We start from the raw sequence: 230,686 nt of genomic DNA on the forward strand, positions 1-230,686 counted from the left end.
GCCCCATCCGAGCGTTTTCGAAAATCACTAGGTGTTGATGCTCGGTGCGCACTTCATGCAGCATCTCGTCGATCCTGAAGCGCTGGCCGTATCCCTCGTAGAGAGTTTCCTGATAGTCGCTCATGGGGTGTCTCCGTGATGGATGGCGAAACGGACAGACCTGCAAGTCGCGCGGGCTGGCCATCGGCAAAGTCGCGCATTCTACTTTGGTCTTATGACAGGTGGAACCTTCCGCTTTCAAAGCACGTCCGGTGAAGACAGCCCCATCAACGCGGGCTATCGTCCACCCATGAAATCCATCCGCCTTCATTACGTCGCGCCTTGGAGCTGGACGCAGTTCCACCAGCATTTCGCGCTGCGCCTGCTGCCTGGTGTGGAGACGCTCGATGACGGGCATTACGGGCGTACCCTGCGCATGGGGAACTGCGTCGGCTGGTTCCGCGTGTGTCCGCGTCCGGAACAGGGCTGTCTCGAACTGACCCTGAGCGACTCGCTGCAAGACCATGCGTCAGCGCTGACGCAGCGGGTTCGCAAGATGTTCGATCTGGACACCGATCCTGCCGCCGTGGCTCGGCACTTCTTCGACGATCCCCTGCTGGGGCCGCTGATCGCGGTCAATTCGGGGTTGCGCTTACCGAGCGCTTTTGACCCGTTCGAACAGGCCGTCCGAGCCATTATCGGACAACAGGTCACGGTGAAGGCCGCGGTGACCGTTACACGGCGCCTGGTAGAGCGGCTGGGTGAGCAGGTGCTGCCCTCCCCATCAGATGCGGTTGGCAACGTGCTAAGGCTGTTTCCCAGCCCAGAGGTCATTGCCAGCGCTCGCTTGGAGAATATTGGCATGCCCGGCAAACGCGTCGCGACCCTTCAGCGCTTCGCGGCCGCGGTGACTGACGGAGCGCTTGAGCTTCATGTGAACAACGGGGCCGATGAGCTGGTCAGCCGGCTCTGTGAGCTACCGGGAATCGGGCCTTGGACCGCCGAGTACATCGCCCTGCGGGGTTTCGGCGAGGCGGACGTCTTTCCAGCCGCCGACCTGGGCCTGCTCAAGGCCCCCTTGTGGGGAAGCGGAGGGATTACCGCTAAGGCGCTACATGCACGCGCTGAAACCTGGCGCCCATTGCGCGCTTATGCCGCTGTGCATATTTGGGAGAATTACGGTAGCGCCATTACCGCAACGACACAGCAAGCTAGGGTGGTGAAATCCTCGCCAACACCTGTGGTCGATCCTTAAACGGCAGAGCCAGAATGAGCCCCTCCCCGGATCGAGGGAACACGCCGGTCAACGCGGTGATGTTGACCTGATGGGTGATAAGCACAATCGGAGGCGCCGCCGCTGACAGCCCAGCAAGGAACTCGTGCAGTGTCTCGGTCTTGGGAACGTTTCCCTCTGGTTGCGCAAAAAAGGAATCCAACGCCGCGAAAGGTTCTACGGGTCCCAGTTCCATTTCGTTCGCCGTTTCCAGCGCCCGGCACCAGCGACTGCTGATTACTCTCGGCTTACTGATTCCTTTCTCGCGAAGTAAGGCACCCCAGCGCTGTGCCTGTGCCCGCCCGGCGCTATCCAAGTTGCGCTGAGTGGCGCAGTCATCCAGCACGAACCCCGGCGGATCGCCTAAGCCCGGCGCATTGGCGTGGCGTAGCAACAGAACGGCCCGCCCCTCGCGCAACGCCGTCCATACACCGTCATCCGCAGCACAAAGCCCAAATGCCCATACCATTAACACTAGGGAGAGCGCTGCCCTCACCTATAGCCGAACCTTGGCGAGGTGGCCGGCGGCGACTAACCACATGATCAACCCCACCACTGGCAACAACACGATCACCAAGCTCCATATGATCTTGCGCCCAGTCTCAATGCGGGTGCGCCAGACCTGAACGATGGCGAAGACATCCGCTGCGATCACAATGAAGGCGAGCAACGCACTCCAGACTTCCACGCGTCACGGCCGAAGGTTACGGTCATCGGGACGGTTACCGCGCGGCCCCATGATGCCCCAGATGATCAGACCCAAGACCGGCAGGATGACGATCAGCAACACCCAGAGGGCTTTCTTACCAGTGCTGCTATCGCTACGGATGACGCTGATGATGGCCCAGATATCCAGTGCCAGGATAAGCAGGCCGAAAATACCGCCGAAGGCATCGGTCATGACAAAGCTCCAAATTACGGTGTGAGTACGTAATTAGGATGCTTAGGCGGTATGAGGGTTCAGTAGCCGCCCCTTTAGTAACCGGCCGGATCAATCGCATCGAAACTTGCGACTGCCTGATGGCCCGTCAAACTGGCGCCCTCGCGGACCAGCCCACACGTATGCATGCCGGCCTTACGCGCAGCGTCCAGCTCCTCCACGACATCAGACAGGAACAGTACTTCACCGGCGGGCAGGCCAATCGAAACGGCGATTTGCGCATAGGATTCGACTTCACGCTTGTGGCCGATGCTCGTATCGAAATAGCCGGAAAACAGCGGCGTCAGATCACCCGCTTCGGCGCAACCGAAAATGAGCCTTTGCGCCTGAACCGACCCCGACGAATACACATAAAGTGCGTAGCCCTGTTCATGCCAACGCCGCAGCGCCGCAACCGCGTCCGGATAAACGTGGCCCTTGAGCTGGCCGGCGCGATAGCCCTCGGCCCAGACCATGCCCTGCAGCGCCTTTAGCGACGTCGCCTTGCGATCGGCGGCGATCCACCCCAGCAGGATTTCGACGACACGTTCTATATCCGCGTCAGGCTCGCCACTTTCCCGTCGTGCTGCCTCGAGCTGCGTTGCCACGGCGGGCTCTGTCGCACGGTTGCGCAAGAAGTCTGGCAAATGCTTCTGGGCGTAGGGAAACAGTACATCGAAGACGAAACTCACCGCACTGGTGGTGCCCTCAATGTCGGTAAGGATGGCTTTGATCGGCATCAGCAATCCTCCAGCCGGGGAAACCGACCGGCAATCTCTTCACCGGTAAACTGCGCAACCCAGCCCTCGGGGTTATTGAACAGCCGAATAGCGACGAAGTGGGGATTCTCACCCATGTCGAACCAGTGCTTGGTACCGGCCGGGACCGAGATCAGGTCATTCTTCTCACAAAGGACCGCGTACACCCTGTCCTCGATGTGCAGGGTAAACAGCCCGCGACCCGCGACGAAGAAGCGCACTTCGTCCTCAGCATGGCGATGCTCTTCAAGGAATTTCGCTCGTAGTTCGGTCTTCTGCGGATGGTCGCGAGTCAGGCTGATTACGTCGACGGTGACATAGCCACGCTCGCTCATGAGTCGATCGATCTGCGGACGATACGCAGCAATCACCTCATCGGAACTGGCGCCCGCGCCGATAGGTGCACTGGCCTCCCATCGCTCGAGGTGCACGCCGACCTCGGCCAATGTAGCGGCGATGTCGTCGAGGTGAGTGAGGACTTTGAGTGGCTGCTCTGGAACGCTGTCCTGATAAACGCTGAGGATGCTCATGTGTAGTCTCCGGCCGGGGTAACCCCGGTTTCTAGTCTTCTATTCGGGCACGTATGGCGTGCATTGACAGTCTCGCGCTCAGATTCGCTGCAACATGCGCATCTTCAGCTCACACTCGAAGAGAAACTCGAACGCCTCGATCTGACGCAGTGCGTCGCCCATCTCCCGGCCCCAGGTGTAAAGGCCATGCCCACGAATCAGGTAGCCCACACAATCGGAGTGTTCTTCCAGCCACGGTTGAACGCGAGCAGCAAGTTGCTGGATATCCTGGTCGTTGTCGAATATCGGCACGATCACCTGTGATTCGTGGGTTGCGATACCGCTGAATGCCTTCTGCAGCTCGTAATCAGAAAAAACCAGCGAGTCACCCAGGCACAGACGCGAAAGGACGGTCGCGTTGACGGAGTGCGTATGCAGCACGGCGCCGACCTCGGGACACCAACGATACAACTGGGTATGCAACAACGTTTCAGCAGACGGCTTCTTACCGTCTTCCAGGCTACGACCGTCCATATCGACGGCAAGCAGATCATCAGTCGTCAGCAGGCCCTTGTGCTTTCCAGACACCGTCAACAAGGCTTCGGAACGGCTCAGGCGTGCCGAATAATTGCTACTGGTAGCGGGCGACCAACCGCGGCCATAGAGAAATCGACCCGCGTCGATGATGGCCTGCGATAAGCGTTCACGTGTTGCTGTCATGCCCGGTTCTCCTGCTTGGGGACGGCAATGATAACGGCTGCCGCCAGCGCGGCCAGGCTGGCGATAGCAAAGGTCCAAAGCGGACCAAGGCTGGCCCAACTGTAGCCGGAGTAAAGCGCACCCAGCGCGCCACCGACGCCGGCGAGCGTGGCGTACAGCGCCTGGCCCTGGCCTTGCTGGCGGTGACCAAAGCTGCGTTGCACGAAATGAATCGCCGCCGCATGAAAGCTACCGAAAGTGGCGGCATGCATTAATTGCGCAATCAGCAGCACGGCTAGATGGTCGGCCAGCGTACCCAGAATCAACCAGCGTATCGCCGCCAACATGAAGCTCGCCACCAGCACCTGACGCAACGAAAAGCGCGCCAGCAGCGGAGCCATTACCAGAAAAAGCAGGATTTCAGCGACCACACCCAGCGCCCATAACAACCCGATAGTGCCTCGGCCATAACCAAGCGCTTCGAGATGGATCGAGAAGAAGGTGTAATACGGGCCGTGGCTGGCCTGCATCAGCCCGACGCAAATGAAGAATGCGAATACACCGGGCTGCCGCAACTGACGTAGAAAGCCGCCGTTACCGTCCAGCTCCGGCCGCTGTTCCGGCGTAGCGTTGGGCACCCAGGCACTGCTGATAACAATGCCGGTCATCACTGCCATCACCGCCACGGGGTAGATGCCCAGGCCGAGGCGTTCCATCAGCGTGCCCAGGCCCACCACCGCAAGGATGAAGCCGATACTGCCCCACAGCCGGATCTGGCTGTAGCGTGAGGCCTGCTCGCGCAGGTGCGCCAGGGTGATCACCTCAAATTGGGGCAGTACCGCGTGCCAGAAGAACGCGTGCAATGCCATCACCAGCGCCAGCCAGGCGTAGCTCTTGCTATAGAAAATCAGGCTGAAGGAGAGCAGCGTACAAAGGGCACCGATGCGGACAATTAACAGACGCTGGCCGGTGGCGTCGCCGAGCCAGCCCCACAAGTTTGGCGCCAGGCACCGCATCAGCATTGGAATCGCAACGAGCTCACCAATGCGCTCGGCTGAGAAACCGAGATGATCGAAGTACAGGCCAAGAAACGGCGCGGTTGAACCAAGCAGCGCAAAGTAGAACAGATAGAAGCCGGACAACCGCCAGTAGGGCAAGCCCGTCATGAGCTACGCGCACCATGCTGCAAGCGATAAACCATCGGACGCACTCCGTACGGCTTGAAGTGGGCCCGCAGCTTAAAGCTGTCCCAGCACTGGCGTTCCCACCAGCACATCGGCGTTCTGCCCGCGATGACGCAGCAGATGATCCAGCAGGACGATGGCCATCATGGCCTCGGCGATCGGCGTAGCGCGAATGCCCACGCAAGGATCGTGGCGACCTTTCGTGATGATATCCACCGGATTGCCATCGATATCGATCGAGCAACCCGGCGTTGTAATGCTGGACGTCGGTTTGAGCGCCAGATGCGCGACGATTGGCTGACCGGAAGATATGCCACCTAGCACGCCTCCGGCGTTGTTCGACAGGAAACCGTCCGGACTCATCTCGTCACGATGCTCAGTACCGCGCTGAGCCACGCTGGCGAAGCCGGCACCAATTTCCACGCCCTTGACGGCGTTGATGCTCATCAGGGCGTGGGCCAGGTCTGCATCCAGCCGATCGAATATCGGTTCGCCAAGGCCAGGTGGTACGCCTTCGGCGACCACGGAAATCTTCGCACCGACGGAATCCTGATCACGACGCAGCTGATCCATGTAGGCCTCTAGCTCTGGAACCTTGTCTGGATCAGGACTGAAAAAAGCGTTCTGCTCGACGCTGTCCCAGGTCTTGAATGGGATCTCGATCGGGCCGAGCTGACTCATGTAGCCGCGCACCTGAATACCCATGGTCATCAAGTATTTTTTGGCAATGGCGCCCGCAGCGACGCGCATCGCCGTCTCACGCGCCGAGCTGCGTCCGCCGCCGCGGTAATCGCGCAACCCGTATTTATGGTGATAGCTGTAGTCGGCATGGGCGGGACGGAACTGGTCCTTGATCGCGGAGTAATCCTTGGATTTCTGATCGGTGTTGCGGATCAACAAGCCGATCGGGCAGCCCGTGGTACGCCCTTCAAACACACCGGAGAGAATCTCGACTTCGTCCGCTTCCTGGCGCTGGGTGGTGTGCCGACTGGTACCTGGCTTGCGACGGTCGAGGTCTCGCTGCAGGTCTGCAACGCTCAGCTCCAATCCCGGAGGGCAACCGTCGACAATGGCGACCAGCGCTGGGCCATGGCTTTCGCCAGCGGTGGTGACGGTGAACAGCTTGCCATATGTGTTGCCGGACATGCAGGGCGCTCCGCAATCGACCTAAACAGGGGCCGCGAGTATACCCGAGCTGCTACCGGTTTCACTGCTTCCAGTGGCAGCGCATACTGCCGGCCGGCGAACCAACGGGCTCGCCTCTCGTCCAACCCGCTCCGCCGACGGTTGTATTCCTGCCCATGCGTCTGCTTCTTCTTATTGCTTTCCTCGCCATGCTCGCGCCACATGTACAGGCCCAAACGCTGCTGAACCAGACGATATCCGTGCAGGTGCCGGACGGCCGTCTGTATGGCAGCCTCTTGCTGCCGAAAACCAACGAACCCTTGCCGGTTGCGCTGCTGATCGCCGGGTCGGGCCCTACCGACCGCAATGGCAACAATCCCTTGGGCCGCAACGATAGCCTCAAGCGCTTGGCGCAAGCCCTTGCGAAGCACGGAATCGCCAGTCTGCGTTATGACAAGCGAGGCGTTGGCCAAAGCCTGGCGACAGCGCCGGACGAACGTCGGCTGAGCGTAAACGACTATGTCAGTGATGCAGCCGCCTGGGCACGGCTATTGAAGGCAGACCCGCGCTTTTCAGATGTAGTGTTGATCGGCCACAGTGAAGGCGCATTGATCGCCAGCCTGGCTGCCCCGTCGGTCGATCCAGCTGCACTGATCATGCTTGCAGGCAGTGGCCGGCGTATTGACGTTTTACTTCGCGAACAACTTCAGGGCCGTCTGTCGCCGCCACTGCTGGCAACCGCTCATTACTTGATCGATGAACTCAACGCGGGACGTCCTCACGAGCAGGTACCTGACGCGCTACATGTGCTGTTTCGTCCCAGCGTGCAGCCCTATCTGATTTCACTGTTCCAGCAGGACCCGGCGAGCGCTTTCGCTAAAACGACCGCACCGGCGCTGATCATCCAGGGCACACATGATATTCAGGTCGGACAAGCGGACGCCGAAGCACTGCTGCGTGCGCGAGAGGACGCCGAACTGGCTCTCATACCAGGGATGAACCATGTGTTGCGCATCGTTTCAACGGACCATGACGCGCAAACCGCGTCCTACAATCACCCCGAGCTGCCTATCGCCCACGCACTGACAGAGCGCATCAGCCGGTTTCTACGCAAGCATGGCTTATTGCCAGCCTCCAGCTAGCCGACCGTCGGCCGATACCTTGCATGCCAGCCGCAACGACTGATGACTACGCAAGGGTTCAGGACGCCAGCATGACCGACAGCTCCCCTTCTCCCAACGGCAACGAAGCCCTAACGCCGGATACGCCACAGGCGCATCCGTGGGCTGCTTTGGCGCCGGATCGGTTTCGACTGGTGCGCCTGTCGCCATTGCCAACCGATCGAGATACCGGCCCGCGGCCGTTGAGGTTCGTGGAATTGGCGCAAGCCGAACGGCATACACCGCAGCAGAGCGTGCTGAAGCTGTTTGTGCGATTGCCGGGTCAGGTTGTGTCAAAGAAGCACAATGTTCTCGAGGTTTGGGCGGATCATCGAGCCAAAGAGGTCCGCTTCGGTCCCGATACGGGACTGCATATGGAGCCGGCCAACCGCGGTCTTGGACGGTTTCTGCTGGCGCAGGGTGCAGTTTGGGCGCAGAAACGATGGGCACACTATCTCGTGGAAGGTGGCGCGCTGTCCGCTAAGGACATCACCAGCGAAGAGATGCGCTTACGACGCGATCATTGCCTGCTGAGTCAGGGCTTCGATGTGCAGTATCCGGAGCCTCAGCAGCTCAAGGCGACTTATGGCGCGCCCCGGGTAAGCACGCTGCGGCCCGATTGGAATACCGACAAGGTACAAATCATCGAGCTGAAGGAAGCGGCCGCCATGCTCGAACAGGCAGATCGCAACCTGCTGGAGCAGGACAACAAGATCCGGGACATTCAGGAGCGCCTGAGCCGGTTTCGCCGGGAGGACGGCACCCTCAGGTTCACCATCGCCTGCCTTATCGCGTTCGCACTATTCCAAGCAGGGCTGCTGATCTGGATTGCGACCCGCTGATTGCTAATGCCGCCTGGTGAGTGGCGGCTTACCCTGCTGAGCGTTTTAGCCGCTCGCGAAACAGGGCCTGATGCTCGAGGCACTGGCTCGCAGCGAGCAGAAATACACCATGTCCGCCTTCTGTGAAATCAAGCCAGGTGAAGTCCACCTCGGGGTACAGCGCTTCTACATGCACCTGACTGTTGCCGACCTCGACGATCAGGTTGCCGGTCTCGCTCAGGTGATCTGCCGCTTCGGCGAGCATGCGCCGTACCAGATCCAGACCGTCGTCGCCGCAGGCCAGCCCCATTGCCGGCTCATGATGATATTCATCAGGCATGTCGGCGAAGTCTTCCGCATCGACGTAGGGTGGGTTGGAGACAATGAGATCAAATCGCTGCTTAGGCAAGCCGTCAAAACCGTCGCTCTGCACGGTATACACCCGGTCTTCCAAGCCATGCAGTTCGATATTACGGTTGGCCACTTCAAGCGCGTCATAAGACAGATCGGCCAACACCACGTCGGCATCGAGAAACTCGTATGCGCAGGCGATACCGATGCAACCGGAGCCGGTGCATAAATCGAGAATCCGGGCGGGACTTTGCGCAAGCCATGGTTCGAAGCGTCGCTCGATCAGCTGACCGATCGGTGAGCGCGGGATCAGCACACGTTCGTCAACGATGAACGGAAGCCCGCAGAACCACGCCTGGCCCAGCAAATAAGCAGTTGGAACGCGTTGCTCGATCCGCTGCCGAAGCAGACCCTGCAAATGTTCACACTCGTCGTCTTCAAGACGACAATCAAGATAGCTATCCGCCATTTCCCATGGCAAATGCAGAGCGCCGAGCACCAACTGGCGCGCCTCATCCCAGGCGTTGTCCGTGCCGTGGCCGAAGAACAGTTGCTCGGCTTGGAAACGGCTGACGGCCCAACGAATGTAATCGCGCAAGGTGCGCAAGCGGGAAGGCGAAGCAGTCACGGCGGCATCTCCTATTAAAAGCGCGGAAGTTTAGCCGATGCCCGGACGACTTTCTCAGCAGATGTAGCGTGCCAATGCGCCGTTGCCTGATTACTGGTAATCCCGGAGGCGAAATCATCATCTTGGGCGGTTCACATATCGGTCATCTGGCGCCACAATCAGGCCCCTCTCAAAACAAGGAGTCAGTCATGTCCAAGCCACAGACCATGCTTCAGCTCAGTGGCCGCAGTTATGCACCGGCGACGCTGGCTAATGCGACCCTTGTGGTCATAGATGTTCAGGAAGAATATCGGACGGGAACCCTCGCACTGCCGAACCTTGGCACGGCGCTCGAAGAAATTAGCAAAGTATTAGCCGCCGCCCGCGCAGCAGGGGCGCCGGTTGTACATGTTCATCACCTGGGAATCCCAGGGGGGTTGTTCGACCCGCAAGGCTTGCGTGGGCAGATCATGCCTGAAGCCGCACCGCTTGCCGGCGAAACGGTGATCGGAAAGACATTACCCAACGCGTTTGCTGGCACAGAACTGCATGACCTGTTGCAGCAACACGGGCGGCTCGATCTGATCGTGTGTGGTTTCATGACTCATTCCAGCGTCAGCACCACGGTACGCGCGGCGAAAGATTACGGATACCGCTGCACGCTCGTGGACAAGGCTTGCGCGACCCGAGATCTTCCTATGGGAGACGGCGCAATCGACGCCGCACAGGTTCACCGCATGGAAATGACCATTCTGGCTGACAATTTCGCCGTTTGTGTGAGCGATGCTGCAGCATTAATGTAGCGTCACGCGAGCTGGTAAGCATTGAGCAGAGAGTGAAAAAACTGACCGCGTTGATGCCGGTCTCCGCCTAAGCAACGAGGTAGTCGCGATGAAACGAACCGATGGATTCGATGCACGCCGCCTCCGCCCCCGCCAGCAGCGGAGCTGGGGCTCGCGGCTCGCGGCGGCCCTTGGCCTGTTGCTGATGCTTGTCGGCGTATTGTTGGCAGCCTCTGGCGCAGGTTCGCTGCTAAGCGACCACGCGTTCATTGCCAGCCTGGCGCTTGATCGCGAGGCTTCAATAACCTTGTTGGTAACTGGCCTCGTTCTGCTCACGCTCGGCCTGTTCATCAGACGAAGTGTGCGCCGCCGATCGCACGCGCCCGGCGGATTAAGCATGTCACGGAGATTGAGCAAAAGACGCTAAACGGCGTTGAGCACTCCTGTCCACGCCCGGGGGAAGCGGCTAAAGGTACGCTTGGGGTAAAATCGGCGGCCAACGCGGAGGCCTCATGCAAGAAGACGACTTTTCACTGTTCAAATCTGCTGTCCGTGGCGTCAAGCCGATCCAACACGACCGTGCTGACACGGGCAAGCCCCGCAACAACAAAGCTCAAATAGCCACTCGACGAGCCAACGCGGTAACCAGTGACAATGAAACCCGTATTGACGGACTATCCGACCAGTTCGTCATCGATGTCGCGGCTGAAGATGAGTTGTATTGGGTGCGTGACGGTGTGCAAGACAGCCAGATGCGCAAACTGAAGGCGGGACAGATACCGTTCGAGGGCAGCCTGGACCTTCATGGCCTAAGTGTGGAGAAAGCTCGCGAGCTGCTCTGGGATTTCCTCGCCGAAGCGTGCAAATTCGAAATCCGCTGCGTACGCGTTACCCATGGCAAGGCTGCGCGAATCGATGGCAAACGGCCTCTGATCAAAAGCCATGTCAATACCTGGCTACGCCAACACGCTCAGGTTCTTGGCTTCACCTCCTGCCTGCCAAGACATGGCGGTACCGGCGCGGTCTATGTAATCCTGAAGCGAACCATGCTTGAAGGCCGCGACGAGTAGCCGGCCAGCCAGGTGGCTATTCTGCAGTACGCTGCTTGCGGCCCAGCGGCCGACCCCCTAACCTTCGCACTAGCGCTATTTTGCAAGCCTGACAGGTAGTCTCATGTCCCTGGAAACACATTACACCGCGATCCTTGGCCAGCTGGGTGAGGACGTCAACCGCGAGGGCCTGCTTGATACGCCCAAGCGCGCAGCAAAAGCCATGCAGTACTTGTGCAAAGGCTACCAACAAACGCTAGAAGACGTTACGAATGGTGCGTTGTTCAGCTCCGACAACAGCGAGATGGTGTTGGTGAAGAACATCGAGCTCTACTCCCTGTGCGAGCACCACATGCTTCCATTCATTGGCAAGGCTCATGTGGCCTATCTGCCCAATGGAAAAGTACTTGGGCTGTCGAAGGTCGCCCGTATCGTAGATATGTATGCCCGCCGCCTGCAGATTCAGGAAAATCTCACGCGTGAAATCGCCGAGGCGATCCAAACGGTTACCGGCGCATGGGGCGTGGCAGTGGTTATAGAAGCTCAGCACATGTGCATGATGATGCGGGGCGTTGAGAAACAAAACTCGTCAATGGTCACTTCGGTGATGCTTGGGCAATTCCGTGAGAATGCCGCCACCCGCAGCGAGTTTTTGGGTCTGGTCAAGTAGCCTGCTCGGCCGAGAAGCCGAAGCGGCTTCTCGGCCTCTCACTGTTCGTGACTGCCTCAGCGACACCTTAGTCAAACATCCCCACATGCCGAGGATGGCTGGCAACACGCCGCAACCAGGCACAAATCGCCGGGTAGCCCTCTAGGCTGAACCCACCCTCTTCCGCTACGTGCGTATAGGCATACAGCGCGACATCTGCAATCGAATAGTGATCACCGACCAGATATGGCGTGCGCAGTAACTGTTGCTCCATAACATTCAGCGCGTGATAACCGTCCAGTTGCTTTGCCGCATATTCATCCAGACGCTCCTCGGGCAAACCCAAGTAAACCTTGATGAATCGCGCCACGGCAATGAATGGCTCATGACTGTACTGCTCAAAGAACTGCCATTGCAGGGCCTGTGTGCGCAGCCGTGGATCCGAGGGCAAAAATTCCGACCCTTCCGCAAGGAAATTGAGGATCGCATTTGATTCCCACAGACATGTGCCGTCTTCGAGCTCGAGCACGGGAATCTTGCCGTTGGGGTTTTTTTTCAGAAAAAACTCTTCGCGGCTTTCACCGCGAAGAATATCGATCGGGACCCAGCTGTAATCCCGACCGAGCAAATGCAGCATCAGCTTTATCTTGTAGCAATTGCCAGACCGGTAATCGCCGTAAACCTTGTACGCCATTTGTTTCTCCCAGGGCCACGCAGCGTCAATCTCGTTGATCAAGCCGCCTCAATCATGCTGGCATCACGAACCACACTCGCGAGCCGACGGATCCCTTCGGCCAGCCGATCAGGCGGGACGTGACTGAAGTTCAGTCGTAAATAGCCAAGGTTCTCATCAGGATTGATGAAAAAAGGTTCACCTGGCATAAACGCAACGTTTTGTCCGAGCGCCGGCTTCAGCAGTGTTCGCGTATCGACCTGCTGCTTTAGCTGCAACCAGAAAAACAGCCCTCCCTGGGGAAGCTGCCACTCCGCCAGATCACCAAAATGCTCCGCCAGCGCGGCCTGCATTGCATCACGGCGCAAACGATAGAAATGGCGCAGTTCATTCAAATGCGAGCGGTACTGATCACTGCCCAACCATTGCAGCGCCTGCCACTGACCGATGCGATTGGTGTGCAGATCGGCCGATTGCTTCAGGCGTAGCAGATACGGAAAAAGATCCGGGGTAGCGATCAAATAGCCGACGCGCAGTCCGGGCAGCAATGTCTTGGAGATCGTGCCGGTGTAGATCCAGCTAGCGTGACGCATACGGCTGACAATGGGCTTGGCATCGCCTTCATCGAAAACTAGCTCGCGGTAGGGCTCGTCTTCAATGAGCGTAACGTTGAATTCGTCGAGCAGCGCTGCAACAGCGTTACGCTTATCGTCGCTGTAGCGCACCGCAGATGGGTTTTGAAAGGTGGGAATAAAGTACGCAAAGGCCGGCCTGTGGTGCTCAAGGCTATGACGCAGGGCAACCAGCGATGGCCCGTCCGCCTCCTGCGGTACGGCCAAGCATTCAGCACCGAACAATTGAAAAGCTTGTAGCGCAGCCAGATAGGTCGGCGCCTCTAGCAATACCTGGGTGCCGCGATCAATAAACAGCTTGGATGCGAGATCCAACGTCTGTTGGGAACCACTGACGATCAGTACCTGATCCGCCGAGCAGGCAACACCAAGTGCACGCGCTTCGGCAGCGATCGCCTCACGTAACCCCGGCTCCCCCTCACTCATCCCGTACTGCCCCATAGTTGACGGCATCTGCGACCATTCGACCTTTGGCAGCATCGCTTCGGCGGGTAACCCTCCGGCAAACGACATCACTTCGGGGCGCTGCGCGGCGGCGAGAATTTCACGGATCAGCGAGCTTTTCAGGCGGTCGACGCGTTCGGAGAAGGCCATGGGGTACCAGATGCAAGGAGGAAGTAAATAAGTCAAACTACTTGACCGAAATTACGCCTACGCTTGTGAATACGTCAATATGCCTGACCTAAAAAAAAGCACAATTCAGCGACAAATCATGGAGAGCTTCTTCCTCGGCTATCAAGCCTTCACAGCCAAACCGGACGAAATGCTAGCGCGCCGCGGGCTCTCCCGTGTTCACCACCGCATTCTGTTTTTTATCGCCAGCTATCCCGACCTTAGCGTGAAGGAGTTGCTCGGCTACCTCGGCGTAAGTAAGCAGGCCTTGAACATACCGCTACGGCAACTCATTGAGATGCATCTGGTTGAAAGCAGAACGGCAGAAGATGACAAGCGCAAGCGCATGCTGCGCTTCACACCTGATGGCGCCAAGCTGGAACAGGCGCTAAGACGAGAACAGGTTCGTCTACTCGAACGGGTGTTCAGTCGGACGGGGGAGCAAGCGGTGGCCGGCTGGCTAGAGGTTAACCAGGCGCTGTCGGGCGGCGGTGCCATAGATTAGCCGCGACGGGAAGTGCGCACATTGCAGGGCTTTGCCATGGGCCATCTGTGCTCAGCGTTTAGCCTCGGCACAACGGAAAGGCAAAAAGCCAAACGCAGGACGCAGGACGCAGGAAGAGACGCCCACTCCGGGCACGAGACAACCACAGAAAAGGGCGACCGAAGTCGCCCTTTTTCAATGGATTGCAGAACTTAGTTCTGGTTTTCCATTTGCGCGCGGATCAGATCACCAATGGTGGTCGGACCGGCAGTCGGCTCTACGTCCTGCTTGGTACGCAGTTCCTTCATCGCGTCTTTCTCATCCTCAACGTCTTTCGACTTGATGGACAAGCTGATAACGCGGCTCTTGCGGTCGATGCTGATGATCTTGGCTTCGACTTCTTCGCCTTCTTTCAGAACGTTGCGCGCGTCTTCAACGCGGTCACGGCTGATTTCGGAGGCTTTCAGCGTAGCTTCGATATCGTTACCCAGATCGATGATGGCGCCTTTGGCGTCAACTTCTTTCACGATTCCGCGAACGATGCTGCCCTTGTCATTGACGGAGGCGTAGTTGGAGAACGGATCGTCTTCCAGCTGCTTGATGCCCAGGGAGATGCGCTCACGCTCCGGATCGACCGACAGGATGACCGTGTCCAGCTCGTCGCCCTTCTTGAAGCGACGCACAGCTTCTTCACCGGCTTCGTTCCAGGAGATGTCGGACAGGTGAACAAGACCGTCGATGCCGCCGTCCAGACCAATGAAGATACCGAAATCGGTGATCGACTTGATGGTGCCGGAGATGCGGTCGCCCTTGTTGAACTGGCCAGAGAAGTCTTCCCATGGGTTGGACTTGCACTGCTTGATGCCAAGGGAGATACGACGACGCTCTTCGTCGATGTCCAGAACCATGACTTCCACTTCGTCGCCGACCTGTACGACCTTCGACGGGTGGATGTTCTTGTTGGTCCAATCCATTTCGGAGACGTGTACCAGACCTTCAACGCCTTCTTCCAGCTCAGCGAAGCAGCCGTAGTCAGTCAGGTTGGTGACGCGGGCCACAACGCGAGTGTTCTCTGGGTAACGAGCCTTGATAGCAACCCATGGGTCTTCGCCCAGTTGCTTCAGACCCAGGGAAACGCGGTTACGCTCGCGATCGAACTTCAGTACCTTGACGTCGATCTCGTCGCCAACGTTAACGATTTCCGACGGATGCTTGATGCGCTTCCAGGCCATGTCGGTGATGTGCAACAGGCCGTCCACGCCGCCCAGATCCACGAACGCGCCGTAATCTGTGAGGTTCTTGACGATACCCTTGACCTGCTGGCCTTCCTGCAGCGATTCCAGCAGAGCTTCGCGCTCGGCGCTGTTTTCGGCTTCCAGGACGCTACGACGGGAAACGACAACGTTGTTGCGCTTCTGGTCGAGCTTGATGACCTTGAACTCGAGTTCCTTGCCTTCCAAGTGTGTGGTATCACGCACTGGACGGACATCAACTAGGGAACCTGGCAGGAACGCACGGATGCCGTTAACGTCGACAGTGAAGCCGCCCTTAACCTTACCGTTGATAACGCCCTTGACCACTTCCTCAGCTGCGAAAGCCGCTTCCAGAACAATCCAGCACTCGGCACGCTTGGCTTTTTCGCGGGACAGCTTGGTTTCACCGAAGCCATCTTCAACCGCGTCCAGCGCAACGTGAACTTCGTCACCCACGCTGATGGTCAGCTCGCCCTGTTCGTTGTAGAACTGCTCGACCGGGATGACGCCCTCGGACTTCAGACCGGCATGAACAGTGACCCAGTCACCGTCGATGTCGACCACGATGCCGGTGATGATCGCACCCGGCTGCATGTCGAGGGTTTTTAGGCTTTCTTCAAAAAGTTCTGCAAAGCTTTCGCTCATGTTTATTCCTGCTGTTTTCGGACGAGAATCCGCCCAATCTCCACACCCCAGATAGACGTGGGTTCATTCATATAAAAAAAGGCCTGTGGGACTAGATCTGGTCTCCCACATGCCTCCTTGTTAACAGCTCTCGAAATCGAAAGACCGTCAGGCCGCCTCTCGGCGGTCGTTCTTCAGGCCAAATCGCGAATGGCGACTTCGCTCAGAATCTGTCCTAGCACTTGCTCGATAGAGAGGTTCGTTGAATCCAGCTGAATCGCATCGTCTGCCGGCTTCAGTGGAGCCACTTCACGTTGGGTATCACGCTCATCACGCGCCCGTATCTCATCGAGAAGACTCGCGAGATTAACATCATCACCTTTGTCCTTCAACTGCAGGAAGCGTCTGCGTGCTCTTTCTTCAGCACTGGCAGTGAGAAAGATCTTCAGGGGCGCGTCAGGAAAGACCACGGTTCCCATATCACGACCGTCCGCAACGAGCCCGGGGGGTTCGCGGAACGCTTTCTGCCGTTGCAGCAGCGCCTCGCGCACGACTGGTAGCGCTGCGACCTGTGAAGCGCCGGCGCCGATCTGTTCGTTGCGGATGGCCTGAGTGACCTCCTCGCCTTCGAGAACGATCTGCATTCCCTGGCCGCCCTTTCCTGCGCCGAACTGGACGTCCAGATGCGCAGCCAACAACTTGAGCGCTTCTTCGTTGGTTAGATCGACACCATGGTTACGCGCGGCGAACGCGAGCAGTCGGTAAAGCGCGCCGGAGTCCAGGAAATTCCATCCAAGCTTGGCCGCTACGAGCGCCGCGACCGTACCCTTGCCAGAGCCGCTTGGGCCGTCAATGGTGATGACCGGAACCGGAGTGATCATGAATCATCCTCTACACCGACTCGCATCCCGGCGCGCTCGGCCAATGCGAGGAAGTTCGGAAACGAAGTGGCCACATTCGCGCAATCGTGAATTCGGATCGGTGCGCTAGCCCGGAGTGCGGCCACACTGAAAGACATCGCGATGCGGTGGTCGCCGTGCGCCGACACCTCGCCACCGTTAAAGGTCGTGCCGCCTTCAATGATAATGCCATCCGGCGTCGGGGTAGCCTTGACGCCGAGCGTTTGCAGACCATCGGCCATCACCTGAATTCGATCGGATTCCTTCACTCGCAGTTCCTCAGCGCCGCGCAGTGTCGTGCGCCCATCGGCACAGGCCGCTGCGACGAACAAAACCGGGAACTCGTCGATAGCGAGCGGAACAAGATCTTCCGGTATATCGATGCCTTTGAGCTGGGCGGCCCGCACACGGATATCCGCCACCGGCTCACCGCCCACTTCCCGCGGGTTGGTCAGCTCGATGTCAGCGCCCATCAGCTTGAGAATGTCGATGACGCCAGTTCGGGTCGGATTGACGCCAACGTGCTCGAGCAAGACGTCGGAGCCCGGCGCGATGCTGGCCGCAACCATAAAGAAGGCGGACGATGAGATATCGGCCGGCACCTCGATGTGAGTTGAGTGCAGCGTGTGGCCCGGCTCGACCGTCGCCGTGCTTCCTTCAACCTTCACTGGATAGCCGAAACCCTGCAGCATCCGTTCCGTATGATCCCGTGTTGGCGCTGGCTCAGTAACAGATGTCCTATCAGCCGCATAAAGCCCTGCCAGAAGTAAGCAGGACTTCACCTGGGCGCTGGCCATCGGCATTTGATAATGCATGCCGGACAATCTCTGGCCGCCGCGAATGGTCACAGGCGGGCGCCCTTCGGCTGCAGTCTCGATCACCGCTCCCATGTCACGCAGCGGCTTGGCGACGCGGTTCATGGGTCGTTTGGACAACGAAGCGTCACCGGTCAGGGTGGTGTCGAATGACTGAGCGGCCAGCAGGCCAGACAGCAGCCGCATTGAGGTCCCGGAATTACCCAGGTAGATCGGACCAGGCGGCGGCTTCAAGCCATGCAGTCCGACACCATGGACCGTAACGCGCCCCTGATTCGGTCCTTCAATCACGACGCCCATGTCGCGAAATGCCTGGATAGTCGCAAGGGCATCTTCTCCCTCGAGAAAGCCTTCGACCTCTGTGGTCCCTTCGGCAAGCGAGCCGAGCATGATCGAACGATGCGAAATGGATTTATCGCCCGGCACGCGAAGTTGCCCACTGAGGCTGCCGCCAGGATTTGCAAGGAAGATCAGATCTTTGGAATGCATAACGTCCACATAGGCTCTGCGAGCCAGTATTTTGCTGAAATGTTCTCGGGCAGCCTTGGCGCGCGTAAACACGCCCAACAACGTGTGCCCGTCTCCTTCATCGACCGCGGCACGTAGCGCATCGAGGTCGGTACGAAAATCATCCAGGGTATGCAACACCGCCTCGCGGTTGGCGAGAAAGATGTCGTGCCACATCACTGGGTCACTGCCGGCGATACGGGTGAAGTCACGGAACCCGCCTGCCGCATAACGGAATATCTCGAGGTTTTCGTTGCGCTTAGCCAACGAATCCACGAGACCGAACGCCAATAAGTGCGGAAGATGGCTGGTAGCCGCCAGCACACTGTCATGATGTTCGACATCCATATGCTCGACATCCGCCCCCAACGCACGCCATAGCCCATCAACAAGCGCGAGCGCAGCCGGATCGGTGCCTTCCAAGGGTGTCAGGATCACCTTATGTCGTCGGAAAAGCGTGCTTTCGGCAGCCGAGACACCGCTCTGTTCCGAGCCAGCTATCGGATGCCCAGGCACGAAACGTGGCGGTACACTCCCGAACTGCTCGCGGGCGCAGCGAACCACGTTACCCTTCGCGCTACCCACGTCCGTCAGCACGGCGTCTCCGAGATCAAGGGTCGCCAGCTCTGCCAACAGACGCTCCATTGCCAGAATCGGAACAGCCAGCTGGATGACATCCGCATCCTGACAGGCCTCCGCAAGACTCGCTGCGCAGCGATCGACCACACCTAGCTCGACGGCCAGCGCGCGGGAACGCGCATCAAGATCGAATCCGACTACCTCGCCACAATACCCACCTTCACGCAGCCCCTTCGCAAAGGAGCCACCGATCAGCCCCAGACCGACGACCACAAGGCGCCGCACCATTGGCGCATCGGGAAGCATGTCCACATGTCGGCTCAACGCCCAAGTGCCTTGCGCAGAACATCTAGAAATCGGGCATTTTCGGTTTCGGTACCGATTGAAACCCGCAAAAAGGTTGGCATTCCATAGCCTCCGACCGGCCGTACGATGACGCCTTCGCGCAGCAACGCCTGGTTTACAGGAGCCGCATCGCGATCGAAATCGACCGCAATGAAGTTGCCTTTTGAAGGAATCCATTCCAGACCCAGTTGCTTGAAGCCGGCCTCAAGCTGACGCATGCCGTTGGTATTGCAGGTCCTGCTCGCGGCTAGGTATTCATTATCATCGAGGGCGGCACAGGCCGCGGAAAGCGCCAGACTGTTCACATTGAAGGGCTGGCGAACTCGATTAAGCACATCGGCGATTTGCGGCGAACTGATCGCATAACCGACACGCAGCGCAGCCAATCCGTAGGCTTTGGAGAAGGTTCTGGAGACCAGCAGATTAGGGTGCAATGCGAGAAAGGTCAGGCCATCTGGCAGCTCCCCACCCTCCGCATACTCGATATAGGCCTCATCGAGCACAACCAGCACATGCTCCGGCACACCAGAAAGGAAGCGCTGCAGTGCTTCGGTGTCGAACCATGTACCAGTGGGATTGTTTGGATTGGCGATGAAAACGACACGGGTGTGTTCATCAATGGCCGCCAGCATGGCTTCAAGATCATGGCCCCATTGGCGTGCCGGAACGGCCTTCGCCTGAGCGCCGACGGCCTGAGTGGCGATCGGATAAACCGCGAACGCGTGCTCACTGAATACGGCATTCAAGCCTGGCGCGAGATAAGCGCGTGCGACCAACTCGAGGATATCGTTTGATCCATTGCCGAGCGTGACCTGCTCGAGCGCGACGCCGTATCGCAGAGCCAGTTTTTGTTTGAGTACGAAGCCGTTGCCGTCAGGGTAGCGTGTCAATTCGCCAAGCTGCGCCTTGATCGCCTCAAGGACCTTGGGGCTTGGCCCCAGTGGGTTCTCGTTGCTGGCCAGCTTTACAACAGTTGCGGGATCCAGATTGAGTTCACGGGCCAACTCGTCTACGGGTTTTCCCGGAACGTAGGGCGACAGCTTTTGCACGCCTGGCTGAGCCAGCGCGAGGAAATCACAGCTCATAGATAAAGCCTCAAGCTCAAGCGGCAAAGGACAAGGAAAAGCGAGGCTTCGCTTGTCGCTTGCAGCAGTTTCAAAGTACCGCTTTCGGATAAGACCCCAGCACCTTCAGTGCTACCGCCTCTCGGCCGATTCTCTCCAGTACATCCTTTATCAGCGGATCCTGGTGATGGCCGATGCAGTCGATGAAGAACACGTAGGTCCATTTACCGCTTCGCGACGGCCGCGTTTCGATCCGCGTGAGATCAATGCCGTTGGAGTGGAACGGCATCAACAGCTCATGCAGCGCGCCCGGCTTGTTACGCATGGAGACGATGATCGAGGTCTTGTCATCACCGGTGGGCGGCACTTCCTGACTGCCAATGATCAGAAACCGCGTTGAGTTATCCGGCCGGTCTTCGATCTTTTCGGCAATCTTGCTGAGGCCATAGAGCTGAGCGGCCATGTCGCCCGCAATCGCCGCGGAGTTCCACTCGCTCTTCACACGTTTGGCCGCGTCGGCATTGCTGGAGACAGCCACGCGCTCGACGTTCGGGTAATGCGCATCCAGCCATTTGCGGCACTGGGCCAGGGATTGCGCGTGGGAATAGATGCGGGTGATGCGGTCGGTCTTGGTCGTTTCGCCCACCAGTAAATGATGGTGAATCCGTAACTCGACCTCGCCACAGATGACGATATCGTGCTCAAGGAAGCTATCCAGCGTGTGGTTGACAGCGCCCTCGGTAGAATTTTCCACCGGCACCACGCCGAAGTTCACCGCGCCCGCAACCACCTCACGAAAGACCTCGTCGATTGCCGCCATCGGCTTGCTGATCACCGAATTGCCAAAATGCTTGAGCGCCGCCGCCTGTGAGAACGTGCCTTCCGGCCCGAGATAGGCCACCCGCAGCGGTTGCTCCAGCGCCAGACAGGACGACATGATTTCGCGGAAAAGACGCGCCATCTCCTCGTTATCGAGAGGTCCCTTGTTCAACTCCATGATGTGCTTGAGCACCCAGGCTTCCCGCTCGGGGCGATAGAACACCGCCTCCTCGCCCTCTGCCAGAGAGGCGGTCTTGACCCTGGCCACATCCTGGGCACAACGAGCGCGCTCACTGATGAGATCGAGAATTTTCTCGTCGAGGCTATCGATGCGAACACGCAGCGCCTTGAGCCTGTCGACATCACTCATCAGCCATGCTCCTTCTCGAATTCGCGCATGTAGGCCACCAGCGCCTCGACGGCGTCCAAACCAACCGCGTTATAGATAGACGCACGCATGCCGCCTACTGACCGATGGCCCTTCAAATTGAGCAAACCGCGCGCATCGGCGCCAGCCAGGAATGCCTTGTCCAGCTGCTCATCGGCAAGACGGAACGGGACATTCATCCATGAGCGGGAGTTACTGGAGATCGGGTTGGAATAGAAGTCGCTGGAATCAATTACGCCGTAAAGAAGGTCTTTCTTCGTGCGGTTGCGCTCTTCCATTGCCTCGACGCCGCCTTGCTCCTTCAGCCACTCAAATACCAGACCAGAGAGATACCAGGAGAACGTCGCAGGCGTGTTGTACATGGACCCGTTGTCGGCGGCGACCTTGTAGTTGAGCATCGTTGGACAGCTTGAGCGTGCGCGACCGAGCAAATCCTCACGGACGATAACCACCACAAGCCCTGATGGGCCGATGTTCTTCTGCGCGCCAGCGTAGATGAGGCCGAAGCGGGAAACGTCCAGTTTTCGAGAAAGAATGTCCGAAGACATATCGACAACAAGCGGCGTGTCGCCCACGTCGGGAACCCAGTCGAATTGCAAACCGCCGATTGTTTCGTTGCTGGCATAGTGCAGGTAGGCCGCGCCCGGGCTGAGCTTCCATTCATTCTGGCCGGGAATCGCGAAATAGTCGTACGGCTTGGCGCTCGCCGCCACATTGATGTGGCCGTAACGGTTGGCCTCCTCAATGCTCTTGCGCGACCAGATGCCGGTATCGATGTAATCCGCCACGCCATCTTCAGGCAGCAGATTCAGTGGTATCTCGGCAAATTGCTGGCTAGCGCCGCCCTGCAGAAACAGCACTTTGTAGTTCGAGGGAATATTCAGCAGATCGCGTAAATCCTGCTCTGCCTTATGGGCGATCGCTGTGTACTCGTCGCTGCGATGGCTCATTTCCATCACGGACAGACCGCGGCCTTGCCAATCAAGGAGTTCAGCCTGGGCGCGTTGCAGCACCGCCTCAGGAAGCGCGGCCGGGCCGGCGCAGAAGTTAAAGGCGCGTTTGCTCATCTTCGTTCTCTCAAAAACGGTCGATACCGTGCTCGCGCTGTCCGCGGCCTAAGGCTGCGTCAAGCGCTTGCCAATCCTTCATCTGCAGCAGGGCCTGCAACGAAACGACGGCGAGCCTTTTGGGCTGCGCCGCCGCTTGATCAATTGTCGTCGTCGGTAGGCACTACGTCTGGCGGAACGTCACCGCCGCCACCCAGCAAGTCATCTTCGCTTGGCTCGGTGCTGACAACGGGCATTTCCTTATCCAGTGCATCCTCGTCGATAACCGCCTCGATATCTTCCAGGACGTCCTCCTCGGACGGTTCCTGAACCCGCTCGAGGCCAACCAGATGTTCGTTCTTACCCAGCTTGATCAGCGTAACGCCCTGGGTATTGCGACCCAGCGATGAAACCTCATCGACACGGGTACGAACGAGTGTGCCCTGATCGGAAATCAGCATGATCTCTTCGCCCTGCTGCACCTGAACGGCACCGACCAGGCGGCCGTTGCGCTCGTTGGTCACCATGGCGATAACGCCTTGGCCACCTCGACCGCGACGAGGAAACTCATCAATCACTGTGCGCTTACCGTAGCCATTGAGGCTCGCGGTGAGGATCTGCGCATCTGGCTCGGGGATCAGCATGGAGATCAGTCGCTGCCCTTCTGGCAGACGCATACCGCGAACACCGCGAGCGGTACGGCCCATGGTGCGAACGTGCTTCTCTTTGAAGCGGATCACCTTGCCGCCGTCAGAGAACAGCATGACCTCACGGGCACCGTCGGTAACCGCAGCAGCGATGAGTGTATCGCCTTCCTCCAGACCAAGCGCGATTAGACCAACACTCCGCGGACGACTGAACTGAGAGAGCGGGGTTTTCTTCACAGTGCCTTTGGCAGTCGCCATGAAGATATAGGTGCCGGTTGGCTCGTCTACCGACTCGTCAACGTCTTCGCCTTCCAGCGACTCTTCCGCTTCGTCGCTTTCGCTGACGATGTCGGCGTCTTCAACATCATCCTCGCCGTTCAGCTGTTGCTGGCGCGCGGCTTCGATGTCCACTTGCAGCATGGCCGTGATGTATTCGCCTTCCGTCAGCGGCAGCAAGTTGACCAGCGGCCGTCCGCGTGAGGCGCGTGAGGCCTCGGGAATCTCGTAAGTCTTGAGCCAGTAAACCTTGCCCTTGCTGGAGAACAACAGCAGCGTGGTGTGGCTGTTGGCGACCAACAAATGCTCGACGTAATCCTCTTCCTTCACTCCTGTAGCGGCCTTGCCCCGACCACCGCGGCGCTGCGCCTGATAGGTTGCCAGAGGCTGCGACTTGGCATAGCCACCATGGGAAATGGTAACGACGCGTTCTTCTTCGGTGATCAGGTCTGCCAGGGTCAAATCCAGGCGCGCCTCGAGAATCTCGGTACGACGTGCATCGCCAAAATCTCGTTTAACACCTTCGAGCTCCTCGCGGATGACTTCCATCAGGCGTACCGGATCAGTCAGGATACGGATCAGCTCGCCGATCTGAGTCAGGATCTCTTGGTACTCGCTGAGCAGCTTCTCGTGCTCAAGGCCAGTCAGACGATGCAGGCGCAGGTCCAGAATGGCTTGGGCCTGTTCCGGCGAAAGATAGTATTTACCGTCGCGAAGACCGTACTGAGGATCGAGCCCATCGGGCCGACAGGCGTCCGCACCGGCACGCTCGACCATCGATTCAACGGCGCTCGACTCCCAAGCTTCGGCGATCAGGGCTTCTTTAGCCTCGGCCGGCGTCGGCGAGGCTTTGATCAAGGCAATGACTGGATCGATGTTGGACAGCGCAACCGCTTGACCTTCGAGAATATGCCCACGTTCACGCGCTTTACGCAGCTCGTAGACCGTCCGGCGGGTCACGACTTCTCGGCGATGGCGAACGAAGGCTTCGAGTAGCTCCTTGAGGTTCAGTGTACGGGGCTGGCCGTCTATGAGGGCAACGACGTTGATGCCGAACACGCTTTGCAGCTGGGTCTGGGCGTAAAGGTTATTGAGGATCACCTCAGGCACTTCGCCGCGGCGCAGCTCGATAACCACGCGCATGCCGTCCTTGTCGGACTCGTCGCGCAGTTCGGTGATGCCTTCGAGCTTCTTCTCCTTCACCAGCTCGGCGATCTTTTCGATCAGACGCGCCTTGTTCAGCTGGTAAGGCAGCTCGGTGATGACGATCTGCTGACGACCACCGACCTTGTCGATGTCCTCGATGATCGAGCGAGCACGCATATAAATGCGTCCGCGACCCGTGCGGTAGGCTTCGACGATACCAGCGCGGCCATTGATGATGCCTGCCGTGGGGAAGTCTGGGCCCGGGATGAACTGCATAAGCTCATCGATGGTGATATCAGCGTTCTCGATCAGCGCCAGGCAACCATCAATCACTTCGCCCAGGTTGTGCGGCGGGATGTTGGTTGCCATGCCGACGGCGATGCCGCTTGAACCGTTAACCAGCAGGTTCGGGATCTTGGTCGGCATGACCGCCGGAATCTGCTCGGTGCCGTCGTAGTTGGGCACCCAGTCGACGGTTTCTTTATCGAGATCAGCCAGCAGCTCGTGCGCCAGCTTGGCCATACGAACTTCGGTATAACGCATGGCTGCTGCGTTATCCCCGTCGACCGAACCGAAGTTGCCCTGGCCATCGACCAGCATGTAGCGCAGCGAGAATGGCTGCGCCATCCGCACGATGGTGTCGTAAACCGCCGAGTCACCGTGGGGGTGGTACTTACCGATTACGTCACCGACCACACGGGCGGATTTCTTGTACGGCTTGTTCCAGTCGTTACCCAGCTCGCTCATGGCAAAAAGCACACGGCGATGCACAGGCTTCAATCCGTCGCGCGCATCCGGCAGCGCACGACCGACGATTACGCTCATCGCGTAATCGAGGTAGGACTGCTTGAGTTCGTCTTCGATATTGACCGGGAGGATTTCTTTGGCCAGTTCGCCCATGGAAGCCTGGTTCCTTATAGTCAGCAGGGTCCTGCGATTAAGCGCGGAATGGTATCACAGCTGGCGAGCCGGAGGCTCCAGGAAGCACATCCCGCGATCTTCGGCTCGGTCTGTGCGTACGTGAATCAATGGAGTCGTTTGCGGCTCATCAAGGTGGCAAGCTTCGCAGCATTCGGACGTTCCACGACGCCCTTCTCCGTTACGATCGCATCGATCAGGTCAGCCGGTGTGACATCGAATACCGGGTTGAATGCTTCGACATCTGCCGCGAACCGCTGACCATTGACTTCAAGCAACTCGTGACCGGCGCGCTCCTCGATGGGAATGTCATCGCCAGTTTCGAGATCCATGTCGATGGTCGAGCTTGGCGCCACCACCATGAACCGCACACCATGGTGCATCGCCAGCACGGCGAGCTGGTAGGTGCCGATTTTATTGGCCACGTCACCATTAGCGGTGATCCGATCAGCCCCAACGATGACCCAGGTGATGCCGCGCGTCTTCATCAGGTGCGCCGCCGCTGAATCGGCATTGAGCGCGACCGGCACACCCTCGCCTGCCAGCTCCCAAGCAGTCAGCCGGGAGCCTTGCAGCCAGGGCCGCGTTTCATCGACATAAACGCATTCAACAAGCCCTTCGAGATGCGCCCCACGAATGACCCCGAGCGCCGTACCGAAACCGCCGGTGGCCAACGCGCCGGTATTACAGTGAGTGAGCAGATTCTGAGGATTACCCTGATGTTTGCGGATCAGGTCAACGCCGAACTGCGCCATGGTGAGATTAGCTTCACGATCGCTTGCATGTATGGACGCGGCCTGAGCTTCAGCAGCAGTCAGCGGATCTTCGCCTGGCTTCAGTCGATCCAGCCGTTCGCGCATCTGATTTAACGCCCAAAACAGATTGACCGCGGTCGGTCGCGAGTCGGCCAGCACTTTGAAGTCCGCCTCCAGCGCCGCGCGCCAGTCGCTGGTTTCGGCGAGCCGAGCTCTGAGCCCCAACGCCAGCCCATAGGCCGCACTGATCCCGATCGCAGGAGCACCGCGCACGACCATCTCACGAATGGCCTGTGCCACCGCCGCCGCTGAATCGTAGGTGTGCCATATCTCTTCCAACGGCAATTTGCGCTGGTCGAGCAAACGCAGCTGCCCGCTCTGCCACTCGATAGCCTTCACTTTTTCCGCGGCCAACAAGCGTTCGCGCATGGCAATCCTCTCTTCGTTCTCTAAAGCTCCTGACCATCAGAAGCGAAACCGGTCTGTTCGTGTAGTGCGAGCCGGCGCATGAAAAAGCCCGGTCGTCTCCGAACCGGGCTTCAACATTCGATAGGGCATGCGGAGTGATTGAACACTCACGCCTCCATACCCGGGCGCGAATCCTAATCGACTGATTTTTACAGCACAAGCAAAGGGCGGCCAAGCGGTGAGTCAGGCACGACGCACGTGACTCGCGACCTAGCTTCGATTCGGCTGCGGAGTGAGGCGCAGATAAGGCTTCACCGCACGATATCCCTTTGGAAAACGCTGCTTAATTTCATTCTCGTCCTGAAGCGAAGGCACGATCACCACGTCGTCGCCATCCTGCCAGTTGGCTGGCGTCGCGACCTTATGGTTGTCGGTCAACTGCAACGAATCGATCACACGCAGGATTTCGTTGAAGTTTCGACCGGTGCTCGCTGGATACGTGATCGTCAGACGTACCTTCTTATTCGGATCGATGATGAACAGCGAACGTACCGTGAGGGTATCGTTGGCGTTGGGGTGAATCAGATCGTACAGCGCAGATACCTTACGATCAGCGTCAGCCAGGATCGGGAAATTGACTTGGGTGCTCTGCGTTTCATTGATGTCATCGATCCATTTCACATGCGAATCCACCGGATCCACGGATAGCGCAATAGCCTTGACGTTGCGCTTGGCAAATTCATCCTTGAGCTTGGCGGTGAAGCCGAGCTCGGTGGTGCACACCGGTGTGAAATCCGCCGGATGCGAGAACAGCACGCCCCAGCTGTCGCCGAGCCATTCATGAAAGTGGATTCGCCCTTCGCTGGAGTCCTGCTCGAAGTCGGGGGCAATATCACCAAGACGGATACTCATGTTTACTCTCCCGTGCAGTTGCTGTTAACGACCGCATAGAGGCAGGCGGTCGGGTCGTGAATCGTTTGCCTTAGGCCGTTCTACGAATCTGCTGAAGAATGCGGTCTTGCAAACGATACAAGTAAGCGAAGCCCTGCTCCCAGCGGGTATGCCCCGATTGAGTATTGATGTGGCCCGCGCCGTTGAGAATGACTGTCTCGCTGCCCCATTCCTGACCTAGCTGACGGGCTCTGCTCGCTGAAGCGGCGGAATCGTTATCGGAGCCGATCAGCAGGCTTGGAAACGGCAGGGCAAGGCTGGGAATCGGTGCGAAATTGCGCAAGGCATCGGGACAGTTATAGCGCTGCACATCAGCCGGGGCGACCAGCAATGCACCCTGCACCCGCTCCAGCGTGTCAGCCGAAGCTTGCACAGCCCAGTGGGCGACGGTGATGCATCCCAAGCTGTGCGCCAACAGGATCACTGGCTCAGCGCTGGATGAAATGCTCCGGTCCAGCTCGGCAACCCATTGTTCGCGAAGAGGGTTCTGCCAATCGGCCTGCTCTACCCGAGCACTGTTGGGCAGACGGCGCTGCCAATGACTTTGCCAGTGAGCGGCAGGCGAGCCTTGCCAGCCAGGTACGATCAGGTAGTGAATCGATTCGCTGCGCATTGCGACCTCCAACGTGATGAGCAAAGTCTAGCCACTACCAAATAAAACGGAAAAGAATAAAGGCTTATTTGTTTATGCTATTAAGTTTGCATAAACGCGTTTCCTTTGGGCGTTGTGCGGGGATTGGATGGCCCAATCACTCTTCCAGATCTGCCGGTTCATCGCTTCAACTTGACCGTCACTCCGGCAAAATTAATACTGTATTCATATACAGTATTCGGTGCCTCTCCTCATGTCCTCTGTGGTCGCCCTCAACCACCTACTTGATGCGCGCCGTTTGTGGCGCGGCCAGGGCAGTATCGTTTCGTCTGATACCCAGCCAACCGGACATTCCGCACTGGATGCCGCGCTGCCTGGCGGCGGCTGGCCAGAATCAGCGCTAAGCGAAATACTCTTCGCCAGTACTGGCATTGGCGAGCTGCGCCTGCTCTGGCCGACCCTCGCACGACTGACCAAGGCGAGAGAACGTGTGGTTCTGGTGGGACCTCCGCACGTGCCCTATCCCCAGGCCTGGCTGGCGGCCGGTATCGATCTCCGTCAATTGACGATCGTAAACGCTCAGGGTCGCGACGCCTTATGGGCCGCTGAGCAGTGTCTGCGTTCCGGTAGCTGTGGCGCGGTGCTGTGTTGGCCGCGACAGGTCGATGATCGTGCCTTGCGTCGGTTGCAGGTCGCTGCTGAGACCGGTCACACGCTTGCCTTCGCCTATCGCCCCTTGTGCGAAGCGGTCAACCCTTCGCCTGCGGCGCTGCGCCTGGCGGTCGAGACCCAGCCGGCCCAGTTGCGTGTTCTCAAATGTCGCGGGGGTTTGGCTCCGGCGCGCCCGATTCCCACCGCAGCATGGCACTAGACTGATCATGCTCTGGGTCTGCATTTTGCTGCCGCAACTGGCCATGGACGGTGTGCTGCGCAATCGCACCGAGACCGAAAGACCGCTGGCTCTCTTGAGCGGTACGCCACAGCGCCGCGTACTGCAGGCAGTCAATCCAGCCGCCCGGGCTCTCGGTCTCAAGCCGGGACAATCATTGATCGCCGCACAAGCGCTGACTCGTGCGTTTGCGACGGCCGACTACGACCTGGCATCCATTGAGCACTGGCAACAATTTCTCGCGGCCTGGGCTTATGGGTTCAGCTCACATGTGAGCCTGCATTACCCACGTTGCTTGCTCTTGGAGGTGCGATCCAGCCTCGGCCTGTTCGGCCCCTGGCCTCGTCTGGAGGCACGCTTGCGGAAAGAGCTCGTTGAGCTCGGCTTTCGGCATCGCATTACCCTGGCGCCCAATGCGGCGGCGGCGCGCGCATTGGCCAACGTGCATGACGGCTTGGCTGTGATGGATACCGAGACGCTGCTGCATGTACTGGGGCGACTGCCCGTGGACCGTATCGGCCTGCCGCGCGAAGCGGCGACGGCGCTGGTCCGCATGGGGCTGCGAACGTTCAAACAGGTGCTCGACTTGCCCCGCTCCGGTCTGGCCAGGCGTTTTCCTGCTGAGGTGATCAAGCACCTTGATACCCTGCTCGAACGGCGTCCTCTGGCGCTGGATTTCTACCGGCCGCCCGACCGCTTCGATGCCCGTATCGAATTGAACTTCGAAGTCGAGTCGCATCAAGCGTTGCTGTTTCCGCTGCGCCGGCTCACCGCCGACCTTGCCGCCTATCTGGCGGGTCGTGACAGTGGCGTACAGCGTTTCACCTTGCAGCTGGAACATCGCAACCTGGCCGATAGCGAGGTGGCGGTCGGCCTGCTCAGCGCCGAGCGAGATCCCGCCATGCTGTTCGAATTGACCCGCGGCCGGCTGGAGCATCTGCAACTGCCAGCACCGGTGCTGGCGTTGCGCCTGGTCGCGCGCGAGCTGCCGAGTTTTGCTCCTGAGCACCGCGAGCTGTTCGACGAGCGTCCTCAGCAATCGTTGCCCTGGGAACAACTCCGAGAGCGTTTACGGTCTCGCCTGGGCGATGACGCCGTGCAAGGACTTGCCGCGCAGGCCGATCATCGCCCCGAGTGCGCATGGCAGCCGCGACATGTCGCCCAGCACGAGTTTTCATCGGACATAGGACCCCGCCCCGGCTGGCTGCTGGTCGAAGCGAAACCCGTTCAGGAGTCGTCCGTGAACGTGCTAGCCGGTCCTGAGCGCATCGAATCCGGCTGGTGGGACGGTGGCGACGTGCGTCGCGACTACTATCTGGTTGAAACCCGCGCCGGGCAACGCGGCTGGGCGTTCCGTCCGGCAGAGGGAGGGCCGCTGTTATTGCACGGTTGGTTCGCATGATGACCGGCTACGCTGAACTCCATTGCCTGTCTAACTTCAGTTTCCAGCGGGGCGCCTCGAGTGCCCAGGAACTGTTCGAGCGCGCCTCGCGTCTCGGCTATGGAGCGCTGGCCATCACCGACGAGTGCACGCTGGCCGGTATCGTTCGGGCCTGGCAAGCCTCGAAGAATACGGGCCTGCCGTTGATCATCGGCAGCGAGTTCCAAGTCGAAGATGGGCCGAAACTGGTGCTGCTGGTCGAAGATCTGGTCGGTTACCAATCCCTCTGCCGTCTGATTACCCGTGCCCGGCGACGCGCAGACAAAGGCCGTTATCAACTTCTTCCCGAAGACGTAAGCGAACCCCTGACTGGGCTGTTGGCTATCTGGATAGCCCGCCAGGCCGATGCCGACGCCGAAGGCATTTGGCTGCGCGCATGTTTCCCTGAGCGCCTCTGGCTGGGCATCGAGCTGCACCGAGGGCCAGACGATAGGCAGCGTCTGTGTCAGTGGCAGGCCTTGGCCGCACGCCTGAACATACCCGCAGTAGCCTGTGGCGATGTTCACATGCATGCTCGTGGGCGCCGCGCCTTGCAGGACTGCATGACTGCCATTCGCTATCACCTACCGGTTGCAGACGCTGGCCGCTATCTATTCCCCAACGGTGAGCGGCATTTGCGCCGTTATGAGGAGCTCAGCCAGCTTTATCCCTCCGATCTGCTCTGCGAAACCCTGCGCATCGCCGAGCGTTGCAGGTTCGATCTCAGCCAGTTGAAATACCAATACCCGCATGAGCTGGTGCCTGCTGGTCATAGCGCTTCTTCCTGGCTACGCAAACTGGTCGAGGACGGCACTCGTTGGCGCTGGCCATCAGGCGCGACGGACAAGGCGCAGGCGCAGCTTGAACATGAACTACAGCTGATCACCGAACTCGGCTATGAAAGCTATTTCCTCACCGTGCACGACCTGGTGCGTTTCGCCCGTGAGCAGCACATCTTGTGTCAGGGACGCGGCTCGGCAGCCAATTCAGCAGTCTGTTTCGTGTTGGGAATCACCGAACTTGATCCGTCACAGAGCAAGCTGCTGTTCGAACGGTTTCTGTCCCGCGAACGCAACGAACCGCCAGATATCGACGTCGACTTCGAGCACGAGCGTCGTGAGGACGTCATTCAGTATGTGTTTCGACGTTATGGCCGCGCTCGTGCTGCACTGACGGCGGTGGCCAGCACTTACCACGCGACAGGTGCCATTCGTGACGTTGCCAAGACGCTCAACCTGCCACCGGATCAGGTCAATGCGCTGGCCGATTGCTGCGGACGCTGGAGCGACCGGGTTCCCGACGAAGAGCGACTGCGCGAGGCCGGCTTCGACCCGAGCAGCCCGGTGTTACACCGGGTGCTGGTGTTGACGGGCGAGTTGATCGGTTTCCCCCGCCACCTGTCGCAACACCCCGGTGGTTTCGTCATCTCTGAGCATTCACTTGAAACCCTGGTGCCGGTGGAGAACGCCAGCATGGCAGAGCGCACCGTAATCCAGTGGGATAAAGATGATCTTGATCTGATTGGCCTGCTCAAGGTCGATGTTCTAGCCCTCGGCATGCTCAGCGCATTGCGACGCTGTTTCAACCTGATCGAACACTATCGTGGAACGCGCTGGACCATTGCTACGCTGCCGCAGGAAGACCGCGCGACCTACGACATGATCAGTCGCGCTGATACCGTTGGGGTGTTCCAGATCGAATCGCGCGCGCAGATGGCGATGTTGCCGCGCCTTCGCCCCAAGACCTTTTATGACCTGGTCATTCAAGTCGCCATTGTTCGCCCGGGGCCCATCCAAGGCGACATGGTTCACCCCTACTTGCGCCGACGTAATGGTGAAGAGCGGGAGGACTACCCTTCCGAAGAGTTGAGACCGGTGTTCGAGCGCACCCTCGGTGTTCCGCTGTTTCAAGAGCAGGTCATGGAACTGGCGATCGTTGCCGCTGAGTACACGCCCGGAGAAGCTGACGAGCTGCGTCGTGCCATGGCCGCCTGGAAGCGTCATGGCGGCTTGGAGCCCCATCGCCAGCGCCTGACCGAGCGCATGCTTGCCCGAGGCTATGCTCCCGAGTTCACCGCACGGGTCTTCGAACAGATCAAGGGCTTCGGTAGTTACGGTTTTCCCGAATCTCATGCCGCCAGCTTCGCCCTGCTCACCTACGCCAGTTGCTGGCTGAAATGCCACGAGCCAGCCGCCTACGCCTGTGCTTTGATCAATAGCTGGCCGATGGGTTTCTACAATCCCGATCAGATTCTCCAGGACGCACGTCGCCACCACCTGGAAATCCGTCCGGTCGACGTCCATCACAGCAACTGGGATTGCAGCCTTGAGCCAACCGCCAACGAGCAACCCGCGATCCGGCTGGGCCTGCGTCTGGTACGCGGCTTTCGCGAAGAGGATGCACGACGCATCGAGGCCACGCGACGAGTTCAACCCTTCGCGGCCGTGGATGACCTGTGTCTTCGGGCACGTCTGGATGCCCGCGCACGCGAGCGACTGGCTGATGCGGGCGCCCTGCAAAGCCTTGCGGGGCACCGTCATCAGGCGCGCTGGGCTGTGGCCGGGATCGAGCCACAGCTGCCATTGTTCGCAGACCAAATCCCGACTCAGGAAGCTCCGGTACCGCTCCCCCTCCCCTCCACTGGCGAAGATTTGCTGACTGACTACGCCACCCTTGGCACCACGCTAGGCCCGCATCCGCTGGCCCTGTTACGCGGTCAGCTCACAAGCAAACGCTGCCGCAGTTCGAGCGAGTTAGCGAATGTCCCGCACGGCCGGATGGTCAGCGTTGCCGGTCTTGTGATCGGCCGTCAGCGACCCCAGACTGCCAGCGGCGTGATTTTTGTAACTCTGGAAGACGAGTTCGGCATGATCAACGTGGTGGTCTGGCGCGACCTGGCCGAGCGCCAACGAAGAGTGCTGATTCAGTCGCAGCTGCTGCGAGTCGACGGTCATCTTGAATCGGCAAACGGTGTACGGCATGTCATTGCCGGGCGTCTGAGCGACCTTTCGGACCTACTGACCGGACTAGACATTCGCAGCCGGGATTTTCAGTGAATTACTTACCTTGAGCCGGCACACAGCGCGGCCTGCCATGATCACCACACTTTGCATTCGGCCAGTTTCCGCGCTCGTCTCGTTTACAGAGCACTGAGTAGTCAACAGATTTACCCTGCGCCACGTCAGCGTGCCGAAACGCAGGAATGCTCATGTAAAGTGGCGCCTGCTATATCCGAAAATCTGCCTGTTTCAGCAGCCCGGCATCCATCTGATCGCAGCTGCTCGTTCGCGCAGACACGGCGCTCTTCTCATGGATCCGGTATTTCTTCAATGACCTCTCCAATTTCCCAGGCCGGAACCCCTGTTTCTGACGACACGTCACCCAGTCCGCTGGTCATCGGCATCATCTTTTCCTGCGCCCTCGCGCACCTCATCAATGACCTGATTCAGGCTGTGCTCCCGGCGATTTATCCAATGATTAAGGCCGAGTACAACCTGACCTTCACACAGGTTGGCTTGATCACCCTGACATTCCAGGCCACCGCCTCGCTGCTGCAACCTTGGATCGGCCTCTATACCGACCGGCATCCAAAACCGTTTCTGTTGCCCACCGGCGCGGTATGCACGTTGTTCGGCATTCTTATGCTCAGCGTCGTGAATACCTTCGGTGCGATCCTCATGGCATCGGCGCTGATCGGCATCGGCTCGTCTACTTTTCATCCTGAAACATCCCGTGTGGCCCGCCTGGCTTCGGGCGGCCGCTTTGGATTGGCCCAATCCACGTTTCAGGTAGGCGGAAACGCGGGCACCGCCATCGGTCCCTTACTGGCCGCTGCGATCATCGTCCCATTTGGCCAGGGCAACATCGTCTGGATTGGTTTGTTCGGCCTGTTTGCCATTGGCGTGCAATACAGGCTGAGCCGGTGGTATCGCCATCATTTGAATAACACCAAGCAAAAGAAAGCCACTCAACGTACCCACGGCCTTTCCCATCGAGAGATAGCTGCAGCGTTGGTCGTACTGGCGCTGCTCGTGCTCTCTAAGTACATCTACATGGCGAGCATCACCAATTACTTCACCTTCTACCTGATCGAAAAGTTTGGTCTTTCCGTCACCGGCTCCCAGTTGCACTTGTTTCTGTTTCTAGGCGCCGTTGCGGCGGGAACCTTTTTCGGCGGACCGATCGGCGACAGGATTGGCCGCAAGGCTGTGATCTGGTTTTCCATTCTTGGCGCGGCCCCCTTCGCGTTGGCAATGCCTTACCTGGATCTATTCTGGACGACCGTTTTCAGCGTGATCATCGGCTTTATTCTGGCCTCAGCCTTCTCCGCGATTGTGGTGTACGCGCAGGAACTCGTCCCCGGCAACGTGGGCATGATTGCCGGCGTGTTCTTCGGACTTATGTTTGGTATCAGCGGGATATCGGCAGCAGCGCTTGGCCATCTGGCGGACCTACGCGGAATTGAATACGTCTATCGGCTGTGCGCATTCATGCCGCTGCTGGGCCTGCTGACTGTTCTCTTACCCGCTACCAACGCTAAACGCGACGCTTCACCCGCCACGTGCCAGTCTGACTCACGCGTCGGATAACCGAACGCAAGCCGATCCGTCGAGGTTACGCTCCCTCCGCTTTACGGATGTCGGCGGGTCTCACCGGCCGCATCAGAGTGTCATTTGGCGAATCGCACCGTTTGCAGCGACGCTTAGCGCCCGCTGCACCTGTAAGCGTGAGCGGGCTCCACTTTGCGCGAGTTAACACTTCTACATTTACTCCTCCCCCACCCAATGACAGGCGCACAGGCCCAACGCATCATGCGCGTTCGTTGTAGAGCCGCAGTCAAAAGGATCGGGCCCCATGCCACCTACACTCTCAGCCTCTTCACTGGACTACGCCGGTCAAAGCTCGCCGGGGCGAAAGCGCAGTCATAACGAAGACGCTGTGCTTTGCGCGCCAGCGCTGGGGCTGTGGGCAATTGCCGATGGCATGGGTGGACACGAATGCGGTGAGGTTGCCAGTAACCTGGCACTGTCGGCGCTACACCAAGCTGTTGCAAACGGTGAATCATTGGAGTCTGCGGTTCAGCTTGCCAACCAAGCGGTGCTGGAAGCCTCTGTTGGCGAGGACATGGGCACGACATTGGTGGCGGCCCTTTTTGACGGGTTCGACTTCGAGCTTGCCTGGGTGGGTGACAGTCGAGCCTATCGGGTGACCTCTCATGGCATTGAGCAGCTGAGCCGCGACCACAGCTGGGTGCAGATGATGGTCGATGCGGGAGAACTGGATGCAGTCGATGCTCAGGCGCACGCCTGGCGCAACATCATCATGCGGTGTCTAGGCCGCGATGAGGCACTCGACGTTGGCGTCTACAGCGGCACCTTGAGAGCCGATGAGTTATTGCTGCTCTGCAGCGATGGCCTCACCAACGAGCTGACCGACGCCCAAATACACGCCAGCTGTACCTTCGCCGATACGCTCGAAAATCTGGTCGAGCAGCTAATCAGCCAAGCAAACCGACACGGCGGACGCGACAATATTTCCTGCATCGTGGTCGGCCGGACGGTGCCTCCGCCTGTGGTCGAGTCACGCCGGCGCCGACTCGTCGATATGCTGTTAAAAACCCTCAAGTCGTAAGAGTAGGCGCGATTTAATGACGCAACGGATGCTTGAAATACCCGGTTATCGCCTACACAAGCGGTTAGGAAAAGGCGGAATGGCCGAGGTTTATCTCGCCACTCAGCTCTCGCTGGATCGTGAGGTAGCGGTGAAGGTGCTTCTACGGACGGAAGATGCTGCCTTTATCGAGCGGTTCATTCAGGAGGGCCACATCGTGGCCTCGCTGCGCCACCCCGCCATCATCACTATTCATGACATCGGCCAGATTACGGACGGTCGGCATTACCTGGCGATGGAATACATTGGCGGCGGTGACCTGGCGCAGCATCGCGGCATCGTGTTTTCCCCGTCACGAGCGCTGGACATCGTCCGTCAGCTAGCTGGAGGGCTTGCGGTCGTGCACGACGGCGGCCTGGTTCACCGAGACGTCAAGCCCGCTAACATTCTGTTTCGGAATGATGGAAGTGTCGTTCTGACCGACTTCGGAGTGGCCAAGGCGGTCGAGCTGGATAACGAACTCACTCATTTTGGCATCGCGGTGGGCAGCCCCGCCTACAGCAGCCCCGAACAGGCCCAATGCCAGCCGCTTGATGCCAGAAGCGACATCTACAGCCTTGGCGTCATACTTGCTGAGATGCTCACCGGGACCAATCCATTCCGCGCAGCCAGCTATCCGCAAACGGTCCTCAACCATATGCAAATGCCGCCGCCGGAACTACCGCCGGCATTGGCAGCTTATCAACCGCTGCTGGCCGGGATGCTGGCCAAGCAACCAGATAATCGCTTCCGCAATTGCCGCGAGCTATTGGAAGCCATTGACACGCTTACCGAGCCGGACATGGACATGACCCGCATCGCACCAGCGGTCCTCATCGCGCCACCACCCAGACGACGCCTGCGACGACGCGGTTTCGCCCGCCTGGGGGCGATAAGCGCAGCACTGCTGTTGGCGACCACGGCTGCAGGCATCGGCGGGTATCAATGGTTGCAGTACAGCCGCGTCAGCGACCTTCTAAGCCGCGCCGAGTTAAGGCTGGCAAATGGGGATCTCCTAGCGCCAGCGTCCGACAATGCGGATTATTACTATCGTCAGGCTTTGCGCCTGGATAACGATAACGCCCAGGCACTCGCCGGCCTGCGACGTGTTCTTGATGCGCGCATTGCCCAAGCCTTGGAATCAGCGGCGCAGCGCATGGCCAACGATCAGCTATTGGAACCCGCTGAAGACAGCGCAGTGCATTATTTCCGCCAGGTATTGGGATGGGTGCCCGGTAACGAAGCGGCTCAGCTTGGCTTGGCGCAGGTGAGCGAACGCTATGTCGAGCTCGCTGAATCTGCTTACAGCCGGCGCGAATACGCCCTGGCGCAGGAATACATTCACCAAGGCCTTGAGGTTGCCCCTACACATGCCAATTTGCTGGCTCTTCGCGACGACCATGCGCAGCGTGTTGCCAAGGCCTACACACCAAAAGTAGCGACGCGAACCGCGGCCAACAATTCGCGAGCCACCCCAAGCACCACGAAAACCTCCCAAGCGCCGGCCAATCCGATCAAACGCTTGTGGAATCGGGTATTCAACCAGTAATCATAGTTCGATCGTTCGGCTCAAAGCTGATCATTCCTTTCCGTTCAAGGTGTTCTACACATGCTCAGGATCCACTTCGTTGACAATCGCCAGAGCCCTGTCTGGCTTGCCGATGAACGTTTCACACTTGGCTCGGACCCGCGTAACAATCTAGTGCTGGATGAGGCGGGGATCGCACCCTTCCATGCCGAGCTGCGTCTCGATAGTCGCTTTTACTACCTGACTGACCTTGGCTCGCCGGGCGGAACCTTTATCAATAACGAGCAGGTCGGAGAGCGCTATCAGGTCCGTTCGGGCGACCGCGTGCGTTTGGGCACACTAGAACTGGAGATCGTCGATCCGGCGAAGGCCGGAGCGAAGGTAAAGGCCGCCCCGCGCTGGTTATTGCAGGTCGTAACGGGTGAAAACCAGGGGCACAAATATCACATCACCGGCTCGATGACCTTTGGCCGCTCAGTGAAATGCGAGCTCTGCTTCAGCGACCCTGATCTATCGCGCCGGCACGCGGAGTTCTATCTGAAAGATGATGTACTCCAGGTTAAGGATCTGGCGTCGGCCAATGGACTGCTGGTGAATCGGGTCAAGGTGACTAACGCATTACTGCAGCCGGGCGATCAGGTTCAGTTGGGCAATACGACGCTGCTGGTTATCGGGCCAAAGGTGCAAATGCCGGCAATGGAGGATGAAGACGCTACCGTGTTCGTCCGTGTAGCCGACTTGCCCGTCACGGCCGAGGCCAAGGCTGTCCGACCTCGCCCCGCCACGCCCAATCCGCTGCGCGCTGCTCCTGCTGTTGCCGATACAAGCACCGTGACTGTCGGTGCGGGCCCACAGCAGAAATCGGGATGGCGACTGGTTCTTCTGCTTGGGGCGCTGGGGCTGGCCATTGCCGCCGCCCTCGTTGCGCAGCGATTGGTCTAGCGAATCGCTTCAGCCGTACTGGCTATGGCCGGAGCCATCGGATCGTTTACGAAACAGCGCAAGCAGACTGATCGGCCGATCGCGAGACCTCGATCAGAAGACCTGGCTCCGCCCTGTGTGCGAACAACCACCAGCCATGCGCCGTGGCGATCTCCTGACAGATGGCGAGGCCCAGACCCGCGCCCTGGTCGCGCCGGTGCGGCCCCCGCCAAAATCGCTCGTAGAGGTGCGCGAGCTGCGCCTCGTCCACACCGGGGCCCCAATCGCGCAAGGTTAGCTTGCTGCTGCATACGTCTATATGGACTTGGCTGCCACGAGGCGCATGCTGGATCGCATTTTCGAGCAGGTTCTTGAGTAGCGTGAACAGCGCCCCTCGGTCAGCCAGCCAAGGCGACTCAGCGCGATCGCCTGTCACCACCAGCTCTACCCCCGCTGCATCGGCCATGCGCTGCAGGTAATCGGCGGCTTCGCGCGCCACTTCCGGCACGCCCACCGCAGCGAAACGGTAGCTCTGGATCTCGCTCGCTTCGGCCAGGTGAAGCAACTGATGCACCTGCCGCGTCATGTGCTCCACGTCGCTAAGCAATGGTTGGCGACCATCGCCCTGATCCATCAGCTCGACTTGCGCGCGGATCAATGCGAGTGGTGTCTTCAGCTCGTGCGCCGCTGTCGCGAGAAACTCCTGCTGCACCCGGTACCCATGTTCCAGCCGCTCAAGCGCCTTGTTGAAACTGTTCACCAGCGGCGCAATTTCATTGGGAGCGGCGTCACTGGGCAGCCGGGCATGAAGCGAGCGAGTTGAGATTTTGGCCGCAGCATTCGAGATATCCCGCAGCGGTTTGAAAGCATACCTGAGGGTCACGTACACGCAGGCGCCAAAGACGAACAGCAGAATCAGACTGAACAGCGTGACCCCCACCCCGGTGGACGGCAGCGTGAATTGGTGGTGTATCAATTGAAGGAACCGCGTACTGGCGGAAAACTGCACATACCAGGTTCGTCCCTCATGCTCGACGGCGGCCGTGGCGCCCTGCATCTGCACCCCTCTCTGCATGAACTGGAAGCTTCCGGTTGGCACCGGGCCAGCTTCCTCCATTTCAGGCCAGATGACCTCACTGCCAGGCAAGGTCAGAACGACCTTCCCCGACTCGTCCAGAGCGCGGTAGGCGGTTTCCTGATTGAGGCTGTCAAATACCCATTCAAAGTCGGTGACGTCGACGGCGACCGGCACACCGTTGCCGTCGAACAGCAGGTCTTTGCCTATTTCAGTGGTTGTATCCGCCACTTCCGCCATTGCGAGCATGTCGCCCTGATAGGCCGTCAGTACAATCACAACGACCGCGATAATGGCGGTGGTCAGCGTCGCCCCCGCCACGTAGGCGAGCATTACCTTTAGGGCAAGGCTATTGGTCCAGCTCGTGCTCGCGAAGCGCATAGCCGTGCCCCCTGACGTTGATGATCTTGTAGCCGGAACCGATGACGAGCAGCTTTCGGCGAATACGGTGCAACGCAACGTCCAGCGCATTTGGCGTGACGGCTTCACTCAATCCCCAGGCAGCGGCTTCGAGCGCCCTGCGCCGCACCACCTGTTCGCAATTGCCCATCAGCAGCAGCATGATCTGCATCTCAGCTGGAGACAGTGCTACGCGTTTATCCCTGCGCGACAGGACGCCGGTGTCGGCATGCAGCGTTATGTCGCCGCAACTAGGAACTGGCTCGCTGATTACCACGGGGCGACGCAGCAAGGCTCGCACCCTGGCCACCATCTCATCCATGGCGAACGGCTTGGGCAGATAGTCATCCGCCCCGGCATCCAGGCCCTCGACGCGATCATGCAAGGCATCGCGGGCGGTCAATACCAGGCAGGGCAAACCCTGCCCAGCCTTGCGTAGACGCTGCAGCAGAAACAGCCCATCGCCGTCCGGCAGGCCCCTGTCCAGGATCATGGCCTGGTAGGAAAGCTGCCGGATGGCCGCCCAGGCGGCGTCCGTTCGACCAACCACATCGACGGCGATCCCTGCGCCCGCCAGTCCTTTGCATATCAGCTGCGCCAGGCGTTCGTGATCCTCCACCAGAAGAATGCGGCTCATTCGAAGCGGTAAAGATAGCCAAACACCACCTGGTTCGCGGTAGAGCGATCAACCAGTGGACTGTCCTTGATTTCACTGCCAAGGCGCACGGCCTCGAGATCGAGGAACACGGAGTGCCGTTGATCGAACATATAGGTTCCACGAACCCCGATTTCAGTATTCACGGTGCTTTTTCCATCGTAGGTGGGACGGTCAAAACGCGCTTCGCTGTCGCGGACGCCGAAATAGTAGTCGACGTAATCCTTGTCCAACCAGGTGGCGGCTACCCATGGGGTCAGCATGATGTGCTCGCCAAACTCCCACGTCCGTTCCAGGCCAAGGGAAGCCTGCTGACCCTCGCTGTCTCCCGATGCGTCGGCAAGCCATTCTGCGCTGACGTTGACGACCTCGTTCTCCCATTCGACCTTCGCGCCGGCCCAGAAGCCACCGTCGCGATCGTCCATCCCATCGAGGATCCGCGCATCGCCTTCTTCATAGCCGCTCTCGTCGTACGTGGCGACGATGCTGAAGTTGAACCGCTGCGCATCGCTGATCCGCAGGCCGGGCAGCTTGAACTCGACAGTGGGGCCAAACACCTCAACATAGGTGTTTTCATAGTAGATCAGCGGTAGCGCGTCGCTCTCACGATCGATATTGGTGTACGGATCCTGGGAACTGGCGGCGCCAATGCCCAGCCCCCAGGACGTGGCCTCCTCGGGATACTCGAACTCGGCGGCCCGGACCGGGGCCGATGCCAGGCCAACCACAAAGGCCGAAGCGCCCATGGCGCGGATGACTGCACGCGAGATGCGCAAAGCAGGTAAGCGGGACAGATACATGGAGCTCTCCAGAACAAGGTAGATGGCGCCCCTATCGTTCCGAGTGTCGTCTTACCGAACACTTACCGATCTGCGCTTTATTTTTCTCCCATCAGTAAGCCTCTGGAAAGATTCACCAGCCGATAGTGACTCCCGACGCAACACCCAGCGGCCGCTCGCTGGTGACCGCGCAAAATGAAGGGAGGACACATCTTTGAATGCACCGTTTGGGCTGCGATGGTTCCTGCTGTCAGCTATTGCACTGACTGGCTGCGCATCGATTGCCCCCCCTCCTATCCCGGGTGTCGATGCACCGGTCGCCGCCCAGTGGCATGCCCCGCTTTCCCATGAGGGCAGGCTCCAGAGTCTCGCTCGCTGGTGGGCTCAGTTTGACGATCCGCTCCTGTTAAGCCTCATCGAGGATGGACAGGATGCTAGCGCGACGCTGGCCCAAGCGCTGGCGCGTATTGCCGATGCACAAGCGACACGTGTCGGGCGCGACGCGGCGTTGATGCCCTCCTTGGACGCAACCGTCGACGCCAGTCGTGGCCGGCCCGAGATTGGAGACCCGGTTGGCACGATGTCTTCCGCCGGCCTGAGGGCCAGCTGGGAGCTGGACCTGTTCGGTGCCAACCGCGCTGCTTCCAGCGCCGCACAGGCGCGGTTCGAAGCGAGCCTGGCCGGGTGGCATGACGCCAGGGTCTCCATCGCAGCTGAGATCGCGACAACCTATGTCGACTTGCGGGCTTGCCAGGCGCAGGTGATACAAGCCGAGCTGGATGCTCAGTCCCGTAGCGAAACCTCTCGGTTGACCAGCCTGATGGCCAGCCGCGGTTTCCAATCACCTGCCGAAGCCCACCTAGCCCTGGCGAGTGCGGCGCAAGGACAGGTAACGCTAGCCGAACGACGCGCCCAGTGTGAATCCCTGATCAAGTCGCTCGTTGCGCTGACCGCCAGGAACGAGGCTGAACTCCGTAACCAACTGGCCGGTGCGAACGCACACTTGCCGGAACCTGCACATTTTCGCGTCGCCTCCGTGCCCGCCCGTGTACTCATGCAGCGTCCCGATCTCTATGCCGCTGCACGCGATGTAGTGATCGCGAGCGCCGAATCGGTACAGGCGCAGGCGTTGCGCTGGCCCCGCGTGACCCTCAGCGGAAACATCGGCAGCAGCCGCCTCTCCGAGGGTGGCATGACTACCGATGGGACGGTCTGGAGCCTTGGACCGGTAGCACTAACGCTACCCCTGTTCGATGGTGGTGTACGCCGCGCGAACGCCGAGGCGGCACGCGTGCGTTACGACCTTGCGGCAGTGATCTTCGCCGATCGCTTGCGCGAAGCAATCCGGGAGATTGAGACGGCGCTCGTCTCGCTGCACAGCACGGCGGCACGTAGCGACGATGCGCGCCGCGCCGCTGACGGCTTCGAGCGTTCGTATGAAGCCGTTGGCGCAGGCTACCGGGCCGGTACCGCCAGTCTTTTCGATCTTGAGGATGCGCGCCGCAGCATGGTCACCGCGCAGGTCACGCTGATAGCGCTGCAACGCGAGCACGTGGCTAGCTGGATTGCCTTGTACCGAGCCGTCGGAGGCGGCTGGTCTGCCGAGGCGCTGGAGGAAGTCGCCGGCACCTGAGCGGCCAATAAAGCCATTCGCAACCTGGCAGCCGCCCGGTCGCTTCACGACGACGCGCCATTTGCGCAGGATTTCGACTGACATGAAAAGAACCACCCACCGAACCGTTTTCGTCGTGATGAGCGTATTCGCGACCCTCGCCCTTCTACTGTTGCCATTGGCTGCCTGGGTTCCCAGCCGCGACGTTAACGGCGAGCCGCCTGCCGTTTCGGCAAAGCCTTCGCTGACGGTCTCGGTCACCAAGCTGGAGCCGACCACTCTCCCCGTTCGGGTACCGGCCAACGGCAATATCCAGCCGTGGCAGGAGGCAATCATCGGCACGGAGGCGGATGGCCTTCGCCTGGCCGACGTCATGGTCAACGTGGGCGACAGGGTCACGCGTGGCCAGGTGCTCGCGGCCTTTGCGTCCGACACCCTGAGTGCCAAGCTTGCCCAAAGCCACGCAGCCACAGCGGAGGCCGAAGCGGCGCTCGCCGAAGCAGAAGCCAATGCGCAAAGGGCACGGGACCTGCAAACCAGCGGCGCGCTCTCGGCGCAGCAGATCAATCAGTACGTCACCGCAGAAAATACTGCGCAAGCGCGCCTGGAAGCTGCTCGCGCCACGGAGCGGATGCAACGCCTTCGCCTGTCCCAAACCCGGGTGCTGGCACCCGACGACGGTGTGATTTCAGCCAGGAGCGCGACCCTCGGTGCTGTACTTGCGGCGGGTGAAGAACTGTTCCGCCTGATTCGTGGCAACCGCCTCGAATGGCGCGCCGAGGTGGCCGCAGCGGACCTTGATCGGTTGCGACCCGGGCAGACCGCGCAGCTGCGCTTGGCGGATGGCCAGGCTCTGGAGGGTCGACTGCGAATGATCGCTCCGCTGGTGGACATCCAGAGCCGCAACGCACTGATCTATGTGGACCTTCCGGCTGATAGCCCTGCGCGTGCAGGCATGTTTGCGCAGGGCGAATTCGAGGTCGGAACGGACCAGACCATGACCTTGCCCCAGAGCGCAGTGCAGCTGCGCGACGGCTTCAGCTATGTGCTGCGCATCGGGCCGGATTCGAAGGTTCGGCAGACCCGGGTAACGACCGGCCGGCGAATGCACGACCGCGTCGAAATCATCGCCGGTGTGGATGCCGACAGTCCCGTAGTGCTGACCGGAGGCGGTTTTCTCGTCGATGGCGACCTGGTCCGCGTCGTCGAAGACCTGCCCGTCTCGGGTCACGACCCGCTGGCTGCCAGCCCGGCCCCCTCGCCCATCCCTACGCGGTTGATCGAGGAGCTGAAATGAGCATCAACGTCTCGTCCTGGTCGATCCGCAATCCGACACCAGCCATCCTGCTGTTCGCCCTGCTCACCTTCGCCGGCCTGATGGGCTTCGGCCTGATGAAGATTCAAGAATTTCCCGACATCGACCTGCCGATGATCACGGTGACCGCCGAGCTACCGGGCGCCTCGCCCGCACAGCTGGAAAATGATGTGGCGCGCAAGATCGAGGATTCGCTCGCGACAGTGCAAGGCGTCAGGCACATCCAGACCATCCTGAGTGACGGCACCGCGGACATCGCGGTGGAGTTCCGCCTCGAAAAGGAGACCCAGGAAGCGCTGGACGACGTGCGCGATGCGGTGGCTCGGGTACGCGCCGACCTGCCTGTCGATCTGCGTGATCCGGTGATCAGGAAGCTGGAAGTCGCCGGGTCGCCGATCCTGACCTATACGGTCGCCGCGGCGAACATGGATGAGCAGGCATTGTCCTGGTTCGTCGACCATGACGTCAGCAAGGCGTTGCTTGCGGTGCCCGGCGTCGGCTCCGTCTCCCGTGTCGGCGGCGTCAGTCGGGAGGTTCGCGTGGAGCTGGATCCGGCGCACCTGCTCGCGCTGAACACCACTGCCCTGGACATCTCCCAGCAACTGCGGCAGGTCCAGCAGGAAGCGTCTGGCGGCCGCGTCTACCTCGGCGGTGGTGAACAGACGGTACGCACCATCGCCACAGTCCAGTCTGCTGAGGAGATCGCCACGCTCGAGGTCACCCTCAGCGACGGGCGAAGGGTTCGGCTTGGCCAGGTGGCGACGGTCACCGACACGGTTGCGGAGCCACGATCAGCCGCCCTTCTTGATGGCGAGGCAGTGGTCGGTTTCGAAATCGTGCGTGCCCGCGGCGCCGGTGAGGTGGACGTCGCCGACGGGGTTCGTGGCGCCCTTGACGGTCTTAAGGCCAATCACCCCGAAATCACAGTCACCGAGGCATTCAACTCTGTCGATCAGGTGGTCGAGAACTACGACGGCTCGATGCGCCTGCTGTACGAAGGGGCGGCGCTGGCCGTGCTGGTGGTGTTCCTCTTTTTGCGCAACTGGCGTGCGACCCTCGTGGCCGCGGTGGCCTTGCCGCTGTCAGCCATTCCGACCTTTGCCGTGATGCATTGGATGGGCTTTTCGCTCAACATCGTGACGCTGTTGTCCCTGTCGCTGGTGATCGGGGTGCTGGTGGACGACGCCATCGTCGAGATCGAGAACATCGAACGCCATCTGCGCATGGGCAAGACGCCTTACCAGGCAGCAATGGAGGCCGCTGACGAGATCGGGCTGGCGGTTGTCGCCACCACCTTCACCCTCATTGCAGTCTTCCTGCCAACCGCGTTCATGAGCGGTACCGTCGGCAAGTTCTTCGTCCAGTTCGGCTGGACGGCAGCCATTGCGGTGTTCTTCTCGCTGGTCGTCGCGCGAATGCTCACGCCGCTGATGGCGGCCTACCTGCTGCGGCCGCCAAAACAGCATTCGCAGGTGCCACCTCGCTGGCTGAGCCTTTATCTGACCTGGATGCAATGGTGCCTGCGCCATCGAATGCTCACGGTCTTGGGAGCAACGGCATTCTTCACGGGCGGGTTGATGTTGGCGGCATCATTGCCGGACACCTTCCTGCCGCCGGATGACGACTGGCAGACCCAGGTCACGGTTACGCTCGCGCCAGGCAGCAAACTGGGCGACACCCTTTTGCTCGCCGAGCAAGCGCGCCGGCTCATCGAGCAGAATCCGCACGTGAAGATGGTGTACACCGCCATCGGCGGAAGCGCTTCCGGTGACGACCCGGTCGAGCCACCCGGGAGTTCGGCTGGAAATGTTCGAACGGCGGTGCTGACGCTCAACATGACGCACCGCAATGACCGCCCTGGAGTCACCAAGCAGCACATCGAAAGCCAGCTGCGCGATGCGCTTGCCGTATTACCCGGCGCGCGGGTCAGAGTCGGCATGGGTGGTTCGGAAGAATATGTGCTAGTACTGGCAGGTGAGGATGGTCAGTTGCTGAGCCGGCATGCGCAGCAAGTTGAGCGCGAGCTGCGCACCATTCCCGGCGTTGGTGCGATCACCTCGACTGCCAGCCTGGTGCGTCCCGAGCTGATCGTTCGACCGGACTTCGTCCGCGCAGCCGACCTCGGCGTGACGACCGCAGCAATCGCCGACACCCTACGCGTCGCTACCCTGGGTGATTACGATCAGAACTTGGCCAAGCTCAGCTTTAGCGAGCGCCAGGTGCCCGTTGTCGTGCGGCTCACCGATGCCGCACGCGGGGATATCCAGACGCTCAAGCGCCTGCCGATAGCCGGCGCACGCGGCCCGGTGCCGCTGGAAAACGTCGCCACGCTGGAGATCGGAAGCGGCCCCGTCGAGATCACGCGCTTCGACAGGATGCGCAACGTCAATGTCGAAATCGAACTGAATGGCGAAGCCCTAGGTGACATCGAGCAGGCAATACTGGCATTGCCCAGCCTGCGGAACCTGCCGCCTGGCGTAGTACAGACCACCGTCGGAGACGCCGAAGCCATGGACGAGCTTGCCACGGGGTTCGGCTTGGCGATGCTGACGGGTGTGCTATGCATCTACATAGTGCTGGTGCTGCTGCTGAAGGACTTCATGCAGCCGCTAACGATTCTAGCCGCACCGATGCTGTCGATTCCCGGCGCCTTCATCGCCCTCTTCGTCACCGCAACCGCTATGTCGTTGCCGGCCATGATCGGGCTCATCATGCTGATGGGCATCGCCACCAAGAACTCGATCCTACTGATCGACTACATCATCCTCGCGCGCCGCGACCATGGCCTGACACGCCGGGAGGCGATCATCGACGCGTGCAGCAAGCGTGCCAGCCCGATCATCATGACTACCCTGGCCATGGGCGCCGGGATGCTGCCGGTAGCGCTGGGATGGGGTGCAGACCCGAGCTTCCGGTCGCCAATGGGCATTGTGGTGATAGGCGGGCTGATTACCTCAACCGTGCTGAGCCTGCTTATCATCCCGGTGCTGTTTACCTACGTGGATGATGCCGTGCAGTGGTTAGGTAGACATACACATCGCCCTGATACAGCGCTGGCGAGTGGAACCGGTTAGAACACGGGCGCGTTTTCAACATAAGAACGCGCCTCAAGCCGGCGCATTGCCCACCGCTGGCTGATCAATCATTAAACCGCCGCATAGACAGAGCGGTGTCTCTCAGTCGCTGAGCGAAATAGATCCGCGACGAGATAAACCAAGCGACCTGATTTCATCGGGTCAAAACCCGAAGATACCCCCAAAACTCCCAGTGTCAGACCAACGAAACCTTGCAAACGCTTGTATCAATAAGGTCGAGCGCGTTATCCACAGAAGCTGTGGATAAATCTGTGCACAGACGCTGGATGAGTCGCCCAAACGCCCGCCCGGCGGGGCCTAAGATCAGATCGGTGAGTTTTTGCTCGATCAACTTTACTCTTTAATAATCAATAACTTATCTAACTAGCTCATCAACAAACGAAACGGCATCAGATGATGCATTACCTCTCCGCCGTGAATGTGCATAACAAATCCCTGTCAACGGATTTTTAAGATGATTTAGATGCAATAACGCTGGACAAATCGCTTAGCTGGTTCTATTAGGAGGCCCCATCGCAACATTGTCGCGATCGTCATCTTCCTCTAGCGCGAACACCCGTGCGTTTACGGTTTCATCTCGACGGAAAAACGGGAGGAGCCACGAAAAGTCACGCGCATGAAAAAGGCCGGAGCTTTCGCTACCGGCCTAAGTCGTTTATCAAATTGGTCGGGACGGAGTGATTCGAACACTCGACCCCTTGCACCCCATGCAAGTGCGCTACCAGGCTGCGCTACGCCCCGACGATGTATTCAGCTTGCTGAAAACGGATTGAACTATACATTAAGCGACTGAATATGTGAAAGTTTTTTGTGCGAAGCGGCTAGTTCTTTAAAACCTGCAGTACATCTTCAAGCTCAGTAATCATTTGCCTGATCAATTGCTTGTATTGGGTGGTGTCTTCTCGAGCCTCGTCGCCGGACATCCGCTGTCGAGCGCCGCCAATCGTAAACCCTTGCTCGTAGAGCAGCGATCGAATCTGCCGAATCATCAGCACATCCTGGCGCTGGTAATAACGCCGATTACCGCGACGCTTCACAGGGTTCAGCTGTGGAAACTCTTGCTCCCAGTAGCGCAGCACGTGCGGTTTGACCGCACATAGCTCGCTGACCTCACCAATAGTGAAGTAGCGTTTACCAGGTATAGTCGGCAGTTCGTCGTTATGACTTGGTTCCAGCATACGCTTCGACTCTGGCTTTTAATTTTTGCCCTGGCCGGAATGTCACGACGCGCCGCGCCGTGATCGGAATCTCTTCACCGGTTTTTGGGTTACGCCCCGGACGCTGTCGTTTGTCGCGCAGGTCGAAGTTGCCGAACCCGGACAGCTTGACCTGCTCGTTGTGCTCGAGCGCCTGACGGATTTCCTCGAAAAACAGCTCGACCAGTTCCTTGGCCTCGCGCTTATTCAAGCCTAGCTCCTCGTATAGACGTTCCGCCATTTCAGCTTTCGTCAGAGCCCCCATACGCTATTTCCTTAACGTGGCGTTGAACCTTTCTTCCAGGGAGGCGAGGATTTCTTGCATTGCACCACTCACCTCATCGTCGTTTAGAGTGCGTGAAGGGTGCTGCCAGGTCAAGCCGACTGCCACACTTTTGCTAAGCGGATCAATACCTTTACCTTGATAGACATCAAATAGCTTGAGGTCCGTAAGGTTTTCCCCAGCAGCTTCGCGAATGCACAGCAACACATCGTCCGCAGACACCTCGAGCCCGACCAGAATCGCGATGTCGCGACGCACTTCAGGGAAGCGAGACAGCTCTGAAAAGCGCGGAAGCCGACCTTCGCTGATTTCAGCAATCAGCAGCTCGAATAGATAAACCGGCTGATCAATACCCAGCGTTGCGGCGAGTTCAGGATGAAGACTTCCGATGTACCCGACCGCACGCCCTTCGCGCTCGATCCTCGCGGTCTGCCCAGGGTGCAGTGCCGGGTGCTCGGCGGCTACGAAACCATACGCAGCGGCATCGCCACCATATCCAAGCAAGGCCTCGACGTCGGCTTTGACGTCATAAAAATCCGCTGCTCCTCGATCGTTGCCCCAAGCTTCGGGCAGCCGGCTACCAGTGATGACCCCCGCCAACATCGGCTCTTGCTTCAGGTTCGCAAGTTGGCCGACGAATCGAAGACCGCTTTCAAACAGGCGTACACGGGTCTGTTGACGATTGAGGTTGTGCTGCAATGCCTTGATCAAGCCTGGCCAGAGCGTCGTACGCATGGCCGCCATGTCCGATGAGATCGGGTTGGCCAATTGCAGGGGCTCGACACCAGGGCTGAACAGCTCGAACATTTTCGGATCGATGAAGCTGTAAGTGATCGCTTCTTGATAGCCACGGGCAACCAGCAAGCGGCGCAAAGCGGGCAATTCGGCTCGAGATTCAGGGCTGGCTTCGGGCGCCAGGCGTGCCTGTGGATAACGCACCGGCAGGCGGTCGTAACCATACAAGCGGCCCAACTCCTCGATTAGGTCCACTTCCAGGCTGATATCAAACCGATGACTGGGAACGCTCACTTCCCAGGCTCCAGCGCCGTGCTCAACCACACCCAGCCCCAGAGCCGACAGCAGCGACACGATCTGATCGTCAGCCATGCTCAATCCGAGCATTTGCTCAACGCGATCCTTCCGAAGCAAAATTGGCGCCACGCGGGGAACATCGGGTTCACTGGTGACTTCGATTACAGGGCCGGCGCTGCCCCCAACGATGTCCAGCAGCAGCGCAGTGGCTCTCTCCATCCCTTGATGGGTCAGTTGAGAATCCACCCCGCGCTCGAATCGATGCGATGCATCAGTATGCAACCCATAGGAGCGCGCCTTGCCGGCGAGTGCGATTGTGTCGAAGAAGGCGCTTTCCAGGAACAGATCTTGGGTAGAAGCGCTGACACCGCTGTGTTCTCCACCCATCACGCCTGCAATAGCGAGGGCGCGCTGATGGTCGGCGATCACCAGCGTATCGGAACGCAGGGTTAGTTCTTGTCCGTCGAGCAAGACGAGTTTTTCCTGCTCCTCTGCCATCCGAACCCTAATGCCGCCATTGATCTCGGCAAGATCGAAGGCATGCAACGGTTGCCCCAGTTCGAGCATCACATAGTTGGTCACGTCCACCACCGCATCGATGCTGCGGATGTCGGACCGACGTAGCCGCTCGACCATCCACAGCGGCGTCGGTCGCGATAGATCAACATTACGAATCACGCGTCCTATGTAGCGTGGACAAGCTTGCGGTGCCAACACATCGACGGCGCGCACCTCATCATGACTCGCAGCAACCGAAACGATATCGGCTGAAGCGACCGTCTCGCCGTAAATCGCTCCTACTTCACGGGCAAGCCCGGCTATGGAAAGGCAATCGCCACGATTCGGCGTAAGACCGATCTCGATGCTGGCGTCGTCCAGCCCGAGATAGGCTCTTAGATCGCTACCAACCGGAGCATCGCTCGCCAACTCCATAAGCCCGCTGTCATCAGTACCAATCTGCAGCTCGGTTTCAGAGCAGAGCATGCCGTTGGATTCGACGCCACGGAGCTTGGCTTTCTTGATCTTGAAATCGCCCGGCAGTTTTGCGCCAATCATAGCGAAGGGAATCTTCAGGCCTTGACGCACGTTCGGCGCACCACAGACGACCTGAAAGGCTTCGCTGCCATTGCTAACTTGGCAAACGCGCAATTTGTCCGCATCAGGATGCTGCTCGGTGCTAAGCACCTCGCCCACAACTACACCGCTGAAGTCGCCGGCAACCGGGGTCACCGCATCGACCTCAAGGCCTACCATCGACAGACGTGCCACTAGCTCCTCTCGGGAAACTTGTGGATTGACCCAGGTACGCAACCACTGTTCGCTGAATTTCATCCTGCTCTCCTAAATATTCTTTGACTGGACTCGGCTCTAGCGAAACTGCGCCAGAAACCTAAGGTCGTTATCGAAGAACAGGCGTAAGTCGTTGACGCCATAACGCAGCATGGCCAGCCGTTCTGCCCCCATACCGAAAGCGAAACCTTGATATTTTTCCGGGTCGATACCGGACATGCGCAACACGTTTGGATGCACCATGCCGCAGCCCATCACCTCAAGCCAGCCGGTTTGCTTGCAAACACGACAGCCCTTCCCGCTGCACATGACACACTGCATATCCACTTCGGCCGATGGCTCAGTGAATGGGAAGAACGACGGGCGGAACCGAACACCTAAAGGTTTTTCGAAGAACACGCGCAAGAACTGTTCGATCGTTCCTTTCAGGTCTGCGAAGCTGATGCCCTCGTCGATCAGCAGGCCTTCGACCTGATGAAACATTGGCGAGTGGGTAATATCCGAGTCGCATCGGTAGACACGCCCCGGACAAACGATGCGGATGGGTGGCTGCTGCGACTCCATCGTTCGCACCTGAACCGGCGAAGTATGGGTACGCAACAGCATGTTGGCATTGAAATAGAAGGTGTCGTGCATCGCCCGGGCAGGGTGATGGCCCGGGATATTGAGGGCTTCGAAGTTGTGATAGTCATCTTCGACTTCCGGCCCTTCAGCGACGCGATAGCCAATATGGCTAAAAAACTGCTCGATCCGCTCTAGAGTGCGGGTAACCGGATGCAGCCCACCCGAGGCCTCCCCTCTGCCTGGCAGCGTCACATCGATTCGTTCGGCGGCCAGCTTGGCGCTTAGCGCAGCCTGCTCAAGACCCGCCTTTTTTGCGTTCAATGCGTCTTGGACTTGGGTCTTCGCTGCGTTGATGAGCGCACCGGCTTTGGGACGCTCCTCAGCAGACAACTTGCCCAGCGTCTGCATGACCTGGGTCAGCTCGCCTTTTTTCCCCAGATACTGAACGCGGATTTGCTCAAGGGCGTTGATGTCTTGACTATGTTGCACAGCCTCAAGCGCTTGCGAGACCAGTGCATCCAGGTTTTCCATGTACAACCTCCAGAGGTTCTTGCAGAACCGCACCAGGCAGACAGCACTTTGGCTACGGCCGGGTGCACTTTTGCAAATGCCCCTTCAGATACGAAATAGGGGAAGAGCACAAGGCTCTTCCCCTATCGGTGACGCTACGAATCCGAGGATTCGATTGTCGATGGGCTTAGGCCAGAGAAGCTTTGGCTTTTTCGACAATCGCAGCGAAAGCTGCTTTTTCGTTCACTGCCAACTCGGCCAGAACCTTACGGTCGATTTCGATGGCCGCTTTTTTCAGACCGGCAATGAAACGGCTGTAGGACAGACCATTTACACGAGCGCCGGCGTTGATACGAGCGATCCAAAGAGCGCGGAACTGGCGCTTCCGCTGACGGCGGTCACGGTAGGCATACTGGCCTGCTTTGATCACCGCCTGCTTGGCAACACGGAATACCCGCGAACGAGCGCCGTAGTAGCCTTTGGCGAGTTTCAGAATTTTCTTGTGACGGCGACGAGCGACGACGCCACGCTTAACACGAGCCATGAGTTATTCCTCTGAGTCTTGACCGATTAACGAACGCGCAGCATGCGCTCTACTTTTGCATTGTCAGACGGGTGCATCAGAGATGTACCACGCAGCTGACGCTTACGCTTGGTAGACATTTTGGTCAGGATGTGGCTCTTGAAAGCGTGCTTGTGCTTGTAGCCATTTGCCGTCTTTTTGAAGCGCTTTGCAGCGCCACTTTTAGTCTTCATCTTTGGCATGTTCGGTACTCCACATTGTGGGTGATTTCAAATAACCGCAAGGCCTGCCAGTGCCCTGGTGGTTACTTTTTCTTCTTGGGAGCGATGACCATGATCAGCTGGCGTCCTTCCATCTTTGGATGCTGTTCGACCGAACCGTATTCCGCGAGGTCACCTTCGACCCGCTTCAACAATTCCATCCCCAGCTCCTGATGCGCCATCTCACGACCGCGGAATCTCAACGAAACCTTGGCCCTGTCCCCGTCACTCAGGAAACGTACCAGATTGCGTAGCTTGACCTGGTAGTCGCCCTCTTCCGTCCCTGGACGAAACTTTACTTCTTTAACCTGGATCTGCTTCTGGTTCTTCTTCGCGGCAGCGACCTGCTTCTTCTTTTCGAAGAGGTGTTTGCCGTAATCCATGATCCGGCAAACAGGAGGAACTGCATCGGCGGAAATTTCCACCAAATCCAATTTGGCTTCTTCAGCTATACGAAGCGCTTCATCAATCGAGACGATGCCAACCTGCTCGCCATCAGCACCAATCAAACGGACCTCACGAGCCGAGATATTCTCGTTGATCGGGGCCTTGGGTGCAGCTCGTTTATCCTGTCTCATTTCACGCTTAATAGTCATTACTCCAATTCTTGGCGACCACGCCGGGAAACCGCTTGTGTCAGCAGCTGCGCAAAGTCGCCCAGGGGCATGGAGCCCAGATCGACGCCTTCACGGGTGCGCACAGCAACGGCTCGTGTCTCTACTTCCCTGTCTCCAATAACCAAGAGATAGGGAACCTTGAGCAAGGTATGCTCGCGGATTTTAAAGCCGATCTTTTCGTTTCTCAAGTCGGACTTGGCACGGAAGCCGCTTTGGTTGAGTGTTTTCTCCACTTCCAGTGCGAAATCAGCCTGTTTGTCGGTGATATTCATCACCACGGCTTGAGTCGGTGCCAGCCAGGCTGGGAATGCGCCTTCGTAATGCTCGATCAGAATGCCGATGAAACGTTCGAACGAGCCGAGAATGGCGCGATGCAACATCACCGGATGCTGACGATCATTATTCTCGCTGACGTACTCCGCCCCCAAACGAATCGGTAGATTGAAATCGAGCTGAAGCGTACCGCATTGCCACACACGACCTAAGCAGTCCTTAAGCGAAAACTCAATTTTCGGCCCATAGAACGCACCCTCACCAGGCTGCAATTCGTACGGAAGGCCGGCGCTGTCGAGCGCGGCGGCAAGCGCAGCTTCCGCCCGATCCCACAGCTCGTCGGACCCGACTCGCTTTTCGGGCCGGGTCGATAGCTTCAGCTCGATATTGTCGAAGCCAAAATCGGCATAGACCGCCTGAGTCAACTTGATGAATGCAGCAGACTCGGACTGCATCTGCTCTTCAGTGCAGAAAATATGTGCATCGTCCTGCGTAAACCCGCGGACCCGCATGATGCCGTGCAATGCGCCGGACGGCTCATTGCGATGACAAGCGCCAAATTCGGCGAGGCGCAACGGCAACTCGCGATAGCTTTTAAGTCCTTGGTTGTACACCTGCACGTGACAGGGGCAGTTCATCGGCTTGATCGCATAATCACGACTTTCCGACTCGGTGGTGAACATATTCTCAGCGTAGTTCGCCCAGTGACCGGACTTCTCCCACAAGCTCCGGTCGACGACCTGTGGCGTTCTTATTTCCTGATAACCGTTTTCACGCTGCACCACGCGCATGTATTGCTCGAGCACCTGATACAGGGTCCAGCCATTCGGATGCCAGAACACCATGCCAGGCGCTTCTTCCTGCGTATGGAACAGATCCAGGCGTTTGCCAATCTTGCGGTGATCACGCTTCTCGGCTTCTTCGATCCGCTGAATGTAGGCCGCGAGCTGTTTCTTATCAGCCCACGCAGTGCCGTAGATGCGCTGCAGTTGCTCGTTCTTCGCGTCACCGCGCCAGTAGGCGCCTGACAACTTTGTGAGCTTGAAGGACTTGAGGAAGCGAGTATTCGGCACATGCGGACCTCGGCACATGTCGACGTACTCTTCGTGGTAGTACAGCCCCATCGCCTGCTCGTCAGGCATGTCCTCGACCAGACGCAGCTTGTAATCCTCACCCCGCGATCGGAACACCTCGATGACTTCGGCGCGCGGTGTGACCTTCTTGATCACGTCGTACTCAGTATCGATCAGCAGCTTCATGCGCTGCTCAATTGCCGCCATGTCTTCCGGGGTAAACGGCCGCTCGAAGGCTATATCGTAATAGAAGCCTTCAGCGATGACCGGACCGATAACCATTTTCGCCGAGGGATAGAGCTGCTTGACCGCATGCCCAACCAGATGCGCACAGGAGTGACGGATGATCTCCAGGCCCTCTTCATCTTTTGGAGTGATGATCTGCAGACTGGCGTCGCTTTCGATCAAATCACAAGCATCAACCAACTGTCCGCTGACCTTACCTGCAAGGGTTGCCTTGGCCAGACCCGCACCGATGGACTGAGCCACCTGAAGTACGGATACCGGATGATCGAATGAACGCTGACTGCCGTCAGGAAGAGTAATGGTGGGCATGGCGCCTCCTCTCCTAGTGGTGACCCCTACCAAAGGCCACATGGGTTGGGATGAGCCAGGAAAGCGACCCGCCGAAAAACCTGCCGCACGGTGGCAGGAGCCCTAGGGCTGCTCGAGACGGACCGAAGTCACTGGAAATATGGAGCACGGATGCTTTCAGAAAGCCGCCGCACTGACAAGCAAGGCATAAAAAAAGGGCCGCTAGCGCGACCCTTTTCGGAATTGGTAGGCACAATTGGATTCGAACCAACGACCCCCACCATGTCAAGGTGGTGCTCTAACCAACTGAGCTATGTGCCTCCGATGGACGCGCATTCTAGAGATACGCCGGATAGAGTCAAGCAATTTTTCGCTAACTCACTGATATTCGTAATTATTGGATCTCGCGGTGCCCCGCTGCAGGGCTATGGCATCACGCCGGTCAGTCGGGATAGCATCGCCGTTAAATATTCAGAACAGAGCAAACAGTATGTCAAACACACCCTATCCCTTCTCTTATTACGCAGCAAGCGCAAACCCAGCCCCTGCCCGCGCAGCATTGGATAGCATGGTTGAGACCGACGTTTGCGTAATTGGCGCAGGCTACACCGGCCTGTCAACGGCTCTGTTTCTTCTGGAGCACGGTTTTCGTGTTGTCGTGCTGGAGGCAGCCAAAGTCGGGTTTGGAGCATCCGGACGCAACGGCGGGCAAATCGTGAACAGCTACAGCCGTGATATCGACAGTGTCGAGCGCAGCGCTGGAAGCCATGAAGCGCAGCTGATTGGGTCGATGGCGTTTGAAGGTGGGCAAATCATTCGCGAGCGGATCTCCCGTTACGGCATCAAATGCGACTTGAAGAACGGTGGCGTCTTTGCCGCTTTCAATGCTAAACAGATACGCCACCTCGAGGCACAAAAAGCCCTTTGGGAACGTTACGGCTACGACCAACTTGAGATGCTCGACCACAACGGCATCAGAAACGTCGTCGCTTGCGAGCGATACGCAGGTGGGATGCTGGATCACGGTGGTGGGCATATACATCCACTGAACCTTGCACTAGGCGAAGCGGATGCGGTCGAGTCGCTCGGCGGCGCGATTTATGAACAGAGCCCGGCAATCCGTATCGTTCGGGGAAGCAGGCCGCAGGTGCATACGCAGCGGGGCCAGGTAACCGCAAAGTTCGTTGTCGTTGCAGGCAATGCCTATTTAGGCGGACTGGTTCCGGAGCTCGCGGCTAAATCCATGCCGTGCGGTACCCAGGTCATCGCCACAGAACCCCTCGAGCCCGAACTGGCAGCAGCGTTGCTGCCGCAAGATTACTGCGTCGAGGACTGCAACTATCTGCTGGATTACTTTCGCCTGTCGGCCGACAAGCGTTTGATTTATGGAGGTGGCGTGGTCTACGGCGCTCGAGACCCCGCCGATATCGAAGCGATAATCCGGCCGAAAATGCTCAAAACGTTTCCACAGTTACGAGACGTGAAAACTGAGTTCACGTGGACCGGCAACTTCCTAATGACCCTGTCCCGTTTGCCTCAAGTTGGCCGGCTCGACGGCAACCTCTACTACTCTCAAGGCTGCAGTGGCCACGGCGTCACCTATACCCATATCGCTGGCAAAGTCATAGCTGAGGCGCTGAGAGGACAAGCCGAGCGCTTCGACGCCTTCGCGAGCCTGCCGCACTATCCGTTCCCAGGCGGACAGTCATTCAGCGCGCCATTAAGCGCCCTCGGCGCGCTCTATTACAGCATGCGAGACAGACTCGGCTTTTGATGGCTCATTGGGCCGGGCATGACGGAGGGGCTTCGCATGTAACGGCCTTCGCGCCCCCCGGAGGCAGAACAGCCTTGAAGCGGTTATCGTCGGGGGCCAACCGAGCCGCGCATGCGAGCGCTGCGGATGATTCAACACGGCAGCCCCACTCCGCCAACACCTGCGAAAGGTTGAACCAGCTAGCGGCGAATGAGCCATCGTGCTGGACGCTCGTCCGTAATGCTTTCTCCGCAGCAACTTTATCGCCCTGCTCATATCGGGCATTGGCAAGCACGAACCACGACAATCCACTCGACCAGCGCTCAGCTGCTGCTTCATACGCGGTGAGAGCCGCAGCATTGTGACCGGTTTGCTCAAGATCACTGGCAGCCTTCAACCAGGCCGTTTCCTTTACGGTAAGCGGCAGCCGATCGGGAGGGACCGTCACCACGGCCCAGCGACCGCCCTTGACCCAGCTCCGTTCGAACTGGCGAAAGGTACCTGTCCAACGGCGGGTAGTCCCAGATCGCAGCACCAGAGTTTGAGTGACGAGGTCGTACCCCACTACAACCGCGAAATGCCATTGAGGCCAGCGATCGAAAGCAAGGTTCTGCAGTACCAACACGGGATTACCCGCCGCCACCTCCGATAGCACCGCCTCCAGCTGCGGTTCAAGCGGGTACACCAGCAGATCGTGCGCGCGCGCAGCGGCGACCATCTCGACCTGCAAACTCCCTTTGCGTTGCGGCAGATAGACACGCGTTACGAGCTCGTCTGGCCCGGTAGCGACGCCGCGATGAGACAACATCGTGGCGAGCGCTGCAGGCCCGCATTGATAATCTTCTTGAGGAAAGAACGGGACATCAGCCAGTTCAACCTTTTCGGGGAGCCCGACGGACCCAATCGGGATTATTGGAGTCCGTGCGCACGCCCCGAGAAAGAACACAACGAGGAGCAGTACAAATCGTGGAATCAACGGTTGATACAGTTGACGAAATTGAAGATGTTAGTCGCGCAAAGCAGGTCGGTAATGATGAAAATCACCAAGAATAGAACGATGATACCGACAACACCCGCACCGGCCGGCGCCTGATCCAGCTGTTGGTTAAATTGCGCCAGCTCCGCTGGCGTCAGGCTATTGATCCGTTGCTCGACCTGATCTCGCTCAACCCCCATCGATACCAGTTTTTCCTGGACGTCTTTGTCCTCCAACATCGTGAGCAATTGTTGACGATCCACCTGCTGCTGATGCTCGGCAATGACTTCTGGTGTACCGATCATGGCTGCTTGGGCTAGGGGAATCTGTGCGAACAACATGAAATGCATAGCCGCCAACAGGGTAGCAATACGCTTCATAAGGGGCGAATTGAACATGGATGAACTCCTTATCGTTTTTGTTAGGTAGGCCAACGCAGATCGCAACGGGCCGTCGAAACTAAGACGACGACACTGTTCCGCCAGTTCCCTCGCACGCTAGGGTTTCATCAGCTTCGATCAAATGACCCCCTCTACAGAATGGCTTACAGGAGATATTTCAAATGCAACCGATTCGCTCGATCGCTCTAATGCTAGGTGGCGCCATTCTGATTGGCTGCCAATCATCACAGACAGAACCTGCTCTAGTACAAACGGCTGCGCAGTGCCATAGCTCTATCGTCCAGGGCCTTGTCGGAGAATTGGCTAGCCCGGCAACGCTCGATCAGGCGCGGCGGGAAAGCGGCGCCGCCGTAGCCAGGATCCTTCGGCCCGGAGACATCGTGACACTGGAATACAACGCTCAACGCCTGTCCCTGACAACAGATGAAGCGATGGTGATTCAGCGAATCACCTGCGGGTAATCGCATCGCCATTGGTCGCGTTACAGCCCAGAACGGCAGCTAAGGGTTGAAGGTCAAACGAAACGGCCTGTAGGCTAATGAAAGCTAATTGCCATGACGCCCCTCCTCATGGCGACCCTTTCCAGCGGCGGTTCAGCTCTGCGCAACCGCATGACATGCGAGCGCACATGCAGTATCAACATGCACGCAGGATGGCACCCTTTGTTCTGGCCGTGCTGTTTCTTGCCATCATGGCACTCAAGGATTCCCCAAACTCACAGCTCTACCTCGGCGCCGACAAGCTATACCACTGGTTAGGCTTCAGCATCCTGACGTATACGGCTCACCGGGCATTCCCGGCAATCAGGCTGGGCTCGTTGTTCGTCTGGATCTTGGTAGGCGCCGCTTCGATAGAGCTGTTGCAGGCGCTCACGCCATCTCGCACGCCATCGCTGGCGGACATGACCATCAATATCGTTGGGATCATGAGCGGCCTTGGCGCGACCCAGTTGATGAAGCCGACGCATCCGAAACCATCAAAACGGCGGCGGAAATCGACCAGAAAGAGACGTACCCGCCGCCTCGAGGCGGAGCAAACCCGGAAAGAGGTTTCCTGATCGATTTGCGCCATGCGTCTCCAGGCAGCGACTAACTGCAGCTGCTAATGACGCTCAGTGCGCCAGAGCCCTCCGCGTCCTTAGGCTCGTTGCCGAAACTGACTTTGGCGGTGTGAGAAAGAAATACAAGTCGTAGCGCTTAATGACCGCCTGGGCCAACAGCGGTGCAATCAGCCCAACCAATGTCCCTAGGATCAGGTGCACTGGAATCGAATCAACACCCATGAAACTGCTCAGGATCACTCGAATTCCACTTCCGGCAAGAATATGCATGAGATAGATCGTCATCGAAGAGGCGCCAAGAAAAAGCAGCCACTCAATGCGGACCCTGCCTAGCCACATCGCCAAAGCAATCATGAAGAAGATCGAGACGGTCGCCAGCGCAAGCACTGGTAAGCCTCCTACCTCCCAGTTCAAACCGAAGGTGACATGAAATACATACTGCCCTCCCACAAATAGCGCACCAAATAACAAGGTGAGCTGGACATAACGGGCGAGAAAAAAAGCCTTGATCTCGTTAAACCAGACACCTAGCGCAAAGAACACAGCGTTGCCAAAAATGAACTTGCCAACATTGCCCATGGGCAGTTCTTGCTTGAAGACGTAGAGGGCGCCGAACATCAACAATATCGGCAGGAAGTAGCGACGATCCGCCTTCGCATAGACGAAGGAGCACACGACGAAGACCAGAAACAGCGCATAAAGAAACCAGAATTGCGCGCGCGGCGACCACAGCAACGAGAAGACCTGTCCGAACGTGACCTCACCATTGGTGTAGTTAGACAGCACCACCTCAATGAGACCCTGCAACAGCGACCAGACGATGAACGGGTAGACGACGGTGTCTACCTTATTAACAATCAGCCCGGTCTTTCCCCGTTTCATTAAAGAATCGTAAAAGAACAAACCCGACAAGAAGAAAAACAGTGGCATGTGGAAGCTATAGATGATGCTGTCGACGAGAAGGTAGGTGCTCTCCTCCATTGGCAAGCCGGCGTTGAATACACCACGAGCGACATGTCCGTAGACGACCAGGATGATCCCAATGGCTTTGGCGTAATCGACCCAGGCATTTCTCTCCTGCATCACATTTCTCCTTGTTATGGGTAATACCAAACGCATCGCAGCCAGGGCTGGCGCGGATGGGAAAGGTAGACAATGAGAATTGCGATCAGTTTATTGCTGGCGCCGACCTGTCGACGTTGGCCGACGTAATGCACCGGCGCGGTGATTCATCGCGAGCCAAGCGAACGCTTAGTTGAGCAGCTCGGCAAACGAAATGAAGCGTACAAGCTCACCCTCTTCCAGCTGGCTATGCTCGCGCACTTCAACCAGCCCATCCGCCCAGACCGCGCTGCGTAGGATAGAGGAGCTCTGGTTCGTATACAGCACGGCTGTGCCAGCCTGGAGACGCGCCCTCAGGAATTCACGCCGCTTGCCCGGCTTAGTCCAGCTGAAGCCCGCCGGCACTCTGAAACTCAGCGGCTCGATGTCTGAAGCGCCCATCCGCCGCAGCAGATAGGGGCGTGTCAGAAGACCGAAGGTAACCAGCGTGGAGGCCGGATTGCCAGGCAATCCGATGACTTCGACACCACGATAGCTGCCGCAAGTCAGAGGTTTGCCCGGTTTGATGGCAAGCTTCCACAGCGTAAGATCACCCTCTTCGCGCAATACTTGACCAAGATAATCGGCTTCTCCTACCGACACACCGCCGGTCGACAAGATCAAATCCACGTGGTCCAAGCTCGCCAGGCATTTGCGAACCTGACCGACATCATCAGGCATGATGCCCGCATCGATGACTTCACAGCCCAGGCGCTGCAGCCAGTGACGCAACAGTACCCGGTTGCTGTTATAGATTTTCCCCGGCTGAAGCGCGTTGCCCGGCTCGACCAACTCGTCACCCGTCGAAAGCAGAGCGACCCGGATCTTGCGCTTTACCTTGAGTCGAGATGCGCCCAATGAGGCGGCGAGGCCCAGCTCGATTGCCCCCAAGCGCACGCCGGCATCTAGCACCGGCTCGCCCGTCTGGGCCTCCCCGCCCTGCGGGCGGACGTGCTGACCGCGCCGTACGGGCTCCACGAAGCGGATCCGTCCATCATCAAGCACGGCGACGTTTTCCTGCATCTCCACGGTATCGGCACCTGCTGGCATTGGCGCGCCCGTGAATATCCGAGCACAACTGCCGGGATCCAAAGGACTCGGAGGGCTACCGGCGAAAATCCTCTGGCTCACACGTAACGGTTGCGCATCCAGATCCGCCGCGCGAAACGCATACCCGTCCATGGCACTGTTTGGCCATGGCGGTAGATCCATTCGCGAAATCAGAGGCTCAGCCAGGATTCGCCCCGCAGCCTCGTCGATCGAAACACACTCGACTTCTTTAATAGGAGAGCCTTCGGCCTGCCTGAGCAGCGCTTCAAGCGCCTCCTCCACTGGCATCAGCGCCGATGATTCACCCGCCATCACCCACGGCTCTCGCAAGGCTCAGCCTGCTTCAGGTGAGGGATGAAATTACAGGGGCGAAAGCGCGCATCGAGCTGCTCGGCAAGAATGCCATCCCAAGCCGTCCGGCACGCACCGGTAGAGCCGGGTAGGCAACAGACCAGTGTGGAATTAGACAGCCCTGCCAGTGCGCGCGATTGCACGGTAGAACTCCCTATATCCGAAACCGATATCTGGCGAAACAATTCACCGAAGCCGTCCACTTGTTTATCCAGGAGACAACCCACCGCCTCCGGCGTACTGTCCCGTGCAGTGAAACCAGTCCCGCCGGTAATCAATACAACCTGCACGATATCCTCCGCGATCCAGTTCGCGACTTGAGCGCGGATCCGATATATGTCGTCCTTTAGCAACACCCGCGCGGCGAGCCGATGACCTGCCGCTAAAAGACGGTCGACGAGCAGTTGACCGGACGTATCAGTTTCCATAGTGCGAGTGTCGCTGACCGTCAGGACAGCAATATTCAACGGAACAAAGGATTGATCAGCGAGATGGCTCATTCAGGCTTCCGGTTGTTGGTATCGATTTCCGGGTGTTATATCACAGGCTTTTGATGGAGCACTTGATGGGACAAGACAAGCTTTTGGATTGCTCGATCTTGCTGCTGGCTGGTGGCCGCGGGCAGCGAATGGGTGGGCAGGACAAAGGGCTGGTGGAGTGGCACGGCAAGCCGCTCATCGCATGGTCACACCGTATAGCACGCCCGATGACCGATGACCTGCTTGTTTCCTGCAACCGAAACCAATCAGCTTACGCGCCCTTCGCGGATCGTCTGGTCGCCGATGATGAAGCGGATTTTCCCGGCCCGCTTGCCGGTATCCGATCAGGGCTGGCCGCAGCACGCCATAAATGGCTGATAGTTTTGCCGTGCGACGCTCCGTTGATCAATAAGGTGCTGCTCAACGAGCTGTATGCAATGGCTCAAGCGGAGCCAGGTAGGCCGATAATGGTTCGACGAGGCGAGCAATGGGAGCCACTGTTCTGCATCATTCCGGTGGATCTCGGAGCCACAATAGAAGAGGCGTGGCTGTCTGGCGAGCGAAGCAACCGGAAAATATTGCTGGCGCTTCAAGCGCGTGCACTCAACCTCCGAGTGGATGACACCCGACTCGCCAATCTGAACTCACCCGAACTGCTAGCGCTGCATGAGCCACGCTTGGGAACTTAGCACGGCCGATCACCGTCACAGACGCAACTATCCAGAGGAGATTCATCATGCGCGCAGCAACCGGACCTACACTCGCATTACTGGCCGGACTAGCCCTTCTCGCGGGCTGCTCGAGCCCCAGCGTAATTACCCTCAACGATGGACGTGAAATACAGACGCTGGACCATCCAGAATATGATGATGAAGCCGGGTTCTACGAGTTCGAAGGTATCGACGGCAAGCCAGGCAGAGTCAATAAAGATCAGGTTCGTACCGTTCAAGAACTTTGAGATCAGCGCGATTCGCGATCTCTGCTTCAGTGCCGGACCCTATGCATGGCGGTAGAAAAAACGAGCCTCCAAGCTCTTGTGGCGTAAACATTTTTCTGTAAAATGCGCGCCATTCGGAGCGTAGCGCAGCTTGGTAGCGCGTCTCGTTCGGGACGAGAAGGTCGCTGGTTCGAATCCAGTCGCTCCGACCAAAACCCTTGCATCAGACGCTATACGTCAGATGAAAAAACCGGCCAATGGCCGGTTTTTTTGGTTTCTGGCCTAATGATTCTGCAAACCAGAAAAGCTACAACGTGTTAGCGCCTCTTTCCTCACGGACAGGCGAGTTACGCGATTACTGTATGCAACGGCAGATCACTGGAGAATGCTACATATCGCTTATTGCCGCAGAAACCAGACAACCTGCTCTATCTCAAACGGCCAGTCCAGCTCAAGACCCGTGTCAACTCGCCGCAACACGGGTATCCGCAAGCCATAATCCTCAACCCACCCTGGGCGGTCGGCAATATCGATCAGTTCAACTAGCAAACCGTTTTCAACCAAAGGCAAAACCACCGCCTCAGCTTGCTCGCATAAGTGGCAACCCAGTGTTCCGAACAGTTGGCATTCCGGTAAATACATAGAGAGCGCTCGCAGACAATACCCGTAATTCTAGCAGCCTAAACTCCATCCGGATTACGCGTTTTCGGCACTCTCAGTCAGGGCGAAGCCTCTGGAAAATGTGACGTTGAGCCCACTCAAACGACGGTTTGATTTTCGCAATCGACGGAACGCTGGCGAAAGGCTAGGATGCTGCAGCCCAAGCGGCCTGAGAGCTAGAGGGCCGGAGGTGTAAGTGAGCATCGGTGGCGATTTTTCGAGGCATATCAAGTTGGCCCGGGAGAACTGCCGACAGGTTAGTCGATACCTCCAAGCTTAAGCCTGAAAGACTAAGGTCTAAGGGTTCAATTACTGATGTAGTGTTTAATTACACAGCGCCGTAAGAGCGACTTCAGAGCATCATCCAACGAGGAGAAATAAGAAATGCTCAAGACCCCAATCGCCCGGGGCGTGGCCCTAGCCACTCTGGGAGCAACACTGGCCATCCCCACCATGGCTCAAGCTGCATTTGTTGACGACAGTAAGGTCAACCTGGAGCTGCGTAACTTTTACTTCAATAGCGACAATCGTTCCGTCGCCTCAAACGCGCAATCGAAGACAGAAGAATGGGCTCAGGGCTTCATTTTGCGTGCAGAGTCAGGCTTTACAGACGGTACAGTAGGCTTCGGTGTGGATGCGCTAGGCCTCCTAGGCGTCAAGCTGTACTCAAGTGAGGACACTGGCGGAACTGGCCTTATGCCAAGCGGGTTCGGAAACGAGGCCCCTGATGACTTCTCCTCACTGGGCCTGACAGCCAAGGCAAAGATCTCCAAAACGGTGCTGAAAGTCGGCACAATCGAACCCAAAAACATGGCAATCTCGCGTAGCGACTCACGCTTGCTGCCACAAACATTCAAGGGCGGTCAGATCATTTCCAATGAGATCGATGGCCTCACTTTGGACGCCGGTTACCTGACCGAAGAAAACGACCGCGATTCCACCAATTACGAAGACCTGAAGTTCGGAGGCAAGGGCGGGAATACCGGTGACAAGCCTGAAGACTTTCTGTTTGCTGGCGCTACCTATTCTTTCACGCAAGATCTGAAAGGTGCGTACTACTACAGCAATCTTGAGGAAGTCTACAAACAGCACTCGTTCAACCTCATTCATGTGCTCCCGCTCGGAGATAATCAGTCTCTCAAGACTGACCTACGCTATGCTCGCTCCACTGACGACGGCTCATCCACTGTCGACAACAAAGCACTCGGCGCAATGGTTACCTACTCCGTGACCGGTCACAGCTTCGGTCTGGGTTACCAAAAGATGAGCGGTGATACTGGATTCGCCTACACTGGCGCCGGCACGGACCCATACTTGGTTAACTATGTGATGCTTGCCGCCGACTTTGCGTACGCCGACGAGCAATCATGGCAGGCACGTTACGATTATAACTTCGCAGCCGTAGGCATTCCGGGCCTGACGTTCATGACCCGTTATGTTACCGGTGATAACTTCAATTTCGGAACCGACACTGGCCGCAACGGCAAAGAGTGGGAGCGCAATACCGATATTGGATATGTCTTCCAGGAAGGGGCGCTTAAAAACCTCGGCGTGAAGTGGCGGAATGGCACATACCGTAGCAACTCCACCAAGGATATCGACCAGAACCGTCTGATCGTCAGCTACACCATTCCGCTGATGTAAATAGCGGCTAGTGCACGCAAGTGCACTGAGAAATAGAAAACCCGCTCCGGCGGGTTTTCTTTTTTGTCTTACTTTTCTATTTAGATACAGCGCTTGAGAGAGGTACGACGTTATATGGCGAAGCTCTGACATTAATTAGATCAAACGAAACGGGAACCTTGCGTCACTAGCATGCTCGAAACCCTAGGCACCGGGACCTGACGTCCCTGCGAGATCGAGAGGAGCTACAGATGTCTACTGAATCGACTTTTGGCACCAGCGACAACACGCCAATCCCTGACGGAACAACCAGCACCAATCCTTCGTCTCTGATCGACAAATCCGCTCATCGCCGCAATCTGCAGACTGCACAGAATGCGCTGATCGAAGAATTCCACACCCTTATCGGTGACACTGAGCGCCTGCTGAAGCACACGCAAAACACAGCCGGAACCCAGACCGAAGAGTTGCGCGGCAAGATCAACGCCAACCTCAGTCGAGCGCGCCAGATGCTCAAAGAGCAGGAAGGCTCCCTGCGTGAGCAAGGCCAGGCAGCCATCCAATGCACCGAAGAATATGTGCACACACATCCATGGCAATCGATTGGCATTGCTGCGGGCGTCGGCTTTCTCTTCGGCTTGATCACCCGCCGCTAATGTGGGGAACAGACCCAATGGAAACCAGGCACGCTGACGATGCCCCCGCTCCTTCCATCAAGAAGATGGGCAGCGCCATAGCTGGCCTCGTTCAAGGGCATTTGGAACTCATCGGCATTGAGATCCAAGAAGAGCGAGTCCGGGTATTCAAGCTTTTCCTTCTTGCCAGTGTCAGCTTGATACTCGGCCTGCTCATTCTCGTTGGGCTGTCAGCTGCAATCGTGATCGCGTTTTGGGACAGCAATCCTATTGCGGCGATTCTCGTGCTATGCGCGGTCTATGCGGTCGTGCTGGGGATCTGTATTAGCCGAGCAATCCGCCTCGCCAAGGAAAGTGCCTCGCCGTTTCAAGCGACGGTCGAAGAATTAGCCCGCAATCGGGAGCGTCTACTACCATGAGCCTGCCACTTAGTAGCTCAAGCGATTTGGCCATGCGCAAGGACCTCGTGCGGTTGCGCATGGAGATGAACCGTCAACAGGTTCTTTACCACTCGCAGCCGCTGGTCCATCCCTTCCAACGGATAAAAGGAATGGTAGCGAATCGTGGATTGAGTGCACGCCCCCATATTGGAAAGGGCCCGCTGATGATTGCCGCCACCCTGGGGCTCACCTTGTTTGGCCGACGTCTCGGTAAAGTTGGCAAATTAGCGAGAGTCGGCATGATGCTTTATCCGCTTATCCGCAAGATGCGGCACTAGTTGCAAACGTCATGTGTCTTGTCGTTTACACTGCTAGCCGACCGGCGGGTTAGCGGTAAAGGGCGAGGCAGACGGTGACTACCGCACCCTGACGTCCCGCCATTGTTGCTTGGACAGCAAGCACGACCTGCCCGAAAAGCAGAATGCTGCGCAGGGCAAACCGCCCAACTGGCGACACCTAGGAGGTTGCTCTTTGGATTGGCACACGCTGCTAAATCGTGAACGGCTCGGAAAATCCGTACACAGTAGCGAAGAGCTTGGTCGAAGCCCTTTTCATAAAGATCACGACAGAATCATCTTTTCCGGGGCGTTCCGCCGGCTTGGGCGCAAGACGCAAGTGCATCCGGTATCCAGCAACGACCATATCCACACGCGCCTCACCCATTCGCTCGAAGTCAGCTGCGTCGGGCGTTCACTCGGCATGCGGGTGGGCGAGGTGCTACGTGACGACTTGCCGGAATGGTGCAACCCTGCCGACTTGGGGATGGTCATCCAATCCGCCTGCCTCGCTCATGACATCGGTAATCCACCGTTTGGACACTCGGGTGAAGACGCCATCCGACACTGGTTTCAACAAGCCGCAGGGCGTGGCTGGCTAGACGACATGAGCAATGCCGAGCGAGCCGACTTTCTCAACTTCGAGGGAAATGCCCAGGGCTTCAGGGTGCTTACGCAGCTCGAATACCATCAATTCGACGGCGGGACCCGTCTAACTTATGCAACGCTTGGGACCTATCTCAAGTACCCGTGGACGTCCCGTCATGCGGAAGCCCTAGGCTACAAAAAACACAAGTTCGGCTGCTACCAAAGCGAGCTGCCATTGCTTGAGCAGATCGCGTCCAAGCTCGGGTTGCCGAAACTCGACGACCAACGCTGGGCACGCCACCCTCTGGTTTACCTGATGGAGGCGGCAGATGACATCTGCTACGGCCTCATCGATCTTGAGGATGGTCTTGAGATGGATCTGCTCGACTATTCAGAAGTCGAGGCCTTGCTGTTGAACCTGGTCGGCGATGACCTGCCGGAAACCTACCGACAGCTCGGCCCCAAGGATTCACGCCGGCGCAAGCTGGCAATCCTCAGAGGCAAGGCGATCGAGCATCTCACTAACGCAGCTGCGCACGCTTTCGTCGAACAGCAAAAAGCGTTGCTCGCGGGCAACCTTGCCGGTGATCTCGTGGAGCACATGCATGGCCCTGCTAAGCAATGCGTCCTGCAAGCTAAAGCCATGGCGCGCGAAAAAATCTTCCAGGATAAACGCAAGACGCTGCATGAGATCGGCGCCTACACCACGCTCGAGATTCTGCTCAACGCTTTCTGCGGCGCTGCACTGGAACAGCACGGTGGGCGAACCCCATCGTTCAAGAACCGCCGCATACTGGATCTGCTCGGCAGCAACGCACCGGATCCCGACTGGCCGCTATATCAGTCATTCGTGCGGATGATCGACTTCATCGCAGGCATGACCGACAGCTATGCGACAGAGATGGCCGGCGAAATGACCGGACGTTCGAGCCCGACGTGAGCGCGATGAAGAAGCGGCTTTGGGAACTCGTTGGCTGGCAACCTGGCCGCCCCGCCTGGGGCGCGGCAGCCATTGCGGGTCTAGGCTGCGCGTTACCGCTTTTGCTCGGATTGTTCAGCGGCCATGCCGGCTTTCTATGGGCAACGGTCGGGGCTTTCCAGGCGGCCAAAGCCAACCCCCTGCATCGCCTCGGCATGCTTCGGATGCTGTTGTTGATTGGTCTTGGCGCGTGCAGTGCCGGTCTCGGCTTTTGGTCGGCGACTCACCCGCTAATCAGCCTCGGTCTGTTTGCCTTCTATGGCCTGTTGTTGGCATGGCTTCAGCGTTACGGCAGCGAAGCCGGCAAGCTCGGAATCGGCCTGGCTATTTGTCTGTGTCTAGGTCAGGGCCAATACGGGATCGGAGATTTCAACAACCCCCAGGCGATTGCCGCACTGTTCGCCCTGGGCGGGCTGTGGGTTACCTTATTGGCCTTCGGGTTACGCGGCATGCACGGGTTGCGCATGTGGCCGTACATGCCAAGGCTGTTCAGCTTGATCAAAGTACTGCGCCGTCGTGCGAGACGCACACCGATACGCGAATGGCGCCAGCATGCGCTGACGTATGTGCTCGCCGCTTCCGCCAGCGGCCTGATTGTCACCATTGGCAATCTTCCGCGCGGTTATTGGCTGACCCTGGCGGTATTCACTACCTTGCAAATGGATCTGCAGCGCAGCCTCATACGGGCACTGCAAGCTAGCATCGCGATTTTCTGTGCCGCTGCGGTGTTGATCTACATGGGCCATAGCCTGGCCGATCCACCTGTGATGGTCATGATCATGCTGCCACTGGTGATGCTCAGCCGGGCTTTCCAGGCCCATCACTACGGACTGTTCGTTCTACAGACGACACTTAGCTTCGTATTGCTGGCCGAGACGCTGGCGCAAGATTGGGAATTGCCGCAACTGAGGTTGATAAACGCAGCGATTGGCGTCGGCGTAGCCTTGGCGGTAACCCTGCTGATGTACCTTCTGCGTCGGTTGATCGCTCGGACTGCATTGCGCAAATCCGAACGAACAGCTGCAACCGATCAGGACAAAAACGACTCGATCATGCCTTAGCGTTGATCTCGTTTTCTGGGTACCAGACATCCATCAACGGGCTCACGTTGAATTCGGCTAGCTCGCTGCGGCCCTTCAGCCACGCCTCGACCTGACCGCGTTGCTCCTCGTTAACCGAGCCACGGCTGGCCAGACAAACGAAACCGTAGTCCTCACCGCCAATATAGCCAAGATCATTGGCTTCGATGGCCTCGTTCAGAAAGGCCTCTAGAAAATCGTCTACTGCCTTGGCTTCGAGGCCGTCACGGTAGGTCAGGTTTACTTCGAAACCTAGTTCCTGGAATTCGTCGACACAGAGTTTCTTGCGCAAGCGACGCGAGCGATTGGTAGCCATTGAGCCGGTCCTTATTTCTTACATGATGACGGCGCGCACTCTAACAGCAACGCGTTGCTTGTGCGATTAGAGACGCCTGCCTTCGGCGCTGGACATGCAAAGCAATAGCAGCTGGAGAGTTCTTTTTTGCGGAGGCTGGAGGTCGTCGGCTACGCTTGTCGGATGAGAAGTACGTCACTTCTTGGACGTGGGCATAATGGCCCGCCATCCTTCCCTGAACGCAGTAGGGAATTCCAATGCCGATGTTTACCGATCTGTCTGCCGCCGCCGCTCCGGGCAGTGGCGTTTACAAACTCCTCGCCCGTGTTGCCGCCGCGTTGCTGACGCTGCCGCTGGCTTTGCCAGTCTCCGCCGAAACGGTTAATCAGACTTTGCCGCCGCGCGTGGCGCAAGCGCTCAAGGCGAACAAGATAGAAAGCAGCGCACTGTCTGTCGTCATGCTTCCGCTTAACAGTAATGCCTCGCCGACCTTCGTTAACGCTGATGTCTCGGTCAATCCCGCATCGACCATGAAATTGGTGACAACCTACGCTGCGTTGGAATTGCTCGGCCCCAACCATCAGTGGAAAACCGAATTCTACGCTGACGGGCCTATCGAAAGCGGCACACTGAACGGTAACCTGTACCTCAAAGGTGGCGGTGACCCAAAGCTCAATATGGAAAAGCTCTGGCTGTTGCTGCGTGACCTACGCGCCAACGGCGTCCAGACGGTGACCGGAGATCTGGTACTCGACCGTAGCCATTTTGTTCAACCGACGTTGCCTATTTTCGACGATGACGGGAACGACAAGAACAAGCCATTCCTGGTTGGTCCCGACTCGTTGCTGGTAAACCTCAAAGCACTTCGTTTTATTGCTCGCAACGACGCCGGCAAGGTGAACGTCATCGTCGAACCGCCGATCGCCACGGTTCGCATCGACAACCGTATTCAGGCACTGCCCAAAGCGAAATGCCCGGGTTGGCCTGACATCCGGTACAACCCGATCGAGGACAGCGAGGGCGTAACCGTCGTAGTAACGGGCAAACTGCCGGCAGGATGCAGTGGCCAGACCTATCTCTCCGTACTCGACCATCAGCGCTATGCCGCGGGCGCCGTCCGGGCAATCTGGAAGGAGCTTGGGGGCAGCATCCTCGGCGAGGATCGAGTCGCCCAGGTTCCAGATGAGGCACGGATGATCGCGCGCGCCTATTCACCTGACCTCGTGGAAATCATTCGAGACATCAACAAGTACAGCAACAACACAATGGCGAGACAGTTGTTCCTGAGCCTCGGTGCCGAATTCCGCAACGAAGCGGACGCCGATGACTCCATGGCTGCGCAACGAGTGATTCGCCAATGGCTGGCGAAAAAAGGGCTGATCTCACCACACCTTGTCATTGAAAACGGTTCTGGTCTGTCACGTGCTGAGCGTGTCAGCGCACGAGAGCTGGCGAGCTTGCTGCAAGCCGCCTGGCAGAGCCCTTACGCTGCCGAGTTCATTTCATCGATGCCGCTTGCAGCCGTAGACGGCACCATGCGCAAACGCCTGCGCAATACCGGAGTTGCCGGCAAAGCACATATCAAGACCGGAACCCTGAACACGGTGCGGGCAATCGCCGGTTATAGCCGCGACAATGATGGAAACACCTGGGCCGTGGTCGCGATCCTCAACCACGCGCGGCCTTGGGGTGCTTCCTCTGTATTGGATCAAGTCCTGGTCAGTCTCTATAACCGCCCTGCGAATGAAAACACGGCCCAACGCTAGCCGCGACGCGGACAGACACCACCGGCGTTGGGGCCCGCTGATGGCAGGTTCAATGCCGCTGAGCACTTAGCAAACCGTCAACGGCAAGACGTGCAGTGCACCTTTCTTGATCACCGGGCCTGGAGCTTCCAGGCTCGGTGAATCTTACTGTTGCGCCGGAAGTCTTCATCCAGCGTGGCGCCCGTGATCTCTTCAACCGCGTAACGCTCGGCGATACTTGCGTCCATCGCGAATTTGCGAAAGTTGTTGGAGAAGTACAACGTGCCACCGCTCGCCAACCGCGCCATGGCCAGATCCAGCAAGGCGACATGGTCGCGTTGAATATCGAATACCCCTTCCATGCGCTTCGAGTTGGAGAACGTCGGTGGGTCAATGAAGATCAGATCGTACTCCCCGCGATCTTCTTCCAACCAGGCCATCACGTCCGCTTGCTCCAGGCGCTGCCGATCGGATAGACCGTTCAGTGCCAGATTGCGGCGGGCCCAGTCCAGGTACGTTTTGGACAGGTCAACACTCGTGGTGCTGCGGGCGCCGCCCTTGGCTGCATGCACCGTAGCGGTTGCGGTGTAGCAATACAGGTTTAGGAAACGCTTGCCGGCCGCTTCGCGCGCAAGCCGCAAGCGCATCGGCCGATGATCCAGAAACAGCCCGGTGTCGAGATAGTCCGTGAGGTTTACCAGCAACTTAACGTCGCCCTCCTGGACCTCGAGAAATTCGCCCTGGCTGGCCTGGCGCTCGTACTGACGCGTCCCGCTCTGGCGCTCGCGCCGCTTCACCACCACTCGATCGCGTGAGACACCCAACGCCTGAGGGATCGCACCCAAGGCATCATAAAGACGCGCCTGGGCCTTTTCCGGATCAATCGAGCGCGGCGGTGCGTATTCCTGCACGTGCACCCAGTCGCCGTACAGGTCAATGGCCAAAGCATATTCAGGCATGTCGGCATCGTAGAGCCGGTAGCACTGAATACCGTCTCTGCGTGCCCATTTGCCCAGTAGCTTCAAATTCTTCTGCAGCCGGTTGGCGAACATCTGCCCGCCTTCACTGAGACGCGCGCGCTCTGCAGCTGGCTCCTCCTCGGTCTTACCCTCAACCGGTGCCTTGCGCTGGCCCGTGACGAACTGCTCGAGCTCCACCTTGATCAGCAACAGCTTGCACGGCAGCGCACCATTCCAAAACGCATATTGCTTGTGGCTGCGGATACCCATGCGCTTGCCGAGATCCGGCGCCGACGTCAGAACCGCTGCTTCCCAGCCGAGGCAAGCCTGCCGCAAGCGTTCCCCCAGATTCTGATAGAGATAGACGAGGCTCGCCTCATCGCCCAGGCGCTCGCCATAGGGCGGGTTACAGATAACCAGGCCTTTTTGGTTCTGATCGGGGCGCGGCTCGAACGTGGCCACATCACCCTGATACACACGGATCCAGCTCGCCAGCCCAGCGCGTTCGATATTGTTCTTGGCGGGCTGTATCAGTCGCGGGTCCGCCTCGTAACCCCGGATCCACAGCGGTTGCCGGGCCAACCCCGCTTCGGCACGTGCCTGCGCTTCGGCATGTAGACGGTTCCACAGGGCTGGAACGTGCCCGAGCCATGCAGTAAAGCCCCAGCGCTCGCGACGCAGGTTGGGTGCGATGTCGGCCGCGATCATGGCGCCTTCAATCAGGAATGTGCCGACGCCACACATGGGGTCCGTCAGGGCACCACCGGCAGCGGCGATGCGAGGCCAACCTGCACGGATCAGGACGGCGGCCGCAAGATTTTCTTTCAACGGCGCGGCGCCCTGCTGCAGGCGATAGCCGCGCTGGTGCAAGCTGTGGCCCGAGAGATCCAGAGACAGAACCGCCTGACCGCGATCCAGACGCAAGTGCACCCGAAGGTCGGGGTTCAGCTTGTCGATGCTGGGACGCTCGCCCGTTGCTGTACGGAGCTTATCGACGATCGCGTCTTTGACCTTCAGTGCGCCGAAGTGCGTATTGTCGATTCCCGATCCGTGTCCGCTGAACTCCACGGCAAGGCTACCTGTGGCTTGGAGGTGCTCCGACCAATCGACCTGACGAACCCCTTCATACAACGTTTCCGCATTGGTCGTGGCGAAACGATCAATTACCAGGAGCACCCGATTGGCCAGGCGAGACCAGAGACACAGCCGATAGGCCACTTCCATTCCAGCGAACCCGCGGACAGCGGCGGTCTGCTCACGTGCCTCCTCCAGTCCGAGTCCGATGGCCTCGTCAAGCAACAAGCCTTCGAGGCCTTTGGGGCAGGTGAGAATTAGTTCGTGGCGATCAGTCATGACGTGTCCAGAATGTATTAGATCCGTTGGGGATTGATTATCCGGATCTCGTTTCGATAGATTCGCGGCTCCGATCGTTTTTCGTCGGGAAGCGTCCGCGCCAGTGGGGCGATGGCACCACAAGAGGCGCGTCTCGCGTGCCTTATGGGCAGCACTACGGTTTGTTTACTTGCTTATGACAAAACGATCATTCCCGCCTCGGAGTCATTGGGTTAGAACTCGACTCAGTCCGGCATCGCAACGATGCCGGTAGAACCCCGCCACGCCGGCAGCGGGCTTCGCTGGCAGTCTATCTGCCGATCTCGCCATGAGGTCAACAGGAACACCAGTCAACCACTGAGGGCAATACCCAATGAGAAGACTCAAGCGTGATCCGATGGAACGAGCGTTTCTACGCGGTTATCAGCATGGCATACACGGTAAATCTCGCGATCTCTGTCCTTTTTCCCACCCTGAGGTGCGCCAAGCCTGGATTAACGGCTGGCGGGAGGGTCGCGGCGACAACTGGGACGGTCTGACCGGCGCCGCCGGTCTTCATCGACTGAACGAACTCCACGCGGTCGGTTAACACCATTACCCCGACTTCATCTGGCACGCCCCACCCGGGCGGCGGGCTTTAGGCCCCGGGGCTCCTATCTGGAGCCCCACCAGGCAAAACCTAACGGTTTACTTCTTTCCGAGACTGCAACGCAGCGATGGCATCGACTGCCTGTCGTATCAATGCCGGGCCTCTGTAAATAAACCCCGTGTACAGCTGCACCAGACTTGCCCCGGCCTCGATCTTTTCCGCTGCATGTCGCCCTTCCGTGATGCCCCCCACCGCGATGATGGGCAAGCGCCCAGACAGCGTTTCAGCCAGAACCCTGACTGTGTGCGTACTTTTGTCACGCACCGGCGCCCCCGAAAGCCCCCCGGCTTCATCGGCGTGCGCAAGTCCGGCAACCCCGTCTCGACCGAGCGTCGTATTGGTCGCAATGATCGCGTCCATTCCCGCTTGAAAAACCGCCTCACCAACGAGTGCGATCTCTTCATCGGTCATGTCGGGCGCAATCTTGATGGCGAGCGGCACACGCTTGCCATGCAGCACCTCGAGGTCCTCACGACGTTGGCCGATAGCATCGAGCAGCTGCTTGAGCGAATCACCGAACTGCAGGCTACGAAGCCCCGGTGTGTTAGGCGAGCTGACATTCACTGTGACGTAACTCGCCTGATGGTAGACCTTGTCCAGACACAGCAGATAGTCGTCCTGCGCACGCTCGACCGGCGTATCGAAATTTTTGCCGATATTGATGCCCAGAATGCCCTTGAAACGGGCTGCGTCGACACGCTCCAGCAGGGCGTCAACGCCATGGTTGTTGAAACCCATACGGTTAATGATGGCTTCGGCTTCCGGTAGACGGAAGATCCGCGGTTTGGGATTACCAGGCTGCGGTCTCGGCGTGACAGTGCCCACTTCGACAAAACCAAACCCCAACTGGGACATCCCGCAAATCGCCTCGCCGTTCTTGTCCAGTCCTGCCGCCAGTCCGACCGGGTTGGGAAAGTCCAACCCCATCACTCGCACCGGGAAATGAGCCGGTGCCTTGGACAGCACGGCGTTCAACCCCAGACGGCCGCCGGCGCCGATCAGATCGATCGACAACTCATGGGAAGTCTCAGGGGTAAATTTGAACAGCAACTGGCGGGCCAGGTTATACATACGCAGCCTAGATCCTGGAAAGTGTGGCGCGGGAGTATAGCAGGCGCGCTGGCTCCAAGCGGGCCGTACGCGGGACTACGGCCCTGAAAGCGGGAACGGGCTAATCGAGCCGGCGTAATCTAACCAACTTGCCCTCAGGGGCGAATTCCATTTCGAATGAACCAAACACACCTGCCGTTGTCAGAAAGGGTCGCAGATGATGTGCCGGCAGGCTGACAGTGCGGCCTTCCCGGCTCTTGATCAGGATACGATTCGCGCGTCCCTGGTACACCGCCAGCAGTTTTTCGGCGGGTAGCGCAATATCCAGCACGAGGCTTGGCATGGAGGCTCCTCAATGATCAACGCAGCGATTTTGCCATATTGGTACGCGGTCGGTGTCGCTAGACAGCGACCAAGATCTCTCATCTTCCAACAAAAGCGCAGCAAACACGGTGCACAGCCTCGTTGGCTCTGCCACACTTCGGCCGTTGACCTACGCGTTCATCCACTATGATGAGCCTGCCCGAGCCGATGCCGCCTGTGACTTCCCGAATCGTTAGATTTGCCCAACGCCTTGGACTGACCGGCAAATCGCCGCGCCAGATCATTGAACACGCGAGCCAGATCAGATTGCCCTTCGCTCCGCTTTCCGAGCCGGCGGCGAGCATCTTCTGGCATGACGGCCCATGTCTACAGCGATTTGTCGACCTTCCCAGAAGCGCGCTTTCGGGACCGATTCAAGAAGACAAAGCCCGCGCTCGTGCGGCCTTGACCCGGCTGGTCCGTCAGGAACAGAGCACTCATGCAGCACTCGACCTGCGCCAGATAGATGGTCTCGGCGGGCAGAACGCCGATGGCAGGACCTATCCCACGTTCGAAGCGTTCGCGGCGACACCCGCCTGCCGCCAGCTCCGCGTCATCAGCTACAAGGATTTTGTGCGGACCCTCTCCATCGCCCTGCCCGACTACCAAGCGCAAGCACCGATTGAGCTTCGTCAAGCCAGCTGGCTCGGGGAGCGGATTTACTGGTCGGGCGAGCATCATGCCGAAGCCTTCGCCTGCGCCATTGCGTATGCGCGGCTGAGAGGGCTTGAGGTAAGCCTGCCATGCGAACTGATTGATTACCGTCTTGATGCGAGCGGATTGCACGCGCTGGATAATGACTATCATGCGGTCACCATGCCTGCGCAGGCCTGGAATAACCGAGTGTTCATGAGTCTGCTTCTCGACGCGAAGATTCCTTACGCGCGTCTGACACTGTTGCGCAACGCCGATAACTCCGAGTTGCTCCTGCTGGAAAAAAGGCAACCCGCCGCCAACGCTCTTGGCGAAGGTCTCAAGCTTGCCGGGGCACCGGATATGGTTCGTTATCTGCGCGATCTGCCACAAATTACCCGCTTCCGCCTTGGCAATCGCACGACACTGATCGACTGACACGCTGACCAGCAGCACCGTGTCGAAGGCAACCTGCCAACAGTCAGCGAAACACGGTGCGCCCGTAGTGGATAAAAAACGCCGATGCATAGCACCGGCGTTTGGCGTGTATTGAGCTACACGCCGCCAGAAAAATCTGGCGGCGTACGCACTAGCGTCGCGCTGTCTCCAACGCTAAATCCTGCAGTTCGCGGCCGGCTACTGCATACATTGCATAATCCACGCTGCTGGCACTCCGGAGCTCGACCAGCATCCGCCGCCAACGCTCGACCTGGTATTCGCGTTGCTCCAACCAGAGCTGAACCCGGGCATCGAGATCGTCAGGCGCGTCGCTCATCTGCAGCACTGATACCGTAATGGCGCGCTGCTGACTGTCCAGATCATCGCGAAAGCCCTCGCGCGCCAGCGCTTGCCAGTTGTTCTCGACCGGCAGCCCTGTGATCTGCTGCAGATACCACGGTAGCTCCAGTGCGCCCCCGACAGCGAAATAGGCCGCGGCGACATCCGCCGGCGGCTGACCGGTTTCGTCGGCCGCTTCCAGAATCGGAAGCAGCGTATACAGGTGATTGGTCCCGGCCACCATACGCGCCAACAACTCGGGCACACCGGCCTCGGTATACCGCTCGTACCGAGCCTGCCAGAGGTCGCGCGTTCCGCCTTGCAACAGCGCATCGAGCTTCAGCCCGAGTGCAGCCACACGCGGTCCGAAATGACCAACGTCACGCGCCGCATCCAGCTCGTTCCGGCGGTTGCGCAAGAACCAGCGGGTAGCCCGGCGACCCAACCGCATGAGCTCATCCATAAGGACGAGCTGAAGTTCGGCAGGCACCTTGTAGTCCAGCGCCTCGATCTGGCGGAACCAGTGAGGCAGATGGAAGATGTCACGCACGATCACATAGGCGCCCGCAACGTTCGCGGCGCTAAGCCCAGTCGCTTCTCTGAGCCGCTGTACAAAGGTCAGGCCCATGTTGTTGATCAGGTCATTGGCGATCTGCGTGCTGACGATTTCGCGCTTGAGGCGGTGTTGCAGCATTGCACCGCGATACTGCTCGGCCAGCAGTTGCGGGAACGCGCTTTCCATGTCTCGCGTGAGATAGGCATCGTCGGGCACGCGGGATTGCAGCAGCGCCTCCTTCAGCTCGATCTTGCTGTATGAGATAAGCACCGACAGCTCCGCGCGAGTGAGGCCCTTCCCCAGATTGGCGCGCTCGGCCAACGCTTCATCGCTGGGCAGAAACTCAAGGGCGCGATCCAGCAGCCCACTGGTTTCAAGCGCGCTGATCAGGCGCTTGTATTCCCCGCCGCCCTCTTGTGCACGCCGCTCAGCCTGTGACAACGCCTGGGTTTGCTTGTAGTTGTCATGCAACACCAGCTCGGCCACCGCATCGGTCATCTCGAACAGCAACTGATCGCGCTGCTTGCCGGTCATGTCTCCCGCGCCGACGATTTCGTTGAGCAGGATCTTGATGTTGACCTCATGATCCGAGCAATTAACGCCACCCGCGTTGTCGATGAAGTCGGTGTTCGCCGCGCCGCCGTGCAGACAATATTCAACGCGGCCCAGTTGGGTGACACCGAGGTTGCCCCCCTCACCGATGACCTTTGCTCGCACGTCGTTGCCGTTGACGCGTAACACGTCGTTGGCCTTATCGCCGACGTCGGCATGACTCTCCAGGCTGCTCTTGATGTAGGTGCCGATGCCACCGTTCCAAAGCAGATCCACCGGAGCCTTGAGCAACGCATGAATCAGTTCGGCCGGGGTAAGTTGATCCGCTTCGATATCGAAGCGCGCCTTCATCTGAGGGGTGATATCGATGCGCTTGGCCGCACGCGAAAACACGCCGCCGCCGGCCGAAATCAGTGAGGCATCGTAGTCCGCCCATGATGACCGGGGCAGATCAAACAGACGCTTACGCTCGATAAAACTTCGTGCCGCATCCGGATCCGGGTCGATGAAGATGTGCAGATGGTTGAATGCTGCCACCAACTGCAAGGTTTCGGACATCAGCAAACCATTGCCGAACACATCGCCCGCCATGTCGCCGATGCCAATCACGCTGACTGGATCACGCTGAACATCGACACCGCGCTCTCGGAAATGCCGTTGCACTGAGACCCAGGCGCCCTTGGCTGTGATACCCATTTTCTTGTGGTCGTAGCCCGCCGACCCGCCGGACGCAAAGGCATCACCCAGCCAGAAGTCATACTCGGCGGCGATGCCGTTGGCGATGTCGGAGAAGGTCGCGGTGCCCTTGTCCGCCGCTACCACGAGGTAGGGATCGTCTTCGTCATAGCGCAGCACATTGAGGGGTGGTACCACATGGCCGTCTTTCAGGTTGTCAGTGATGTCCAACAAGCCACTGATGAAGATGCGATAGCAAGCAATGCCCTCGGCCAGCACCTCATCACGCGAGCCACTGGTCGGCAGCCGGCGCGGCACAAAACCACCCTTGGCGCCGCCCGGCACGATGATCGCGTTCTTCACCTGCTGCGCTTTTACCAGCCCCAGCACTTCGGTGCGGTAATCTTCTTCGCGGTCCGACCAACGCAGCCCGCCGCGGGCCACTTTGCCCCCGCGCAGATGCACGCCTTCAACCCGCGGCGAGTAAACAAAAATTTCGAACTTTGGTGCCGGACGTGGCATCTCCGGAATCGAGCGAGGGTCGAGCTTGAAGCTGAAGTAGCTCTTGGGCTTGCCGCCGGCATCGGTCTGGTAGAAGTTGGTTCGCAGGGTTGCTTTGATCAACGCCAGGTAGCGGCGAAGAATGCGGTCCTCGTTGAGTACAGCAACGTCATCCAGCGCGGTGGTGATCGCTTGCTCCAGCCGCCCCTGCTTGTCAGCCAGGTCTTCCTCGCCAAGCTTGCGCGCCAGATAGAAGCGCATTCTGAACAGGCGCACCAGCTCACGTGCGATATCGGTATGGTTGAGCAACGCACTGGCGATATAGCCCAGATCGAAGCCCATTCGAATCTGCTTGAGATAACGGCCATACGCCCGCAGCAGCGCCACCTCGCGCCAGGTCAGTCCGGCGGTCAATACCAGTCGGTTGAAGGCATCGTTCTCCGCCTGCCCGTTATGGATCGCAATGAACGCGTCTTGCAACGGCTCATTGATCTCCATCAGATCTATCTCCAAACCCTCCGCATAGGTAAATGCGAAATCGTGGATCCAGTATTCACGCCCGTCTTTGCGACGCAGATGAAACGGAAACTCGCCGAGTACACGCAGCCCAAGGTTTTCCAGGATGGGCAGCATGTCCGATAGCGGCAGCGGCGTGTTCAAGTGGTAGAGCTTGCAATGCAGACGATTCTCAGCGGCCGTGATCGGCTGATAGAAGCTCATCACCAGCGGCCGCTCTTCGCTCAGACTGAGCACATGCTGCATATCGACCGCCGCCGAATGCGGGGCGAAGCGCTCACGGTAACCTGCCGGGAACCCCCTCGGGAAATCGGCAAGAATGCCGGTGCCCTGCGCCTCGCCGAAGCGCTCGATGACCACGCTGGAATAATCGTCCTGCCAGGTGCGGCAGGCTTGCACGACTTCGCGCTCCAATTGCACCGGGTCGAACTGAACTTGCTTGTTCGGATCCAGGCGCAGCAGGAACTGCACGCGAATCAGGACTGACTCAGAGAAATACGTTGAGAACTCGCAATCGCTGGCTTCCAGCCGATCGACCAGAACCTGCTGGATGCGCAAGCGCGTCTCGGTCGAATAGCTATCACGCGGGACGTATGCCAGGCAGTAGCAGAAGCGCCCGTACGGATCGATACGCAGGAACAGACGCAGCTTGTTGCGCTCTTGAATCTGGACGATCGCAATCGCCGTCTCGAAAAGCTGATCGATGGTCATCTGGAACAGCTCGTCGCGCGGCAGCACCTCGAGTACCTGGATCAGCTCCTTGGCCAGGTGCGCCGAGTCCTCGAAGTTGGAGCGACTCACGACTTCCGCAACCTTGCTGCGGATATAGGGAATTCGGCGCACGCTCTGGGTGTAGACCGACGAGGTGAACAAACCCAGGAAGCGACACTCTTTGACCACCCTGCCCTGATCGTCGAATTCACGGATAGACACGAAATCCGGATAGGCCGGCCGGTGAACGCGGCTGGGTGTTGCAGCCTTGGCGAACGACAACAGCAAGGGTTGACGCAGATAGGCCAGCGCGGGCGGCATGATCAGCTGATCATGGTCCTCGAGGCCGGTACGCAACGTGCGCGACAAACCCAACAGCGAAGACTCGTCATAGACGATGCGGCCACCTTCACCCTGATCCACCACCGTAAATTCTTCATAGCCCAGGAAGGTGAAATGGTCGTCGGCGAGCCAGCGCATGAAATCCATGATCTCAGCCAGTTGGTCATCACTGGCCTGAGCGTGTTGCTGCGAGGCGCTCAGCCGGGCGTGGTGCTCCTCCGCCTTAGCTTTCATGGAGGGGAAATCATTCACCGCAACACGCACGTCGGCGAGAACGCCGTGCAGCGACTGCTCCAGTTCGCGCAAGGCGGCGGCACTGGCGCAGCGATCGATTTCGACAAAAATCAGCGATTCAGCACTGCTGTCCGACGCCGAACTGCCTTTGGGCAGTAACTCAAGCAGGCTGCCATCACCGTCCCGCCGAACCTGCAACACGCTGTTCTGGAGCGTGTGAATCGCGTAGCCGCGGCGGGTCAGTTCCATCCGTACCGAATCAACCAGGAACGGCATGTCCGGGTGTAACATCTCAACTACGCTGTGAGTGGACTGCCAGCCATGCTTTTCATAATCAGGGTTGAATACGTGAACTTCCGGGCTTCCCGGCTCGAACCGCTCCAGGAGGCGCCAACTGGCCAGCGTCGAGCCGACCAGGTCGGTCATGCGCCGCTGAGTAAGCTCGGGTAGCGCGACAATTCCGAAGAATTGCTCGGCGAAAAGTCCCACTTGTGGCAGGAGTTTTTCGTCGACATGCTGCGCCAGGGCCACTTGCAGTTGTTGCTGAAAGTCGGCTTTGCTGGCAGCTGTAAAGAACGCCATTTTTTCGCTCCATTCTGGCTTGGAATTCGACTGAGGCAGTCGCGAGACCTGACCGGCACCGCAACGTGTAAGTTCAACGTTAGTTCAGCAGGCAGGGATTGCATTAATGCGTTCCCTACCCTTGTCTGGCGACGCCAGTGACCGGAGCGTCACATTTTATTTGCCGACCTGGCTATCACCTGTTTCATCTCGTAATGGCGCGCCCGAGCACGTCCTCTGCATCGCGAAGTTGTAGAGGCGCGCATAGCCTGCCACTCGGCAAATGAATTAAAGTCGTGCCCGTCGAGCGCCCGCCCAGACACGCCCAGCAGAAGAGCCCAGCAATGGACCACCGTGAAGCCATCGTCGCGTTGCGACAGTTTCTTTCAACCCAGATTCTTGGCCAGGAGCGGCTGATCGAGCGGCTACTGATCGCGTTGTTGGCGGACGGGCATCTGCTCGTCGAAGGCGCCCCGGGGCTCGCGAAAACCCGTGCGATCAAGGAGCTGGCCGGGGGGCTCGAGGCTGAATTTCACCGTATCCAATTCACACCGGACCTGCTGCCCGCCGACATTACCGGCACGGAAATCTATCGTCCAGAAACCGGCAGCTTCGTCTTCCAACAGGGCCCCATCTTTCACAACCTGGTACTTGCGGACGAGATCAACCGCGCGCCGGCGAAGGTCCAGTCCGCGCTGCTAGAGGCCATGGCCGAACGCCAGGTCAGCGTTGGCCGCAGCACCTACGATCTCTCGCCTTTGTTTCTCGTCATGGCCACGCAAAATCCCATCGAACAGGAAGGCACCTATCCACTGCCTGAAGCGCAGCTCGACCGCTTCCTGCTGCATGTAAAGCTCGGATTTCCTGATGCCTCGGTGGAGCGGCGCATTCTTCAGCAGGCCCGAGGCGAGGCCATCAACGGCGAGACGCCGCCCGAGCATCGCGTCTCGCAGCAGGCAATCTTCGCGGCGCGCAAAGAGATCCTTGGCCTGTACATGGCCGATGCGGTGGAGGAATACCTCGTCCAGCTGGTCATGGCGACCCGCACGCCCGCCAAGTTCGATGCTGAGCTCGCTGGCTGGATCGCCTACGGCGCCAGCCCGCGTGGCTCGATCTCACTGGATCGCTGCGCGCGCGCCCACGCCTGGCTGGCCGGTCGCGACTTCGTCAGCCCCGAGGATATTCAGGCCATGCTGTTCGACGTGTTGCGCCATCGCCTGATCCTCTCGTTCGAGGCGGAAGCCGCCGGCATCGATCAGGACCGGGTATTACAGCGCATTCTCGACGTGGTGGCGGTGGCCTGATGCACCCTTCCCCTCCGGCTGGCAGCCCGGCGCTCCCCTCGCCGGATGCTGGGGTTCGGGTGTGCCTGGCCGAGCTGATCGATATTCGCCATCGGGTCCGAGAAGTTCCCCTGTTCTCTACGCCGCATCGTCGCAGCCCTCTGGTCGGGCTGCATCACTCCAAGCTTCGCGGGCGCGGGGTGGATTTCGACCAGGTGCGGATCTATCAAGCCGGCGATGACGTCCGCACCATCGATTGGCGCGTGACCGCTCGTACCCAGGAGCCACACACGAAACTGTTCCATGAAGAGCGCGAACGCCCCATTTATATTCTCGTGGAGCAAAGCCCACGGCTGTTCTTCGGCAGCGGTCAGGTGTTCAAATCCGTGATCGCCGCTCAGGCTGCAGCCCTGGTCGGCTGGGCCGCGCTGATCCACAACGACCGTGTCGGAGGGCTCGTGTTCGGCCACGGCGAGCATCATGAGGTCAAACCGCGGCGCAGCAAGCAAAGTCTGCTGCAGCTGCTCGACCGTCTGGCACGCGCCAATATCAACCTGAGTGCGGACCAGAGCACCGATCCGGGCGCCTTCGGGCTGGCGTTAAGGCGTGCTCGCGAAGTGCTGCGCCCCGGAAGCCTCGCGGTAATCATCTGCGACGAGCGCGCGCTTGGCGATGCAGCCGAACAACAGCTGACGTTGCTCGCCCGACATGTCGACCTGTTGCTGATCCCAGTGTCCGATCCACTCGACCACGCCCTGCCCGCGGCGGGTCTGCTGCGTTTTGCGCAGTTTGGTGCACGGCTGGAGTTGGACAGCCACGACGCGTCCATTCGCCAGGCCTATCGCCAGCAAGGAGAAGCCCGTACGGCTCGGTGGCGGCGTTTGGCCGATCGCCTGCGATTGCCCTTGATGTCATTGGATACTCAGCGTGATCTGGTCGACCAGCTACGAGCGCACCTGAGCGTGCAGCACCCCGGAGCGCACCGATGAGCTCGCTCGATCAGCTCGAACCCTTGATTGCGCCTGCGCCAGTCAGCGCATGGCCACCGGCGCCCGGCTGGTGGTTCCTGGCCGCGTTGATCCTCAGCATTTTCTTGCTGATGCGGTTGCGTCCATGGCAACGGCTGCACCGACCGAAGGTCGAGCCCGAAGCGGCTATCGACCCTCAACGGCAAATCGCGCTGGATGAGCTGTCTCGGTTGGACAAGCCCTACGGGGGGCAACCTGCCAACCAGTGGCTGCAACAGCTCAACGCGCTGCTCAAGCGTCTTTGCCGAACGCGCTATCCGAACGACCACCCGCACACACTCAGCGGGCGTGCCTGGCTCGCGTTTCTCGATAGTCGCTGTCCCGCGGCTGGCCTGACGCGCTGGATGGTACTGGTCGAAGGCGTCTACCGTGCCGAGTGCCGCCTGGACGACAAGGCGATCCAGGGCCTGGAGCAGTCCGTGCAGATCTGGATTCGCAAACATGTTTGAGCTGGCATGGTCGTGGGTCTTCCTGCTATTGCCGCTGCCGTGGCTGTTGCGCTGGCTGCTACCGGCCGCCGACAGCGGCGACGCGGCACTAAAGGTCACTTTCCTGGGAGAGCTGGAAACCCTAGCCGGTCGCCGCGCGGCGATTGCCCTCCCCGCTTGGCGCCAACAATTACCGTATCTGGTGGTCTGGCTGCTGTTGGTGTTTTCTGCCGCGCGGCCGCAATGGCTCGGCGAGCCGCTGCCCCTGCCCACCAGCGGCCGCGATCTCCTGCTGGCAGTGGATGTGTCCGGATCGATGGATTTCCCGGACATGAAATGGGAAGGCGATGACGTCAGTCGACTGGAGCTAGTCAAACACCTGCTCGGCGATTTCATCATCGAACGACAGGGCGATCGCGTCGGCCTGATCCTTTTCGGCAGCAAAGCCTACCTGCAAGCGCCCTTGACCTTTGACCGCCAGACCGTGCGCACTTGGCTCGACGAGGCCGTCATTGGCATTGCCGGCAGCAACACCGCGTTAGGCGATGCCATCGGGCTTGCAATCAAACGCTTGCGCGATCGCCCTGCCCAGAGTCGGGTCCTTGTGCTCATAACCGATGGCGCCAACAACGGTGGCGAGATCGAACCTCTGCTCGCTGCACGTCTCGCAGCGGTAGAAGGGATCAAGATTCATACCATCGGCATTGGTGCCGATGTGGAGCCCGGCGGCGTGCTTCAGCGGTTTGGCTTCAACAGCGGGGCTGAACTGGACGAACCCACGCTACGCGCAATTTCTGAACAAACCGGTGGCGAATACTTCCGGGCACGTTCCAGCAGCGAATTGGCGTCCATCGGTGACACCCTCGATGAGCTTGAGCCGGTCGCTCAGCAACCAGCACAGGCACGAATGTCTGATGCGCTCTATGTCTGGCCGCTGTCCGCCGCATTGCTGATCAGCCTGGTTCTGGTCGCCAACCGCCTTTGGCATCCGTCGCTGCAACGCCTCCCGTGGCGTCGGAGCGGCCATGATTGAGTTCGTACCGCATCTGCTTCGCCCCTTCTGGCTGCTGGTTCTACCGTTGCCGATCTGGCTGTTATGGCGGCTATGGAACCGTCAGCGTCAGATCGGTCGCTGGCAACGCCTGTTACCTCACGCCTTCCACGCCGTACTGTTGACCCGCGGCAGGCTACGCAACAGCAGACGCCCCTGGCTGGTGCTCGGTTCAGCCTGGCTTCTCGCTTGCCTGGCGCTGCTGGGACCGAGTTGGCAACATGCCGAACAACCCAGCCTGTCGCGCACCGATCCGTTGGTGATCCTGCTGGATACCACTCCAACCATGCTCGCCGCCGACGTCCGTCCAAGTCGGTTGGAGCATGCCAAGCGGACCATTCTCGATCTACTGCAGGCTCGCCAGGATGCTAAGACGGCGGTTGTCGCGTTCGCCGGCAGCGCCCATACGCTCGTGCCGTTGTCCAACGACATTGCGACCACGACGAATCTCTTGGATTCGCTCCAGCCGGACCTGATGCCCGAAGCCGGCCATCGCGCAGACCTCGCCGTTGCGCACGGCATCGAGCTGCTTCAACACGGGGCGAACGGGCGCGGCCGCCTGCTTCTGATCGGCAGCAGCCTGAGCGACCCGGAGCGAGCCGCCATCCAGGCGCTACTCGACGACCATCCCCTGCAATTGCTGGTACTCGGCATCGGTACCGAGCAGGGCGCACCGATTGCCCGCGAAGACGGCAGCTTTTTGAAAGACGGCAGCGGCGCCATTCTGATCCCGAGACTGGAAGACGGCGCACTACGCCGCCTCGCCAGGGATGTTGGCGGGCGCTATCAACGTGCGAGCCTCGATGACACCGATCTACAGCGACTGGGACTTCTGACGGACAGCGGCGAGCTGGTCGTCAAGGATGACACCAAGACCCGGCTCGATGCCTGGCTGGACCAGGGGCACTGGCTGCTGCTTCCGCTGTTGTTGCTGGCCGCCTGTGCTGGTCGCAGAGGCTGGATATTCTGCCTGCCGCTGTTTCTGTTTATGCCGCAGCCGGCGAGCGCACTGAGCCTGCAGGACCTGTGGCTGCGCCCCGATCAACAAGGCGAGCGTCTGCTCGACGCACAGCGCCCGGCCGAGGCTGCTGAACATTTCGAAAACCCTCAGTGGCGAGGCTACGCGCGCTACCTAGCCGGTGATTACGCGGGTGCTGTTGAGCAGTTCGGCAAAGGCGATACTGCCGCGGACCATTACAACCGTGGCAATGCGCTGGCCCGTATTGAAGAGTTCGACGCCGCAATCGAGGCTTATGATCAGGCGTTGGAGCTTGACCCGGCCCTTGAGGCGGCCCGCCGTAACAAGGCCACGATTGAGGACATCTTGCGCCAACGCCAACAACAGGCGCAGCAGGAGCAGCAGGAGCAGCGCGCGGAGGATCCGCCTTCTGAAGACGCCGCTCCCGAGTCCGGTCAATCTCAACAGCCCCCACCATCGGCCGGTTCCGCTGCCAGCCAATCACAACCCAGCGAGCTTTCCGAGCAAGACGAGCTCGAGCAGGGCAATCAGGATCCAAGCGCGGCTCCCGCCGAGGCGTTGAGTGATCCGGGCGAAGCCGGCGAGCAGAGTGAGACAGCCGAGGCCCTTGAGGCCACCGGCGCGCCGTTCGATCCCGAGCAGGATCAGGCAATGAACCAATGGCTGCGCAAGATTCCCGACGATCCCGGCGAGCTGCTCCGCCGCAAGTTTCTCTATGAACAACGCAAGCGCCAGGAACTGAATCGATGACGCGGCTGATCGCATGTGTGCTTCTACTTCTGCTGGCCTGCCAGGCAAGCGCTGGCGCGTTGATCGCGCGAGTCGACCGTACCCAGCTCAGCCTGGATGAAACTGTTGAGCTGACTTTGGAGACAGCCGATGCGGCCGTATTCGGCAAGCCGGACCTGCAGCCTCTCGACAGCCTCTTCAAGGTCTTCGGTACCCGCCAGGTCAGCCAGCTCTCCGGTAGCAACGGCGAGGCGCGCACCCTCACTCAATGGCAAGTCACGCTCCAGCCGCGGCAGACCGGCTATGTGATCATTCCGCCGTTACAGCTGGGCGAATGGCGCAGTGAGCCCATCACGCTAAATGTCAGCGAATCCCGCACCGAGGGCGGCGACAAACTGGCCCCGATATTCATCGACTCCAGCCTCGACGTCGACAGTGTCTATGTCCAGGCGCAGGTAGTGCTCACCCTGCGCATTTACCATTCCGTTTCGCTTTACGATGACAGCACGTTGTCGCCCTTGCAGATGAACAACGCGCTGGTCGAACGACTTGGTGAACCACGCACCTACGAGAAAGACATCAACGGCGTACGTCATGGCGTGATCGAAATCCGCTATGCGTTGTTTCCGCAGAAAAGCGGCACGCTCACCATCCCGGCACAGCTGTTCAGCGCAACCACCGTGGCGCCAACAGGCGACTACTACGGCTCTCGCTTCGGCAGCTCCACTCAGGTCCGCTCCCCGGAAATCCCGCTACAGGTCAAACCGAAACCCGCCAACTACCCAACCGATGCGCCTTGGCTTCCGGCAATCAACCTGACCCTGGTCGAGGCCTGGAGCCCGCAGCCGCAGGAGGCGCAGCTCGGCGAGGCGCTGACGCGAAGCTTGCTGATCAAGGCCGAAGGCCTCTCCAGTGCACAGCTGCCGCCGGTAGAGTCACCGCCGCTACCCGGTCTGCGCCGCTATCCCGACCAACCGAGCTTGAACGATGCGGTCACCGACAACGGCGTTACCGGCAGCCGTGAACAGCGCGAGGCGCTGGTGGCGGCCAATGCCGGAGACTTTCTGCTTCCGCCTGTAGAGATCGTCTGGTGGAACACCGTCGAGGACCGGCTGGAGCGAAGCGCTCTGCCCCAGCGTTCGCTCCAGGTCGCGGACAACCCCGAACTCCAACCACCACCGCTAGACGATGCCGAGCCCAACCAGACGATCACCCAGCCACAGTTGCTTTGGCCCTGGCAGCTCGGCAGTGCCGTGTTGGCCCTGACCACGTTGCTCGGCTTCGGTTTGTGGCTGCGTGCGCGTAGCCAGCCGGCAGTCATTCGCACGGTTCAGACTGGCCCGACGCCCCGCAGCTTGCTCGACGATCTCAAGCGCGCCTGTCTGGCCAATGATACCCAGGCGACCCGACACGCCCTTGATGCCTGGGCACGTCAGCAGCCGGAAACGCTGGCGGACATGGCGGCACGTTTCGTTCCCCTGTCTGACGCGCTCGACGGTTTGAACGGTGCGCTCTACAGCGAGACCGGCCAGCGCTGGCAAGGCGAGGCGCTATGGCAGGCCATCCAGAACCTGCCGCCCGCGCAACCCACCACCATCGAGCAGGAAACAGGCGCCCTGCCACCGCTTTATCCGCGCTGAAGCACATCGGGCCGGCCACCTCTAAACACACCGAAAGACGTTCGGTGGCCGGGCGGCTGATGTGAAACCCCCCGGCAGGCCACCGCGCCAGCCTCAACCACGATGACCCGCCCACTGGCATGTGGCTTGCTTCGCATGACACATCGTGTTCCCACGCACTCGCTGCTTTCCCGCCGCGAGGTGCGTTCAGCGGCAGAGGTTTCTAGCGCCAATGATCCATTCCGACCCCCCAACACGCCCCGACCCACTCGCCTGGGTCGCCGGTAGCGATGCCCCCGAAAAACGAGTGGTCAACCTCGGTTTTATGGCCCTCACGGATGCAGCCTCGCTGATCGTCGCCGCTACTCAGGGGTTTGCCCAGCCGTACGGCCTGACGCTCAACCTCCACCGACAGGCGTCCTGGTCCAACGTGCGCGACAAGCTGATTGAAGGCGAGCTGGACGCCGCCCATGGGCTCTATGCATTGATCTATGCCGTGCATCTGGGAATCGGCGGCAGTGCCCCAGTGGACATGGCCGTACTTATGGGGCTCGCCCAGAACGGTCAAAGCATCACCCTCTCCAACACGCTCAGGTCAGCCAGCGTGACCGATCCGGAGGCACTGGCCGCCAGTGTGCGCCAGAGCGGTGCAAAACTCACACTCGCTCAGACCTTCCCAACCGGTACCCATGCGCTCTGGCTCTATTACTGGCTGGCAGCACACGGCATCCACCCGCTCAAGGACGTACGCACCCTGGTGGTGCCGCCGTCGCAGATGGTTGCGCATTTGCGGGCACGGCGCATCGACGGGTTCTGCGCGGGCGAACCCTGGGGTGCTCAGGCGATGCAGGAGGAGATGGGTTTCACGGTAGCCACCAGCCAGTCAATCTGGCCCGACCATCCGGAAAAGGTATTGGGTTGCACCCGTGCCTTCGTCGAGGAGTATCCCAATACGGCGCGGGCACTGGTCATGGCCATTCTCGAGGCCAGCCGCTTCATTGACGAGAGTCGGGAGAATCGTCGCAGTACGGCGCAGCTGATCGCGGGCGGCGCCTACGTTGATGCGCCACTGGCGGCTATCGAACCACGCTTTCTCGGACACTACGAAGACGGGCTCGGCCACGCCTGGCAGGACAAGCACCCGCTACGCTTCTTCGGTAGCGGCGAAGTCAATGTGCCCTACCTTTCTGATGGTCTTTGGTTTATGACCCAACTGAGGCGCTGGGGCCTGCTGCGTGAGGATCCGGATTACCTCGCTGTCGCGCAAAGCGTGCAACAGACCAGCCTTTACAGGGATGCAGCGACAGCACTGAACATTCCGCTGCCGAATTCGCTGATGCGCAGCGCCACGCTCATGGATGGCAGCCGCTGGGATGGCAGCGATCCGGCAGGCTACGCGCGCAGCTTCGCCCTGCACTCGCTGGCGGACCCTGCCGTACGCCACGTGCCTTGTTGAGGGAGACTGCCATGCTTCGCGTCCTTCTCATCGACGACACCCCACGCAAGGTCGGCCGCCTGCGCGCGGCACTGATCGAAGCCGGCTTCGAGGTCATCGAAGAATCCGGCCTGACCATCGACCTGCCCGAACGGGTCGAAACCGTCCGCCCGGACGTGGTGCTGATCGACACCGACTCCCCTGGCCGAGACGTCATGGAGCAGGTCGTGATGGTCACCCGCGACCAGCCGCGTCCCATCGTCATGTTCACCGATGACAACAACCCCGACGTCATGCGCCACGCCATCCGCGCCGGCGTTAGCGCCTACATCGTCGAAGGCATCCAGGCCCAGCGCCTGAAGCCGATCCTCGATGTGGCCATGGCCCGCTTCGAAAGTGACCAGGCGATTCGGGCCCAATTGCACGCACGCGACCAGCAACTGGTCGAGCGCAAGCGCATTGAACTGGCCAAGGGCATGCTGATGAAAATGCGCAGCTGCAATGAGGAAGAGGCCTACACGCTGATGCGCCGCCAAGCCATGAGTCGCCAGCAGAAGTTGGTTCAGGTAGCCGAGCAGATCATCGCCATGAACGATCTGTTGGGGCAGTGATCCGCAGCGGGTTTCGGCCAGGCATTCGCCAGCCCCGCCTGATGGTGTGACCGCAAAGGATGCAGGCCGCCGGCTTCTACGATTGTCGGAGATGGGCCAGCCGTGTGGACGCGTACAATCCGCGTCCCGCACCTTGCGCTGATATGGCGCCACGCATCCAGCCTACGAGAACACCATGGCCCGCCTGACCCTGCAGTTTCCCGAAGACCAGTTCTGCTTCACCACCCAGCTGACCGTACGCATCACCGATATCAACGCCGGTAACCACCTGGCTAACGACTCGATGATCTCGATGATCTCCGAAGCCCGGGCGCGCTTCCTGTTTGCCTACGGTATCGCCGAGACCAGCAAGGACGGCAGCGGCATCATCGTGACCGACCTGGCCACCACCTATAAAGCCGAAGCCCATGCGCGCGACGTGCTGCTGTTCGAGGTCGGCGTGATGGATTTCAACAAGTATGGCGGCGACATCACGTTTCGCATCACCCGACCCGCTGACGGCAGCCTGATCGCCATGGCCAAGTCCGGCTTCGTTTTTTACAACTACCTGGAAACTCGGGTGGTCCCCATGCCAGCCGCGTTCGAGGCGAAGTTCCCAAAGGTCAACCGCATCGGCTAGTCCGCCCTACTTGGACGCACTGCGCACCAAGGGTGCGCAATCCTGACTGACTTGCAAAAACGCCCACACAACCGCAGGCCGCGGGATTTCCAGAATTCCCAGCCCTGGCACAGCTTCTGCTTAAGCTAATCCGGTAGCCAACGGCGGTTACTCACAGACATGACAAAGGCGTCGCGTTGCCCCGTTCGAAGAACGGTGGTTTCGCGGCGCTTTTTTGTTTTCCCCAAGGACCGGGGCGCGACGGCAACGGCTCGCCGCTCGCAACAGATTCAAGCGCTGCCACAGCCCATGCGGCTGGGCAGCCAGCGCACTCTCCGTCGCCCATGTCGGCGCGTCGGTTGCCCTTGTCTAGTGAGGTGTCTAAATGAATACGAGTTTCTGGAAAGCCGGCCATACGCCGACGCTGTTCTCCGCCTTTCTCTATTTCGATCTGAGTTTCATGGTCTGGTATGTGCTCGGTCCCATGGGCGTTCAGATCGCCGCCGACCTCGGCCTCACCACGCAACAGCGCGCCTTCATGGTCGCCACGCCCATACTTTCCGGCGCCGTACTGCGCCTAGTGCTGGGTATGCTGGCCGATCGCACCTCGCCGAAGACTGCCGGGCTGTTCGGTCAGATCGTGGTGATCGCTGCGTTGTTTATCGCCTGGCTCCATGGCATTCACAACTATGAACAGGCCCTGCTGCTCGGCCTGTTCCTCGGCATGGCCGGTGCCTCCTTCGCCGTCGCGCTGCCGCTGGCCTCGCAGTGGTATCCGCCGCAGCATCAGGGCAAGGCCATGGGCATTGCCGGAGCGGGCAACTCCGGCACGGTGTTTGCGGCGCTGTTCGCGCCGGTGCTGGCGACGATGTTCGGCTGGAGCAACGTGTTCGGCCTGGCGCTGATTCCGCTGGTGCTGGTCCTGATCATCTTTGCCAGCCTGGCCAGGAACGCACCGAATCGTCCAGCGCCAAAGTCTTTCCGTGACTACATGAAAGCGCTGGGGGATCGCGACAGTTGGTGGTTCATGTTCTTCTACAGCGTGACTTTCGGTGGCTTCCTCGGCCTGGCCAGTACCCTGCCCGGCTACTTCCATGACCAGTACGCCTTCGATCCGGTCAAGGCCGGCTATTACACCGCCGCCTGCGTGTTCGCCGGCAGCATGCTGCGTCCGCTCGGTGGCGCACTGGCCGACCGCATCGGCGGCATCCGCTCGCTGCTGGTGATGTACACCGTTGCTGCCGTATGCCTGTTCGTTGTCGGCTTCAATTTACCGAGTTCAACGGCTGCACTGGCCTTGTTCGTGGTCGCCATGCTCAGCCTTGGCGCAGGCAACGGCGCGGTGTTCCAGCTGGTGCCACAGCGCTTCAGCAAGGAAATCGGTGTGATGACCGGGCTGGTCGGCATGGCCGGAGGCATCGGCGGCTTCCTACTGACCGCAGGCCTGGGCGCCGTCAAGCAGGCCACCGGCGATTATCAGTTAGGCCTCTGGCTGTTCGGCAGCTTGGGCGCGCTGGCCTGGTTCGGCCTGTATGGCGTGAAGCGTCGCTGGAGAACAACCTGGGGCTCTGCCGCGATGACCGCCGCCCGGGTCTGATTTCCGGTCAGACGATCAGAAGGCAGGCCTCACGGGCCTGCCCATGCAGTTCAACCACCTAGCCGTGCGCCATCCGGAGTGATGCCTTCATGCCCTTGCAGTTTGCGTTCGGCGAAGCCAGTGCCACCGGCCCACGCGAAGAGAACCAGGACGCGCTGCGCATCGTCACGCCGACACCGGGGCTCGTCGCGAGCAAGGGTGCGCTGTTTGCCATTGCTGACGGCGTCAGCCAGTGCGCTGATGGCGGCCTTGCCGCTCGGGTCACCTTGCAGGCGTTGGCCACCGACTACTACGCCACGCCGGAGACCTGGACTGTCGCGCAGTCCCTTGACCGGCTGCTGGTCGCCCACAATCGCTGGCTGCAGGCCAACGGTGGCGGGCAGCCGCTGCTGACCACGCTGACCGCACTGGTGCTGCGCGGCCGTCGCTTCACCCTCGCCCATGTCGGCGACTGTCGCGCCTATCGCTGGCTCGATGGCGAGCTGCAGCGGCTCAGTGAAGACCATGTATGGGAACAGCCGAACATGCAGCACGTGCTCAAGCGTGCCATGGGCCTGGACCAGCATCTGGTGGTGGATTACCTCGACGGCGAGCTGCGCCTCGGCGAATCCTTCGTGCTGCTCAGTGATGGAGTCTGGGCCAGCATCACCGAAGGTGATATCCACAACGTTCTGCGCGCCGAGCCGGATCTGTCCAAGGCCGCGAGCGCACTGGTCCATCTCGCTCACCAGAGCGGCAGTCAGGACAACGCCAGCGCGCTCCTACTGCGGGTCGACGAACTGCCGGAAGCGGCATTGGCCGATTCGCTCGCACAGCTGCCGGACTGGCCATTGCCGCCCAAGCTACTCCCCGGCCAGGTGTTCGAAGGCTGGACCGTCGAGTCGCTGCTGGCCGAGTCGCGTCAGTCGTTGATCTATCGAGTGCATGATCAGCAGGGCGAGGCCTGGTTGCTGAAAACACTACCGCCCAGCCGCGACAATGAACCCGAAGCCGGGCCAGCCCTGCTGCAGGAAGAGTGGTTTCTGCGCCGCGTCGCCGGCCGTGCGTTCCCCGAAGTCCATGGATTGCCCAAACGCCAGCACCTGTACTACGTGCAGCGTGAATACCGTGGCCAGACGCTCGCCCTGCAATTCGACCTGCGAGGCCCGATGGCGATCGCCGATTGGCTGCAGCTGGCGCCACGCCTAATCCGCGCACTGGGCATGCTGCACCGGCGCAACATCCTGCACCGCGATATCAAGCCCGAGAATCTGCACCTGGACGATGACGGCGAGCTGCGCCTGCTGGATTTCGGCCTCGCCTATTGCCCCGGTCTGTCCCGCGACCTGCCGCATCATCTTCCGGGTACACCAAGCTATATCGCGCCGGAAGCCTTTAGCGGCGAGCCTCCCAGTCGAGAGCAGGACCTCTATGCAGCAGGCGTCACGTTCTACTTCCTGCTCACCGGCCATTTCCCCTATGGCGAAATCGAGGCCTTCCAGCGCCCCCGTTTCGGGTTGCCGGTGCCGGCCAGTCGCTACCGGCCTGACCTGCCCCAGTGGCTAGATGACATGCTCAGGCGGGCCGTTGCGGCCGATCCTGCGCAGCGTTTCGAAACCGCGGAAGAATGGCTCCTCGCGCTGGAACAGGGGGAGCGCCTTGCCGGCAGCGCACCTAAGCCGCCGCTGCTCGAACGCGAGCCGCTGAAGGTCTGGCGTGGGCTGGCCCTGCTGTCGCTGCTGCTGAATCTGGCGCTACTCGTGTGGCTGGCAAAAGGCAGTTGAGCGATTGGTTCCGCTCAGATCGACGTGCGACGGACAATCAAACCTTGCCGCGCAACGCGGACCAACTGCCGCACACAGTCTTCGAGACCTGCCGCAGTCGGCGCCTGGATCACGGCCAGGTCGAAACAATTGGATGCAAAGTGCGCCAGCGACTCGTCGGCACCGGTGAACTGAACCTGAAAGGCGCGCGGCTTGCCCCATCGTTTCGGCCAGCCGTCCAGATAGCGCAACAGCGAGGGTTGATGGCTGCCGCCAAGGAGGATTTTCGGATTGCTGCGTACCTGCCCACTGGTGATAGGGGCCAAACGTAAAGGGGCGCGTTGCAGTGCATTCATTGGGAGAAGTCCCGCCTCGAGAATTCCGCTGGGCGGCGGTGGGAGGCGACACCGAACCAGCGCTTTAGCGGTATTTCGAAGCCTTGGCTCCAGGCGCCCCGCAAGTAGCTGACTAAATCGGCGCATGGGCGAAACAATAAAAAAGCGAGCCGGCGGCTGTCAACGACCAATTTCGCCATGCAGCCCGCGGCCTCCTCCGTGATGGTGGGCTGAAGCCCACCATCACGGGTATGAACCACCGAAAGCCGTCACGACACACGGCCTCAATGCGTAGGGTGGGCTTCAGCCCACCAACAAGGCTCGCAGCACTCCACCGACGCACCAGTACTGCGCAGCTTGCTATATAGGGGTGCAGCTGCAAGTCGCTTCGGCCCGGTTGCGCAGGCTTGGCGAAACGATAAGACAGCGCAGCATTACGTGCGCCTGTACCGGTTCGCTCCGTGCCAGCGCCCGTCAGTGCTGGGCTGCGCGTCGAAGACGTTGCGCAGGGCGACATGCGCGCTACGGCTGACCGCGGCCAGCCGCTGAACTGCGACCAGGTTGGCACAGCCTCTGCATTGTCAGGCTTACATCAAGCCGGACCTTCAACGTGGAGGGTCAGGCTCCGAATACGGAACACAAGGACAAAGGCGTCCTCACTGGGAGATCAGTGGGACGCCTTTTTCGTTTTTGCATCTTTCAACGGCATGGCCCGGCAGCATTCAGCGATCCGGCCCGGCACGGAGAACGGCATGAAGAAACTCAAGCTGGTGATGATTGGCAACGGCATGGCCGGGGTTCGCACCCTCGAAGAGCTGCTCAAGCTCGCCCCCGAGCTTTACGACATCACCGTATTCGGTGCCGAGCCTCATCCGAACTACAACCGCATCCTGCTTTCGCCCGTGTTGGCCGGCGAGCAGACGTTCGAGGAGATCGTACTCAACGACCTCGACTGGTACGCCGAGAACAACATTCGTCTGATGCTCAACCGCAAAGTGATCGAGATCGACCGCGCCAAGCGCCGCGTGATTGCCGACGACGGCAGCGAGGCCGAGTACGACCGACTGCTGATCGCCACCGGCTCGAACCCCTTCATCCTGCCGATACCGGGCAATCAGCTCGACGGCGTGATCGGCTATCGCGACATCGCTGATACCCAGACGATGATGGACATCGCCAAGACCCATAAGCAGGCGGTGGTCATCGGCGGTGGGTTGCTCGGGCTGGAAGCAGCCAACGGTCTCAAACTGCGCGGCATGGAGGTGACCGTGGTGCATATCGGCGAATGGCCGATGGAGCGCCAACTCGACAAGACAGCCGGCACCCTGCTGCAGCAGGCGCTGGAAGCCCGTGGCCTCAACTTCAAGATGCAGAAGCAGACCGCCGAGCTGATCGGCAACGATGAGGGCCGCGTACGAGCCGTGCGCTTCGCCGATGACGAAGTGATCGACGCGGATCTGGTGGTGATGGCCGCCGGCATCCGTCCCAACAGCGAACTCGCTGAACGGTCTGGAATTCCCTGCAACCGGGGCATTCTGGTCAATGACACCCTGCAAACCTACGACCCGCGCGTCTATGCCGTCGGTGAATGCGCCAACCATCGCGGCACCGCCTACGGGTTAGTCGCGCCGCTGTTCGAGCAGGCCAAGGTTTGCGCTAATCATTTAGCGATGCTTGGCTTCTCCCGCTACCTGGGTTCGGTGACGTCAACCAAGCTGAAAGTCACCGGCATTGATCTGTTCTCGGCCGGCGATTTTTTCGGCGGCGACGGCACCGAAACCATCACCCTCTCCGACCCCATCGGCGGCGTGTACAAGAAGCTGGTGATCAAGGACAACATCCTCGTCGGGGCCTGCCTGTACGGCGACACGGCCGACGGCGGCTGGTACTTCCGCCAGGTCCGCGAAGGTCAGGACGTCAGCGGCATCCGCGACCACCTAATGTTTGGCGAAGGCGCCATCGGCGACACCGGCCACCAGGGCCAGCACAAGGCCATGGCCATGCCCGACAGCATGGAAGTCTGCGGCTGCAACGGCGTGTGCAAAGGTGAGATCGTCAAGGCGATCCAGGAGCACGGGCTGTTCTCCGTCGACGATGTGAAAAAGCACACCAAGGCCGCCAGTTCCTGCGGCTCCTGCGCGGGGCTGGTGGAACAGATACTGATGAGCACCGTCGGCGGCGCCGCGGATGTGAAGCCGAAAAGCGAAAAGGCCATCTGCGGCTGCAGTGACCTGAACCACGGCCAAGTGCGCAAGGCCATTGTCGACGAACACCTGGCCACCATCCCGGCGGTGATGAGCTATCTGAACTGGCGCACGCCCAACGGCTGCGCCACCTGCCGCCCGGCCCTGAACTACTACCTGATCTCCTCCTGGCCCGGCGAAGCCAAGGACGACCCGCAGTCGCGCTTCATCAACGAACGCGCCCACGCCAATATCCAGAAGGACGGCACCTATTCGGTGGTTCCGCGGATGTTCGGCGGCGTAACCAATGCCGCCGAGCTGCGCCGCATCGCTGACGTCGCCGACAAGTACCAGGTGCCGATGGTCAAGGTCACCGGCGGCCAGCGCATCGACCTGCTGGGCATCAAGAAGGATGACCTGCCAAACGTCTGGAAGGACCTGGACATGCCCGATGGCCACGCCTACGGCAAATCCATTCGCACCGTGAAGACCTGCGTCGGCAAGGAGTTCTGCCGCTTCGGCACCCAGAATTCGACCGGGCTGGGTATCGATCTGGAGAAGGCACTGTTCGGCATGTACTCGCCGCACAAGGTCAAGCTGGCCGTCTCCGCCTGCCCGCGCAACTGCGCCGAATCCGGCATCAAGGACGTCGGCATCATCGGCGTCGATTCCGGCTGGGAGCTGTACATCGGTGGCAACGGTGGCATCAAGACCGAAGCCGGGGAGTTTTTCGTCAAGGTCAAGACAGCAGAGGAAGTCGCCGAATACAGCTTCGCCTTTCTCCAGCTCTACCGCGAGGAAGGCTTCTACCTCGAACGCACCGTGCACTACATGCAGCGCGTCGGCTTGGAATACATCAAGAAGATCGTTCTGGAAGACGAAGCCCGGCGCAAGGCGCTGGCCCAGCGACTGATGTTCTCGCTGAGTTTCGAGGGCGATGGCTGGAAGAAGGCCATCGCCGAGCAATCGCTGAAGAAAGAATACGAAACCATCCAGTTGGCCCAGATCGAGCCCGCGTGACGATTCGCCGTGGCCGGAATAGCTGCTTGATCAACCGAATTGCGAGGAAACAACCATGAAATGGTTCGACATCTGCTCCCTGGATGAGATCAACCCGCTCGGCGCGCGCATCGTCGCCGGCCCCAAAGGCGATATCGCGGTGTTCCGTACTGCGGACGATCAGGTGTTCGCACTGGACGACCGCTGCCCGCACAAGGGCGGCCCGCTGTCCCAGGGCATCGTCTTCGGCAAGCAGGTCGCGTGCCCGCTGCACAACTGGCAGATCAATCTCGATAGCGGCCAAGCCGTGGCGCCGGATGTGGGCTGCGCGCATCGACACGAAGCGCGGATCGAGAACGGCCGCGTGATGCTCTCGTTGAACAGCGCCACCGAGTGCGCCTGAGCATGCCGACAACCGTAGGGCTAGATAGGTGGGCTAAAACGGAACGCCGCCCGGCCCGTTTGGCGGAGACGCCGTCGCAACCGTAGGGTGGGCTTCAGCCCACCAATGAGAGCCAGCGGACCCTTCGCTATAGCAAACCAAGGCCCGGATCCTGAAGGCCATTGCTGCACGGCAACGCTAGAGAAACGCAGGGTGAAGCAAAGCGCCACCCTGCCCACCGTGGTAACCGTGGGCTAAAGCCCACCCTACAAATGCAGACCCTACAGCTAGCGAGTCCATCAATGAACGAATTGCCAGGAGACGACGCCATGCGCCAGACAACCGCTTCGACCTGCTGCTATTGCGGCGTGGGCTGCGGCGTGCTGATCGAGCACGACGGCGAGCGCATCCTCGATGTCGCCGGCGACCCGAAGCATCCCGCGAATTTCGGCAAGCTGTGCAGCAAGGGCGCGACCCTGCACCTGACCGGTGACCTGGACGCCCGCGCGCTCTACCCCGAATTGCGGCTGGGCAAGGCCCTGGCTCGTGCGCGCTCGGATTGGGACACTGCGCTGGACCACGCCGCCAACGTATTTGCTGAGACCATCGCCGAGCACGGTCCGGACAGCGTCGCCTTCTACATCTCCGGCCAGTTGCTGACTGAGGATTACTACGCCTTCAACAAGCTCGCCCGCGCGCTGGTCGGCACCAACAACATCGATTCCAACTCGCGGCTGTGCATGTCGTCCGCCGTGGTCGGCTACAAGCGCAGCCTAGGCGCCGACGCACCGCCGTGCAGCTACGAGGACATCGAACAGAGCGATTGTCTGCTGATCGTCGGCAGCAACATGGCCTATGCCCATCCGGTGCTGTTCCGGCGCCTCGAAGAAGCCAAGGCCAAGCGCCCGGAGATGAAGGTCATCGTCGTTGATCCACGACGCACCGACACCTGCGACCTGGCGGACCTGCACCTGGCGATCCTGCCGGGGACTGACGTTGCGCTGTTCCACGGGATACTGCACATCCTGCTGTGGGAAGGCTGGATCGACCGCGATTTCATCGAGGCCCATACCGATGGCTTCGATGAGCTGAAAAGCATGGTGCGCGACTACAACCCGGCCATGGTGGCGGACCTCTGCGGCATCAGCGTCGATGAATTGCAGACCACGGCCCGCCTCATCGGCACGTCGAACAGTTTTCTCTCGCTCTGGTGCATGGGCGTCAACCAGTCCACGGCCGGCAGCGCCAAGAACAGCGCGTTGATCAACCTGCACCTGGCCACCGGCCATATCGGCAAGCCTGGCGCCGGGCCCTTCTCCCTGACCGGTCAGCCCAATGCCATGGGTGGCCGCGAGACTGGCAGCCTGTCCAATCTGCTGCCTGGTCATCGCGAGGCAGGTAACGCGGCGCATCGTGCCGAAGTGGCCGACTACTGGGGTGTGCCGGCATTGCCGGAGGCCGCAGGCCTCTCTGCCATCGAGCTGTTCGAGGCCGTGCGCAGCGGCAAGATCAAGGCGCTGTGGATCGCCTGTACCAACCCGGCGCAATCCATGCCGGACCAGCGGAACGTTCACGAGGCCTTGGCCGCCTGCCCTTTTGTCGTGGTGCAAGAAGCGTTTTTCACCACCGAGACCTGTCGCTACGCCGACCTCCTTCTGCCCGCCGCCAGTTGGGGCGAGAAGGAAGGCACGGTGACCAACTCGGAGCGCCGCGTCAGCCACGTGCGCCCGGCCATCGCAGCTCCAGGCGAGGCGCGGGCCGACTGGTCGATCACCTGTGACTTTGCCCGCCGCCTGGAAGCGCTGATGCGCCCCGGCCAGGTGAGTTTGTTCGCCTTCGACACGCCGTCGGCGATATTCGAGGAATACAAGTGGCTGACCGCAGGCCGTGATTTGAACCTGTCCGGTCTCAGCCATGCGGTGATCGACCAGCTCGGGCCGCAGCAATGGCCCTTCCCCGCCGGCAGCACGCAGGGCTCCACGCGTCTTTATGGCGACGGGATATTCCCCACCGACAACGGCCGCGCACGTTTTCTCGCCGAGCAGTACCAGGCGCCAAAGGAAAGACGCGAGGCGCGCTTCCCGCTCACGCTGAACACCGGCCGCCTGCGCGATCACTGGCACGGCATGAGTCGCACCGGCACCGCGGCGCGGCTGTTTGGCCACGTCGAGGAAGCGCTACTGAGCATGAGTGGCGACGACATGCGCCGTCGCCGCCTGCTCGATGGCCAGTTGGTCAAGGTCCGCAGTCGCCGCGGCGAGCTGCTCTTGCCGGTGCACAAGGACGACAGCCTGCGGCCCGGTCAGGCCTTCATGCCGATGCATTGGGGTGATCGCTTCCTCAAAGGAATGGGCGTGAATGTGCTGACCCTCCCCGACTTCGATCCGGTCTCCAAACAACCGGAGCTCAAGCACGCCGGCGTGGAAGTGGAGAAGGTCGAACTGCCCTGGCAGTTCTTCGCCATGGTCGAAGGCCATGTGCAGAAGCGCTTCGAAAAATTGCGGCCCTTATTTGAAGGATTCGCCTATGCGAGCTTCAGCCTGACCGGGCGGGACCGTTCGGCGTTAGTCATCCGTGCCGCCTGTAACGAAGCCCCGGATGCGGCGCAACTGGCGCAGATCGAACAGCTGCTGGGGCTGAATGAGGGCCCGGTGGTGGCTTACGACGACCCGCGACGTGCTGTCGGCAAGCGGGTGCGTATCGAGGACGGCCGCATCGTCGCCCTCAGCCTGTCCGGCGAAACCGCCGCACGCGACTGGCTGAAACAGCTCTGGCACGACGGCACCGCCGATCAGGCGCTGCGCCGCTGGCTGCTGGCACCGCTGAGCACCCCGCCGGGTGGCGCAGCCCGCGCAGCCAAGACCCTGTGCAACTGCATGAACGTCAGTCAGGACGCAATCTGTTCAGGCATCGCGCGGGGCCTGGATTTAAATGGCTTGAAGCGGGAGCTGGGTTGCGGCATCAGCTGCGGCTCCTGTGTACCGGAAATCAAGCGGCTGTTGGTGAAACAACCGGCAGTGGCTTGAACATCAACAGTTGGCGATGCATGGCGCGTCGCCGACGAGATTACAGCAACAGGTGAGGTGGGAAACATGAGCGCAAAAGTCTGGCTGGTTGGCGCGGGGCCCGGTGATCCGGAGCTGCTGACACTCAAGGCCGTTCGCGCCATGGGCGACGCGCAGGTGGTGCTGATCGACGATCTAGTCAATCCCGCCGTACTCGAACACTGCCCAAATGCACGAGTAATTGCGGTGGGCAAGCGCGGCGGCTGCCGCTCCACCCCTCAGGCGTTCATCCATCGGCTGATGCTGCGCTACGCGCGTCAGGGCAAATGCGTGGTGCGCCTCAAAGGTGGCGACCCCTGCATCTTCGGCCGCGGCGGCGAGGAAGCCGAGTGGCTGGCGGAGCGCGGCATCGAGGTCGAGTTGGTCAACGGCATCACCGCAGGCCTGGCCGGCGCCACACAATGCGGTATTTCACTGACCCAACGCGGCGTGGCGCGCGGCGTAACGCTGGTCACCGCGCATACGCTAGACGGCAGCAGCCCCGAGTGGCATGCATTGGCGAAAACCGGCACTACCCTGGTCGTCTACATGGGCGTGAGCAACCTAGAGCAGGTTCAAACCGGCCTCATCGAAGGCGGTTTGCCGGAAAGCACGCCGGTAGCGATGATCGAAAACGCTTCGCTGCCGCAACAGCGCGAATGCCGCTCGCAACTGGGGGTTATGTGCACGGATGCTGCCGCGTTCCGGTTGAAGAGCCCCGCTATTCTGGTCATCGGCGAAGTCGCCGCTCAGGCCGTTACGCAGGGGCTAAGCCAGATTGCATGATAGATAGCTGCTGATACGTTGGACCGGAAGGTCGAAGCTGGAACAGACACTCAGCACGTAGAGGTCCTTATCACCGAACCGTCCTGCCGGGGAACGGTGGGCTAAAGCGGAACGCCGCCCGGCTCACCCTACTCTGAGGTTCGGGCAGCGAGTGCCCAGCAGGGCGTGACCCTAAGGTAGGGTGAGCTTCAGCCCACCATACAGCCCGCGATGGTAAGAGCGAAGAGATGGCAGACCCGCGTCTACAGCGCGAGATACTTGAAACCCCGCTTTGCGGGGTTTCAAGTTTGAGGTTCGAGCAGCAAATGCCCGCAGGTGTGACCCAAAGGTAGGGTGGGCTTCAGCCCACCAGAAAGCCCACGGTGGTAGAGCGATGAGATGGCAGACCCGCGTCTTCAGCGAGATACTAAAAACCCCGCTTTGCGGGGTTCTTAGTTTAGCGCCTGACTATGTCACGCCTTCTGCCGCAGCTTCTCCGGTTTGATCAGGAAGCGCGCCAGTGCAGGCAGTAGCCAGATCGCACCGACCATGTTCCAGAGGAACATGAAGGTCAGCATCAAGCCCATGTCGGCCTGGAACTTGATCGCCGAGAACACCCAGGTGAACACACCGATCGCCAGGCAGATGCCGGTGAAGATCACGGCCTTGCCGGTTGATTTCAGCGTTTCGTAGTAGGCGTCCTGCAGCGTCATGCCTTGGCGCAGGTAAGACTCGAGTCGGCTGTAGATGTAGATGCCGTAATCGACACCGATACCCACACCCAGCGCGATCACCGGCAGCGTCGCGACTTTCACTCCAATGCCCATGAAGGCCATCAGGGCGTTGCCGAGGATCGAGGTCAGCACCAGCGGCAGGATTACGCAGAGCGTCGCGGCTATGGATCGGAACGTTAGGAGACACATGAAGCTCACGGCGGCATACACCGCGATCAGCATGGTGGTTTCCGACGCCGCAATCACTTCGTTGGTGGCCGCTTCAATGCCAGCGTTACCGGCGGCCAACACGAATTCCAGCCCCTCGCGGTTGTTTTCCTCGGCGAAGTCACGGGCCACCGAAACCACGTGCTCCAACGTCTCGGCTTTGTGGTCGTTGAGGAACACCAGTACCGGCGCCAGCGAGCAATCGCTGTTGTACATGCCTTCGGCGCGGGCAATGGAGCTGTTCAGAACGAACTGGTTACGCGACAAGGTTTCCCATTTCAGGCTTCCCTCGTTCATACCCTTGATGCTCTGACGAGCCACCGAGACCATCGAAACCGCAGATTGCACACCGTCGGTGTTTTCCATCCGCCACATCAGCTCGTCCATTGCAGCGAGCGTGTCGTAATGGGCACAGCCTTCTGGCGCTGTCTTGACCATCACCACCAGCACATCGGAACTGGTGGAGTAATTGCGGATGACAAAGTCATTGTCGAGGTTGTAGCGCGAGTCCGGATGCAGTTCCGGTGCACCCTGATCAAGGTCACCGATCTTGAGGTTCTGGCCGTACCAGAGTCCCCCGCCCACGGCGAGCAGCGCGATGACGATGGAGATTGGCGCAACGACCGGGTTGGCAAAATTCGAGAGCAGACGCCAGAACGGATGATTGCGTGCCGCCTCTTCGCGTGCCTGTTTCACTGCGCGCTGGCTGATGCCCATGTAGGAAATCGCCACCGGCAGCAGAATCAGGTTGGTCAGGATGATTACCGCCACGCCGAGCGAAGCGCCAATTGCCAGCTCGCGGATGACGCCGATGTCGATCAGCAGCAGGGTCACGAAGCCCACGGCGTCCGAAGCCAGCGCCACCATGCCCGGAATGAACAGCTGACGGAACGCCATTCGAGCGGCTGCCAGGGGATCATCGGTATGACCCGAGGCCATGGCGATGCCGTTGATCTTCTGCACACCGTGGGAAATGCCGATGGCAAATACCAGGAACGGTACCAGCATCGAATACGGATCAAGACCGAAGCCCAGGGTATGCAAGAGGCCAAGCTGCCATGCAACCGCGATCAGGGTGGTGACCACAACGGCGATGGTGCTTTTGACGCAGCGGGTGAACCACAGCAGCAGCGCAAGGGTGATGCCGATGGCGACGAAGAAGAACAGCGCGACACCCACCAACCCGTCGATCAGGTCACCGACCTTCTTGGCGAAGCCGATGATGTGAATGTCTACGTTCGGATTCTGCGCCTCGTACTTGTCGCGAATCTTCTCTTCCAGCTCGTGGGAGAACTTCTGGTAGTCGAGGGTGATCTGCTTGCTGCGGTCGTCAGGATCCGAATAGGACTCCATCAATGGCACGTCGATGATGCTGGATTTGAAATCGTTGGCGACGAGGCGCCCGATCTGTCCAGACTTGAGGATATTGCTGCGCAGATCGTCGAGACTTTCTGGCGAACCGTCGTAGGTCTGGGGAATGACCTCGCCGCCGGCGAACCCCTGCTCCGTTACTTCGGTCCAGCGGACGCTGGGGCTCCACAGGGACTTCATGTTGGAGCGGTCGACGCCTTGGATGTAGAACACTTCATCGTGAATCTGACGCAGCGTCTCCATGTACTCCTTGGAGAAGATATCGCCGTCCTTCGCCTCGACGGAAATCCGCACGGTGTTGCCCAGATTCGCGAGGTCATCGCGGTGCTCGAGCATGTTCTGAATGTAGGGATGTCCCAGGGGAATCATCTTTTCAAAGCTGGTCGAAGGACGAACCTGAGCAGCCTGATAGAACAGGAATACGCTTATCAAAAGGCAGACGAGGATCACTGCCGGTCGATTATTGAAGATCAGGCGCTCTAGAAAGGACGCCGGCTTCTGCTGATGCTTGGTCATGTGGGCTCCGGCTTATTGTTGTTGTACGGGCAGGTTAGCGCCGGTTGGCGAAACGACCCTGACGCCGCTCTGGCCGACCAGGACCAGATTGCCATCCGGGTTGGCCACGACGCCTGAGAGCGAGCGCCGGTCAGGCCGGCTGAACAGTTTGAAGCTTTGCCCGTTGTCGTCGCTGCTCAGCACGGTGCCACCGTGGCCGACCACAACGATGCGGCCATCGGGGAGCCGGTTGCCATCCGCCAGGCCCGATTCGACGGTATCGCCGTCGTCGTCCGCCAGCGTGATTGCTTGCCAGTTATCACCGAAATCGGTGGAGCGAAACAGGTTGCCGCGTAGGCCGAACGCGACGACACCGCCCGGCTCACCTGAGCCGACCACACCGAAGAACGAACCTTGATAGGGTGATTCGGCCCGCTCCCAGGTCTCTCCCATGTCCGCGGAGCGAAACATACCGCCCATCTCACCAACGATGAACAGACCGGAGCCCGGTATCTCGGCTATAGCATTCAGGTGGGCACCGTCCTCGTTGTCCAGGCGGTCCGCCACGTCTTCCCAGTTCTGCCCGTCGGTGGTTTCCAGAAGCACGCCGTAAGCGCCTGTGGCGAATCCGTGCTGTGCGTCTTCGAACCACACATCGAGCAATGGGACTTCGCCTTCGCGATTTTCATACTGCTGCGTCCAGGTCTGGCCGCCGTCCGTGGTGCCCAGGATGAGCGCGTCATGGCCTACCGCCCAGCCGTGCTTCTCATCAGCGAAGTACACCGCCGTAAGCAGTTGACGGGTCGGTACCTTCGCCTGATTCCAGCGGGTACCACCATCGTCGGAATAAAGGATGTGCCCGCGGTCACCGACGGCAACCAAACGGTCGCCCGCATAGGCAACGTCGAGGAGCAAGGTGGAGGCGGCTTTCTGCGATTCGATCGAGTAGCGCACGCCAGGCTCGGCAGGGCTTTGAGCTTGCGCCGGTGCGACCATGAACAGGATGGAGAGAACACTGCAGAGCGAGAGCGTCCTTGCCAGCGGCGATTGACTGCTAAACATCGGCGTGCGGGTCTTTTTATCCGCGCGGCCAACCGGTGTGCGCCACATGACGGGCTCACTCATACATACCCCCTTTATTCTTATTAGGTAGGGCCTGCGTATGGAGACAGGCGGGGCCATGCTATAGGGCTTTCGAAAGCGGCGGCAATTGGCTGGACGTTATGTTTTGTTAAGCATGGCTCAATGATGTTGCGTGATAGGTGGGCCTTATGGCATGCGCTTTGTGCCCACTAGGTCACGCACCGTATGGGGGCGCCCGGCCAAGGCTGCTCGCCCTTCTGAAAACGAAAATCCCGCAGCAAGTGCGGGATTTTCGTCTGTCACCATCTAGCGTCGCAGGCCTGATCAGGCAAGGCTCTTGCTGACCACCTCGTACACGTCGCTCGACAACTCACCGGACGCGAGAATCCGCTCCAGCTCGGTCTTCATCAGGCCCTGACGGCCTGCGTCATACTTGCGCCAGCGAGTCAGCGGCGCCAGCAGGCGCGAAGCGATCTGCGGGTTGAGCTTGTTCAGCACGATGACCTGATCGGCCAGGAACCGGTAACCGGCACCATCGGCGCGGTGGAAGTTCACCAGGTTCTGGTTGGCGAAAGCGCCGATCAAGGCACGAACCTTGTTCGGGTTCTTCAGCGTGAACGCCGGATGCTGCATCAGGTGCTGGATTCGCTCGAGCCCGCCCGGCTGTGTATTGCCGGCCTGCACGCTGAACCACTGATCCATGACCAACGGGTTGTCCTTGAAGTGCTCGGCAAACGAAGCCAGGGCCTTGTCGCGCTCGGCCTCGAAGCCTGAGTTGACCAGCACCGCAAGCGCAGTCAGGCGCTCGGTCATGTTGTCCGCTTCCTCGAACTGATCGACGCAGGCGGCGACCACTTCAGGCTTGCCGCTGAGCATCAGGTACGACAGTGCGATGTTTTGCAGCGCACGTCGGGCGAAGTGACCGGCTTCGGCGACATAAGGCGTTAGCCGAGACACTTCGCGGTTGGCCTGGTAGCGCTTCCAGAAAAGATCGAACAGTTCGGTGGCGATGCCCTGGCGAGTGAAGTCTCGCGCGGCGTGAATGGCATCGACATCGGCCATCTCGCTGATCTCGGTGAGGTAGGCCTCGCTCGGCAGCGACAGCATTTCGGCGACCATCGCCTGATCGAGGCTTTCGTCCTCGAGCTGGCTGCGCAGCGCCACGACCAGACGCTGATCCAGCTGCAGCGCTTCGCCGCGCTGATGCTGGCCGATCATTTCCTGCAACACCTGGACCGACAGCTGTTGCCCCGCCTCCCAGCGGTTGAAGCCATCGGAATCATGCTGCATCAGAAACATCAGCTGATCACGGCTGTAGGGGAAGTCCAGTTTTACCGGCGCGGAGAAGCCTCGTAGCAATGACGGCAGCGGCTGCTCCGGAACATCAACGAAGATGAAGGTTTGCTCGGGCTGGTCGACGGCCAGCACGCGGGTGGTACCGACCGGTGCGTCTTCACCTTGCAGGCGCAGCGCAATTTCGTTGCCCTGCCCATCCAGCAGGCCCAGCGAAACTGGGATGACGAACGCCAGTTTCTCGCTTTGCCCCGGCGTTGGCGGGCAGCTTTGGCGGAATGTCAGGCTGTAGGTTTTTGCGGCGGCGTCGTACTGCTCACTGACGGCCAGTCGCGGCGTTCCGGCCTGGCTGTACCAGCGCTTGAACTGGGTCAGGTCGGCGCCGTTGGCGTCTTCCATGGCCTTCACGAAATCATCGACGGTGACTGCCTGGCCATCATGCCGCTCGAAGTAGAGGTCGCTGCCCTTGCGGAAGCCCTCTTCACCCAGCAGTGTCTGGATCATGCGCACCACTTCGGCGCCCTTTTCGTACACCGTCAGGGTATAGAAGTTGGAGATCTCGATGAAGGATTCAGGACGGACCGAATGGGCCATCGGGCCGGCGTCTTCTGCAAATTGATGAGTCCGCAAGTAGGACACGTCCTCGACGCGCTTGACCGTCGGCGAGTTCATGTCGGCGCTGAACTGCGCATCGCGGAAGACGGTGAAACCTTCCTTCAGTGACAACTGGAACCAGTCGCGGCAGGTCACGCGATTGCCGGTCCAGTTGTGGAAGTACTCGTGGGCAACGATCGCCTCAACCCGCTGATGTGCAGCATCAGTGGCCGTTTCGGCGCGCGCCAGCACGGCGCTTGAGTTGAAGATATTGAGGCCCTTGTTCTCCATGGCGCCCATGTTGAAGTCGTTGACCGCGACGATCATGAAGATGTCCAGGTCGTACTCGCGACCGTAGGCCTCTTCGTCCCACTGCATGGACTTCTTCAGGCTGTTCATGGCGTGCTGGCATTTGTCGATATTCTCCGGCTCGACATAGATGCGCAGCGCCACGTCGCGACCGCTCATGGTGGTGAAGCTGTCCTCGACGCACCAGAGATCACCGGCGACCAGGGCGAACAGATACGCGGGTTTCTTGAAGGGATCTTCCCAAGTGGCCCAATGGCGTCCGTCGTCTTCCTCGCCGCTGGCGATCGGGTTGCCGTTGGAAAGCAGGATCGGATAGGCATGCTTCTCGGCGCTGACGGTGGTGGTGAACTTGCTCATCACGTCCGGGCGGTCGAGGTAATAGGTGATCTTGCGAAAGCCCTCGGCCTCGCACTGGGTGCAGAACATGCTGCCAGACTTGTAGAGGCCTTCCAGCGCGGTGTTGCTCTCCGGATGGATGACCACCGTGCTGTCGAGGGTAAAGCTGGAGGAATCGGGCTGCAGTGTCAGGCTTTCCTCGGCCACCTGGTAGTCGCCCAGGCCGAGCTGACGGTCATTCAGCGCCAGCGAAATCAGCTCAAGATCCTGACCGTGAAGCTCTAAAGCTGGCAGTCCCGCACCAGCCTCCGGATTGCGCCGCATGACTAGCTGGGCATGTACCAGGGTGCGGTCTTCGTACAGCTCGAAGGTCAGGTGGGTTTCATCGATCAAGTAGTCCGGAACCTGATAATCCTTGAGATGAATGACTTTCGGTTGTTCGGTGCGCATGGAAACCTCGTCGGCTGAGCTTCAAGCGGCAAGCTTCAAGCTGTAATGGGCAATGGACTGCTCGCCCGGAGACCGGGCGGAGGATGACGTCGAGCTTAGCGTCTGTCGCAACTGACGTGTAGGGTGGACAAGGCCGCGCCGTTGTCCACTTACGCCCGCTACCCGCCTCGCATTCAGGCTGTGCAGCTGGCCGCGATCTGATACGAGGTGAATTTGCGGATATTGATAACCCCCGTATCAAGGATCAGATATTGACCCTTGATGCCACGCAGGGTGCCTTCGACGACCGGCGTCTTTTCCAGATCCAGGCTGACGATCTTTGTCGGGTAGGCATCGACCGGGTAGCGGATCTCAAGCACCTCGGCATCGGCCACTGGCTGGATCGCCTGCAACCCGTAGCGCTGCTGCAGCTCACGCAAGCCCTCAGCGCAGGCATCGAAGACCTTTTCCCGGATCTCGATCAGGTCGATGGGTTCGGCATCCCCCTTGAGCAACGCGCGCCAGTTCGTCCGGTCAGCGACCTGGCTGCGCAACAGGTCTTCAACCATGCCCGACTGCTGGCGAGTCGCGACGCGCATGATCGGCAGCGCCTGGCTCGCGCCCTGATCGAGCCAGCGCGTGGGCAGCTGGGTCGCGCGAGTGATGCCGACCTTGATACCCGAGGAGTTGGCCAGATACACCACGTGGTCGGTCATGCAGAAATCCATGCCCCACTGCGGGTCTCGGCAGGTGCCGAAGTCGTGATGGCATTTTTCCGGACTCATGATGCAGATATCGCACTGCGGTAGTTTCTTGAAGCAGGGATAGCAATAACCCTGGCTGAAACTCTTGTTGGTCTTGCGACCGCAATGGGTGCAGTTGATCGCGCCAAGATATTCCAGCCGCAACGTCTTGCCGATCAGAGGATTGACCGGCACCAACTGGTCGTTCAGGCGGAATGAATACTGTGCCTGCGCGCCCAACTGAATCGACATCTTGCTCAGCGCGCCGCGTCCCAATTCGAGCATCAGTGACGCGTTCCCGAAGCGGGTGAAAACAGGCTGGTGTCGATAGGGGCCTTGTTCTTGCTCTTGGATGCACATTCCTGCCCACCCATGTAGCCGGTGCGTTCCTCTTCCGGCAGATTCTTCATCTCCCAGGCAATCATCGCGCCGAGGCAGGTTTCTTTCTGTTCGGGGGTCAGCTTGCGGCCGTCGCTCCACTTGCCCAACTCGACGGCGGTTTTCAGGTTTTCGTAGATTTCGGGGGTGATGTTTTCAATGGCTTCGATAAAGGACGACATGGCCGGCTCCCGGGGAAACAAGCGCGCATTCTAACGGAAACACACAGCGGAAGCCTCACGCCTCGACCTTTCGACGTGCAAGCCAGCCGCCCGCGATACCCGTGATGCAACCTGCAACCAGACCCGCGACATGAGCAGCGTTAGCGATCGCCAGCGCGCCGAAGCTCACCACCTCGATCACGCCGGTCAAGCAGATCACCAACCATGCGAGCATCAAGACGACGACACCGGGCGGCAGGCGGTATGCCTCGTCCGGCGACAGCTTTTGAAACAGCCAGCAATGGCCAAGCAACCCGTAAAGCACGCCGGAAAGTCCGCCGAAGATGCCGGGGCCGCCGAAAACATATTGGGACAGGTTGGAAATTACGCCGAACAGCAGCGTGAACCCGAGCAGCGTCGAGGCCCCTTGGCGATACTCAATACGCCGACCCAGCTCCCAGTACCACATCGAATTCATCGCCAAGTGTAGAAAGCCGAAGTGCACGAAGATCGGCGTGAGCAGTCGCCACCACTGCCCTTCTGCCAGTGTCTGTTCGAGCGTCGCGAAATAAGCGTATTGGCCGTCGATGCGAAAGTCGCTGAAGCTGAACCAGCGAATCGTGTCGTAATTTTCACCGACCATCGTGATGGCCGCGGCGATCAAGGTCAGCAGCAAGACCGCCGCGGTCAGCGGGCTGCGCCGCAGCGCTGTGGTGAAACCCGCACCGCGACCTGCCGGTTGCTCGGCGACGACCGTTCCGTCTCCCTGCGGATAGCGCTGATAGAGTTCGCGGACCTGCTCAACGGTCTCGGCTGGCACCCGCAGCACTTGTTCGCCCGCCTCCTCAGAAACCCGACAAGGAACCCGCAACCGCTGCAGCAAGGCGATAAAACCACTCAGATCCACGGATAACGGCAGGCGCAATGCCTCTGTTACAGCCATTTAGCGCTCCACGTTCACCCAGACGAATTTCGCCGGATCGAGTCGGGTTTCCTGATCCAGACGGTACGCGACCAGCTTGCCGTATTTCACGGCGCTGTAGTCCAGGCACGCAAGATTATGGCGTATGGGCGCCGGCTCACCGCTGCGCCAGTAATGCCCAACAAACAGCAGCGGGTCATCAGGCCCATAGAGAAAGAGCCGACTTTTCTGACTGTCACTGAGCGGCAAGCGCGCCGCTTTCTCTGGCAGCCCGTCGGGCTGAAACACGATATCGCCGTAAGTCTTGGGGTTTTCTTCCCAAAATTTGGTGCGAAAAAAGCTGCGAGTAAAGCCCTCGGCACTCGTCAGCGTCAGCCCTTCCGGCAACGGCATATCCGTTCCGCGAAGCAGGCGATCCAGCGCTTTTGCCGCAAACCCTTCGGCGAAGGCGGCGTCGCGCAGGAATTCAGCGTCGACTCGCCCCAGACTCAAGCGCTGGCGCAATTGATCGATGACCGCGCTGTCCCAACACGCATGCACCACGCGGAAGCGGTCGCACTCTAAAAACAAAGGCAGCTCCATGAACCATTCGCGGAAGGCCTTCCACTCATCCGAGTAGTGCTCAAACTGTTGAAATGTCTGCTTCAGCAGCATCTCATAGCGCGGCGTATGGTCCCGGACAAAAACCTTGCCGCTTTCCGGCGGAGCCGGCGTGTACCAACCCAACGCATTGAATTCGTGATTACCCATGATGCAGTGAGCCTGCCCCGCATCCACCATGTCGTGGACCAGATGCAGCGCCTCACGAATCCGCGGACCGCGGTCGATGATGTCGCCGAGGAAGATGATCTGCCGCCGCGGGTGCCGCCAGACATCGCCATGCCGGCGATAGCCGAGCTGATCGAGCAAGCGTGTCAGCGTATGGGCACAACCGTGTACGTCCCCGATAAGGTCGTAGCTGCGCTCCGGATCGACGATCACTACTCGCCTCCACCGAGGCGACTGCCCCAGCCCAGCTTGGTGCGGCAGACCTCGTAGTAGTTGTGGTCCAGTGGGTGGATCAGGTGCAGCTTCTGCGGCTTCTTGCGGACGGTGACGGTATCGCCTGGCGCGCAGGTAAAGTGGTTCTGACCGTCACAGGAAACTTGCGGATAGATCTGCATGTTCGGCGACACCACAATCTTCAGTTCGCTGTTGCCATCCACCACAATCGGCCGACTGGAGAGAGTGTGCGGATACATCGGCACGATCACGATCGCGTCCAGTCGGGGGTGCATGATCGGGCCACCCGCGGACAGTGAGTACGCGGTGGAGCCAGTGGGTGTCGCAATAATCAAACCGTCGGCCTTCTGGCTGCAGACGAATTGACCATCGATATACAGCTCGAATTCAATCATGCGCGTCGATTTGCCCGGATGCAGCACCACATCGTTAAGCGCATCGCCCTCCCCGATGGACTCCTCGAACCGCCTCACCTGCGCTTCAAGCAGAAACCGATTCTCGAGGGTGTACTGGCCACTGAGCACCTCGGCGACTTTCTCCTCCAGCTCATCCGGGCGGATATCAGTGAGGAACCCAAGGCTGCCGCGGTTGATTCCCAGCACCGGGACACGATGCCGGGCCATCGCCCGGGCGGCACCGAGCAGGCTGCCATCGCCGCCTACCACGATCACCAGGTCGCAGGACTCGCCCAGCCGTTGCCGTGAAGAGGTCTGCATGCCATGGCCCGGCAACACCTCGGCGATGTTCTCCTCAAGAATGACGTGCAGGTGACGCTCTACGAGGAATCTCTTCAGTCGGCGAATGGTATCCAGCACCTGGGAACTGCCCAGGCGGCCGATGATGCCGATGTTGCGGAACTGATCCATTGAAGCTCCCTGATAGGCGTGGCTGGTAACGGGACGGCACGCGTCGAGGAATCACGGGCCGGCCGGAGCGTAACAGGCACTAAGTTGGTGTCGCGCGGGCACGTTTGAGTTCAACACTGTGCACTGCGAGAAACCCCGTTGCGGCACAGCGCAGGGATTATGGGCGAAAGCCGGAAGTGGCAGCAAACCAACCGGCTATGCTTGTTGAATGAGCCTTCCCTGTCTTGCCGAACTGATGCCCAGATTGATGCACCCGCAGGTGCGAGATCTCGCCTGGGCGTTGCTCTCGCCGCCCCTGTTGAGCATCACACCGTCACCGCAGCGTCACCCACTCGCCGCGAGCCGCTGGGCATCCAGTCCAGGTGAGCTGGCGGACTGGCTGCTACTGCACGATGCCCAGCCTAGCGTGCTCCAGACATGGCTGGCGCAACACAGCATTCGCCGGTTGGGTCTGTACTACGAGCGTCTGTGGCAATTCGCGCTGGGCCAGGCACCGGACGTCGATCTACTGGTGGCCAACCTGCCCATTCGCCACGGTGGCCATACCTTGGGCGAGCTGGATCTAGTGATTCACGACGCGGACGGCGTCCATCACCTGGAACTTGCGGTTAAGTTCTACCTGGGCCTGGAATCCGGCGATCGACGCAAGCACGACCATTGGTTGGGGCCCGGCAGCCATGATCGGTTGGATATCAAGTTACAGCGATTGTGCGACCACCAATTGCAGCTCTCATCGAGTTCACACGCTAAGGCGCTGCTCGCCGAACTGACCTGTCGAGAAATCAACAGCGCGCTCTGGCTCGGTGGTTACCTCTTCCAACCCTGGTCGACCGGATGCGAAGCACCCGCAGGCGCCAACCCCCTGCACCTCGGCGGGCGCTGGATGCGGCAGCGTGACTGGGCGGGCGCGAGCGCAACTCGCAGCGCAGCAAGGTGGCAGCCGTTACCCCGGCAATCCTGGCTCGCACCGGCGATGCTGGATGATGACCATACCTGGCCAGCCGAGGATGTAGAGCAGTGGCTTGAAGACGGCGGCAAGCACGCGAGGCTGATGGCACGCGTCGAGCGGGCGCCACAAGGTGGCTGGGTCGAGCGCGAGCGCCTGTTCGTGGTACCCGACCAATGGCCAGAATGAACGGGGCCGCCATTGTTCATCAAATATTCATCTTCTCGTTGCACACTGTCGCGTCAACCGCGCTGACCTTCCCGGCCAGGAACAAATCGACCGATGCCATCGACACCGCTCGACTCACATTCACCCTCCAGCGCCTGGAGCATTTTCCTGGTGTTCCTGCGCCTCGGCTTGACCTCCTTTGGTGGCCCGGTGGCCCATCTTGGATATTTTCGAGATGAATTCGTCGGCCGTCGGCGTTGGCTGGACGAGGCGCGGTATGCCGACCTGGTTGCGCTTTGTCAGTTTCTGCCGGGGCCGGCGAGCAGCCAGGTCGGCATCGCTGTCGGTCTGTTGCGTGGCGGTTATGCCGGCTCGCTAGCCGCCTGGGCCGGTTTCACCCTCCCCTCTGCTCTGGCGCTAACACTGTTCGCCTTGGGCATCGCGAATTGGGGAGACGCCGTTCCGCCCGGGCTCCTGCATAGTCTGAAGATCGTTGCGGTTGCTGTAGTAGCCCAGGCCGTGTGGGGCATGGCCCGGAACCTCTGTACCGATGGCGCCCGTACGACCATCGCGGTGCTTACAGCATGTTTGGTGTTGCTCCTGCCCAACGCCTGGGCCCAGCTCGGTGCCATCGCACTGGCAGGATTGATCGGACGTTTGCTATTTCGCGCGGCAACGAAGCCACCCATTTCAACCATTCCGCCACCCGCACACCGAACGGTTGCTAGCCTCTCCCTACTGTTGTTCTTCGCACTGCTATTGGTGTTGCCAGCAATCGCCAGCGCCTCGACCAATCAATGGCTGGCACTGCTCGACACCTTCTATCGTGCTGGCGCACTGGTGTTTGGGGGTGGGCACGTGGTGCTGCCGCTGCTGCAGGCCGAAGTCGTGCCCAACGGCTGGGTGACCAACGACACCTTTCTCGCCGGCTACGGTGCCGCCCAAGCAGTACCGGGACCCTTGTTTACCTTCTCAGCCTTTCTCGGCGGCTCGATGAACAACGGCAGCGGCGGCGTGCTAAGCGCGGCCGTTTGCCTCGTTGCGGTATTTATCCCGTCATTTCTGCTGGTGTTTGGCGTCATGCCGTTCTGGGATCGGCTGCGGGCTACTCGTGACGTGCAGGCAGCGTTGGCCGGTGTAAATGCTGCGGTCGTCGGCCTGCTATTGGCGGCCTTGTACGACCCCGTCTGGACCAGCGCCATATTCAGCGCGACAGATTTTGCTCTGGCGCTAGTTGCCCTGGCCGCGTTAGCAGTGTGGAAACTACCGCCCTGGCTGGTGGTGTTAGCCGGCGGTATAGCGGGCTGGGCGCACACCGCGCTGCTCTGATGGACCTGTGCTTGATCTTAATCGCTACGTTCGATGCGCCCGCCGGAACGCGCCAGGTAACCACTGCCCTGTTCGCAAAGCAGCGCGGCATATTGTTCAGCCGTCAGTGCATCGAGGCCACCGCGCAAGGTATAGGCCGTAAAGCCCAACTGGGTTAACAGAAACACAGCACTGGCGCTGCGCTTGCCGCTGTCGCAGTAACACAGATAGATGCGATCCTGTTTTAACAATCTCGCCTTCAGCCGCAACAGATGCAACGGCATGTTAAGCGCCTGTAGCGCGTGGCCTCGTTGATATTCTTCCAGCAGCCTGACATCAAGCCATTGCGAACCCTGCGCGATCAGCTCGCTCGCTTGTGCAAGGTCCAGGTCGCGTACCACCGGCGCCTTCAGCAAGGCAATGAAATCATCACGTTTGAGGCGCAGCACGCACGCGTCTTCGAGCAGCGTGACGGTGGCGTTACGCGGGCGATCCGTCAGCAACGCCTCCTCACCGAAGCAGGCACCGACGCCCAGCTCCGCCACGACCTGGCCAACGTTGCCGTGGTCAATCATGACTTCTGCCCGCCCGCTTTTAAGGAAGTAGCAACAGTCGCCGGCATCGCCTTCATGCAGCAGCACGTGCCCAGCAGGCAGCTCGATTGCTTGCAGCTTGGCCAGCATGCTCCGCACGTTTTCCGGTGGCACCTTCGTAAACAGCGGGTTTTCCAGAAGCTCCTCAAGCCAATCGCTCAGCTCGCCTGCGGTAACAAGCTCGAGCAGCAAATCAGCATGGGCCTGGTGCCAGGAAAGCAGACGATCCAATTGGCTGCTATCAATCGCCAAAACGCTGGATGCTTCCAACGCGCGGACCTCGTTGAGCCGGTTGGAGGCGCTGAACGCATGCGAGCCCTCGGGCGATCCGGCCGCTATACGTCGTTGCACACCGTCCGCGGATTGCATACGCAGGGCACCGGTCAACAAGAAATAGCTGAGCCGCTCTGCTGACTCCGGATCAAACAGCAGATCGCCTGCGTGCAATTGTCGCGGGACTAATTGCTGGCGGAGCGTCTGTAGCCGGCGGGGTGACAGTGCGTTGAGTGGCGTCAGACTGCGCAGTTGATCGGGAAGCAGCGGCTTGTTCATCCATGTTTTCCAAATTCGGTAGGTCAGCGCAGCAGCTCTTCCAGCTGCGCCTGGGCGGCACGTCGACCCTGAAGACCGCCGGTATGCACGAAGACCAGCCGCGTGCCTTTGGTAAAATAACCGCCATCGACATAAAGGCGCAATGCCATCATTGCCTTAGCCGTATAGACCGGTTCCAGGGGCAGCCCAGTCATGCCCTCGGTCTCGACTATGAAACGCGCCAGTGACGGGTCAAACCGGCCGAAACCACCCCGACTCGCATCGATCAGCTGATAACTCGCGCCAGCTATACCGGCCTCGTTCAGCAGGCGCTGCACCTCCTGTGCAACGCCATGAGATTGCGGACCCGCCAGCGCGCCATACACCCGATGCGCCCCTTGTTGGGTTTCACCAATGATCAGCCCGGCCAACGTCGTCCCGGTTCCCGCCGCCAGCCACATCCCGTCGTAATCATCCCAGCCCAGACTGGGTAGCTGTTCCCGCACATGCGCCGCCAGGGGCGCACAGCCTAAGGCACCGGCAAGCCCTCCCCCGCCTTCGGGCACGCAGTAGTGGTGTGGATACTGCAGGCGCCACTGATCGAAAAAGCCCGGCCGGTGCCGTTCGCGATAGCCGCCATACCCCAGCCAATGGAGCTGCATACCGAAGCGTTGCAGATCGTCGACAGTCGCTGTCCTCTGCGGATGCCCGCGGAGCAAGCCGACACTGGACAACCCGAAGCGACTGGCGGCGGCCGCCAGTGCATGAAGATGATTGGAGTGGGGACCACCAAGGCTGAGAAGACCTGTCGCGCCTGCTAGCCGTGCAGCGTCGAGGTGATGTGAAAGCTTGAACCACTTATTTCCGGACAACTCCGGATCAATCAAATCCAGGCGCAGTACGGCGAGCCTGACGTCCGCGTGCCGGAGCCAGGGCAGATCCACGGGCTGCAGCGGCGCCGATCGCAAGTCTAACGTGAAGGTTTGGGATGACAAACGCGCTAACTGCCGGTACGCAGCCGATTCTGCGAGCGGTGCCTGGCACAGCAATTCGAGTGTCCGACCTGAAAGCGTCCGGGCGCTTCCACCTTGTCCAGCGGCATGTTGCAACGCTCGCCACTGGTCAATGTCGCCACGCAGGTTGGCTGCTGATAATGCTGCACCCACTGCCCGTACTGCTCCTCGGAAACCGAGCATTTTGCCGCTGCGTAGGCGATCGGATTGTGCTGATAACGCGCCATATCTGGAAGCGGGATGGTCAGGTGTCCCGCTCCCGGGTGATACGCCATAAAAGTTACGCCCAGCGCTGAAAGGCGTTCGAGTACTCGCTCGCCACTCTGCTCAGCAAGCGCATCACGTTGTTTTTGAAGCTGTTCTATCTCGGCCTGCAAATCGCTGTCCAGTTCATTGCGGTATGCCAGCTCCACATCGCGTATGGACACCTGCTCCTTGAGCTCGGCCACCGCTGCTGCGACTTGCCGTTGCAGCTCGTCATCGAACTGCGCGCGGGCCGCCTCTGCTTCGGTGCGACTATTCTGCTCCAGCGCTCGCAGTTGACGGCTCATCTCTTCGCGAGTCTTTTGAAAACCTTCAGCCTGAGCATTGAGCTGTGCACGCAACTCTTCAGCACTCTGGTCCTTGTGCTGCAGTTCACGGCGCAATTGGGCAATTTCGTCCTGCAGCTTGGTCTGCTGCTGTGCCGCCAGCTCGCGCAGTCTGTTGATGTCGGCTTCGCGCTGCTGCTCGAGGTTGGCGATGCGCAAACGCTGTTGCTTAATCAGTTGCGCCGCCTTGAGACGCTGTTCCTGCTCGAGCTTCTCAGCCCGCCGGGTAGCCACCTGCTTTGCAGGATCCGCCGCGTACCAGTTCTCTTCGGCGACCATTTGCAGTCGCTCGGTCGGTACCGTTTGCGGCATTTCTTCCTCGACCAGCAAGCCGAGCTGGTTGCGCTTCACTCGGTCGCGCAGCATGAGGAAGTGGTTTGTGCTCTGAGTCGTTTGTGGGTCCCAGAGGTGCATCTGATACCACGACACCGGACACTGGCTGCGGCAGGCCAGCCGAATAGGGCCCGCACCAAGATCGGGGCCGCGCCCGGTGCGCTCCGCCAGGCTACGCAGAGGGATATTCCAGCCGCTGTCCGCCGAACCGTCGTCGTTGAAATCAAGGTAAAAGAACACCGCTGCACGAATCTGCAGACGGGTATTGATCAGTAGATATGCGACCCGCATCTGCTGGTCCGCGAACTCGGGGACGTTCACCATGCCATCAAGCACGGCCTCAAATTCGGGATAGAGCATTTCCTTGCAGACGCCGCCATCATTGAAGAACAGTACGGCTTCAACCGTCTGCGGTTTAATCTGCATTGCTCGCACCCTCAACAGCTTGATCGGCCAGCGAATATATCCGAGACAGCAGGCGCTTCGGCGCCGCCATCGCGATGGTCGGCGCAAGTTTAGGGGAAAAATCAGAACCGGCGATGTGATTGGGTTGGCAGCGAGCCGGCCGTTGGCAAACGCACCGATGCGCAGCCAGAAAACTGTGACGGGGTTGGGGAACTGTTCAGCGCTTCAACGCGGCAAGCTGCGGCCCCAGCCGGAGGCCCATTTCCTCACCGAGCGCCTGCAACCCGCTCAATGGTCGCACCATGACCTCGAAGTCGGTTATCAGTCCGGCTTCATCGAAGCGAATCATGTCGATGCCCTTGAGGTGTCGCTCCCCCACCCGTGCGCTGAACTCCAGCACGGCATTCAAGCCGTCGGCGCTGGCCAGCTCGCGGTGATAGGCGAAGTCTTCGAATACCGTCATCACGGTCGTGAGGATCAGATTGACTGCCGCAGCGCTCTCGTAGGGTTTGAACGCCATCGGGGAGCGAAACACAGCTTGAGGGTGAAGCAATTCTGGTAGACCGCTGAGGTCACGGGCTTCAATCATCCGATGCCAGCGCTGCAACGTGGCGGCGGCGCTCGGCTGCAGGGGCGGAGAAACGTTCATGCAGGCGTCCTTATAGAGCGTCAAGGAACGCCCCGCTCGAAGCGGGGCCTGTGTTTTAGATCTCGGCAGCGAGGCGCGAGCCCTGATTAATCGCCCGCTTGGCATCCAGCTCTGCGGCAACATCCGCGCCACCAATCAGATGCACCCTTGCCCCTCCCGCTTCAAGCTCGGCCTGCAATTCGCGCAGTGGATCCTGCCCAGCGCAAACAATGACGGTATCCACCGGCAGCACCTGTGGCTCGCCCTCGGCGACGCGGACATGCAGCCCCTCGTCGTCCACTTTGAGGTAGTCCACCGCGCTGATCATCTGCACGTGCTTATTTTTCAGGCCGGTACGGTGAATCCAGCCGGTGGTCTTGCCTAGTCCATTGCCGACCTTGGACTTCTTGCGCTGCAGCAGATAAACCTGACGTGCCGGTGCGTGCGGTGCCGGCTGAATGCCGGCGATACCGCCGCGGACTTCAAGCCCGAGATCGATGCCCCACTCCTTCCAGAACGCTTCCCGGTCCAGGCTGGTCGACTGGCCTTGATGGGTGATGAACTCGGAGACATCGAAACCGATACCGCCGGCGCCGATCACCGCAACGCGCTGCCCGACAGGTTTGCGTTGCAGGATCGCATCAAGGTAGCCAATCACCATTGGATGCTCGATGCCAGGGATCTCAGGTGTGCGCGGCGCGATGCCGGTAGCAAGAATAATCTCGTCATAACCGCCTGCCAGCAGATCCACAGCGCTGACACGCGTATTCAAGCGGACATCAACGCCCGTACTTCGGAGCTTGGTGTCGAAGTAGCGCAGCGTCTCGTAGAACTCCTCCTTGCCAGGCACACGTTTGGCGACGTTGAATTGCCCTCCGATCTCGCTGCCTGCGTCGAACAACGTCACCTGATGACCGCGCTCCGCCGCCACTGTGGCGGCTGACAGCCCGGCAGGCCCGGCGCCCACTACGGCAATCTTCTTCACCGCAGCGGTCGGAATGTAGTTCAGTTCGGTCTCGTAGCAGGCACGCGGATTGACCAGGCAGGTGGTCAACTTGCCGCTGAACGTATGATCCAGGCAGGCCTGATTACAGCCGATACAGGTATTGATGGTGTCGCTGCGATCAGCCGCCGCCTTGTTGACGAAATCCGGATCGGCGAGGAACGGACGCGCCATCGACACCATGTCGGCATCGCCCTCGGCCAGGACCTGCTCAGCGACTTCCGGCGTATTGATGCGGTTAGTCGTCACCAGCGGAATGCTGACCTCGCCACGCAGTTTGGCAGTCACCTTGGTGAACGCAGCACGCGGTACCTTGGTTGCGATAGTAGGAATGCGCGCCTCGTGCCAGCCGATGCCAGTATTGATGATCGTTGCGCCGGCTTGCTCAATCGCTTTAGCGAGCACCACCACTTCGTCCCAGGCACTGCCGCTTTCGATCAAGTCGAGCATGGACAGCCTGTAGATGATGATGAAATCAGGCCCAACGGTTTCTCTGACGCGGCGTACGATTTCAACCGGTAGGCGCATACGGTTTTCATAACTGCCGCCCCAACGATCGCTGCGGTGGTTGGTGTGCGCAACTAGAAACTGGTTAATGAAGTAGCCTTCGGACCCCATGATCTCGACGCCGTCGTAACCGGCCTGCTTTGCCAGGCTCGCGCAGTTAACGAAGTCCCGGATCTGCTTTTCGATGCCCTCTTCATCCAGCTCGCGTGGCGTGAACGGATTGATCGGGGCCTGAATTGCGCTCGGCGCAACGAGCTGCGGGCTGTAGGCATACCGGCCGGCATGAAGGATCTGCATGCAGATCTTGCCACCCGCCTCGTGAACGGCTTGGGTGACGACCTTATGTTCTTCTGCTTCCTCGATGGTCGACAGCTTGGCCGCACCCGCGCGGACCGAACCTTCTTCGTTGGGGCCAACACCACCGGTGACGATCAAGCCAACACCACCGCGGGCACGCTCGGCAAAGAAGGCGGCCATCCGCTCGAACCCGTTGGGCATTTCCTCAAGGCCCGTGTGCATCGACCCCATCAACGTTCGGTTACGCAACGTTGTAAAGCCCAGGTCCAAAGGGGCCAGCAGGTGCGGGAAAGCAGTCATGTTCGTTCCTCGATCAGGCGGCACGAGCCGTGCCTGTAGTCAACGGTGAGATCGCCACGCCTCGTGGGGGTGGTCGCTATGCAGCGAAGATAAACAGGCGCTGCGACTCGCTCAATGATCAAAATTCACAACTGCCTGACCCTATCGCGCAATACCGCTTGGCAATAAGCACTCAGGTGCCTAATCTCCCCCCATATTCACCGGCAACCTTCCATGCGCACCTACAGCAAAATACTTGGCCTGACTGCTCTCGCGCTTGCCGCGCTCATCATCTATCTCGACTGGACGCATGACCGGCGCAGCGGCCCGCTGTTGTCCGATCTGCGAACCCTGCCCATCAATAGCCAGGGGATTCCCGGCCACGCTGGCAATCTGCTCGGTATCGAAACTCGACTCATGCCGGCTGATTATCAGAGCCCGGAGCGGCTGCAGCTGAAACTTCGAACCTACCTCGACCAGGCACGGGACGCTGGGTTGCTCAATGCCCGCACCGTCGTTGTGCTACCCGAACACATCGGCACCGGGCTATTCGCGTTGGGTGAGAAGCCGGAGGTGCAGCAGGCAAGAACACTGCGTGACGCTATGCAATGGATGGCGCTCAGTAACCCCTGGGACTATCTGCGCGCGCTGTTGGGCAACGAGGGTGATGATCGCCGTACCGAGGCGGTATTGAAAATCAAGGCGCAGCAAATGGCAGATGACTATCAACAGATCTTCGGCGGCCTGGCGAAAGAATACGGCGTCACGTTGGTAGCCGGTTCCATCGTGCTGCCCGAACCACGCCTTGAGAGCGGCCAGCTGCACATCGGTCATGGCCCGCTTCAGCAGGTCAGCCTGAGTTTCGCAGCTGACGGGCAACCCCTGGAGCCGTTGCAGTACAAGCAAGCGCTAACCCGTTACGAGCGACGCTATAGCCAGGCGTCCGACGTCACAGTGGCCACGCTGACGACCCCGGCCGGTCGCCTGGCGGTGCTGATCGGCTGCGACGGCTACCGCGGTTCACTCCCATCCGACGCCGAACTGCTCGCCATCCCGGGCGCACGCGAGGACGTATCTGCCACCTGTGCTATCACCTCACCACAGGACATGGCACTACCACGCATGGAGGTGCGTACCCTGGGGTTGCCATGGAACCTGGTGGGCTCGCCTCATCGGCCGGCACGAACACCTCACAGCGAACCGGTGCAGTTGAACAACCTCTGGTTACCGGAACGGCCATGAATCATCAGCGGGTGCGGCTCGGCGACCTCTCGGTTGGTTTCGTGCACAGTCTAAGTAGCGCGTTGCAAGAACGGCGAATCGATCCGCAGCCGTTGCTGGATGCTTACGGGTTGGATCTGGCACGTCTATCAGAACCACGCGCACGCCTGTCGATCCCGCGTTACATGCGCCTTGGGCATGCAGCCATCCAGCTCGCCGGTGATCCGGGGCTGGGGCTGGAGATGGGACGGCTGCGTAAAGCCGGCCATCTGGGTTTGGTGGGCATCACATCCATGCAGGCGCCGACCGTGCGAGAAGCGGCGCGCGCGCTGATTCGTTACGAACCGCTGTATGCGTCGAATTACCGCGGCGCGTCACTGTTCATTGAAGACGCCGACGGAGCCTGGTTGCGGTTTTATTCCATCAGTCCTTACAACGCCTACAACCGGTTCGTTGTGGATACCGTGCTGGCGAGTTGGATCGCGCAATTGAGCACGGTGGCGACTCGTCTTCTGGAGCCTGTCGCCGTTCACATCGAGTTCGAGCGGCCGGACTACGCTGCTCGCTACGAGAACCTGTTCGGGAAGCCTGTAGAGTTTTCCACGACACACAATCAACTGCGTCTGGACAAGGCCGCGCTGGCGCTACGCAATCCGGAACACTGTCCGGGCACCTGGCGCCACCTGCTCGAACTGTGCGAGTCGGAACTGGAACAACTCACCCGTACCCGCAGTTTGCGCGAGCGCGTGACGCAACTGCTGGGGCCGATGCTCAAGGGTCAGGAGCCGGACCTGCAGCAGATTGCCAGTCGGTTGCAGCTGCCACCCTGGACGTTGCGTCGTAAGCTGGAAGAAGAAGGTGCCAGCTACCGGGCCATCCTCAATGACACCCGACGAGATCTGGCGATGGCGTACATTCGCGATACGGAATCGGCATTCGGCGAAATCGCCTGGCTGCTTGGATTCTCTTCGGCAGAGGCGTTTCAACGCGCGTTCAAGCGCTGGAGTGGGCTCACACCGGGAGAGTACCGGCGTGCGCAACGGCGCGCCGAAGTCCCTTAAAGCTCGAAAGCGTCTTCAGCCGGTTCAGGGCCGTCCTGCTCGGCAGCGTGCCATTCAAGTATTTCGTCCTGGTAGTCATCCATAGGAGCGTTCCTCTTGCTGGGTCTGTTGGTGCTAACAAAGTCCGTGCCACCCACGCTAACGCGGGCTCATGACGAAAACATGAACCGCATCACGCGGGCGTTCGAACTGAATAGCCCAAACGTGCGATCGCGACAACGCGCCCAATCGCCGCACTGCCCACAACCATCGGTGTAGAGCGCTCCCCCGAGTCAAGGCGCCGCGAGACCAGCGGCCGTCATGAACTGACGCAAAAGCCAAGCGACCACGCCAAGCGCCAGCACGCTAGCGGACCAGATCACCACGAGCCAGGTCATGCGTTTCCACAGAGGCTTTTGTTCCGTCGCACCGCTTTCGTGCTTCTTCCACATAGAACGCTCCATCACGACACCGCCTCAGTGGTAACCGTCTTCCGCGCTGACCTTGCCGCGAAACACGTAATAGCTCCATGCGGTGTACATCAGGATCAACGGGATGATCAGCAACGCGCCGACTAACGTGAAACCCTGGCTCTGCGGTGGCGAGGCGGCATCCCATATGCTGACCGATGGCGGGATAATATTTGGCCAGAGGCTGATGCCCAAGCCGCTGTAACCCAGAAAAATCAGCGCCAGCGTAAACAGGAACGGCGAATAGTGGGCATAGCGCGCGATCGACCGCAGAAGCCCGAAGGTGCATAGCAGCACCAGAATCGGTACGGGCATGAAGAGAAACAGGTTCGGCAAGCTGAACCAACGCTCGGCGATGTCCGGATGCGTCAGCGGCGTCCAGATACTGACGATACCGGTGACTGCCAACACCGCCCAAACCAGCGGAATGCCAATGTCGTGCATGCGCTTCTGAAGATCGCCCGCGGTTTTCATGATCAGCCAGGTGCAGCCAAGCAAGGCATAGGCGACGATCAAGGCCAGCCCGCAGAACACGGAAAATGGCGTGAGCCAATCCAGCGGGCCGCCCGCATAGGCGCGGTCCGCGACCGGAAATCCATGGATGAAGGCGCCCAGCGCGACCCCTTGGAAGAAGGTCGCCGCCAATGAACCACCTACAAACGCCTTGTCCCAAATATGCTGTCGATCGACGCTCGCCTTGAAGCGGAACTCGAACGCGACGCCGCGAAAGATCAGCCCCATCAGCATGAAGATGATCGGCAGGTAAAGGGCAGACAAGATCACCGAGTAAGCCAGCGGAAACGCCGCGAACAAGCCTGCTCCGCCCAACACCAGCCAGGTTTCATTGCCATCCCAGATCGGCGCGACCGTATTCATGGCCACGTCGCGCTCGGACGTATCGGCCAGGAAAGGGAAAAGGATGCCGATACCCAAGTCGAAACCGTCCATCACCACATACATCATGATCCCGAAGATGATGATGACGGCCCAGATCAGCGAAAGATCAACGCCCATATTCAATTCCTCTCGCCCAGTTGGTCGCCATGGTCGTGGGGGATCGCCTCGTCCGCCGCCGAGAGCGGCCGCATCGGCGTGCGCTTCTCACCCGGGCCTCCAGCACCCTTCTCGTTGCCTTCGTTGATCACCGGTCCTTTGGCAATCAACCGCAGCACATAGACAAACCCGATGCCGAACACGGCGAAGTAAATCAGTACGAACATGGCGAGTGTCAGCCCGAGCTGGCCGGCGCCGTGGTTGGACACCGCATCCGACGTTCGCATCACGCCGTAGACGACCCACGGCTGGCGGCCAATTTCAGTCGTGAACCATCCCGCCAGGATTGCGATAAGTCCGGACGGCCCCATTAGCAATGCCAGACGCAAAAACGGACGGGACGTGAACAGCCCACCACTACGACGAAGCCAAAGGCTCCAGAGGCCGGTAAAAATCATCAGGAAACCCAGCGCGACCATGATCCGGAATGTCCAGAAGACAATGGTGGAGTTCGGCCTGTCTTCAGGCGGGAAGTCCTTCAGCGCGGGGATCGGTTCGGTGAGGCTGTGCTTGAGTATCAAGCTGCCGAGGTAGGGAATTTCAACCTTGAACCGTGTTTCCTCACGCTCCATGTCAGGCCAGCCGAACAACAGCAAAGGTGTCGGCTCACCAGACGAATTGTCCCAGTGTCCTTCCATTGCGGCGATCTTGGCGGGCTGATGCTCAAGTGTGTTGAGACCGTGAAAATCGCCAATCACCGCTTGGATCGGCGCCACGATCAATGCCATCCACATTGCCATCGACAGCATCTTGCGGACCGCTGGGTTGTCCTTGCCACGGAGCAGATGCCAGGCGGCGGACGCCCCTACCATAAATGCAGTGGCAAGGAATGCAGCGACCGCCATATGGGTCAGCCGGTATGGGAACGAAGGATTGAACACGATGGCGAACCAATCCACCGGCACCACAATGCCGTCGATGATCTCGTGCCCCTGAGGCGTATGCATCCAGCTGTTCGACGCGAGGATCCAAAAGGTTGAGATCAGGGTGCCGACAGCGACCATCAGGGTCGAAAAGAAATGCAGGCCCGGCCCGACACGGTTCCAGCCAAACAACATGACGCCGAGGAACCCCGCCTCCAGGAAAAACGCGGTGAGCACTTCATAGGCCAGCAAGGGCCCCGTAACGCTCCCCGCGAACTCCGAGAAGGCACTCCAGTTGGTACCGAACTGGTACGCCATAACAATTCCGGACACCACGCCCATGCCGAAATTGACGGCGAAAATTTTCAGCCAGAAATGGTAGAGATCGCGGTAAACCTGACGCTTGGTCTTCAACCACAGCCCTTCCAGCACCGCCAGGAAACTCGCCAGGCCGATAGTGATTGCCGGAAAGATGATGTGGAACGAAATGGTAAAGGCGAACTGGATTCGCGCAAGCTCGAGAGCTTCCAAACCGAACATTAACGACCCCTCGTTTGCTGTCTGCCTGCACTTGGTTTGTTCATTACGTACGGAGTACTGACAGCAGGAAAACGCAAGGGTGCACCGCAGAGCCGCCACAGGTTGACGCAGACCGAAAAACAGTTGGAACACAACGCCCGCAACGCACGTGCAGAACCCAGGATGGCGAATCGAGCGCGGCGGGAGAACATTCGAGACGGGTTCAAGGCCCGCCACAACGACGGGCATTGGTGTCTAGCCTAAGGTGGCTCAATTATCGGGCGTGGTTGCCCGCACTGCAGTGCGCCGCTGAGTCAGTCGCGCCGCACCTCTGAGGAGAAAGCGGAGCGCCGGTCAGCCACGGAAGTAGCCGACCTTCAGAGTCAGCTCTTGTGCAAGCGCACTCAAGTCACGGCTCGCCGACGCCACCTGGTTTGCAGCCGCCGAACTCGCTACAGCCGAGTCGTGGATGCGCGTTACGCTCTGGTTGACCTCTTCGGCGACGGCACTCTGCTCTTCCGATGCCGTTGCGATCTGAGTGTTCATCTCGTTGATCGACCCTACCTCCTGCCGAATCTTGGCTAGCGCGTTTTCAGCTTCCAGCGTTTGCTCGACCGTCTTGTGGGCCAGCTGCCTGCTCGACTGCATCACCGCAACGGCCTGGCCTGCACCGGCCTGCAGCGATGTGATCATGTCACTTATTTCACTGGATGACTGTTGGGTGCGGTTGGCCAGCGAGCGCACCTCATCAGCGACAACCGCGAAACCGCGTCCATGCTCGCCCGCACGGGCAGCCTCTATCGCCGCATTCAGCGCGAGTAGATTGGTCTGTTCGGCGATGCCAGTGATCACTTGCAGGATCTTCTCGATATTTCCGCTTTCTTGCGAAACACGACTGACGGTCTCGGTGGCTTGTTCAAGCACGGTGGCGAGGTTCTGAATGGAAAGCGCGGTTTCACCCACCACCCGGTTGCCGGTCTGAACCTGCTCTTCAGCGCTTTTTGCCGCAGCGGCAGCGCGAGCGGTGAAGCTTGCGACTTCACTCACCGTGGCTGCCATTTGGTTGATAGCAGTAGCCACCTGCTCTGCCTCAGCCGATTGGCGCTCGATCTGCTGATTACTGTTTGCTGATGACGTCAGCAACTCTCCGGATGCAGCACCCAGTCCATCAGCTGCAGTCCGCACTTCGGTGATGATTCCGGACAATCGAGCGGCCATTTTGGCGGTGGCACCCATTACGCTGTCCGGGTAGTCGGTCATGATGACCTGCTTAAGGTCGCCGTCGGCCAGGTTACCGATCACGCGAGCCACCTCATCCGGCTCCGCGCCCAGCGTCGAACGAAGCTTGCGGATGATTAACGCGGCGATCAACGATCCGAGAAGAATCGCCGCCCCTGTTACCGCGATGATCAGGAGCAGAAAACCGCTGGCCGTATCCCGCACAAGTGTCACGTCCTGCGCGATGCTCTGCTCCTGATGGTCAATAAACGCGTTGATTAAACGAAGCCACTCAGTGTAGGCACCCGCGACGTTTTCAAGCAAAAACGCGTATCCCCGCGTGGGTCCCTCAGCAAAGCGGAGCTCGATGACCTGCCCCGTCAACTTGATAGTTTTCGCCTCAATCGCTTCGATCTCGGCCATCAACTTCAGCTCAATAGCGTCAGCGGCCGGCTGTGCAAGCATCGCCTTCATCGGCACTGCGGACTCCGCATACGTTATCGCCAATCGCTCGATTTCCGCCATTTGTTCACGTGCGAAAGCAGGGTCTACAGCGCTAACGGCATCTCTAATGGCGATAGCACGGTCATGCACGCTACCCCTGAAATTGATTGCGTAACGCTGTTTCAAACCTGCCTGCGTACTGATGCTGCTCATGGTCCGGTCAATCACATCAACCTTCAATGCGCTAACCATCGCGACGGCCGCCATCAACGCAAGAATGATGAAAAAGCCCAACCCCAGCCGCTTGGATACCGACATTTGTTTGCTCATGGTGCTCTCCGGGTGCCTCGCTGCGTCGCAGCCAGTGCGAAGGGATGCATCAGCTCTTCTAGCCGACTCATAACTTGTACAGATAATGTCACTTAGCCATCTTTTTGTACAAGTTTTTTCTGACCCAATGCCTAAAACATCAATAAACGGCCTCTGAAGCGAGACAACTATGGCTCTTCGTAAAACTTCTGTACAAGTTTTTAGCGCAGGCCAATATGCGAAAGACACCCACAGCGCAACGCTTATCAAGCCGATGCCAGCTTGGACGACTAGGTAAATGAGGTATGAATATGGGGGAGAAAATAGCGAGCACAAAAAAAGCGGCCAATGGCCGCTTTCTTCGAAGCCCTTCGCAAGAAACGAAGGAGATATGTATGGCGCAGCGGACGGGACTCGAACCCGCGACCCCCGGCGTGACAGGCCGGTATTCTAACCGACTGAACTACCGCTGCGCGTCGGCCGGACTTTCGTCCGATCACAAGATTTTGCTATGAAGCCTCGACCACCCGTGAAACCAGCTGATCGCCTTGCGAGGCGCGCAATTTACGCATCCCTAAGAATCAAGTCAACGGGCTTACGCGTTTTTAATCAAAAAAACCGTCCATAGCCGGATCACTGTCTTGATTAAGCATGCCAAGGGCACCATTTGCCTGAAAAACAGTCAGTTGCACTGGCATACTCAAGCACTTCTTTGTCATCGTCACAGTCTAGACTGCACGGGACGCGCGGCTATTGGCGGATCATTCGGTTTCATTTCGCGCCTCGCTGTTCCGCCGCGTCATCATTCAGTATTCGGAGTGCCTAGATTGGCTTCCCCCGCAGCATTGCAGAAAGTTCGTCAGCATGCGCCCGCAATCGTTAGCGCCGCTATCGTCGTGCTCTTCGGCCTCTATCTAGCCGGGCAGATCAGAGAGTGGCTGCAACTGACGCAGTCACCTCCAACCGCTGCCGCTGACAGCCGTCAGCCCGCCGGCGTTGCGCCTGATCTTCAACGCATGGCAAGTCTGTTCGGCAACCCCGCCTCCAGCGGCGAAAGCTATGCGCCCGGCGCATCGAATTCTGATCTAACCTTGCTAGGCAGCTTCGTCCATGCTGATCCAGCCAGATCGACCGCTATCATCCAGCTGAGCGGCCAGCCGCCACAGCTCTATCAGGTCGAACAACAACTGGAGCCAGATGTGCGCCTTCACAGCGTGCATCCCGACAGGGTCGAAATACTACGCGGCGGTCGGATTGAGGGCTTGTATTTCCCCAGCGTCCGCTCCGCGTCAGCCGTGCCTGATAATCTGCCGGACTACAGTGAACCGACAGAAATGGAAGCACTTGATCCGCAAGCGGAAATGCTCCAACAACAAATGGAAGCGCTCCGCCAACAGATGGAAGGGGCCGAAAGCCCGACAGAATCCATGCCCTCCGACGAACAGCCCACGGAAGACAACTGACTGATGCTGCCTTTTTCCTCCCGCCCGCTTATTGCCCTCCTGGCCGCCGGTCTACTCGCCGCTCCTCTCCCTTTGCTAGCTGCGGACCCAGGAATCGAACAGAGCGAAACCCAACAGGACGGCTGGACGATCAATCTCAAGGACGCTGACATCCGCGCCTTCATCGATCAGATCAGCCAACTGACCGGACAGACATTCATCGTCGATCCGCGCGTCAAAGGCCAAGTGAGCGTCGTGTCATCGACAACGCTTTCGCTATCGGAGGTCTATCAGCTGTTCCTGTCAGTCATGGCGACCCATGGCTACAGCGTACTCACTCAGGGAGAAGTCGCACGAATCGTGCCCAACGCGGAAGCGAAATCGGAGGCCGGCGGCGGGCCGACAGGCGGCGATCTGCTTGAAACCCGGGTGATCCAAGTCCAGCACACGTCTGCCACTGAGCTTATCCCGTTGATCCGTCCGCTTGTGCCGCAATACGGCCATCTCGCTGCGGTGGGCTCCGCCAATGCCCTGATCATCAGCGACCGTAGCGCCAACATTGCCCGCATCGAAGACCTTGTCCGTCAGTTGGATCGTGCCCAGACCGACGACCACAGCGTGGTGAACCTTCAATACGGCTGGGCGGTGGATATCGCTGAGGTACTGCGTAATACCCTGGCGCGTGGGGAAGCCCGCGACACGGCAGGTGCGCAGATCATTGCCGATTCGCGCACCAACCGGCTGATCTTCACCGGCCCGGAACAGGCCCGCCAGAAGCTGGCAAGCTTGGCGAAGACGCTGGACACACCCAGTACCCGCTCGGCGAACACACGGGTCATTCGTCTGCGCCACAACGACGCCAAGTCGCTGGCCGAAACCCTCGGCGATATCTCCGAAAACCTTGCCACGCCGACAGACGGCGAAGCCCAGGGCGGACGGCAGCAGAACATTCTCATTCGTGCCGACGAAAGCCTGAATGCGTTGGTCATGCTCGCCGAGCCCGAACTGATCGGCACGCTCGAGTCGATCGTGCGCCAGCTCGATATCCCACGTGCGCAGGTGATGGTCGAGGCGGCTATCGTCGAAGTCTCCGGAGACATCACTGATGCGCTGGGTGTCCAGTGGGCGGTAGACGCACGCGGCGGAACAGGCGGCGCTGGCGGGGTCAGCTTCGGCAATACCGGCATCTCTATAGGCAGTGTGCTTAATTCAATACGGGAAGATGAGATCCCCAACGAGCTTCCTGACGGCGCAATCATAGGGGTCGGGACGCGCAGCTTTGGCGCCCTGATCACGGCCCTTTCTGCCAACAGCAAGAGCAACCTGTTATCAACCCCCAGCCTGCTTACGCTGGACAATCAGGAAGCTGAAATTCTTGTCGGCCAGAACGTTCCGTTTCAGACCGGCAGCTATACCACTGACTCGTCCGGGGCGAACAATCCTTTCACAACGATTGAACGGCAGGACATCGGCGTGACCTTGAAGGTGGTTCCGCACATCAATGACGGCGCTACGCTACGCCTGGAAATCGAGCAGGAAATTTCCTCAATCGCTCCGTCCGCAAGCCTGTCTGCTCAGGCCGTCGATCTGGTGACCAACAAACGCTCCATCAAAAGCACCATTCTTGCCGAAGACGGACAAGTCATCGTATTGGGCGGTCTGATACAGGACGATGTAACTCGGACTAATTCAAAGGTGCCACTGCTGGGCGACATCCCGCTGCTTGGCGCGCTGTTCCGCTCGACGCAGGAAAGCCACGTCAAACGCAACCTGATGGTGTTCCTCCGCCCTACGATTATCCGCGACCGCGCGGGGCTGGCAGCACTTTCCGGGAAGAAGTACAGCGACATACGGGTTATCGAAACTGACTCCGACAGCCCGAGCATCCTGCCCGCTACACCCGAACGGCTCTTTGACGGCCAGGGCCAGCCGGCTCCCGCCATCGACCTGCGCTCCAATGAACCGGCGCAACGCCGCGCCGTGCCGGACGCGCCAGCAACGCAGCGCGCACCTGCAACCTTCACGCCGCAGACTCAACCGAGACAACAGACATCGGTACGTTCAGGCTGGGCGGTGCAGGTGGCCAGCCTGCAGAATCGCGACAGCGCTACCGCACTGCGGGACAAACTGACCGCCGAGGGCTTCGATACGTACATTCGGACGACAGGCCGCACCCACCGCGTCTTCGTGGGCCCGATCAGTCAACGACCGGAAGCAAATCAAGTCCGCGAGCAGCTGGCTAACGAGCAGCGTCTGGATGGATTTGTGGTGAACTTCGACTCCGCTGACAACTAACGGGCCGGAAACAGGCGGCTGCTAGCGCGTTCCTTCGCCATTTACTAACGCCCGCATAAAACAAAAACCCCGCCGAATCGGCAGGGTTTTTCCAGCGAGACCGGCTAACCGACTACCCTTACAGCGCAGCTAACCCTCTGGCGAGATCGGCTTTGAGATCAGCCACGTCTTCCAGGCCAACCGCAACGCGAATCAAGCTGTCGCGAATACCAGCAGTCGCTCGATCTTCAGGCGAGAGCCGCCCATGAGTGGTCGACCCCGGGTGCGTAATAGTGGTTTTGCTGTCGCCTAAATTGGCCGTAATGGAGATCAGCCGGGTGGCATCGATGAAACGCCACGCACCATCACGCCCCCCCGCCACCTCGAAGCTCAGCACCGCACCGAAACCTTTCTGCTGCCGTTTCGCCAACGCGTGTTGCGGGTGGCTGGGCAGTCCGGCGTAGTAGACCTTCTCCACACCCGACTGCTGTTCGAGCCATTCAGCCAACGCCTGTGCGCTGGCGCAATGGGCTTGCATGCGCAACCGCAACGTTTCCAGTCCCTTGAGAAAGACCCAAGCATTGAACGGACTTAACGTCGGGCCTGCAGTGCGAAGAAAGCCAACGACCTCCTTCATCTGTTCCGCTCTGCCGGCCACTACACCGCCCAGGCAACGACCTTGCCCATCGATGTACTTGGTTGCCGAATGGATGACGATGTCGGCCCCGAGCGCCAGCGGCTGTTGCAAGGCCGGTGTACAGAAGCAGTTGTCGACTGCGAGCATTGCGCCCTTCGCATGGCAAAGCGCTGCCAGGGCCTCGATGTCAACCAGCTCAGCCAGCGGATTGGAAGGCGATTCAACAAAGACCAGCCGAGTGTTCGGCTTGAACGCTGGCTCCCAGAGGGCTACATCCGTAAGGGGCACATAATCGACTTCTAGCCCGAAGCGCTTTAGATACTTTTCAAATAACGAGACGGTTGCACCGAATACACTGCGAGAAACCAGGACGTGATCACCCGCCGAGCACAGGCTCATCACCGTCGCCAGGATTGCGGCCATGCCTGAGGCCGTGGCCACGGCCTGCTCGGCGCTCTCCATAGCGGCGATACGCTCTTCGAATGCCCGGACCGTGGGGTTGGTATAGCGCGAATAGACATTCCCCGGCACTTCGCCAGCGAAACGCGCTGCGGCGTCGGCAGCACTTCGGAACACATAGCTGGACGTGAAGAACAGCGGTTCGCCATGCTCACCCTCAGGAGAGCGATGCTGACCCGCACGAACGGCGAGCGTATCCATGCCTACGTCGGTCAAGTCACTGTCCAGCCGGCCAGCGTCCCAGTCAGTTGCCATAGTCTTATTCACCTTGGACGAGCCGGCGGCGCGGCCGGCTTGCCGATCAGTTGTTGTACAGGTCGATTATGGCGCTGCCCGCAACGCCCTTTGTCTTGCTCAGATCGTTACGTGCCTGTTCGATCTTGTGCAGGTACACCGCGTCGATATCACCGGTCACATACTTGCCATCAAACACCGCGCAATCGAAGTTTTCTATCTTCACCTTGCCGCCGCCAACCGCATCAATGAGTTCATCCAGGTCCTGATAGATCAGCCAGTCAGCACCGATCAGCTCTGCAACCTCCTCGGTACTGCGGTTATGTGCGATGAGTTCGTGTGCACTGGGCATGTCGATGCCATAGACGTTCGGGTATCGAACAGCGGGCGCGGCGGAACAGAAATAGACGTTTTTGGCGCCTGCTTCGCGCGCCATCTGGATAATCTGCTTGCACGTCGTCCCGCGTACGATGGAGTCATCGACCAGCATGACGTTCTTGCCACGAAATTCCAGGTCGATTGCATTGAGCTTCTGTCGTACGGATTTCTTGCGCGCCGCCTGGCCCGGCATAATGAAGGTCCTGCCGATATAGCGGTTCTTGACGAAGCCTTCGCGGAACTTGACGCCTAGTCGGTTAGCCAGCTCCAGTGCCGCTGTACGGCTTGTGTCGGGAATCGGGATGACCACGTCGATATCGTGTTCCGGACGTTCGCGGAGAATCTTGTCCGCCAGCTTCTCGCCCATTCGCAGGCGCGCTTTGTACACCGAAACGCCGTCCATCAGCGAGTCCGAGCGAGCCAGGTAGACGTGTTCAAAAATGCAGGGCGCGTAGTGGGGATTCGTGGCGCATTGGCGCGTGTGTAACTTGCCGTCCACAGTGATGTAAACCGCCTCACCCGGCGCAAGATCGCGTATCAGCGAAAAACCGAGAACGTCCAACGCGACGCTTTCGGAGGCGATCATGTATTCAACGCCGTGTTCGGTATGGCGCTGCCCGAACACAATAGGCCGAATCGCATTAGGGTCACGGAAACCGACGATGCCATAGCCGGTCACCATGGCCACCACCGCATAGCCTCCTACGCAACGCTCATGAACCTTGGCCACAGAGGCGAAAACGTCCTCTTCAGTGGGCTGAAGCTTGCCGCGTACAGCCAGTTCATGGGCAAAGACGTTAAGCAGCACCTCCGAATCGGAATTGGTGTTTACGTGGCGCAGGTCAGATTCGTAAATTTCTTTGGTCAACTGATCAACATTGGTCAGGTTGCCGTTGTGCGCCAGAGTGATCCCGTAAGGAGAGTTCACGTAAAACGGTTGCGCTTCGGCCGAGCTGGAGCTGCCCGCGGTGGGATAGCGGACGTGACCGATACCCATGTTGCCGACCAGACGCTGCATGTGGCGCTGCTGAAATACGTCACGAACCAGCCCGTTATCCTTGCGCAGAAACAGCTTGCCGCCATCACTGGTTACGATTCCGGCTGCATCCTGACCACGGTGTTGCAAGACGGTAAGCGCGTCATACAACGCCTGATTGACGTTCGACTTACCGACAATGCCGACAATGCCACACATGCAAGGAACCTCTCAGTTGGTACAGGCTGGTCCGGATGTGCCAACGGCCAACAGACCGAGGCATACCCGTTTTTTTAAGTGTTCGTTTCAGCCGGAAGCGTCGAGTGAGCCGGCTACCCATTGACTACCGAACCCTAGAATCACGTTCTTCGACCAATCCGCTACCAGCAGAAAATGCGGCAGCAACGTCGACTCACGCCACCATGGATCCTGCTGTACAGGCGCCAGGCTGAGCAGACCAACCAACACCACGATTAGCAGTCCGCCTCTAGCTGCGCCAAAAACCATCCCAAGAAAGCGATCCGTGCCGGAAAGCCCGGTAACACGAACCAGCTCACCGATGAGAAAGTTGATCAGCGCGCCTACCAGCAACGTCACGATGAAAAGAATTGCGCACGCTGCGATGACCTGAAAAGAAGGTGTGCTGATAAAGTCGGCGAGATGATGAGACAGCGCACCGCCAAACATCCAGGCGACAACGCCAGCGACGATCCAGGTGAGCAGTGAGAGCGCTTCTTTGACGAAACCGCGCTTCAGACTGATCAGGCTGGAGATCACAACAACGGCGATAAACGCCCAATCGACCCAGGTGAATGTCACAGGGTTTCCTGCACAGGAGAAAGGCGCCGCATTTTAACAGAGCACCCGCTACGGAGTAAGCGTTAAGCGCCTCTCTTGAGCACAGGCGGTTGAAGTGAATTGAGCTTCGCCTTTAAGAAGCAGCAGGCTCAGCCTTGCTCTGGTTTGAAGCGTACGACAAAACCATCCAGCTTCTGCTGACGCTGCAGCTGGTCACGTAGACGATTGGCTTCCGCCCGCTCCACTAGAGGCCCGACGAAAACCCGATTCATCCCATCGGCGGTGCGGATATAGGCGTTATATCCCTGCGAGCGTAGCGTCTGCTGCAGCTTCTCGGCATTTTCGCGACTGGAAAGGCTGGCCAGCTGTACGGACCAACTAACCGGCAGGTTCGCTGTATCAAGTCGTTTTTCTTCCGGGGTTTGACGCGTGGAAGCGTTACCTACTTGAGCAGGAGCCGGTTCTGATGCGGGTTCTGGCTCAGTAAGTACCGGCGCCGGCTCGATGGGTGCTACCGGGGATTCTGGTTGGGCGGCCTGAGGTCCCTCTTCGATGATTTCGAACTCTTCGGGAAATGGCTCGACTTCAGGCTCCGGCACTTCGACAGGCTGTGTCTCGATCACAGGCACGGCTGGCGCATCAGGCATTTCCGGCGCGTCTACCGCAACCTGCCGACCAGCATCTTCGCGATTGAAAAGCATCGGAACGAATATCACCGCCAGCGCAACAAGCACCAGCGCGCCGACGATACGCTGCAGTAATCCTTTATCCACCACGACCTAGCCCTCCACTCGCTGCGTGCCGATCAAGCCAAGCCAGCGCTTCAGCCACGCAATAAAAAGATCCGAACAGTACGATCTCGTCTCCATCGTCCGCCTTATTGCACTGCGCCTCTAGCGCCTGTGCGATTCCCGGATGAATAGTGACGGGCGCGCCGCGTTCCATCAATGCCGCACTGAGCTCGATAGCGGTCCGCGTACGAGGCGTCGGCAATGGACCCACTGCCCAGCTAGCGACAACGGGCAACATTTCTTCGATCACGCCGGGAAGATCTTTGTCGGCCAGCAGGCCAAATACGGCGTGTCGGCGTTCAGCCCTCTCATGCCGCCCAAGCTCACGAGCCAGATAGCCAGCGGCGTGCGGGTTGTGCGCAACGTCCAGCAACACCGACAACTCTTTACCACCCCAGCGAATCACACGACGGTCTAGCCGGCCGGTTACACGGGTGCTCCGTAGCGCCTCTGTGAGCTGCTCCGGCTGCCAGGCCGTCTCGAGCATTGCAAACGCCTGCAATGCCACCGCCGCGTTTTCCAGAGGCAACGGCAACATCGGTAGATTTTTAAGCTCTAGCGTACGGCCCGCTTGTGTCATGCCGTGCCAGTGCCAGCAGTCTACTGCTCGCTCCAAATCAAAATCACGGCCACGTACGAACAACGGCACGGTGGACTGAATCGCGCTGTTCATCATGGAGTCGGGGGGCGCAGTATCACCGCATATGGCAGGTCTAGCGGGACGAAAGATCCCGGCTTTTTCGAACGCCACGCTCTCCCGCGTCGTGCCCAGCCATTCGGCATGGTCCAGGCCGATGTTGGTTACCACGGAGACGTCGGCGTCGACCAGGTTAACCGCATCCAAACGGCCACCGAGTCCGACTTCAAGCACTACTGCGTCAAGGCGCTCACGCTCGAAAAGCCAAAAAGCGGCGAGCGTGCCCATCTCAAAATAAGTTAGGGAAACCGAGCCACGTGCGCGCTCGACTGCTTCGAACGCCTCGCACAGCGACTCATCGGTGGCATCGTCTCCGTTAATGCGAACACGTTCGTTGTAGCGCAGCAGATGGGGCGAGCTGTATACGCCCACCCTCTTGCCCTGCCCGGCCAGCATGTTGGCGATAAACGCGCAGGTCGAGCCCTTGCCGTTTGTGCCAGTAACGGTAACGACTTGAGCGGCGGGACGTGTAAGGCCAAGCGTGGTCGCCACCGCGTGACAGCGATCGAGCCCCATCTCGATCGCTGTGGGATGCAACTGCTCGAGATAATCGAGCCAGTCTTGCAGGCTCCGCCGGGTCATGCGTCGGCCGTTACCCGCGCAGGTTCTGCCGGGGTAGGCAGTTGCTGCAATTGTGCGAGAAGACGTGCGAGGCGGCTTCTAAGCTCGGATCGAGGAACAATCAAGTCGATGGCACCGTGATCAAGCAGGAATTCGCTGCGCTGGAATCCTTCAGGCAATTTCTCTCGAACCGTCTGCTCAATTACGCGCGGACCAGCAAAGCCAATCAACGCTTTGGGTTCTGCGACGATTACGTCCCCGAGCATGGCCAGACTTGCCGATACGCCACCATAAACCGGGTCGGTCAGAACGGAAATGAATGGCAAGCCCTCTTCGCGCATACGGGCCAGCACAGCGGACGTCTTGGCCATCTGCATTAACGAAATGAGCGCCTCCTGCATCCGAGCACCGCCGGACGCAGCGAAACAAACCAGCGGACAGCGTTGCTCAAGCGCAGCATTAGCAGCTCGAACGAAGCGCTCACCAACGATCGCCCCCATTGACCCACCCATGAAGGAGAACTCAAACGCGCAGGCCACCACCGGCATATGCATCAAAGTCCCGCGCATGGCAATAAGCGCATCCTTTTCGCCCGTCTGCTTTTGTGCAGCGGACAGGCGATCCTTGTACTTTTTACTGTCACGAAACTTAAGACGGTCGACAGGCTCCAGTTCCGCACCAAGCTCCTCTCGCCCTTCCTTATCAAGAAAGATGTCTAAACGAGCTCGCGCGTCGATACGCATGTGATGCTGACATTTTGGGCAGACATCGAGAGTTTTCTCGAGCTCTGGCCTATACAGGACTGCCTCACAGGACGGGCATTTATGCCACAAACCCTCGGGCACTGAGCTTTTCTGCGTTTCCGAGCGCATGATCGAAGGGATCAGCTTATCTACCAGCCAGTTGCTCATGCTTTTATTCTCCACAGCTTGTCAGTCCCGCGCGTAACAATTGCACGCCGGCATAATTCTCTTTGTTGCGACCGGACTCCAATCGGAGCTCAACAGCGTCGCACAAGCGATAGCCCTAAAGGGCGCTGTCGCTGATATTTAGCCCACCGCCCAACAGAGCAGTCATCAATGGTGGCTCACCATCCAACGGGTGTTTAACTGGACGGCAATGAACTCCAGCTCGTCACATCGCCTCTCTAACCAGCCGAATGAATTCCCGTACGCTCTCGGCATCCTTGATACCCTTGCGCACCTCCACTCCGCCGCTCACATCCACGGCGAAGGGCTGTACTTCGGCCATAGCCCGCTGAATATTTTTCGGGTTCAACCCGCCCGCCAGAATTAAAGGCTTGGGCAGATCCACTGGAATCATCGACCAGTCAAACACCTCGCCCGTCCCACCTGGCACGCCCGCAACGAACGTATCGAGAAGTATGGCGCTTGCCCTGGAGTACCGGGCAGCCTGCGTCCGAATGTCTTCGCCCGCCTTGACCCGCAGCGCCTTGTACCACGGACGATGAAAACCTTCGCAGTCGGCCGGCATCTCATCACCATGAAACTGCAACACGTCCAACGGCACGGCATCGAGCGCTTCGTTGAGCTCGCAACGCGAGGCGTTGACGAACAAGCCAACCGTAGTAACGAAAGGCGGCAAAGCAGCAACAATGGCACGCGCCTGTTGAATACTTACGGCCCGAGGACTTTTGGCATAGAACACCAGACCGATCGCATCCGCTCCGGCTTCAGCCGCGATAAGCGCATCCTCAACGCGGGTGATTCCACATATTTTGCTACGAACGATAGGCAACGGCAGGTACCTGTTACGGAAGACCCGGATGGTAACAAAAGCGCTACAGGCTGCAACCTGCTTCACTTGGCCGTTAAGCGAAGGAAAGGGGCGTTTACACACTCCCCTCACGATCGAACAGGTCGTCAGTCAGTTTCGCAAGTTCTCACATCTGGCAGGCCAGACAGGAAATGCGGACCAAGATAGCGAGCGGGTAACTCGAATTGTTCAGGATAGTCCACCTGAACCAGATACAGACCATACGGATGCGCCGTCACGCCACCCGTTCGCCGCACTCTCGACTCCAGCACCTCTCGCGCCCATTCTACTGGCCGCTCGCCCGCACCGATGGTCATCAGTACGCCAGCAAAATTACGCACCATGTGGTGGAGAAAGGCATTAGCACGGACGTCAATCACGATAAGGCGCCCGTGCTCAAGCAGTTCCAAATGGTGGATAGTTTTGATTGGCGATTTCGCTTGGCATTGACGCGCCCGGAACGCGCTGAAGTCATGAGTGCCAACAAATGCTTTGGCCGCTTCGCGCATACGGCTGACATCCAACGGCCGGTGGTTCCAGGTCACTTCTTCGGCGAGGTGCGCGGGTCGAATCTGATCGTTATAGATTACGTAGCGGTAACGACGCGCCATGGCACTAAAGCGCGCGTCGAAGCTCTTCGGCATCGTTTTGGCCCATGTCACGCTAATGTCGCCAGGCAGGTTCATGTTTGCCCCCATTACCCAGGCGTGCATCGAACGTGCTACCGGCGTGTCGAAATGCACCACTTGAGCACAGGCATGAACGAGCGCGTCGGTGCGCCCCGCACAACTCAGTACGACGGGGTGTCCGCCCGCCACTTTGCTCAGCGCGCGCTCCAAAGACAGCTGGATAGATGGCACACCATCCCGCTGCCTCTGGAACCCTCGGTACCGAGAGCCCTTGTATTCAACGCCGAGCGCTATTCTGAAAACGTCAGCGGCAGCCGATGGGGCTGCCGCGTCTGGTACTGCATCAATCATGGTTAAGCGAGTTTGGCGAGCATGTCTCGCGCCTCTTGCTGTTGGGTATCGCTTCCTTCGCTCATGACCTCATCAAGAATATCGCGAGCGCCTTCCGCATCGCCCATATCGATGTAAGCCCGTGCGAGGTCTAGCTTGGTGGTGGTTTCATCCGTGTCGGAGAAGAAGTCAAAATCGTCATCCGATGCATCAGAAGCAGACTCGACAGGCGCGATTGAAGTCGGGGATAGCGACTCAGGCTGACTGAATGGCTCCGATACGTCGCGAGACAAGTTATCAAGTTCAGCCTCGACCTCTTCCAGTTCCGAGGAAAAGCTGTCCGGGCCAGGGGTTGCACTGGCGTCATCTTCAAGCGACAGGTCAAATTCGTCCGGCATGTCTGTGGGTTGTGCAGGGCTGAAACGCTCGTCAAGGCTCAGCACATCGCCCTCACCGGACGTCGTTGAGTCCTCGTCGAGATCCAGCGAGAAGCCAGCCAATTCTTCATCGAGAGAAACCTCATTTGACTTGGGCGACTCGTCCAACTCAAAAGAGAAGTCATCGGCTGATTGCTCTTCAGAAGCTGCTTCAAGATTGAACTTGTCAAAATCGAGCACATCGAGTTCCGACGTCACCTCACGAGACGGCGCGACCTGGGCATCTGTCAGCCCGTCGTCCAGTTCGAGATCATCCAAGCTGAGACCGAAGTTATCGTCAGCAACCTGCGTTACGGCAGGCGACGGCGCTTCAAGCTCGAGATCGTCTAGATTGAAGCTATCGAAATCGGCATCGGTTGCAGCGGCAGCGGCCGCGCCACCTGCAGCGGCCGCCGCGGCCATCGCCGGATACCTAGCTTTTGTCTGATCGATAGCCGCGGCAGAGCCACCGATATCGCGCAGTTCCGCCTCCTGCCGAGCAAAGCCCTCACGATCGCCGAGCTCGGCGTAAACTTCCATGAGCTTCAGACGCAAATCACTTCGCTGCGGCTCATCGTTGAGAGCGCTCTGCAACAGGTCAGCGGCCTGATTGAAACGACCATAGGCAATGTAGATATCAGCCTCAGCAAGAGGATCGGCACCGCTTCCTGCCAGCGAGTCAACCGACTGTCTATCAGCTTCTTGGTCGATGCCATGATCGGCTGGCTCAGCACCCGACGAACCGAGGTCCTGCTGCGCCATGTAAAAGGTATCTGGCTCACTGTCAGCGAGCAGGCTTTCCTGAAGCTCAGCCTCTTTCATGGCGTTGCGACGGGACAACGCCATCAGCCCGATCAGCAGAAGCAGCAATGCGCTGCCACCCAGAACGCCGAGCATCACAGGATTGGCCAATAACTCATCAACGTAGCTACCGTCTTCCGGCTCCTGGGTAGCAACCTCGGGCGCTGCCGGGGCTACAACGGTGGGTGCCTCGGCGGCCGGCTCTGGGCGTTCGGTCACGTTCGATTGAGCTTCCGGCACCACCGAAGCGTCAACCTCAGGCTTGGGGTTTGTTTCAGCGGCAGACTCCGGCGCTTCGGGCGTAATGCCGGCCTCTGCTCCGCCCTCCTCCATCGATGAGTCAACCGGTGTCGGTGCGTCCGCTCCTGGCTCCGCCCCAGTCGCCAATTGCGCCTGCAGCTTGGCTAGCTGATCATCCTTGAGCTGCATAATGCGCTGGAGCTTATCCAACTGGCCCTGGAGGTCGCTCAGCCGATCCTTGAGATCTACATTCTCACGGCGACTCGAGTCGAGGCTCTCTTCTGTCACAGCGAGCTTGTCACGCAATGCTGCTGCGTCGTTTCCAGTCCCGGTATCGCTGCCTGTGGTGGACTCGCCAGTTTCTGGCGCGACCAATCGGAGACTGTCGCCTTGCTCGCTGCGAGACGGCGCCTCTCCTGCCGCGCCGCGCTGGGTAGCATCAATCTGACGCGCCCCCGTTGCAGCAGCACTCGCAGCCTGGCGCCAGCTTGCGTTCTGTTGCGCTACCTGCTGAATCGCTTCAGCTTGCGAACGACTCCCAACCTGCTCGGCAGTCGGCAAGCGAAGTACTTGTCCATTCTTCATCCGGTTGATGTTGCCGCCGATAAACGCATCAGGGTTCAAATCCTGAATGGCCAACATGGCCTGATGCACGGTGCCGCCCTGACGCGCACCTTCAGCAATCTCCCAAAGCGTTTCGTTGGGGGTTACCTTGTGCTCGCCTTGCTGAGCGGAACCGGTAATCGGCGCCGACTTAGGCTGTACAGCTGCGCGTGGCACAGGCGCAGAGCGAGTGGCCGGGACCGAAACGGGCAACTGGGGCGCAACGGAAGCAGCGATCTCTGGTGAATAAAGCGGGGGATCGAGCAGCAAGGTGTACTCGCGCAGCAGTCGACCGCTTGGCCAGAGCACCTCGATAAGGAAATTCAGGTAGGGTTCGCGAACCGGTTTGGTGGAGGACACTCGTATGACGCTTTTACCATCTGGGCGCAGAACCGGAGTAAAGGTGAGATCGGTTAGAAAATACTGGCGATCCACCCCCGCCCGATTGAAATCCTCAGCGGATGCCAGCACCGGAACCACCTCGCCCGGCGCCAGCGTCTTCGCGTCCAGCAGTTCGATTTCAGCCACCAGTGGTTGATTCAGCGCGGACTTAAGCGTGACCTCTCCCAACCCCAGCGCATAAGCCATTTCGGAAGTCAGCGCGGTAGCAGCCGCGATTGCCAGCACCAGATTGCGAACCCGAACCATTATGTAAATCCCTTGTTTTTTAACTTTTCTCGGATCTTCGAGAGGGTCTTATATTCGCTGCCTGCCCGCCAGGTGGCGGTCCCCCGTCAGCGATAAGCCTAAACAGCGTCGTCAGCTAGAATAGTTCTTCGAATTTCCAGCAAGTATCTTTTACAGATAGTGTTTTATCAACAACTCACCAGACCACGCGGCATGGCCCGCCGCGCCTTTTGGCACGTTATCAGACACAATCCACAAATTAGGCCTACACACCTCAAGTAAGTCAGATTAGCGTCGCTGGCGAAGTGCATACGCCCTTTGGCTAATCGCCCCCCGGCGGTGTCGTTAGCGTTAAGCGGTCAAAACCCACCACGTTGCTCGAGGCATACCATCCGAACGGGCGCCACTGTAGCCGAAACGGGTTGGGTAGAAGAGTGATCTCGGCTTAACCCGACGAACCGCGCCGCGATCTATTCCGTTTTGCCGTTTCGTAGCAGCAAGTCAAACAATTGCAGACCGCAATAAAAAAGCGCCGCGGATACACCGAGGCGCTTTCTAGACATAACTCGTCCGCGATTACCGCTCTAACAGTATGCGTAGCATGCGGCGTAGCGGCTCGGCAGCGCCCCAGAGCAGCTGATCGCCCACGGTGAACGCACCCAAATAATGCGAGCCCATGTTCAGCTTGCGCAAACGACCCACCGGAACGCTCAACGTGCCGGTTACAGAGGTTGGACTGAGCTCTTGCATGCTCGCATCACGGTGGTTCGGGACGAGCTTTACCCAGGGATTGTGCTGGCTGATCATGCCTTCGATATCCGAAATAGGGACATCTTTATTGAGCTTGATAGTCAATGCCTGGCTGTGGCAACGCATCGCGCCGACACGCACACAGATCCCGTCCACCGGTATTGGGCTCTTGAAGCGGCCAAGAATTTTGTTGGTTTCCGCCTGCGCCTTCCACTCTTCGCGGCTCTGTCCGTTTGGCAGCTCCTTGTCGATATAAGGAATGAGGCTGCCTGCCAGCGGCACGCCGAAGTGATCCACTGGAAAGGCTTCGGAGCGCTGACACTCGGCTACTTTTCGATCGATATCCAGGATCGCACTGGCCGGGTCGGCAAGCTCATCGGCAACCGAGGCATTGATGGTACCCATCTGCCGGATCAGTTCGCGCATATTCTGAGCACCCGCGCCGGACGCGGCCTGATAGGTCATGGCGCTCATCCAGTCGACCAAGCCATTTTCGAACAGACCACCAAGGCCCATCAGCATGAGGCTGACAGTGCAGTTACCGCCGATGTAGTTAAGGGTGCCCGCATCGAGCTGATGGTCGATCACTTTACGATTGACCGGATCGAGCACGATCACTGCGTCGTCATGCATACGCAGCGTAGACGCCGCATCGATCCAGTACCCCTTCCAGCCCGCTTCACGCAGCTTGGGAAAGACTTCGCTGGTGTAGTCGCCGCCCTGACAGGTCAATATCACGTCTAGGGTTTTCAGTTCGTCGATGCTGTAGGCATCTTTCAGCGGCGCGGTGTCATGGCCGACAGACGGACCCTGACCACCTACGTTGGAAGTGGTAAAGAAAACTGGCTCGATCAGGTCGAAATCCCGCTCTTCCAGCATCCGCTGCATGAGCACGGAACCAACCATGCCGCGCCAACCGATCAGACCTACACGTTTCATCGCAACTACCTATATATGTGGCCTGCCAGGCAGGCCGTCGATAACTAAAAATTGCTCTCAGGTTCGATGGCGAGGGCGCGCTGTCTAGCAGTAGCGCCTCGCCATTACTCGGCGTATTCGCCTAGCCGTCGCCCGCAAGCTCTACCAACGGCTGGTGCAATGGGGCCAGAGAGATTACAGCTTCGCGAGCGCCGCGACTACTGCGTCGCCCATCACCTGGGTGTTGACCTTCTGGCAGCCTTCGGACCAGATATCACCCGTGCGCAGCCCCTCGTCGAGCACATTGCTGACGGCCTGCTCAATCGCGTCGGCGGCAGCCGCCTTATTGAAGCTATAACGAAGCATCATCGAAACGGAAAGAATCGTGGCCAGCGGATTAGCGATACCCTTGCCCGCTATATCCGGCGCCGAGCCATGGCAGGGCTCGAACATACCCTTGTTGTTCGAGTCGAGAGACGCGGACGGCAGCATGCCGATGGAGCCGGTCAGCATGGAAGCCTCATCCGACAGAATGTCGCCGAACATGTTGTCAGTAACGATCACGTCGAATTGCTTGGGTGCCCGCACTAGCTGCATTGCGGCATTGTCGACATACATATGGCTGAGCTCGACCTCCGGATAGTCCTTACCGACCTCCTCCACCACGGCGCGCCAGAGCTGGCTTGATGCGAGTACGTTCGCTTTGTCGACGGAGCAGAGCTTCTTGTTGCGCACCATCGCCATGTCGAAGCCGACCTTGGCGATACGGCGGATCTCGCTTTCACTGTACGGCAGCGTGTCGTACGCCATCCGCTCGCCGTTCTCCAGCACCTTGCTTTCGCGCGGCTGGCCGAAATAGATGCCACCGGTCAGCTCGCGAACGATCAGGATATCCAGCCCGGCCACGATCTCAGGCTTCAGCGAGGACGCATCGGCCAGTTGTGGATAGAGCAGCGCCGGGCGCAGGTTACCGAACAGCCGCAGTTCGGAGCGAATCTTGAGCAGGCCGCGCTCAGGGCGAATGGCAGGATCGATGGTGTCCCACTTCGGGCCGCCCACGGCGCCAAGCAGAATGGCATCGGCAGCGCGCGCGCGCTCAAGGGTTTCGTCCGCCAGCGGCACGCCATATTTGTCGACCGCTGCGCCGCCCAACTCGTCGTAGCTTAGCTCGAAGCCCAGCTGGAACTTGTCATTGGCCAGCTGCAGTACCTTGACCGCTTCGGCCATGATCTCCGGGCCGATACCGTCGCCGGGGAGAATTAGAATCTGTTTGGACATCTGGTATTCCTTATAGGGGAGTCACATCGCGGCCGGGGCGTTTCGTAGGGTGGGCTTCAGCCCACCGACTTAGTAATACTCAGCCTATTTGATCGCGCCGAAGAGCCATGGCTGGCTCTGCTGGTGACGGGTTTCGAACGCTTTGATCGCGTCCGCGTCCTGCAGCGTCAGGCCGATATCGTCGAGGCCGTTAAGCAGGCAGTGCTTGCGGAACGCATCGACCTCGAAACCGTACTGCTTGCCATCCGGGCGGGTGACAGTCTGCGCCGCAAGATCAACCGTCAGCTGGTATCCCTCAGCGGCCTCTGCCTGCTCGAATAGCTCATCGACCGCGTCCTCACTCAGCACGATCGGCAACAGGCCATTCTTGAAACTGTTGTTGTAGAAGATATCCGCAAAGCTCGGCGCGATAATTGTCCGGAACCCGTACTCCTCAAGCGCCCAAGGCGCGTGCTCGCGCGACGAACCACAGCCGAAATTCTCACGAGCCAGTAGAACGCTAGCGCCCTGATAGCGCGGAAAATTCAGGACGAACTCATGATTCACCGGCCGATTCGAGCAGTCCTGATTGGGCTGCCCGACATCCAGGTAGCGCCACTCGTCGAAGAGGTTCTGGCCGAACCCAGTGCGCTTGATCGACTTAAGAAACTGCTTCGGAATGATTTGATCCGTATCGACATTGGCGCGATCGAGCGGCGCGACGAGGCCGGTGTGCTGGGTAAATGCTTTCATATCGGGCTCCTCAGGCTTGCGTCAATTCGCGGACATCGATGAAGCGACCGGTTACGGCTGCAGCCGCCGCCATCGCCGGGCTTACCAGGTGCGTTCTGCCGCCCGCGCCCTGACGCCCTTCGAAGTTGCGGTTGGACGTGGATGCACAATGCTCGCCGCTGCCCAGCTTGTCTGGGTTCATGGCCAGGCACATCGAGCACCCTGGTTCGCGCCATTCGAACCCCGCCTCGAGAAATATCTTGTCCAGCCCTTCTGCCTCCGCCTGTTTCTTAACCAACCCCGAACCCGGCACGACCATCGCCTGCTTGACCGTAGAGGCGACTTTCCGCCCCTTGGCTACCTCAGCGGCAGCGCGCAAATCTTCGATGCGTGAGTTCGTGCACGAACCAATAAACACGCGATCGAGCTGAATCTCGGTAATCGGCTGATTGGCACGCAGCCCCATGTATTTCAGCGCCCGCGTGATGGAATCCCGCTTAACCGGGTCGGATTCGGCGTCCGGATCCGGCACGCTCTCATCGACCGCGAGCACCATCTCGGGCGAGGTACCCCAGCTGACCTGAGGCTTGATGTCTTCCGCCTTCAGCTCGATGACCGTATCGAAGACCGCATCCTCATCAGAAACCAAGTCCTTCCAGGCTTCGACCGCACGCGCCCAGTCCGCGCCCTTCGGTGCATAAGGACGGCCGTCGACATAGGCAATGGTCTTGTCATCAACCGCCACCATACCGACACGGGCGCCCGCCTCGATGGACATGTTGCAAATGGTCATGCGCCCTTCCATGGACAGGTCACGGATGGCGCTGCCCGCGAACTCAAGCGCGTGACCGTTACCCCCAGCCGTGCCGATCTTGCCGATCACTGCCAACACAATGTCCTTGGCGGTCACGCCAAAGGGCAACGTGCCCTCAACGCGAACCTGCATGTTTTTCATTTTCTTGGCGACCAAACACTGTGTCGCAAGCACATGCTCGACTTCCGAAGTGCCAATGCCATGGGCCAGCGCACCGAAGGCGCCATGAGTCGAGGTGTGAGAGTCACCGCAGACGACGGTCATGCCCGGCAGCGTCGCGCCCTGCTCCGGGCCGATGACATGCACGATGCCCTGGCGCACGTCGTTCATCTTGAATTCGAGAATGCCGAAGTCATCGCAGTTCTCATCCAGCGTCTGGACCTGGATACGGGAGACTTCATCGGCGATGGCTTCCAGTCCGCCCTGACGCTCGCCCTTCGTGGTGGGGACGTTGTGGTCGGGCGTCGCGATATTGGCATCGATGCGCCATGGCTTACGGCTCGCCAGACGCAGGCCTTCGAACGCTTGTGGCGAAGTCACTTCATGCAGGATGTGGCGATCTATATAAATCAACGATGAGCCATCATCGCGACGTTTCACCTCATGCATTTCCCAGAGCTTGTCGTAGAGCGTTTTGCCGGCCATCGGACATTTCCTCATCAGTGCGGTGGGCAAAAGCCCTTTTGCTTATGGGGTTGATGCTATGGGTATCGCTCGAATTACTCAAATTCATATTTTTTATTCAATGCATTCCATGATGGAATAACAGCGACCGTTCCTTGAATCGATTCATCTAGGAGATCGCCGTGGACCTCGCCAGCCTAAACGCCTTCATTGCAATCGCCGAAATGGGCAGCTTTTCCCTTGCCGCCGATCGCCTTCATCTGACTCAACCTGCCGTCAGCAAACGGCTCGCAACGCTGGAAACACAGCTCAATGTGAGGCTGTTCGATCGATTAGGGCGGGAGATCGGTCTGACTGAAGCTGGCCGAGCGCTCCTTCCGCGGGCGTACCAGATTCTCAACGTGCTGGACGACACCCGCCGCGCCTTGACGAATCTAAACGGCAATGTCAGCGGGCGGCTGTCCCTGGCCACCAGCCACCACATTGGCTTACATCGCCTGCCACCGCTGTTAAGGACCTTCACGCGCCGCTACCCGGACGTCAATCTCGATATCCGTTTCCTGGATTCGGAGATCGCCTACGAAGAGGTTTTGCATGGCCGCGCCGAGTTAGCGGTAATAACCTTGGCGCCCCAAACGGCCGCACCGGTGCGCGCAGTCAACGTGTGGGACGACCCGCTCGATTTTGTCGTCGCACCGGAGCATCCATTGGCGCAAAAGAGCGAAATCTCCTTGGCGGACATTGCCGGGTACCCGGCGGTGTTTCCGGGCGGTAACACCTTTACCCACCATATCGCTCACCGGCTGTTTGAACGCGAGGGACTAACGCCCAACATCACGATGAGCACCAACTATATGGAAACGATCAAGATGATGGTTTCCATCGGCATAGCATGGAGCGTCCTGCCGCGCACGATGCTCGATGAACAGGTGGTACGTCTGTCATTACCAGGCATTCAACTGTCCAGGCAACTCGGTTACATCACCCATACTGAGCGCACGCTATCGAATGCTGCAAAAGCGTTTATGGCGCTGCTGGACGCCGACTGACCGCTGGCACGCTGACGTCAGCTATAAACTAAGTCGGCCCGTCCCAACGAGCAGTAAGAACGCCATAGCGAACCTTTGCCATAGATCGTCACGCGCGTTTCGGCGTCATCTGAAGCCACTTGCGCTTGCGGAACCGCTCATTACCAGCGAAGGGATAGCGACTCGGTCGGACGCATGCTGAAATCGTGCGGACAATCGTGACGATCACAAAGCCCTGATCCAGAAGTGATCGTCTACAACGTCGAGCATCAGCCGTAACTTAAACTGCTGCCACTACATAGAGCGATCGCTATCCAGGCTATCTGGTCGCCCGCTCTGGCGGACGTCATCGAACTGCGATCACAGCAGCAGCCATCAAGACTCGTCCCAAAAAACGAAACCCCGCACAACGGCGGGGTTTCGCTCTTGATTGGCAGGCTTTTACGCCGCCGTCATCGCGCCAATCAGGCCTCTTCCAGCGTCAGGCGCTGGCCGTTGATCGGGATGCGCTTAGGCTTGGCTTCTTCCGGCACGACTCGCTCGAGCTCAATGGCCAACAAGCCGTTATTGAGCGCTGCGCCCCTTACCTCAATATGATCAGCGAGGCGGAACGACAGCTTGAACGCGCGCTGCGCAATGCCCTGATGCAGGTAGGTGACATAGTCACCGGCGTTCTCGCGCTTGCCACCACTGATGGTCAGCACACCGCGCTCGACTTGCAGGTCCAGATCGGAGTCTTGGAAACCTGCGGCTGCTACGATGATGCGGTACTGATCATCGCCGTGTTTCTCCACGTTGTAGGGTGGAAATGAGCTGTTAGCGTCGTTGCGCAGAGCCGATTCGAATAGATCATTGAAACGATCGAAGCCAATAGATTGGCGAAACAATGGAGCCATCGAAAAACTAGTCATTTTGCTATCTCCTGATATTCAGCGAGTGGTTACTACAGGACCCGGATTCGGCATCCTGTACCGCCTAAATAGGAGCTGCTCATTCCATTTCAAGACCGTTCGTCGGGGCTTTTTCATGTCGAAAGTGATGTTGATTACCGGTGCCAGCAGAGGAATAGGCGCGGCCACTGCCAGACTCGCCGCAGCCCAAGGCTACGCCTTGTGTCTGAACTATCACCAACGCCAGGACGCCGCGCAGCAGCTGGTCAAAGAGCTTCAGAACGCAGGGACGAGGGCCATCGCAGTCGCGGCCGATGTATCGGACGATGCGCAAGTCGCCAAGCTGTTCGCCTCGATCGATGCCGAATTCGGCAGGCTTGACGTACTGGTGAATAACGCTGGCATGTTGGAACGGCAGATGCGCCTGGATGAGATGGACGCGGCGCGGCTGATGCGTGTGTTTGCGATCAACGTGACCGGCAGTTTCCTCTGCGCGCGGGAAGCAGTTAAGCGCATGTCGACTCGCTACGGTGGCAACGGCGGCGCCATCATCAATGTCTCCTCGATCGCCGCAAAGCTTGGCGCACCCAACGAATACATCGATTACGCGGCCGCGAAAGGTGCCATCGATAGCATGACCCTTGGCCTCGCCAAGGAAGTCGCCGCCGAAGACATTCGAGTCAACGCCGTGCGACCCGGCGTGATCCGCACCGAGATTCATGCCAGCGGCGGTGAGCCCGGGCGCGTCGAACGCGTCAAAGCCAGCGTGCCGATGGGACGCGGTGGTGAAGCCAAAGAAGTAGCCGAAGCGATTCTCTGGCTTGCCAGCGAAAAGGCCAGCTATACCAGCGGCGCTCTGTTGGATGTCAGCGGCGGGCGCTAAACCACCGCTTTGAAATTTAGCTTCTTGCTGTCGAGACCCAGCAGCGCATCGAGCCGCTCGCAGTCGTTCTCTCGCCTTACCTGCGCGAACAGCGATACCGCTTGCGGGTAGCTGCGCGTGAGCATCGACAGCCACTGCTTAAGGCGACCCGGTGCATAGCGTGGCGAAATTTTCCGGCGCGCCTGAAACCAGAAGTCAGCGAGCAGCGGCAGCAACTCCTCCCAACTCATCGGCTGGACGACAACGCCGCGCTTCGCCACGCTGATCTGACGGGCCAGGTCCGGCCGACAGACCAATCCGCGACCCAGCATGATGTCCTCCACACCGCTGACTTCACGGCAGCGGCGCCAGTCCTCCAACGTCCAGATATCGCCGTTTGCGTACACCGGGACCCTGACCACATCCTGAACCTTGGCCACCCACTCCCAGTGAGCCGGCGGCTTGTAGCCGTCCACCTTGGTACGCGCATGCACGACCAGCTGTTCGGCACCGCCGTCAACCAGCGCCCGCGCGCAATCGAGCGCCCCATCCGGGCTATCGAAACCCAATCTCATCTTGGCGGTAACCGGGATATGAGCAGGCACGGCCTTGCGGACCTCCCGCAATATCGAATGCAGCAGCTCCGGCTCCTTGAGTAGCACCGCCCCCCCACGCGACTTGTTAACCGTCTTGGCCGGGCAGCCAAAGTTGAGGTCGATCGCAGGGGCACCAAGCGTGCAGGCGAAGGCGGCATTATCAGCCAGACACAGCGGGTCGGAGCCCAGCAACTGCACCCGCAACGAAGTGCCGGCGCGCGTCGTGGCTCCACTATCGAGCTCAGGCGCCAGTTTGCGAAAGCTGGATGCTGGCAGCAGCCGATCCGATACCCGGATGAACTCAGTGACGCACCAGTCAACACCGCCGATGGACGTCAGGACGTCGCGAAGAATCTCATCGACCAGCCCTTCCATCGGCGCCAAGGCAATTTGCATCAGGATCGGCTCAATCAAAAAAAGGACCGCATTGTACGGAGCCGGGAAGCGTATAGAAACGCCCCGGCTCGTGCCGCCTGGCGGTCTACTGTTCCGTCTCGTCGTCGCGATCTTCGATGGTGTCGGTTCCGGTGGTCGCGCCCATGCCGCCTGTGGTGCCGGTCGCGCCGGTGCCCATCGTACCGACCCTGGGCTCGGCGCCATCTTCGCCGGGCCGGTCGTTCATACCGCCCCGCTCGCCCAATCCCGCATCATCGATCTCAGAGGTCGGCTGCTCCATCGCCTCGGTACTGGTAGTAGACGGGTTTGTCAGGTCGCCATCCGCGTCGGCCACGGCTAGGCCTGAGGCAAGTACTAAGCCTGCACTTATCATCAGCATGCGATTCAGCATGTTCTTGTCCTCTCTCTATCGGTTCGATCAATCGTCCTCTCGGTCACCGAGAGTGCGCCGCGGGCGGTGTTCCATATCAGTGTCGTTGTCGCCATGGCCCGACTCGTCGTATCCACCGGCGCGCGGCTTTTCGTCTTCGTCGCGAGCCGACTCGGGGCTTTCAGGTAAGCGTCTAATCCCCTCGCCAAGTCCCATGGAGCTATTGCCTAAGGTTCGATCGGCGGCGCCCGTGTTCTGCGCGACTCGAAGCTCATCGGAAACCACGGAATCAAGCGGCTCAGCAGCCACACCTGGCAACGAAAAGAGACCAACCGCCGAGGCCAGTGTGAGCGTCAGATAAGTTCGCATAACGTCCTCCTTTACTGGGTTGCGACAGTCTTTAGGCAGCTCAGCGCGCCAGCCGTGCGCTACCGATCTGGGCCGCTGACCAGTGGCAAGCGGAACCGTAGGCGTAAGCCGGGGGTCCGATTTGACAGAGAGCAGATGCATGTCAGGTTAGAAAGGAATCCAACAATGATCACACCGGCACTGGTAATCCTATTGGTCATCATCGGCTGGGGCGCGGCCGCCGTCGCGATGCTGTGGGGGATGTTGCGAATCGCCCGGTATCATCACAAGCCCAGCCCCGACGTGACGCAAGACCGTCGAACTTCAGCTGTAATGCATACGTCCGGGATGAACGTTTCGCTAAGCGCTTGAAGAAATTAGGCTTTCACCCAATTAAGTCGTGACAGGGCAAATGAAAGCTGTAGAATGCCGGCCCACAGACGCGGGATGGAGCAGTCTGGTAGCTCGTCGGGCTCATAACCCGAAGGTCGTCGGTTCAAATCCGGCTCCCGCAACCAAATACGGAAAAAGGCCACTCTCAGGAGTGGCCTTTTTTCGTTTCAATGCTCGCTGCGCCGCGCGCATCTTTGCCGGCCTGGATGAGCCGCCCCGCTAAGCGTTTGAATAAAAAAGCTTTCCTCTTAGGTTCTGGTTGACAGAGGCACATCAGTCTGTAGAATGCCGCCTCACAGACGCGGGATGGAGCAGTCTGGTAGCTCGTCGGGCTCATAACCCGAAGGTCGTCGGTTCAAATCCGGCTCCCGCAACCAATACGAAAAAGGCCACTCTCAGGAGTGGCCTTTTTTTTGCGCTCTGTTTTTTTGTCCTCGCATTCAACCGGCCGCGTTTTGGCGTCAGCAAGTCCAAACATCACCCGTTGTGATTATTCGCGATATAAAAAGTCGCGTACTTTTGTTCAAAAGTATGAATGGCGACAACACTAGACCGAACGGCCTAGCTCGCTCGATGGCCTCCGTAAAAAGCCAGTTGTTTTGCTGGGTATTTATCAGAAAATCCAACCTTGATTTATCAAGCACTTAGAAACGCTGCCAGCTGAAATACGAAAATAATTGTGTTTCTGTTCTTGACTGCCGTCAGGTTCTGAATGATAACTACGTCACACAAAATCAGGAAGTGACGTTTAGGCCGCACGCCGACAATCCCATTGTTAAAGCGGCCACAGACACGCAGGGAGAGCATCTTCCAGCTGCAGTTATATGCTGCACGCCCCTGTAATTAATGCCTTTGAAGGCTTCTCTCGATCTCTAGCCGAGTGCGGTAGCTTTGCCCAATGCTCGCGACTATGAGCGAAACTTAGTAGAAGTAAGCTGTTATTGATAAGGGCCCGTGGCGCGCCGCGGCCTGTGGCGGTAGCTTTGCCTGATCAAAACTCAGCTCAATAATTAAACCAGTACGAATTGCCAAAATACATCGACATTAATACTGGCGTTATTTCGTTTCGCCCCGCCGTATCTTTAGCAAAAAAACTATTTCTCATATACCGACCTCAATCGGTCTACTCAACCGGAGTGCATCGTGAAAACGTCGTTCCGCATATTAGAACCCTCTGCGCTTCAATTAATTGCTAGAGAAATGAACAGCAAGGGAAGTTCCTGTGTTGCGAACTTCTTAACCCTCGAGCAGCTGAAGTCATTGCAGTTGAGCGTCAGCGACGAAGCTGAAAAACACCCAGGCAGCTACTTTGCCCACCATGGAGGTCCCGAGATCGAAGCTTCCCTATTAGGTGCACTGGGTGCATCGCAGGACTTCCGTGCAATGCTTGAAACGGTGTATCAGGCTTGCGCTGGAAAACCCGCCTATAGCAACGAGATATTGAAGGTGTTGCGTTGCGTGCAGGGCGCGTCCGGCCATCGAGAATCCAACTGCTTTCACTATGACGCCAGCCTGGTCACGGCGTTGCTGCCAATCGAAATTCCTCAAGAGGGCACCGATCGAGGCGATCTGATCCTGTTCCCTAACCTTCGCCGCATTCGTTCGAACGTTCTGTTCAACGTGGTGGAGAAAACCCTGTTGCAGAACGCTCTTGGTCGCAGGCTCATCAGCGCAGCTATCAAATACCGAATCCTCCGGCCAGAAAAACTACAACTTGTCCCTGGTAACCTTTACCTGTTCTGGGGTTATCGAACGCTGCACGCCAATGAGCCGTGCGACCCCGCCAAGCGCCGCGCAACGGCCATCTTCCACTATGGCGATCCGCATGCGGGCAGCTTCGCCACTCGCATGATTCTGAAGTTGAACCAGCGCCGAGCACGGCGCGCAACGGCCATGGGCACCCAACCTACCCTTTGATTTTCCGGCGCCGCGCCCTCTACTGATGTTCGATGTGACCACCCGATAAGGACATCGAAATGATCAACGTGACCAAATCCTATCTGTGCAACAAAACCAAATTTCTGAGTTACGTGGACTGCATCTATGCGTCTGGATGGTTGACCAATCACGGTCCGTTGGTAAGCGAACTGGAAGATCGCCTGCGCGACTATCTGGGTGTCAGAAACATCATCCTCACGAACAACGGCACCCTGGCGCTGCAGATCGCCTATAGGGCGCTTGATCTGTCGGGCAGCGCCATCACAACGCCGTTCAGCTTCGTCGCCACCACCAGCTCATTGCAGTGGGAGCGCATCCGTCCCATTTTCGCGGACATCGACAAGGCCACCTGGAATCTGGATCCACTGGCAATCGAAGCGATGATTGATTCAGACACTCAGGCAATCGTTGCCACCCATGTGTTTGGCAATGCCTGCGATGTGGAGAGCATCGCCCGCGTCGCGGAGCGCCATCGTCTCAAGGTGATCTACGACGGCGCCCCCGCTTTCGGCGTGCGTTACCAGGGGGAGTCGGTGCTGAACCGGGGCGATCTCAGTACGCTCAGTTTCCACGCCACCAAACTGTTTCACACCATCGAGGGCGGCGCGATCGTTACCAATGACGATGCGTTGGCGGCCAGAATTCGCCTGCTCTGCAACTTCGGCATTGTGGATACCGACCTTATCGAAGGGATCGGCATCAATGCGAAACTGAACGAATTTGCCGCGGCCATGGGTTTATGCATCCTCGACGACATGGCGTTGATTCTTGAGCAGCGGGAAGACATTGCCAGACGCTACGAAGATCAACTCGGCGATCACGTCGATCTGCAGAAGCAGCAGCCACATTCGCAACGCAACCACAGTTATTTTCCTATCGGCCTGGCGAGCGAGAGCCAGTTGCTGCGCTGTCGCGCAGCGTTGAATGCCAAAGGCATCAACCCCAGGCGCTATTTCTATCCATCGCTGGATACGCTCGGCTATCTGCAGCCACAAACACCTCAGATTCACTCGCGGGCCTTAAGCCGCCGCGTGCTGTGCTTGCCGATCTATCCCGGATTGCCGCGTCACGTACAGGACAACGTCATTGAAACGCTACTGGCGGAGGTATCCGTGCGCAGCCAGCGACAGACCGCAGCCTTCTGGCCGCAAGCCAACGTAACCGATTGGATGGAACACCGCTTCAGCCTGCCCAGTCCCGACTGCAAGCGCATCTCCTGAACCATTCGCGACGGACCGACTTCATGTCTGATCGAACGCTATCGATGCTCCGCAACACCGGCCTGAGCTACGCCGGCCAAGCGTACGCCATGCTCGTCGGCATCCTGATCCTGCCCTTTTACCTTGGGCACCTGGGCGCTGAAGCGTATGGCCTGATTGGCTTCTTTGCAGTGATGCAGGTCTGGCTGCAATTGCTGGATGCCGGGCTGTCGCCCTCGCTGGTCAGGCAGATTGCTCATTTCCGCGGACGAACCGCTTCACTCGCACAGCGCTATGAACCCGGACAGCTCCTTCGTTCATTCGAGATCATTTTTCTTCCCTTGGCAGCGCTGACAGTCATTGGCGTTCACCTGTCCAGTGACTGGATAGCTCACCACTGGCTACAGGCCCAAGACCTGAGCACCGCAACCATCATTGATTGCGTCAGCCTGATGGGGCTGATCGTCGGCCTGAAGCTCTTTGCCACGCTCTACAAAAGCGGCTTGCAGGGACTGGAACTGCACGCATGGCTCAACGGCGCAAACGTGCTGATCGCCACGTTGCGCTATTTCGGCGGCCTGTTCCTGGTCGCAAACATCAGTGAAGACCCGCTCGATTTCTTTCTCTTCCAGGCGGCAGTGGCACTGATCGAAACGCTGACGTTCGCCGCCAAGGTCTACGTGTTGATGCCCACGCCAAAAGCGCTGACGGGTTTCAACTTGGCCTTGGTAAAACCGGTGCTGCCTTTCGCCGCCGGCATTTCGCTGACATCGGTGTTGTGGATTCTCCTCACCCAGCTGGACAAGGTGCTGCTTTCCAATGTCCTGCTGCTCAAGGAATACGGCTACTTCTCGCTGGTCGCGCTGGTCGCGACCGGGATCATGACGCTGACCAATCCATTGGTGCAGACGCTATTGCCACGTATGACGATGCTGGTCGCCGAAGGCCGCACGGCGGACATGCAGGCGCTCTACCTGAACGCCACCCGGTTCCTCTGCAGCCTCTTGTTTCCCCTGTCGGGGGTAATCGCCTTTCACTCGGCTGAGCTGGTTTTCGCCTGGACTGGCGATGCGGAAGCGGCCAAATGGGCGCAGCAGGTACTGCCCTGGTATGTCATCGGCAGCGCGATCATGGCCGTCACAGCCTTCCAGTTTTATCTGCAGTACGCCTACGGCCAACTGCGCCTGCATGTCTGGTTCAGCCTGATCAGTGCAGCGTTGAGCATCCCCGTGGTGGTCTACGCCGTGCTCGAGCATGGCGTGTACGGCGCGGCCCTGGCCTGGTTCGGGCTGCGCATGATCACCTTCCTGATCTGGCCGTCGGTGGTTCACAAGCGCTTCGCTGCCGATCTACATCGGCCGTGGCTGCAAGACCTGTTGCGCATAACAGCCATGACAGGCCTGGGGCTGCTACTCGGCGAGCCGGTATTTAACGCCATCGTCAGCGACAACCGATTCGACATTCTTCTGGGGCTGGCTGTCAGCGGTTTGATCTGCCTGACGCTGGTGACCTTAACAACCAGACCGCTGGTGATGCGGCTTTACGTGATGATGACCAAGTCGAGCGTGTGAATGGATACCCAACTCGAAAACGAACAGGACCTGATGGCCGCCTGGAACAACAGACGCGACCCTCTGTTGAGCATCGTCTGCCTGACCTATAACCATGCGGCCTTCCTAAGGGAAACGCTGGACGGTTTTCTGCGACAGAGAACGGACTTTGCTTTCGAAATCATCGTCCATGACGATGCGTCGACGGATGGCACCGCTGTGATCATTCGCGAATACGCTGCGCGTTACCCGAACGTGATCAAACCGATCTATCAGCAGGTAAACCAGTACCGTCTGGGCGTGCCTTTCAGTACCCGTCTGTTCGGTCAAGCACGCGGAAAATACATCGCATACTGCGAAGGCGACGACTACTGGACGGACCCGCGCAAGCTACAGATTCAGGTCGATTTCCTCGAACGTCATCCCGACTACGTGATGACCTATCACGACGCCTTCATGTTCAACAGTCAGGGCGTGGTGCGCAGCCCGGATATGCAGGGCAAGTACCGCAAGGACGCCACCGCCCGAGAATTGATGCAGGCGCGGCCAATCTCGACGCTCACGGTGTGCTTCCGCAACCTCGTGCACGAACTGCCGTCAGAGCTACACGGTGTCGAGGTCCTGGATATTTGCTGGTGGTCGCTACTCGGTGCGCATGGCAAGGGCAAGTTTATCGAAGCTATAAAGCCCGCCGCCTACCGGGTACATGAAGGCGGAATCTTCTCCATGCGCAGCAGCAAACAGCGCATCCAGATGACCATGCACGCGTATTACAGCCTCGCCCGCTACTACCAACGGATCGGTGAACAGCCGCTCTATGAGTTTTTCATGATCCAGGTGTTCGCTCAGGCGCTGGCCTCGATTTCACCGCTCAGCAAGCTTGTGGCCTTGGGCCAGATCTTCCAGAACATCAGCGTCAACCTGATACGCAGGCTAACGCCGGGCGTTTGACCGTGCGCGCCTGTCGCTATCGCGACACACAAGGAAGGAACCGCAATGACTGCTATGGCCCGCTCTTCGCTGGATTACGATGCGGACAACCGCATCGACCTGGCGCGCATCCTGCGCGTTGCCTTTGATCACAAACGCCTGATCTGCACGATCACTGCGCTATTCGCGCTGCTCGGCGTTGCTTACGCCATCGTCGCGACCCCTGTTTATCAGGCCACGGCGATGATTCAGATCGAGCCGAAGAAGGCCGGAATCACCGGCATACCCGAAGCCATTCCTCGTCCGAACTCAGTCTCCCAGGCGGTCACCGAAATTGAACTGCTCAAGTCGCGGTCGGTATTAGGCCGTACCGTCAACGACCTGAAGCTCTACCTCAATGCGCGGCCCAAATATTTCCCGCTGCTGGGCAGCTACATGGCACGCCAGCACGATCCCGAGAAAGACGGCGAGCTCGCTGCGCCGCTGCTGGGAATGGACAGCTACGCCTGGGGCGGAGAAAAGCTGGAGATCTTCCAGCTGGACGTGCCCGAGCCCTACCTTGGAGAAAAACTGATACTGCGCGCCGGCAAAACGGGCACGTTCAGCCTGTATGACGCGGATGAGCAGCTTGTACTCACGGGCAATACCAACGAAGCGATACAGCACAACGGCTTTCGCTTGCAGATCGCCAATCTCAAGGCCCGCCCCGGTACCGAATTTGCCGTGATACGCAGCCGCCCGCAGACCACCGCGCTGGACTATCAGAAACGCTTGAAGGTGGGTGAAGCCGGTAAGGACTCAGGAATCATCTACCTCACGCTGGAAGACCCTGACCCCGAAAAGGCCAACCAGGTGCTGGACAAGATCAGTCGGCTGTACGTGCGCCAGAACATCGAACGCAGCTCCGCCGAGGCAGCGCAACGCCTGGATTTCTTGCGGTCGCAGGTGCCCCTCGTCCGCAAGGAATTGGAAAAGGCCGAAGCCGCGTTGAACAACTACCAGACCAGCGCGCAATCGGTGGACATCAGCATCGAGACCAAAGGTGTACTGGATCAGATCGTTGCATTGGAATCGCAGATCTCCGAGCACAACCTCAAGCGCACCGAATACAACCAACTCTACACGCCCGAACACCCGACTTATCAGACGCTGATGACGAAGATCAGCCAGCTGCAGAAGCAGAAAGACGCGCTGATGTCGAAGATCAACACCTTGCCGATGACACAGCAGGAACTGCTGCGTCTGACACGCGACATGCAGGTCACGACCCGCACCTATACGTTGCTGTTGGACAAGGCGCAGGAGCAGGACATCCTGCGTGCCGGCACCATAGGTAACGTGCGCATCATTGACAGCGCCTACGCCGTGGTAGAGAAGCCGGCCAAGCCGATCAAACCACTGGTGGTGCTGGTGGCGATCTTCGTCGGGCTGCTGGTCTCAGCCATGGTGATCCTGCTTCGTCAAGTGTTCTATCGGGGCATCGAAAGCCCGGAGACGATTGAGCATTTGGGCATCCCGGTGTATGCCGCCCTGCCCTTTTCAGCAAAACAGGAGCACCTGTACCGGCTGAGAAAAATCCGTGATGGCAGGAGCAAACTGCTGGGCAGTGCTGATCCGGCGGATCTGGCCATCGAGTCACTTCGCAGCCTGCGTACAAGCCTCAAGTTCGCCATGTTAGAGGCGCGCAATCACGTCCTCGCAATCACCAGCCCGACGCCTTCTGTCGGCAAGTCATTCGTCTCCGGCAACCTGGCATCGGTCATTGCGCAGGCTGGCCAGCGGGTGCTGTTGATCGACGCCGACATGCGTCGAGGTTATCTCGCCGGCGTGTTTGGCATGGCACCCCGCAACGGCTTGTCCGAGGCCTTGGCTGGCGGGTTGCGTCTGCCTGCCATCATCAATAAGACCGATCAGGTCAACCTTCACTTCGTCGCCAGCGGCCGTTCCGCACCCAACCCGTCCGAGCTGCTGATGCACGAGAATTTCGCCAGGCTCCTGAAAGAGGCCGAGCGAGACTACGACTTCGTCATCATCGATACACCGCCAGTACTCGCGGTGACAGATGCTGTACTGGTCGCGCAATTGGCCGGTACCTGCCTTTTGGTTGCCCGCTACGGATTGAGCACCGGGAATCAAATTGAGGCGTCAAAGCGGCGCTTGGCGCAGAACGGCGTGCTGCTTAAAGGCGCCATTCTCAATGGCGTCAAGCGCAAGGCGTCAAGCAATGCATACGACACCGGCACCTACGGCTACTACAGCTATTCTCAAAAAGCCTGACATCTGCGAGGGAAGCGCCGTGCTCAGAACCCTATCGATGATGCAACCCTACCTGTTTCCATACCTCGGCTATTTCCAGTTGATCGCACGCAGCGATGTCTTCGTACTGGGCGACGATCTTCAGTTCGCCAAGGGCTCGTGGATCAACCGCAACCGCATTCTGGCGAACGGACAGGCAAAACTGATCACCTTTCCGTTGCGCAAGGCCAATCAGTTCGCGCCGATAAACCAACGTTGGCTATGCGATGAGTTTGCGTTTGAATCCCAGAGATTACTGAGAACGCTAGAACTCGGTTACGCACGCGCACCTTACAAGACCGAGACGATTGAACTGATTCGTCAGATTCTGGCGCACCCAGAACGCAACCTGGCGCGCTTTACCGAACATTCGATCCGGCGTATCTGTGACTACTTGCAGATCACCACGCCCATCCGGGTGGGCTCAGAGCTGGGCTTGCCGGCACGCATGGACAAACAAGAGCGGGTGATCACCATCGCTCAGAAGTTGCAGGCCGAGTTGTACATCAACCCGATCGGCGGGATACCGCTCTACTGTCCTGCGTTGTTCAGATCCCACGGATTAGAACTGCGCTTCTTGCGCATGGACGACTTCAGCTATCCCCAGTTCAAACAGCCATTCTCGCCCTCGCTTTCGATCATTGACGTGCTGATGTTCAACAGCCGAAACGATATTCGCGCCCTGCTCAAGCGCTTCACGCTGGTCGAAGGGGTTGAGCAAGTAGATAGCCCTGCAGAACGAATAGGCATCGCAGACAACCGTGCATCGGTGGCATCTCTTAAGAAGGCTTTCACATGACCGCGCTCAGCAAGGCCCGTTGGTATCTGATCCAGACAAAACCCCGCCAGGAGAGCCGCGCCGACGAGAACCTTCGTCGCCAGCAGTTCGAATGCTATTGGCCAAAAAAAACAGGTGATGGCGCGTGTGACGATGCAGCCGAAGCGCTATTTCCCGGGTACTTGTTCATCCGTCTGGATCGACAGCTGGACAATTGGTACCCCATCCGCTCGACCCGCGGTGTCGCTCGGGTAGTGTCGTTCGGCAGTGAGCCAACGCCGGTAAAGGACGAGCTCATAGAGGAACTGCGACAGCGTCTGGCGGCGCCGGCGACGAGACCGCATTTCGAACCTGGCGAGCGCGTGCAGGTGCGTGGCGGAAGCTTCAATGAACTCGAGGCAATCTTTATCAGCCCCGATGGCGATGAGCGGTCCGTGATCTTGCTCAATCTGTTGCAGCGGGAGCAGAAGGTTCGCGTGGCAACACGCTACCTCAGCGGTAGCGCCGCGCACCCTGAGCTATCGCAGGTTTGCCCAACGGATTGATCGACAGGAGTCGGGCTATGAAGGTTCTTATCCTGCACAGTTTGTATGCGCCCCACATCGGGGGCGGTGCTGAAACGGTCGTGCGTGAGTTGGCCGAGGGCCTTCAACGTCGCGGTTGTAAGATCACCGTCCTGGCGACCGGCCCGGACGCTGGGCTGAACCTGGAGGTGCTCGATGGGGTGCGGGTCTATCGTGCCGGGCTGGACAACTTCTACTGGCATTTCACTCAGGTGCGGCCAAACCGATTCCTACGGCTCGGCTGGCATTATCGGGACCGGTACAACCGCGGCATGCGGCGCTATGTACGGGATGTCATAGCGCACGAACAACCCGACGTGGTGCTTTGCAACAACCTCACCGGCTGGTCCATATCGGCGTGGGACGAGATCAGCGCGGCGGGACTGCCGATCGTTCAGGTGCTACACGATCTATATTTGCTCTGCCCCAAAGACACCATGTTCAAAAACGGTCGAAGCTGTGAACGTCAATGCGGTACGTGCTCGGTTTTTCGCCAACACCATGCTGAGGCCTCTGCTCAGGTAGCCGCTGTTATCGGTGTCAGTCGCTTCGTCCTGGATCGGATAACCACCCGTGGCTACTTCGCCCGGGCAAGCCGGCATGTCGTGCACAACAGCATCGGAGCCACCGCCAGCCCGCCGACCACCCCACGGCCACAGCACAGCGGCCTGTTGCGCTTCGGCTATATCGGCACGCTTTCAGAAAACAAAGGCGTGAGCTGGTTGATTGACCAGTTTCAGCGCCTTTCGATCAACGCCACGCTGGAGATCGCCGGTCGCGGCAAGCTGGATTACGAAGCAACCATCAAGGACATGGCCGATCCAGCAAAGGTCAGGGTCGTCGGCTATCAGCCCTCGGAACGCTTCATGTGCAATATCGACGTGCTCGTCGTTCCATCCATCTGGGCCGAGCCCTTTGGGTTGGTCGCAGTCGAGGCGTGCGCGCAGCACCTTCCCGTCATTGCAACGAACATGGGCGGGCTACCGGAGATCATTCAGGACAATCTGAACGGACTATTGTGCACGCCGGCCGATCCGGACTCGCTGGGCAGAGCAATGCTGAAGTTGTATCTGGACAGCAGCCTGCATCAGCGCCTCTCCGGGCAGGCGCGCGCGAGTGTCGCCGCGTTCTTGAATACGGACCGAATGCTCGATCACTACCAGTCGATCATGCATTCCACGCTTCACGGCCGGAGAGCCTACGATGAACCCGAGTTCGCTGACCTTTGCACACCCCAGGTCGAGCCGGCTGACGATTGATAAACCCACCGTATTGGCATTGATCGCGGCCTCGCTGCTGGTCAGCGAAACATTTGCCGGTGCGCTTCGCTATTACCTGGACACGGCGGGTATTTCCGCCCTGCTCTACGTGCCCAAAGTGTTGTGCCTGGCGGCAGTGGCGCTGGAAGTGCCTCGCGCCCGTAGCCACGCCGGGGTATGGCTGGTGCTGTTTGGCCTGGTTGCCTCGAGCGCGCTGGCGCTGCTTCATGGCGCGACGCCGGGAAATGTTGGCTTTAGCCTGTTTATCTACATCCCGCTGTTGTTCGGACTGTTCTGTGGCAGCTATCTGGAGCAGAGGACCCGCCTTCTGGGTTGGGTCGTCGGGTTGTGTCTCATCGCCTCGATCATTGGTATCGCGCTGGACATGTTCACCAGCGTGCCATGGAAGGGCTATAGCTACATGATGGGTGACGTCGAGCTGACCGCGAACAAGTCCTGGGCCTTTGGCAGTACGGATCGCCTCGCCGGATTCGCCCGAATGTCGACCAATCTGGCGGTGATGATTGCGCTGTACAGCCTGTTTCTGGCGGCATTCCTGCGCTCCAGACTGCAGCGGATGATGCTTTACCCGCTGGCCTTCGGCGCGATATTTCTGACCACCAACAAGTCCACCGCAGCCGCCTATCTGCTGACGCTGATGATGCTCTTTCTCGCCGGCTATCGCCTGCCGAGCGCCGGCGCATTCCTCATCGCGGTGTTGGCCGGGATGGCGTTGCCGATTGCCAGCCTGTTGATAAACATTCCGCAGAGTGAGGCGTACAGCGGCGGCCTGTTCGCCTCCTTCAATGATCGACTGATCAATAGCTGGCCAAACTTCATCGAGGTCATCACGAATGAAGGCTGGGGTTGGTGGGGTGCGGGGTTTGGTGCGGTAGGCAGCAGCGCGGCGGCATTTCCGCTGGCCTGGTTGGAGTTGTTGAGCATCGCCGACAACACCGCACTGTACCTCTGGGGAATGCTCGGCGTGTTCGGCGTGCTGCTGTACTTCATGCTGTTTCCGTTGCTGCTTCGCCTGCATGATCCGGGGTCACGCATCCGTGATGCCCTGCTGGGCATCGTCTTCTGTACCTGTCTAATCGGCTGGGCCACCGATGTACTGGAAGTCACTACCGCCACGCTGTTTCTCGGCATGGCCATCGCTCACGTCGTGACGCCACGAGACGCGACGCACCTAGATAGAACGGTACCGACACGCCGCTGACAGGTCGTTGAAAACCACCTGCATCGCAATCGTGCTGCCTTGTTTTTATCACCCTGTCTTGCCTGGGCCTACGTTTCTTTAATCGCCTGCTCACTCCTTACAGACGGCAACCACAGTCGCCCACACCAAAGGGACGCGCTGCAATGAGCAACCGCCTCTATTTTCGTCGCTTTGCGATCATCGCCATCATGTCTAGCCTCGCGCTGCACGCACCGGCTCAACAACAGGACAACCCTTTTATCGTCGGGGTCTGCTCGCATGAGCTCCATTTTCGCGACAGTCGCAGCCAGGGCAACCAGCTTATGAGGGACGCGCGCATCGCATCGATCCGGACCGATGCACATTGGGCCTTTCTTGAACGCAGACGCGATCAGCTCAAGGTGGAGCCGCACTGGAACCGCTACCTCGGTGCAACCGAAGCGCGGGGACTCGAAAGCCTGTTCATCCTCGGCTACGGCAATAGCTTTCACGGCGATGGGGAAAAGCCACGTAGCGAACCGGTGCGCGCTGCGTTCAATCGCTATGTAGCGTTCGTCGCGCAGCAGTTCCGAGGCCGTATCAAGCACTACGAAGTCTGGAACGAGTGGGATGTCGAAGACCCAACCGACCCGCAGTTCACCGCGGATTACGCTCGGGTGATCATCGATGCGGCAGGCATCATCCGCCAGCATGATCCGGATGCCAAAGTACTGGCCGGCGCGGTCACTACCAAAGGGATCGAATCCGGCTTCGCCCGGCGTCTGATCGAAGCGGGCGTGATGCAATCGGTCGACGGCCTTTCACTGCACCCCTACGTCCATTGCCGCGGCCGGGGAAGGAACACACCGGAGGCCTGGATCGAATGGCTCACGGAGGTCGCGCTCGACTTGTCTGCTGTCGCCGGCGAACCGGTGCCCCTGTATCTGACGGAAATGAGCTGGCCGGCCTATCAGGGCTCTTGCGGCGTCGATGAAAACCTCCAGGCGGCCTACCTGGCACGGAGTTTCTTTCTCGTCCGAACGTTACCCAACGTGAAGGGATACTGGTGGTACGACCTGCGCAATGACGGAACCGACAAACGCGAGCGTGAGCACAACTTCGGCCTGCTCCGTCAGGATTACACCCTGAAGCCCGCGTTTCGGGTGCTCAAAGCAGTCAGCCCGATCATTCAGGACTATCAATTCCTGGGGCATGCCGAGGGATCAAAGGCAGACACGATTCTGATGCGTTTCGGCAACGCGCACGAACAGCTCCTGGTTGCCTGGAGCACTGATCAGCCCCGCTCGGTCAACATCGAATCCGCAGGCCCGGCAACCGATACGTTGGAGTTGATCGATACGGCCTCTCCAGATAACGGCCGAACCGCCAGCAGCGCGGTGTGGCGGTGCACACCCGAGGCAAGCAACTGCACTGCCGCCATTGAGCTCAACGGCTTTCCAAAAATCATCAGCCTGGGCAAGACACCGGTGCCCGGATTGAACCGCCATTAAGAACAACCACGCTTCCTATCGATTTTTTGGAAAGGGGACTTTCAAATGATTGTGATCAATGCTCGCTTTCTGACGCAGGACATACGAGGCGTACAGCGCTTCGCAGAGCAAATCAGCCTTCAGCTCAAAGATGTTCGCGACGATCTGGTTTTCGTCGCGCCTCACGATGTCCAGCTGCACGATAGCGCCCAGCAGCTAGGCGTGCAGCGCATCGGCCGACACCGAGGGCACCTGTGGGAGCAGGTGGATTTGCCACTCTGGCTCGCCAGAAACGGCAGTCCGCCGCTGGTCTCCCTGGGCAATACCGCCCCACTGACCTATCGCAATCAGATCGCGACACACCATGACATCGCCTACGTCAGGCATCCCGAAAGCTACTCGCGAACGTTCCGGACTGTTTATCGCAACCTGACGCCGCTACTCCTCAAACGAATCAAGGCGCTGATTACCGTGAGCGGATTTTCCCGAAACGAAATAGCCCATTTTTATGGCTATCCGGCTCGCCATATTTGGGTTGTGCCCAACGCTGTGGACAGACGGTTCCAGCCGTTTTGCGCGGAGCAATGTCCCCGTGAAACGACACCGTATCTGCTAGCGGTTTCATCACCCAGCGCCCATAAGAATTTCGCCCGGATGGTGGCCGCCTTCCTGAGGCTTGAAGGACTCGACGACGTCGAGCTTCGTATCATTGGCGACTCGAACCGAATCTTTTCCGGCAGCCTCCACGATGTCACCGGCAGCCGACGCATCCGCATGCTGGGCAGACTCAGCGATGTTGAGCTGGTCGAGGCCTACCAGGGCGCAACGGCCTTCGTGTTCCCGTCCGTCTACGAAGGCTTCGGCATTCCGCCGCTCGAGGCGCAAGCCTGCGGCTGTCCGGTCATCGCCGCGCGTGCGGCATCCATACCCGAAGTGCTTGGCGACAGTGCGCTGTACTTCGATCCGCTAAAGGTCAGTGACATCACCCACTGCATGCAGCAGGTGCTGCTCGACGACGCCTTACGTCAGGACCTGAGGCGTCGCGGCAAGGTGAACGTGGCGCGGTATAGCTGGAAAACATCGGCGCAGCTGGTATCACGCCTGATCGACCAGGCGTTCACTGGCGCATGCGACAACGAAAACACCGGCATCCAGCAATTCCCGGCCGGCCAGCCAAAACACTAACTGAACATCCTTCAAAAAAGCCGTTCGTCCAGCGCGTACGGGCAATACCCGCTCAACCGCTGCGGCGCCTGAAAACGCCAATCGCCGACGCTGGCGATTGTTCCGCTGTCACCTCATTTTCACGAAAGGCTAATGTATGAAAATTGCCATTGTGCATGACTGGCTAGTGACCTACGCCGGTGCCGAACGGGTGCTCGCCGGTTTGCTTGAGACCTGGCCGGAAGCAGACCTCTACGCGGTGATCGACTTCCTCTCTGACGAAGACCGCACCCATCTTGGCGGCAAGCGCGCCACGACGACCTTCATCCAGCAACTGCCCAAAGCGAAGACGCACTATCAGAAATATTTGCCGTTGATGCCTCTCGCCATCGAGCAGCTGGACATGTCGGCCTATGACCTGGTGATTTCCAGCAGTCACGCCGTTGCAAAGGGCGTGCTGACCGGGCCGAACCAGCTCCACATCAGTTACGTGCATTCACCGATCCGCTACGCATGGGATCTGCAGCATCAGTACTTGCACGAAGCCAGTCTGGACCACGGGCTCAAGGCGAAACTGGCGCGCATGCTGCTGCACTACATGCGGATGTGGGATCAGCGCACCGCCAGCGGTGTGGATGAATTTGTCGCCAACTCGCACTTTATCGGACGACGCATCAACAAGAGCTATCGGCGCGAATCGACCGTGATCTACCCACCGGTCGACACTCGCCAATTCACGCTTCATGCCGCCAAAGAGGATTACTACCTGACCGCCTCGCGAATGGTGCCCTACAAGCGCATTCCGATGATCGTCGAGGCGTTTTCACGGATGCCTGACAAGAAACTGATCGTGATTGGCAGCGGGCCGGAAATGGACAAGGCCAAGGAGCTCGCAACACCGAACGTAACGTTAATGGGCTACCAGAGCTTTGCGGTGCTGCTACACCACATGCAACGCGCCCGAGCGTTCGTGTTTGCCGCAGAGGAAGACTTCGGTATTGCCCCCATCGAGGCTCAAGCGTGCGGCACCCCCGTGATTGCCTATGGCAGGGGTGGCGTGCTTGAAACGGTACGAGGCATTGACCACCCCGAGCCCACCGGCATTTTCTATCGTGAGCAGACGCCGGAGTCGCTGATGGCCGCGGTCGCACACTTCGAATCAGAAGCGCATCACATTAAGCCTGAGACATGTCGCACAAGCGCCGAGCGCTTTTCAACCGAACGATTCAGGCAGGAGATTAAGACCTTCGTCGATACTAGGGTTCGCGAGACTTCCTTGCATCAAGGGCAGGACGCGCCATTGCATCGCCCCATCGTAACGCCGGCAAGTATCACCCCGGTCTACCCAGCGGCGGTTCCAATGAAGCACGCCTAACCAGGCCTCACTCATTGCGAGATCACGGATGAACACAGCAACTGCAACTCAACGAATCCAGACCACCTGCGCATTAAGCCTCGCCTTACTGGTCAGCGGGACGACAACTGCCGCCCATATGTTTGATCAGGCCGATAGCGAGTTGTACCGGCACGAGCATCCCGCGCCGGAAACGCCTAGCTGCGGCCACTCACACGGGCCCCAAGTGATCACCTTTGGTCACGGCTTTCGACAGACGTCACAACCCTGCGACGCCGCCAATGCGTCCGTGACGATCATGCCACCGGTGAGGCTGGCAAGGCCGCTATCCGGTAGCCAGTACATGCGCTCGAGCGACGGCATCCGCTACTCGTTTTAACCCTTTGATCCTTTGGAGGCGCTATGAAACGTGCAGACCAAAACAGGCAAACGCTGACGTACGCCGACGGCTATTCCTACACTGAAATCTTCAATGCGCCAGAGATACCAGGAGTGCCGAGTGGAAATCGGCTGGTCAGCGTATTCCATGCGTTTTTTACCGAAGATCGTGATAACGAGAGCGCCTCCGACGCCCCTCGAACGGTACAGCCTATGTCCCAGATCGCGGAGCCTGTCAGCGACGTTTAACAGATAACAGTCCCGTTACGCCCGTGTGGTGTTGTTTCTGCCGCCGCGGCGCACGCGCAGTATGAAGGTGTGCCACCTCACCTCTTCGCAGCCGTCTCCCTCCTGACATGCCGAGATACCTCATGCCCTTGAAAACAACTGTGGTGACGGTCACCTATGGTGACCGGCTGGCCTATCTGCAGCAGCTGGTCGCGCGCGCGATGGCCTTTGACGAGATAAGCGACGTGGTGGTGGTCAGCAATGCCTCGCTCGCACCTCTGCGTCAGCTGCTGGACCGCTGGCCGGGTCAGGTCAGCCTGATCGAGCTGCCGGAGAATACCGGCTCCGCGAACGGCTATGCCGTGGCGATCGAGGCAGCACTGGCGGGGGGCGCTGATTACATCTGGATGATGGATGATGACAACGCCCCGACGGCTGCAGCCGTGTCGATCCTGCACCGCGAACTGGCGCGCCTTGCCGACCTGCTCGGCCTGGATCGCGTCGCGGTACTGGGTTACCGCGCGACGCAGCAGGCCGACATAGCCAATGGCACACCGCTTCGCTACATACTACAGCCGCGCTCAAGCTACTTTGGGTTCCATGTTGCGCATCTGCCCTACAAGCTTTGGCGCCGAGTGCCGTGGTTCAAGCGTTCCGGCAAGCGACCCCCCAGCATCAGCCTGCCCTTTGCGCCCTACGGGGGCATGCTGGCGCACCGCAGCCTATACCAACGTATCGGCTTGCCGCTGAAAGAGCTGGTGCTTTACGTGGACGACACCGAGTACACACGCCGCATTACGGCAAACGGAGGCCGGCTGTTTCTTTTTACCGAAGCAGTGATCGAGGAGCTCGAGCAATCCTGGAACACTAAGGCACGCACGCGGAATATCTACGAGACCTTTCTTCTCGGCGATTCTGATTTCCGCGCCTACTACGCGGCGCGCAACCAGGCTTGGTTCGACAAAAACGTCTGGGCCGCTTCGCCCGCCCTGCTTCGCCTCAATCGCACCCTGTTCCTGACGTTGCTGCGAGTGGTCGCACGCCTGAGCAATTCCCGCGCTCGCCTGACGCTTATCGAGCAGGCTATCCGCGACGGCGAAAGCGGTGCGCTGGGCATGAGCAAGACCTTTCCATTGCGTTGACCGCTAGCGGCGGCTCGCCCAACGGCTTATCGAGGACAAAGATCATGGATGTCGCATCGGTTCAGCGTGACGCGAACAATTTCGACTTTCTAAGATTCTTTGCGGCCTCGGCGGTCGTTTTCGGCCACTGCTATTGGCTGTCCGGAGCCGGGGATGTAGAGCCGGTAAGGCTGTTCACTGGCTCCATGGATACGGCCGATATTGCCGTGAACCTGTTCTTCGTGATGAGTGGATTTCTGATCGCCGCCTCGTGGATGAACAGCCGCAGCGTGCTGGACTTCGCCGCCAAGCGTGCGCTGCGCATTTTTCCCGCACTCTGCGTATCGACACTGTTCACCGTGCTGATCGTAGGCCCTCTGGCGACCGCGCTGCCGCTGAAGGACTATCTGCTCAGCAGCCAGACCCTGCGCTACCTAAGCAACACAGTACTGGTCACGCAGTTCCATCTTCCGGGCGTGTTCACCGACAACCCCTTTCCCGATACGGTCAACGGCTCGGTGTGGACGCTGCCATATGAGGTGCTGATGTACACGGCTTTGCTGGCGATGGGGCTGCTCAAGGTATTCGGGCGCATCGCCGTGCTCGTTGTGCCCGGTTCTTTGTTGTTGATTCACTTTCATCTGGCGCCGGCCTTGGGGCTCGAAAGCGACATGCTGCGCAAGTCGACCCGGCTGGGAATGTTCTTCTTCTTCGGCTCGGCGCTGTACCTGTATCGAAGGAACCTGCCGTGGAATTGGAAAGTCGCATTGAGCATGCTCGCGCTGTCGCTGCTCAGTGCCAGAACGGAGCTGTGGTTCTACATCCACGTACTGACATTGCCCTACCTGACCATCTACCTGGCACACCTGCCGATTCCGCGGCTGTCCGGCTTCGGCAAGCACGGGGACTTTTCCTACGGCATCTATATCTTCAGCTTTCCCGTCCAGCAGTTGCTGATGCACTGGTTCAGTCCGCAGCTCCCGCTCGGGGTATTCATGGCGATCAGCCTTTTAGCGAGTATTGGCATCGCCGCGCTGTCCTGGCATCTGATCGAGGGGCCGGCCCTGCGGCTGAAGCGCTACCTGCCCGGCGCCCGCAAACACATCGGCCACACGGAACTCAGCCCCACTCCCTGACCGGGCGGCGTTATCGCAACACCGCTGGGCGCCTCGGTCATTCAAGGTCGGGCTTGACTGCATTGAGCCCATCACCAATGAGTCGTCGGACGGCATTGGTCAACGCATCGAGCCCAGTGCCCTTGGGTAGGAATTCGTCCACAAGATCACGGCCCGGAATCTGCTGAGGCAGCGCGGCGCTCATCATCAAAATAGGAACGTGATCAAACGCCGGATTTCTACGAATGGCGCGCACCATCTCGAACCCGTTGAGCTCCGGCATCATATAGTCAGTGATGATCAGCGCCGGCATCTCTTGCTCAAGCTTGCGCAACCCTTGCGCGCCGTTTGCCGCCTCAGTGACCCGATAGCCTTCATCTTCGAGGATCATCACCATCAGCTTGCTCAGGCCAAGCTCGTCCTCGACCAGCAGGACAAGCGGCTCCAGCCCGTCCAGGCTTTCCCTAGACATCCTCTCCCCCTGATGGCGGTTGTCGGTGTGCCCGACCTACCACTATCCCCTCTGTGCGCTGCATGCGCCCACCGAGCTGGAAGCCCTCCGAACCCAAAGTGAACTCATAGACGTAGGGCTCGAAGTCGCTTTCTCGCATTTTCAGGATGGCCAGGGTTCGATAGAGCCGCGACTCAAGTTCGGCGTAACGCAACAGCACGATATTTTCCGCAATGGCCGATACGGCAGGAAACTGCAGGCCGTTGTCACCGCCGACGATTTCGGCCAGTTCGGCGCTAAACACCGTGGTCACCCCGTGGCAACGGAGAATAGCGGTCAGCGTGCTGAAAAAACGACCGAGCCGTTGGGTATTAATCGCAGCCTGTTTGAACGCATCCACGCCGTCGATGAACAGCCGCTTCACACCGCGACGATGTACGGCTTCGAGAATGTCCTCGGCCAGTTCGTCTTGCAGCAGCTCGGTCGGTGCGCGGTGGATGATTTCGACCACGCCGCTATCAATTAGCGATTCAAGCTCAAGCCCCAGCGTACTGGCACGACGGCGTAGCCGATGGGCATCTTCGTAGAAGCCGAAGACGAGGCCCGGCTCGTCGTCGCTGCTCTGGCAGATGAAGCTGAGCCCCAGCGTCGTCTTGCCGACGCCGGTAGGCCCTACCAGCAAGGTCGTCGATGAATACGGGATGCCGCCGCGGATGATCTGATCCAGACCTGCAACGCCTGTGCTCAACCGTTGATCGCGCATCGGCGCGGAGGCTTGATCCGCCGTAACCGCTTCCAACCGTGGAAAGACTCGAAAGCCGTCGCTGGTGATCGACGTCATGTGCCGGCCAGAGATGAAATCGCTCCCCCTGAACTTGCGCACCTGCAGGTAGCGATAGGTGCGGAAACGGTCATCTTCGCTGCCCAGGTTCAGCCAGCCGTCGACCATTGTGAATTCCGGGCTGCCGGAATCCCGCTTGCTGTTGGTCAGCAGCAAGATGGTGCAGCCAACAACATCGGCATAGACGGACAGGTCGTTGATGAATTCGCGAAAAACACGCTCCGAGGCTGCGTTTTCCTCTAGCGCAAACAGGCCATCGATCACGATCAACGAAGCCTTATGGCGCTTTCCGTTTCGCGTGAGGTAGCGAAGGATGCCTTCCAGTCCATCCGACCGAAGAATATCGAACGCACTTTCATAGATCACCGATGTTCCCGCCTGCCGGTTATCCATGAAGGACATGTTCTGCAGATGCCGCAGCAGGCGGTGGTGAGTTTCTGCGAGCAGCGTTACATACAATGAACACTCACCGCGGGCCGCCCAGCTGTAGCAGATCTGGTTCGCAAGGATTGTCTTTCCTTCGCCCGGCCCACCCTGAACGATGTACACCGCTCGGGGCAGAAGCCCGCCCTTGAGGACAGCGTCCAACCCCGGCACACCCGTCGGAACATGGGCCGGCGCCGTTTGCGAGGAGAGAGTGGTATCGGTCACAGCAGCCATCCGTTCTGATCAATGCAGCCATGCTAGCAAACGGACCGCATTGTTTCGTTGCATTGCGTGTAGGTTGGTCACCGTGAATGTTCAGGCGTTCGACGTGCATCCATCGATTGGTTCAACTAATGGGAGCCAATGCGCATCTCACCGCTCTGGATTTTGGCCGCTGGTCTGGAGCCTTGCGGCTAAACGCCCTACCATGCGCGGCGACTTCATTCCGACGACTAATAAGCATAATTCATGTCTTTTGCCTCACTGTTCCGTGTAGACCTACGGCGGCTGATCGTGGTGCTGGCCATTCTCAGCGGGCTGGTTACGCTGAGCATCAGCTTCCATTCGAGCTATCAGGTCCAGCGCGAGTCGCTGATCAACAGCACGCTCGAGGCCAATCGATCCTATGCAGCCAAGCTTGCCGCCAGCACCGAGACCTTCTTTCTTTCGGTACAGCAGCAGCTCAGTTACAGCGCCAATCTGCTTGGGCGTGAGTTCAGTGATGAGGAAAGGCTGCGCAGGGAGGTCAACCGGCTCCGCCTGCAGACCAACAGCTTCAATATCGTCATGGTTACCGACGCGCAGCGAGTCATACGTGCCGTATCAACGGCCAACAAGGAGTTTGTCGGGCAGCGACTCGATTCGCCCGGCGCGCGCGAAGCATTACAGGAACGACGACCGCTGGTCAGTAGCCCTTATGTTTCGGCAATCGGGACGCTGGTGGTTCTGATCTCACAGCCCATCATTGACCAGGACGGGACATACCTCGGTTATATCGGTGGTGTGATCAACCTCAAGGAGCCGAACATTCTCAACAACATGCTCGGCGAGCATTACTACCAGGATGGCTCCTACCTGTACGCGGTGGACCACAGCCGACGGTTGCTCTACCACCCAGACCCCGAGCGCCTCGGCACCGTGGCCGGAACCAACGCGGTCATCGACAGCGTGATCCGCGGCGAATCCGGCAGCCAACGAGTCATCAATAGCCTGGGCCATGACATGCTCGCAGGCTTTGCAGCGGTTCCAACCGCCCGCTGGGGCATCGTCGCGCAACGCCCGACCGAGGTGACGCTGCATCCACTCGACGGCTTGATGCTTGAGGTGCTGCGCCAGACCGCGCCCCTCTCATTGCTGACGTTTCTTGGCGTGTGGTGGTTGTCAGGCTTGATCTCGCGTCCGCTCTGGCAACTGGCCAAGAGCGCAAGCGAGATGGATGCGCCGACCAGCGCCGAGCGCATCCAACGAATCCGCTCCTCGTATTACGAAGTTTCTCAGCTCAAGCGCGCCATGCTGCTGGGCATCAGCTTGCTGAATCAGCGGATCGGCAAACTCCACCTCGACGCTCAGACCGACCCGTTGACAGGTTTGCACAACCGACGCGGGCTGACACTGGCGCTGGAAGTGCTGCTGGCCGAAGGCAATTCGTTCGCCGTCGTGGCGCTGGATATCGACCACTTCAAACGTATTAACGACAGTCACGGTCATGATGTGGGCGATGAGGTGATTCGCCATCTCGCACAGCTGATGAACGCCTGCTCGAGGGAAGTCGACATTCTGTGTCGAAGCGGTGGCGAGGAGTTTCTGATGCTATTGCCGAACACAGCGCTCGAGCCGGCGGTTACGGTTGCCGAACGCCTGCGCCACTGTGTCGAGCAGGAGCAATTCGCGCCCGTGGGCCAACTCACCATTTCCCTCGGTATTGCGGTCTGGCCACTACACGCGGACACCATCGATCGCGTGCTCAAACTGGCCGACGGCGCCTTGTATCTGGCCAAGCAGAATGGCCGCAATCGCCTGGAGGTCGCCGAGCTGGCTCAGCAACCGGCGAACGATTCCAACCCGCGCGATTGATCGACGTCGGATATCAGAGCGGACCTACGACGCCCATCGATAGCGGCCGTCACGACGGCCGACATGGCTAAAAAACATCCAGCTCTGTATACTCGCGCGCCTTTTTCCATGCGCTGTTCCGAGGACATTGTCGATGAGCAAAACGCCCACAGTCGGGTTCGTATCACTTGGCTGCCCCAAGGCCACGGTGGACTCCGAACGCATCCTGACTCAGCTGCGCATGGAGGGTTATCAGATCGTGCCCACCTACCAGGACGCCGACGTGGTGGTGGTCAATACCTGTGGCTTCATCGACAGCGCCAAGGCCGAATCCCTGGACGCCATCGGTGAAGCCATCGCTGAAAACGGCAAGGTAATCGTCACTGGCTGCATGGGCGTGGCCGAAGACAGCATCCGCAACGTGCACCCCAGCGTGCTGGCCGTCACCGGTCCGCAGCAGTACGAGCAGGTGGTCAACGCCGTGCATCAAGTCGTGCCGCCGAACATCGATCACGATCCCTTCGTCGACCTCGTCCCACCGCAGGGCATCAAGCTGACACCGCGTCACTACGCCTACCTGAAGATTTCAGAAGGCTGCAACCACACCTGCAGTTTCTGCATTATCCCGTCCATGCGTGGCAAGCTGGTCAGCCGTCCGGTGGGTGACGTGCTCAGCGAAGCTGAGCGTCTGGTAAAGGCCGGCGTGAAAGAGATTCTGGTGATTTCCCAAGACACCAGCGCCTATGGGGTCGACGTCAAGTACAAGACCGATTTCTGGAACGGTCAGCCGGTCAAGACGCGCATGCTGGAGCTGTGCCAGGCGCTGTCGAGCATGGGCGTTTGGGTACGTCTGCATTATGTGTATCCCTACCCCAACGTCGATGACGTAATCCCGCTGATGGCCGAAGGCAAGTTGCTGCCTTACCTGGATATTCCGTTCCAACACGCCAGCCCGAGAGTGCTCAAGGCGATGAAGCGCCCGGCGTTCGAAGACAAGACGCTGGCGCGGATCAAGAAGTGGCGCGAGATCTGCCCCCAACTGACGATTCGCTCGACCTTTATCGTCGGCTTCCCCGGCGAAACCGAAGAAGACTTCCAGTATTTGCTCGATTGGCTCACCGAAGCCCAGCTGGACCGCGTCGGTTGCTTCCAGTATTCGCCGGTCGAAGGCGCACCCGCCGAAGCGATGGACCTCGAGCCGGTACCCGACGACGTCAAGCAGGACCGCTGGGATCGCTTCATGGCGCATCAACAGGCCATCAGCGCCGCGCGCCTGGAGCGCAAGATCGGCCAGGAAATTGAAGTACTGATCGACGAAGTAGACGAGGACGGTGCGATTGGCCGCTCCTATGCCGACGCCCCGGAAATCGACGGCATGGTCTACATCGACAGCGAACAAGCGCTGCAGCCCGGCGACAAGGTCTGGGTCCGCGTGACCAATGCCGACGAGTATGACCTCTGGGCTGAAACGATCTGATCGGCACCAGCCGCTGCTTTGAATAGCCCCGCCTCAGCGGGGCTTTTTTGTGGCCACGCGGGGCTGCAAATGGGGAACCGCTGCAGCTCGATCGATCTGCCGCAAACCAGGTTTGGCGAGAGTGCCCGCCAGCTACTGTGCTGAGCGGCTGTGTCGTGGTTGCATCAAGATCGGGCACTGGCGGTACGGTCAGGTTTTTTCTGGAGCAGGTCTGCCCAGCGCCGTCTCGCGAAACCGATCCCACGCGCAACACAGGTATATAACTCGTTGATTACGTTATGTTTTATACAGCCTCTCTATGCCACATCAATTGGCGCAGCTCTTGCTTGGGTCTGGCGTATCTGACCACTCGGCCAGGAAAGCAAGCACACCCCTAAGCAAGGAGCTCTACATGAAATTCATCCTGACTACCGCTGCACTCATCGGCAGCCTGAGCCTTGCAGGGCAGGCGACTGCCGAGACCATGCAATGGCAAAACAACAGCCTGACCTACCTCTACGGAAAGAACTTCGCTGTAGACAGCGCAGGCGGCCAGGAAGGCGATATACAACAGACCCTCACGTTCGAACATGCAAGTGGCTGGACGTGGGGCGACATGTTCCTCTTCGTTGACAGCAAGTGGTACAACGGCATTTCCGGCAGCGACGGACACACCTATTACGGTGAGTTCAGCCCACGCCTGTCCCTCGGCAAAATCAGCGGAGCCGACCTTTCATTCGGCCCGATCACAGACGTGCTTCTGGCGTTCACCTACGAACGCGGCGAAAGCCAGGACGACGGCACGCCCAACCAGAACTATCTGTTCGGCCCGGCCGTGGATCTGAATGTGCCCGGCTTCGACCGATTCAACCTCAACCTCTACTACCGCAAGCCGGACGGCACCACGGGCCAACCCTCCGGGCAATGGCAACTGACTCCGACCTGGGCGATGACCATTCCGGTCGGCAAGTCCGACATTATGTTCGACGGCTTCATCGACTGGGTCGTCAACGACAAGAAAAGCGGCAACAGAGAGTTGAAGCGGAATGTTCACTTCAATCCCCAGGTGAAGTACGACCTGGGTAAAGCGCTGGACTACACGCCAGGCAAGCTCTATGTCGGTATCGAATACGATTACTGGTCGAACAAGTACGGCATCGAAGACAGCGGTGCCTTCAACACGAATAACAACGTGACCAACCTGATCGTCAAAGCCCACTTCTGAGTGACTCCGCGCGCCCGGCATGTCCGGGCGACAGCCGACGCAGTTCCCGACGCCAGCCAGGCCTGAACGACTGGAACTGCCGGTTGGATCAGCTGCGATTGAAACCTGTCATCGCCAGCGGGCTACGCTAGGGTTGGAAAGCACCCATCGGGCTTGAACCCGCCACAGGAACGGACCTATGAATACCTTCGCCACGCTTGCCCAGACGTCGCTATCGAACAAACGCGCAGGCCGAATTCGGCAGAAGAATGAGGAACGTATCCTCTCCGCCGCCGCGGAAGAATTCGCCCGTCATGGCTTCAAGGGCACCAGCATGAACGCGATTGCGCTGCGAGCCGGCCTGCCCAAGGCCAACCTGCATTATTACTTCAACAATAAGCTCAGCCTTTACGTTGAGGTGATGCGGCACATTCTCGATCTTTGGGACAATGCCTTCGATCACCTCACCGTGGATGACGACCCGGCAACCGCACTGGCAGGATATATCCGCACCAAGATGGAGTTTTCCCGCAAGCAGCCGCAAGCCTCGAAGATCTTCGCAATGGAGGTCATCAGCGGATGCGAATGCCTGTCCGAGCATTTCAACGAGGATTATCGAGCGTGGTTCCGCGGGCGAGCGGCCGTCCTCCAGGCGTGGAGCGACGCGGGCAAGATGGATCCGATCGACCCCATGCACCTGATTTTTCTTATCTGGAGCAGCACTCAGCATTACGCCGACTTCTCCGACCAGATCCGCCGCATCACGGGGCAGCGCCGCGTGACCAAGGATGATATCGAGCGCGGCACGGATACGCTGATCCGGGTCATCCTCAAAGGATGCGGTTTGACCCCGCCCGCCTGACTTTGCCGGCCTAAGGTAAGAGACAGCTGATAAAGGCGAAGTGGCCAGCCTGCCCACTGCAACGCATGGCAACGGCGTCTAAAGCAACCCGCGTTGCCTGAATCAGGCAAGCAGACGACAGGATCGACCTAACGCTGCGGCCTGTCCTCCCACCAGACTTTATTCCACGGCACCGCGAGTGCCGGATCGAATGAACCTGCGGAGGACATCAGTCATGTCGAACATCAACGAAAAAATCGTACTCATCACCGGCGCCAGCAGCGGTATCGGGGAGGCGACTGCGCGCCTGCTCGCTGCACGGGGCGCCACGGTGGTGCTCGGCGCACGCCGGGTAGAACGGCTGGAGCAGCTCGCCGCCAGCATCACCGAAACGGGTGGCGTGGCGGCGTATAAAGCACTGGACGTCACCCGCCTCGACGACACCCAGGCCTTCGTTGACTTTGCCGAGCAGCGTTTCGGCCGGGTCGATGTGATCATCAATAACGCTGGCGTGATGCCGCTGTCACGGCTCGACGCCCTCAAAGTCGACGAATGGAACCGAATGATCGACGTCAACATCCGTGGCGTGCTGCACGGAATCGCTGCCGGGCTGCCGCTGATGCAAAGGCAGCGATCTGGTCAGTTCGTCAATATCGCCTCGATTGGGGCCTACGCGGTCAGCCCGACCGCCGCGGTCTACTGCGCCACGAAATATGCCGTACGAGCCATTTCCGAAGGGTTGCGTCAGGAGGTGGGCGGCGATATTCGCGTCACCCTGGTGTCGCCCGGCGTGACCGAGTCTGAGCTGGCCGAAAGCATTTCGGATGACCAGGCCCGCGCCGTCATGGACGATTTTCGCCGTATCGCCCTTCCCGCCGAAGCCATTGCTCGCGCCATCGCCTATGCCGTCGAGCAGCCGGCCGATGTGGATGTGAGCGAGCTGGTGGTGCGTCCGACCGCCAGCCCTTTTTGAGGAGCACACCTATGGCTCTTCGCACCGTCACGTTCACGACCGTCACCTGGCTGGGACTAGTGGGTCCGCTGACGCTCACCTCGCTGGACGCCGTCGGGAGCGAACGACGAGAACACGGCCTGCAGGTCATGGATCATCTCTCCGGAGGCGCCGGGCAACCCGTGCTTGAAGCGCTGCGACGCGACTACCCCTTTCTCGCTGAAGGCATCACTGACTACGCCCTGGGTGATGTGTGGGGCCGCGCCGGTCTGGACGACCGAACCCGCCAGCTTGCCGCGATCGCTGTTTTCGCCGCGCAAGGCAACCTGCCGTATATGAAGATCCATGCGGGTTATGCGCTGCGGCACGGGGTCACGCGTGACGAACTCAAGGAAGTGATTTATCTGACCACTGTCACGGCCGGTTTCCCACGTGCCATCGATGCGGCCCAGGCATTGCGTGAAGTACCGGACCCGGTCGAGCAATAGCGTTCAGCGGGGCGACCGGCAGACCCTTATGACCCGATTCGCCAATGCCCAGCGCGCGCTGGCGTTGGCGGTTGCCAAAGGGCATCGCCTTTTGTGTTGTCCTGTGCGCTGGCCATTGCCTCGCGGTCCCTCTGAAACGCTGCGCCTGCCCCCGCGTTCTTCAGAGGCACCCCACGTTTTGGTCCTGACGCCCATGAACGGTGCGCTTGCAAGCACCGCCCTGCGATCAGGCACCAAAGCGAAGCACCACCCTTCCCGTCATGTCGAGATCGTCCGACGGCGCCCGCAACTACCTACGCACTGACCGCACTTTCTGACCGCTTGGCCAGCTTTTTGCTACTGGCAAGACCATGAAGATCCAGCGGATACCGATATGCCCGAACCCCATATTCCACGCCTGCAACTGACGGGTATAACCAAACAGTACCCAGGGTGCCTGGCCAACGACCACATCGATCTCTCGATTCGAGCCGGCGAAATCCATGCGCTGCTGGGCGAGAACGGGGCCGGCAAAAGCACCCTGATGAAGATCATCTACGGCGTGACCCAACCGGACGCGGGGCTCATTCTGTGGGAAGGCCAGCCGACCATCATGCGCGACCCGGCTCAGGCGCGTGGGCGTGGGATTGGAATGGTGTTTCAGCATTTCTCTCTGTTCGACACGCTGACCGTCGCCGAAAACATCGCACTCGCGATGGGTGCCGCCGCCGGCACGCCAAAGCAGCTGGAGCCGAAGATCCGCGAGGTATCGTTGCGCTACGGCATGCCGCTCGAGCCGCAACGGCTGGTGCACAGCCTGTCGATTGGCGAACGCCAACGCGTGGAGATCGTTCGTTGCCTGATGCAGGACATCAAGCTGCTGATTCTCGACGAACCCACCTCGGTGCTCACGCCACAAGAAGCCGACGATCTGTTTGCCATCTTGCGCCGGCTCGCCAGTGAAGGCTGCAGCATCCTGTTCATCAGCCACAAGCTCAATGAAGTGCGCGCCCTGTGTGAAAGCGCAACGGTGCTGCGCGGCGGACGGGTTTCGGGAGCGTGCGTACCGTCCACGTGCACCGATATGGAGCTGGCCCGTCTGATGGTCGGTGACGCCGAAGGACTCGAAGCCGAATACCCGAAAGCCCGGGGTGGCACGCCTTTCCTGCAGGTCGAGAGGTTGTCGTGGCACAACGCCGATCCGTTCGGTGTGTCGCTGGAAGACCTGATGCTGGACGTGCGCGCGGGCGAGGTCGTCGGCATCGCGGGCGTTGCGGGCAATGGTCAGGATGAGTTGCTCGCGTTGCTTAGCGGCGAGGAGCGTCTGGCACGTGATCAGGGATCACGCATTCGCTTTCTTGATGCTCCGGTCGCACATCTGCGTCCCGACATGCGACGACGACTGGGTATGACGTTCATTCCCGCCGAGCGGCTGGGTCACGGCGCCGTCCCCGACATGAGCCTGGCCGACAACGCCCTGCTTACCGGCTTTCAGCAGGCAGAGCTGGTACATGGCGGACTGATCCGGCATGGCCGAGTCGAAGCCTTCGCACAACGCATCATCGAGCGGTTCGCGGTAAAAACCCCAGGCACCCACGCGCCTGCTCGCAGCCTGTCTGGTGGCAATCTGCAGAAATTCATCCTTGGCCGCGAGGTGCTTCAGCAACCCAAGCTGTTAATCGCGGCGCACCCGACCTGGGGCGTGGACGTCGGCGCCGCGGCAGCCATCCATCGTGCATTGATCGAACTACGTGACGCGGGCGCCGCAATTCTGGTGATTTCCGAAGACCTGGAAGAGCTGTTCCAGATCAGCGATCGCATAGCCGCATTGAGCCATGGCCGCCTGTCACCGCTGCGTGTCACGGCCGACACCACTGCGGTCGACGTCGGTCGCTGGATGGCTGGCCAGTTCGATCAACCCGCCCCCACTGCCCCCTGAGAGCCTTCGTATGTTGTTATCACTCGAACCACGGGGCCAGCAGTCGCGCCCGATGCTCTGGCTCTCGCCGCTGCTCGCAGCGCTGCTGACACTGTTCAGCGGCGCGGTACTGTTCGCCGTATTGGGCCATCCGCCGTTGGAAACGCTGCGCGTGTTGCTCATCGATCCCGTCAGCGATCTCTACGGCCTGTCCGAATTGCTGGTCAAAGCCTTGCCTATTCTGCTCTGCGCTTTGGGCCTGGCGGTCGTCTACAACGCACGCATCTGGAACATCGGCGCCGAGGGGCAGCTACTGATCGGCGCCCTGGCCGGCAGCGCGCTGGCCGTGAATATCATCGACTGGGATTCACGCTGGGCGCTGGTGCTCACCCTTGCCGCGGGCACCTTGGGCGGTGCCGCCTGGGCCGGGTTGTGTGCCTGGTTACGCACTCAATTCAATGCCAACGAAATCCTTACCAGCATCATGCTCAACTACATCGCGCTGAACCTGCTGCTTTTTGGCGTGCACGGGCCGCTGAAAGATCCGGAGGGCTTCAACTTCCCCGAATCGGCGATGTTTGGCGACGCTACGCGCTTGCCCCAGCTGTTCGAGGACCTGCGTGTGCACGCCGGCTTTTACTTCGCGCTGCTGGCGCTGGTGGCGGTATGGGTACTGCTGCAGAAGAGCTTTCTGGGTTTTCAGATCAAGGTGCTCGGGCTCGACAAGCGCGCCGCCGGCTTTGTCGGCTTTCGCGAGAAACGCCTGGTTTGGATCGCCCTGCTGATCAGCGGTGCGCTCGCCGGACTGGCCGGCGTAGCCGAGGTGACCGGACCGATCGGCCAGCTGGTGCCGCAGGTCTCGCCCGGTTATGGCTACGCGGCCATCACCGTGGCATTCCTCGGCCGCCTCAACCCCATCGGTATCGTCTTTGCCAGCCTGCTGATGGCACTGCTCTACCTCGGCGGTGAGAACGCTCAGATGGCGGCCAACTTGCCCCAATCGATCACTCAGCTGTTTCAGGGCATGGTCCTGTTCTTTCTGCTGGCGTGCGATGTGCTGATTCTCTATCGCCCGCGGCTGAAGGGCTGGAGCCGCAAGGCACAGACCACACTGCTCAAGCCAGAGCCCATCGCATGATCTCCCTGCCCCACTCTTCTGATGGTTTGCCGCTTACAGCTCGAGGCTTGATCTGATGGATATCGACCTACTCACCAACATTTTCTACGCCATGATCCGCACCGGCACGCCGCTGCTGCTGGTGGCGCTCGGCGAACTGGTCTGCGAAAAGTCCGGCGTCCTCAATCTCGGTCAGGAAGGCATGATGCTGTTCGGCGCAGTGGCCGGCTTCATCGCCGCCTTCGCCACGGGCAACCTCTGGCTGGGCGTGGTGTTTGCCTGCCTGGGCGGCATGCTGCTGTCGCAGCTGTTCGCCCTGGTGGCGCTGGGCTTCAATGCCAATCAGGTAGCGACCGGACTGGCGCTGACCATCTTCGGCGTTGGCCTCTCGTCATTCATCGGCGCTGGCTGGGTTGGCAAGCCGCTCGCCGGCTTCGAGCCGATCGCTATCCCCTTTTTCAGCGAAATCCCGTTGATCGGTCGCATGCTGTTCGCTCAGGATCTGCTCGTTTACCTGTCTTTTGTTCTCTTCGCTCTGGTGGCCTGGGTGCTGCTGAGAAGCCGTGTCGGCCTGATCATTCAAGCGGTCGGCGAGAACCCAGACGCGGCCAGTGCCATGGGCCTGCCGGTGCTGCGGGTTCGAACCCTGGCCGTGCTGTTCGGCGGCGCCATGGCCGGGTTGGCGGGCGGTTACCTATCTCTCGCCTATACCCCGATGTGGGCCGAAAACATGACCGCAGGGCGTGGCTGGATCGCGTTGGCGCTGGTGGTCTTTGCCAGCTGGCGGGTGGGTCGTGTACTGCTCGGGGCCTACCTGTTTGGGCTGGCCAGCATTCTGCATCTGGTCGCCCAGGGTATCGGTTTGTCGATCCCCGGAAACCTGCTGGCGATGCTGCCTTACGTGGCGACCATCGTCGTGCTGGTGCTGTTGTCTCGCGATGCGATCCGCACCCGGCTTTACGCACCGGTGTCGCTGGGGCAGCCGTGGAAGGCAGGCCATTGACCGACGATCATGTGTCGCCGCCATTGGTGGGCTGAAGCCCACCCTACCGGCCACCAGCTCGACCCGTTTCGTAGGCTGGGCTTTAGCCCACCAAATCGATCCCTCATCCGCGAGCCGCAGGACTACTTCCGGACGGCCTGTCCGCAAGCGAGCACAGGCCGAACGTTCCCGCTCTTTTGGTGGGCTGAAGCCCACCCTACCGGCCACCAGTTCGGCCCGTTTCGTAGGGTGGGCTTTAGCCCACCGAATCGATCGCTCATCCACGAGCCGCACGACTACTTCGGGACGGTCAGTCCGGAAGCGAGCACAGACCGAAGGCCGCGGCCCTTTGGTGGGCTGAAGCCCACCCTACCGGCCACCAGCTCGACCCGTTCCGTAGGGTGGGCTTTAGCCCACCGAATCGCCCCCTCATCCGCGAGCCGCACGACCACTTCGGGACGGCCAGTCCGCAAGCGAGCACAGGCCGAAGGCCGCCGCCCTTTGGTGGGCTGAAGCCCACCCTACTAACTACCAGCTCGACCCGTTCCGTAGGGTGGGCTTTAGCCCACCGAATCGAGCCGTAACCTCCACGCTGAGATCTAGCCGAGTTCTTGAAGCTTGTCGGCTAGGCGACGCAACGCCGTTTCGGGACCTCCCGTGACCAGCGTTAGCGGCACACCTAACATCAGATTGAGAGGCAGGTCGAACGCCTCCAGGTGCAGGCCATCGCAATCGAAACCGGGTTGCCCGCAGAGCTGTGGATGCTGACGCTGCAGCCGCTCGGCGTAACTACCCTTCCCATCCAGATAGCCCACCACGGGCTTACCACGCGCAACGGCGTAGCCGACCTCGAAACTGGTACCGCTGTCCGGTTCGCCGCCCCGAAAGAAGTTCAGATCAGCCAGGACCGCATCGGCCCGATCGAGCAGCTCGAGATTGGCGCGGTAAATCCAGGCCGCCTGGTCGAGGGGCTGGGTAATGTGCTCGGGCACTTGCTTGTCCAGCGGGTACAGCCCGGTGAAACCCCATTTGGCACAGAGCGCCTTTAGTCGAGCACCGTGCTCAAGCGCGTCGGCTCGAAATACGTCCGGGCCGGCCAGGTAGATATGCGCGTTCATCGTCTCCCAATCGATCGTGGCTCGTTGCCCCCATGCAGGGCATCAGCAAAGTGAAAAAGGGCAAGCATCACGACGCGGGCCTTCGCACCACGCGCATTGCTCTCGCTTTCAACCAGGTCATTAACAGCCTGGTCGCGGCTATAGCCCAGAGCGGTACGCACTATACCGCGCGTGTCCGTCAGCACGACGATGCGATGGGCTAGTGCTCTCGATGAGGCGCAGTCACTCATTCCAGCAGCACGGCCGCGTTCCTGGCTGCACTGCGCTGAGGCAGGCAAGCAAGGCGTTGCACCTCGCCGGATCACCTGGACTCGCTCGACCCGCTGTAGCCCGTGCATTTCGCGGCGCTCACGGTATCTGTCCAGTTGGTCAGTTTTTTGCAATTCCTTCTGCAGCCACACGACGGTTATCGCAAAAAGACCATGCAGCCAGGAGCAACGCCATGCAAAAAAATACCAGGACAAACACCCTTCGCGGTCTCGCCGCAGCGATTGGGTTCGGCACCGTGCTTACCGCCGTTGCGGCCGATCCACTTAAGGTCGGCTTCGTTTACGTCGGCCCGATCGGCGACCATGGCTGGACTTACCAGCACGAGATGGGCCGTCAGTACCTGGAAAAAGAACTCGCTGGGCAGGTCGAAACGACATTCGTGGAAAACGTCGCCGAGGGGGCCGACGCCGAGCGGGTGATCCGTAACATGGCCAAAGGTGGTTATGACCTGATCTTCACCACCTCCTTCGGCTACATGAACCCGACGCTCAAGGTTGCCAAGCAGTTTCCCAACGTCACCTTCGAGCACGCGACCGGCTACAAGCAGGACAAGAACCTCGGTACCTACCTGTCGCGCTCTTATGAAGGGCGGTACGTAGGCGGGTTCCTTGCCGCGAAGATGACCAAGAGCAAGAAAGTCGGCTACATCGCCTCGTTCCCGATCCCTGAGGTCATCCGCGATATCAATGCCATCCAGTTGGCACTGAACACGTACAACCCGGGCACAGAAATCAAAGTCGTGTGGGTGAATTCCTGGTTCGACCCCGGGAAGGAAGCCGACGCGGCCAACGCACTGATCGACCAAGGCGTCGATGTGGTCTTCCAGCACACCGACAGCCCCGCACCGATACAGGCCGCCGAACGGCGCGGCGTGTACTCGGTGGGCTACGCGTCAGACATGGCTCACTTCGGTCCGAAGGCTGTCCTGACGTCCATCGTCAATGACTGGGGCCCGCACTACGCGAAGTCGGCTAAAGCGGTGAGCGACGGCAGTTGGGCGCCACAGGACTTCTGGGGAGGCCTGGCCGAAGAAACCATCAGCCTGCCGATCAGCGAACTCGTACCCGCGGAGGTGAAGCGCGAGGCGGAGCAGCTCATCGCGCGCATTCGTAGCGGTGAATTTCACCCGTTCACCGGCCCGATCAAGGACCAGAGCGGCACCGTGCGCATCACTGAAGGCGCCACGGCCAGCAACGGCGAACTGGCGTCGATGGACTACTACGTAAACGGCATCACGGCCGAGTTGCCGAAGTAGCCAGAGCAGCGAGATCAGTAACAAGAGCGTCAGGCGAACACCCGAGGCCATATCCGGGCGCGTCGCCTGGCGGCACACGTTTCATGCAACAGGTGCCAAGCGAGCCAAAACTCATGAATCAACTGCCCATCATCGACATCGCTCCGCTCTACGCCTCTGACGTAGATGGGTGTCACGAGGTTGCGCGACAGATAGACACCGCGTGCCGCGAGTGGGGGTTTTTCTACATTCGCAACCACCCGATCAGTCCTCACCGGATCAACCAGCTGAAGCAGGCTGCGGAGCAGTTCTTCGGTTTACCTGTCGAGCAAAAGCTGTTGATCGACATCACTCAGAGCTGGCATCACCGCGGTTACGGCGCGATTGCGACGGAACAGCTCGATCCAAGCAAGCCAAGCGATCTAAAGGAAACCTTCGACATGGGTTTCCATATGCCGCCCGACCATCCCGACGTGCTGGCCAACAAGCCGCTGCGCGGGCCCAATCGCCACCCCGATATTGACGGTTGGCAGACGCTGTTCGAGCAGCACTATCAGGACATGCACGCGCTCGCCTGCACGCTGTTGCGCGCGGTCGCCAATGCACTTGGCGTCGAGTCAGGATTTTTCGATCAGCGCTTCGTCGATCCGATCAGCGTGTTCCGCATGATTCACTATCCGCCACGCCAAACCGCCAACGATCCGGAGCAACAGGGTGCGGGCGCTCATACCGACTATGGCTGTATCACCCTGCTCTACCAGGACCAGGCGGGCGGGCTGCAAGTGCAGAACGTGCGAGGCGAATGGATTGATGCACCGCCGATCGACGGGACATTCGTGGTCAACATTGGCGACATGATGGCGCGCTGGAGTAACGACCGGTACAAGTCCACACCGCACCGCGTAGTTAGCCCGCTGGGCGTCGATCGGTACTCAATGCCGTTCTTCGCCGAGCCGCATCCCGACACGCTTATCCGCTGCCTGCCCGGCTGCAGCGACGAAGGCAATCCGCCCAAATACCCCGACACGACCTGTAGCACCTACATGCTCTCGCGTTTCGCCGAAACCTATGCGTACCGGCGGAAGGCATTGGCAACGGCCAACTGACGCAGCACGGCTGCAGGACGGTTGCGTTCATTTCGCTGCCCCGGCACACATCGCTGGCGGGCATACCGCCCGCCATGCGTTGCTGACCGCCTGTTACACCTCGGTGCGATGCGGTGTCTGGCGTACCGGCGCGCCATTGGCCACGTAATACGCCGCCGTGCTGCGCGGCAGTGGCTGGCGTCCCCGAATCCTGTCCGCGATCTTCTCGGCGATCATGATGGTCGTGGCGTTGAGGTTGCCGGTAATGATCTGCGGCATGATCGACGCATCGACCACCCGCAAGCCTTCCACCCCATGAACCCGACCTTGGCCGTCAACGACCGACATGTCGTCCGTCCCCATCTTGCAGGAGCAGGACGGGTGGTAGGCCGTCTCGGCATGCTCGCGCACAAACGCGTCCAGATCGGCATCGCTTTGCGCTTCAGCGCCGGGGCTCAGTTCCTTGCCCCGATAGGGATCGAGCGCGGGCTGGCCGATGATTTCTCGCGTCAGACGGATACCGTCGCGAAATTCCTGCCAGTCCTGTTCGTGGGACATGTAGTTGAAGAGAATGCTGGGATCGACCTTCGGGTCCGTCGAGCGGATCTGGATGCGCCCGCGGCTGGGTGAGCGCATTGAGCCCACGTGAGCCTGAAAGCTATGGCCGTCGTAGGCATTGCTGCCGTTGTAGCTGACCGCAACCGGAAGGAAGTGGAACTGAATGTTCGGCCACTCGAATTCGTCACGACTGCGGATGAAGCCACCGGCCTCGAACTGATTGCTGGCGCCAATGCCGGAGCCGAGAAACAACCACTCGGCACCGATCGCCGGCTGGTTCCACCACTTGAGCGCCGGATAGAGCGAAACCGGCTGTTTGCACTCGTACTGCAGGTACATCTCCAGATGATCCTGCAGGTTCTGGCCGACGCCTGGCAGATCATGAACAACCGGGATCCCAAGCCCTTTGAGCAATGCACCAGGGCCAACCCCGGAGCGCTGCAGTACCTGGGGCGACGCAATCGCCCCGCCGCAGAGCAGCACTTCACGGCGAGCGCGAGCGGTTGTCGGCTGCTCGCGACCCCGCAGGTAATTTACCCCCACTGCGCGTTTGTTCTCGAACAGAACACGGTCCGTCACGGCGTGGGTGACAATGGTCAGGTTCGTGCGCCCCTTTGCCTGATCCAGATAACCCCGCGCCGTGCTGGCGCGACGTCCATTGGAAGTGACGGTCCGATCCATCGGGCCGAACCCTTCCTGCTGATAGCCATTGAGATCTTCGGTTTTGGGGTAACCGGCTTGCACGCCCGCCTCGACCATCGCGTGAAACAACACATTGTTGCCCGGCTTGGGCGTGGTGACGCTGACCGGCCCGTCGCCGCCGTGGTAATCGTTGGAGCCTATATCACGGGTTTCCGCCTTGCGGAAGTACGGTAGGCAATCCAGGTAGCTCCAATCTTCAAGCCCAGGCATGGTCGCCCAGTTGTCGTAGTCCAGCGCATTGCCGCGGATGTAACACATGCCATTAATCAGTGATGAGCCGCCGAGTCCCTTGCCACGACCGCAGTCCATGCGGCGGTTGTTCATGTGCGGTTCCGGGTCGGTCTTGTAGGCCCAGTTGTACCGCGTGCCTTGCAGCGGATAGGCGAGCGCGGCGGGCATCTGGGTACGGAAATCCAGCCGGTAGTCAGGGCCACCGGCCTCAAGCAACAGAACGCTGACATCCGCGTCCTCGGTCAGGCGTGCGGCCAGGGTGTTTCCTGCCGACCCCGCGCCGATGATGATGTAGTCGTATTCCATGGTTCCTCCTTCGCGCGGACCGGCAACCTGGCACCGGCTCGCGTCTGTTCGGGCGGCTTAGAAAACCGAGGCGAATTCGCCCAGTTCCACCTGCACCGACTTCAAGCGGGTGTAATGCGCAAGCGAGGAGATACCGTTCTCACGGCCAATTCCGGATTGCTTGTAGCCGCCCACCGGCATTTGCGCCGCTGACTCGCCCCACGTGTTAATCCAGCAGATGCCCGCTTCCATCTGGTGGATGATGCGATGCGCCCGGACCAGGTCGCGTGTCACTACGCCAGCTGCGAGGCCAAAGTCACTGTCATTGGCGCGACGCACCGCCTCGTCTTCGTCGTCATAGGCGAGCAGGCTGAGCACCGGACCGAAGATTTCTTCGCGAGCGATGATCATGTCATCAGTGCAGTCGCTGAAAATGGTTGGTTCGATATACGCGCCGCGGCCGAAGTCGTCGCGGGTGACACGCTCACCGCCACACAGTAGCCGGGCGCCCTGCGCCTTGCCCTTGGCGATGTAGCCGAGCACGTTCTGCATATGGCCGAAGCTGACCATGGGCCCGAACGTTGTCTGCTCATCCTGCGGATCACCCATGCGGATGCGCTTGACGCGCTCGAGCAGCTTCGCCTCGAACGCGCCCAGCAGCGTGCGCGGCACGAATACGCGCGTGCCGTTGGTGCAGACCTGACCGGAGCTGAAGAAATTGGCCATAACGGCGATGTCAGCCGCGCGATCCAAGTCCGCATCCTCGCAGACGATGAGCGGAGATTTGCCACCCAGCTCCATGGTCACGTCCTTCAGCGATGAGCTGGCCGCGCTGGCCATGACCTTCTTGCCCGTGGATACGCCGCCGGTAAAGGACACCTTGGCGATACGTGGATGCTCGGTGAGCATGGCGCCTATCTCGGCACCTGCGCCGGTCAGCACGTTGAACACGCCCGCCGGCAGCCCCGCCTCCGTGAACAGTTCGGCGAGCTTGAGCGCGCTCAGCGAGGTCACTTCGCTGGGTTTGAAGATCATCGCGTTACCGGCCGCCAGCGCCGGCGCTGCCTTCCACAATGCAATCTGGATCGGGTAATTCCAGGCACCGATACCGGCCACTACACCGAGCGGCTCACGGCGGGTGTAGACAAAGCTGGTTTCGCGCAGCGGTATCTGCTCGCCCTCGATAGCCGGCGCCAGACCCGCATAATATTCGAGCACGTCGGCACCGGTGACGATGTCAACGCTGCGGGTTTCCATCAGCGGTTTGCCCGTGTCGAGCGTCTCCAGCATGGCCAACTCGTCGTTTCTCTCGCGCAGCAAATCGACCGCCTTGCGCATGACGCGGGAACGCTCCATGCCGGTCATAGACGCCCAGACCTTCTGGCCTTTTTCCGCACTGTTCACGGCGCGTTCGAGGTCGGCTCGGGTCGCCTGAGCGACTTCGGCGAGCACCTCGCCATTGGCCGGATTGACGCTCTCGAACACATCGCCACCGCTGGCATCGACGTAGGCGCCATCGATGTAAAGCTGTTGCCGGGGAAAACGGGCCATGATCTACCTCTTTTCGAATATCCGTGAGGCTCCGGCCTTATGGGCCGTGCCTGAGTGGGCGGGATACGGCGAACCGGTAAGTTCGCCGTGCCGAATCAGCTTGCGCCAGGGACGGTACCCGGTTCGGCGGTGCCGTCTGCCTGGGTCCCTTTCTCACGTTGCAGGTGCAGAAACTGCATGTGGTGCTCGTAGTGGTCGAGGATGTCTTCGATCAGCTGGCGCCTGGAGTAGCCCATCAGGTCATAGCCGAGGCTCCCCTGACGCAGATGCACTTCCAGACGGTAGTAGTGCGCGCTACTGCTCGATGTCCGTACCGCAAAGGACGGCATGGCGCTGCGCACGGGCCAGATCTGATAGGTGAAATCCTGCTCACTGCCGAGATTGACGTTGAATATCAGGTGCTCGTTGCCGGCCTCGCCCTCGATGATTTCAACCGGAACGCCTTTTTCGCCCAGCGCCTGGCGAATTTCTTCCATTGCCGGCTTACCGACCTCGCGCAGGTAGCGGCGAATCTGCGACAGGCTGGGGAAGCTCATGGCACGCGAGAGCCGCTGGCTCCAGTTCATGTGCGCGTGCTCCAGCGTCGCGCGACCGGACAGCTGGCCGGACAGGCTTTTCTGATAGCTGTCGGCCATAACCCCCTCAACGTGCAGCGCCTTGAACAAGCCGACCATCATGAACAGCAGAACGATGGAGAACGGCAGCCCCATGATCACCACGGTCCCCTGCAATGCCGTCAGTCCGCCCGCGATCAACAGCGCCAGGGTCAGCACGCCAATAATGGATGCCCAGAGAATGCGCATCCACACTGGGGCATCGCTGTTTACATCCTTGAGAATCGACGTGAAGTTGGACAGCACCAGGGAGCCCGAATCGCCTGATGTAACAAAGAAGACGATCGCCAGTATCGTCGCCACCGCTGTCGTCAGGCCTGCCCACGGCAGGCTCTGCAGGAACAGGTAGATGGACGAGCCGGGATTGCTGACGGCCTGTGCGCCGAGCTCGACCGCACCGTTCATGACCATGTCGATGGCGCTGTTACCCATGATCGACATCCAAGCCATCATGAAGGCCAGCGGCAGCAGCAAGGTGCCGACAACGAACTCGCGAATGGTACGACCGCGCGAGATACGCGCCAGGAACAGGCCAACGAAAGGCCCCCATGCGATCCACCAGGCCCAGAAGAAAACGGTCCATGCGTTCAACCAGTCGGTGGGCTGGTCGTAGGCGTAGGTATCGAACGACAGGCTGATGAAGTTGGAAAAATAATCGCCAATGTTCATCACCAGCGCGTTCAGCAGAAAGGTGGTCTTGCCTGCGAACAGCACGAACATCAGCAGCAACACAGCCAGCAGCATGTTGAATTCAGAGAGCCGGCGGATGCCACGCTCCACACCGGTCGCGGCGGAGATCGCCGAGAACACGACGATCAGCACCACGAGCACGGCCTGGGTCAAGGTCCCTTCTGGCACGCCAAAAATATAGTTCAGGCCGAAGTTCAGCTGGATGATACCGATGCCCAGGCTGGTCGCGATGCCAAACACCGTGCCCAGCACCGCGGCGGTGTCCACGGTGTGACCGATGGGGCCGTATATGGCCTTGCCGAAAATCGGGTAAAGCGCCGAGCGGATCGACAGAGGCAGACCCTGACGGAAGCTGAAATAGGCCAGCGACATACCGACCAACGTGTACACGCCCCAACCGGACAGGCCCCAGTGAAGAAATGTCAGCTCCATCGCGTGACGCGCCGCTTGGGCGGTGCCACCCACGCCGACCGGCGGCTCGAGAAACTGGGTAATGGGTTCCGCGATGCAGAAGAACAGCAGGTCGATGCCGATCCCCGCGGAAAACAGCATCGCCGCCCAGGTCACCACGTTGAATTCGGGTTTGGAATGATCGGGGCCTAGCCTGATTTTGCCGTAACGGCTAGTGGCGATGAACACCACGAACAGCAGGTACACCAGCACCGCAAGAAAGTAGAACCAGCCAAACGTATTGGATATCCAGCCCAGCACGGTGTTGATAATCGAAAGGGAGGACTCGCTGAATACGATGGTCCACACCGCGAACAGCACGATGGCGATTGCCGAGCTGTAAAAAACGGTAGGGTTGATGCGGTCTCGCGCTACGTCGGTATTGCCGGGTGAGAGCTCAGCCTCGTTCATCAGTTCTATCTCCGGAACTTGTTCTGGCTTTTCTGACATCGCAAAGCGATGGATTGCAGCAGGCTATGTTCACGACCACCGAAAAGGCGGAGCCGCGACGACCTGTTTGGACGGCTTCGCCTAGCGGCGCGCCGGGGTTACCGCTGCAGACGCAGGCGGATAATGTTTGGGAGGGAACAGCGGTTATTCAAAAAATAGCCTATCTCGGAAAAAAGGCGGCCATTCTACAGAACTCAGCGGCCTTGTGCTGACGCGATTGATTCGGGCGATTAACCCCTTGCCCCAATCCGATCGGCGTCATTCATTTCCAATCACGGACCTCACCGGCCGGAAGCCTAGGTCGCACAGCAGCAGGTAAGATGGCGACCCATCTAACAGACCAAAACGGCAAAGCATGTCTTATTCCGTTTCGCCTATCGGCTTCGTCCGCTCCTGTTTCAAGGAAAAGTTCGCCATTCCGCGCCAGCCGCAGCTGGCACCGGCGGCGCGGGGCGTCCTGGAATTGATTTCACCCTTCGATCAAGCGCATGCCCTCGAAGGTCTCGAGCAGGTCAGTCACGTCTGGTTGCTGTTTCTCTTTCATCAGGCGCTGGAAACCGAGCCACGCTTGCGCGTACGGCCACCGCGCCTGGGTGGAAACCGCATGGTTGGCGTCTTTGCGACGCGTTCGACGCACCGGCCCAATGGCATCGGCCAATCGGTGGTCAGGCTCGAGCGGATCGAGCCCGGCCGATTGCATTTATCTGGAATCGACCTGCTGGATGGCACCCCGGTACTCGATATCAAGCCCTACGTCCCCTACGCCGATGCCATTGCCGACGCGCATAACGATCTGGCTAGCGACGCACCCGCGCTCATCACCGTGAGCTGGACCGATGAAAGTCTGCAACAGGCCCGTAGCGAAGGATTGCGGCTCGGTGAGCCGCTGCAGGCGCTGATCGAACAGTGCCTGGCGCAGGACCCGCGACCGGCCTATCAGACCCCGACACCGGAGCGCCGCTACGGGACCCGCCTATGGGATGTGGACGTGCGGTGGCACTATCCCGACCCAACGTCCATAACCGTCGTGGAAGTGTTGCGCGTACAGCCCTAGGCTGCCGAATGCGGGTCGATCTCGGCCGACCATGTTGCGTCTGCAGGCCTCTGCGCCAACCTAGATATGAGTGTGACCTGGTCAAACGAATCGCAAGGCCGCGAACTGGCCGAGGCCTCAGTGCGGCAGATGGCGTTCAACTGGCGTGTCAATGCTGACTGGACGTGGCGCAACGGCGATCCCTTTGGGCTGCCAGGCGCGCAGCCGGCCGAGGGCTACTGGCGAGCAGGGGTCAGCAGCAGCCGCTGGGTGCCGTAGACCTTGTCGAGGTTCTCCGTTTTGAATGGAAAGCTCATATAGCCGCCTTTCAACCAGGCGTCGATCCCGTCCGCGTAGTGCGGACTGGCTGGGTTACCAGACTGGCCAGAACTGTTGAGCCCTATCATCGGCTCGTCACGCCCAAAGTCCACGATGATGCGCATCGCCGGAATAAGCCACGTATCGAAATTGTCGCCCCAACGATAGGCCGACACATTCAGAGTGCTGTGATCGCCGCCCGCCGCATACGGCCCGCGGTCGAGATAATCGCTGATGGCCTTGATACCGGTACGCTGGCTGGCTGACATGTAGGGGGCCAGCTGCGTCGTGCCTGTTTGCCAGGTATAGGTGTGCAGTTTCCCCCACTGCCAGGCGCTGCGATCAGCTCCTTGCGCGCCTTCCATACGACTGATCGCGGCCGCGAGTGAGCGCGCCAGAATAGCGGGCTTGTCTTCCTGGCGGGGTGTGCTCAGATCGTTCCAGAACGGACTGTCGTCGCGGCCCAACAAGTGGTCTGCCTGCGCCGAGTAAGAGGCATTAGCCGTTTCTACCAGCGCTTTCCACGCAGCGCTGTCATCCGGCCCTAGCTCGTCGAGAAAGGTCTGACGTGCCGACTCCATCAGAAACGCTTCGTAGAGCGCCGCCTCCCCTGAATCTGGGGCGAGCTTGCCATCGAAACTCAGCAGTGTCGAAAGCGCCTCGCGTGCCCTGCCCCGCTCAGGCTCGCCGAGCGCATCGATTGCGGCTTTCAGCGGCTCAGCCATTCCCGGCGCCTGCAGCATGGTCTGCAGCTTGGCGGCGAAGGTCGTGGTCTGATCGTATTGCATCGCGATGACGGTGCGGCTGTCCTGCTTACCCTGAGCAAGCAGCTCCGCAATTCGCTCGGCGCGCTCCGGGTAGTACCACGAATTGGATAATTGCATGCCGTAGCCCTTGGGCACGGTGCGCTGGTTGGCCGTCGCCAGCCAACCCTGGACCGGGTCCTGATCATAGGGATGCAGCATTGGGTCGGCGAATCCGTCCCAGTCATAGCGCCCGTCCCAGCCTGGCGAGGGCACCAGACCCACCCCTTCACGGCGATTCGGGTAACGCCCGGTCACTTGCCAACCGGTACTCTGCTCGTCGGCGAACACGATGTTGAGCGCCGCGGCCCGGATATCACGCGTCGCCTCGAACGCCTGATCCACCGATTGCGCGCGAGTCAGGTCAAAGAACGCATCCAGGGTCTGATCGGACTCCCAGTGCGTCGCCTTAAGCGCGAGGCCATAACCGCTGCTTAGTTGCAACGGCTGCAAGGGATGTTTGCGTTCACCTAGCACGCTGTTTAGCAGCGGACCGTTTTGGGTCTCGTAAATAGTTTCGCGAATCGGCCGTTCGCCTTTGACGATGAAGGTCTCGTGACGCTCTCGCGCCGGCAGCCACTTGCCATCAGCAAGATATAACAGGCGTCCGCCCTCACGACGAACCTGCTCTAGAAACAGGTCCTGGGTATCGCCCATGACCATGGTCATGCCCCAGCCTAGCTTTCCGTTGAAACCCGCCACTACCGCAGGCACTCCGGCGATCGTGACGCCAGCGGCCTGAAACTTGGGAGAGCGAATCTGCACGAAATTCCAATACGAGGGCATCGATAATGGTAGGTGCGTATCGTTGGCCATCAATGGCTTGCCACTGCGAGTATGGCTGCCCGAAATCGCCCAGTTGTTGGAGGCGGCAACCCCCAGCATATTCAGCGAAGCCACCTGCGAAGCCGCACTGTCAAGCGCGGCCAGCCCTGGTATCTGGCCGCTCAGCTTCAGCGCTTTCAGCTTGTCCGCCTCCCCGAACGGCAGTGGCTCGTCAGGATAAGTGGGAAGCAACCAGGCGAGCTTGTCGCTACCCACTCTCCGCGCCATGACCAGTGAGGCAATTTCTTCCTGAAGATTGACGGCCAGACCGAAATTCAGCAGACAGAACACCAGCACCGAATCTTCAGCCTTCCAGTACTCGGGCGTATAACCGGCAGCAGCCAGATCCATCGGTAACTTGTCGAGATGGCGGAACACATACGCATTGACGCCCCGTGCATACACCTCGAAGAAACGTTTCATCCGCGGCGAGCTTTCCCGATAGAGCACCGCAGCGCTTTGCCGGAGATTCGCAGCACGCATGAATCGGTCGATCTCCAGCACACCCGGCCCAGCCATTTCGGCCAGGCGTCCTTCGGCCATGAGACGCAAGCTGATCATCTGACTCAAACGATCGGTGGCATGTACGTAACCCAGACCGAACAACGCATCGTGAAACGTCGCCGTCTCGATCAGAGGCATCCCCAGCGGGTTGCGCCGAATGCTGACACTCTTGTCTAAACCAGTGATCGCCTGAACACCTCTTTCTGGCGGCAAGCTGTCGCTGTAGCGACTGTCCAGATAGGCCTGACAACCGCCGAGGCTGACGGCCCCTAACGCTGCACCTAACGTCAGGCGAACCAGAACAAACGGCAGACGCAGTGACATCAACGGCTCCTTACAGACAGGGCAGTACGGAAGAGAGAATAGAGGGCACGAGGCGCAATGCCGTCGCGTTCAAGCAGCTTGGCGACTCTTAGGCAGTACTTCGTCCAGCAGCCAGCGAGCGGAACGACGTGCCTCAGCCTTATGCTGGAGTTCCAGCGCACTGAAATTCGCCTCGTGTCGGCGCCGCTCGGTTTTGTCGAGGGCCTTCCAGGCAGCATGCGTCGGCACCTGCTCGGTCGCTTCGAAGAGCACCTGGAACACCTGGCAGCGCGGATCCTGGCCAAGGTTCGAGTCGTAATTGTCCAGCAGAACCTTGATCCGAATTGCGCCTTCGATCAGGGGCACCTGCTCCTCGAGCAGGCTGCCCGCGAGCACACGCAAATCCGCCGCGAGCGCTGCATGCTGCTTCGCTTGCATCTCGGCAAGTTGTTGCTCTCTGCGCCAGACCCTGCGCCATAAATGCCAGGCATACCCGGCCAATGCCGCAACGAGCAGCACCCCGGAAACCAGCAGCGCAGTGGTGGTAGGCGTCATGTACGGATCAGGCTCCGTGGCATTTCTTGAATTTCTTCTGACTGCCGCACGGGCATGGATCGTTGCGACCTACATCCTTCAGCGGATTACGCACCGGATCATGCGAATGGTTGCAGTGCGGGCCATGGACATGACCATCATGCGCGTGGTCATGATCATGGTCGTGATTGCAGTCGGGACCGTGCACGTGAGTTTCATGGTTCATCGGTGTTGCTACTCCGGGATAAAGTTGCCGGGGATTATCTCGCCATTGGTGGAGATGTGCACGCGCCGACCGAGCAATAGACCCGTTTTCAACTCACCATCCAGACGATAGGCAATGGGCCGATCCGGCTTTTCCAGCAGCCGCACGATGTACTTCATGTGTCGCCAGAGATTGGTATGAATCGGCACTTCATAATAATCGAAGCCATGTGCAGGCACGGTCGTCCAGCCACTGGACTCACCGCTGGCCAGTTCGATGTCGTTAAGGTGAACGGTATAGACAAGGCCGCGAACGGGAAGGCTATTTTCGTTCGGATTGTCGATGCGAAAGCGCAACATGAACTGCTGCTCTAGGAGTCTCGCCTTGATGATTTCGACATCGGTCAGCCGAACCTCAGGGTCTTGAAAGTCACTACTGAACCAGGTCGAACACCCTACCAGGCCGGACAGCAGTCCCAGGAAAACCACTGCTCTCGATATTCTTCTTATAGGTGCGTGGCAAAGCATTCCGGTACTCCAAAGGACGGCCAAGTGTAGCAAGCGCCGAATTGCCTGCAATGGGTTGTTTGGCGAAATTAGCACGTACCTGCTACGTCTTTGCTACCGCTCTTGTTCTGACAGCTTTTCGTTGTTAAAGCGCAGCCGCGCCTGGCGACGCGGCTATCGTCCTACTGTCCTATGCGATCAACTGGCAAGCGCGCGGGCCAGCACCGCTCGGGTTTTGACGATCCCGTCCGCCAGCGCTGCCTCGATCTCCGCCATCGTGATGATGCCGGAGGTTTTCCCGGCGGCTGGATTTACCACCAGCGCAAGACAGGCATACGGCAATTCAAGTTCGCGAGCGAGGCACGCCTCGGGCATACCAGTCATACCAACGATATCGCAGCCATCACGCTCCATCCTGGCGATTTCCGCAACCGTTTCCAGTCGTGGTCCTTGCGTGCAGCCATAAACGCCGTGACTGCTGAACAGATAACCCTCGGCTGCGAGCCCGGCAATCAGACGTTGTCGCAATGATTCGTCATAGGGGTAACTGAAGTCGACGTGGGTGACATGCTCGATATCGCCTTCAAAAAAGGTGTGCTCGCGGCCATAGGTGTAATCGATAAGCTGATGCGGCACACACAGGTGACCGGCGCCCATTGCCGAATGGATACCACCCACCGCGTTCACGGCGATCACCGCCTGTGCGCCGGACTGCTTCAGCGCCCATAGATTGGCGCGATAGTTCACCTGATGCGGCGGTATGCGGTGCGGGTGACCGTGTCGGGCAAGAAACAACACCTCTCGGCCCGCATAGGTGCCGCGCAGAATATCTGCCGACGGCCGGCCATAGGGCGTTTCCATCGGCACTGCTTCATCCAGGCTGAGCCCAGGCAGCTCCGTAAGGCCGGTGCCGCCGATAATGGCGTGGACAGTCATCTTGGTTTCCCTGGTCAAACGATCAATTCGGCGGCTTTGAGCGCGGCGATGGACGTGCGCCAACGTGGGTCCTGCTTGTATTCCAGCGAACCGAATACGCGGCTTCGCATCGTGGCAAGTGCTGGTGAAGGCCGCGTGTCGAGGCGTTGAAGCGCCGACAGTGCCAATTCGGCGGCACCCCTGTCATTGCAGACAAGCCCCATGTCGCAGCCAGCGGACAGCGCCGCCTCGATACGGGACGCTGCGTCACCGGCGACATGCGCACCAGCCATCGACAGGTCGTCGCTGAAGATCACGCCGTTGAAACCCAACTCGGTACGCAATATATCCTGCAGCCAGCGCGACGAAAAACCGGCGGGTTTGTCATCCACTTGGGGATAGATGACATGCGCAGGCATTACGGCATCGAGTTCGCCTGCAAGCCGCTGGAATGGGATCAGGTCGCACCCACGCAGCGCGTCCAATCCACGTTCATCGACCGGAATGGCAACATGAGAGTCGGCTTCCGCCCAGCCGTGACCCGGGAAGTGCTTGCCGGTCGCAGCCATTCCGGCGCTGTGCATACCACTGATAAAAGCGCCTGCCAGTTCGGTCGCACGTAGCGGATCACCTTCAAACGCACGAGAGCCGACGACCGCGCTGCGCTGATAATCAAGGTCGAGCACGGGCGCAAAGCTAAAATCCAGTCCCACCGCTAGCACTTCAGTGGCCATTACCCAACCACACATTTCTGCCAGCGCCTTTGCGTTCGCCCGTGACGCGAGCTCCCGCATCGCGGGCAGGCGGATGAAATCACGGCGCAGCCGCTGGACGCGTCCGCCCTCTTGATCGACTGCCAGCAAGAGGTCAGGGCGTAACGCCCGAATGGATCGACAGAGTGCCTGCACCTGAAGTGGGTGCTCGATGTTGCGGGCAAACAGGATGAGCCCCCCCACTTCCGGCTGCCGCAGCAACTGACGATCCTCGGCGGAGAGCCAGGTGCCGGCAATGTCCAGCATCAATGAACCTTGCATGATAGTGAGCAGATCCTTAATTCAGCGTTGCGCTCGACCAATCCGGACAGGCTCCTTCGCCTATCTGCACCGCGCAACCCGTTGGCACGCGCGCAAAGAGATCGAGGAGGTCGGCATTGCGCAGCCTGACGCAACCATGAGAAAGCGGCACACCCATGGGTTCGATATCGGGCGTGCCATGCAGATAGATGTAGCGACGAAAGGTGTCAACGGCACCCATTCGGTTGTATCCGGGTTCGCACCCACTGAGCCAGAGAATTCGGGTCAGTATCCAGTCGCGCCCAGGAAAGCGCTCATGCAGCTCCGCACTCCAAACCTCACCCGTCCACCGTCGTCCACGCAATACAGCCCCTGAAGGCAGCCCCTCACCAATGCGTGCTCGTACCTTATGGCGGCCTCGCGGCGTGCAACCGGAACCGTTGCGTTCACCCACGCCGTTGCGAGCGGTAGATACAGGCAGCCGAACGCACAGTTTCTCTTCAGAGAACCCGTAGAGCAGCTGGTCAGCAATGGAGATATGGAGAAAATCGAGTTCGTGCATGGGCGCCAAGCTTAGCCGATCGCCCCCTGCCCGTGCACGTCAACCCTTGGCCGGCATTGCCAAGGCGTTGCGTCTTACGATCGGATGCGCCTGAGCAAGACCCGGATCCGCCACACCGGAATCGGCTCGCATACCTGCCGCGAGGAAGGGCACCATCATGCGCATCACCTGCTCGATCGAGGTCTTCGCGCCAAAGTCGTTTTCAGCGATGGCCCGTAGTGCCTTGATCCCTGACATGCTGAACGCCGCTGCGCCAAGCATGAAATGAACACGCCAGAACAGCTCGATCGCCGGAATGGAAGGTGCAGCCTCGTGAACCCGTAGCATGTATCGGCGAAACACTTTGCCGTACATGTCTTCGAGATAGCGGCGTAGATGACCCTGGCTCTGACTGAAGGAAAGGCCCAGCAAGCGCATGAAGATAGACAGGTCATCACCGCTACGAGGCGTTACGGCCAGCGCCTGCTCCACAAGAATCTCCAGAAGCTCTTCCAGGCTGTCCTTTTTGTCCGACAGGGCTTCTCGCCTGTCCAGCTCGCGCTCGAGACTGACGCAGAAAGGACCCAGAAACCGTGAAAAAACAGCTTGGATAAGCGCCTTTTTAGAACCGAAGTGGTAGTTCACAGCCGCCAGATTTACTCCAGCCTTACTGGTGATCAGACGCAGCGATGTTTCGGCGAACCCCTTTTCAGCGAAAAGCTGTTCCGCTGCATCAAGAATGCGCTCCACAGTTTCAGACTGCGCCATGTCCCCTCCCCCGACAAACACGTGTTTGAAACTTACGTTTCAACCTATATCAAGTCAACAAGCAAAGTGCTGATTGCCGTTCCCTGTGCGGCAAAGCTTGCACCAACCTCGATGCGGCCTCAACAAACAACGATTGCCAAGCAATAGGCACTGTATATAATCCCAGTCACTGTATAAAAGAACAGAGACTACTCATGATCAAGCTGACCCCACGGCAGTCGGAAATTCTCGCCTTCATCAAGCGCTGCCTTGAAGACAACGGCTACCCACCGACACGCGCGGAGATCGCGCAGGAGCTGGGGTTCAAGTCACCCAACGCCGCCGAAGAGCATCTGAAGGCGTTGGCGCGAAAAGGGGCTATTGAGATGACGCCCGGTGCGTCCCGCGGAATACGCATTCCCGGTTTCGATCCAGCACCCGCAGAGAGCGGTCTGCCTGTCATCGGACGGGTCGCCGCCGGCGCGCCAATCCTGGCGCAGCAACATGTTGAAGAGTCCTGCCAGATCAACCCTTCATTTTTCCAGCCTAAGGCCGATTACCTACTGCGCGTGCACGGCATGAGCATGAAGGATATCGGCATTTTTGATGGCGACTTGCTAGCGGTTCACACCACGCGTGAAGCCCGTAATGGCCAGGTGGTGGTGGCTCGGATCGATGAAGAAGTAACCGTAAAACGCTTCAAGCGTGAAGGCAGTAAGGTCTGGCTGCTCGCAGAGAACCCTGAATTCCCCCCCATCGAGGTGGATTTGGAACAACAGGAACTGGTTATCGAAGGTTTGAGCGTCGGCGTGATTCGCCGTTAAGGAGAGGTTTATGCAGTATCAACCCCAACCCACCGCAAGCAAACCACAGCTTTCACTGTTCGAAGGGCTGATCGCACATCGCCTCACCCCATTCGGCGCTATCGTCAGCACCCCAGAACCCGCCAAGGACAAGCTGAGTGAGATGAGTTTTAGCGGCAGCGGCGAGCATTGCAGACAGCTACTGGCGCCCATACTGCGTGAGCTCAGTGAAGCAGCCGATACACGCTGGCTAACGCTGATCGCACCGCCCGCCTCGCTCTCGCAAAGCTGGCTCCGAGAAACAGGGCTTAACCGCGACCGCATTCTTTTGCTGCAGGCCCGTGAGAGTCAAGGCGCACTTGAACTGGCGTCCAAGGCCCTGATGTCAGGCTGCAGCCATACGGTTATAACCTGGCTTCCACGGCTGGACAAAGCGAGCCGATTACAACTTCGCGTGGCGGCCGCTCAGGGCAACGCGCAGGGTCTGAACATCCGCCTAGGTAACTGATAAAGCTCCAACGGCATAGGGACGTGCCGAAACCTACCCGGCCGCCACGAAGGCGTCTCTGACCACATCAATGCAGTACGCGGTCTCCATCCCCTTCCCGCTCGAAGTCTCCTTCGGAAACCCGCCCCGCCATTTGCACACCGACATTGAACATCGCCTTGGCGATTTCGACATGCTGCCCCTGCAGAAAGACTTTGGCATCGTCAGAAAAATCCAGCGTAACCAGCACACCTTCATCTTCAGCGCGACGCAGCACAATGCTGCCGTCGGGTAGCTCGACGATTTCCAGAAAAGACGTTGGCATGAATCTGCTCCCCGTGAAACGGCGCATTGTAACAGCCGGCTGACCTGCCCACAGCCCTCGGCTTCACAGCGTACGCGGTACGACAAACAGCATCTCGAGCCGGTCGCTGAAGTAGATGCTGCCATACGCAACGGCGAAGTAGGATGGCAGCCTAGTGGCGCAGAAGGCGCCGAGCACGGAGCTAACGCTTAAGGACCTGAGATGACCGCAAGAACTCTAATGCTAACCGTGATAGCCATGCTTGCTTTTGCGGGAAATTCGCTACTGTGTCGCGCCGCACTTCGCGACAGCGAGATCGACCCTGCCAGCTTTACAGCACTACGTCTTCTATCCGGTGCCTTGGTGCTGTGGTTGCTGCTCAGCCTGAGACAAAGGTCTTCGGTCACGTCGGGGAATTGGAAAGGCGCTGTCGCGCTTTTCACCTACGCCGCAGCCTTTTCCTACGCCTATACGCATCTCGATGCCGGCGCCGGCGCGTTACTGCTATTCGGCGCGGTCCAGCTGAGCATGATTACCTGGGGGTTCTTCAAAGGGGAGCGACTTCAGCGTCTGCAGGTTGCGGGGTTGATGCTGGCGCTGGGTGGCGTCGTGGCACTTCTGCTTCCCGGTACGGGCACGCCGTCGATCTCTGCGTCCTTACTGATGGTGCTGGCAGGGGTCGCTTGGGGCGCGTATTCACTGCTGGGCAAAGGAGCCGAAGACCCGCTTGCGGCGACCGCAGGCAATTTCATTCGCACCTTGCCCATCATGGCTGTGCTTTGCCTGCTAGCGCTGAGTGGGCTCAAGTGGGACAGCGCCGGGGTCGTGTACGCACTCCTATCGGGGGGCGTGATGTCCGGTATCGGCTATGCCATCTGGTATGCCGCGCTGCCAGGGCTAGCGGCCATGCAGGCGGCCAGCGTGCAGCTGAGCGTACCGCTTCTAACCGTGCTGGCAGGAAGTGCGTTTCTAGGGGAAGCCTTGACCAGCCAGTTGCTGATCGCGGGGATCGCAATCCTCGGAGGGATCGCACTGGTATTGCGGCTCAAACACAACGCCTAAAGAACTGAGCCCCAGCGAACCGCTCGCTTGGGCGTTCACCATTCGGTAAGCGATTCACGAAAGCGCAAGGCCAACGCTTTTAGGTTGCTTCGCCAGGATTCGATCTCTTCACGGCTTAGCGCCGGCACTTCCTCAACCACGCTGACCGCCTCAATCAAAGGCATGGTTGGATCCGTCTTGGCTTTGGCTGGCGCACGCGGCGGCTCGAACAGCACCGCGTATGCCCGGAGCAGTTGCGCCAGCCATGTTTCGGAATGCTCGGCCAGCTCTATCAGCTCCGCCAGCTCAGGACTCGGTGATGCATGCTGCGGCGAGCGTACCAGCAGCAACTCCGCACGCGATGCACTGGCGTCAGGCAGGCGGTAGTACCCAGCCACCTCGTGGCAAAGCCCCAGCAGCGCTCCGTAGAGATGGAAAAGACTAGCCTCTCGCTCTGCTTGGATCAGACCCGGCGCATTCATCGCGCCTTTCTCCTCGGCCCGCCGCCAATTGGCGAGTGCGAGACCGGCGAAGTATATTTTCTGATTGGTTCGGGTATACAGCTCATGAGCCATGGCGACGGTCTCCCAAGAGAGTGTGGAACGTTGCGGGAGGAGCCGAAAAATCGAATCCTCCCGACGCTGACGCTTACTTACCGGTGCTCTTGTCTTCCACTTTCCACTTGCCGCCATCGAAGAAAGCTTTCCAGCCGGTCGGCTTGCCATTCACCTCGGTCTGCACGTACTGCTCCTTGGTCTTGCGGCTGAAGCGGATGACGGCTGGGCGCCCCTCAGCATCTTTTTGTGGCGCACTCAGGAGGAAGTGATACTTCGGATCGATTTCATCCTTATGTGGGATAAGCTCTTTCACCAGCGGTGCGCGCGTCTCGCGATTCTTCGGGAACTGGCTGGCTGCAAGGAACAACCCGGACGCCCCATCCCGTAGCACATAAGTATCGTCGACCTTTTCGCATTTGAGCTCCGGCATCTTCACCGCATCCATCTTCGGCGGCGCCGCCTCACCGCTCCTAAGCAACTTGCGGGTGTTCTTGCATTCAGCATTAGTGCATCCGAAGAACTTGCCAAAGCGACCGGTCTTGAGCTGCATCTCGCTGCCACACTTATCGCATTCAAGGCTGGGCCCTTCGTAACCCTTGATGCGGTATTGCCCTTCCTCGATTTCGTAGCCGCTGCAATCAGGATTATTGCCACAGATGTGCAGCTTATGGGTCTCGTCCAGCAAATAGGCGTCCATCGCGGTGCTACAAATCGGGCAGCGATGCTTGCCAAGCAGCACACGAGACTCGGACTCGCCCTCATCATCAGCGGCAATTTCATCGCCGGGAACCAGGTTGACGGTGGACTTGCAACGTTCTTTCGGTGGCAGGCTGTAGCCGGAGCAACCGAGGAAAACCCCTGTGGATGCCGTGCGAATCATCATCGGCCGGCCGCAAACCTTACAGGGAATATCCGTCAGGGTTGGCTGGTTCGCGCGCATGCCGTTGTCACCAGCTTCGGCAACCTCGAGCTTCTTCTTGAAATCGCCGTAGAACTCATCAAGCACGTGCTTCCATTCGCGCTGACCCTGGGCGACATCGTCAAGGTTCTCCTCCATGCCGGCGGTGAAGCCGTAATCCATGAGGTTGTTGAAGCTCTCCGAGAGGCGTTCGGTGACAATGTCACCCATCTTCTCGGAATAGAACCGGCGGTTATGCAGGGAGACGTATCCACGATCCTGGATCGTAGAGATGATCGCAGCGTAGGTCGACGGGCGACCAATGCCGCGCTTTTCCATTTCCTTGACCAGACTTGCTTCGGAGTAACGTGCTGGCGGCTTGGTGAAATGCTGGCTCGGATCAAGCTTGATCAGCTTCATCCCGTCGCCCTTGTTCATGTCCGGCAATACGTCGTCTTCGCCGCTCTTGCTCTGCTGGGGCATGACCTTTGTATAACCGTCGAACTTGAGGATTCGGCCTTTGGCGCGAAGTTCGAAATTCCCGGCGGAAACCGTCACGCTGGTTGATAGGTACTGAGCAGGCGGCATCTGGCACGCAACGAACTGGCGCCAGATGAGATCGTAGAGACGTTCCGCATCGCGCTCCATTCCCGACAGCTGCGTGGGACGAAGATTGACATCGGAAGGACGGATCGCCTCGTGCGCCTCTTGGGCGCCTTCTTTGCTGGAGTAGAAGTTGGGCTTCTCTGGCAGGTACTTATTGCCGAACTCATCTTCAATGAAGCCACGAACCATGCTCAACGCATCGGCCGATAGATTGGTCGAGTCGGTACGCATGTAGGTGATGTAGCCAGCCTCGTAGAGACGCTGCGCCATCATCATGGTCTTTTTAACGCCGAAGCCGAGGCGGTTGCTTGCGGCCTGTTGCAGCGTCGAGGTGATAAAGGGGGCCGACGGTTTGCTGCTGGTCGGCTTGTCCTCACGCTTGGTGACGCTGTAGTTCGAATCCTTGAGCTGCTCAAGGGCAGCCATTGCATGGGATTCGTTGAGCGGCTTAAAGGCTTCGCCATTCTCGCGGGCGACCTCGAAGCGGACCTTGGCATTGCTGCTCGTGCTGAGGTCGGCGTGCACTTCCCAGTACTCTTCAGGGACGAACGCCCGGATCTCTCGCTCACGCTCAACCACAAGCTTCACGGCAACCGACTGAACGCGACCAGCCGAAAGCCCACGGGCAATCTTCGACCAGAGCAGCGGCGAGACCATGTAGCCCACGACACGATCGAGGAAGCGCCGCGCTTGCTGCGCGTTGACGCGATTGATGTCCAGGTCGCCCGGCTTGGAGAAGGCCTCCTGGATCGCCTTCTTGGTGATCTCGTTGAACACCACGCGCTTGTAGCGACTGTCATCGCCGCCAATGGACTCGCGCAGGTGCCAGGCGATGGCCTCCCCTTCTCTATCCAAGTCGGTCGCGAGATAGATGGTGTCGGCTTCCTTGGCCAGGCGACGAAGCTCATCGATGACCTTTTCCTTGCCCGGCAGGATTTCGTACTTCGCCTTCCAGCCATGCTCGGGATCGATGCCCATACGGGTAAACAGCTGACGCTTGGCTTTTTCCTTCGGTGACAAGGCCGGCGCTTCGGCAGCGGCCGCCTTGCCGCGCTTGACCGGTTCCTTGTTGGCAGAACCGCTGGTAGGAAGGTCGCGGATGTGGCCGATACTCGACTTCACCACGTACTGGTTACCCAAATACTTGTTGATTGTCTTGGCCTTGGCCGGTGATTCCACGATGACCAGCGATTTACCCATGGAGAGGAGAGTTCCTGAATCGAGAGATGAACTGAGAATTTGAGCCGGCAGGTGCCGAACGACAGTATCCGCCGTTCAGTCTGCCAGAAAGAAGCGAAGCAGCCCTTTCAGGACTGCATGGAGCATTCAATTGCTCCGGAAACCTTCTATACCCGCAGCGAAAATCCATTGGCAATCTAACTGCACGGCGGGTTTGTACTGCCCGAAACCAAGAAAATCGTTTTCACTCGGCCCGAAAGCACCGCTATATATAGTGGCGATAGAGCCAAGGTCAAGCGCAGGGGTTAAGCCAGCCCATGTTGATAACCCTTAAAACCGGCTCGCTTCGGCTTCGATCAGGGCGAAACGGGGAAGCGTTTCGCCGTCGACTTCTACCGTTTCGGTAAACATCGAGAGCGGGCGCACCCAAAGGCCGAAATCCCCGTACAGCGCCTGATAGAACACCACTGGCTCTTCCGTTTCGGAGTGCCGAGCAATCGCGTATACCCGGTATTCAGGGCCTTTGTAATGGCGGTAACGGCCTGGCGTGACCTGCATGTCGACTGCCTCAAAAAAACATATCCAGAAAATGAAAACCGGGGCACATGGCCCCGGTTTCCGTGTAACGAACAGCTTAGACGCGTTCGAACACCGTGGTGATACCTTGGCCCAGGCCGATACACATCGTAGCCACGCCAAGCGTACCCCCGTTCTGCTTCATCACGTTCAGCAGGGTGCCCGAAATACGAGCACCGGAGCAACCGAACGGATGACCCAGTGCGATGGCACCTCCATGCAGATTGACCTTCTGTTCCATCTTGTCGAGCAACTTCAAATCCTTAAGCACAGGCAGTGCCTGAGCTGCGAAGGCTTCGTTGAGCTCGACGTAATCGATGTCGTCCATGGTCAGACCGGCACGCTTGAGCGCTTTCTGGGTCGCCGGCACCGGGCCGTAACCCATGATTGCCGGGTCTACACCCGCCAGGGCCATGGAGCGAATCACAGCCATTGGCTGGATGCCCAAATCCTGCGCACGCTGCGCCGACATGACGATCATGCAGGACGCACCGTCGGTGATCTGCGAAGACGTGCCAGCAGTCACGGTGCCGCCCTTCGGATTGAATGCCGGCTTGAGCGCGGCGAGGCTCTCGAGGGTGGTTTCCGGGCGAATGGTTTCATCGTAGTCGAAGACCTTGAGGAAACCGTTCTCGTCGTAGCCCTCCATCGGGATGATTTCATCCTTGAACATGCCGTCGACCGTCGCTTTGTGCGCCAGACGATGAGAACGTTCGCCGAAGGCATCCTGCTGCTCGCGGGTGATGCCATGCATCTTGCCCAGCATTTCAGCGGTCAGACCCATCATGCCGGATGCCTTGGCGGCGTACAGCGACAGCTGCGGGTTCGGGTCGACACCATGCATCATGCCGACGTGGCCCATGTGCTCGACACCACCGACGACAAAGACGTCACCGTTGCCGGTCATGATCGCCTGAGCGGCGGTATGCAGCGCGCTCATGGAGGAGCCACACAGGCGGCTAACGGTCTGAGCAGCACTGGTGTGCGGGATGCGGGTCAGCAGCGAGGCCATGCGGGCCACGTTCCAGCCCTGCTCAAGGGTCTGGTTGACGCAGCCCCAGATCACGTCCTCAACTTCAGCTGGATCAACCTTGGAGTTGCGTGCCAGCAAGCCATCGATCAGGTGCGCGGACATGGTCTCGGCGCGGGTATTGCGGTGCATGCCGCCCTTGGAACGACCCATCGGGGTACGGCCGAAGTCGACAATGACGACGTCTCTCGGATTAAGGCTCATATCTCTTTTTTCCTCAATTAACCGTAGAAGCGCTGGCCGTTGGCAGCCATTTCACGCAGCTTCGCAGTCGGCTGATACAGCGGACCCAGGTCGGCGTACTTGTCGGCCAAGGCCACGAACTCGGCGACACCGATCGAATCGATGTAGCGCAGTGCACCACCACGGAAGGGAGGGAAACCGATGCCGTAGATCAAGCCCATATCAGCTTCGGCAGCGGTTTCGACGATGTTGTCTTCCAGGCAGCGGACCGTTTCCAGGCACAGCGGGATCATCATGTAGTTGATGATGTCCTCGTCGGACAGCTCGCGAGTCTCGCTGACCACCGGCTTGAGCAGCTCGTAGGATTGCGGATCGACCACCTTCTTCGGCTTGCCCTTCTTGTCCATCTCGTAGACATAGAAGCCCTTGCCGTTCTTCTGACCGAGGCGGTTGGCGTCGTACATGACGTCGACGGCTGTACGGGTGTCGTCTTTCATGCGATCCGGGAAGCCTTCGGCCATGACGTCACGACCGTGATGGCCTGTGTCCATGCCGACGACGTCCATCAGATAGGCCGGGCCCATCGGCCAGCCGAACTTCTCCATCACCTTGTCAGCGCGGACGAAGTCCACACCGTGAGCGATGGCGCGGGCGAAGCCGCCGAAATAAGGGAACAGGACGCGGTTGACCAGGAAGCCTGGGCAATCATTGACCACGACAGGGCTCTTACCCATTTTCTTGGCGTAAGCAACGGTCGTGGCGATCGCGGTTTCGCTGGTCTTCTCGCCACGGATCACTTCCACCAGCGGCATCATGTGCACCGGGTTGAAGAAGTGCATGCCGCAGAAGTTTTCCGGACGCTTGAGCGCCTGGGCCAGCAGGCTGATGGAGATGGTCGAGGTGTTCGAGGCGATGATCGCATCATCACGCACCAGACCTTCGACTTCGGCCAGTACCGACTGCTTGATCTTCGGGTTTTCGACAACGGCTTCGACGACGATGTCGACGTGACCGAAGTCACCGTACGACATGGTGGGGCGAATGGCATTGAGCGCCTCGGCCATCTTCGCCGGAGTCAGGCGACCCTTTTCGACGCGCTTGCCGAGCAGCTTGGAGGCCTCGTTCAGGCCCATCTGGATACCCTCTTCGCGGATATCCTTCATCAGGATCGGCGTGCCTTTGACAGCCGACTGGTAGGCAATACCGCCACCCATGATGCCGGCGCCCAGTACGGCAGCCAACTTCACGTCACGGGCTTGCTTGTCGTAGGCCTTGGCTTTTTTCTTCAGCTCCTGATCGCTCAGAAACAGGCCAACCAGGCTTTGCGCAACCGACGTCTTGGCAAGTTTGACGAAGCCAGCGGCCTCGACTTCGATCGCTTTGTCGCGCCCGAAATTGGCGGCTTTCTGAATGGTCTTGATCGCTTCAACCGGCGCCGGGTAGTTCGGGCCCGCTTGACCAGCCACGAAACCCTTGGAGGTTTCGAAAGCCATCATTTGCTCAATGGCGTTGAGCTTGAGCTTGTCCAACTTCGGCTGACGCTTGGCCTTGTAGTCCAGCTCGCCGGAGATGGCGCGCTTGACCAGATCCAGCGCGGCGGCCTGCAGCTGCTCGGGAGCAACCACAGCGTCTACGGCGCGAACCTTGAGCGCGTCTTCAGCGCGGTTTTCCTTGCCGGATGCAATCCACTCGACAGCGTTATCGACGCCGATCAGGCGCGGCAGGCGAACCGTGCCGCCGAAGCCCGGGTAGATGCCCAGCTTCACTTCCGGCAGACCGACTTTCGCCACGGTAGACATGACGCGGTAGTCAGCAGCCATGCACATCTCGAAACCACCGCCCAGTGCGATGCCGTTAATGGCAGCGACAGTCGGGACACCGAGGTCTTCGAAATCGCTGAAGATCTTGTTCGCTTCGAGGTTGCCGGCGACCAGCTCCTCATCGGACAGCTTGAAGTTGTCGACGAATTCGGTGATGTCCGCACCGACGATGAATACATCCTTGCCGCTGGTAACGATAACGCCTTTGACGGAGCTGTCGGCCTTGATGGCGTCGACGGCCTGACGAAGGTCATTGAGGGTGAGGCGATTGAACTTGTTGACGGACTCACCCTTGAGGTCGAAATTCAATTCGACGATGCCGCTCTCAAGAGCCTTAACCGTGATGGCTTTACCTTCGTAAATCATCAACTGATCTCCACGGTATGGAAGCTGAACGTTACGTGTCGCACGTCATCGGCCCGAAGACCGTCACCGTTACCGGTGAAACGACACCCACCGACACGATAAACCGGGCTGACGGCATTTGCGTGGCAAACGCTCGATTCATACGCCCGTTTGATTTGGGTGAGCACACCTTCATGGAAAAGCGATCCATTGTCAATCGGCTGACCGATCACACCAAGGTGCCCATGAGCAATCAGACCGGTAAGCCTAGCCAAGGCCGGTAATGCTGCAGCTGAACGCGAGAGTTTTTCTTCATTGACGTGCATTCACACCGCTGATGCGCGCGAGAGGGTCAATGAACCCCCACTGCATAGGATCGTCACAAACTGGCAAGGCGTTAGTACACTCGCCGCCTACTACCAATTTCGTAACGCTGCGCCAGTACGCAGCTGCGCTCAGGAGTTTCACATGTCTGCCCCGATTGCTCGTACGGATGCTGGTGTTGATCCGTATAAATGGCTGGAGAGTCGTGACGCACCCGAGGTGCTCGATTACCTCAAGGCCGAGAACGCCTATTTAGAAGATCAGCTTGCCGACCAGGCGGGGCTTCGTGAGGCACTGTTTCAGGAGATCAAGGGCCGCATCCGCGAGACAGACCTTTCACTGCCGTCACCCTGGGGGCCTTGGCTTTACTACCAGCGCACCACCGCCGGTGATGAGTATCCGCGTCACTACCGCTGCCCCCGGCCAGCAGACGGCGCGTTCACTGTGGACGAAAGTGCCGAGCAGCTCTTGCTCGATCCCAATGAATTGGCAGCCGGAGGGTTCCTGTCGCTGGGCGCGTTCAGCGTCAGCCAGGACCACAGCAAACTGGCTTACAGCCTCGATACGCAAGGTGATGAGATCTATCAGCTGTTCGTCAAGGATCTGCACACCGGCGAGGTGACTGCCCTGCCCTTCGAAGATTGCGACGGGAGCATGACTTGGGCTAACGACAATCAGACGCTGTTCTTCGGCGAACTCGACGATACTCACAGGCCTCACAAGATCTATCGCCATCGTTTGGGGTACGGCGAGCGCACCGAGGTCTACCACGATCCGGACGGCCGCTGTTTCGTTCACTGCTACCGAGCCAGCTCCGAACGTCAGCTGGTGATTCTTTCCAATAGCAAGACCACCAGCGAAGCCTGGGTGCTATCAGCGGATGAGCCTGATGGCGACTGGGATTGCCTCGCGCCACGCCAGGAAGACCATGAATACTACCCCGACCATGGCTTGCTGGATGGGGAATGGCGCTGGTTGGTTCGTAGCAACCAGGCCGGCATAAACTTCGCGCTTTACCACGCACCAGAGGCCACGCCACAGCGCGATCAGTGGCAAGAACTGATCGGCCATAGCGACTCGGTGATGCTCGAAGACATCAGCCTGAACGCAGGTGCGGTCACGCTGAGCCTGCGGGAATCGGGACTGCCCATCATCGAGGTTCGGCCCGCAGAGGGCAGCCATTATCGGGTGCAATTACCCGACGCGGCTTACAGCCTGCATGTTCATAACACACTGGAATTCGATAGCCCGGTCATTCGGCTGCGCTATGAGGCCCTGAACCGTCCCGCGCAGATTCGCCAGTTGAACCTGGCCAACGGCGATCAGAAGGTTCTCAAGGAAACACCGGTCGAAGGCCCGTTCGATGCCGATGCCTACGAAAGCCGCCGCATCTGGGCGACGGCCGCCGACGGTACCCAGGTACCGATCAGCCTGGTCGGTCGCCGCGAGCTTCTCGGCAAACCAGCGCCGCTGTATCTCTACGGTTACGGCGCGTACGGCCACAGTCTCGATCCGTGGTTCTCGCATGCACGCTTGTCTCTGCTGGATCGCGGATTCGTGTTCGCCATTGCCCACGTTCGAGGCGGTGGCGATCTTGGCGAAGCCTGGTACCGCGCCGGAAAGCTGGAGCACAAGCCGAACACCTTCGGCGACTTCATTGCATGCGCCGAGAAACTGATAGGCGATGGCTACACCGAACCAGGTCGACTCGCGATTAGTGGTGGCAGTGCCGGGGGATTGCTGATCGGCGCGGTGTTGAATCTGCGACCTGAACTGTTCGGCGCCGCAATTGCCGAGGTGCCCTTCGTCGATGTGCTGAACACCATGCTCAACGCGGACCTGCCGCTGACGGTCACCGAATACGACGAATGGGGCGATCCAAATCAGCCAGAGGTTCATGCCCGAATAAAGGCATATGCCCCCTATGAGAACGTGCGCAATCAACCCTACCCGGCGACACTCGCAGTTGCTGGTTACAACGACAGCCGTGTGCAGTACTGGGAAGCTGCGAAATGGGTGGCCAAACTGCGCGCTCACAAAACCGACGACAATCTGCTCCTGCTCAAAACCGAATTCGGTGCCGGGCATGGCGGTATGAGCGGTCGTTATCAAGCGCTCAAGGACGTCGCGCTGGAATACGCGTTCGTGCTCAAGGTCTTCGGCATGGCCGATCGGTAAGCAGGCCGCCGCATGCAGCATTGCCAGTTAACCCGTACCCGGATCTCGTCCGCCGACTTGCGGTCGGAACGGCGCCAGCGTGCCGAGGTCACTTCTCTTACCTACTGTTTGGAGTGTAAAAGCATGAGCCGGACATCGCAGAACGTGCAGGGCTGGGAGCGCGCCGCATCCATCATCGGCGGGCTGTACTTCGTTGGAAAAGGCCTCGGCCGGGGCGGCTTGGGAGGGCTGGTTCAGCTGGCCATGGGCGGCATGGCCCTGACGCGCGGCTTCACCGGCCACTGCGAAGCCAAACGCGTACTTTGCGAAGTGAGTGAGCATGCCAAAATGGCAGAAGGCAATTCCCGGAGCATGCCACTCGAGCGCAGTGAGGCGGACGATGTTCGCTTGAAAGCCAACGCTCAGGCCGCTACCGGCACGGCCACCGTGACCGGCAACGACTCGCTTAGCAACCCGCCAACCGGGGTCTGATCAGTCTGCTACTGGGGTCGAGCCCAGCGGAACAGAGCCGCAAGAAAGCTTTGTCCTGAGGGCAAAGCTCTAGCACCACTCAGAAACAGCCATATCGAGCTCGCTTATGGTGGTATGCGCCCGCCAGCGGCCGAAGCTAAATGCTTCCGATAAAGGCGAAAGCCTGGCCCCCGGCTGCAATGTGCTTCAGCGGCAGCCGGACGTAGCCAACTCAGCCTCGCGGAACGACGATCAGTCCAGCGCGTTCACCGATCGCGACGTCGGCCAGCGGAAACAGAATATGCGCGCCCGGCTCTTCGACTACCCAGCGAACGCCTTCGTCCTCGGCCAGCAGCGTACCGATTGGTAACGCGGTGAAGTTTTCAATATCGGCTGGCAGGCGCAGGGCGAACCGCTCGCTACGCTTGATGATTTCCCGCGACAACCGGAACGCCTTCGGTGGTTGCTGCATATGCGGTTGCCCCGAAGGCGCCGCTTCGATCCAGTGACGGGCGGCCTGCAGAAACTCGTCGAGGCAATCAGGCCAAGCGCCTTCGGTCGCCTCTGCTATCTCAAGGGTAAACGCCTCGGCACCGTGACGCGTGGCGGTGTGCGCGCTGAAGGTTCCTGAGGGCTTTTCCTGCACCAGCACCGCATCTACCGCTGCCTGCCGAAGGCGCAGCATGCTGTCGGTCGAGACTTCACGATCCGGCACCCAGGGACATATTGCGAACTGCGGCAGCTTCGATGCACGCATCGCGGAGTGCAGGTCATAGTGCCAACGGTGACGGCCAGACTCGCGAAAAAACTGCGCCACCCACGCTTCAAGTTGCGCGGCGCGGCTCGCCTCGTCGCTGAGGTTATCGGCATGCCTGCCACAGAACAGCCGATTCAGATCCGAGCCGACCCTACGTACGCCCTGACGCATCGCGGGCGGGTTGCAGAACAAAAACAACAGTCGCGCCCGCGGCCGAATCTCGTTTCGACCGATTGCCTGGATCAAGCGATCCAGTAGTTCAATCGGAATGACTTCACAGCCGTGCACGCCCGCCGACAGCACCAGATCGAGCCCCGCATCTCGGCCGTTCGCCGGCGTGACCTCCAGCGCACCCTCGCCCAGCCATTGCAGCCGGGCACCGTCATCCGTGAACTGTACACGCTCAACCGGCACCTGGCCGGCGACCGTCAGCGCCAACAGCCGGCCCAGCGCCAGCATTTCGGCGTCGTCAGTGGTCGTGGTTACAGTCCGGGCCATGGACGTGGTCATCCTCGCCGGACTCTACCGGCTCCATTTCAAGCTCAAGACTAACCAAGTTGGTCGCCAACGGCCGCAGCAACAGATTGGCGTACTCGGTGTCGCCGTCTTCGACGTCAACACCAATCATCAACTGATTGTTGCCAACCTGTTGAATCCAGACCTCACGCCCCTGCCACATCACGGCGAAACGGGTGCAGGAGGTCTCCAGCTGGGTACCGTCTACGTCTTCAAGGATTAGTTGCAGGCTATCGCTCATGGCAGATTCTCAATAGGGAAAAGGTGCAGGACAGCGCGCCGTCCTGCCAAGGGTAGACCTGGAATTCAGGCCTGGGTCAGCTTCGCAGCGGCACGGTCGAAGCGGGCAAGACCTTCCGCGATATCGGCCTCTTCGATGATCAGGCTAGGGGCCAAACGAATTACGTCGGGCCCAGCCTGCAGAATCATCAGCGCTTCGCGCTCTGCCGCATCGAAGATTTCACGTGCGCGACCTTTCCAGGCATCGTTCAGCACGCAGCCAATCAACATGCCCATGCCGCGCACCTGGCTGAACAAGCCATAGCGCTGGCCAATCTCCAGCAGGCCGCGCTTGAAGCGTTCATGCCGATCCCTGACACCGCCCAGCACCTCAGGGGTATTGACGATATCAACCACCGCCTCGGCCACTGCGCACGCCAGCGGATTGCCGCCATATGTGGTGCCATGGGTGCCTACACTGAAATGCGCAGCGATTTCGTTGGTGGTCAACATCATGCCAATCGGGAAGCCACCACCCAAACTCTTGGCGTTGGTCAGAATGTTTGGTGTGACGCCGTAATTCATATAGGCGAACAGCTCACCGGTACGGCCCATGCCGGTCTGGACTTCATCCAAGATCAGCAGTGCGTTGTGCTGGTCGCAGAGCTTGCGCGCGCCTTCGAGGTACGCCCGATCGGCCGGCAGAACGCCGCTTTCACCCTGAATCGGTTCCAGCACCACCGCGCAGGTCTTGTCTGATATGGCCGCGGCGAGCGCATCGAGATCGTTGTAGGCGACATGGCTGATGCCCTGGATCTTGGGCCCGAATCCATCGGAATACTTTGGCTGCCCGCCCACCGTCACCGTAAAGAGCGTCCTACCATGGAAGCTGTTAACCGCAGAGATTATTTCGCATTTCTCCGGCCCGAATTTGTCATGAGCGTACCGACGCGCCAGCTTGAAGGCCGCCTCGTTGGCTTCGGCACCGGAGTTACAGAAGAAGGCCCGGTCGGCGAAAGTAGCGGCCGTCAGCTTCTTGGCGAGACGCAACGCCGGTTCGTTGGTAAAGATATTGGAGATGTGCCAGAGCTTGCCTGCCTGCTCGGTCAACGCGCTTACCAGTGCCGGATGAGCATGGCCAAGCACGTTGACGGCGATGCCGCCGGTGAAGTCGATCAGCTCTCGTCCGCTCTGATCCCAGACTCGCGAGCCCTGTCCACGTACTGGAATGAAGGCAGCAGGTGCAAAGGTGGGAACAATGACCTGGTCGAAATCAGCGCGTTCTACCGGGGTGTGCGGGGCGGACATCAGGACTCTCCTGCGATGCGACACGAATAGGAAATAAAACGCCCCGCCATAGCGGGGCGTTGCAGCGCAGTTTAAACGCAGGCCCGCCAGCAATGGGCGGCCCGGCGAAAATTCTCTTCAGGACACGACCGAATGTTGCTGGTCCAGCGCGATGGCCTGGTCCATGGTTTCGAGCAGTGCCTTGCGCGCCTTGAGCTTGGTGTTCTTGTGGGCGGTCATGTTGATCTTCTTCAGCTGAGCAGCTGTCGCTTTGGCGATGGCCATCAGCTCTCCAGCCGGAACGATCTTGTCGAGAAAGCCGGCTTCGAGCGCCGCCTGCGGGTTAAAGATTTCGCCATTGATTACAGAGCGATGGAACGCCGGTTTGGTCAGTCGATCTCGCGCCAGCTCGATGCCGGAATGGTGCATGGTCATGCCGATCTGAACTTCGTTCAGCCCGATGTTGAAAGCGCCTTCGACGCCAATACGATAGTCGGCCGAGAGCAACAGGAACGCACCCTTGGCGATCGCATGGCCTGGACAGGCAACAATAATCGGAAATGGATGCGCCAGCATCCGGCGTGAAAATGCCGAGCCCGTGCTCACCAGCGCGATGGCGTGCTCAGGCCCCGCCGTCATCACTTTGAGGTCATAGCCTCCGGACAGAATGCCCGGCTGCCCGGTGAGAATCACCACCGCGCGATCCTGCTCGGCGCGGTCGAATGCGGCGTTGAGCGCGTCGAACATGGCTGGCGACAGCGCGTTGACCTTGCCATTGTTAAGCGTGAGCGTGGCGATGCCGTCTTCGATTTCGTAGGAAACCAGATCACTCATGACGATTATTCCTTGTTAAAAGTCCGCTGAAGTTACTTAGCAAGACTCGCAAGGTAAAGCGTCGTGGCTGACTGGCAAGTCATGATCACCCGTAATCTGGCACGAGCCGTGACTAAGTTCGGACGGGTCAGCTTTCCGGTGTCTCTGGCTCGAGCTCAAGCAGAGCAAGCAGCTCAGGGTGCAGGATGGTCTGCAGTTGCGGGTCTGCTATGTACAGGCCGTAGGAACCATCCGAGATACCGCTGCTGATCCGATAGGGTGTTCCGTCTGCGTCCACCGTCAATTGAGAAAGATCGAGATAGCGCGGCTCGCAGGGCGCCTTGCTCGCATCCCTCAGTACAACCACCTTGGGCCGCAGGTGCAGCTTATTGTGCTTTTCCAGCACCAGCGCGACTTCACCAGTATGCAGTTCTACCAGCGTTCCCACTGGGAAAACTCCAAGCCAGCGGATGAATTCGCTTACCAGTGTTTCGTCAAACTGCTGGCCGGCGCCGCTGCGCAATACGTCGTAGGCGGTCTGGATCGGTCTTGCGTCATCGTATGCACGATGGCTAGTGATCGCATCGAACGCATCAACGATGGTGACGACTCGCGTAGTAAAAGGAATCTGATGCTGGTCGAGACCTTGCGGATACCCCTTCCCATCGAGCCGTTCATGGTGGCCGTAGGCAGCGTGCAGCGCCGCAGCCGGAATATCGTCCTGGCCGCTCAGCGCTTGATAACCGAAATCGGGATGGAGTTTGATGTGATCGAACTCTTCCTTGGTGAGCTTCCCGGGTTTGTTCAGGACGGCCGGATCAATCTTCATCTTGCCAACGTCGTGCAGCAGCCCTGCGATGCCCAGCAATTCGATCTTCTCGTCAGGCAACCCGAGATGGGTACCGAATCCCATCGCTAGGATGGAGACGGACAGGCAGTGCAGACTGGTATAGAGGTCCTGCGACTTCAGGCGCGCCAACCAGAGCATGGCGCTCTCATTACGCAGCATGCTTTCCAGGTTCCGCTTCACCAACGCCTGGCACGCTTTGGTATCGATGGCTCTCCCCTGCTGAACATCCAGCAGTACCTGATCTAAAACCAACACGCTGCTGCGATAGGCTTCGCTGGCTTCCTGAACCTCGAGCGATAGGGGGATACGACCGGTGGACCGCTTCACGCGCAGCGGTGTCGCTGAAGGCACAACCATCTGCCCCTGATCGACGAGTACGCGACGGGTGTCATCGACGAACACATAGTCGCAGCGCTCGCGGACTGCCTGAATGTGTTCGATCTTAAGAAGGGGAAATCCCTGGAAGAGGAAGTCGGTCTGGCGCCATGGCCTATCCAGCTCGCAGATATACATCCCGAGTTCCAGATGACTCACGTGCAGACGGCGCTTGGTGGCGACCTCGTTTACGTCCGGCCGCCTGCGCTTACTTTTGAATAACTTCATCAAAGCCTTTCCCGGCTCTTCATATTCATTACGCTCGATTGCGTAAAGCTGGCCTCGATGCCATAGCTCTTCGAACCTTAGAGCAATGGTAGGTTCATTGCCATCGCCGCTTGGCCAGTTTCACAACCGCGCCTTAACCGCATGAATAAACTAAAAAACTTTTTGCCATCCTAAAGCTCTTCGGCTACATTAGCGCGCCTCGACGGACGTCACGTCCTGTCGAGATCCGGTGAGGTGTCCGAGCGGTTGAAGGAGCACGCCTGGAAAGTGTGTATACGAGAAATCGTATCGTGGGTTCGAATCCCACCCTCACCGCCAGATCGAACGTAAAGCCCCGACTTTCGGGGCTTTTTCGTTTTTGCCGTTCGCGCGCTTTCATTCCAGCCTCGCAACGACTCGGCTAATGACACACATCGGTTGCCACTGCTGCACACCGCCGCGCCGTCACTGATTGGTCAAGCCTCACTGTTTCGATTCGACCCGCATTGATTACTGGCAAGTCGAAAAGCGTTTCCATTCGATCCACCATTGGATGGAGTGCAGAGCCAGCTGAGCCGTTTGTCCACTTCGCGATTCCGCTTGATGGAGTCAGATCAGCGGTCATGCGCTGGACCATGACAGTCGTCCGTGTCGCCAGCCCTAACCTAATCTTTCTGAAACGTGATGGCTGCCGATAGGCCGGCCGTACTGGCGAGGAATTTGCTTAGTTTTAACCCCCACTTCAATTTGGGCCACGCTCACTAGCCGAACTCAGTCTCAAATAGCGGACCCGGTAGTCGTAACGTACATGAGCACCATCTAGCGGGAGCAGATTCAATTCAGGCATTCGAGCCTTTCGCGCCACAACAATAAAAGGCCGCTACCATGTTTAAGCAAAAGAAAATCAGGCAGGCAACGATGATCTTGCTAGCCACTGCGATCATTCTCATCCTGCCGAACCTGACCCGCCTCATCAGCTGATCTAGACGACACGAGGTACGTATGCATCGACTACTGCTCTTGCTCACGTTACTGACCACTGCGGCACTTGGCGGCGAAATAGACCAGCCCGCCGCATTGGCTGCGCTGCAGCACACCGACACCGTTCTGATTGATGTACGCACCAAACAAGAACACGCCGAAGGCTCACTGCCCGGCGCGACACGTATCGAAACCCAAGATCTTGCGAAGCACATCTCGCGTGTCGCGCCCGACAAAAGCGCCCCTGTCGTTCTTTACTGCCGCAGCGGCCGTCGCTCCTCAGCCGCGCAGGAGCTGCTCCAGGACCTGGGCTATAGCCAGGTCATCAATGCCGGCGCTTATGAGGATCTGAAAACAGTGGTTCCGCCCCGCTGATTGCTCGTATACAGGCTTCGACCCGCCTCATCGTCTCGCTTTGCCTTCGCTATCGTGGGAACTAATACGCAGCAGTGACTACTGAAACAGGAGCCACTGTCTTCGCGTTTGGCCGCGCGTATCCGGAGGAAGCCGAGTTGATGAATTGGGATGTGATGTTGAACGAACGACTTTGGATCAACATCGCCATAATCGCTGGCGTTACCCTCGTCAGTTATCTCATCCTGCAAGCCGTGGTGCGGGTCATTACCAACCGCCTGCGCAAGATGAGCAAAGGGTCGAGGAGCGGCTTCGTTGCCATTGCGGCGGAGATGCTCAGCCGCACCAGCCATCTGCTATTGATCGCCCTGTCCTTGCTGATTGCATTGAAGGTCGTCGAGCTACCGGAACGCTGGGAATCGGCCATGTCGCACGGCTGGTTTATCGCGCTCGCCTTCCAGATCGCGTTGTGGATGGATACCGCGGTTCGCCTGTGGATGGAAAGCCTGACGCGCGACGGCAAAGCGCGCAACCCGGTTACCACAACGATCATTGGCATCATGGTCCGCATCGTCATCTGGACGATGATGTTGCTGTCGATTCTGGCCAACCTGGGGGTCGACATTACTGCCATGGTCGCCAGCCTGGGCGTTGGCGGTATCGCCATTGCGTTGGCTGTACAGACGCTGCTTAGCGACATCTTCGCCTCTCTCTCTATCGGTGTGGACAAGCCTTTCGAGATCGGCGATTTCGTCGTCTTCGGCGAAGTCGCGGGCAACATCGAGCATATAGGCCTGAAAACCACCCGTATCCGCGCATTAAGCGGCGAGCAGATTGTTTGCGCCAACGCCGACTTGCTCAAGCAGACCCTGCACAACTACAAGCGCATGAACACACGCCGCATCGTGTTCAAGTTCGGAATCACCTACAACACGCCGTCCGACAAGGTGCGCGAAGTGTCGGCGCTGTTGAAGCGGATCATCGATGGCATCGACAACGCCAAATTTGACCGCGCGCATTTTCTCGCCTTTGACGACAGCCAGCTTACCTTTGAGGTCGTCTATATCATGCAGGTGTCTGACTACAACGCCTACATGGACACGCAGCAGGAAATCAATCTGCAGCTGCTCGATGCTATTCGCGAGATGGACGTCCAGTTCGCCTTCCCGACCCGCAGTCTCGAGTTCATCGGTGGCAGCTTTCCCGAGCTGACCGTAGCCGGTCTTCCGAAGGAGACGCCAGCGGCGAACGAGGAAGCAAGCGCAGTGCCGAATGGATGACGTGTTGCGGCGGCGTCTTGGGGGCCACCGCCGCGGTTTCGCGCGTTAGGGCAGCCGCATCTGCTTGTGGGTCTCGATCAGCTGTGGCACCACACCGGGGTCGGCGAGCGTCGAGATGTCGCCCAACGACTCGTATTCGTCCGTGGCGATTTTGCGCAGGATGCGCCGCATGATCTTGCCCGATCGCGTCTTCGGCAAACCTGGCGCCCACTGAATCACGTCCGGCACAGCAATCGGCCCGATTTCCTTGCGGACCCATTGTTGCAATTCCTGACGCAGCTGATCGGAAGGCTCTTCGCCCGACACCAGCGTAACGTACACGTAGATGCCCTGCCCTTTGAGCGGATGCGGCACGCCTACTACCGCCGCTTCAGCCACTTTGCGGTGCGCCACCATGGCGCTTTCGATTTCCGCAGTGCCCATACGGTGGCCGGAGACGTTCAACACATCATCCACACGGCCGGTGATCCAGTAGTAGCCATCTTCGTCGCGACGGGCACCATCACCGGTGAAGTACATGCCGCGGAAAGTCTTAAAGTAGGTATCCACAAATCGATCATGGTTGCGGTAAATACTGCGCATTTGTCCCGGCCAGGAGTCGAGGATAACCAGATTGCCCTCCGTGGCCCCTTCGAGCAGGTTGCCGAGGTTGTCTACCAATCCAGGCACAACACCGAAAAAGGGCCGTGTCGCGGAGCCGGGTTTCAAGGCCGTCGCGCCGGGTAGCGGGCTGATCAGGATGCCGCCCGTCTCGGTCTGCCACCAGGTATCTACGATCGGACAGCGCGACTTGCCCACCGTCTCGTAATACCAATGCCACGCTTCCGGATTGATCGGCTCCCCTACCGTGCCGAGCAGCCGAAGGCTCGAGCCATCCGCACCCTCCATTGCCGCAGCGCCCTCGGCCATCATCGAGCGGATCGCAGTGGGTGCCGTATAGAGAATATTGACCTTGTGCTTGTCGATGATCTTGCCGATTCGCGTCACATCGGGATGGTTGGGCACCCCTTCGTACATCAGTGTCGTGGCACCGTTGGCCAACGGCCCGTAGAGGAGATAGCTATGACCGGTAATCCACCCCACATCCGCGGTGCACCAGTAAATCTCGCCGGGTCGGTAATCGAAAACCCGCTCATGGGTGAGCGCGGCATACAGCAGGTATCCGCCAGAGGTATGCATCACGCCTTTGGGCTTCCCGGTTGAGCCGGAGGTATAAAGAATGAACAGCGGCTCCTCTGCACCCATCTCCTTAGGCGCGCAAACGTCGCCCGCCACGCGCATCAGATCCTCGTACCAGATATCACGATGCTGATGCCACCGGATCTCCCCGCCAGTACGCCGAACCACGATGATCTTCTGCACGCAGTTCGTTTGCGGATTGGTCAGCGCCTCATCGACATTCGCCTTGAGCGGGACGGTCTTACCGCCACGTAGGCCTTCATCGGCAGTAATCACGACCTTGGAGCTGCCATCTATGATCCGCCCTGCAAGGGCTTCAGGAGAGAATCCGCCGAACACCACAGAGTGAATGGCACCGATTCGCGCACAGGCCAGCATTGCCACCGCGACTTCGGGAATCATCGGCATGTAAATGGTGACCACATCGCCCCGATGCACGTCCTGCCCACGTAGCGCGTTGGCGAACTTGCTCACTTCGTGATGCAGCTCGCGATAGGTGATCTGGCGATGCTCCGACGGATCATCCCCTTCCCAGATGATCGCGACCTCGTCCCCTCGCGTGGCCAGGTGCCGGTCCAAACAGTTGGCGGAGACGTTGAGAGTGCCGTCGGCGAACCACTTGATGTCGACATGATGGTCGTCAAAAGAGGTCTGTTTTACCCGCGTGAACGGCTTGATCCAGTCGATGCGCTCCGCCTGCTCGCGCCAGAAGCCGTCAGGGTTGACCACCGACTGTTGGTACATAGCTTTGTAAGCGGCCTCATCGGTCAGCGATCGAGCCGCAACCTCCGGTTGCACGGGATACAGAGACGAAGCACTCATGCTGAATTACCTCACTCGTAGGTCTTGTTATCGTTTCGTATAACCCTGTCCACAGGCGAACCGTACGAATCACACCAAGCGCCTGACGACTTCAGGTTCGAGCAACGCGCAGCGAAAGTGTTCCGCTGATGGAGGCCGCCGGAAACGCTGTCGCCCTTGAAGCATAGACCGTCGCGACAGGGCGTACTTTGCCTCCACTGGAGGTCATAGCAGAGCCGGGGCGAAACGCCCGTCTTGCCGGAAGCTCGAGGATGTCAGATCCAGCCAATGTGTTTTTTCGTGTCGTCAAACGCATCAGGGAAAGCATCGCCCTCTACCCCGTGTTGATCCCCGCCGTTTACGTCCTTATAGCCGCGCTTGTATTTGGCTTTGAGTCGACCTCAACGGCTGCCTCCCTTCGCGGCAAGCTACCGCCAGGCCTGATCGATCCCGATAACAGCCGTGAAATTCTCGGCACGCTCATCACCGGCATCATCTCGCTTACCGTGTTCAGCTTTTCCATGGTGATGGTCGTGCTTAACGGCGCGGCGGCCCGCCTCTCGCCACGCGTACTACCCGGCCTGGTCAGCGACACACGCAACCAGGTCATCCTCGGCCTCTACCTCGGCAGCATCGTTTACTACCTGCTGATGATCAGCGCCCTGAACAAAAGCGACCCAGCCAGCGTTCCGGCGCTGGGAATCCTGTTAGCGGTGGCGTTCGGTATGTTGTGCATGGCGCTGTTTGTGGTGTTTATCCGCTCGGTGTCGCAATCCATTCAGGTTGATTGGATACTCAGCCAGCTCTATAACGACGCCTCAGCCAATCTGGACAAGCGCAAACGGCGCATCGCGGGCGTCGTCGGGATTCCCGACTCCCCGGATTGGTGGTGCCTGCCGACAATCCGACCAGGCTATCTGCGCGAGGTAAATGAACGGCGGCTCGGCAAACTCTTGCGCAAACGTGATCTGGTAGCCGTGATCCAGGTCGAACCCGGGTTCTTTCTGGTGGAGGGCCATCCTCTGATCAAGCTCAGCAAGCCGCTGAGTGAAGAAGACGCGCAGGAAGTGCTCGATTGCTTCGACTTTCACGACAATGAATTCGCCAGCGCCAACGTTTCCTACGGCATGCGTCAGATATCGGAAATCGCAGTCAAGGCGATCAGTCCGGCGATCAACGACCCCGGCACCGCCACGCGAGCGATCAACCTTATCGGCGTATTGCTACAACGACTCGGCGGCGTACCGCCTTTCGATATCGGCTGTGTCGACCACAGCCGCCCACGCCTTTTCTACCCGCAGCTAGGCATGCAGCACATGCTGCAGAGCGTGATCGCACCGATCCGCCTCTACGGTGCGCATGACCCGCAGGTCCTCATAACGCTGTTGCAGTGCATGAAGAATGCGCTGCACGACAGCCCGAGCGATGTGCAGCTGGAAGCGCTTCACGATGAGATCCATGCCCTTCGCGAGCAGGCGGATGCAAACGTAGAAAATCGCCGCGACCGGAGCGCGGTTAACGATCAAATCAAGCGATTGAACAAACTGGAAGGTCGCAAAAACCCTGGGATCGAACTACTGGAACTTCACCGAGACCAGCCCTAGCTGTCGCTGCGGCGCACGCTTCAGCTTGATTCATTGTTCGTGCGGCAGCGCTCAGTCATCCTGCACACATGACTCGAACCGGTACAGGTGTTGCGATGAACGAACAGAATGGTGACGGCTTGCCGCTGCATGGCCTTAAAGTCATCGAGATGGGCCAGCTGATCGCCGGCCCTTTCGCCAGCAAGATGCTCGGCGAGTTCGGCGCCGATGTGATCAAGATCGAGCCGCCGGGTGTCGGTGATCCGCTGCGCAAGTGGCGCAAGCTCAAGGACGGCACCTCACTCTGGTGGCACGTGCAATCGCGGAATAAACAGTCCGTGACGCTCGATCTGAAAGCCGCTGAAGGCCAACAAATCGTTCTCCAGCTGGTGGCCGAAGCCGATGTGGTGGTCGAAAACTTTCGCCCCGGCACACTCGAAGAGTGGGGCCTTGGCTGGGACGAACTGTCGACGCTCAATCCGCGCCTGATCATGCTGCGCATCTCGGGCTACGGTCAGACAGGCCCTTACCGGGACCTGCCCGGATTCGGCGTAATTGGTGAGGCCATGGGCGGGTTGCGACACCTGTCCGGCTATCCGGGCCAGCCGCCAGTGCGCGTAGGTGTGAGTATTGGCGACTCACTGTCATCGCTGTATGGCGTCATCGGTGTGCTGCTCGCCCTGCAGGAGCGCAACCGCAGCGGCATGGGGCAGGAGATTGATGTGGCGCTGTACGAATCGGTCTTCGGCATGATGGAAAGCCTGGTGCCGGAATACGACGCCTTCGGCTATGTGCGCGAGCCGGCCGGCAGCGCCCTGCCTGGCATCACGCCCTCAAACTCCTACCTGTGTAACGACGACGCCTATGTGCTGATCGCCGGCAATGGCGACAGCATCTTCAAACGGTTGATGAATTTGATCGGCCGTCAGGACCTGGCCGGCGATCCCCGCTTCGCGCATAACGATGGCCGCGCCCAGCACGCCGAGCTGATCGACGCGGCAATCGGCGAGTGGACTGTCCAGCACAGTCGCGATGAAACCATCGCGGCGCTGAAGGAGGCGCGCGTCCCAGTCGGCTACCCCTACACCGCGGCGGACATCGTCAAGGATCCGCATTACCTGGCACGCCAGATGATCGAACAAGTGCAAACCTTCGCCGGACCGCTCAAAGTGCCGGGTGTCCTCCCCAAACTCAGCCGTACCCCGGGCCGCATCGGTGCCGGCGGCCCACAGCTGGGCGAGCATACCGAAGACGTCCTGGCTGGGCTCGGCCTGACCGAAGCGCAGGTCAGGGGGCTGCGTGAACGCGGCATCATTTAAGCGGCGCTCACTCCAAGGGTATGCACGTCACGCAGCATCTCGCCGAACAGCTAGAACGGTCCCCAATGGCAAGCCTGCGATGATCTGTAGGGTGGGCTTCAGCCCACCTCTTGGCCCGCACGTCCAGGAGCGCATGGCGAAACCCAGATCGTCGCTTCGAGAACCGAGCGGAACGCGAAGCGGGGATGTTGAAAACCGCTACTCAGCCGGTCCAACCCGTCTCTGCTGGTAGATCAAATCGACGATTTCCCCTTCCGGCACGTACCCACTTACCACTTCACGCAGCAAGACCCGCACCTGTGGGTAATCGTCCTGCTCCACGGCCTTGAGCAGCTTCGCCAGCACACCGCGCAAAACATCCCAAGTGAAGTATTCCTCATCGGCCCGCATGATCATCGGATGCTCGGTCGGACTTACGTTGTCACCGATCAGCAGCTCTTCGTAGAGCTTCTCACCCGGCCGCAACCCGGTGAATTCGATAGCGATATCCCCGTGCGGGCTTTTCTCCGATCGCACACTCAGGCCAGACAGGTGGATCAGCTTCTCGGCTAACTCGGCAATGCGTACCGGTTGTCCCATATCCAGCACGAACACATCGCCACCCTGCCCCATGGAGCCCGCCTGGATCACCAGCTGCGCCGCCTCGGGAATGGTCATGAAATAGCGCGTGATCTTCGGATGGGTCACTGTAACCGGCCCACCCCCACGAATCTGCTGATAGAACCGAGGGATCACCGACCCCGACGAGCCCAGCACATTGCCGAAACGCACCATGGTGAACCGGGTCTTGTTGACGTGATGCACCGCCCCATCCGCATTGAACAGCACGGGTGCCGTCTCGCGGCTCAGCGCCTGCAGGATCATCTCCGCAACGCGCTTGGTACTGCCCATTACATTAGTGGGCCGCACCGCCTTGTCGGTGGAAATCAGCACAAAGTTGGCCACTCCCGCCTGCACCGCAGCCTGGGCAGTGTTCATCGTCCCTAGAATATTGTTCAGCACGCCTTCAGCAACGTTGTGCTCCACCATTGGCACATGCTTGTACGCCGCCGCATGGTAGATCGTCTCCACTTGCCACGTGCGCATCACATCCAGTAGACGCTCAGGATTACGGATGGAACCCAAAATCGGTACCAACCTGACCGGCAACGAGGCGCGCTCGATCATCCGCTCCAGTTCGATGTGAATGCTGTAGAGATTGAACTCGCTATGTTCGAACAGCAGCAACGCCCGAGGTTTGTTCGAAAGGATCTGCCGGCACAGCTCCGAGCCAATCGAGCCTCCCGCGCCAGTAACCATCACTACCTTGCCGAGAATGCACTTCTCGAACAACGCTTGCTGCGGCGGCACAGCATCGCGCCCGAGCAAGTCGGCGATGTCCACTTCCTGAATATCCTCGACCTTGACCCGTCCGCTAGCCAGGTCCATGAAGCCCGGCACGCTGCGTACGTGCAGCGGATAGTGCTCCAGCGTCTCCAACACCTCACGCCGCCGTGCCCGCGACGCAGATGGGATCGCCATGAGAATCTCATTGCAGCCGGTCTTATCGATCATCTGCTGAATATGCTTGGGCGAATAAACTCCTAGCCCGGCAATGGTGCGGTTGTAGAGATTGGAGTCATCATCAATGAACGCGACCGGGCGCATGGCACGTCCCAGACGCAACGCCGCTACCAATTGGTTGCCGGCAGCGCCGGCGCCGTAAACCGCAACCTTCGGCAACCCGGTGTCGCAGCCCTTAAGCTTGATGACTGAGTCCGGAGAAAACCAATCACCCATGAAATACTGACGCATCACTAAGCGTAAGCCGCCTATAAGGAGAAGGCTCAACCACCAATAGTTGAATACCATCGAGCGCGGGATGATTTTGGGGGCATCAGTGCGCCAGTAAACAGCTAAGGAGAGC

General features: G+C 59.4%; 199 protein-coding genes, 7 tRNA genes and 1 pseudogene (2 of these 207 only partly in view). 96 read left to right on the forward strand and 111 right to left on the reverse strand.

What is annotated here, in order from left to right; translation table 11 throughout:
• Positions 1–124, reverse strand: the 5' end (the start) of a protein-coding gene (gene speE, locus K4O48_RS11850) for a polyamine aminopropyltransferase (RefSeq protein ID WP_222908454.1). Its footprint begins 737 nt before the window's first position; the window shows 124 of its 861 coding nt (coding positions 1–124); its start codon is at positions 122–124; its stop codon lies beyond the left edge, outside the window.
• A gap of 165 nt (positions 125–289) precedes the next feature.
• Here speE and K4O48_RS11855 point away from each other — a divergent pair, with 165 nt between their 5' ends.
• Complete coding sequence (locus tag K4O48_RS11855; RefSeq protein WP_260523615.1) at positions 290–1,234, forward strand: DNA-3-methyladenine glycosylase family protein; 945 nt, start codon at positions 290–292, stop codon at positions 1,232–1,234.
• On the opposite strand, the gene K4O48_RS20495 is transcribed toward K4O48_RS11855, so the two are convergent.
• The 8 genes from K4O48_RS20495 to aroC form a co-directional block, all read right to left on the reverse strand.
• Positions 1,191–1,721, reverse strand: a complete 531-nt coding sequence (locus tag K4O48_RS20495; protein WP_260523616.1) for a histidine phosphatase family protein — start codon at positions 1,719–1,721, stop codon at positions 1,191–1,193. The two genes, K4O48_RS11855 and K4O48_RS20495, sit on opposite strands and share 44 nt — an antisense overlap.
• Before the next feature lie 27 nt (positions 1,722–1,748).
• Entirely contained in the window at positions 1,749–1,940 is a 192-nt protein-coding gene (locus K4O48_RS11860; protein ID WP_222908457.1) for a PLDc N-terminal domain-containing protein, read from the reverse strand.
• A gap of 3 nt (positions 1,941–1,943) precedes the next feature.
• A complete protein-coding gene (locus tag K4O48_RS11865; RefSeq protein ID WP_222908459.1) occupies positions 1,944–2,153 on the reverse strand; it encodes a PLD nuclease N-terminal domain-containing protein in 210 nt (69 codons plus the stop codon).
• 74 nt (positions 2,154–2,227) lie between these two features.
• Complete coding sequence (gene mtnC, locus K4O48_RS11870; RefSeq protein ID WP_222908463.1) at positions 2,228–2,911, reverse strand: acireductone synthase; 684 nt, start codon at positions 2,909–2,911, stop codon at positions 2,228–2,230.
• Entirely contained in the window at positions 2,911–3,459 is a 549-nt protein-coding gene (locus tag K4O48_RS11875) for an acireductone dioxygenase (RefSeq protein WP_222908465.1), read from the reverse strand. Before K4O48_RS11875 ends, mtnC begins: the two co-directional genes overlap by 1 nt.
• A 78-nt stretch (positions 3,460–3,537) precedes the next feature.
• Complete coding sequence (locus tag K4O48_RS11880; RefSeq protein ID WP_222908467.1) at positions 3,538–4,158, reverse strand: methylthioribulose 1-phosphate dehydratase; 621 nt, start codon at positions 4,156–4,158, stop codon at positions 3,538–3,540.
• Positions 4,155–5,303: an MFS transporter gene (locus tag K4O48_RS11885; RefSeq protein WP_222908468.1), complete on the reverse strand. Its 1,149-nt coding sequence runs from the start codon at positions 5,301–5,303 to the stop codon at positions 4,155–4,157. Before K4O48_RS11885 ends, K4O48_RS11880 begins: the two co-directional genes overlap by 4 nt.
• 72 nt (positions 5,304–5,375) lie before the next feature.
• A complete protein-coding gene (gene aroC / locus K4O48_RS11890) occupies positions 5,376–6,467 on the reverse strand; it encodes a chorismate synthase (protein ID WP_222908469.1) in 1,092 nt (363 codons plus the stop codon).
• 155 nt (positions 6,468–6,622) lie between these two features.
• Between aroC and K4O48_RS11895 the strand changes: the two genes are divergently transcribed.
• Positions 6,623–7,588 (forward strand): alpha/beta hydrolase family protein, encoded by a 966-nt coding sequence (locus tag K4O48_RS11895; protein ID WP_222908470.1) that lies wholly within the window; start codon positions 6,623–6,625, stop codon positions 7,586–7,588.
• A 71-nt stretch (positions 7,589–7,659) separates the two neighbouring features.
• Entirely contained in the window at positions 7,660–8,448 is a 789-nt protein-coding gene (locus K4O48_RS11900) for a hypothetical protein (RefSeq protein ID WP_222908471.1), read from the forward strand.
• Positions 8,449–8,476: 28 nt separating this feature from the next.
• Here K4O48_RS11900 and prmB read toward each other — a convergent pair whose 3' ends face one another.
• Complete coding sequence (gene prmB / locus K4O48_RS11905; RefSeq protein ID WP_222908472.1) at positions 8,477–9,406, reverse strand: 50S ribosomal protein L3 N(5)-glutamine methyltransferase; 930 nt, start codon at positions 9,404–9,406, stop codon at positions 8,477–8,479.
• A gap of 188 nt (positions 9,407–9,594) precedes the next feature.
• Between prmB and K4O48_RS11910 the strand changes: the two genes are divergently transcribed.
• From K4O48_RS11910 to folE, 3 genes are all read left to right on the forward strand, one after another.
• Entirely contained in the window at positions 9,595–10,188 is a 594-nt protein-coding gene (locus tag K4O48_RS11910; RefSeq protein ID WP_222912080.1) for a cysteine hydrolase family protein, read from the forward strand.
• 491 nt (positions 10,189–10,679) lie between these two features.
• Complete coding sequence (locus K4O48_RS11915) at positions 10,680–11,237, forward strand: Smr/MutS family protein (protein ID WP_222908474.1); 558 nt, start codon at positions 10,680–10,682, stop codon at positions 11,235–11,237.
• A gap of 103 nt (positions 11,238–11,340) precedes the next feature.
• Entirely contained in the window at positions 11,341–11,886 is a 546-nt protein-coding gene (folE, locus tag K4O48_RS11920) for a GTP cyclohydrolase I FolE (protein WP_222908479.1), read from the forward strand.
• Between the two features lie 67 nt (positions 11,887–11,953).
• Here folE and K4O48_RS11925 read toward each other — a convergent pair whose 3' ends face one another.
• Together K4O48_RS11925 and K4O48_RS11930 are read right to left on the reverse strand one after the other, a co-directional pair.
• Entirely contained in the window at positions 11,954–12,559 is a 606-nt protein-coding gene (locus K4O48_RS11925; RefSeq protein WP_222908480.1) for a glutathione S-transferase family protein, read from the reverse strand.
• A gap of 38 nt (positions 12,560–12,597) precedes the next feature.
• Entirely contained in the window at positions 12,598–13,764 is a 1,167-nt protein-coding gene (locus K4O48_RS11930; RefSeq protein ID WP_222908482.1) for a PLP-dependent aminotransferase family protein, read from the reverse strand.
• A 79-nt stretch (positions 13,765–13,843) separates the two neighbouring features.
• On the opposite strand from K4O48_RS11930, the gene K4O48_RS11935 reads away from it, so the two are divergent.
• Positions 13,844–14,287: a MarR family winged helix-turn-helix transcriptional regulator gene (locus K4O48_RS11935; RefSeq protein ID WP_222908484.1), complete on the forward strand. Its 444-nt coding sequence runs from the start codon at positions 13,844–13,846 to the stop codon at positions 14,285–14,287.
• A gap of 191 nt (positions 14,288–14,478) precedes the next feature.
• Here the strand turns inward: K4O48_RS11935 and rpsA are convergent, their stop codons facing one another.
• The 10 genes from rpsA to K4O48_RS11985 all read right to left on the reverse strand — a co-directional run bounded on the left by rpsA (position 14,479) and on the right by K4O48_RS11985 (position 28,319).
• Positions 14,479–16,164 carry a 30S ribosomal protein S1 gene (rpsA, locus tag K4O48_RS11940; RefSeq protein WP_222908486.1) on the reverse strand — a complete coding sequence of 562 codons (1,686 nt, stop codon included), beginning with the start codon at positions 16,162–16,164 and terminating at the stop codon, positions 14,479–14,481.
• A gap of 173 nt (positions 16,165–16,337) precedes the next feature.
• Positions 16,338–17,024: a (d)CMP kinase gene (gene cmk / locus K4O48_RS11945; protein ID WP_222908492.1), complete on the reverse strand. Its 687-nt coding sequence runs from the start codon at positions 17,022–17,024 to the stop codon at positions 16,338–16,340.
• The gene (locus tag K4O48_RS11950) at positions 17,021–19,249 is read right to left on the reverse strand and encodes a bifunctional prephenate dehydrogenase/3-phosphoshikimate 1-carboxyvinyltransferase (protein WP_222912081.1); all 2,229 of its coding nucleotides are present in this window, start codon (positions 19,247–19,249) and stop codon (positions 17,021–17,023) included. The genes cmk and K4O48_RS11950 overlap by 4 nt, the downstream gene beginning before the upstream one ends.
• A gap of 14 nt (positions 19,250–19,263) precedes the next feature.
• On the reverse strand, positions 19,264–20,373 hold the full coding sequence (gene hisC / locus K4O48_RS11955; RefSeq protein ID WP_222908494.1) for a histidinol-phosphate transaminase: 1,110 nt from the start codon (positions 20,371–20,373) through the stop codon (positions 19,264–19,266).
• A gap of 70 nt (positions 20,374–20,443) precedes the next feature.
• Positions 20,444–21,541, reverse strand: coding sequence for a prephenate dehydratase (gene pheA, locus K4O48_RS11960; RefSeq protein ID WP_222908495.1), 1,098 nt, complete (start codon positions 21,539–21,541; stop codon positions 20,444–20,446).
• Positions 21,541–22,626 (reverse strand): 3-phosphoserine/phosphohydroxythreonine transaminase, encoded by a 1,086-nt coding sequence (gene serC, locus K4O48_RS11965; RefSeq protein WP_222908497.1) that lies wholly within the window; start codon positions 22,624–22,626, stop codon positions 21,541–21,543. The genes pheA and serC overlap by 1 nt, the downstream gene beginning before the upstream one ends.
• A gap of 140 nt (positions 22,627–22,766) precedes the next feature.
• The gene (gene gyrA / locus K4O48_RS11970; RefSeq protein WP_222908499.1) at positions 22,767–25,574 is read right to left on the reverse strand and encodes a DNA gyrase subunit A; all 2,808 of its coding nucleotides are present in this window, start codon (positions 25,572–25,574) and stop codon (positions 22,767–22,769) included.
• Positions 25,575–25,699: 125 nt separating this feature from the next.
• Positions 25,700–26,776, reverse strand: coding sequence for an S-methyl-5-thioribose-1-phosphate isomerase (gene mtnA, locus K4O48_RS11975; protein ID WP_222908502.1), 1,077 nt, complete (start codon positions 26,774–26,776; stop codon positions 25,700–25,702).
• A gap of 249 nt (positions 26,777–27,025) precedes the next feature.
• Complete coding sequence (locus K4O48_RS11980; protein WP_222908504.1) at positions 27,026–27,667, reverse strand: peroxiredoxin; 642 nt, start codon at positions 27,665–27,667, stop codon at positions 27,026–27,028.
• A gap of 70 nt (positions 27,668–27,737) precedes the next feature.
• Positions 27,738–28,319: an alpha/beta hydrolase gene (locus K4O48_RS11985; protein ID WP_222908506.1), complete on the reverse strand. Its 582-nt coding sequence runs from the start codon at positions 28,317–28,319 to the stop codon at positions 27,738–27,740.
• A 232-nt stretch (positions 28,320–28,551) separates the two neighbouring features.
• On the opposite strand from K4O48_RS11985, the gene imuA reads away from it, so the two are divergent.
• The 7 genes from imuA to K4O48_RS12020 all read left to right on the forward strand — a co-directional run bounded on the left by imuA (position 28,552) and on the right by K4O48_RS12020 (position 38,726).
• The gene (gene imuA / locus K4O48_RS11990) at positions 28,552–29,169 is read left to right on the forward strand and encodes a translesion DNA synthesis-associated protein ImuA (protein WP_222908509.1); all 618 of its coding nucleotides are present in this window, start codon (positions 28,552–28,554) and stop codon (positions 29,167–29,169) included.
• A 7-nt stretch (positions 29,170–29,176) separates the two neighbouring features.
• Positions 29,177–30,589, forward strand: a complete 1,413-nt coding sequence (locus K4O48_RS11995; protein ID WP_222908512.1) for a Y-family DNA polymerase — start codon at positions 29,177–29,179, stop codon at positions 30,587–30,589.
• Complete coding sequence (locus K4O48_RS12000; RefSeq protein ID WP_222908514.1) at positions 30,586–33,663, forward strand: error-prone DNA polymerase; 3,078 nt, start codon at positions 30,586–30,588, stop codon at positions 33,661–33,663. The genes K4O48_RS11995 and K4O48_RS12000 overlap by 4 nt, the downstream gene beginning before the upstream one ends.
• A 273-nt stretch (positions 33,664–33,936) precedes the next feature.
• Positions 33,937–35,196 (forward strand): MFS transporter, encoded by a 1,260-nt coding sequence (locus K4O48_RS12005; RefSeq protein ID WP_222912082.1) that lies wholly within the window; start codon positions 33,937–33,939, stop codon positions 35,194–35,196.
• Between the two features lie 265 nt (positions 35,197–35,461).
• Positions 35,462–36,238: a PP2C family protein-serine/threonine phosphatase gene (locus K4O48_RS12010; protein ID WP_222908516.1), complete on the forward strand. Its 777-nt coding sequence runs from the start codon at positions 35,462–35,464 to the stop codon at positions 36,236–36,238.
• Between the two features lie 16 nt (positions 36,239–36,254).
• Complete coding sequence (locus K4O48_RS12015) at positions 36,255–37,805, forward strand: serine/threonine-protein kinase (protein ID WP_222908519.1); 1,551 nt, start codon at positions 36,255–36,257, stop codon at positions 37,803–37,805.
• Positions 37,806–37,865: 60 nt separating this feature from the next.
• Positions 37,866–38,726 (forward strand): FHA domain-containing protein, encoded by an 861-nt coding sequence (locus tag K4O48_RS12020; protein ID WP_222908521.1) that lies wholly within the window; start codon positions 37,866–37,868, stop codon positions 38,724–38,726.
• Between the two features lie 46 nt (positions 38,727–38,772).
• On the opposite strand, the gene K4O48_RS12025 is transcribed toward K4O48_RS12020, so the two are convergent.
• The 3 genes from K4O48_RS12025 to K4O48_RS12035 are packed head-to-tail and all read right to left on the reverse strand — an operon-like array spanning position 38,773 to position 41,634.
• A complete protein-coding gene (locus tag K4O48_RS12025; RefSeq protein ID WP_222908523.1) occupies positions 38,773–40,161 on the reverse strand; it encodes an ATP-binding protein in 1,389 nt (462 codons plus the stop codon).
• Positions 40,130–40,816, reverse strand: a complete 687-nt coding sequence (locus tag K4O48_RS12030) for a response regulator transcription factor (protein ID WP_222908524.1) — start codon at positions 40,814–40,816, stop codon at positions 40,130–40,132. Before K4O48_RS12030 ends, K4O48_RS12025 begins: the two co-directional genes overlap by 32 nt.
• Complete coding sequence (locus K4O48_RS12035; protein WP_260523617.1) at positions 40,813–41,634, reverse strand: MipA/OmpV family protein; 822 nt, start codon at positions 41,632–41,634, stop codon at positions 40,813–40,815. The genes K4O48_RS12030 and K4O48_RS12035 overlap by 4 nt, the downstream gene beginning before the upstream one ends.
• A 193-nt stretch (positions 41,635–41,827) precedes the next feature.
• Here K4O48_RS12035 and K4O48_RS12040 point away from each other — a divergent pair, with 193 nt between their 5' ends.
• The 3 genes from K4O48_RS12040 to K4O48_RS12050 all read left to right on the forward strand — a co-directional run bounded on the left by K4O48_RS12040 (position 41,828) and on the right by K4O48_RS12050 (position 47,614).
• On the forward strand, positions 41,828–43,246 hold the full coding sequence (locus K4O48_RS12040; RefSeq protein WP_222908525.1) for an efflux transporter outer membrane subunit: 1,419 nt from the start codon (positions 41,828–41,830) through the stop codon (positions 43,244–43,246).
• Positions 43,247–43,328: 82 nt separating this feature from the next.
• Complete coding sequence (locus K4O48_RS12045) at positions 43,329–44,522, forward strand: efflux RND transporter periplasmic adaptor subunit (RefSeq protein WP_260523618.1); 1,194 nt, start codon at positions 43,329–43,331, stop codon at positions 44,520–44,522.
• Positions 44,519–47,614, forward strand: a complete 3,096-nt coding sequence (locus tag K4O48_RS12050) for an efflux RND transporter permease subunit (RefSeq protein WP_260523619.1) — start codon at positions 44,519–44,521, stop codon at positions 47,612–47,614. Before K4O48_RS12045 ends, K4O48_RS12050 begins: the two co-directional genes overlap by 4 nt.
• 685 nt (positions 47,615–48,299) lie before the next feature.
• Here K4O48_RS12050 and K4O48_RS12055 read toward each other — a convergent pair.
• From K4O48_RS12055 to K4O48_RS12100, 10 genes are all read right to left on the reverse strand, one after another.
• Positions 48,300–48,376: transfer RNA gene (locus tag K4O48_RS12055), tRNA-Pro, on the reverse strand.
• An 80-nt stretch (positions 48,377–48,456) separates the two neighbouring features.
• Positions 48,457–48,813, reverse strand: coding sequence for a MerR family transcriptional regulator (locus tag K4O48_RS12060; protein ID WP_025242142.1), 357 nt, complete (start codon positions 48,811–48,813; stop codon positions 48,457–48,459).
• A complete protein-coding gene (gene ihfA, locus K4O48_RS12065; RefSeq protein ID WP_003282572.1) occupies positions 48,794–49,096 on the reverse strand; it encodes an integration host factor subunit alpha in 303 nt (100 codons plus the stop codon). The genes K4O48_RS12060 and ihfA overlap by 20 nt, the downstream gene beginning before the upstream one ends.
• A gap of 3 nt (positions 49,097–49,099) precedes the next feature.
• A complete protein-coding gene (gene pheT / locus K4O48_RS12070) occupies positions 49,100–51,478 on the reverse strand; it encodes a phenylalanine--tRNA ligase subunit beta (protein ID WP_222908527.1) in 2,379 nt (792 codons plus the stop codon).
• Positions 51,479–51,514: 36 nt separating this feature from the next.
• A complete protein-coding gene (gene pheS, locus K4O48_RS12075; RefSeq protein ID WP_222908529.1) occupies positions 51,515–52,531 on the reverse strand; it encodes a phenylalanine--tRNA ligase subunit alpha in 1,017 nt (338 codons plus the stop codon).
• A gap of 166 nt (positions 52,532–52,697) precedes the next feature.
• Positions 52,698–53,054 carry a 50S ribosomal protein L20 gene (gene rplT, locus K4O48_RS12080; protein WP_019339387.1) on the reverse strand — a complete coding sequence of 119 codons (357 nt, stop codon included), beginning with the start codon at positions 53,052–53,054 and terminating at the stop codon, positions 52,698–52,700.
• A 26-nt stretch (positions 53,055–53,080) separates the two neighbouring features.
• Positions 53,081–53,275, reverse strand: coding sequence for a 50S ribosomal protein L35 (gene rpmI, locus K4O48_RS12085; RefSeq protein ID WP_019339386.1), 195 nt, complete (start codon positions 53,273–53,275; stop codon positions 53,081–53,083).
• A 62-nt stretch (positions 53,276–53,337) separates the two neighbouring features.
• Positions 53,338–53,889 (reverse strand): translation initiation factor IF-3, encoded by a 552-nt coding sequence (infC, locus tag K4O48_RS12090; protein WP_019339385.1) that lies wholly within the window; start codon positions 53,887–53,889, stop codon positions 53,338–53,340.
• Positions 53,889–55,811: a threonine--tRNA ligase gene (gene thrS / locus K4O48_RS12095; RefSeq protein ID WP_222908530.1), complete on the reverse strand. Its 1,923-nt coding sequence runs from the start codon at positions 55,809–55,811 to the stop codon at positions 53,889–53,891. The genes infC and thrS overlap by 1 nt, the downstream gene beginning before the upstream one ends.
• 223 nt (positions 55,812–56,034) lie before the next feature.
• Positions 56,035–56,111, reverse strand: a tRNA-Val gene (locus K4O48_RS12100).
• A gap of 169 nt (positions 56,112–56,280) precedes the next feature.
• Here K4O48_RS12100 and K4O48_RS12105 point away from each other — a divergent pair.
• Positions 56,281–57,564 carry an NAD(P)/FAD-dependent oxidoreductase gene (locus tag K4O48_RS12105; protein WP_222912086.1) on the forward strand — a complete coding sequence of 428 codons (1,284 nt, stop codon included), beginning with the start codon at positions 56,281–56,283 and terminating at the stop codon, positions 57,562–57,564.
• A gap of 4 nt (positions 57,565–57,568) precedes the next feature.
• Here the strand turns inward: K4O48_RS12105 and K4O48_RS12110 are convergent, their stop codons facing one another.
• The gene (locus K4O48_RS12110; RefSeq protein ID WP_222908531.1) at positions 57,569–58,519 is read right to left on the reverse strand and encodes a PA2778 family cysteine peptidase; all 951 of its coding nucleotides are present in this window, start codon (positions 58,517–58,519) and stop codon (positions 57,569–57,571) included.
• Positions 58,516–58,917 (reverse strand): PA2779 family protein, encoded by a 402-nt coding sequence (locus K4O48_RS12115; RefSeq protein ID WP_222908533.1) that lies wholly within the window; start codon positions 58,915–58,917, stop codon positions 58,516–58,518. The genes K4O48_RS12110 and K4O48_RS12115 overlap by 4 nt, the downstream gene beginning before the upstream one ends.
• Positions 58,918–59,081: 164 nt before the next feature.
• Here K4O48_RS12115 and K4O48_RS12120 point away from each other — a divergent pair, with 164 nt between their 5' ends.
• The gene (locus K4O48_RS12120) at positions 59,082–59,381 is read left to right on the forward strand and encodes an I78 family peptidase inhibitor (RefSeq protein ID WP_222908535.1); all 300 of its coding nucleotides are present in this window, start codon (positions 59,082–59,084) and stop codon (positions 59,379–59,381) included.
• Between the two features lie 77 nt (positions 59,382–59,458).
• Entirely contained in the window at positions 59,459–59,977 is a 519-nt protein-coding gene (locus tag K4O48_RS12125; protein WP_260523620.1) for a VanZ family protein, read from the forward strand.
• A gap of 54 nt (positions 59,978–60,031) precedes the next feature.
• On the opposite strand, the gene K4O48_RS12130 is transcribed toward K4O48_RS12125, so the two are convergent.
• The 3 genes from K4O48_RS12130 to moaB all read right to left on the reverse strand — a co-directional run bounded on the left by K4O48_RS12130 (position 60,032) and on the right by moaB (position 62,982).
• Positions 60,032–61,063, reverse strand: a complete 1,032-nt coding sequence (locus K4O48_RS12130) for an acyltransferase family protein (RefSeq protein WP_222908537.1) — start codon at positions 61,061–61,063, stop codon at positions 60,032–60,034.
• 168 nt (positions 61,064–61,231) lie between these two features.
• Complete coding sequence (glp, locus tag K4O48_RS12135) at positions 61,232–62,443, reverse strand: gephyrin-like molybdotransferase Glp (RefSeq protein WP_222912087.1); 1,212 nt, start codon at positions 62,441–62,443, stop codon at positions 61,232–61,234.
• The gene (gene moaB / locus K4O48_RS12140) at positions 62,443–62,982 is read right to left on the reverse strand and encodes a molybdenum cofactor biosynthesis protein B (protein WP_222908539.1); all 540 of its coding nucleotides are present in this window, start codon (positions 62,980–62,982) and stop codon (positions 62,443–62,445) included. The genes glp and moaB overlap by 1 nt, the downstream gene beginning before the upstream one ends.
• Before the next feature lie 65 nt (positions 62,983–63,047).
• Between moaB and mobA the strand changes: the two genes are divergently transcribed.
• The 3 genes from mobA (at position 63,048) to K4O48_RS12155 (ending at position 64,110) form a co-directional block, all read left to right on the forward strand.
• Positions 63,048–63,650 (forward strand): molybdenum cofactor guanylyltransferase MobA, encoded by a 603-nt coding sequence (mobA, locus tag K4O48_RS12145; protein ID WP_222908541.1) that lies wholly within the window; start codon positions 63,048–63,050, stop codon positions 63,648–63,650.
• Between the two features lie 47 nt (positions 63,651–63,697).
• Complete coding sequence (locus tag K4O48_RS12150; protein ID WP_222908542.1) at positions 63,698–63,919, forward strand: YgdI/YgdR family lipoprotein; 222 nt, start codon at positions 63,698–63,700, stop codon at positions 63,917–63,919.
• Between the two features lie 114 nt (positions 63,920–64,033).
• Positions 64,034–64,110, forward strand: a tRNA-Pro gene (locus tag K4O48_RS12155).
• Between the two features lie 187 nt (positions 64,111–64,297).
• Here the strand turns inward: K4O48_RS12155 and K4O48_RS12160 are convergent.
• The gene (locus K4O48_RS12160) at positions 64,298–64,540 is read right to left on the reverse strand and encodes a glutaredoxin family protein (protein ID WP_222908543.1); all 243 of its coding nucleotides are present in this window, start codon (positions 64,538–64,540) and stop codon (positions 64,298–64,300) included.
• Positions 64,541–64,942: 402 nt separating this feature from the next.
• Between K4O48_RS12160 and K4O48_RS12165 the strand changes: the two genes are divergently transcribed.
• From K4O48_RS12165 to K4O48_RS12190, 6 genes are all read left to right on the forward strand, one after another.
• Entirely contained in the window at positions 64,943–66,202 is a 1,260-nt protein-coding gene (locus tag K4O48_RS12165) for an OprD family porin (RefSeq protein ID WP_222908545.1), read from the forward strand.
• Between the two features lie 230 nt (positions 66,203–66,432).
• Complete coding sequence (locus tag K4O48_RS12170; RefSeq protein ID WP_222908547.1) at positions 66,433–66,837, forward strand: YqjD family protein; 405 nt, start codon at positions 66,433–66,435, stop codon at positions 66,835–66,837.
• Between the two features lie 17 nt (positions 66,838–66,854).
• Entirely contained in the window at positions 66,855–67,235 is a 381-nt protein-coding gene (locus K4O48_RS12175) for a phage holin family protein (protein ID WP_222908549.1), read from the forward strand.
• Positions 67,232–67,534 (forward strand): hypothetical protein, encoded by a 303-nt coding sequence (locus tag K4O48_RS12180; protein ID WP_222908551.1) that lies wholly within the window; start codon positions 67,232–67,234, stop codon positions 67,532–67,534. The genes K4O48_RS12175 and K4O48_RS12180 overlap by 4 nt, the downstream gene beginning before the upstream one ends.
• Positions 67,535–67,727: 193 nt before the next feature.
• Entirely contained in the window at positions 67,728–69,059 is a 1,332-nt protein-coding gene (locus K4O48_RS12185; protein ID WP_222908552.1) for a deoxyguanosinetriphosphate triphosphohydrolase, read from the forward strand.
• Between the two features lie 5 nt (positions 69,060–69,064).
• Positions 69,065–70,159, forward strand: a complete 1,095-nt coding sequence (locus K4O48_RS12190; RefSeq protein WP_222908554.1) for an FUSC family protein — start codon at positions 69,065–69,067, stop codon at positions 70,157–70,159.
• Here K4O48_RS12190 and K4O48_RS12195 read toward each other — a convergent pair.
• The gene (locus K4O48_RS12195) at positions 70,149–70,493 is read right to left on the reverse strand and encodes a YggL family protein (protein ID WP_222908556.1); all 345 of its coding nucleotides are present in this window, start codon (positions 70,491–70,493) and stop codon (positions 70,149–70,151) included. The two genes, K4O48_RS12190 and K4O48_RS12195, sit on opposite strands and share 11 nt — an antisense overlap.
• Positions 70,494–70,729: 236 nt before the next feature.
• Here K4O48_RS12195 and dacB point away from each other — a divergent pair, with 236 nt between their 5' ends.
• A complete protein-coding gene (gene dacB / locus K4O48_RS12200; protein ID WP_260523621.1) occupies positions 70,730–72,238 on the forward strand; it encodes a D-alanyl-D-alanine carboxypeptidase/D-alanyl-D-alanine-endopeptidase in 1,509 nt (502 codons plus the stop codon).
• 110 nt (positions 72,239–72,348) lie between these two features.
• Here the strand turns inward: dacB and rlmKL are convergent, their stop codons facing one another.
• Entirely contained in the window at positions 72,349–74,529 is a 2,181-nt protein-coding gene (gene rlmKL, locus K4O48_RS12205) for a bifunctional 23S rRNA (guanine(2069)-N(7))-methyltransferase RlmK/23S rRNA (guanine(2445)-N(2))-methyltransferase RlmL (protein ID WP_222908557.1), read from the reverse strand.
• A 352-nt stretch (positions 74,530–74,881) separates the two neighbouring features.
• Between rlmKL and rmf the strand changes: the two genes are divergently transcribed.
• On the forward strand, positions 74,882–75,097 hold the full coding sequence (rmf, locus tag K4O48_RS12210; RefSeq protein ID WP_021207445.1) for a ribosome modulation factor: 216 nt from the start codon (positions 74,882–74,884) through the stop codon (positions 75,095–75,097).
• Positions 75,098–75,187: 90 nt separating this feature from the next.
• Here rmf and K4O48_RS12215 read toward each other — a convergent pair whose 3' ends face one another.
• Positions 75,188–76,228 (reverse strand): quinone-dependent dihydroorotate dehydrogenase, encoded by a 1,041-nt coding sequence (locus K4O48_RS12215; protein ID WP_222908558.1) that lies wholly within the window; start codon positions 76,226–76,228, stop codon positions 75,188–75,190.
• 100 nt (positions 76,229–76,328) lie between these two features.
• On the reverse strand, positions 76,329–76,550 hold the full coding sequence (locus tag K4O48_RS12220; RefSeq protein WP_222908559.1) for a DUF2835 domain-containing protein: 222 nt from the start codon (positions 76,548–76,550) through the stop codon (positions 76,329–76,331).
• A gap of 167 nt (positions 76,551–76,717) precedes the next feature.
• On the opposite strand from K4O48_RS12220, the gene K4O48_RS12225 reads away from it, so the two are divergent.
• Positions 76,718–77,641, forward strand: a complete 924-nt coding sequence (locus tag K4O48_RS12225) for a DUF6685 family protein (RefSeq protein WP_222908560.1) — start codon at positions 76,718–76,720, stop codon at positions 77,639–77,641.
• Between the two features lie 151 nt (positions 77,642–77,792).
• Here K4O48_RS12225 and K4O48_RS12230 read toward each other — a convergent pair whose 3' ends face one another.
• Positions 77,793–82,649, reverse strand: a complete 4,857-nt coding sequence (locus K4O48_RS12230) for an NAD-glutamate dehydrogenase (RefSeq protein WP_222908561.1) — start codon at positions 82,647–82,649, stop codon at positions 77,793–77,795.
• Positions 82,650–82,972: 323 nt separating this feature from the next.
• Here K4O48_RS12230 and K4O48_RS12235 point away from each other — a divergent pair, with 323 nt between their 5' ends.
• The 11 genes from K4O48_RS12235 to K4O48_RS12285 all read left to right on the forward strand — a co-directional run bounded on the left by K4O48_RS12235 (position 82,973) and on the right by K4O48_RS12285 (position 95,749).
• A complete protein-coding gene (locus tag K4O48_RS12235; protein WP_222908562.1) occupies positions 82,973–83,932 on the forward strand; it encodes an AAA family ATPase in 960 nt (319 codons plus the stop codon).
• Positions 83,932–84,900: a DUF58 domain-containing protein gene (locus tag K4O48_RS12240; RefSeq protein ID WP_222908563.1), complete on the forward strand. Its 969-nt coding sequence runs from the start codon at positions 83,932–83,934 to the stop codon at positions 84,898–84,900. The genes K4O48_RS12235 and K4O48_RS12240 overlap by 1 nt, the downstream gene beginning before the upstream one ends.
• On the forward strand, positions 84,897–85,388 hold the full coding sequence (locus K4O48_RS12245; protein ID WP_222908565.1) for a DUF4381 domain-containing protein: 492 nt from the start codon (positions 84,897–84,899) through the stop codon (positions 85,386–85,388). The genes K4O48_RS12240 and K4O48_RS12245 overlap by 4 nt, the downstream gene beginning before the upstream one ends.
• Complete coding sequence (locus K4O48_RS12250; RefSeq protein ID WP_222908567.1) at positions 85,381–86,400, forward strand: VWA domain-containing protein; 1,020 nt, start codon at positions 85,381–85,383, stop codon at positions 86,398–86,400. Before K4O48_RS12245 ends, K4O48_RS12250 begins: the two co-directional genes overlap by 8 nt.
• Complete coding sequence (locus K4O48_RS12255) at positions 86,393–88,147, forward strand: VWA domain-containing protein (RefSeq protein ID WP_222908568.1); 1,755 nt, start codon at positions 86,393–86,395, stop codon at positions 88,145–88,147. Before K4O48_RS12250 ends, K4O48_RS12255 begins: the two co-directional genes overlap by 8 nt.
• Positions 88,144–89,766, forward strand: coding sequence for a BatD family protein (locus K4O48_RS12260; RefSeq protein WP_222908569.1), 1,623 nt, complete (start codon positions 88,144–88,146; stop codon positions 89,764–89,766). The genes K4O48_RS12255 and K4O48_RS12260 overlap by 4 nt, the downstream gene beginning before the upstream one ends.
• A 211-nt stretch (positions 89,767–89,977) precedes the next feature.
• On the forward strand, positions 89,978–91,201 hold the full coding sequence (locus tag K4O48_RS12265; protein WP_222908570.1) for a CmpA/NrtA family ABC transporter substrate-binding protein: 1,224 nt from the start codon (positions 89,978–89,980) through the stop codon (positions 91,199–91,201).
• An 11-nt stretch (positions 91,202–91,212) separates the two neighbouring features.
• Positions 91,213–91,791: an ANTAR domain-containing response regulator gene (locus tag K4O48_RS12270; RefSeq protein ID WP_222908571.1), complete on the forward strand. Its 579-nt coding sequence runs from the start codon at positions 91,213–91,215 to the stop codon at positions 91,789–91,791.
• A 175-nt stretch (positions 91,792–91,966) separates the two neighbouring features.
• Positions 91,967–92,410 (forward strand): thioesterase family protein, encoded by a 444-nt coding sequence (locus K4O48_RS12275; protein ID WP_222908572.1) that lies wholly within the window; start codon positions 91,967–91,969, stop codon positions 92,408–92,410.
• Between the two features lie 364 nt (positions 92,411–92,774).
• A complete protein-coding gene (locus K4O48_RS12280) occupies positions 92,775–93,986 on the forward strand; it encodes an MFS transporter (protein ID WP_222908573.1) in 1,212 nt (403 codons plus the stop codon).
• An 89-nt stretch (positions 93,987–94,075) separates the two neighbouring features.
• A complete protein-coding gene (locus tag K4O48_RS12285; RefSeq protein ID WP_222908574.1) occupies positions 94,076–95,749 on the forward strand; it encodes a bifunctional protein-serine/threonine kinase/phosphatase in 1,674 nt (557 codons plus the stop codon).
• Positions 95,750–95,763: 14 nt separating this feature from the next.
• Here the strand turns inward: K4O48_RS12285 and K4O48_RS12290 are convergent, their stop codons facing one another.
• On the reverse strand, positions 95,764–96,084 hold the full coding sequence (locus K4O48_RS12290; protein WP_222908576.1) for a class I SAM-dependent methyltransferase: 321 nt from the start codon (positions 96,082–96,084) through the stop codon (positions 95,764–95,766).
• 731 nt (positions 96,085–96,815) lie between these two features.
• Here K4O48_RS12290 and nirB point away from each other — a divergent pair.
• The 4 genes from nirB to cobA all read left to right on the forward strand — a co-directional run bounded on the left by nirB (position 96,816) and on the right by cobA (position 103,457).
• On the forward strand, positions 96,816–99,266 hold the full coding sequence (nirB, locus tag K4O48_RS12295) for a nitrite reductase large subunit NirB (RefSeq protein WP_222908578.1): 2,451 nt from the start codon (positions 96,816–96,818) through the stop codon (positions 99,264–99,266).
• A gap of 55 nt (positions 99,267–99,321) precedes the next feature.
• Positions 99,322–99,648 (forward strand): nitrite reductase small subunit NirD, encoded by a 327-nt coding sequence (gene nirD, locus K4O48_RS12300; RefSeq protein ID WP_222908579.1) that lies wholly within the window; start codon positions 99,322–99,324, stop codon positions 99,646–99,648.
• 308 nt (positions 99,649–99,956) lie between these two features.
• The gene (locus K4O48_RS12305) at positions 99,957–102,653 is read left to right on the forward strand and encodes a nitrate reductase (RefSeq protein WP_222908581.1); all 2,697 of its coding nucleotides are present in this window, start codon (positions 99,957–99,959) and stop codon (positions 102,651–102,653) included.
• Between the two features lie 66 nt (positions 102,654–102,719).
• Positions 102,720–103,457: a uroporphyrinogen-III C-methyltransferase gene (gene cobA, locus K4O48_RS12310; protein WP_222908583.1), complete on the forward strand. Its 738-nt coding sequence runs from the start codon at positions 102,720–102,722 to the stop codon at positions 103,455–103,457.
• 452 nt (positions 103,458–103,909) lie between these two features.
• Here cobA and K4O48_RS12315 read toward each other — a convergent pair whose 3' ends face one another.
• The 8 genes from K4O48_RS12315 to K4O48_RS12350 all read right to left on the reverse strand — a co-directional run bounded on the left by K4O48_RS12315 (position 103,910) and on the right by K4O48_RS12350 (position 114,359).
• Entirely contained in the window at positions 103,910–106,264 is a 2,355-nt protein-coding gene (locus K4O48_RS12315; protein ID WP_222908585.1) for an efflux RND transporter permease subunit, read from the reverse strand.
• 12 nt (positions 106,265–106,276) lie between these two features.
• Positions 106,277–107,368 carry a WD40/YVTN/BNR-like repeat-containing protein gene (locus K4O48_RS12320; RefSeq protein ID WP_222908587.1) on the reverse strand — a complete coding sequence of 364 codons (1,092 nt, stop codon included), beginning with the start codon at positions 107,366–107,368 and terminating at the stop codon, positions 106,277–106,279.
• Between the two features lie 282 nt (positions 107,369–107,650).
• Entirely contained in the window at positions 107,651–110,308 is a 2,658-nt protein-coding gene (gene pepN / locus K4O48_RS12325) for an aminopeptidase N (protein WP_222908588.1), read from the reverse strand.
• A 173-nt stretch (positions 110,309–110,481) separates the two neighbouring features.
• Positions 110,482–111,315: a DUF2797 domain-containing protein gene (locus tag K4O48_RS12330; RefSeq protein ID WP_222908590.1), complete on the reverse strand. Its 834-nt coding sequence runs from the start codon at positions 111,313–111,315 to the stop codon at positions 110,482–110,484.
• Positions 111,315–111,590, reverse strand: a complete 276-nt coding sequence (locus K4O48_RS12335) for a YeaC family protein (protein ID WP_045426161.1) — start codon at positions 111,588–111,590, stop codon at positions 111,315–111,317. Before K4O48_RS12335 ends, K4O48_RS12330 begins: the two co-directional genes overlap by 1 nt.
• A 55-nt stretch (positions 111,591–111,645) precedes the next feature.
• The gene (locus tag K4O48_RS12340; protein ID WP_222908593.1) at positions 111,646–112,512 is read right to left on the reverse strand and encodes a rhomboid family intramembrane serine protease; all 867 of its coding nucleotides are present in this window, start codon (positions 112,510–112,512) and stop codon (positions 111,646–111,648) included.
• Entirely contained in the window at positions 112,513–113,472 is a 960-nt protein-coding gene (locus tag K4O48_RS12345) for a metallophosphoesterase (protein ID WP_222908595.1), read from the reverse strand.
• Entirely contained in the window at positions 113,472–114,359 is an 888-nt protein-coding gene (locus K4O48_RS12350; RefSeq protein ID WP_222908597.1) for an NAD(+) kinase, read from the reverse strand. Before K4O48_RS12350 ends, K4O48_RS12345 begins: the two co-directional genes overlap by 1 nt.
• A gap of 208 nt (positions 114,360–114,567) precedes the next feature.
• Between K4O48_RS12350 and K4O48_RS12355 the strand changes: the two genes are divergently transcribed.
• Positions 114,568–115,494 carry a DUF1853 family protein gene (locus K4O48_RS12355; protein ID WP_222908599.1) on the forward strand — a complete coding sequence of 309 codons (927 nt, stop codon included), beginning with the start codon at positions 114,568–114,570 and terminating at the stop codon, positions 115,492–115,494.
• 93 nt (positions 115,495–115,587) lie between these two features.
• Positions 115,588–116,802 carry a chromate efflux transporter gene (chrA, locus tag K4O48_RS12360; RefSeq protein WP_222908600.1) on the forward strand — a complete coding sequence of 405 codons (1,215 nt, stop codon included), beginning with the start codon at positions 115,588–115,590 and terminating at the stop codon, positions 116,800–116,802.
• 17 nt (positions 116,803–116,819) lie between these two features.
• On the opposite strand, the gene K4O48_RS12365 is transcribed toward chrA, so the two are convergent.
• The 5 genes from K4O48_RS12365 to K4O48_RS12380 form a co-directional block, all read right to left on the reverse strand.
• The gene (locus tag K4O48_RS12365) at positions 116,820–117,926 is read right to left on the reverse strand and encodes a cyclic nucleotide-binding domain-containing protein (RefSeq protein WP_222908602.1); all 1,107 of its coding nucleotides are present in this window, start codon (positions 117,924–117,926) and stop codon (positions 116,820–116,822) included.
• Positions 117,927–117,949: 23 nt separating this feature from the next.
• The gene (locus K4O48_RS12370; protein WP_260523738.1) at positions 117,950–118,858 is read right to left on the reverse strand and encodes a 1-aminocyclopropane-1-carboxylate deaminase/D-cysteine desulfhydrase; all 909 of its coding nucleotides are present in this window, start codon (positions 118,856–118,858) and stop codon (positions 117,950–117,952) included.
• Between the two features lie 47 nt (positions 118,859–118,905).
• Entirely contained in the window at positions 118,906–120,267 is a 1,362-nt protein-coding gene (locus K4O48_RS20500) for a chromosome partitioning protein ParA (RefSeq protein WP_260523622.1), read from the reverse strand.
• 196 nt (positions 120,268–120,463) lie between these two features.
• Complete coding sequence (locus K4O48_RS12375; protein WP_222908605.1) at positions 120,464–120,895, reverse strand: nuclear transport factor 2 family protein; 432 nt, start codon at positions 120,893–120,895, stop codon at positions 120,464–120,466.
• 55 nt (positions 120,896–120,950) lie between these two features.
• On the reverse strand, positions 120,951–122,981 hold the full coding sequence (locus K4O48_RS12380; RefSeq protein WP_222908606.1) for an NADPH-dependent 2,4-dienoyl-CoA reductase: 2,031 nt from the start codon (positions 122,979–122,981) through the stop codon (positions 120,951–120,953).
• Between the two features lie 213 nt (positions 122,982–123,194).
• Here K4O48_RS12380 and K4O48_RS12385 point away from each other — a divergent pair, with 213 nt between their 5' ends.
• Both K4O48_RS12385 and K4O48_RS12390 read left to right on the forward strand, forming a co-directional pair.
• A complete protein-coding gene (locus K4O48_RS12385; protein ID WP_222908607.1) occupies positions 123,195–124,202 on the forward strand; it encodes a carbon-nitrogen hydrolase in 1,008 nt (335 codons plus the stop codon).
• The gene (locus tag K4O48_RS12390) at positions 124,199–125,242 is read left to right on the forward strand and encodes an AraC family transcriptional regulator (RefSeq protein ID WP_222908608.1); all 1,044 of its coding nucleotides are present in this window, start codon (positions 124,199–124,201) and stop codon (positions 125,240–125,242) included. The genes K4O48_RS12385 and K4O48_RS12390 overlap by 4 nt, the downstream gene beginning before the upstream one ends.
• A gap of 272 nt (positions 125,243–125,514) precedes the next feature.
• On the opposite strand, the gene K4O48_RS12395 is transcribed toward K4O48_RS12390, so the two are convergent.
• From K4O48_RS12395 to K4O48_RS12415, 5 genes are all read right to left on the reverse strand, one after another.
• Complete coding sequence (locus tag K4O48_RS12395) at positions 125,515–125,673, reverse strand: DUF2474 domain-containing protein (protein WP_222908609.1); 159 nt, start codon at positions 125,671–125,673, stop codon at positions 125,515–125,517.
• Between the two features lie 24 nt (positions 125,674–125,697).
• The gene (gene cydB / locus K4O48_RS12400; RefSeq protein ID WP_222908610.1) at positions 125,698–126,705 is read right to left on the reverse strand and encodes a cytochrome d ubiquinol oxidase subunit II; all 1,008 of its coding nucleotides are present in this window, start codon (positions 126,703–126,705) and stop codon (positions 125,698–125,700) included.
• Positions 126,706–126,707: 2 nt separating this feature from the next.
• The gene (locus K4O48_RS12405; protein WP_222908616.1) at positions 126,708–128,147 is read right to left on the reverse strand and encodes a cytochrome ubiquinol oxidase subunit I; all 1,440 of its coding nucleotides are present in this window, start codon (positions 128,145–128,147) and stop codon (positions 126,708–126,710) included.
• A gap of 333 nt (positions 128,148–128,480) precedes the next feature.
• Positions 128,481–130,118 carry a methyl-accepting chemotaxis protein gene (locus tag K4O48_RS12410; protein ID WP_222912089.1) on the reverse strand — a complete coding sequence of 546 codons (1,638 nt, stop codon included), beginning with the start codon at positions 130,116–130,118 and terminating at the stop codon, positions 128,481–128,483.
• A gap of 375 nt (positions 130,119–130,493) precedes the next feature.
• A tRNA-Asp gene (locus tag K4O48_RS12415) sits at positions 130,494–130,570 on the reverse strand.
• Between the two features lie 168 nt (positions 130,571–130,738).
• On the opposite strand from K4O48_RS12415, the gene K4O48_RS12420 reads away from it, so the two are divergent.
• Both K4O48_RS12420 and gspD read left to right on the forward strand, forming a co-directional pair.
• Positions 130,739–131,560 (forward strand): type II secretion system protein N, encoded by an 822-nt coding sequence (locus K4O48_RS12420; protein ID WP_260523623.1) that lies wholly within the window; start codon positions 130,739–130,741, stop codon positions 131,558–131,560.
• A 3-nt stretch (positions 131,561–131,563) separates the two neighbouring features.
• Positions 131,564–133,834, forward strand: coding sequence for a type II secretion system secretin GspD (gene gspD / locus K4O48_RS12425; RefSeq protein ID WP_222908618.1), 2,271 nt, complete (start codon positions 131,564–131,566; stop codon positions 133,832–133,834).
• Between the two features lie 118 nt (positions 133,835–133,952).
• Here gspD and K4O48_RS12430 read toward each other — a convergent pair whose 3' ends face one another.
• The 14 genes and pseudogenes from K4O48_RS12430 to leuC all read right to left on the reverse strand — a co-directional run bounded on the left by K4O48_RS12430 (position 133,953) and on the right by leuC (position 149,882).
• Positions 133,953–135,164, reverse strand: a complete 1,212-nt coding sequence (locus K4O48_RS12430; protein WP_222908620.1) for an O-succinylhomoserine sulfhydrylase — start codon at positions 135,162–135,164, stop codon at positions 133,953–133,955.
• A gap of 46 nt (positions 135,165–135,210) precedes the next feature.
• Positions 135,211–136,716 (reverse strand): amidophosphoribosyltransferase, encoded by a 1,506-nt coding sequence (gene purF, locus K4O48_RS12435; protein WP_222908621.1) that lies wholly within the window; start codon positions 136,714–136,716, stop codon positions 135,211–135,213.
• 87 nt (positions 136,717–136,803) lie between these two features.
• Positions 136,804–137,316 carry a CvpA family protein gene (locus tag K4O48_RS12440; RefSeq protein ID WP_222908623.1) on the reverse strand — a complete coding sequence of 171 codons (513 nt, stop codon included), beginning with the start codon at positions 137,314–137,316 and terminating at the stop codon, positions 136,804–136,806.
• A gap of 128 nt (positions 137,317–137,444) precedes the next feature.
• Positions 137,445–138,068 (reverse strand): SPOR domain-containing protein, encoded by a 624-nt coding sequence (locus tag K4O48_RS12445; RefSeq protein ID WP_260523624.1) that lies wholly within the window; start codon positions 138,066–138,068, stop codon positions 137,445–137,447.
• A complete protein-coding gene (folC, locus tag K4O48_RS12450) occupies positions 138,061–139,365 on the reverse strand; it encodes a bifunctional tetrahydrofolate synthase/dihydrofolate synthase (protein WP_222908624.1) in 1,305 nt (434 codons plus the stop codon). Before folC ends, K4O48_RS12445 begins: the two co-directional genes overlap by 8 nt.
• Entirely contained in the window at positions 139,362–140,255 is an 894-nt protein-coding gene (gene accD / locus K4O48_RS12455) for an acetyl-CoA carboxylase, carboxyltransferase subunit beta (RefSeq protein ID WP_222908626.1), read from the reverse strand. Before accD ends, folC begins: the two co-directional genes overlap by 4 nt.
• Positions 140,256–140,478: 223 nt before the next feature.
• Positions 140,479–141,102, reverse strand: coding sequence for a phosphoribosylanthranilate isomerase (locus tag K4O48_RS12460; RefSeq protein WP_222908627.1), 624 nt, complete (start codon positions 141,100–141,102; stop codon positions 140,479–140,481).
• 125 nt (positions 141,103–141,227) lie between these two features.
• The gene (truA, locus tag K4O48_RS12465) at positions 141,228–142,100 is read right to left on the reverse strand and encodes a tRNA pseudouridine(38-40) synthase TruA (RefSeq protein ID WP_222908628.1); all 873 of its coding nucleotides are present in this window, start codon (positions 142,098–142,100) and stop codon (positions 141,228–141,230) included.
• A gap of 2 nt (positions 142,101–142,102) precedes the next feature.
• Positions 142,103–144,787, reverse strand: coding sequence for a FimV/HubP family polar landmark protein (locus tag K4O48_RS12470; protein ID WP_222908630.1), 2,685 nt, complete (start codon positions 144,785–144,787; stop codon positions 142,103–142,105).
• A 150-nt stretch (positions 144,788–144,937) separates the two neighbouring features.
• Positions 144,938–145,036 (reverse strand): annotated as a pseudogene (locus K4O48_RS20505) (hypothetical protein); the annotation flags it as partial.
• 306 nt (positions 145,037–145,342) lie between these two features.
• Positions 145,343–146,455, reverse strand: coding sequence for an aspartate-semialdehyde dehydrogenase (gene asd / locus K4O48_RS12475; protein WP_222908631.1), 1,113 nt, complete (start codon positions 146,453–146,455; stop codon positions 145,343–145,345).
• Positions 146,456–146,629: 174 nt separating this feature from the next.
• A complete protein-coding gene (gene leuB / locus K4O48_RS12480) occupies positions 146,630–147,712 on the reverse strand; it encodes a 3-isopropylmalate dehydrogenase (RefSeq protein WP_222908633.1) in 1,083 nt (360 codons plus the stop codon).
• An 84-nt stretch (positions 147,713–147,796) separates the two neighbouring features.
• Entirely contained in the window at positions 147,797–148,444 is a 648-nt protein-coding gene (gene leuD / locus K4O48_RS12485; protein WP_222908635.1) for a 3-isopropylmalate dehydratase small subunit, read from the reverse strand.
• Between the two features lie 10 nt (positions 148,445–148,454).
• Positions 148,455–149,882, reverse strand: a complete 1,428-nt coding sequence (gene leuC, locus K4O48_RS12490) for a 3-isopropylmalate dehydratase large subunit (RefSeq protein ID WP_222908637.1) — start codon at positions 149,880–149,882, stop codon at positions 148,455–148,457.
• A 161-nt stretch (positions 149,883–150,043) separates the two neighbouring features.
• Between leuC and K4O48_RS12495 the strand changes: the two genes are divergently transcribed.
• The gene (locus K4O48_RS12495; protein ID WP_222908639.1) at positions 150,044–150,910 is read left to right on the forward strand and encodes a LysR family transcriptional regulator; all 867 of its coding nucleotides are present in this window, start codon (positions 150,044–150,046) and stop codon (positions 150,908–150,910) included.
• Positions 150,911–151,353: 443 nt separating this feature from the next.
• Here the strand turns inward: K4O48_RS12495 and K4O48_RS12500 are convergent, their stop codons facing one another.
• Entirely contained in the window at positions 151,354–151,800 is a 447-nt protein-coding gene (locus tag K4O48_RS12500) for an Hsp20 family protein (protein ID WP_222908641.1), read from the reverse strand.
• Positions 151,801–151,915: 115 nt separating this feature from the next.
• Between K4O48_RS12500 and K4O48_RS12505 the strand changes: the two genes are divergently transcribed.
• Positions 151,916–152,662, forward strand: coding sequence for an SDR family oxidoreductase (locus K4O48_RS12505; RefSeq protein WP_222908642.1), 747 nt, complete (start codon positions 151,916–151,918; stop codon positions 152,660–152,662).
• Here the strand turns inward: K4O48_RS12505 and K4O48_RS12510 are convergent.
• The 3 genes from K4O48_RS12510 to K4O48_RS12520 all read right to left on the reverse strand — a co-directional run bounded on the left by K4O48_RS12510 (position 152,659) and on the right by K4O48_RS12520 (position 154,372).
• Positions 152,659–153,633: a tRNA dihydrouridine synthase gene (locus K4O48_RS12510; protein WP_222908644.1), complete on the reverse strand. Its 975-nt coding sequence runs from the start codon at positions 153,631–153,633 to the stop codon at positions 152,659–152,661. The two genes, K4O48_RS12505 and K4O48_RS12510, sit on opposite strands and share 4 nt — an antisense overlap.
• An 85-nt stretch (positions 153,634–153,718) precedes the next feature.
• A complete protein-coding gene (locus K4O48_RS12515) occupies positions 153,719–154,024 on the reverse strand; it encodes a hypothetical protein (protein ID WP_222912180.1) in 306 nt (101 codons plus the stop codon).
• A 27-nt stretch (positions 154,025–154,051) separates the two neighbouring features.
• Positions 154,052–154,372: a hypothetical protein gene (locus tag K4O48_RS12520; RefSeq protein ID WP_222908645.1), complete on the reverse strand. Its 321-nt coding sequence runs from the start codon at positions 154,370–154,372 to the stop codon at positions 154,052–154,054.
• A 420-nt stretch (positions 154,373–154,792) separates the two neighbouring features.
• On the opposite strand from K4O48_RS12520, the gene K4O48_RS12525 reads away from it, so the two are divergent.
• The 14 genes from K4O48_RS12525 (at position 154,793) to K4O48_RS12590 (ending at position 170,465) form a co-directional block, all read left to right on the forward strand.
• Positions 154,793–154,869, forward strand: a tRNA-Met gene (locus K4O48_RS12525).
• Positions 154,870–155,044: 175 nt separating this feature from the next.
• A tRNA-Met gene (locus tag K4O48_RS12530) sits at positions 155,045–155,121 on the forward strand.
• A 766-nt stretch (positions 155,122–155,887) separates the two neighbouring features.
• Positions 155,888–156,661 (forward strand): hypothetical protein, encoded by a 774-nt coding sequence (locus K4O48_RS12535; RefSeq protein WP_392568372.1) that lies wholly within the window; start codon positions 155,888–155,890, stop codon positions 156,659–156,661.
• Positions 156,662–156,720: 59 nt separating this feature from the next.
• A complete protein-coding gene (locus K4O48_RS12540) occupies positions 156,721–157,902 on the forward strand; it encodes a DegT/DnrJ/EryC1/StrS family aminotransferase (protein WP_222908647.1) in 1,182 nt (393 codons plus the stop codon).
• A gap of 23 nt (positions 157,903–157,925) precedes the next feature.
• Positions 157,926–159,452, forward strand: coding sequence for a lipopolysaccharide biosynthesis protein (locus tag K4O48_RS12545; RefSeq protein WP_222908648.1), 1,527 nt, complete (start codon positions 157,926–157,928; stop codon positions 159,450–159,452).
• Complete coding sequence (locus K4O48_RS12550) at positions 159,453–160,382, forward strand: glycosyltransferase family 2 protein (RefSeq protein WP_222908650.1); 930 nt, start codon at positions 159,453–159,455, stop codon at positions 160,380–160,382.
• A gap of 45 nt (positions 160,383–160,427) precedes the next feature.
• Entirely contained in the window at positions 160,428–162,638 is a 2,211-nt protein-coding gene (locus K4O48_RS12555; protein WP_222908651.1) for a polysaccharide biosynthesis tyrosine autokinase, read from the forward strand.
• A gap of 19 nt (positions 162,639–162,657) precedes the next feature.
• Positions 162,658–163,455 carry a WbqC family protein gene (locus tag K4O48_RS12560; protein ID WP_222908652.1) on the forward strand — a complete coding sequence of 266 codons (798 nt, stop codon included), beginning with the start codon at positions 162,658–162,660 and terminating at the stop codon, positions 163,453–163,455.
• On the forward strand, positions 163,452–163,979 hold the full coding sequence (rfaH, locus tag K4O48_RS12565) for a transcription/translation regulatory transformer protein RfaH (RefSeq protein ID WP_222908653.1): 528 nt from the start codon (positions 163,452–163,454) through the stop codon (positions 163,977–163,979). The genes K4O48_RS12560 and rfaH overlap by 4 nt, the downstream gene beginning before the upstream one ends.
• A 17-nt stretch (positions 163,980–163,996) precedes the next feature.
• Entirely contained in the window at positions 163,997–165,256 is a 1,260-nt protein-coding gene (locus K4O48_RS12570; RefSeq protein WP_222908654.1) for a glycosyltransferase family 4 protein, read from the forward strand.
• Entirely contained in the window at positions 165,201–166,478 is a 1,278-nt protein-coding gene (locus K4O48_RS12575; RefSeq protein ID WP_222908658.1) for a hypothetical protein, read from the forward strand. Before K4O48_RS12570 ends, K4O48_RS12575 begins: the two co-directional genes overlap by 56 nt.
• Before the next feature lie 143 nt (positions 166,479–166,621).
• The gene (locus K4O48_RS12580) at positions 166,622–167,947 is read left to right on the forward strand and encodes a hypothetical protein (protein ID WP_222908661.1); all 1,326 of its coding nucleotides are present in this window, start codon (positions 166,622–166,624) and stop codon (positions 167,945–167,947) included.
• Positions 167,948–167,992: 45 nt separating this feature from the next.
• On the forward strand, positions 167,993–169,111 hold the full coding sequence (locus K4O48_RS12585) for a glycosyltransferase family 4 protein (RefSeq protein ID WP_222908663.1): 1,119 nt from the start codon (positions 167,993–167,995) through the stop codon (positions 169,109–169,111).
• Positions 169,112–169,247: 136 nt separating this feature from the next.
• Complete coding sequence (locus K4O48_RS12590; RefSeq protein ID WP_222908665.1) at positions 169,248–170,465, forward strand: glycosyltransferase family 4 protein; 1,218 nt, start codon at positions 169,248–169,250, stop codon at positions 170,463–170,465.
• A 219-nt stretch (positions 170,466–170,684) separates the two neighbouring features.
• Here the strand turns inward: K4O48_RS12590 and K4O48_RS20510 are convergent, their stop codons facing one another.
• Positions 170,685–170,807 carry a hypothetical protein gene (locus tag K4O48_RS20510; protein WP_260523625.1) on the reverse strand — a complete coding sequence of 41 codons (123 nt, stop codon included), beginning with the start codon at positions 170,805–170,807 and terminating at the stop codon, positions 170,685–170,687.
• Positions 170,808–170,846: 39 nt separating this feature from the next.
• Between K4O48_RS20510 and K4O48_RS12595 the strand changes: the two genes are divergently transcribed.
• The 3 genes from K4O48_RS12595 (at position 170,847) to K4O48_RS12605 (ending at position 173,307) form a co-directional block, all read left to right on the forward strand.
• Complete coding sequence (locus K4O48_RS12595) at positions 170,847–171,071, forward strand: hypothetical protein (protein WP_222908666.1); 225 nt, start codon at positions 170,847–170,849, stop codon at positions 171,069–171,071.
• Between the two features lie 122 nt (positions 171,072–171,193).
• Positions 171,194–172,192, forward strand: coding sequence for a glycosyltransferase (locus K4O48_RS12600; protein WP_222908668.1), 999 nt, complete (start codon positions 171,194–171,196; stop codon positions 172,190–172,192).
• A 44-nt stretch (positions 172,193–172,236) separates the two neighbouring features.
• Positions 172,237–173,307 carry an acyltransferase family protein gene (locus K4O48_RS12605; RefSeq protein ID WP_222908670.1) on the forward strand — a complete coding sequence of 357 codons (1,071 nt, stop codon included), beginning with the start codon at positions 172,237–172,239 and terminating at the stop codon, positions 173,305–173,307.
• A gap of 37 nt (positions 173,308–173,344) precedes the next feature.
• Here the strand turns inward: K4O48_RS12605 and K4O48_RS12610 are convergent, their stop codons facing one another.
• The gene (locus tag K4O48_RS12610) at positions 173,345–173,758 is read right to left on the reverse strand and encodes a response regulator (protein ID WP_222908672.1); all 414 of its coding nucleotides are present in this window, start codon (positions 173,756–173,758) and stop codon (positions 173,345–173,347) included.
• Positions 173,751–175,229 carry an RAD55 family ATPase gene (locus K4O48_RS12615; RefSeq protein ID WP_222908674.1) on the reverse strand — a complete coding sequence of 493 codons (1,479 nt, stop codon included), beginning with the start codon at positions 175,227–175,229 and terminating at the stop codon, positions 173,751–173,753. The genes K4O48_RS12610 and K4O48_RS12615 overlap by 8 nt, the downstream gene beginning before the upstream one ends.
• Before the next feature lie 243 nt (positions 175,230–175,472).
• Here K4O48_RS12615 and K4O48_RS12620 point away from each other — a divergent pair, with 243 nt between their 5' ends.
• The 9 genes from K4O48_RS12620 (at position 175,473) to K4O48_RS12660 (ending at position 186,014) form a co-directional block, all read left to right on the forward strand.
• Positions 175,473–177,077, forward strand: coding sequence for a sensor domain-containing diguanylate cyclase (locus K4O48_RS12620; protein WP_222908676.1), 1,605 nt, complete (start codon positions 175,473–175,475; stop codon positions 177,075–177,077).
• Between the two features lie 133 nt (positions 177,078–177,210).
• Positions 177,211–178,533, forward strand: coding sequence for a 30S ribosomal protein S12 methylthiotransferase RimO (gene rimO, locus K4O48_RS12625; RefSeq protein ID WP_222908688.1), 1,323 nt, complete (start codon positions 177,211–177,213; stop codon positions 178,531–178,533).
• Positions 178,534–178,924: 391 nt separating this feature from the next.
• Positions 178,925–179,737, forward strand: a complete 813-nt coding sequence (locus K4O48_RS12630; protein ID WP_222908689.1) for an outer membrane protein OmpK — start codon at positions 178,925–178,927, stop codon at positions 179,735–179,737.
• A 178-nt stretch (positions 179,738–179,915) separates the two neighbouring features.
• Entirely contained in the window at positions 179,916–180,578 is a 663-nt protein-coding gene (locus tag K4O48_RS12635) for a TetR/AcrR family transcriptional regulator (RefSeq protein WP_222908690.1), read from the forward strand.
• Positions 180,579–180,792: 214 nt separating this feature from the next.
• Positions 180,793–181,530: an SDR family oxidoreductase gene (locus tag K4O48_RS12640; protein ID WP_222908691.1), complete on the forward strand. Its 738-nt coding sequence runs from the start codon at positions 180,793–180,795 to the stop codon at positions 181,528–181,530.
• A gap of 11 nt (positions 181,531–181,541) precedes the next feature.
• Positions 181,542–181,997 (forward strand): carboxymuconolactone decarboxylase family protein, encoded by a 456-nt coding sequence (locus K4O48_RS12645; protein WP_222908692.1) that lies wholly within the window; start codon positions 181,542–181,544, stop codon positions 181,995–181,997.
• Positions 181,998–182,370: 373 nt separating this feature from the next.
• A complete protein-coding gene (locus tag K4O48_RS12650) occupies positions 182,371–183,915 on the forward strand; it encodes an ABC transporter ATP-binding protein (protein WP_222908693.1) in 1,545 nt (514 codons plus the stop codon).
• 10 nt (positions 183,916–183,925) lie between these two features.
• The gene (locus tag K4O48_RS12655) at positions 183,926–185,032 is read left to right on the forward strand and encodes an ABC transporter permease (RefSeq protein WP_222908694.1); all 1,107 of its coding nucleotides are present in this window, start codon (positions 183,926–183,928) and stop codon (positions 185,030–185,032) included.
• A 55-nt stretch (positions 185,033–185,087) separates the two neighbouring features.
• Positions 185,088–186,014 carry an ABC transporter permease gene (locus K4O48_RS12660; protein WP_222908695.1) on the forward strand — a complete coding sequence of 309 codons (927 nt, stop codon included), beginning with the start codon at positions 185,088–185,090 and terminating at the stop codon, positions 186,012–186,014.
• Positions 186,015–186,592: 578 nt separating this feature from the next.
• Here K4O48_RS12660 and K4O48_RS12665 read toward each other — a convergent pair.
• Entirely contained in the window at positions 186,593–187,111 is a 519-nt protein-coding gene (locus K4O48_RS12665) for a nucleoside 2-deoxyribosyltransferase (protein ID WP_222908696.1), read from the reverse strand.
• A gap of 32 nt (positions 187,112–187,143) precedes the next feature.
• Between K4O48_RS12665 and K4O48_RS12670 the strand changes: the two genes are divergently transcribed.
• The 3 genes from K4O48_RS12670 to K4O48_RS12680 all read left to right on the forward strand — a co-directional run bounded on the left by K4O48_RS12670 (position 187,144) and on the right by K4O48_RS12680 (position 189,721).
• Positions 187,144–187,314 carry a hypothetical protein gene (locus K4O48_RS12670; protein ID WP_222908697.1) on the forward strand — a complete coding sequence of 57 codons (171 nt, stop codon included), beginning with the start codon at positions 187,144–187,146 and terminating at the stop codon, positions 187,312–187,314.
• A gap of 239 nt (positions 187,315–187,553) precedes the next feature.
• A complete protein-coding gene (locus K4O48_RS12675; RefSeq protein ID WP_222908698.1) occupies positions 187,554–188,636 on the forward strand; it encodes a BMP family ABC transporter substrate-binding protein in 1,083 nt (360 codons plus the stop codon).
• Between the two features lie 113 nt (positions 188,637–188,749).
• Positions 188,750–189,721: a 2-oxoglutarate and iron-dependent oxygenase domain-containing protein gene (locus K4O48_RS12680; RefSeq protein WP_222908699.1), complete on the forward strand. Its 972-nt coding sequence runs from the start codon at positions 188,750–188,752 to the stop codon at positions 189,719–189,721.
• 93 nt (positions 189,722–189,814) lie between these two features.
• On the opposite strand, the gene betA is transcribed toward K4O48_RS12680, so the two are convergent.
• The 3 genes from betA to K4O48_RS12695 all read right to left on the reverse strand — a co-directional run bounded on the left by betA (position 189,815) and on the right by K4O48_RS12695 (position 195,192).
• Positions 189,815–191,497: a choline dehydrogenase gene (gene betA / locus K4O48_RS12685; RefSeq protein WP_222908700.1), complete on the reverse strand. Its 1,683-nt coding sequence runs from the start codon at positions 191,495–191,497 to the stop codon at positions 189,815–189,817.
• 57 nt (positions 191,498–191,554) lie between these two features.
• Complete coding sequence (gene betB, locus K4O48_RS12690; protein WP_222908701.1) at positions 191,555–193,027, reverse strand: betaine-aldehyde dehydrogenase; 1,473 nt, start codon at positions 193,025–193,027, stop codon at positions 191,555–191,557.
• Positions 193,028–193,122: 95 nt separating this feature from the next.
• A complete protein-coding gene (locus K4O48_RS12695; RefSeq protein ID WP_222908702.1) occupies positions 193,123–195,192 on the reverse strand; it encodes a choline transporter in 2,070 nt (689 codons plus the stop codon).
• Positions 195,193–195,586: 394 nt separating this feature from the next.
• Here K4O48_RS12695 and tsaA point away from each other — a divergent pair, with 394 nt between their 5' ends.
• Positions 195,587–196,285: a tRNA (N6-threonylcarbamoyladenosine(37)-N6)-methyltransferase TrmO gene (tsaA, locus tag K4O48_RS12700; RefSeq protein ID WP_222908703.1), complete on the forward strand. Its 699-nt coding sequence runs from the start codon at positions 195,587–195,589 to the stop codon at positions 196,283–196,285.
• A gap of 215 nt (positions 196,286–196,500) precedes the next feature.
• On the opposite strand, the gene K4O48_RS12705 is transcribed toward tsaA, so the two are convergent.
• The 8 genes from K4O48_RS12705 to K4O48_RS12740 all read right to left on the reverse strand — a co-directional run bounded on the left by K4O48_RS12705 (position 196,501) and on the right by K4O48_RS12740 (position 203,499).
• Positions 196,501–199,038, reverse strand: coding sequence for a penicillin acylase family protein (locus K4O48_RS12705; protein ID WP_222908704.1), 2,538 nt, complete (start codon positions 199,036–199,038; stop codon positions 196,501–196,503).
• 69 nt (positions 199,039–199,107) lie between these two features.
• Positions 199,108–199,572: a DUF2489 domain-containing protein gene (locus tag K4O48_RS12710; protein WP_222908705.1), complete on the reverse strand. Its 465-nt coding sequence runs from the start codon at positions 199,570–199,572 to the stop codon at positions 199,108–199,110.
• Positions 199,573–199,579: 7 nt separating this feature from the next.
• Complete coding sequence (locus K4O48_RS12715) at positions 199,580–199,777, reverse strand: SEC-C metal-binding domain-containing protein (RefSeq protein ID WP_222908706.1); 198 nt, start codon at positions 199,775–199,777, stop codon at positions 199,580–199,582.
• Between the two features lie 8 nt (positions 199,778–199,785).
• Positions 199,786–200,283, reverse strand: coding sequence for an LEA type 2 family protein (locus tag K4O48_RS12720; RefSeq protein ID WP_222908707.1), 498 nt, complete (start codon positions 200,281–200,283; stop codon positions 199,786–199,788).
• Between the two features lie 177 nt (positions 200,284–200,460).
• Positions 200,461–201,198, reverse strand: coding sequence for an S-methyl-5'-thioinosine phosphorylase (locus K4O48_RS12725; RefSeq protein ID WP_222908708.1), 738 nt, complete (start codon positions 201,196–201,198; stop codon positions 200,461–200,463).
• 14 nt (positions 201,199–201,212) lie between these two features.
• The gene (gene nagZ / locus K4O48_RS12730; protein ID WP_222908709.1) at positions 201,213–202,211 is read right to left on the reverse strand and encodes a beta-N-acetylhexosaminidase; all 999 of its coding nucleotides are present in this window, start codon (positions 202,209–202,211) and stop codon (positions 201,213–201,215) included.
• Between the two features lie 16 nt (positions 202,212–202,227).
• Positions 202,228–202,752 carry a L,D-transpeptidase gene (locus tag K4O48_RS12735; protein WP_222908710.1) on the reverse strand — a complete coding sequence of 175 codons (525 nt, stop codon included), beginning with the start codon at positions 202,750–202,752 and terminating at the stop codon, positions 202,228–202,230.
• A gap of 39 nt (positions 202,753–202,791) precedes the next feature.
• Positions 202,792–203,499 (reverse strand): TetR/AcrR family transcriptional regulator, encoded by a 708-nt coding sequence (locus K4O48_RS12740; RefSeq protein WP_222908711.1) that lies wholly within the window; start codon positions 203,497–203,499, stop codon positions 202,792–202,794.
• A 194-nt stretch (positions 203,500–203,693) separates the two neighbouring features.
• Between K4O48_RS12740 and lexA the strand changes: the two genes are divergently transcribed.
• Positions 203,694–204,302 carry a transcriptional repressor LexA gene (gene lexA, locus K4O48_RS12745; protein WP_222908712.1) on the forward strand — a complete coding sequence of 203 codons (609 nt, stop codon included), beginning with the start codon at positions 203,694–203,696 and terminating at the stop codon, positions 204,300–204,302.
• 10 nt (positions 204,303–204,312) lie between these two features.
• Positions 204,313–204,789 carry an SOS-induced cell division inhibitor SulA gene (gene sulA, locus K4O48_RS12750; protein WP_222908713.1) on the forward strand — a complete coding sequence of 159 codons (477 nt, stop codon included), beginning with the start codon at positions 204,313–204,315 and terminating at the stop codon, positions 204,787–204,789.
• Positions 204,790–204,856: 67 nt separating this feature from the next.
• Here the strand turns inward: sulA and K4O48_RS12755 are convergent, their stop codons facing one another.
• Positions 204,857–205,093, reverse strand: a complete 237-nt coding sequence (locus K4O48_RS12755) for a hypothetical protein (protein WP_222908714.1) — start codon at positions 205,091–205,093, stop codon at positions 204,857–204,859.
• 201 nt (positions 205,094–205,294) lie between these two features.
• Here K4O48_RS12755 and K4O48_RS12760 point away from each other — a divergent pair, with 201 nt between their 5' ends.
• Positions 205,295–206,134: a DMT family transporter gene (locus tag K4O48_RS12760; protein ID WP_222908715.1), complete on the forward strand. Its 840-nt coding sequence runs from the start codon at positions 205,295–205,297 to the stop codon at positions 206,132–206,134.
• A 35-nt stretch (positions 206,135–206,169) separates the two neighbouring features.
• Here the strand turns inward: K4O48_RS12760 and K4O48_RS12765 are convergent, their stop codons facing one another.
• From K4O48_RS12765 to fadB, 5 genes are all read right to left on the reverse strand, one after another.
• Positions 206,170–206,688: a DUF6586 family protein gene (locus K4O48_RS12765; RefSeq protein ID WP_222908716.1), complete on the reverse strand. Its 519-nt coding sequence runs from the start codon at positions 206,686–206,688 to the stop codon at positions 206,170–206,172.
• 73 nt (positions 206,689–206,761) lie between these two features.
• The gene (gene topA / locus K4O48_RS12770) at positions 206,762–209,374 is read right to left on the reverse strand and encodes a type I DNA topoisomerase (protein ID WP_222908717.1); all 2,613 of its coding nucleotides are present in this window, start codon (positions 209,372–209,374) and stop codon (positions 206,762–206,764) included.
• A 309-nt stretch (positions 209,375–209,683) separates the two neighbouring features.
• Positions 209,684–209,911 (reverse strand): DUF1653 domain-containing protein, encoded by a 228-nt coding sequence (locus K4O48_RS12775; RefSeq protein WP_222908718.1) that lies wholly within the window; start codon positions 209,909–209,911, stop codon positions 209,684–209,686.
• A 76-nt stretch (positions 209,912–209,987) separates the two neighbouring features.
• Positions 209,988–211,163 carry an acetyl-CoA C-acyltransferase FadA gene (fadA, locus tag K4O48_RS12780; RefSeq protein WP_222908719.1) on the reverse strand — a complete coding sequence of 392 codons (1,176 nt, stop codon included), beginning with the start codon at positions 211,161–211,163 and terminating at the stop codon, positions 209,988–209,990.
• 17 nt (positions 211,164–211,180) lie between these two features.
• Positions 211,181–213,328 (reverse strand): fatty acid oxidation complex subunit alpha FadB, encoded by a 2,148-nt coding sequence (gene fadB / locus K4O48_RS12785; protein WP_222908720.1) that lies wholly within the window; start codon positions 213,326–213,328, stop codon positions 211,181–211,183.
• A 17-nt stretch (positions 213,329–213,345) separates the two neighbouring features.
• On the opposite strand from fadB, the gene K4O48_RS12790 reads away from it, so the two are divergent.
• The 3 genes from K4O48_RS12790 to K4O48_RS12800 all read left to right on the forward strand — a co-directional run bounded on the left by K4O48_RS12790 (position 213,346) and on the right by K4O48_RS12800 (position 216,280).
• The gene (locus K4O48_RS12790; protein WP_222908721.1) at positions 213,346–213,591 is read left to right on the forward strand and encodes a hypothetical protein; all 246 of its coding nucleotides are present in this window, start codon (positions 213,346–213,348) and stop codon (positions 213,589–213,591) included.
• Positions 213,592–213,775: 184 nt separating this feature from the next.
• Positions 213,776–215,809, forward strand: a complete 2,034-nt coding sequence (locus K4O48_RS12795) for a S9 family peptidase (protein ID WP_222908722.1) — start codon at positions 213,776–213,778, stop codon at positions 215,807–215,809.
• A gap of 123 nt (positions 215,810–215,932) precedes the next feature.
• Complete coding sequence (locus K4O48_RS12800; RefSeq protein ID WP_222908724.1) at positions 215,933–216,280, forward strand: DUF2892 domain-containing protein; 348 nt, start codon at positions 215,933–215,935, stop codon at positions 216,278–216,280.
• Positions 216,281–216,491: 211 nt separating this feature from the next.
• On the opposite strand, the gene K4O48_RS12805 is transcribed toward K4O48_RS12800, so the two are convergent.
• The 5 genes from K4O48_RS12805 to K4O48_RS12825 form a co-directional block, all read right to left on the reverse strand.
• On the reverse strand, positions 216,492–217,475 hold the full coding sequence (locus tag K4O48_RS12805) for a succinylglutamate desuccinylase (protein ID WP_222912093.1): 984 nt from the start codon (positions 217,473–217,475) through the stop codon (positions 216,492–216,494).
• Positions 217,476–217,485: 10 nt separating this feature from the next.
• Positions 217,486–217,773 (reverse strand): topoisomerase II, encoded by a 288-nt coding sequence (locus K4O48_RS12810; protein WP_073301579.1) that lies wholly within the window; start codon positions 217,771–217,773, stop codon positions 217,486–217,488.
• Positions 217,774–217,838: 65 nt separating this feature from the next.
• A complete protein-coding gene (locus K4O48_RS12815; RefSeq protein ID WP_222908726.1) occupies positions 217,839–219,059 on the reverse strand; it encodes an aspartate aminotransferase family protein in 1,221 nt (406 codons plus the stop codon).
• A gap of 117 nt (positions 219,060–219,176) precedes the next feature.
• Complete coding sequence (locus K4O48_RS12820) at positions 219,177–219,872, reverse strand: crotonase/enoyl-CoA hydratase family protein (protein ID WP_222908728.1); 696 nt, start codon at positions 219,870–219,872, stop codon at positions 219,177–219,179.
• 127 nt (positions 219,873–219,999) lie between these two features.
• Complete coding sequence (locus tag K4O48_RS12825; protein WP_222908730.1) at positions 220,000–221,304, reverse strand: HD-GYP domain-containing protein; 1,305 nt, start codon at positions 221,302–221,304, stop codon at positions 220,000–220,002.
• A gap of 228 nt (positions 221,305–221,532) precedes the next feature.
• Here K4O48_RS12825 and K4O48_RS12830 point away from each other — a divergent pair.
• The 3 genes from K4O48_RS12830 (at position 221,533) to K4O48_RS12840 (ending at position 223,898) form a co-directional block, all read left to right on the forward strand.
• Positions 221,533–221,622: transfer RNA gene (locus tag K4O48_RS12830), tRNA-Ser, on the forward strand.
• Positions 221,623–222,285: 663 nt separating this feature from the next.
• Positions 222,286–222,639, forward strand: coding sequence for a rhodanese-like domain-containing protein (locus K4O48_RS12835; protein ID WP_222908737.1), 354 nt, complete (start codon positions 222,286–222,288; stop codon positions 222,637–222,639).
• 140 nt (positions 222,640–222,779) lie between these two features.
• Entirely contained in the window at positions 222,780–223,898 is a 1,119-nt protein-coding gene (locus K4O48_RS12840; protein WP_222908739.1) for a mechanosensitive ion channel family protein, read from the forward strand.
• Between the two features lie 45 nt (positions 223,899–223,943).
• On the opposite strand, the gene acs is transcribed toward K4O48_RS12840, so the two are convergent.
• A complete protein-coding gene (gene acs / locus K4O48_RS12845; RefSeq protein ID WP_222908741.1) occupies positions 223,944–225,899 on the reverse strand; it encodes an acetate--CoA ligase in 1,956 nt (651 codons plus the stop codon).
• A gap of 251 nt (positions 225,900–226,150) precedes the next feature.
• Between acs and K4O48_RS12850 the strand changes: the two genes are divergently transcribed.
• Together K4O48_RS12850 and K4O48_RS12855 are read left to right on the forward strand one after the other, a co-directional pair.
• Positions 226,151–227,482: a DUF2254 domain-containing protein gene (locus K4O48_RS12850; protein WP_222908743.1), complete on the forward strand. Its 1,332-nt coding sequence runs from the start codon at positions 226,151–226,153 to the stop codon at positions 227,480–227,482.
• A gap of 95 nt (positions 227,483–227,577) precedes the next feature.
• Positions 227,578–228,780 carry a CaiB/BaiF CoA transferase family protein gene (locus K4O48_RS12855; RefSeq protein ID WP_222908745.1) on the forward strand — a complete coding sequence of 401 codons (1,203 nt, stop codon included), beginning with the start codon at positions 227,578–227,580 and terminating at the stop codon, positions 228,778–228,780.
• A 198-nt stretch (positions 228,781–228,978) separates the two neighbouring features.
• Here the strand turns inward: K4O48_RS12855 and K4O48_RS12860 are convergent, their stop codons facing one another.
• Positions 228,979–230,686, reverse strand: partial view of a polysaccharide biosynthesis protein gene (locus tag K4O48_RS12860; protein WP_222912094.1) — the 3' portion only. 305 nt of this gene lie beyond the right edge of the window; 1,708 of the gene's 2,013 nt are visible here — the last part of the coding sequence; its start codon lies off the right edge, out of view — the gene reads right to left on this strand; it ends in the stop codon at positions 228,979–228,981.

This window comes from Pseudomonas sp. DNDY-54 (assembly GCF_019880365.1).
In the GTDB taxonomy this organism is placed as follows: Bacteria; Pseudomonadota; Gammaproteobacteria; order Pseudomonadales; family Pseudomonadaceae; genus Stutzerimonas; species Stutzerimonas stutzeri_P.

What these genes read in the sequence shown, in the direction of transcription:
- K4O48_RS12025 (WP_222908523.1), bottom strand. Translation starts at nt 40,161, where the DNA reads ATGCGCTTCGCGAGCACGAGCTGGACCAATAGCCTTGCCCTAAAGGTA.
- K4O48_RS12330 (WP_222908590.1), bottom strand. Translation starts at nt 111,315, where the DNA reads ATGCTCGAATTGGGACGCGGCGCGCTGAGCAAGATGTCGATTCAGTTG.
- accD (WP_222908626.1), bottom strand. Translation starts at nt 140,255, where the DNA reads ATGAGCAACTGGCTGGTAGATAAGCTGATCCCTTCGATCATGCGCTCG.
- acs (WP_222908741.1), bottom strand. Translation starts at nt 225,899, where the DNA reads ATGAGTGCTTCGTCTCTGTATCCCGTGCAACCGGAGGTTGCGGCTCGA.
- K4O48_RS12515 (WP_222912180.1), bottom strand. Translation starts at nt 154,024, where the DNA reads ATGCTGAATCGCATGCTGATGATAAGTGCAGGCTTAGTACTTGCCTCA.
- lexA (WP_222908712.1), top strand. Translation starts at nt 203,694, where the DNA reads ATGATCAAGCTGACCCCACGGCAGTCGGAAATTCTCGCCTTCATCAAG.
- leuB (WP_222908633.1), bottom strand. Translation starts at nt 147,712, where the DNA reads ATGTCCAAACAGATTCTAATTCTCCCCGGCGACGGTATCGGCCCGGAG.
- serC (WP_222908497.1), bottom strand. Translation starts at nt 22,626, where the DNA reads ATGAGCAAACGCGCCTTTAACTTCTGCGCCGGCCCGGCCGCGCTTCCT.
- K4O48_RS12165 (WP_222908545.1), top strand. Translation starts at nt 64,943, where the DNA reads ATGCTCAAGACCCCAATCGCCCGGGGCGTGGCCCTAGCCACTCTGGGA.
- purF (WP_222908621.1), bottom strand. Translation starts at nt 136,716, where the DNA reads ATGTGTGGCATTGTCGGCATTGTCGGTAAGTCGAACGTCAATCAGGCG.
- K4O48_RS11935 (WP_222908484.1), top strand. Translation starts at nt 13,844, where the DNA reads ATGCCTGACCTAAAAAAAAGCACAATTCAGCGACAAATCATGGAGAGC.
- K4O48_RS12710 (WP_222908705.1), bottom strand. Translation starts at nt 199,572, where the DNA reads ATGACGCCTACCACCACTGCGCTGCTGGTTTCCGGGGTGCTGCTCGTT.
- K4O48_RS11910 (WP_222912080.1), top strand. Translation starts at nt 9,595, where the DNA reads ATGTCCAAGCCACAGACCATGCTTCAGCTCAGTGGCCGCAGTTATGCA.
- K4O48_RS12175 (WP_222908549.1), top strand. Translation starts at nt 66,855, where the DNA reads ATGGAAACCAGGCACGCTGACGATGCCCCCGCTCCTTCCATCAAGAAG.
- K4O48_RS12650 (WP_222908693.1), top strand. Translation starts at nt 182,371, where the DNA reads ATGCCCGAACCCCATATTCCACGCCTGCAACTGACGGGTATAACCAAA.
- K4O48_RS12265 (WP_222908570.1), top strand. Translation starts at nt 89,978, where the DNA reads ATGATCCATTCCGACCCCCCAACACGCCCCGACCCACTCGCCTGGGTC.
- fadB (WP_222908720.1), bottom strand. Translation starts at nt 213,328, where the DNA reads ATGATTTACGAAGGTAAAGCCATCACGGTTAAGGCTCTTGAGAGCGGC.
- K4O48_RS12105 (WP_222912086.1), top strand. Translation starts at nt 56,281, where the DNA reads ATGTCAAACACACCCTATCCCTTCTCTTATTACGCAGCAAGCGCAAAC.
- K4O48_RS12595 (WP_222908666.1), top strand. Translation starts at nt 170,847, where the DNA reads ATGAAACGTGCAGACCAAAACAGGCAAACGCTGACGTACGCCGACGGC.
- K4O48_RS12305 (WP_222908581.1), top strand. Translation starts at nt 99,957, where the DNA reads ATGCGCCAGACAACCGCTTCGACCTGCTGCTATTGCGGCGTGGGCTGC.
- K4O48_RS12150 (WP_222908542.1), top strand. Translation starts at nt 63,698, where the DNA reads ATGCGCGCAGCAACCGGACCTACACTCGCATTACTGGCCGGACTAGCC.
- K4O48_RS12790 (WP_222908721.1), top strand. Translation starts at nt 213,346, where the DNA reads ATGGAAGCTGAACGTTACGTGTCGCACGTCATCGGCCCGAAGACCGTC.
- K4O48_RS12775 (WP_222908718.1), bottom strand. Translation starts at nt 209,911, where the DNA reads ATGCAGGTCACGCCAGGCCGTTACCGCCATTACAAAGGCCCTGAATAC.
- K4O48_RS12195 (WP_222908556.1), bottom strand. Translation starts at nt 70,493, where the DNA reads ATGGCTACCAATCGCTCGCGTCGCTTGCGCAAGAAACTCTGTGTCGAC.
- hisC (WP_222908494.1), bottom strand. Translation starts at nt 20,373, where the DNA reads ATGAGCTGTGATTTCCTCGCGCTGGCTCAGCCAGGCGTGCAAAAGCTG.
- truA (WP_222908628.1), bottom strand. Translation starts at nt 142,100, where the DNA reads ATGATTGATGCAGTACCAGACGCGGCAGCCCCATCGGCTGCCGCTGAC.
- K4O48_RS12260 (WP_222908569.1), top strand. Translation starts at nt 88,144, where the DNA reads ATGACGCGGCTGATCGCATGTGTGCTTCTACTTCTGCTGGCCTGCCAG.
- K4O48_RS12245 (WP_222908565.1), top strand. Translation starts at nt 84,897, where the DNA reads ATGAGCTCGCTCGATCAGCTCGAACCCTTGATTGCGCCTGCGCCAGTC.
- K4O48_RS12600 (WP_222908668.1), top strand. Translation starts at nt 171,194, where the DNA reads ATGCCCTTGAAAACAACTGTGGTGACGGTCACCTATGGTGACCGGCTG.
- K4O48_RS11885 (WP_222908468.1), bottom strand. Translation starts at nt 5,303, where the DNA reads ATGACGGGCTTGCCCTACTGGCGGTTGTCCGGCTTCTATCTGTTCTAC.
- pheS (WP_222908529.1), bottom strand. Translation starts at nt 52,531, where the DNA reads ATGGAAAACCTGGATGCACTGGTCTCGCAAGCGCTTGAGGCTGTGCAA.
- K4O48_RS12675 (WP_222908698.1), top strand. Translation starts at nt 187,554, where the DNA reads ATGCAAAAAAATACCAGGACAAACACCCTTCGCGGTCTCGCCGCAGCG.
- K4O48_RS12380 (WP_222908606.1), bottom strand. Translation starts at nt 122,981, where the DNA reads ATGACTGCTTTCCCGCACCTGCTGGCCCCTTTGGACCTGGGCTTTACA.
- K4O48_RS12810 (WP_073301579.1), bottom strand. Translation starts at nt 217,773, where the DNA reads ATGAGCGATAGCCTGCAACTAATCCTTGAAGACGTAGACGGTACCCAG.
- nagZ (WP_222908709.1), bottom strand. Translation starts at nt 202,211, where the DNA reads ATGCAAGGTTCATTGATGCTGGACATTGCCGGCACCTGGCTCTCCGCC.
- K4O48_RS12365 (WP_222908602.1), bottom strand. Translation starts at nt 117,926, where the DNA reads ATGAACAAGCCGCTGCTTCCCGATCAACTGCGCAGTCTGACGCCACTC.
- K4O48_RS12280 (WP_222908573.1), top strand. Translation starts at nt 92,775, where the DNA reads ATGAATACGAGTTTCTGGAAAGCCGGCCATACGCCGACGCTGTTCTCC.
- cydB (WP_222908610.1), bottom strand. Translation starts at nt 126,705, where the DNA reads ATGGGCGTTGATCTTTCGCTGATCTGGGCCGTCATCATCATCTTCGGG.
- aroC (WP_222908469.1), bottom strand. Translation starts at nt 6,467, where the DNA reads ATGTCCGGCAACACATATGGCAAGCTGTTCACCGTCACCACCGCTGGC.
- K4O48_RS12115 (WP_222908533.1), bottom strand. Translation starts at nt 58,917, where the DNA reads ATGTTCAATTCGCCCCTTATGAAGCGTATTGCTACCCTGTTGGCGGCT.
- K4O48_RS12720 (WP_222908707.1), bottom strand. Translation starts at nt 200,283, where the DNA reads ATGCTTTGCCACGCACCTATAAGAAGAATATCGAGAGCAGTGGTTTTC.
- K4O48_RS12430 (WP_222908620.1), bottom strand. Translation starts at nt 135,164, where the DNA reads ATGGCAACTGACTGGGACGCTGGCCGGCTGGACAGTGACTTGACCGAC.
- pheT (WP_222908527.1), bottom strand. Translation starts at nt 51,478, where the DNA reads ATGAAATTCAGCGAACAGTGGTTGCGTACCTGGGTCAATCCACAAGTT.
- K4O48_RS12255 (WP_222908568.1), top strand. Translation starts at nt 86,393, where the DNA reads ATGATTGAGTTCGTACCGCATCTGCTTCGCCCCTTCTGGCTGCTGGTT.
- K4O48_RS11995 (WP_222908512.1), top strand. Translation starts at nt 29,177, where the DNA reads ATGCTCTGGGTCTGCATTTTGCTGCCGCAACTGGCCATGGACGGTGTG.
- K4O48_RS12555 (WP_222908651.1), top strand. Translation starts at nt 160,428, where the DNA reads ATGACTGCTATGGCCCGCTCTTCGCTGGATTACGATGCGGACAACCGC.
- K4O48_RS12320 (WP_222908587.1), bottom strand. Translation starts at nt 107,368, where the DNA reads ATGAGTGAGCCCGTCATGTGGCGCACACCGGTTGGCCGCGCGGATAAA.
- K4O48_RS12315 (WP_222908585.1), bottom strand. Translation starts at nt 106,264, where the DNA reads ATGACCAAGCATCAGCAGAAGCCGGCGTCCTTTCTAGAGCGCCTGATC.
- K4O48_RS12660 (WP_222908695.1), top strand. Translation starts at nt 185,088, where the DNA reads ATGGATATCGACCTACTCACCAACATTTTCTACGCCATGATCCGCACC.
- K4O48_RS12795 (WP_222908722.1), top strand. Translation starts at nt 213,776, where the DNA reads ATGTCTGCCCCGATTGCTCGTACGGATGCTGGTGTTGATCCGTATAAA.
- K4O48_RS11855 (WP_260523615.1), top strand. Translation starts at nt 290, where the DNA reads ATGAAATCCATCCGCCTTCATTACGTCGCGCCTTGGAGCTGGACGCAG.
- K4O48_RS12820 (WP_222908728.1), bottom strand. Translation starts at nt 219,872, where the DNA reads ATGAGTGATCTGGTTTCCTACGAAATCGAAGACGGCATCGCCACGCTC.
- imuA (WP_222908509.1), top strand. Translation starts at nt 28,552, where the DNA reads ATGTCCTCTGTGGTCGCCCTCAACCACCTACTTGATGCGCGCCGTTTG.
- thrS (WP_222908530.1), bottom strand. Translation starts at nt 55,811, where the DNA reads ATGCCCACCATTACTCTTCCTGACGGCAGTCAGCGTTCATTCGATCAT.
- K4O48_RS12835 (WP_222908737.1), top strand. Translation starts at nt 222,286, where the DNA reads ATGCATCGACTACTGCTCTTGCTCACGTTACTGACCACTGCGGCACTT.
- K4O48_RS12585 (WP_222908663.1), top strand. Translation starts at nt 167,993, where the DNA reads ATGATTGTGATCAATGCTCGCTTTCTGACGCAGGACATACGAGGCGTA.
- K4O48_RS12590 (WP_222908665.1), top strand. Translation starts at nt 169,248, where the DNA reads ATGAAAATTGCCATTGTGCATGACTGGCTAGTGACCTACGCCGGTGCC.
- rlmKL (WP_222908557.1), bottom strand. Translation starts at nt 74,529, where the DNA reads ATGACTGATCGCCACGAACTAATTCTCACCTGCCCCAAAGGCCTCGAA.
- K4O48_RS12740 (WP_222908711.1), bottom strand. Translation starts at nt 203,499, where the DNA reads ATGGCGCAGTCTGAAACTGTGGAGCGCATTCTTGATGCAGCGGAACAG.
- K4O48_RS12840 (WP_222908739.1), top strand. Translation starts at nt 222,780, where the DNA reads ATGAATTGGGATGTGATGTTGAACGAACGACTTTGGATCAACATCGCC.
- K4O48_RS12510 (WP_222908644.1), bottom strand. Translation starts at nt 153,633, where the DNA reads ATGCAAATTGCCTTGGCGCCGATGGAAGGGCTGGTCGATGAGATTCTT.
- K4O48_RS12520 (WP_222908645.1), bottom strand. Translation starts at nt 154,372, where the DNA reads ATGCGAACTTATCTGACGCTCACACTGGCCTCGGCGGTTGGTCTCTTT.
- K4O48_RS12620 (WP_222908676.1), top strand. Translation starts at nt 175,473, where the DNA reads ATGTCTTTTGCCTCACTGTTCCGTGTAGACCTACGGCGGCTGATCGTG.
- rfaH (WP_222908653.1), top strand. Translation starts at nt 163,452, where the DNA reads ATGACCGCGCTCAGCAAGGCCCGTTGGTATCTGATCCAGACAAAACCC.
- K4O48_RS12130 (WP_222908537.1), bottom strand. Translation starts at nt 61,063, where the DNA reads ATGCAGGAGAGAAATGCCTGGGTCGATTACGCCAAAGCCATTGGGATC.
- K4O48_RS12540 (WP_222908647.1), top strand. Translation starts at nt 156,721, where the DNA reads ATGATCAACGTGACCAAATCCTATCTGTGCAACAAAACCAAATTTCTG.
- K4O48_RS12240 (WP_222908563.1), top strand. Translation starts at nt 83,932, where the DNA reads ATGCACCCTTCCCCTCCGGCTGGCAGCCCGGCGCTCCCCTCGCCGGAT.
- K4O48_RS12825 (WP_222908730.1), bottom strand. Translation starts at nt 221,304, where the DNA reads ATGAAGTTATTCAAAAGTAAGCGCAGGCGGCCGGACGTAAACGAGGTC.
- K4O48_RS12355 (WP_222908599.1), top strand. Translation starts at nt 114,568, where the DNA reads ATGAGCCTTCCCTGTCTTGCCGAACTGATGCCCAGATTGATGCACCCG.
- tsaA (WP_222908703.1), top strand. Translation starts at nt 195,587, where the DNA reads ATGTCTTATTCCGTTTCGCCTATCGGCTTCGTCCGCTCCTGTTTCAAG.
- K4O48_RS12725 (WP_222908708.1), bottom strand. Translation starts at nt 201,198, where the DNA reads ATGACTGTCCACGCCATTATCGGCGGCACCGGCCTTACGGAGCTGCCT.
- K4O48_RS11980 (WP_222908504.1), bottom strand. Translation starts at nt 27,667, where the DNA reads ATGAGTATCCGTCTTGGTGATATTGCCCCCGACTTCGAGCAGGACTCC.
- K4O48_RS12395 (WP_222908609.1), bottom strand. Translation starts at nt 125,673, where the DNA reads ATGTGGAAGAAGCACGAAAGCGGTGCGACGGAACAAAAGCCTCTGTGG.
- K4O48_RS12670 (WP_222908697.1), top strand. Translation starts at nt 187,144, where the DNA reads ATGCAGGGCATCAGCAAAGTGAAAAAGGGCAAGCATCACGACGCGGGC.
- cmk (WP_222908492.1), bottom strand. Translation starts at nt 17,024, where the DNA reads ATGATCACTCCGGTTCCGGTCATCACCATTGACGGCCCAAGCGGCTCT.
- K4O48_RS12285 (WP_222908574.1), top strand. Translation starts at nt 94,076, where the DNA reads ATGCCCTTGCAGTTTGCGTTCGGCGAAGCCAGTGCCACCGGCCCACGC.
- K4O48_RS20495 (WP_260523616.1), bottom strand. Translation starts at nt 1,721, where the DNA reads ATGGTATGGGCATTTGGGCTTTGTGCTGCGGATGACGGTGTATGGACG.
- K4O48_RS11925 (WP_222908480.1), bottom strand. Translation starts at nt 12,559, where the DNA reads ATGGCGTACAAGGTTTACGGCGATTACCGGTCTGGCAATTGCTACAAG.
- sulA (WP_222908713.1), top strand. Translation starts at nt 204,313, where the DNA reads ATGCAGTATCAACCCCAACCCACCGCAAGCAAACCACAGCTTTCACTG.
- K4O48_RS12340 (WP_222908593.1), bottom strand. Translation starts at nt 112,512, where the DNA reads ATGGCTGTAACAGAGGCATTGCGCCTGCCGTTATCCGTGGATCTGAGT.
- K4O48_RS12500 (WP_222908641.1), bottom strand. Translation starts at nt 151,800, where the DNA reads ATGACTAGTTTTTCGATGGCTCCATTGTTTCGCCAATCTATTGGCTTC.
- K4O48_RS12470 (WP_222908630.1), bottom strand. Translation starts at nt 144,787, where the DNA reads ATGGTTCGGGTTCGCAATCTGGTGCTGGCAATCGCGGCTGCTACCGCG.
- folC (WP_222908624.1), bottom strand. Translation starts at nt 139,365, where the DNA reads ATGACCCGGCGGAGCCTGCAAGACTGGCTCGATTATCTCGAGCAGTTG.
- K4O48_RS12715 (WP_222908706.1), bottom strand. Translation starts at nt 199,777, where the DNA reads ATGAACCATGAAACTCACGTGCACGGTCCCGACTGCAATCACGACCAT.
- nirD (WP_222908579.1), top strand. Translation starts at nt 99,322, where the DNA reads ATGAAATGGTTCGACATCTGCTCCCTGGATGAGATCAACCCGCTCGGC.
- K4O48_RS12030 (WP_222908524.1), bottom strand. Translation starts at nt 40,816, where the DNA reads ATGAGCCGCATTCTTCTGGTGGAGGATCACGAACGCCTGGCGCAGCTG.
- K4O48_RS12060 (WP_025242142.1), bottom strand. Translation starts at nt 48,813, where the DNA reads ATGCTGGAACCAAGTCATAACGACGAACTGCCGACTATACCTGGTAAA.
- gyrA (WP_222908499.1), bottom strand. Translation starts at nt 25,574, where the DNA reads ATGGGCGAACTGGCCAAAGAAATCCTCCCGGTCAATATCGAAGACGAA.
- glp (WP_222912087.1), bottom strand. Translation starts at nt 62,443, where the DNA reads ATGGCGGGTGAATCATCGGCGCTGATGCCAGTGGAGGAGGCGCTTGAA.
- gspD (WP_222908618.1), top strand. Translation starts at nt 131,564, where the DNA reads ATGCTGCCTTTTTCCTCCCGCCCGCTTATTGCCCTCCTGGCCGCCGGT.
- K4O48_RS12290 (WP_222908576.1), bottom strand. Translation starts at nt 96,084, where the DNA reads ATGAATGCACTGCAACGCGCCCCTTTACGTTTGGCCCCTATCACCAGT.
- K4O48_RS12665 (WP_222908696.1), bottom strand. Translation starts at nt 187,111, where the DNA reads ATGAACGCGCATATCTACCTGGCCGGCCCGGACGTATTTCGAGCCGAC.
- K4O48_RS12850 (WP_222908743.1), top strand. Translation starts at nt 226,151, where the DNA reads ATGTCAGATCCAGCCAATGTGTTTTTTCGTGTCGTCAAACGCATCAGG.
- betB (WP_222908701.1), bottom strand. Translation starts at nt 193,027, where the DNA reads ATGGCCCGTTTTCCCCGGCAACAGCTTTACATCGATGGCGCCTACGTC.
- K4O48_RS12225 (WP_222908560.1), top strand. Translation starts at nt 76,718, where the DNA reads ATGATGAGCCTGCCCGAGCCGATGCCGCCTGTGACTTCCCGAATCGTT.
- asd (WP_222908631.1), bottom strand. Translation starts at nt 146,455, where the DNA reads ATGAAACGTGTAGGTCTGATCGGTTGGCGCGGCATGGTTGGTTCCGTG.
- K4O48_RS12230 (WP_222908561.1), bottom strand. Translation starts at nt 82,649, where the DNA reads ATGGCGTTCTTTACAGCTGCCAGCAAAGCCGACTTTCAGCAACAACTG.
- K4O48_RS11880 (WP_222908467.1), bottom strand. Translation starts at nt 4,158, where the DNA reads ATGACAGCAACACGTGAACGCTTATCGCAGGCCATCATCGACGCGGGT.
- K4O48_RS11900 (WP_222908471.1), top strand. Translation starts at nt 7,660, where the DNA reads ATGACCGACAGCTCCCCTTCTCCCAACGGCAACGAAGCCCTAACGCCG.
- K4O48_RS12160 (WP_222908543.1), bottom strand. Translation starts at nt 64,540, where the DNA reads ATGTATTTACCGGAATGCCAACTGTTCGGAACACTGGGTTGCCACTTA.
- rpmI (WP_019339386.1), bottom strand. Translation starts at nt 53,275, where the DNA reads ATGCCAAAGATGAAGACTAAAAGTGGCGCTGCAAAGCGCTTCAAAAAG.
- folE (WP_222908479.1), top strand. Translation starts at nt 11,341, where the DNA reads ATGTCCCTGGAAACACATTACACCGCGATCCTTGGCCAGCTGGGTGAG.
- K4O48_RS12050 (WP_260523619.1), top strand. Translation starts at nt 44,519, where the DNA reads ATGAGCATCAACGTCTCGTCCTGGTCGATCCGCAATCCGACACCAGCC.
- K4O48_RS11895 (WP_222908470.1), top strand. Translation starts at nt 6,623, where the DNA reads ATGCGTCTGCTTCTTCTTATTGCTTTCCTCGCCATGCTCGCGCCACAT.
- K4O48_RS12275 (WP_222908572.1), top strand. Translation starts at nt 91,967, where the DNA reads ATGGCCCGCCTGACCCTGCAGTTTCCCGAAGACCAGTTCTGCTTCACC.
- infC (WP_019339385.1), bottom strand. Translation starts at nt 53,889, where the DNA reads ATGACTATTAAGCGTGAAATGAGACAGGATAAACGAGCTGCACCCAAG.
- mtnA (WP_222908502.1), bottom strand. Translation starts at nt 26,776, where the DNA reads ATGCGCGAACGCTTGTTGGCCGCGGAAAAAGTGAAGGCTATCGAGTGG.
- K4O48_RS12390 (WP_222908608.1), top strand. Translation starts at nt 124,199, where the DNA reads ATGAATCATCAGCGGGTGCGGCTCGGCGACCTCTCGGTTGGTTTCGTG.
- K4O48_RS12180 (WP_222908551.1), top strand. Translation starts at nt 67,232, where the DNA reads ATGAGCCTGCCACTTAGTAGCTCAAGCGATTTGGCCATGCGCAAGGAC.
- K4O48_RS12545 (WP_222908648.1), top strand. Translation starts at nt 157,926, where the DNA reads ATGTCTGATCGAACGCTATCGATGCTCCGCAACACCGGCCTGAGCTAC.
- K4O48_RS11985 (WP_222908506.1), bottom strand. Translation starts at nt 28,319, where the DNA reads ATGCGCAGCGAATCGATTCACTACCTGATCGTACCTGGCTGGCAAGGC.
- mtnC (WP_222908463.1), bottom strand. Translation starts at nt 2,911, where the DNA reads ATGCCGATCAAAGCCATCCTTACCGACATTGAGGGCACCACCAGTGCG.
- K4O48_RS12635 (WP_222908690.1), top strand. Translation starts at nt 179,916, where the DNA reads ATGAATACCTTCGCCACGCTTGCCCAGACGTCGCTATCGAACAAACGC.
- K4O48_RS12800 (WP_222908724.1), top strand. Translation starts at nt 215,933, where the DNA reads ATGAGCCGGACATCGCAGAACGTGCAGGGCTGGGAGCGCGCCGCATCC.
- K4O48_RS12010 (WP_222908516.1), top strand. Translation starts at nt 35,462, where the DNA reads ATGCCACCTACACTCTCAGCCTCTTCACTGGACTACGCCGGTCAAAGC.
- K4O48_RS12735 (WP_222908710.1), bottom strand. Translation starts at nt 202,752, where the DNA reads ATGCACGAACTCGATTTTCTCCATATCTCCATTGCTGACCAGCTGCTC.
- chrA (WP_222908600.1), top strand. Translation starts at nt 115,588, where the DNA reads ATGCCATCGACACCGCTCGACTCACATTCACCCTCCAGCGCCTGGAGC.
- K4O48_RS12550 (WP_222908650.1), top strand. Translation starts at nt 159,453, where the DNA reads ATGGATACCCAACTCGAAAACGAACAGGACCTGATGGCCGCCTGGAAC.
- K4O48_RS12640 (WP_222908691.1), top strand. Translation starts at nt 180,793, where the DNA reads ATGTCGAACATCAACGAAAAAATCGTACTCATCACCGGCGCCAGCAGC.
- K4O48_RS12125 (WP_260523620.1), top strand. Translation starts at nt 59,459, where the DNA reads ATGAAAGCTAATTGCCATGACGCCCCTCCTCATGGCGACCCTTTCCAG.
- K4O48_RS12335 (WP_045426161.1), bottom strand. Translation starts at nt 111,590, where the DNA reads ATGTCGTCCTTTATCGAAGCCATTGAAAACATCACCCCCGAAATCTAC.
- K4O48_RS12120 (WP_222908535.1), top strand. Translation starts at nt 59,082, where the DNA reads ATGCAACCGATTCGCTCGATCGCTCTAATGCTAGGTGGCGCCATTCTG.
- K4O48_RS12375 (WP_222908605.1), bottom strand. Translation starts at nt 120,895, where the DNA reads ATGAACGTTTCTCCGCCCCTGCAGCCGAGCGCCGCCGCCACGTTGCAG.
- K4O48_RS12045 (WP_260523618.1), top strand. Translation starts at nt 43,329, where the DNA reads ATGAAAAGAACCACCCACCGAACCGTTTTCGTCGTGATGAGCGTATTC.
- K4O48_RS20510 (WP_260523625.1), bottom strand. Translation starts at nt 170,807, where the DNA reads ATGCCGTCGCTCGAGCGCATGTACTGGCTACCGGATAGCGGCCTTGCC.
- K4O48_RS11950 (WP_222912081.1), bottom strand. Translation starts at nt 19,249, where the DNA reads ATGCTTCCCGATGCGCCAATGGTGCGGCGCCTTGTGGTCGTCGGTCTG.
- K4O48_RS12350 (WP_222908597.1), bottom strand. Translation starts at nt 114,359, where the DNA reads ATGGATCAGTTCCGCAACATCGGCATCATCGGCCGCCTGGGCAGTTCC.
- K4O48_RS12505 (WP_222908642.1), top strand. Translation starts at nt 151,916, where the DNA reads ATGTCGAAAGTGATGTTGATTACCGGTGCCAGCAGAGGAATAGGCGCG.
- nirB (WP_222908578.1), top strand. Translation starts at nt 96,816, where the DNA reads ATGAAGAAACTCAAGCTGGTGATGATTGGCAACGGCATGGCCGGGGTT.
- K4O48_RS12630 (WP_222908689.1), top strand. Translation starts at nt 178,925, where the DNA reads ATGAAATTCATCCTGACTACCGCTGCACTCATCGGCAGCCTGAGCCTT.
- K4O48_RS12580 (WP_222908661.1), top strand. Translation starts at nt 166,622, where the DNA reads ATGAGCAACCGCCTCTATTTTCGTCGCTTTGCGATCATCGCCATCATG.
- K4O48_RS12760 (WP_222908715.1), top strand. Translation starts at nt 205,295, where the DNA reads ATGACCGCAAGAACTCTAATGCTAACCGTGATAGCCATGCTTGCTTTT.
- K4O48_RS12250 (WP_222908567.1), top strand. Translation starts at nt 85,381, where the DNA reads ATGTTTGAGCTGGCATGGTCGTGGGTCTTCCTGCTATTGCCGCTGCCG.
- K4O48_RS12270 (WP_222908571.1), top strand. Translation starts at nt 91,213, where the DNA reads ATGCTTCGCGTCCTTCTCATCGACGACACCCCACGCAAGGTCGGCCGC.
- topA (WP_222908717.1), bottom strand. Translation starts at nt 209,374, where the DNA reads ATGGGTAAATCGCTGGTCATCGTGGAATCACCGGCCAAGGCCAAGACA.
- K4O48_RS11915 (WP_222908474.1), top strand. Translation starts at nt 10,680, where the DNA reads ATGCAAGAAGACGACTTTTCACTGTTCAAATCTGCTGTCCGTGGCGTC.
- K4O48_RS12815 (WP_222908726.1), bottom strand. Translation starts at nt 219,059, where the DNA reads ATGTCCGCCCCGCACACCCCGGTAGAACGCGCTGATTTCGACCAGGTC.
- ihfA (WP_003282572.1), bottom strand. Translation starts at nt 49,096, where the DNA reads ATGGGGGCTCTGACGAAAGCTGAAATGGCGGAACGTCTATACGAGGAG.
- K4O48_RS12705 (WP_222908704.1), bottom strand. Translation starts at nt 199,038, where the DNA reads ATGTCACTGCGTCTGCCGTTTGTTCTGGTTCGCCTGACGTTAGGTGCA.
- K4O48_RS12170 (WP_222908547.1), top strand. Translation starts at nt 66,433, where the DNA reads ATGTCTACTGAATCGACTTTTGGCACCAGCGACAACACGCCAATCCCT.
- K4O48_RS12005 (WP_222912082.1), top strand. Translation starts at nt 33,937, where the DNA reads ATGACCTCTCCAATTTCCCAGGCCGGAACCCCTGTTTCTGACGACACG.
- K4O48_RS12405 (WP_222908616.1), bottom strand. Translation starts at nt 128,147, where the DNA reads ATGTTCGGTTTGGAAGCTCTCGAGCTTGCGCGAATCCAGTTCGCCTTT.
- rplT (WP_019339387.1), bottom strand. Translation starts at nt 53,054, where the DNA reads ATGGCTCGTGTTAAGCGTGGCGTCGTCGCTCGTCGCCGTCACAAGAAA.
- K4O48_RS12755 (WP_222908714.1), bottom strand. Translation starts at nt 205,093, where the DNA reads ATGCCAACGTCTTTTCTGGAAATCGTCGAGCTACCCGACGGCAGCATT.
- K4O48_RS12190 (WP_222908554.1), top strand. Translation starts at nt 69,065, where the DNA reads ATGAAGAAGCGGCTTTGGGAACTCGTTGGCTGGCAACCTGGCCGCCCC.
- leuC (WP_222908637.1), bottom strand. Translation starts at nt 149,882, where the DNA reads ATGGCCGGCAAAACGCTCTACGACAAGCTCTGGGAAATGCATGAGGTG.
- rmf (WP_021207445.1), top strand. Translation starts at nt 74,882, where the DNA reads ATGAGAAGACTCAAGCGTGATCCGATGGAACGAGCGTTTCTACGCGGT.
- K4O48_RS12235 (WP_222908562.1), top strand. Translation starts at nt 82,973, where the DNA reads ATGGACCACCGTGAAGCCATCGTCGCGTTGCGACAGTTTCTTTCAACC.
- K4O48_RS12570 (WP_222908654.1), top strand. Translation starts at nt 163,997, where the DNA reads ATGAAGGTTCTTATCCTGCACAGTTTGTATGCGCCCCACATCGGGGGC.
- K4O48_RS12605 (WP_222908670.1), top strand. Translation starts at nt 172,237, where the DNA reads ATGGATGTCGCATCGGTTCAGCGTGACGCGAACAATTTCGACTTTCTA.
- pheA (WP_222908495.1), bottom strand. Translation starts at nt 21,541, where the DNA reads ATGAGTGATGTCGACAGGCTCAAGGCGCTGCGTGTTCGCATCGATAGC.
- rpsA (WP_222908486.1), bottom strand. Translation starts at nt 16,164, where the DNA reads ATGAGCGAAAGCTTTGCAGAACTTTTTGAAGAAAGCCTAAAAACCCTC.
- pepN (WP_222908588.1), bottom strand. Translation starts at nt 110,308, where the DNA reads ATGCGCACCGAACAACCGAAAGTCATTCATCTCAAGGATTATCAGGTT.
- K4O48_RS12015 (WP_222908519.1), top strand. Translation starts at nt 36,255, where the DNA reads ATGACGCAACGGATGCTTGAAATACCCGGTTATCGCCTACACAAGCGG.
- moaB (WP_222908539.1), bottom strand. Translation starts at nt 62,982, where the DNA reads ATGAGCCATCTCGCTGATCAATCCTTTGTTCCGTTGAATATTGCTGTC.
- K4O48_RS12220 (WP_222908559.1), bottom strand. Translation starts at nt 76,550, where the DNA reads ATGCCAAGCCTCGTGCTGGATATTGCGCTACCCGCCGAAAAACTGCTG.
- K4O48_RS12000 (WP_222908514.1), top strand. Translation starts at nt 30,586, where the DNA reads ATGATGACCGGCTACGCTGAACTCCATTGCCTGTCTAACTTCAGTTTC.
- leuD (WP_222908635.1), bottom strand. Translation starts at nt 148,444, where the DNA reads ATGAAAGCATTTACCCAGCACACCGGCCTCGTCGCGCCGCTCGATCGC.
- K4O48_RS11875 (WP_222908465.1), bottom strand. Translation starts at nt 3,459, where the DNA reads ATGAGCATCCTCAGCGTTTATCAGGACAGCGTTCCAGAGCAGCCACTC.
- K4O48_RS12655 (WP_222908694.1), top strand. Translation starts at nt 183,926, where the DNA reads ATGTTGTTATCACTCGAACCACGGGGCCAGCAGTCGCGCCCGATGCTC.
- K4O48_RS11930 (WP_222908482.1), bottom strand. Translation starts at nt 13,764, where the DNA reads ATGGCCTTCTCCGAACGCGTCGACCGCCTGAAAAGCTCGCTGATCCGT.
- K4O48_RS12855 (WP_222908745.1), top strand. Translation starts at nt 227,578, where the DNA reads ATGAACGAACAGAATGGTGACGGCTTGCCGCTGCATGGCCTTAAAGTC.
- K4O48_RS20500 (WP_260523622.1), bottom strand. Translation starts at nt 120,267, where the DNA reads ATGCAGATTAAACCGCAGACGGTTGAAGCCGTACTGTTCTTCAATGAT.
- betA (WP_222908700.1), bottom strand. Translation starts at nt 191,497, where the DNA reads ATGGAATACGACTACATCATCATCGGCGCGGGGTCGGCAGGAAACACC.
- cobA (WP_222908583.1), top strand. Translation starts at nt 102,720, where the DNA reads ATGAGCGCAAAAGTCTGGCTGGTTGGCGCGGGGCCCGGTGATCCGGAG.
- K4O48_RS12805 (WP_222912093.1), bottom strand. Translation starts at nt 217,475, where the DNA reads ATGCTGGCGCTGGGCCGGCTGTTGGCGCTGACGGTCGCCGGCCAGGTG.
- K4O48_RS12575 (WP_222908658.1), top strand. Translation starts at nt 165,201, where the DNA reads ATGAACCCGAGTTCGCTGACCTTTGCACACCCCAGGTCGAGCCGGCTG.
- K4O48_RS12215 (WP_222908558.1), bottom strand. Translation starts at nt 76,228, where the DNA reads ATGTATAACCTGGCCCGCCAGTTGCTGTTCAAATTTACCCCTGAGACT.
- K4O48_RS12765 (WP_222908716.1), bottom strand. Translation starts at nt 206,688, where the DNA reads ATGGCTCATGAGCTGTATACCCGAACCAATCAGAAAATATACTTCGCC.
- rimO (WP_222908688.1), top strand. Translation starts at nt 177,211, where the DNA reads ATGAGCAAAACGCCCACAGTCGGGTTCGTATCACTTGGCTGCCCCAAG.
- K4O48_RS12410 (WP_222912089.1), bottom strand. Translation starts at nt 130,118, where the DNA reads ATGAGCAAACAAATGTCGGTATCCAAGCGGCTGGGGTTGGGCTTTTTC.
- K4O48_RS12610 (WP_222908672.1), bottom strand. Translation starts at nt 173,758, where the DNA reads ATGTCTAGGGAAAGCCTGGACGGGCTGGAGCCGCTTGTCCTGCTGGTC.
- K4O48_RS12695 (WP_222908702.1), bottom strand. Translation starts at nt 195,192, where the DNA reads ATGAACGAGGCTGAGCTCTCACCCGGCAATACCGACGTAGCGCGAGAC.
- K4O48_RS12645 (WP_222908692.1), top strand. Translation starts at nt 181,542, where the DNA reads ATGGCTCTTCGCACCGTCACGTTCACGACCGTCACCTGGCTGGGACTA.
- mobA (WP_222908541.1), top strand. Translation starts at nt 63,048, where the DNA reads ATGGGACAAGACAAGCTTTTGGATTGCTCGATCTTGCTGCTGGCTGGT.
- K4O48_RS12385 (WP_222908607.1), top strand. Translation starts at nt 123,195, where the DNA reads ATGCGCACCTACAGCAAAATACTTGGCCTGACTGCTCTCGCGCTTGCC.
- K4O48_RS12680 (WP_222908699.1), top strand. Translation starts at nt 188,750, where the DNA reads ATGAATCAACTGCCCATCATCGACATCGCTCCGCTCTACGCCTCTGAC.
- dacB (WP_260523621.1), top strand. Translation starts at nt 70,730, where the DNA reads ATGCCGATGTTTACCGATCTGTCTGCCGCCGCCGCTCCGGGCAGTGGC.
- K4O48_RS12020 (WP_222908521.1), top strand. Translation starts at nt 37,866, where the DNA reads ATGCTCAGGATCCACTTCGTTGACAATCGCCAGAGCCCTGTCTGGCTT.
- fadA (WP_222908719.1), bottom strand. Translation starts at nt 211,163, where the DNA reads ATGAGCCTTAATCCGAGAGACGTCGTCATTGTCGACTTCGGCCGTACC.
- K4O48_RS12035 (WP_260523617.1), bottom strand. Translation starts at nt 41,634, where the DNA reads ATGTATCTGTCCCGCTTACCTGCTTTGCGCATCTCGCGTGCAGTCATC.
- K4O48_RS11865 (WP_222908459.1), bottom strand. Translation starts at nt 2,153, where the DNA reads ATGACCGATGCCTTCGGCGGTATTTTCGGCCTGCTTATCCTGGCACTG.